The organism is Akkermansia sp. GGCC_0220 (assembly GCF_017566105.1).
In the GTDB taxonomy this organism is placed as follows: domain Bacteria; phylum Verrucomicrobiota; class Verrucomicrobiia; order Verrucomicrobiales; family Akkermansiaceae; genus Akkermansia; species Akkermansia massiliensis.
Genome location: NZ_JABFCI010000003.1, coordinates 56,359 through 264,068 on the forward strand (window position 1 = coordinate 56,359; position 207,710 = coordinate 264,068).

172 protein-coding genes, 5 tRNA genes and 2 pseudogenes are annotated in these 207,710 nt (G+C 57.5%); 113 read left to right on the plus strand and 66 right to left on the minus strand.

Features of this window, described 5'->3' with window-relative positions; all coding sequences use genetic code 11:
* The first annotated feature begins 341 nt into the window (after window positions 1-341).
* From HJW02_RS03045 to HJW02_RS03065, 5 genes are all read left to right on the plus strand, one after another.
* The gene (locus HJW02_RS03045; RefSeq protein WP_022396259.1) at window positions 342-893 is read left to right on the plus strand and encodes a hypothetical protein; all 552 of its coding nucleotides are present in this window, start codon (window positions 342-344) and stop codon (window positions 891-893) included.
* Window positions 894-953: 60 nt separating this feature from the next.
* Window positions 954-1,127, plus strand: coding sequence for a hypothetical protein (locus HJW02_RS03050; RefSeq protein WP_156340806.1), 174 nt, complete (start codon window positions 954-956; stop codon window positions 1,125-1,127).
* A 341-nt stretch (window positions 1,128-1,468) separates the two neighbouring features.
* Entirely contained in the window at window positions 1,469-2,254 is a 786-nt protein-coding gene (locus HJW02_RS03055) for a hypothetical protein (protein ID WP_102720985.1), read from the plus strand.
* 44 nt (window positions 2,255-2,298) lie between these two features.
* Complete coding sequence (locus HJW02_RS03060) at window positions 2,299-7,944, plus strand: RHS repeat-associated core domain-containing protein (RefSeq protein WP_102720984.1); 5,646 nt, start codon at window positions 2,299-2,301, stop codon at window positions 7,942-7,944.
* A gap of 6 nt (window positions 7,945-7,950) precedes the next feature.
* Entirely contained in the window at window positions 7,951-8,499 is a 549-nt protein-coding gene (locus HJW02_RS03065) for a hypothetical protein (RefSeq protein WP_102720983.1), read from the plus strand.
* A gap of 1,444 nt (window positions 8,500-9,943) precedes the next feature.
* Here HJW02_RS03065 and HJW02_RS03070 read toward each other — a convergent pair.
* A complete protein-coding gene (locus HJW02_RS03070; protein WP_146018167.1) occupies window positions 9,944-10,156 on the minus strand; it encodes a hypothetical protein in 213 nt (70 codons plus the stop codon).
* On the opposite strand from HJW02_RS03070, the gene HJW02_RS03075 reads away from it, so the two are divergent.
* The 3 genes from HJW02_RS03075 (at window position 10,155) to HJW02_RS03085 (ending at window position 12,139) form a co-directional block, all read left to right on the plus strand.
* On the plus strand, window positions 10,155-10,706 hold the full coding sequence (locus HJW02_RS03075; RefSeq protein WP_022396255.1) for a hypothetical protein: 552 nt from the start codon (window positions 10,155-10,157) through the stop codon (window positions 10,704-10,706). The genes HJW02_RS03070 and HJW02_RS03075 overlap by 2 nt on opposite strands.
* A gap of 87 nt (window positions 10,707-10,793) precedes the next feature.
* The gene (locus HJW02_RS03080) at window positions 10,794-11,360 is read left to right on the plus strand and encodes a SufE family protein (RefSeq protein WP_102720982.1); all 567 of its coding nucleotides are present in this window, start codon (window positions 10,794-10,796) and stop codon (window positions 11,358-11,360) included.
* An 8-nt stretch (window positions 11,361-11,368) separates the two neighbouring features.
* A complete protein-coding gene (locus HJW02_RS03085) occupies window positions 11,369-12,139 on the plus strand; it encodes a hypothetical protein (protein WP_022396253.1) in 771 nt (256 codons plus the stop codon).
* 112 nt (window positions 12,140-12,251) lie between these two features.
* On the opposite strand, the gene aspS is transcribed toward HJW02_RS03085, so the two are convergent.
* The 3 genes from aspS to HJW02_RS03100 all read right to left on the minus strand — a co-directional run bounded on the left by aspS (window position 12,252) and on the right by HJW02_RS03100 (window position 16,017).
* The gene (gene aspS / locus HJW02_RS03090; RefSeq protein WP_102720981.1) at window positions 12,252-14,045 is read right to left on the minus strand and encodes an aspartate--tRNA ligase; all 1,794 of its coding nucleotides are present in this window, start codon (window positions 14,043-14,045) and stop codon (window positions 12,252-12,254) included.
* Between the two features lie 33 nt (window positions 14,046-14,078).
* The gene (gene hisS, locus HJW02_RS03095) at window positions 14,079-15,353 is read right to left on the minus strand and encodes a histidine--tRNA ligase (protein ID WP_102720980.1); all 1,275 of its coding nucleotides are present in this window, start codon (window positions 15,351-15,353) and stop codon (window positions 14,079-14,081) included.
* Between the two features lie 244 nt (window positions 15,354-15,597).
* Entirely contained in the window at window positions 15,598-16,017 is a 420-nt protein-coding gene (locus tag HJW02_RS03100) for a pyridoxamine 5'-phosphate oxidase family protein (protein WP_102733120.1), read from the minus strand.
* A 292-nt stretch (window positions 16,018-16,309) separates the two neighbouring features.
* On the opposite strand from HJW02_RS03100, the gene hypB reads away from it, so the two are divergent.
* From hypB to hypE, 5 genes are read left to right on the plus strand one after another with little or no spacing between them, the layout of a single operon-like run.
* Entirely contained in the window at window positions 16,310-16,993 is a 684-nt protein-coding gene (hypB, locus tag HJW02_RS03105) for a hydrogenase nickel incorporation protein HypB (protein ID WP_240454295.1), read from the plus strand.
* Window positions 16,974-19,301: a carbamoyltransferase HypF gene (gene hypF, locus HJW02_RS03110; protein WP_022396248.1), complete on the plus strand. Its 2,328-nt coding sequence runs from the start codon at window positions 16,974-16,976 to the stop codon at window positions 19,299-19,301. Before hypB ends, hypF begins: the two co-directional genes overlap by 20 nt.
* 4 nt (window positions 19,302-19,305) lie before the next feature.
* A complete protein-coding gene (locus tag HJW02_RS03115) occupies window positions 19,306-19,548 on the plus strand; it encodes a HypC/HybG/HupF family hydrogenase formation chaperone (RefSeq protein ID WP_102720978.1) in 243 nt (80 codons plus the stop codon).
* A 40-nt stretch (window positions 19,549-19,588) separates the two neighbouring features.
* Entirely contained in the window at window positions 19,589-20,656 is a 1,068-nt protein-coding gene (gene hypD, locus HJW02_RS03120; protein ID WP_102720977.1) for a hydrogenase formation protein HypD, read from the plus strand.
* Window positions 20,657-20,660: 4 nt separating this feature from the next.
* A complete protein-coding gene (gene hypE / locus HJW02_RS03125) occupies window positions 20,661-21,695 on the plus strand; it encodes a hydrogenase expression/formation protein HypE (RefSeq protein ID WP_102720976.1) in 1,035 nt (344 codons plus the stop codon).
* 172 nt (window positions 21,696-21,867) lie between these two features.
* Here the strand turns inward: hypE and HJW02_RS03130 are convergent, their stop codons facing one another.
* Complete coding sequence (locus tag HJW02_RS03130) at window positions 21,868-22,989, minus strand: tetratricopeptide repeat protein (protein ID WP_102720975.1); 1,122 nt, start codon at window positions 22,987-22,989, stop codon at window positions 21,868-21,870.
* 917 nt (window positions 22,990-23,906) lie between these two features.
* Between HJW02_RS03130 and HJW02_RS03135 the strand changes: the two genes are divergently transcribed.
* From HJW02_RS03135 to HJW02_RS03155, 5 genes are all read left to right on the plus strand, one after another.
* Entirely contained in the window at window positions 23,907-25,868 is a 1,962-nt protein-coding gene (locus HJW02_RS03135; RefSeq protein ID WP_102722435.1) for a glycosyltransferase, read from the plus strand.
* A gap of 303 nt (window positions 25,869-26,171) precedes the next feature.
* Window positions 26,172-28,100 (plus strand): molecular chaperone DnaK, encoded by a 1,929-nt coding sequence (gene dnaK, locus HJW02_RS03140; protein ID WP_022396242.1) that lies wholly within the window; start codon window positions 26,172-26,174, stop codon window positions 28,098-28,100.
* 92 nt (window positions 28,101-28,192) lie between these two features.
* The gene (gene groES / locus HJW02_RS03145) at window positions 28,193-28,483 is read left to right on the plus strand and encodes a co-chaperone GroES (protein ID WP_022396241.1); all 291 of its coding nucleotides are present in this window, start codon (window positions 28,193-28,195) and stop codon (window positions 28,481-28,483) included.
* 44 nt (window positions 28,484-28,527) lie between these two features.
* Window positions 28,528-30,183, plus strand: a complete 1,656-nt coding sequence (groL, locus tag HJW02_RS03150; protein ID WP_102722434.1) for a chaperonin GroEL — start codon at window positions 28,528-28,530, stop codon at window positions 30,181-30,183.
* A 321-nt stretch (window positions 30,184-30,504) separates the two neighbouring features.
* A complete protein-coding gene (locus HJW02_RS03155) occupies window positions 30,505-32,736 on the plus strand; it encodes an inorganic phosphate transporter (RefSeq protein WP_102722432.1) in 2,232 nt (743 codons plus the stop codon).
* Window positions 32,737-32,951: 215 nt separating this feature from the next.
* Here HJW02_RS03155 and HJW02_RS03160 read toward each other — a convergent pair.
* Window positions 32,952-33,025, minus strand: a tRNA-Gly gene (locus tag HJW02_RS03160).
* Window positions 33,026-33,168: 143 nt separating this feature from the next.
* Between HJW02_RS03160 and HJW02_RS03165 the strand changes: the two genes are divergently transcribed.
* The 10 genes from HJW02_RS03165 to HJW02_RS03210 all read left to right on the plus strand — a co-directional run bounded on the left by HJW02_RS03165 (window position 33,169) and on the right by HJW02_RS03210 (window position 43,743).
* Window positions 33,169-33,242: transfer RNA gene (locus HJW02_RS03165), tRNA-Gly, on the plus strand.
* Window positions 33,243-33,428: 186 nt separating this feature from the next.
* A complete protein-coding gene (locus HJW02_RS03170; RefSeq protein ID WP_146019308.1) occupies window positions 33,429-33,953 on the plus strand; it encodes a hypothetical protein in 525 nt (174 codons plus the stop codon).
* 21 nt (window positions 33,954-33,974) lie between these two features.
* On the plus strand, window positions 33,975-35,189 hold the full coding sequence (locus HJW02_RS03175) for a hypothetical protein (RefSeq protein ID WP_156340807.1): 1,215 nt from the start codon (window positions 33,975-33,977) through the stop codon (window positions 35,187-35,189).
* Window positions 35,190-35,281: 92 nt separating this feature from the next.
* The gene (locus HJW02_RS03180) at window positions 35,282-37,489 is read left to right on the plus strand and encodes a polysaccharide biosynthesis tyrosine autokinase (RefSeq protein WP_208050599.1); all 2,208 of its coding nucleotides are present in this window, start codon (window positions 35,282-35,284) and stop codon (window positions 37,487-37,489) included.
* 11 nt (window positions 37,490-37,500) lie between these two features.
* A complete protein-coding gene (locus HJW02_RS03185; protein WP_022396234.1) occupies window positions 37,501-38,106 on the plus strand; it encodes a polysaccharide export protein in 606 nt (201 codons plus the stop codon).
* Between the two features lie 582 nt (window positions 38,107-38,688).
* Window positions 38,689-39,222: a helix-turn-helix domain-containing protein gene (locus HJW02_RS03190; RefSeq protein ID WP_102722427.1), complete on the plus strand. Its 534-nt coding sequence runs from the start codon at window positions 38,689-38,691 to the stop codon at window positions 39,220-39,222.
* 65 nt (window positions 39,223-39,287) lie between these two features.
* Window positions 39,288-39,881 carry a Holliday junction branch migration protein RuvA gene (gene ruvA / locus HJW02_RS03195; protein ID WP_102714792.1) on the plus strand — a complete coding sequence of 198 codons (594 nt, stop codon included), beginning with the start codon at window positions 39,288-39,290 and terminating at the stop codon, window positions 39,879-39,881.
* 224 nt (window positions 39,882-40,105) lie between these two features.
* Complete coding sequence (gap, locus tag HJW02_RS03200) at window positions 40,106-41,131, plus strand: type I glyceraldehyde-3-phosphate dehydrogenase (RefSeq protein WP_022396231.1); 1,026 nt, start codon at window positions 40,106-40,108, stop codon at window positions 41,129-41,131.
* 168 nt (window positions 41,132-41,299) lie between these two features.
* A complete protein-coding gene (locus tag HJW02_RS03205) occupies window positions 41,300-42,517 on the plus strand; it encodes a phosphoglycerate kinase (RefSeq protein ID WP_102722426.1) in 1,218 nt (405 codons plus the stop codon).
* Between the two features lie 260 nt (window positions 42,518-42,777).
* Window positions 42,778-43,743: a hypothetical protein gene (locus HJW02_RS03210; RefSeq protein ID WP_102722425.1), complete on the plus strand. Its 966-nt coding sequence runs from the start codon at window positions 42,778-42,780 to the stop codon at window positions 43,741-43,743.
* Window positions 43,744-43,919: 176 nt separating this feature from the next.
* Here the strand turns inward: HJW02_RS03210 and HJW02_RS03215 are convergent, their stop codons facing one another.
* Entirely contained in the window at window positions 43,920-45,821 is a 1,902-nt protein-coding gene (locus HJW02_RS03215; RefSeq protein ID WP_180970974.1) for a glycoside hydrolase family 97 protein, read from the minus strand.
* A 414-nt stretch (window positions 45,822-46,235) separates the two neighbouring features.
* On the opposite strand from HJW02_RS03215, the gene HJW02_RS03220 reads away from it, so the two are divergent.
* Window positions 46,236-48,782, plus strand: a complete 2,547-nt coding sequence (locus HJW02_RS03220; RefSeq protein ID WP_180971825.1) for a protein kinase — start codon at window positions 46,236-46,238, stop codon at window positions 48,780-48,782.
* A gap of 142 nt (window positions 48,783-48,924) precedes the next feature.
* Here HJW02_RS03220 and mfd read toward each other — a convergent pair whose 3' ends face one another.
* The 4 genes from mfd to HJW02_RS03240 all read right to left on the minus strand — a co-directional run bounded on the left by mfd (window position 48,925) and on the right by HJW02_RS03240 (window position 56,885).
* Complete coding sequence (gene mfd / locus HJW02_RS03225) at window positions 48,925-52,101, minus strand: transcription-repair coupling factor (RefSeq protein WP_180970972.1); 3,177 nt, start codon at window positions 52,099-52,101, stop codon at window positions 48,925-48,927.
* Window positions 52,102-52,225: 124 nt separating this feature from the next.
* Window positions 52,226-53,410: an SHD1 domain-containing protein gene (locus tag HJW02_RS03230; RefSeq protein WP_022396224.1), complete on the minus strand. Its 1,185-nt coding sequence runs from the start codon at window positions 53,408-53,410 to the stop codon at window positions 52,226-52,228.
* Between the two features lie 35 nt (window positions 53,411-53,445).
* On the minus strand, window positions 53,446-55,998 hold the full coding sequence (locus tag HJW02_RS03235) for an MFS transporter (RefSeq protein WP_102722421.1): 2,553 nt from the start codon (window positions 55,996-55,998) through the stop codon (window positions 53,446-53,448).
* Between the two features lie 35 nt (window positions 55,999-56,033).
* The gene (locus tag HJW02_RS03240; protein WP_208050600.1) at window positions 56,034-56,885 is read right to left on the minus strand and encodes a hypothetical protein; all 852 of its coding nucleotides are present in this window, start codon (window positions 56,883-56,885) and stop codon (window positions 56,034-56,036) included.
* Window positions 56,886-57,168: 283 nt separating this feature from the next.
* Between HJW02_RS03240 and HJW02_RS03245 the strand changes: the two genes are divergently transcribed.
* On the plus strand, window positions 57,169-58,002 hold the full coding sequence (locus HJW02_RS03245; RefSeq protein ID WP_146018164.1) for a hypothetical protein: 834 nt from the start codon (window positions 57,169-57,171) through the stop codon (window positions 58,000-58,002).
* A 157-nt stretch (window positions 58,003-58,159) separates the two neighbouring features.
* Here HJW02_RS03245 and HJW02_RS03250 read toward each other — a convergent pair whose 3' ends face one another.
* Window positions 58,160-58,969, minus strand: a complete 810-nt coding sequence (locus HJW02_RS03250; RefSeq protein WP_022396220.1) for a histidinol-phosphatase — start codon at window positions 58,967-58,969, stop codon at window positions 58,160-58,162.
* Between the two features lie 141 nt (window positions 58,970-59,110).
* On the opposite strand from HJW02_RS03250, the gene HJW02_RS03255 reads away from it, so the two are divergent.
* Window positions 59,111-60,202, plus strand: coding sequence for a phosphate acyltransferase (locus HJW02_RS03255; protein WP_022396219.1), 1,092 nt, complete (start codon window positions 59,111-59,113; stop codon window positions 60,200-60,202).
* Here the strand turns inward: HJW02_RS03255 and tilS are convergent.
* Together tilS and HJW02_RS03265 are read right to left on the minus strand one after the other, a co-directional pair.
* Window positions 60,156-61,163 (minus strand): tRNA lysidine(34) synthetase TilS, encoded by a 1,008-nt coding sequence (gene tilS, locus HJW02_RS03260; protein ID WP_102722418.1) that lies wholly within the window; start codon window positions 61,161-61,163, stop codon window positions 60,156-60,158. The two genes, HJW02_RS03255 and tilS, sit on opposite strands and share 47 nt — an antisense overlap.
* 104 nt (window positions 61,164-61,267) lie before the next feature.
* Window positions 61,268-61,543 carry a type B 50S ribosomal protein L31 gene (locus HJW02_RS03265; protein WP_022396217.1) on the minus strand — a complete coding sequence of 92 codons (276 nt, stop codon included), beginning with the start codon at window positions 61,541-61,543 and terminating at the stop codon, window positions 61,268-61,270.
* Between the two features lie 159 nt (window positions 61,544-61,702).
* Here HJW02_RS03265 and HJW02_RS03270 point away from each other — a divergent pair, with 159 nt between their 5' ends.
* From HJW02_RS03270 to HJW02_RS03310, 9 genes are all read left to right on the plus strand, one after another.
* A complete protein-coding gene (locus HJW02_RS03270) occupies window positions 61,703-62,569 on the plus strand; it encodes a hypothetical protein (RefSeq protein WP_146018163.1) in 867 nt (288 codons plus the stop codon).
* A gap of 134 nt (window positions 62,570-62,703) precedes the next feature.
* Window positions 62,704-62,779, plus strand: a tRNA-Phe gene (locus HJW02_RS03275).
* Window positions 62,780-62,814: 35 nt separating this feature from the next.
* Window positions 62,815-62,891, plus strand: a tRNA-Pro gene (locus HJW02_RS03280).
* A 179-nt stretch (window positions 62,892-63,070) separates the two neighbouring features.
* Entirely contained in the window at window positions 63,071-65,503 is a 2,433-nt protein-coding gene (locus tag HJW02_RS03285) for a two-component regulator propeller domain-containing protein (RefSeq protein WP_102722381.1), read from the plus strand.
* Window positions 65,484-66,635, plus strand: a complete 1,152-nt coding sequence (locus HJW02_RS03290; RefSeq protein WP_146018162.1) for a hypothetical protein — start codon at window positions 65,484-65,486, stop codon at window positions 66,633-66,635. Before HJW02_RS03285 ends, HJW02_RS03290 begins: the two co-directional genes overlap by 20 nt.
* 122 nt (window positions 66,636-66,757) lie before the next feature.
* The gene (locus HJW02_RS03295) at window positions 66,758-67,114 is read left to right on the plus strand and encodes a hypothetical protein (RefSeq protein WP_146018161.1); all 357 of its coding nucleotides are present in this window, start codon (window positions 66,758-66,760) and stop codon (window positions 67,112-67,114) included.
* Entirely contained in the window at window positions 67,111-68,496 is a 1,386-nt protein-coding gene (locus HJW02_RS03300; protein WP_146018160.1) for a hypothetical protein, read from the plus strand. The genes HJW02_RS03295 and HJW02_RS03300 overlap by 4 nt, the downstream gene beginning before the upstream one ends.
* 256 nt (window positions 68,497-68,752) lie before the next feature.
* A complete protein-coding gene (locus tag HJW02_RS03305) occupies window positions 68,753-69,037 on the plus strand; it encodes a hypothetical protein (RefSeq protein WP_102722378.1) in 285 nt (94 codons plus the stop codon).
* A gap of 54 nt (window positions 69,038-69,091) precedes the next feature.
* Window positions 69,092-70,072: an Amuc_1434 family mucin 2-degrading aspartic protease gene (locus HJW02_RS03310; protein ID WP_240454296.1), complete on the plus strand. Its 981-nt coding sequence runs from the start codon at window positions 69,092-69,094 to the stop codon at window positions 70,070-70,072.
* A 109-nt stretch (window positions 70,073-70,181) separates the two neighbouring features.
* On the opposite strand, the gene HJW02_RS03315 is transcribed toward HJW02_RS03310, so the two are convergent.
* Window positions 70,182-71,504 carry a UDP-glucose/GDP-mannose dehydrogenase family protein gene (locus HJW02_RS03315; protein ID WP_022396211.1) on the minus strand — a complete coding sequence of 441 codons (1,323 nt, stop codon included), beginning with the start codon at window positions 71,502-71,504 and terminating at the stop codon, window positions 70,182-70,184.
* Between the two features lie 189 nt (window positions 71,505-71,693).
* Between HJW02_RS03315 and HJW02_RS03320 the strand changes: the two genes are divergently transcribed.
* From HJW02_RS03320 to HJW02_RS03335, 4 genes are all read left to right on the plus strand, one after another.
* A complete protein-coding gene (locus HJW02_RS03320) occupies window positions 71,694-72,683 on the plus strand; it encodes a malate dehydrogenase (RefSeq protein ID WP_102722376.1) in 990 nt (329 codons plus the stop codon).
* A 144-nt stretch (window positions 72,684-72,827) separates the two neighbouring features.
* The gene (locus tag HJW02_RS03325) at window positions 72,828-74,978 is read left to right on the plus strand and encodes a hypothetical protein (protein ID WP_102722375.1); all 2,151 of its coding nucleotides are present in this window, start codon (window positions 72,828-72,830) and stop codon (window positions 74,976-74,978) included.
* A gap of 18 nt (window positions 74,979-74,996) precedes the next feature.
* Complete coding sequence (locus HJW02_RS03330) at window positions 74,997-76,901, plus strand: NPCBM/NEW2 domain-containing protein (RefSeq protein WP_180970969.1); 1,905 nt, start codon at window positions 74,997-74,999, stop codon at window positions 76,899-76,901.
* 77 nt (window positions 76,902-76,978) lie between these two features.
* Window positions 76,979-79,369 carry an LPS-assembly protein LptD gene (locus tag HJW02_RS03335; protein ID WP_102722373.1) on the plus strand — a complete coding sequence of 797 codons (2,391 nt, stop codon included), beginning with the start codon at window positions 76,979-76,981 and terminating at the stop codon, window positions 79,367-79,369.
* Between the two features lie 74 nt (window positions 79,370-79,443).
* On the opposite strand, the gene HJW02_RS03340 is transcribed toward HJW02_RS03335, so the two are convergent.
* Entirely contained in the window at window positions 79,444-79,779 is a 336-nt protein-coding gene (locus HJW02_RS03340) for a hypothetical protein (RefSeq protein ID WP_146018159.1), read from the minus strand.
* A 122-nt stretch (window positions 79,780-79,901) separates the two neighbouring features.
* Here HJW02_RS03340 and HJW02_RS03345 point away from each other — a divergent pair, with 122 nt between their 5' ends.
* A complete protein-coding gene (locus HJW02_RS03345) occupies window positions 79,902-80,543 on the plus strand; it encodes an NAD(P)H-dependent oxidoreductase (protein WP_022396205.1) in 642 nt (213 codons plus the stop codon).
* Between the two features lie 11 nt (window positions 80,544-80,554).
* Here the strand turns inward: HJW02_RS03345 and HJW02_RS03350 are convergent, their stop codons facing one another.
* Together HJW02_RS03350 and HJW02_RS03355 are read right to left on the minus strand one after the other, a co-directional pair.
* Window positions 80,555-81,331, minus strand: a complete 777-nt coding sequence (locus tag HJW02_RS03350) for an RNA pseudouridine synthase (protein WP_102722437.1) — start codon at window positions 81,329-81,331, stop codon at window positions 80,555-80,557.
* A gap of 14 nt (window positions 81,332-81,345) precedes the next feature.
* The gene (locus HJW02_RS03355) at window positions 81,346-82,038 is read right to left on the minus strand and encodes a pseudouridine synthase (protein ID WP_102722371.1); all 693 of its coding nucleotides are present in this window, start codon (window positions 82,036-82,038) and stop codon (window positions 81,346-81,348) included.
* 137 nt (window positions 82,039-82,175) lie between these two features.
* Between HJW02_RS03355 and HJW02_RS03360 the strand changes: the two genes are divergently transcribed.
* The 7 genes from HJW02_RS03360 (at window position 82,176) to HJW02_RS03390 (ending at window position 89,091) form a co-directional block, all read left to right on the plus strand.
* Entirely contained in the window at window positions 82,176-83,558 is a 1,383-nt protein-coding gene (locus HJW02_RS03360; protein ID WP_180970968.1) for a tetratricopeptide repeat protein, read from the plus strand.
* A 301-nt stretch (window positions 83,559-83,859) separates the two neighbouring features.
* Complete coding sequence (locus tag HJW02_RS03365; protein ID WP_205597318.1) at window positions 83,860-84,411, plus strand: cysteine hydrolase family protein; 552 nt, start codon at window positions 83,860-83,862, stop codon at window positions 84,409-84,411.
* A 216-nt stretch (window positions 84,412-84,627) separates the two neighbouring features.
* On the plus strand, window positions 84,628-85,164 hold the full coding sequence (locus HJW02_RS03370) for an adenylate kinase (protein WP_102722369.1): 537 nt from the start codon (window positions 84,628-84,630) through the stop codon (window positions 85,162-85,164).
* 291 nt (window positions 85,165-85,455) lie between these two features.
* Window positions 85,456-86,301, plus strand: a complete 846-nt coding sequence (locus HJW02_RS03375) for a hypothetical protein (RefSeq protein ID WP_102722368.1) — start codon at window positions 85,456-85,458, stop codon at window positions 86,299-86,301.
* Window positions 86,298-87,215 (plus strand): hypothetical protein, encoded by a 918-nt coding sequence (locus HJW02_RS03380; RefSeq protein ID WP_102722367.1) that lies wholly within the window; start codon window positions 86,298-86,300, stop codon window positions 87,213-87,215. The genes HJW02_RS03375 and HJW02_RS03380 overlap by 4 nt, the downstream gene beginning before the upstream one ends.
* Before the next feature lie 102 nt (window positions 87,216-87,317).
* Window positions 87,318-88,184 (plus strand): hypothetical protein, encoded by an 867-nt coding sequence (locus HJW02_RS03385; protein ID WP_102722366.1) that lies wholly within the window; start codon window positions 87,318-87,320, stop codon window positions 88,182-88,184.
* A 1-nt stretch (window position 88,185) separates the two neighbouring features.
* Window positions 88,186-89,091 (plus strand): hypothetical protein, encoded by a 906-nt coding sequence (locus tag HJW02_RS03390; RefSeq protein WP_102722365.1) that lies wholly within the window; start codon window positions 88,186-88,188, stop codon window positions 89,089-89,091.
* A gap of 82 nt (window positions 89,092-89,173) precedes the next feature.
* On the opposite strand, the gene HJW02_RS03395 is transcribed toward HJW02_RS03390, so the two are convergent.
* The 4 genes and pseudogenes from HJW02_RS03395 to HJW02_RS03405 form a co-directional block, all read right to left on the minus strand.
* A complete protein-coding gene (locus HJW02_RS03395; RefSeq protein ID WP_022396195.1) occupies window positions 89,174-89,923 on the minus strand; it encodes an amino acid ABC transporter ATP-binding protein in 750 nt (249 codons plus the stop codon).
* Complete coding sequence (locus HJW02_RS14110; protein WP_343123150.1) at window positions 89,916-90,605, minus strand: amino acid ABC transporter permease; 690 nt, start codon at window positions 90,603-90,605, stop codon at window positions 89,916-89,918. Before HJW02_RS14110 ends, HJW02_RS03395 begins: the two co-directional genes overlap by 8 nt.
* Before the next feature lie 81 nt (window positions 90,606-90,686).
* Window positions 90,687-91,400: pseudogene (locus tag HJW02_RS14115) on the minus strand (transporter substrate-binding domain-containing protein); the annotation flags it as partial.
* Between the two features lie 160 nt (window positions 91,401-91,560).
* A complete protein-coding gene (locus HJW02_RS03405) occupies window positions 91,561-92,631 on the minus strand; it encodes a glycosyltransferase (protein ID WP_146018158.1) in 1,071 nt (356 codons plus the stop codon).
* A gap of 461 nt (window positions 92,632-93,092) precedes the next feature.
* Here HJW02_RS03405 and HJW02_RS03410 point away from each other — a divergent pair, with 461 nt between their 5' ends.
* The 21 genes and pseudogenes from HJW02_RS03410 to HJW02_RS03505 all read left to right on the plus strand — a co-directional run bounded on the left by HJW02_RS03410 (window position 93,093) and on the right by HJW02_RS03505 (window position 117,654).
* Window positions 93,093-94,184, plus strand: coding sequence for an EpsG family protein (locus HJW02_RS03410; RefSeq protein ID WP_180971836.1), 1,092 nt, complete (start codon window positions 93,093-93,095; stop codon window positions 94,182-94,184).
* Window positions 94,181-95,299, plus strand: a complete 1,119-nt coding sequence (locus tag HJW02_RS03415) for a glycosyltransferase family 4 protein (RefSeq protein WP_102722612.1) — start codon at window positions 94,181-94,183, stop codon at window positions 95,297-95,299. The genes HJW02_RS03410 and HJW02_RS03415 overlap by 4 nt, the downstream gene beginning before the upstream one ends.
* Window positions 95,296-95,907, plus strand: coding sequence for a sugar transferase (locus HJW02_RS03420; protein WP_243759981.1), 612 nt, complete (start codon window positions 95,296-95,298; stop codon window positions 95,905-95,907). Before HJW02_RS03415 ends, HJW02_RS03420 begins: the two co-directional genes overlap by 4 nt.
* Window positions 95,904-96,134: pseudogene (locus HJW02_RS14120) on the plus strand (serine acetyltransferase); the annotation flags it as partial. The gene HJW02_RS03420 and the pseudogene HJW02_RS14120, both read left to right, overlap by 4 nt.
* A gap of 399 nt (window positions 96,135-96,533) precedes the next feature.
* On the plus strand, window positions 96,534-97,691 hold the full coding sequence (locus tag HJW02_RS14125) for an aminotransferase class I/II-fold pyridoxal phosphate-dependent enzyme (protein WP_343132764.1): 1,158 nt from the start codon (window positions 96,534-96,536) through the stop codon (window positions 97,689-97,691).
* Between the two features lie 11 nt (window positions 97,692-97,702).
* Window positions 97,703-99,685, plus strand: a complete 1,983-nt coding sequence (locus tag HJW02_RS03430; protein ID WP_180970965.1) for a nucleoside-diphosphate sugar epimerase/dehydratase — start codon at window positions 97,703-97,705, stop codon at window positions 99,683-99,685.
* An 18-nt stretch (window positions 99,686-99,703) separates the two neighbouring features.
* On the plus strand, window positions 99,704-100,489 hold the full coding sequence (locus HJW02_RS03435) for a polysaccharide biosynthesis/export family protein (protein ID WP_102722610.1): 786 nt from the start codon (window positions 99,704-99,706) through the stop codon (window positions 100,487-100,489).
* A 4-nt stretch (window positions 100,490-100,493) separates the two neighbouring features.
* Window positions 100,494-102,875, plus strand: coding sequence for a polysaccharide biosynthesis tyrosine autokinase (locus HJW02_RS03440; RefSeq protein ID WP_102722609.1), 2,382 nt, complete (start codon window positions 100,494-100,496; stop codon window positions 102,873-102,875).
* A gap of 21 nt (window positions 102,876-102,896) precedes the next feature.
* Window positions 102,897-104,030 (plus strand): glycosyltransferase, encoded by a 1,134-nt coding sequence (locus HJW02_RS03445; protein ID WP_102722608.1) that lies wholly within the window; start codon window positions 102,897-102,899, stop codon window positions 104,028-104,030.
* Window positions 104,027-105,175, plus strand: coding sequence for a glycosyltransferase (locus HJW02_RS03450; protein WP_102722607.1), 1,149 nt, complete (start codon window positions 104,027-104,029; stop codon window positions 105,173-105,175). The genes HJW02_RS03445 and HJW02_RS03450 overlap by 4 nt, the downstream gene beginning before the upstream one ends.
* Before the next feature lie 6 nt (window positions 105,176-105,181).
* On the plus strand, window positions 105,182-106,207 hold the full coding sequence (locus tag HJW02_RS03455; RefSeq protein ID WP_022396183.1) for a glycosyltransferase family 2 protein: 1,026 nt from the start codon (window positions 105,182-105,184) through the stop codon (window positions 106,205-106,207).
* Window positions 106,200-107,363 carry a polysaccharide pyruvyl transferase family protein gene (locus tag HJW02_RS03460; RefSeq protein ID WP_180970963.1) on the plus strand — a complete coding sequence of 388 codons (1,164 nt, stop codon included), beginning with the start codon at window positions 106,200-106,202 and terminating at the stop codon, window positions 107,361-107,363. The genes HJW02_RS03455 and HJW02_RS03460 overlap by 8 nt, the downstream gene beginning before the upstream one ends.
* Complete coding sequence (locus tag HJW02_RS03465) at window positions 107,360-108,550, plus strand: glycoside hydrolase family 88 protein (protein ID WP_102722605.1); 1,191 nt, start codon at window positions 107,360-107,362, stop codon at window positions 108,548-108,550. Before HJW02_RS03460 ends, HJW02_RS03465 begins: the two co-directional genes overlap by 4 nt.
* The gene (locus HJW02_RS03470) at window positions 108,547-110,061 is read left to right on the plus strand and encodes a hypothetical protein (RefSeq protein WP_102722604.1); all 1,515 of its coding nucleotides are present in this window, start codon (window positions 108,547-108,549) and stop codon (window positions 110,059-110,061) included. The genes HJW02_RS03465 and HJW02_RS03470 overlap by 4 nt, the downstream gene beginning before the upstream one ends.
* Window positions 110,058-111,245: a glycosyltransferase gene (locus HJW02_RS03475; protein ID WP_205597319.1), complete on the plus strand. Its 1,188-nt coding sequence runs from the start codon at window positions 110,058-110,060 to the stop codon at window positions 111,243-111,245. The genes HJW02_RS03470 and HJW02_RS03475 overlap by 4 nt, the downstream gene beginning before the upstream one ends.
* 1 nt (window position 111,246) lies before the next feature.
* Window positions 111,247-112,362, plus strand: coding sequence for a glycosyltransferase family 4 protein (locus tag HJW02_RS03480; RefSeq protein ID WP_102722602.1), 1,116 nt, complete (start codon window positions 111,247-111,249; stop codon window positions 112,360-112,362).
* Window positions 112,359-113,399 (plus strand): glycosyltransferase family 2 protein, encoded by a 1,041-nt coding sequence (locus HJW02_RS03485; RefSeq protein ID WP_180970962.1) that lies wholly within the window; start codon window positions 112,359-112,361, stop codon window positions 113,397-113,399. Before HJW02_RS03480 ends, HJW02_RS03485 begins: the two co-directional genes overlap by 4 nt.
* Window positions 113,396-114,514, plus strand: a complete 1,119-nt coding sequence (locus tag HJW02_RS03490; protein WP_102722600.1) for a glycosyltransferase — start codon at window positions 113,396-113,398, stop codon at window positions 114,512-114,514. The genes HJW02_RS03485 and HJW02_RS03490 overlap by 4 nt, the downstream gene beginning before the upstream one ends.
* Window positions 114,511-115,401, plus strand: a complete 891-nt coding sequence (locus HJW02_RS03495) for a glycosyltransferase family A protein (protein WP_102722599.1) — start codon at window positions 114,511-114,513, stop codon at window positions 115,399-115,401. Before HJW02_RS03490 ends, HJW02_RS03495 begins: the two co-directional genes overlap by 4 nt.
* A gap of 5 nt (window positions 115,402-115,406) precedes the next feature.
* Complete coding sequence (locus HJW02_RS03500; RefSeq protein ID WP_102722598.1) at window positions 115,407-116,567, plus strand: glycosyltransferase family 4 protein; 1,161 nt, start codon at window positions 115,407-115,409, stop codon at window positions 116,565-116,567.
* Window positions 116,568-116,586: 19 nt separating this feature from the next.
* Window positions 116,587-117,654 carry a glycosyltransferase gene (locus HJW02_RS03505; protein WP_102722597.1) on the plus strand — a complete coding sequence of 356 codons (1,068 nt, stop codon included), beginning with the start codon at window positions 116,587-116,589 and terminating at the stop codon, window positions 117,652-117,654.
* A gap of 22 nt (window positions 117,655-117,676) precedes the next feature.
* Here the strand turns inward: HJW02_RS03505 and HJW02_RS03510 are convergent, their stop codons facing one another.
* The 3 genes from HJW02_RS03510 to HJW02_RS03520 all read right to left on the minus strand — a co-directional run bounded on the left by HJW02_RS03510 (window position 117,677) and on the right by HJW02_RS03520 (window position 120,097).
* The gene (locus tag HJW02_RS03510; protein ID WP_102722596.1) at window positions 117,677-118,630 is read right to left on the minus strand and encodes a retropepsin-like aspartic protease; all 954 of its coding nucleotides are present in this window, start codon (window positions 118,628-118,630) and stop codon (window positions 117,677-117,679) included.
* 262 nt (window positions 118,631-118,892) lie between these two features.
* On the minus strand, window positions 118,893-119,663 hold the full coding sequence (locus tag HJW02_RS03515; protein WP_102722595.1) for a phage tail protein: 771 nt from the start codon (window positions 119,661-119,663) through the stop codon (window positions 118,893-118,895).
* A gap of 357 nt (window positions 119,664-120,020) precedes the next feature.
* Window positions 120,021-120,097: transfer RNA gene (locus tag HJW02_RS03520), tRNA-Pro, on the minus strand.
* Between the two features lie 102 nt (window positions 120,098-120,199).
* On the opposite strand from HJW02_RS03520, the gene argC reads away from it, so the two are divergent.
* From argC to HJW02_RS03535, 3 genes are read left to right on the plus strand one after another with little or no spacing between them, the layout of a single operon-like run.
* Entirely contained in the window at window positions 120,200-121,243 is a 1,044-nt protein-coding gene (argC, locus tag HJW02_RS03525) for an N-acetyl-gamma-glutamyl-phosphate reductase (protein ID WP_102722594.1), read from the plus strand.
* Window positions 121,244-121,275: 32 nt separating this feature from the next.
* Complete coding sequence (argJ, locus tag HJW02_RS03530; protein ID WP_102722593.1) at window positions 121,276-122,529, plus strand: bifunctional glutamate N-acetyltransferase/amino-acid acetyltransferase ArgJ; 1,254 nt, start codon at window positions 121,276-121,278, stop codon at window positions 122,527-122,529.
* Between the two features lie 11 nt (window positions 122,530-122,540).
* Window positions 122,541-123,044: a YkgJ family cysteine cluster protein gene (locus HJW02_RS03535; RefSeq protein ID WP_102722592.1), complete on the plus strand. Its 504-nt coding sequence runs from the start codon at window positions 122,541-122,543 to the stop codon at window positions 123,042-123,044.
* A 159-nt stretch (window positions 123,045-123,203) separates the two neighbouring features.
* Here the strand turns inward: HJW02_RS03535 and HJW02_RS03540 are convergent, their stop codons facing one another.
* From HJW02_RS03540 to HJW02_RS03560, 5 genes are all read right to left on the minus strand, one after another.
* A complete protein-coding gene (locus HJW02_RS03540) occupies window positions 123,204-124,346 on the minus strand; it encodes an SEL1-like repeat protein (RefSeq protein ID WP_180971835.1) in 1,143 nt (380 codons plus the stop codon).
* Between the two features lie 131 nt (window positions 124,347-124,477).
* Window positions 124,478-125,473, minus strand: coding sequence for an IdeS/Mac family cysteine endopeptidase (locus HJW02_RS03545; RefSeq protein ID WP_102722591.1), 996 nt, complete (start codon window positions 125,471-125,473; stop codon window positions 124,478-124,480).
* A gap of 76 nt (window positions 125,474-125,549) precedes the next feature.
* The gene (locus tag HJW02_RS03550; protein WP_102722590.1) at window positions 125,550-128,051 is read right to left on the minus strand and encodes an excinuclease ABC subunit UvrA; all 2,502 of its coding nucleotides are present in this window, start codon (window positions 128,049-128,051) and stop codon (window positions 125,550-125,552) included.
* A gap of 1 nt (window position 128,052) precedes the next feature.
* Window positions 128,053-128,691 carry a polymer-forming cytoskeletal protein gene (locus tag HJW02_RS03555; protein ID WP_102722589.1) on the minus strand — a complete coding sequence of 213 codons (639 nt, stop codon included), beginning with the start codon at window positions 128,689-128,691 and terminating at the stop codon, window positions 128,053-128,055.
* 72 nt (window positions 128,692-128,763) lie between these two features.
* Window positions 128,764-129,360: a polymer-forming cytoskeletal protein gene (locus tag HJW02_RS03560; protein ID WP_022396162.1), complete on the minus strand. Its 597-nt coding sequence runs from the start codon at window positions 129,358-129,360 to the stop codon at window positions 128,764-128,766.
* A gap of 211 nt (window positions 129,361-129,571) precedes the next feature.
* Between HJW02_RS03560 and HJW02_RS03565 the strand changes: the two genes are divergently transcribed.
* Window positions 129,572-130,588 (plus strand): hypothetical protein, encoded by a 1,017-nt coding sequence (locus HJW02_RS03565; protein ID WP_102722588.1) that lies wholly within the window; start codon window positions 129,572-129,574, stop codon window positions 130,586-130,588.
* Window positions 130,589-130,644: 56 nt separating this feature from the next.
* Here the strand turns inward: HJW02_RS03565 and HJW02_RS03570 are convergent, their stop codons facing one another.
* The 4 genes from HJW02_RS03570 to HJW02_RS03585 form a co-directional block, all read right to left on the minus strand.
* Window positions 130,645-131,040 carry a hypothetical protein gene (locus HJW02_RS03570; protein ID WP_146018157.1) on the minus strand — a complete coding sequence of 132 codons (396 nt, stop codon included), beginning with the start codon at window positions 131,038-131,040 and terminating at the stop codon, window positions 130,645-130,647.
* Entirely contained in the window at window positions 131,030-133,465 is a 2,436-nt protein-coding gene (locus HJW02_RS03575; protein ID WP_102722587.1) for a two-component regulator propeller domain-containing protein, read from the minus strand. Before HJW02_RS03575 ends, HJW02_RS03570 begins: the two co-directional genes overlap by 11 nt.
* Window positions 133,466-133,515: 50 nt before the next feature.
* The gene (locus HJW02_RS03580) at window positions 133,516-135,204 is read right to left on the minus strand and encodes a hypothetical protein (protein WP_146018156.1); all 1,689 of its coding nucleotides are present in this window, start codon (window positions 135,202-135,204) and stop codon (window positions 133,516-133,518) included.
* Between the two features lie 314 nt (window positions 135,205-135,518).
* Complete coding sequence (locus HJW02_RS03585; protein WP_102722585.1) at window positions 135,519-135,971, minus strand: hypothetical protein; 453 nt, start codon at window positions 135,969-135,971, stop codon at window positions 135,519-135,521.
* 147 nt (window positions 135,972-136,118) lie between these two features.
* Here HJW02_RS03585 and hisA point away from each other — a divergent pair, with 147 nt between their 5' ends.
* The 6 genes from hisA (at window position 136,119) to HJW02_RS03615 (ending at window position 140,844) form a co-directional block, all read left to right on the plus strand.
* Entirely contained in the window at window positions 136,119-136,910 is a 792-nt protein-coding gene (gene hisA, locus HJW02_RS03590; RefSeq protein ID WP_102722584.1) for a phosphoribosylformimino-5-aminoimidazole carboxamide ribotide isomerase, read from the plus strand.
* Window positions 136,907-137,197, plus strand: coding sequence for a DUF167 domain-containing protein (locus HJW02_RS03595; protein WP_102722583.1), 291 nt, complete (start codon window positions 136,907-136,909; stop codon window positions 137,195-137,197). The genes hisA and HJW02_RS03595 overlap by 4 nt, the downstream gene beginning before the upstream one ends.
* A gap of 135 nt (window positions 137,198-137,332) precedes the next feature.
* A complete protein-coding gene (locus tag HJW02_RS03600) occupies window positions 137,333-137,887 on the plus strand; it encodes a nucleotide exchange factor GrpE (RefSeq protein WP_022396157.1) in 555 nt (184 codons plus the stop codon).
* A 24-nt stretch (window positions 137,888-137,911) separates the two neighbouring features.
* The gene (gene dnaJ, locus HJW02_RS03605) at window positions 137,912-139,069 is read left to right on the plus strand and encodes a molecular chaperone DnaJ (RefSeq protein WP_022396156.1); all 1,158 of its coding nucleotides are present in this window, start codon (window positions 137,912-137,914) and stop codon (window positions 139,067-139,069) included.
* A gap of 22 nt (window positions 139,070-139,091) precedes the next feature.
* Window positions 139,092-139,829, plus strand: coding sequence for a 16S rRNA (uracil(1498)-N(3))-methyltransferase (locus HJW02_RS03610; protein WP_102722582.1), 738 nt, complete (start codon window positions 139,092-139,094; stop codon window positions 139,827-139,829).
* 22 nt (window positions 139,830-139,851) lie between these two features.
* A complete protein-coding gene (locus HJW02_RS03615; RefSeq protein ID WP_022396154.1) occupies window positions 139,852-140,844 on the plus strand; it encodes an HAD hydrolase-like protein in 993 nt (330 codons plus the stop codon).
* A 131-nt stretch (window positions 140,845-140,975) separates the two neighbouring features.
* On the opposite strand, the gene HJW02_RS03620 is transcribed toward HJW02_RS03615, so the two are convergent.
* The 5 genes from HJW02_RS03620 to HJW02_RS03640 form a co-directional block, all read right to left on the minus strand.
* Window positions 140,976-142,649, minus strand: coding sequence for a hypothetical protein (locus tag HJW02_RS03620; protein WP_102722581.1), 1,674 nt, complete (start codon window positions 142,647-142,649; stop codon window positions 140,976-140,978).
* A 102-nt stretch (window positions 142,650-142,751) separates the two neighbouring features.
* Complete coding sequence (locus tag HJW02_RS03625) at window positions 142,752-143,672, minus strand: squalene/phytoene synthase family protein (protein ID WP_022396152.1); 921 nt, start codon at window positions 143,670-143,672, stop codon at window positions 142,752-142,754.
* A gap of 39 nt (window positions 143,673-143,711) precedes the next feature.
* A complete protein-coding gene (lepB, locus tag HJW02_RS03630; RefSeq protein ID WP_102722580.1) occupies window positions 143,712-145,034 on the minus strand; it encodes a signal peptidase I in 1,323 nt (440 codons plus the stop codon).
* 16 nt (window positions 145,035-145,050) lie between these two features.
* Entirely contained in the window at window positions 145,051-146,427 is a 1,377-nt protein-coding gene (locus tag HJW02_RS03635; RefSeq protein WP_102722579.1) for an FAD-linked oxidase C-terminal domain-containing protein, read from the minus strand.
* A gap of 3 nt (window positions 146,428-146,430) precedes the next feature.
* The gene (locus HJW02_RS03640) at window positions 146,431-147,015 is read right to left on the minus strand and encodes a DOMON-like domain-containing protein (protein WP_102722578.1); all 585 of its coding nucleotides are present in this window, start codon (window positions 147,013-147,015) and stop codon (window positions 146,431-146,433) included.
* Window positions 147,016-147,107: 92 nt separating this feature from the next.
* Between HJW02_RS03640 and HJW02_RS03645 the strand changes: the two genes are divergently transcribed.
* On the plus strand, window positions 147,108-147,761 hold the full coding sequence (locus HJW02_RS03645) for an alpha/beta hydrolase (protein WP_146018155.1): 654 nt from the start codon (window positions 147,108-147,110) through the stop codon (window positions 147,759-147,761).
* A gap of 20 nt (window positions 147,762-147,781) precedes the next feature.
* On the opposite strand, the gene HJW02_RS03650 is transcribed toward HJW02_RS03645, so the two are convergent.
* Entirely contained in the window at window positions 147,782-148,504 is a 723-nt protein-coding gene (locus HJW02_RS03650; RefSeq protein WP_102722576.1) for an EpsI family protein, read from the minus strand.
* 14 nt (window positions 148,505-148,518) lie between these two features.
* Window positions 148,519-149,469 (minus strand): exosortase/archaeosortase family protein, encoded by a 951-nt coding sequence (locus HJW02_RS03655; protein WP_102722575.1) that lies wholly within the window; start codon window positions 149,467-149,469, stop codon window positions 148,519-148,521.
* An 82-nt stretch (window positions 149,470-149,551) separates the two neighbouring features.
* On the opposite strand from HJW02_RS03655, the gene HJW02_RS03660 reads away from it, so the two are divergent.
* The 6 genes from HJW02_RS03660 to HJW02_RS03685 all read left to right on the plus strand — a co-directional run bounded on the left by HJW02_RS03660 (window position 149,552) and on the right by HJW02_RS03685 (window position 155,878).
* On the plus strand, window positions 149,552-150,481 hold the full coding sequence (locus HJW02_RS03660; protein ID WP_102722616.1) for a ribose-phosphate pyrophosphokinase: 930 nt from the start codon (window positions 149,552-149,554) through the stop codon (window positions 150,479-150,481).
* Between the two features lie 133 nt (window positions 150,482-150,614).
* On the plus strand, window positions 150,615-151,220 hold the full coding sequence (locus tag HJW02_RS03665; protein WP_102722574.1) for a 50S ribosomal protein L25: 606 nt from the start codon (window positions 150,615-150,617) through the stop codon (window positions 151,218-151,220).
* A 143-nt stretch (window positions 151,221-151,363) separates the two neighbouring features.
* The gene (locus HJW02_RS03670; RefSeq protein WP_156340808.1) at window positions 151,364-152,590 is read left to right on the plus strand and encodes a hypothetical protein; all 1,227 of its coding nucleotides are present in this window, start codon (window positions 151,364-151,366) and stop codon (window positions 152,588-152,590) included.
* A gap of 290 nt (window positions 152,591-152,880) precedes the next feature.
* On the plus strand, window positions 152,881-153,471 hold the full coding sequence (gene hisB / locus HJW02_RS03675) for an imidazoleglycerol-phosphate dehydratase HisB (RefSeq protein ID WP_102722573.1): 591 nt from the start codon (window positions 152,881-152,883) through the stop codon (window positions 153,469-153,471).
* Window positions 153,472-153,475: 4 nt separating this feature from the next.
* Window positions 153,476-154,084, plus strand: coding sequence for an imidazole glycerol phosphate synthase subunit HisH (hisH, locus tag HJW02_RS03680; protein ID WP_022396140.1), 609 nt, complete (start codon window positions 153,476-153,478; stop codon window positions 154,082-154,084).
* A gap of 246 nt (window positions 154,085-154,330) precedes the next feature.
* A complete protein-coding gene (locus tag HJW02_RS03685) occupies window positions 154,331-155,878 on the plus strand; it encodes a serine hydrolase (protein ID WP_102722615.1) in 1,548 nt (515 codons plus the stop codon).
* A gap of 122 nt (window positions 155,879-156,000) precedes the next feature.
* Here the strand turns inward: HJW02_RS03685 and rpsF are convergent, their stop codons facing one another.
* Window positions 156,001-156,285 (minus strand): 30S ribosomal protein S6, encoded by a 285-nt coding sequence (gene rpsF / locus HJW02_RS03690; protein WP_022396138.1) that lies wholly within the window; start codon window positions 156,283-156,285, stop codon window positions 156,001-156,003.
* A gap of 214 nt (window positions 156,286-156,499) precedes the next feature.
* On the opposite strand from rpsF, the gene HJW02_RS03695 reads away from it, so the two are divergent.
* On the plus strand, window positions 156,500-157,462 hold the full coding sequence (locus HJW02_RS03695; RefSeq protein WP_146018154.1) for a hypothetical protein: 963 nt from the start codon (window positions 156,500-156,502) through the stop codon (window positions 157,460-157,462).
* Here the strand turns inward: HJW02_RS03695 and HJW02_RS03700 are convergent.
* From HJW02_RS03700 to HJW02_RS03710, 3 genes are all read right to left on the minus strand, one after another.
* Window positions 157,459-158,328 carry a 4-hydroxythreonine-4-phosphate dehydrogenase PdxA gene (locus HJW02_RS03700; RefSeq protein WP_102722571.1) on the minus strand — a complete coding sequence of 290 codons (870 nt, stop codon included), beginning with the start codon at window positions 158,326-158,328 and terminating at the stop codon, window positions 157,459-157,461. The two genes, HJW02_RS03695 and HJW02_RS03700, sit on opposite strands and share 4 nt — an antisense overlap.
* 19 nt (window positions 158,329-158,347) lie before the next feature.
* On the minus strand, window positions 158,348-158,617 hold the full coding sequence (locus tag HJW02_RS03705) for a hypothetical protein (RefSeq protein ID WP_022396135.1): 270 nt from the start codon (window positions 158,615-158,617) through the stop codon (window positions 158,348-158,350).
* A gap of 244 nt (window positions 158,618-158,861) precedes the next feature.
* Window positions 158,862-159,272 carry a hypothetical protein gene (locus tag HJW02_RS03710; RefSeq protein WP_102722570.1) on the minus strand — a complete coding sequence of 137 codons (411 nt, stop codon included), beginning with the start codon at window positions 159,270-159,272 and terminating at the stop codon, window positions 158,862-158,864.
* Between the two features lie 175 nt (window positions 159,273-159,447).
* On the opposite strand from HJW02_RS03710, the gene HJW02_RS03715 reads away from it, so the two are divergent.
* Window positions 159,448-160,419, plus strand: a complete 972-nt coding sequence (locus tag HJW02_RS03715) for a serine hydrolase (RefSeq protein ID WP_102722569.1) — start codon at window positions 159,448-159,450, stop codon at window positions 160,417-160,419.
* Between the two features lie 44 nt (window positions 160,420-160,463).
* Window positions 160,464-161,543, plus strand: a complete 1,080-nt coding sequence (locus HJW02_RS03720; protein ID WP_022396132.1) for an ATP-dependent 6-phosphofructokinase — start codon at window positions 160,464-160,466, stop codon at window positions 161,541-161,543.
* A gap of 70 nt (window positions 161,544-161,613) precedes the next feature.
* On the opposite strand, the gene HJW02_RS03725 is transcribed toward HJW02_RS03720, so the two are convergent.
* From HJW02_RS03725 to HJW02_RS03745, 5 genes are all read right to left on the minus strand, one after another.
* The gene (locus tag HJW02_RS03725; RefSeq protein WP_102753006.1) at window positions 161,614-162,741 is read right to left on the minus strand and encodes a DUF805 domain-containing protein; all 1,128 of its coding nucleotides are present in this window, start codon (window positions 162,739-162,741) and stop codon (window positions 161,614-161,616) included.
* Window positions 162,742-162,842: 101 nt separating this feature from the next.
* Window positions 162,843-163,655 carry a zinc transporter ZupT gene (zupT, locus tag HJW02_RS03730; protein WP_102722568.1) on the minus strand — a complete coding sequence of 271 codons (813 nt, stop codon included), beginning with the start codon at window positions 163,653-163,655 and terminating at the stop codon, window positions 162,843-162,845.
* 51 nt (window positions 163,656-163,706) lie between these two features.
* Window positions 163,707-164,729 carry a thioredoxin family protein gene (locus tag HJW02_RS03735; RefSeq protein WP_102722567.1) on the minus strand — a complete coding sequence of 341 codons (1,023 nt, stop codon included), beginning with the start codon at window positions 164,727-164,729 and terminating at the stop codon, window positions 163,707-163,709.
* 16 nt (window positions 164,730-164,745) lie between these two features.
* Complete coding sequence (locus HJW02_RS03740) at window positions 164,746-165,744, minus strand: hypothetical protein (protein ID WP_102722566.1); 999 nt, start codon at window positions 165,742-165,744, stop codon at window positions 164,746-164,748.
* Window positions 165,745-165,762: 18 nt separating this feature from the next.
* Window positions 165,763-166,224 (minus strand): hypothetical protein, encoded by a 462-nt coding sequence (locus HJW02_RS03745; protein ID WP_146018153.1) that lies wholly within the window; start codon window positions 166,222-166,224, stop codon window positions 165,763-165,765.
* A gap of 108 nt (window positions 166,225-166,332) precedes the next feature.
* Between HJW02_RS03745 and HJW02_RS03750 the strand changes: the two genes are divergently transcribed.
* The 6 genes from HJW02_RS03750 (at window position 166,333) to HJW02_RS03775 (ending at window position 172,923) form a co-directional block, all read left to right on the plus strand.
* On the plus strand, window positions 166,333-167,607 hold the full coding sequence (locus HJW02_RS03750) for a valine--pyruvate transaminase (protein ID WP_022397290.1): 1,275 nt from the start codon (window positions 166,333-166,335) through the stop codon (window positions 167,605-167,607).
* A gap of 20 nt (window positions 167,608-167,627) precedes the next feature.
* Window positions 167,628-168,503 (plus strand): YicC/YloC family endoribonuclease, encoded by an 876-nt coding sequence (locus HJW02_RS03755; RefSeq protein ID WP_102722565.1) that lies wholly within the window; start codon window positions 167,628-167,630, stop codon window positions 168,501-168,503.
* A gap of 5 nt (window positions 168,504-168,508) precedes the next feature.
* Window positions 168,509-169,105, plus strand: coding sequence for a guanylate kinase (gmk, locus tag HJW02_RS03760; RefSeq protein ID WP_240454298.1), 597 nt, complete (start codon window positions 168,509-168,511; stop codon window positions 169,103-169,105).
* A gap of 613 nt (window positions 169,106-169,718) precedes the next feature.
* On the plus strand, window positions 169,719-170,324 hold the full coding sequence (locus HJW02_RS03765) for a tetratricopeptide repeat protein (protein WP_102722564.1): 606 nt from the start codon (window positions 169,719-169,721) through the stop codon (window positions 170,322-170,324).
* A 12-nt stretch (window positions 170,325-170,336) separates the two neighbouring features.
* Window positions 170,337-171,842 carry a hypothetical protein gene (locus tag HJW02_RS03770; protein WP_102722563.1) on the plus strand — a complete coding sequence of 502 codons (1,506 nt, stop codon included), beginning with the start codon at window positions 170,337-170,339 and terminating at the stop codon, window positions 171,840-171,842.
* Window positions 171,835-172,923 carry a hypothetical protein gene (locus HJW02_RS03775; RefSeq protein WP_102733113.1) on the plus strand — a complete coding sequence of 363 codons (1,089 nt, stop codon included), beginning with the start codon at window positions 171,835-171,837 and terminating at the stop codon, window positions 172,921-172,923. The genes HJW02_RS03770 and HJW02_RS03775 overlap by 8 nt, the downstream gene beginning before the upstream one ends.
* Before the next feature lie 59 nt (window positions 172,924-172,982).
* Here HJW02_RS03775 and HJW02_RS03780 read toward each other — a convergent pair whose 3' ends face one another.
* Complete coding sequence (locus tag HJW02_RS03780) at window positions 172,983-174,857, minus strand: SLC13 family permease (RefSeq protein ID WP_102722561.1); 1,875 nt, start codon at window positions 174,855-174,857, stop codon at window positions 172,983-172,985.
* Window positions 174,858-174,988: 131 nt separating this feature from the next.
* On the opposite strand from HJW02_RS03780, the gene gluQRS reads away from it, so the two are divergent.
* Window positions 174,989-175,834 carry a tRNA glutamyl-Q(34) synthetase GluQRS gene (gene gluQRS / locus HJW02_RS03785; protein WP_102722560.1) on the plus strand — a complete coding sequence of 282 codons (846 nt, stop codon included), beginning with the start codon at window positions 174,989-174,991 and terminating at the stop codon, window positions 175,832-175,834.
* Window positions 175,835-175,890: 56 nt separating this feature from the next.
* Here gluQRS and HJW02_RS03790 read toward each other — a convergent pair whose 3' ends face one another.
* The 4 genes from HJW02_RS03790 to HJW02_RS03805 are packed head-to-tail and all read right to left on the minus strand — an operon-like array spanning window position 175,891 to window position 178,524.
* Window positions 175,891-176,385 (minus strand): hypothetical protein, encoded by a 495-nt coding sequence (locus HJW02_RS03790; protein WP_102722559.1) that lies wholly within the window; start codon window positions 176,383-176,385, stop codon window positions 175,891-175,893.
* Between the two features lie 5 nt (window positions 176,386-176,390).
* Entirely contained in the window at window positions 176,391-176,822 is a 432-nt protein-coding gene (locus HJW02_RS03795) for a hypothetical protein (RefSeq protein WP_022397282.1), read from the minus strand.
* A 40-nt stretch (window positions 176,823-176,862) separates the two neighbouring features.
* A complete protein-coding gene (menA, locus tag HJW02_RS03800; protein WP_102722558.1) occupies window positions 176,863-177,789 on the minus strand; it encodes a 1,4-dihydroxy-2-naphthoate octaprenyltransferase in 927 nt (308 codons plus the stop codon).
* Window positions 177,790-177,816: 27 nt separating this feature from the next.
* Entirely contained in the window at window positions 177,817-178,524 is a 708-nt protein-coding gene (locus tag HJW02_RS03805) for a type I 3-dehydroquinate dehydratase (RefSeq protein WP_102722557.1), read from the minus strand.
* 363 nt (window positions 178,525-178,887) lie between these two features.
* Between HJW02_RS03805 and HJW02_RS03810 the strand changes: the two genes are divergently transcribed.
* Window positions 178,888-179,682 carry a hypothetical protein gene (locus HJW02_RS03810; protein WP_102722556.1) on the plus strand — a complete coding sequence of 265 codons (795 nt, stop codon included), beginning with the start codon at window positions 178,888-178,890 and terminating at the stop codon, window positions 179,680-179,682.
* A 168-nt stretch (window positions 179,683-179,850) separates the two neighbouring features.
* Here HJW02_RS03810 and HJW02_RS03815 read toward each other — a convergent pair whose 3' ends face one another.
* Window positions 179,851-180,771, minus strand: coding sequence for a phage capsid protein (locus HJW02_RS03815; RefSeq protein ID WP_102722555.1), 921 nt, complete (start codon window positions 180,769-180,771; stop codon window positions 179,851-179,853).
* Between the two features lie 225 nt (window positions 180,772-180,996).
* Window positions 180,997-181,686 (minus strand): polyphenol oxidase family protein, encoded by a 690-nt coding sequence (locus HJW02_RS03820; RefSeq protein ID WP_180970959.1) that lies wholly within the window; start codon window positions 181,684-181,686, stop codon window positions 180,997-180,999.
* A 188-nt stretch (window positions 181,687-181,874) separates the two neighbouring features.
* Between HJW02_RS03820 and HJW02_RS03825 the strand changes: the two genes are divergently transcribed.
* From HJW02_RS03825 to secD, 3 genes are all read left to right on the plus strand, one after another.
* A complete protein-coding gene (locus HJW02_RS03825) occupies window positions 181,875-182,561 on the plus strand; it encodes an outer membrane lipoprotein-sorting protein (RefSeq protein ID WP_180970958.1) in 687 nt (228 codons plus the stop codon).
* Between the two features lie 129 nt (window positions 182,562-182,690).
* Window positions 182,691-183,653: a polysaccharide deacetylase family protein gene (locus HJW02_RS03830; RefSeq protein WP_180970957.1), complete on the plus strand. Its 963-nt coding sequence runs from the start codon at window positions 182,691-182,693 to the stop codon at window positions 183,651-183,653.
* 255 nt (window positions 183,654-183,908) lie between these two features.
* A complete protein-coding gene (secD, locus tag HJW02_RS03835; protein ID WP_180970956.1) occupies window positions 183,909-186,290 on the plus strand; it encodes a protein translocase subunit SecD in 2,382 nt (793 codons plus the stop codon).
* Between the two features lie 314 nt (window positions 186,291-186,604).
* Here the strand turns inward: secD and HJW02_RS03840 are convergent, their stop codons facing one another.
* The 3 genes from HJW02_RS03840 to HJW02_RS03850 all read right to left on the minus strand — a co-directional run bounded on the left by HJW02_RS03840 (window position 186,605) and on the right by HJW02_RS03850 (window position 190,281).
* Window positions 186,605-187,765: an EF-hand domain-containing protein gene (locus HJW02_RS03840; protein ID WP_102722717.1), complete on the minus strand. Its 1,161-nt coding sequence runs from the start codon at window positions 187,763-187,765 to the stop codon at window positions 186,605-186,607.
* A gap of 283 nt (window positions 187,766-188,048) precedes the next feature.
* Window positions 188,049-189,164 (minus strand): A24 family peptidase, encoded by a 1,116-nt coding sequence (locus HJW02_RS03845; protein WP_102722718.1) that lies wholly within the window; start codon window positions 189,162-189,164, stop codon window positions 188,049-188,051.
* Complete coding sequence (locus HJW02_RS03850) at window positions 189,157-190,281, minus strand: TIGR00730 family Rossman fold protein (RefSeq protein WP_022397271.1); 1,125 nt, start codon at window positions 190,279-190,281, stop codon at window positions 189,157-189,159. The genes HJW02_RS03845 and HJW02_RS03850 overlap by 8 nt, the downstream gene beginning before the upstream one ends.
* Before the next feature lie 208 nt (window positions 190,282-190,489).
* Between HJW02_RS03850 and HJW02_RS03855 the strand changes: the two genes are divergently transcribed.
* From HJW02_RS03855 to fabD, 3 genes are all read left to right on the plus strand, one after another.
* Window positions 190,490-191,614, plus strand: coding sequence for a DNA-directed RNA polymerase subunit alpha (locus HJW02_RS03855; RefSeq protein WP_022397270.1), 1,125 nt, complete (start codon window positions 190,490-190,492; stop codon window positions 191,612-191,614).
* Between the two features lie 36 nt (window positions 191,615-191,650).
* Window positions 191,651-192,061: a 50S ribosomal protein L17 gene (rplQ, locus tag HJW02_RS03860; RefSeq protein WP_022397269.1), complete on the plus strand. Its 411-nt coding sequence runs from the start codon at window positions 191,651-191,653 to the stop codon at window positions 192,059-192,061.
* A gap of 163 nt (window positions 192,062-192,224) precedes the next feature.
* Complete coding sequence (fabD, locus tag HJW02_RS03865) at window positions 192,225-193,151, plus strand: ACP S-malonyltransferase (protein ID WP_102722719.1); 927 nt, start codon at window positions 192,225-192,227, stop codon at window positions 193,149-193,151.
* A 127-nt stretch (window positions 193,152-193,278) separates the two neighbouring features.
* Here fabD and HJW02_RS03870 read toward each other — a convergent pair whose 3' ends face one another.
* From HJW02_RS03870 to HJW02_RS03885, 4 genes are all read right to left on the minus strand, one after another.
* Entirely contained in the window at window positions 193,279-193,704 is a 426-nt protein-coding gene (locus HJW02_RS03870; protein WP_022397267.1) for a DUF4339 domain-containing protein, read from the minus strand.
* 46 nt (window positions 193,705-193,750) lie between these two features.
* On the minus strand, window positions 193,751-194,182 hold the full coding sequence (locus tag HJW02_RS03875; protein ID WP_102726859.1) for a DUF4339 domain-containing protein: 432 nt from the start codon (window positions 194,180-194,182) through the stop codon (window positions 193,751-193,753).
* A 76-nt stretch (window positions 194,183-194,258) separates the two neighbouring features.
* Complete coding sequence (locus HJW02_RS03880) at window positions 194,259-194,954, minus strand: HAD family hydrolase (RefSeq protein ID WP_022397265.1); 696 nt, start codon at window positions 194,952-194,954, stop codon at window positions 194,259-194,261.
* Window positions 194,941-196,335 (minus strand): LptF/LptG family permease, encoded by a 1,395-nt coding sequence (locus HJW02_RS03885; protein WP_102722721.1) that lies wholly within the window; start codon window positions 196,333-196,335, stop codon window positions 194,941-194,943. Before HJW02_RS03885 ends, HJW02_RS03880 begins: the two co-directional genes overlap by 14 nt.
* Before the next feature lie 258 nt (window positions 196,336-196,593).
* Between HJW02_RS03885 and HJW02_RS03890 the strand changes: the two genes are divergently transcribed.
* The 5 genes from HJW02_RS03890 to HJW02_RS03910 all read left to right on the plus strand — a co-directional run bounded on the left by HJW02_RS03890 (window position 196,594) and on the right by HJW02_RS03910 (window position 203,454).
* Entirely contained in the window at window positions 196,594-197,706 is a 1,113-nt protein-coding gene (locus tag HJW02_RS03890) for a hypothetical protein (RefSeq protein WP_102722722.1), read from the plus strand.
* A gap of 29 nt (window positions 197,707-197,735) precedes the next feature.
* Window positions 197,736-199,154, plus strand: coding sequence for an OmpA family protein (locus HJW02_RS14130; protein ID WP_180970955.1), 1,419 nt, complete (start codon window positions 197,736-197,738; stop codon window positions 199,152-199,154).
* 34 nt (window positions 199,155-199,188) lie between these two features.
* A complete protein-coding gene (locus HJW02_RS03900) occupies window positions 199,189-200,031 on the plus strand; it encodes an HAD hydrolase family protein (RefSeq protein ID WP_180971842.1) in 843 nt (280 codons plus the stop codon).
* 142 nt (window positions 200,032-200,173) lie between these two features.
* Complete coding sequence (locus HJW02_RS03905; RefSeq protein WP_102722725.1) at window positions 200,174-202,120, plus strand: M60 family metallopeptidase; 1,947 nt, start codon at window positions 200,174-200,176, stop codon at window positions 202,118-202,120.
* A gap of 83 nt (window positions 202,121-202,203) precedes the next feature.
* A complete protein-coding gene (locus HJW02_RS03910) occupies window positions 202,204-203,454 on the plus strand; it encodes an MFS transporter (RefSeq protein ID WP_180970954.1) in 1,251 nt (416 codons plus the stop codon).
* 438 nt (window positions 203,455-203,892) lie between these two features.
* On the opposite strand, the gene HJW02_RS03915 is transcribed toward HJW02_RS03910, so the two are convergent.
* Together HJW02_RS03915 and HJW02_RS03920 are read right to left on the minus strand one after the other, a co-directional pair.
* The gene (locus HJW02_RS03915; RefSeq protein WP_102722727.1) at window positions 203,893-205,530 is read right to left on the minus strand and encodes a SpoIIE family protein phosphatase; all 1,638 of its coding nucleotides are present in this window, start codon (window positions 205,528-205,530) and stop codon (window positions 203,893-203,895) included.
* Window positions 205,531-205,659: 129 nt separating this feature from the next.
* The gene (locus HJW02_RS03920; protein ID WP_022397257.1) at window positions 205,660-206,346 is read right to left on the minus strand and encodes a sigma-70 family RNA polymerase sigma factor; all 687 of its coding nucleotides are present in this window, start codon (window positions 206,344-206,346) and stop codon (window positions 205,660-205,662) included.
* Window positions 206,347-206,469: 123 nt separating this feature from the next.
* Here HJW02_RS03920 and HJW02_RS03925 point away from each other — a divergent pair, with 123 nt between their 5' ends.
* Complete coding sequence (locus HJW02_RS03925) at window positions 206,470-207,483, plus strand: endonuclease/exonuclease/phosphatase family protein (protein WP_102733112.1); 1,014 nt, start codon at window positions 206,470-206,472, stop codon at window positions 207,481-207,483.
* Window positions 207,484-207,710 lie beyond the last annotated feature (227 nt).

A 207,710-nucleotide genomic window follows, 5' to 3' on the forward strand; every position in this document is an offset into this window, starting at 1 on the left:
GGGAAGAAAAATGGTCTTCCGGGATGAAAAAACAGCAGGCGGAAAGGGAAAAACAACTTCCTGACCGGTGCAGGGCCATGGATGTGTCATGCGTTTTTTGTCATACTGGCGATGTTCTGAAGAAGGCATGCAGCTAGGGAAGCAGTATGATTGACCATGCAATCATGGTATTTATTTTTAGCGCATTGAGAAGCGTTCGGCCTTTGTTTTGACATGAGCCGGGGATGTTGGAACAGGAGAGAGCCGTCAAGGGGCAACAGGGAGGTTCCTTGACAGATTTTACACGCTTTCTTTAACATTAGAGCGTTTCCGTGTCTGGAAATCCAATGAAAAAATGAAAGATGAACAAAATAAACTACTCGGATCCCCGCCGTTCCGTCCCCGATACCGTTTCAACCATTCTTGCATTGGTTCTGGGTATTGTAGGATTGATTCTCGCGTTGCTCGCCTTTCTTCCATGTCTGGGGTGGGTAGCAATTGTTCCCGGCCTTCTCTGTGCCATTCTGGCTATTATTCTGGGAGCGGTAGCGGTAAAGAGGAGTGATGACAGGACGTATGGTTCTGCCAGGGGCGCGCTGACTTGCGGGTGTGTCGGCCTGGTGATCATTATTGGAGCGATCATTTATCAGGGCATGATTCTGGCGCCTGTGATGAAACAGGCGGATGCCCATACGGAGGAATTCACATGGACGGCTTGCAGCGCTGTGAGGGAGGCGCGGAAGGAAATGCACCCCAACGCATGCGAGGCGGTGGACCGTGTTATCTCTTTGATCGACCATCCGGAGGAAAGAAAAGAGACGGTGACGGAGAGGTTCCTGGAGGTAGCGCCACCGGCTCCAAGGGGCGCTACTGCCGTACTGGAAGGCCCGGTGCCTTCTGTTTCCGGTAAATGAGGCGGTAAAATCTTTGAAGGCAGGGCACCCGGTGTTCGTTTACCGGCTGTTTCTTCTGTCATGGAAATCCTGCAGGCAGGGCGGTTTGAAGGGGATTGCATGTCCATTCAAACCGCCCTTCTTCATGCACGCGGCAAAGAGGCTTTGGCTGGCGGAAACGTACAGGGCGGAGAAGGGCCTTTTTATGGGATTCAGCATATTGAGTCTTCCGTGCGGATGAGAGGAAAGAGATAATTTGACAGGCGGGAGGACGGAATGGATGCAGTTGCAGACTTTTCCGGCAGTCTGAACGGCTGGTTGGAGAAGAGGGTATCCCCTGCTTGTGATAATGTCCATATCGGTGGAAATGGGGCCAGGTATTCATTTTCTTTTCTTGCCGAGGGGCAACGCGGAGGAAGGGCCGGAAGAAACGCATGAGAGGAAAAGACAGACTCATTACTGCCACCGTGAAAATGCCTCAATTTATTTGAAACCAATGTCCTAGGCCCGTTAAAACAGCGTGCATTCATACAGGGTAATGATGAAGGTTGGAACTGATGCAACGCATCATTTCATTACAACTCACGATTATCTGTATGAATGAATCCATATCAAATTCTCCGCAGCCTGATCCTGTGGAGCAGCCGGGAATCATCTTTTTCATTCCCTGCAAGGCAAACAACGCTCCTCTGCTGGTGGAAGCTGTACAGGGCATCCGCCGTGCCGTTCCGGAAGCGTCTGTCATTATTCTGGACGATGACCGGGCACGCTGTCCCCAAACCGTCAGGGAAGTGCTGAGGAACATGTCCGTGGAATGGAAAGTGCTGAAGAAAACTGATACGTCCTCCGAACATGCGGCCGCTATTCTGGCTCTGATGGCTCAGGCTGTGCGCCATGAACATGATGTGCTGGTGCGCACCAAGCCGGACAATCTCATTCTCCATGCCGGTTTTTTAAGGGAATTTGCCCGTTCCGAAGCGGGATTATCCGGAACCTGTCTTCGGTCCGGCCTGCTGTGCAATGAGCTTTATGCCCTGAAGCCTGCTGTGCTTCGGGCCATTCTCCAGCATCTGGAGCAATCCTCCTCCGTGATGAAATGTCCGGAGGGCGCCGTCATCCTGGGAGCGTTTACCGCCCTGTTCCCGGATGGGGCCCCACTCCTCGCCAGGGCATGGACGCGAGGAACCGGAGGCCCCCTGTGGGGGCATTACAACTGGACGACCTTTCCGTCTGCGGAATCCCTGGCAGACATGGACATGATCTCCATGAGCCGGCGTTATCAGGACAAGGTGGCGCGTCGCGCCCGCATCTCCGTCATGAGATGCCTGCGGAACGCCATCTGTAACCGTCCTGTTTCCGTGGACCGTCAGCCTGCCGCCTGAACCTGACCCAAAGCATCTGCCGGGAATGGGGCCGGGGAAATTCCATGGCGGCGTTTTCCCTTATTCCCGGCAGATGCATCAATGACAATAAAACAATGAAAGAAATTAATGATCAGTCATCCGCTCCGGAACAATCCGGAGAAATGCCCAGCCACCCCGTGACATTTGTCTCCAATGATGAACCGTCTCCGATGCCGTGGCCCAATACGTGGTACCCTGTCACTCCCATAGGGCCGGAGACGGAATACCCGTGCCCGTGTTCCGAGGGCGACTCCGGTACGGGAAGTACGGACAACAACAGCGTGGACTTCTCCATAGAATTCGGACGCTTTCCCAAGTGGCCGGAATTGAGTGGAGGCCGCCTGATGCTGAACCTGAACATGATGGATGCCGGGTTATGCTGGGGGACCGCTTTCCAGTACGAGCACATTTCCCAGCGCCGTCTGGAAGTGGCTGAAACCCTCAATGCATCCATCAGCCGCCCGGAAGAACCGGAAGACGTTTCCCGGGCGGTGGTGAAGACGGAAAAAGGATTTCCGCGTTATTACAGCTTTGCCTCTCCAAATATTTCCGGGGCAGAGGCGCTTGGCGGTAGCCAGATGTTCCAGGACAGGATGCGGCGCGTTGTGGTGGATGGCGTTTCCTATCTGGAAGAAGTTCAGGAAGACGGCATGACCATGCGCTTCCGCCCCAATTCCGCCTTATTTGATCATATCGTAACGCCGCTCGGCGTGAAAATCACCTTTGCTGAACTGGCCGCGGAACTTCAGGTAGTCAGGCAGGATGTCTCTGACGAACCCGGCAGTGCGGTGGAAACCTTCAATTCCCTTTCCCTGTTCATGCTGAAGCAGGTGTGGAATAAGACGGACGGCTTGCTGGACCTAAGCGATGTTCAGAGCATTAGATGGTATGCCCCCGCAGACGTGACAGGGCGGCACAACGATGGCACGTATATCATTCGCAAAGGAGCTGTTCCCATCAAGACATGGAAGCTGTCCTGGACGTTCGCGGATACGGAGACGATGGTTGCCAGGGCTGTGGATGAAGAAAATCCGGAAGTGACCCAGATGCTGTTGCAGACATTCCGTATTGAAGAACCGGGAGGTTTTATCAGCGAATGGCGCGCGGGTCTTTACCCGGATGACCTGACTCTGGTGAAAGGCGAGGGGGATGATGCCATCAGCATCGTCACCAGATGCCTTCCGGCGGCCGGCCATGAAAACCTGGTTGCCAAGGATATTAACGGACAGGCCATGGTGGCGGGAGGGTACTACACAGACAAGAAGGAAAAATTCAAGTATGTATACAGCGGCGTGGCCGGAACCGGGCATGCCGTGCTGTGTTCCGCAGAAAAGGAAGTATACCAGCGCCGTTTGTACGGGGACGTCCTTATCTCCCGCACGGAAGGATATGGAACCCCGCTGGAAAGAACATGGACGTACGGATACGGCAGCGATCCTTCTTCCCCCAATTATGGCAAACGCATCAGGGAAACGCGCCCGGACGGAGCCGTGGTGGAGATGGAGTATGATTCCAACGGGAACGTGATTCAACGGACGGAGCCGTGGTATGGGGATATTTCTATGAGAACTTCCTATTCATATGCAGATGAATTGTTCAATGACCGGAGAATTTCTCAGGAGCTTGTAGAACTGGTATCTCCTCAGAGGACCGAATGTCTGGAAAAAACACAGTATGAATACAATAAGACGGAACAGGTTTATTCGAAAACCGCCACACGCACCTATCTGGGTTCTACAAATGTGGGTGTTCTGAATTCGGTAACTACGGTTGAGGAATGGTACACAGTTCATGACTGCGTGTATGTGCCAGGACGGTTGAAATGCAGATATCAATATGAAAACGTGCAAGATGTGGATAATCCTGATATAGTAAATAATGGAGAAGCCAGAAATATTTCACGTCGCGAATATTCTGCCTGCAGTGATTATGGCGCTGTTTGGAAATGTACAGAGGATGACTATATAGATGTGGCGGATTCAGAAAAGTCCTCCAGGATAATTCGCTATTATGCAGAGAACGGAGATGAAATTGCTACAGACCATCAAGTTCATTTATATTCGCCGGGATTTGTCTCCATTGACTTTCGCCGGATGTCCTATGATCCTTCACATCGTTTGATCCGGACAGATTACGCCAATGGCTTGTATTCCATGATGGAATGGAGTTGTGCGGGACCATTGTGGGAAACAGATGTAAGAGGGCTGCAGACGCGTTATACCTATGATGGGGCCAAACGTCTGGTGTGTGTGGAAAGGGATGCTGCCGTGGCTGTGGAAAATTGGAATGATGTAGATATGAATGCCGTTTGTCCGGATAGTATAACGGAAACGACATACGATGGGATGGGGAGGATTTTGTCAGTGAGCCACTCCATAGGGGACAGGAAAACGACGGTTTCTTCCCAATATGATTTACTGGGAAGAGTCACTTCCCGGACGGATAAGATGGGGCGAACCTCCCTTTATTCTTATTCCCAAGACGGATTGACAATGATTGAAACAACATCGCCCGGAGCTACGCTGGTGACCAGGAAAGCTCCTTCCGGCCTGGTTGTGGAAGAGTCCGGCACAGGACGGGAGGCGCGTTATTATGAATATAAGGCGGACTGGTCCGGGATTTGGAAATATATACGCCGTCTTTCCTCATCCGGAGATATGATAGAAAATATTCTGGAAAATGCAGATGGCAAGATATTGAGAATTTTACATTCTAACGGCGCTGTGATGGTAGACCAGTATAACGCCGAATATAACGGATTCGGGCAAATAGTATGTGAACAGCAAAAGAATGAATGCCCGTTGTGGTACCATTATAATAACAGAGGAGAACTGACGGGATGGATGAGGAGTTGGAATGACTGGCCTGATAATTCTCCATACAGGTATTCAGTGGTTTCCCGTTATACCCGCCTGTCTTTTCCTCCTCCCGGATTGTCTGCTTCAGCGGTAAATGCTGTCTGGCGTATGGACTACGTACAGGCTATTTGTGAGGGATTGGATGCTGACTTCGAATATACATATACATTAGTCTCCAGAACGGACAGTGCCCTGCAATCTTTGGAGTCAGTCGTTATGAGGGAGAGGCTACCGGAATACCGTTCCATTTGGGAAAAAGTTTACAATGAAAACGGTAATATACGTGTTCTAAGGGGACGGAAGGGATGTGACAGGGAAGAGGAAGAAGTCATCCTGAACGGGGATACCGTACGCCTGATACAAATAGATGGGACAATGACCCAGTACAAGCGTACTTACAGTATGACCGGAGATATGCTTACAATCCGCGATGCCCGTGGTAAAGACATGACCATCGTCAACGATGCCACAGGAAGGGAAACAAGCCGAACGGACCAGGACGGAGAGACGACTACTACCTCCTATGATGCGGTTACAGGGCTGGCAAATTGTATTGTAACTCCTGATGGCAAGCAGACATGGTTTTCCTATGATTTTCGTGGACGCTTAGTGCAGCAGTATGGAACGGCTGTCCAGCCCATCAAATGGGAATATGATGCCATGGACCGTATTGTGGCTCTGCATACCTATCGTGCATCAGGATCTGTTCTGGATGCGATTCCATCCTCGGATTCCGATATCACACGCTGGACTTATGACCCTGTGAGTGGACTTGTGGTGAATAAGACTTATGCGGATGGTTCCATGACTTCGTATTACCATGATGACTGGGGGCGTCTGGGAACTCGTATCCAGTCCCGCGGAGTGACGACGGAATACCAGTATGATACTGTATCAGGAAAAATAGCTTCTATAACGCATAGTGATGGAACTCCGTCTGTGTCATTTTCCTATGATAGGATGGATCGGTTATCTTCCGTCCAGGATGCATCCGGAACACGTTCCTTTTACTATTGGGATCTTGAAGATATTGCCTACGAACAAACTTCTGGCATGGTAGCAAGCCTGCTTGAGTACCAGCGTGATTCTTTGGATCGTTCGTCCGGATATACGTTTTCTCTGAATGGAACAATGGTACAGCAGGTCGCTCTGGAATATGATGTCGCAGACCGCCTTTCTGCAATGTCGCTTAATGGTTCATCCTTTACGTATGGATATGATTCGGCTACGGGCTGGCTCAACAGTTTGACCTATCCGAATGGATTGGTTAGAAACACAGTGTTTCATGCCAATCTTCCTTTGCCGGTGTCCCTGACTTACGTGAAGGGAACTTCCTCCATTCCTGCGCTCAAGCACGCCTATACGTGGGACAGTATGCGGCGTCCTTCCGTACGGGAAGACTATGTGGGTTCAACTGCTCTTTCCCGTCGCCACACATATGGCTACAATGCACGAGGGGAATTGACGGAAGACACCATGAACGCGGGAGGAGCCTTCAGCTATGACTATGACAATATCGGCAACCGCCAGACGGCGGCAGAACAAGGCATTTCCAGTACCTATCGAAGCAATAGTTTGAACCAGTATGCTACTGTGACACATTCAGGAACAGCCTTCGCACCTGTGTATGACTCTGACGGTAATCAAACGAGTGTGAACACTTCCACAGGAATATGGTCTGTCCAGTATAATGCGGACAATCGTCCGGTGGTCTTTACACAGGGAAGCAAAAAGGTGGAATGTGTGTATGACTATCTTGGTCGACGTGTGGAAAAAGTGGAATATGATGGAAATAACTTGACCAGACGTACAAGATTCGCGTATATGGGATATCTAATGGTGGCAAGCATGGACTGCACGCAAAATACCTCCAATCCGCCCTTGCTGGGTACGTGGTTCTGGGATCCCTCTGAATCGGAGTCGACACGGGTATTGGCGATGTGCACGCACAACGCGGACAAGAGCGTGGCCACCACCCGGTATGTGGCGCACGATCTGCTCAAGAGCGTAAGCGCTCTCTTTGACTCCTCGGGAAACCGTCAGGCGAAGTTTGAATATACGCCCTACGGAGAAACCTTGAGTTCGGAAGGAATTAAGGCTGCGTCTATGCCATTCCTTTATTCCTGCGAGTACCATGACGAAGACTTAGGTTTGATTTACTACAATTACCGCCATTACAATCCCCAAGATGGTCGCTGGATATCCAGAGATCCGATTGGAGAAAAAGGTGGTGTCCATTTATATGGATTTGTAAAAAATAATCCTGTATCAATCAGTGAGTATCTAGGTCTGTCTTTTTCTTCCAGAGAAGAACGGTATGGAGATGGTTGCGTTTTAACACAGGACCCTAGTGATATTACAGTGACTGAGGAGTTTGCTGGAACACGGGAAACCGAAAGATATGTACGTAAAGTATCTGAAGCAGTAATTGAAAAGCACACTAAACGTCCTAAACTTGTAAAAACCGCAGTTAAAGGATTAGATGCTTTAGGGATGTCTTTCACTACGGCGGCACCCTTTTTGCTTTCTTTACAGGTGAACGTAAAAGTAGAATTTACATGTAGGTGTAAATGCAAGTGTGAAGGTTGGTTAAAAAATGCGCTGTATGGAGAAGCAATTGCTCCAATGACAGGTTCATTTACAATTAATAGCAGAACCTTTGGTAACGGGAATCCATATACTGACGGATTGGGATCTATCAACAAGATACCAAAAAAAGAGGAAATTGAAGAAAAGAAACAAGAAGAATTCAATAAGCTTTTTTCGTCAAAATTAAAAGAATGTGAAGAGAAATGTAAAAAGTTAAGATAAACTAGCATGAAATGTAATATAAGTAAATATTTTTTATGGAGTGCAATAGGGGTGCTTTTCGCTGCAAATATTGTTTGGAGTATAATTTTTCTTTCAACCCAGAATTCTGTATGTGATCCGGAACAGGATGATATACAAATGTGTCAGGAACAAATAGACCGACTTTCCTATATTATTTCATTATCTGCTGAAATGGCAGTATTGAGGAAAGAAAAGGGTGATATGAAGGAGCTTGAAATTCTCTTACGGCAAATTGTAGATCAGATAACTGCTAATGTCATAGCAAATTCCATCTATGAATTTGATGGAAAAGGCTTAGTGAAATTTGACTTAATGAATAAAATATTTAAAGGATTAGTAGATGCCGGCTTGATTGATCCGGAAATATTGCAAAGTCCATTAGGCATTTATGAAGATGCAAAAAATCATAAAATAATACATAACTTGTATTCTTTCAATGGTAATACTGTTAAAAAAACTATGACGGTGGATGAATGTAAAAATTTTCAGAAATGGTTTTATGATAAAATAGTGAATCAAGTTGAGAAGGATTAGTTTTAGTTTTTATTGACTTTACATCATTTAATGAGGTTGTTTTATCAAATTAAAGCAACCTCATTTTTTTTAATATCTAAGAGTAACACTGAATGTAGAAATGATCCAAGCTATGGCAATGCAATTTCGCTATTCCTGTGAATGCTGTAACGAGAATTTGGGCTTAATATACTACATTAACTAATATATTGATTCTACTGTGTTATTTGATTACTGGCACTCATTTCAGTTCATCTATAGGTTTTGATGTTTTTAGTTATCCGTAATATCAGTATCTCAGCAGATAGTACAGATGTGCTAGACAGCAATAAAAAGGAGCGATGGGACAAGACGTACAAATATACTTAGGTAGATCATTTGGGATTTAAATGCTAACGCAGATGGGATCCCTCAAGAGAGACAAATAGACTAAAGTAGCTACACGCTAGGGAAATTGGAAAATATAAATCCTTCTAAATTTGTAGAAAATTCCTCTTCTTCTTGAAGTAAGTTTCTCGTATTTAAGAGAATAACTGGTTATCGGCCGGATGAATCGACAATACAAAATATGAAATTCGAAGGTTGATTTTCAGAAAAGAAATAACGGTCAATATGCCGGGAAAATTATGCAAGGTCAGATTCAACGGAGCAATATATTGATGCAGTCGTAGATGCCGTTCTTAATATGTATAAGGATAAAAGTAAAATTACTGTTGATAAAAGAGATTGCGATATCATATCTTTATCTAAGTTTTTAATATAAAGTAAATTATACGCCGAGGTACATATGTGCCTCGGTTTTTGTTCATAGGGAGCTCAGTTGATGGGAACGAGCATGGATTGCCTGTCCTACACCTCCAATTCATTTTTATTTGGCAGACAGCTTTGGAGCTTTCTGAACTGGGGGTAAAGCGGGGTTTGGGGTGCAAGGTACAACGCGAACAGGGAAGAAAAGGCAAGTGGTGCCTAATGTTATTCCAGGGGCTACGGGTTATTGGCCATTGTGTCAGGATAGACTATCAATGCTATTGGAAGAGAGGGAGATGAGTATCGATTCCCTTTTTAAATGGTGCTGCCTTTTGAGGAGAGCTGTTTTTGTCCTATTGCCTGTGGTCTTGTGCATGGGATGGTATATATGGACTTCATGGAAGGATTGGTTTCGCTGGCATGGGTCCGATATTTGAAGCGTTTCTTCCGGGGAGCGAATCGTGTGTGAAGATTGAGGACTATTCACGGAAAGCCTGTTTGGTTCTTGAAAAGCGAAGAGGCTTTCGCTGTCTGTTTTTAAAATGGTTTGAGGTTCTTTCTGCTTGTTAGGAAAGAATGTTTTTTTACTTTGGGTGAAAGTGGCCGCGAATAGAAAAAGCAGCTTGACCTGCCTTCTCTGATTGGCTATAGGGAGGGGCCAAGTGGAAGCTCCCTTAGAAAGCTCTCTTGAGACTGTCTATAAAGGATTGCCGGTTTTTTAAATGCCGGGAGGGGAGGAAAGGTCTGCTGCGCAGGATTCTTCATGAACGCCAGAAGCGTTCCAGATATGGAATATTTTGCTTTTTTTCTTTATTGCATAGTTTTCTAATATTGCTTTTTTTGATGAAGTTGCGCTGTTTTCTAACATTTTTATTCTAGGCCCGTTTGATTTTATATATATAGTTTTTGGATATTGTATGAATATTTGCATGTCCATCTATAGATCAATCGAATTGCGGAAGAATACATCCGGAAGTTATAAGGTCAGACTAACCATTGACCGGGGGAGCAAGTTCTGCGGCGCCAGGAAGTCGCTCGGTCTTGGCACCCATCAGGAGGATTGTGCGTTAAGGCGCGCCTACCTGATGCGGTGCTTATTGTTCCATATGGGATGGTTTCCCGGTGGAAAGATTGCCGTCAGGAATTCCGCCGAATGCGGTATTAAGGAGGTTGTGTGGGACAGCATGGACTGCATCGGAGATTCCGGAATGTTCAGGCTCACCGGAAGGGGCTGCCGCGTCGCCACGGATGAAACGATGGTCATCTGGTTTCAAACGAATGGAGATGAGGCAGTGCAGTGTCTTCGTTTGCTTATTTCCGGATGGAGAATAGATGACCGGGCGGGTGACCTGAGGGTTTTGATTCAGGGATTACAGCATTGCGCCTCGGAACAGCGCCAGCATCCCTGCCGGATTTTGAATATTGAAATCGGGTCTGGTTCCATGATGGCAGCGCGGGACGAGTGTGTATTGAAGGGCTAGGGAGCCGGACCGTTCCGGTTAAGTCAATTTTCAAGAGGGTTTTCTGAACGGTCGGAATTGCTTTTAATATATAACGAATAAGAACATATGGATTGTTTTGAAGAACGGCGGCAGGTTCTACTGCAGGAGCTGGCCGCCCTGTCCGGGGAGGGGGCTCTGTACGGTTTTTTAATGCGCCAGGGGGAACAGTTGCCGCCCTTTGCGGAGGAATGGAAAACGGAAGCCTGCCTCCTGCGGGGATGCCAGTACCGGGTATGGCTGCGGCTGGAGCTTGCAGGCGGTCTGGTGCGGATTGATGCCGATAGCGATTCCCTCATCAGCCGAGGTTTGATGGCTCTGTGGGTGCGTCTGTTTTCCGGACTGAGGCCGGGAGAAGTGCTGGCCGCAGAGACGGATTTCCTTCATCAGGGTGTTCTTGGCGGCTGGCTGATTCCTTCCCGGGCGAATGCCCTGGGCAATATGGCCTCCAGAATCAAGTTGGGCGTGCTGCGGTTGAAGCAGGAGGCGCGGAAGGAGGCCGCAGTGTCTGGCTCTCCTTCTTTCCTGCCGGAGCTTTCCTTGGAGCCTGTTGAACAAGGCCCGTTGCGGCAGATGGAGATGTCCGGCAGTTCCTGTCATGATGATCGCAAACAGGAAAAAGAGTTCCAGCGATAGAGTTATTGATGATGAAAAAGAAAGCAAGCATTCACGTTCATTTGTTCGTTTATTCGGGAGACGCCGCCCTGGTCGGGGAGAATCTGCTGTGTGTCCGGCATGCCCTCCCCGGAGCCCATTTGGTCGTGATTGACGACGGGCGCCATCCTTGCCCGGATGAGGTGAAGGCGCAGGCGGAGGAACTGGGGGCGGAATGGCGCGTGTCCTTTTGGGAAAGAGGCGGCAATTTGAGGGGGAAGGCCTGTATTGAAGGGATGCTGGGGGAGATGCTCCGGAGCATGGACGATGAAGGGGATACCCTGGTGAAGATAGATGCGGATACGGTGATGGTGTCGGGAGATGATTTGCTGCGTTTTGCCGACCGGAGGGAGATGGTGTTCTGGGGCAGCGGTTCCGTGGAACAGCGTGTTTACGGCTGCCTGTATGCCTTGAAGGCGTATGCGGCCGTAAAAATCCGGGAGTATGTTCGCAGGCTGGAGCTGCTGCCGGACGCGCCGGAAGATATTGTGATAGGCACCAGCGCTTTTAATTTATATCCTGGAGAGGAACGGCACATGGTTTATGCTCCCTTTGGTCCGGACGCGCCGGACAGCGGGTGGACGGCGTATTACTGGGGACGTTATCCGGAGGTGAAGGGTTACCAGCGTTTCACCATGGTGACGACGGGCAATCCTCCTCCGCAGCCGCTGGACAAGCGTCACCGTTTGCCCGTCATGAAGAATTTACGGCAGATGGCGGATATCCGGCGGCGTCTGACGGGCGCCGGGCACGGTTTATAGGAAGGGATTTCTGTCTTGCCGTTGGCGTGGTTCCGGATGCAGGAAGCTCTTTGAATGAAAAACCCCCGGATGGAAGTTTTTCCATCCGGGGGTTTGTGTTTAAAGATTCCGGTTATTTTTTAGCGGGCAGTTTCACCTGGATGTGAATGTCGCGCAATTGCCGCTCTTCCGCAGCGGCGGGGGAGTCGCTCATCAGGTCCGCTCCGCGATTGTTTTTCGGGAACGCGATGACTTCACGGATGGATTCCGCGTTGCAGATCATCATGACCAGGCGGTCCAGGCCCAGCGCAAGGCCGCCGTGGGGCGGAGCGCCGAAGCTGAAGGCGTCCAGGATGTGGCCGAATTGTTCGCGGGCCTGTTCCTCCGTGACGCCGAGCGCCTTGAACATGGCGGATTGCAAGTCGCGTTCATGGATTCGGATGGAGCCGCCGCCCAGTTCCGTCCCGTTGAGCACCACGTCGTAAGCCTGGGCGCGCAGGTCTGAGGAGAGTTCTCCCTTGAGCAGTTTTTCCTCGTCTTCCTTGACGGGGCGGGTGAAGGGGTGATGGATGGCCACCCAGCGCTGTTCTTCCTCATCCCAGCCCACCAGCGGGAATTCGATGACCCACAGGAAGTCGCGTTCCGTGTTGTCCTTAAGCAGTTCCATGAATTCGGCGCATTGCAGACGCACGCGGCCCAGGATATCGCAGGAGGGTTCCCACGGACCGGCCGCAAAGAGAACGAGGTCTCCGGTTTCAATGTTGAGGGCTTCCGTGAGTTTTTGCTTTTCTTCGTCGGAAAGGAATTTGGAGATGGGGCTTCTCCAGTCTTCCTCGCGCACCTTGATGTAGGCCAGGCCCTTGGCTCCGGCTTCCACGGCGGTTTTCGTCAGGGCGTCGATTTGTCCGACGGAGGCGGAGCCGAACCCCTTGGCGTTGATGGCCTTGACCACGCCTCCATTGCTTACGGCGGAGGAGAATACCTTGAACCCGCTGTTTTCAAAGATGGAGGAGACGTCCGTCAGCTTCATGCCGAAGCGGCGTTCCGGCTTGTCGGAGCCGTACTGGTCCATGGCCTCCCTCCACGTCATGCGGGGGAAGGGGGTGGGAATGTCCACGTCCAGGGATTCCTTGTACACGCGCTTGAGCAGGCCTTCCACCAGGTTGTAGATGTCTTCCGGCGTGATGAAGGAGGCTTCAATGTCCACCTGGGTGAATTCCAGCTGGCGGTCCGCACGCAGGTCTTCGTCACGGAAGCAGCGGGCGATCTGAAAGTAGCGTTCCATGCCGGCTACCATGAGCAATTGCTTGTACTGTTGCGGGGCCTGGGGGAGGGCATAGAATTTGCCGGGTGCCAGGCGGGAGGGGACCAGGAAGTCGCGCGCGCCTTCAGGCGTGGATTTGGAAAGGATGGGCGTTTCAATTTCCAGGAAGCCGTGTTCATCCAGATAGTCGCGCGTGGTCTTGGTCACGCGGTGGCGTATCTGCATGTTGCGGACCATGGACGGGCGGCGCAGGTCCAGAAAGCGGTACTTGAGGCGCAGGTCTTCATTGGAGAGGGCCCGGTCCAGCTGGAAGGGGAGCACGTCCGCCTTGTTGATGACGTTCAGGGTGTCCGCGGAGACTTCAATTTCCCCGGTCGGAAGGTCCGCATTGGTGGTGTCCACCGTGTCCGTTTTTAGGCGCGCAGCCACGGTGCCGGATATCTGGATCATGTCTTCGGAGCGGAGCTGCTGGGAGGCCTTCGCCACGTCCTGGTTGACTTCCGGGTGAAAGACTACCTGCGTGATGCCGGAGCGGTCGCGCAAGTCGATAAATATGACGCCGCCGTGGTCACGGACGGAATCTACCCAGCCGATGAGGGTGGTCGGCTTGCCGATGTTCGCAGCGCGCAATTCGCTGCAGGTATGAGTGCGGTATGAGTTCATCTTTGTTGAAAATGGAAGGGAGGAAGGAACGTATCAATCACGGCCGGTCAGGGAGGCCAGGGCGTCAAACAGGTTCTCCATGGCGACAGTGGAGGAGGAGCGCGCATGCAGGTCGCGCAGTTCCAGGGCAGGGAATTCGTCTCCCACAATCAGGGCCGCGCGCGCGCCGGATTTGACGGCTTTCTGGAGCTGGCCGTTGATTTTGGTGAGTGTGAGGGGAAGGTCCACGCTGTACCCCTGGTCCCGGAGGGCGGAGGCGATGGAGAGCATTTCCGCGCGGCGGTTTTCGGAGGCCTGCACCATGAAGACGTCGCATCCCGCGGCGGCCAGCGCCGCATCCTTCAGCGCCTTGGCATGGGGGGTCTGGTCAATGAGGTGGGTGATGACGGCATCCCCCATGGCAAACCCGGTGGCCGGCATGTCCACCGCATTGTTGGAGAGGGCGCCTACCAGCGTATCGTAGCGGCCACCGCCAGCCACGGCGCGCAGGCTGCGCTGCGTGTCAAAGATTTCAAAGACCAGCCCGGTGTAGTAGGCCAGGCCGCGCACCACGGAGAGGTCCAGCCTGACGTAGCCGTCCAGTCCGCGGGCTTCCAGGTCTTTCAGCAGGATGTCATAGCGTTCGGAGGCTCCGGCGGGAGGGTTCTCAATGAAGGCCATCAGGTCGCTGCGGCTGATGTGGAAGGCGTCCAGCTTGCGCTGGCATTCTTCCGGGCGGTCTCGTTCAAATTTGTCCACAATGCCCAGAAAGGCGGGAATGTCCTGTTCCTGCACGCCGTGTTCCGCGGCAAACCTGATCCAGGCTTCGCGGTCGGAGACGCGTACGATGAAGTCGTTCTGCGTAAAGCCCAGCTCCCTCATGCAGTCGATGGCCAGGGCAATCAGTTCGGAGTCCGCCCACGCGGAGCCTTCCCCAAGAATGTCCGCATTGAATTGGTAGAATTCGCGCAGGCGTCCTTTCTGCGGTTTTTCGTAACGGAAGCAGGAGCCGATTTCAAACCACTTGAGCGGCTTGGTGTATTCCCGCTGGTAGGCGGCGGCGATGCGGCCCAGGGAGGCGGTGAGTTCCGGACGGATGGTGATGTCCCTGTCTCCCTGGTCCGTAAAGCGGAAGAGCTGGGTGGGCAGTTCGCCCCCGCTCTTTTTAAGGTAAAGCTCCGTGGCTTCCACGGTCGGGCCTTCCCATTCCAGGAATCCATAGCGGTGCGCCACCCTCTTCCATGCGTTAAAGAGATAGTTGCGCACGGCGCAGTCCGCCGGTGCAAAATCACGGAATCCGGGAAGTGGTTGAAAGCGAGCGTCTGGCATAACCTGGGAAAAAGGATGTTGTCTGAGGACGAAACAGTTTACAGAATTCCCATGCCTTGGCAAGTCCACATGCTTACGATGAAGGAATTTCAACGGAAGGCCGTTTATCGGAATATGCCTCCTCAACGTCCATGATTGTTTTTATTTTTCTCTCTTCCAGCGGAGAACCTTTCCGGGAGGACGGCGTTCTGCCTCCATCCCCGGAATCCTTTATAGGAGGTTGGGCCATGTGGCGTGGAAAGCTTTATATGATATTAAAGTTTTCAGAGTTGAAGTTGCTGTAGAATCTGCCCTGCGTGGCGGTAAACCGCAAGACGCAATAATCCGGGTCGGTCACTCCCTCCGGGTAGTACATGGTGTCACCCTCCCTCCAAATCATTTCCTTATAGAGGCTGTCCTCCAGCACTTCCATGGAGCCGAGAAGCATGACGCCTCTGAAGAATCTCCGGTCACAAAAGTAAATGCAGGCTTTCGGGTTGTCTTGATATTGCCTTGCGCGCATGGAGGAGGTGTTGGTGGTGAAGTAGAAGACCTTGATGCCTTCCCTTTTCCGGGGCGGCAGCATGGCTTTCGTATTCGGATAGCCCTGTTCATCAATAGAGCTGATGAATGCCACTTTCTGATGGTCAATGAGATTTCCCACTGTTGCTTCCGCGTTTTTCATTGCTGTTTTCCTGATTGGGATGGTAGGCCAGAAGAGCCGCATTGTAAACTTGTCTTATTTATTCGGACTGTTTCTTTAAACGGTTTTTCCGGGAATTGTTTGATAGCGTATTCTGCCCCGGGATGTCCGGGCCTGAAATGAGGTTCAAGGGGAGTTTGACCTTGCCGTCTCCAGGATATGACGTAGGATAAATGAGATTTTTTCTCTTTTTTGGAATCTAATATCAGTATTGATTATGTGTAAAGAATGCGGATGCGGAGGTGAGCACACCCATGAAAGTCACGGCCACGGCATGGACGTCCATGTTCCTGTGTTGGACGCCAATGACCGGCTGGCAGAGCGCAACAGAGGTTTTTTCGCAGCAAAGAATCTTCTGGTTATCAATGTTTTTTCTTCCCCCGGGTCCGGCAAGACCTCTCTGCTGCAGAAGACGGCGGAGATGCTCCGCGGCCGTGTGCGCATGGGGGTGATCGTGGGGGATCTGGCGACGGATAATGATGCGGAACGCCTGAGCCGTGCGGATATTCCCGTGGTGCAGATTACGACGGGCACCATGTGTCATCTGGACGCCCGCATGATTGCAGAAGCCATGAAGAAGATGCCTTTGAACGATCTTGACGTTCTGATTATTGAGAACGTGGGCAATCTGGTTTGCCCGGCTTCCTATGATCTGGGGGAAGGCATGCGCGTGGTGTTGCTTTCCGTGACGGAAGGGGAGGACAAGCCGTTGAAGTATCCTCCCATGTTCCATTCCGCGGATGTGGCCCTGGTGACTAAGTCCGATCTGGCGGATGCCGTGGATTTTGACCGGGACGCCGCCCTGGCCGCCCTGAACAAGGTAGCCCATCATGCGCACGTGATTGAGTTGTCCTCCAAGACCGGAGAGGGAATGGACGCGTGGTGCGACGAGATTGTGGAACGCGCGCGCCGCGTCCGGGAAGGCAGGATCCAGCACCATGGCCATCACCACCATTGAACAGGCCGCTGCGGCGTTGAAGTTTGAGATAGCCGGCATCGTCCAGGGGGTCGGTTTCCGTCCCCATGTGTACCGTTTGGCTGTGCGGCACGGATTGAAGGGGTTCGTGCGCAATACGGAGTCCGGCGTGGAAATCCATGTGGAGGGGAAGCCCGGCGCTCCGGAACGTTTTTTTGCCGCGCTGATGGATACTTTGCCGGAGCACGCCCGCGTGTATGGCGTGGAGCAGACCGTGTGCGAGCCTGCCGGGTTTGAAGAGTTCCGCATTGTGGAAAGCGATTCTACTCCCGGCGGCGTTCCGATGATGCTGCCGGACCTGGCCCCGTGTCCGGAGTGCCTGAAGGAGATGCGCGACCCCGCCTCCCGACGGTATCATTACCCGTTTACCAATTGCACGCACTGCGGCCCCCGCTATTCCATTATTGAGGAGATGCCGTATGACCGTGCGGGCACCAGCATGAAGAAGTTCCAGATGTGCCCGGAGTGCCTGAGGGAGTACCGGGATGTGGAGGACAGGCGTTTCCATGCCCAGCCCATAGGCTGCCCGTCGTGCGGCCCTTCCATGAAAGTGCTGTTTTCAGACGGTTCCGAACTGGGGTTCGGCCACGGGTTTGACACTCCCGCGGAACAGGTGGCGTGGGTGCTGGCGGACGGCCTGATTGTGGCTCTGCTGGGCGTGGGCGGCTTTCAACTGCTGGCGGACGCTTCTTCGGAAGCCGCCGTCAGGCGTCTCCGCAGGCTGAAGGAGCGGGATGCCAAGCCCTTTGCCGTGATGGTGCCGGATGTGGACGCGGCGGGGAAGCTGTGCCGTTTGTCGGAGGAGGAGAAGCGCCTGCTGGCTTCTCCGGCGGCCCCCATCGTACTGGCTCCCGGAAGGAAGGATGTGGACCTGGCTCCTTCCGTGTGCATGTTCAGCCGTTTTGTGGGGGTGATGCTTCCGTCCTCCCCCCTTCATGCCCTGCTGATGGATGTATGGAGAAAGCCCCTGGTGGTGACCAGCGGCAATCTGAGCGGGGAGCCCCTGTGCATTTCCGTGGAGGAAGGCTTGCAGAAACTGGGCCATGTGGCGGATGTGTTTTTTGTGCATGACCGTCCGGTCGTGCGGCCCGTGGATGATTCCGTGGTCCGCGTCATGGACGGAAGGGCCATGATGGTGCGCCGTGCCCGCGGGTATGCTCCGCGGCCCGTGTGGCGCACGTCTGCGGAAGCTCCCGACGTTCTTGCGCTGGGTTCCGGGTTGAAGAATACCGTTTGCTGGCTGAAGAACGGCGTGGCCGTCATGAGCCAGCATCTGGGCGATCTTGACAGCGCGGCTTCCCTGAACGCGTTTGAACGGACGGTGGAGACGCTGGGGCGCACGCTGGGTGCTGTGCCGCAGGTGATTGCCGTGGACGCCCATCCGGACGGCCCTTCGTTTACGCTGGGCAGGCGTCTGGCGCGGGCATGGAATGTGGAAGTCGTTCCGGTGCAGCATCATCAGGCCCATGTTCTGGCCTGTGCCGTGGAGAATGAGACGCCGTTGCCCGCCCTGGGCGCGGCCTGGGACGGCACGGGATTCGGCACGGACGGGACGGTATGGGGCGGAGAGTTTTTTGTGATGGAGGAGGAAGGCGCTCCCCGCAGAGTGGCGCGGCTCAGGCCGTTTTTGCTGCCCGGGGGGGATGAGGCGGTCCGGGAACCTGCCCGGTGCGCCTGTTCCCTGGCGCGGCAGATGGCGCCGTGGCGCACGGATGGGCTTGAACAACGTCTGCAGGGTGGAATGACCTTGCAGAAGCGGGAAGCCCTGGAGGCGATGATGGCCCGTAATATTCAAGCTCCCGCCACTTCATCCATGGGGCGCCTGTTTGACGCCATGGCTTTCTGGTGCGGCTTTGACGGCGTGGCGGGATGCGAAGGGCATGCCGCCATGATGCTGGAGTCATGGGCTGCGGCGGTTTCCGGGGAAGAAATGCCGGGGGAACCGTATGAATGGGTCATGCATGAGGAGGGCGGCCTGCTGGAACTGGATTGGCGCCCGATGCTGAAAGCCGTGGACGATGACCTGCTGAGAGGCGTTTCCCGCGGCTGCATCGCCCGCAAGTTTCATGAGAGCCTGGTGAACCTGGCTTTTGACGTGGCGGAGCGTTTCTCACTGGACAGGCTGGTGCTGGGCGGCGGATGTTTTCAGAATGCCTTTTTGCTTGAAGGCCTGGCGGGAATGGCACAGTCTAGAAGGTGCCAGTTGTCCCTGCCGCAGCGGGTGCCGTGCAATGACGGGGGAATTTCCCTGGGGCAGGCTGCGGCAGTCGTGCGCCAATGGAAAGGATAATAATATGTGTTTGGCTGTTCCCGGAAAGATCGTGAGCATTAATGAGACGGACCCGCTGTTCAGGCTGGGAGTGGTTGATTTCGGCGGCGTGACCCGTGAAGTGAACCTGGCCTGCGTGCCGGAGGCCGTCCTGGGGGATTACGTTATTGTTCATGTAGGGATGGCCCTGAGCGTGCTGGATGAGAAGACCGCGCTTCAAACCCGTAGGGAAATGCGGGAGATCGTGGAGAATACCGATCCCGTGTAAGGGGAGGGTCGTTTGCCGGATTGAACATTTTTAATGGCTTATGCAGGAGGAAGTTCAGCAGTTGCTTGAGGAGCTGCGCCATGCCGTGACGCGTCCGTGGGCGGTGATGGAGGTGTGCGGGGGACAGACGCATGCGATTGCCTCCCTGGGGCTTGAGGAGCTGCTTCCTCCTGGGCTTCGTCTGATTCACGGCCCCGGCTGTCCGGTTTGCGTTACTTCGGTGGATTTGATTGACCAGGCCGTGGAGTTAAGCCTGCGGCCCGGCGTGGTTTTGTGCAGCTACGGGGATATGATGCGGGTGCCGGGCTCCCGCGGAGATTTGTTTTCCGCCAAGGCTCGCGGCGGGGACGTGCTTTTGATGTATTCACCGCTGGAGGCGGTTGCTTTCGCCGGGAGCCATCCGGAAGCGGAAGTGGTATTTTTCGCCGTAGGATTTGAGACGACTGCTCCGGCCACGGCTCTTGCCATGCAGCAGGCCCGCGCGCTGGGTTACGCCAATTTTTCCGTGCTCTGTGCCCATGTTCAGGTTCCCCCCGCACTGGAATGGCTGATGGATCAGGACGAGGGAAGGCCGGACGCCTTTCTGGCCCCTGGCCATGTCTGCGCCATCATGGGGGAGGGGGATTACGGCCGTTTGGCCGCTCGTTACCGGACGCCCATGGCGGTGACGGGGTTTGAGGCTCCGGACCTGCTCCGCGGCATCCTGATGTGCGTCCGCCAGTTGGAGAACGGGGATTGCACGGTGCAGAATGCCTACGGGCGCTATGTGAAGCCGGAGGGGAACAGGGCGGCGCAGGAAAGGATGAAAGAGGTTTTTGAGCCGGAAGACCGCCATTGGCGCGGCCTGGGCCTGATTCCCGGCGGCGGCATGAGGCTGCGCCGGGAGTGGGAGGACATGGATGCCGCCCTGCGTTTCGGATGCGGAAAAAGCGCCCATGGCGCGGATGAAGCTTCCGGATGCCTGGCCGGCCAGGTGCTGAGGGGGCTGATTCGTCCTGCGGAGTGCCCGTTTTTCGGCACGTCCTGTACGCCGCTGGCTCCCCTGGGCGCGCCCATGGTGTCCGGGGAAGGGGCCTGCGCCGCCTATTACCGTTATAAAAGAAGTTGATTCCATGTTTGAATGTCCTGTTCCGGAACCTGTTTCCGACCGTATCCAGATGGCCCACGGCGGCGGAGGCCGTCTGATGAATGACCTGATCCGTTCCGTCTTTCTGAACGCATTCGGCACTCCCTCCGGCGGCGTGCAGAATGATGCGGCCGTTCTGGATTTTCCGCCGGGGCGGCTGGCGATGACCACGGATAGCTTTGTGGTGCAGCCTCTGGAGTTTCCGGGAGGGAGCATCGGTTCCCTGGCGGTGCACGGCACGGTGAATGATCTCGCCATGAGCGGCGCGGACCCGTTGTACTTGACGGCAGGCTTTATCCTGGAAGAAGGGCTTCCGCTGGAGGCGCTGAACCGCGTGGTGCAGGATATGGCGGCGGCGGCGCGCGCGGCGGGCGTCCGCATCGTGACGGGAGATACAAAAGTGGTGGAGCGCGGAAAGGGTGACGGCATTTATATTAATACCGCCGGGGCGGGCGTGGTGCGCCATGGGTTGGAAATCAGCCCTTCTTCCGTCCGTCCGGGGGATTCCGTGCTGGTCAGCGGTGATCTGGGGAGGCACGGCATGACGATCATGAGCCTGCGGGCCGGGTTGTCCTTCGGGGAGGGACTGGAGAGTGATTCCGCCCCGCTGCATGAATCCGTGGCTGCCGTCGTCCGGGCCGGAATCCCCGTGCATTGCCTGCGTGACGTGACCCGTGGCGGGTTAACCGCCACGCTCTCGGAAATTGCGGAGTCCTCCGGCCTGACGGTGAAACTGGATGAAGTGTCCATTCCCGTGCGGGAGGATGTCAGAGCAGCCTGCGGCCTGCTGGGGTTGGACCCTCTTCAAGTGGCCTGTGAAGGCCGTTATCTGGCTATTCTTCCCCGGGAGCATGAGGAAGAGGCCCTGCGCCTGATGCGCGGCTGCGGCGTGTCCGCCGGGGCCTGCGCCATAGGCCGTGTGGAAGAGTTTGGAACGGCGCCCCTGCTGATGACGGGGCAGCTGGGGGTGGAACGGGTGCTGGGCATGCCTTCCGGGATGCAGCTGCCCCGCATTTGCTGATGCTTCCCGCGGTTTCCTCCGGCGTTGCATTTCCGGCTTTTTGGCAGGGAAGCGGTTGGGGCCGCCTCCCTGCCGGTCTGGCATTTCATAGGGATTTGCCGGAGCGGCTGCGTGTACTTCCGGAGAAGCTACAGCCGGCTTGGTATTGGGGGAGTTGGTTGTTGGAAGATGGTCAGGAGAGTTCCGCGTTTCCAGCTCCGGTGTCCGGCAGCGTCTTTAATGCCGCTTTGGCCTGGGTATGGTCCTGGGAGGCCGCCTTTTCCAGCCATTCCCTGGCAGTGGCCAGGTTCTTTTCCACGCCGAAGCCGTGCTGGTAGATGATGCCCAGGTTGTATTGTTCGGAGGCATAGCCGGCCCTGGCGGCCCGAAGGTTCCTGTTCTGCCATTCCCTGGCTTCAGCTTCGGTGAAATCCTGGTTCTTGCAGAATTGCTCCCATGTTTTTCCGAATTTCATGGCAGCCCGCGCAAATCCCATCAGGGCCGCTTTTTTGGTGTGTTCATCCGCCAGGCTCGCGTTCTTTTCCACGCCGGCGGGTCCCAGCCGGTACAGGTAGGCCAGTCCCCAGTATCCGTTGGGGCTGCCCAGGTCTGCGGCTTTCTGGAAGAGCTGGAGCGCGTCCTGATATTTTTTATGGGACATGGCGAACACCGCATTGGCCAGGAAGCGTTCCGCCTTGGTGAATTCGTAAAATTCGGGAATGGCGGCCCATTCGGATTTGAGTTTGTCCCTGTCCTTTTTGGACTTGGGCGGCATGCCGGCAGGCGGGGAAATCCGGAAAACGGGAATGTAGCCGGAGGCCCCCATGTTGGCCAGGCCGGCCATCAGGAAGCAGCCCGGCTGAATGCGCCACATGTGCATGTACAGCACGCGTTCCGCGGGCAGGGACTCCTTCTCAATCCAGTCCGGCAGATTCATGGGCGGGCCATAGAGGCCCGTCAGCCCGTTCAGCATGCGCTTGTACAGGGATTTCAGGCGCGTATCGTATTCATCCTTGCCTGCCTTGGTGCTGGAGTAAAAGGAGACGGCTCTCAGGCCTCCATCCTTGTTGTACTCAAAATGAAGTGAAAAGAAAAGGCCGCCAATGGGCTTTTTCGTTTTGTAGGCGCCGTTCAATCCAGTGCGGCTCAGGTAGGCGTCCGTTCCCGGACCTTCCAGGGATTTGCAGGCTTTCAGGGAACTCAGAAGCTGGGCTTCCTGCAAGCCTGTTTCCAGAGGGCCGTAAAGCGGCGAGGCGGTACAGCAGGCGGATGCATAAAGCATGGCTGCATAGCGATAGCAATCTATCAATTTCATTGGGGGAATGGGGTAGGGGATGGGGGTCGGTTGTTTCAATAGCGAATTAGGAATCCGGATGAAATGGCCGACAGCGCTAAAATAAGATGAACAATCATTATATTCAAGTATTTATGCTTTATTCTAACAAACATATTTTATCAAGGCTTTCGTCTAGGAAAATACTGGATTGATTTGGAGAAACAGGCTTGATATGAAAAACTAGTATTGACGCCGGATTCCTAATCCGGGGTGTTTAAAGCAGGTTGAAGGATAATATGCAAGAGTATCAGGAGCAATGAAGGAGATAACCGGCTGCGGTTTCCGGACCGGGAAAAGGCAGAGATAAGCATCCGGCGTTCCGCCACGTTTTCCCGGCTTTCAGAACATGGGAATCATTATTATTTTTATTAAAAATCTTTCTAAATATTCCTTCATTTCCGTTTTATGTATCTCGTATGCATGCATTTTGGCGGATTATAAATCCGGCTGTCGGGAAGGAATAATTTTTTTAATAAATAATAGAAACATTATCAATGGTTAATAAGAATATCAGATTTCACGGCCTTTGGATTCCATTGTGATTTTTCCCGTCCTGGATACGATGAAAATCATTTTTTCTCAAAAAATTTGGTTGACGGCGGATTTATAATGCGCGGATGGCCGCATGTAGTTTCAGAGCGTCTGATATTCAATGATTCGTCTGTTTTTTTACGGAAATGTGCGGTTTTGGCGGCGGCACCTTCCAAACAGGGAGTGGGGGAGGCCGCCTCCTCTGTTCGGTTTCCCGTGCAGGAAAAGCCGGGGGGACATGCCGGAATCTGTCCGGCACGGTTGTTTCTCCTGCTGGGGACGGGGACGGATGACAGCAGCCTGTGACGGTTTCGTTTCCCTCCTCAGCTTGCCTGGGAAGGCCTTTCTGCCCATGGTGCCGGCGCATGAGAATTGATGTGGCAACGGATACGTATGAACCTGACGTGAATGGAGTGGCCCTGACGCTGGAGCGGCTGGTCCGGGGGCTTCGGACGCGGGGGCATCTGGTGCATGTGCTGAGGGCTTCCGGGAGGGACGGAGCTTCCGTTCCCGGAGAGACGGCCATGCCGTCTCTCTCCCTCCCCATGTATCATGAGGTGAAAATAGGGCTGCCTTCCGCAGAAAGGTTCCGCTCCAGATGGATGAAGAAGAGGCCGGATGTGGTTTATGTTGCCACGGAAAGCCCCATGGGGGCCTCCGCCGTGAAGGCCGCTCGCGCTCTGGAGATTCCCGTGGTGATGGGATTCCACACCAATTTTCACCAGTACATGAAGGATTACCATTTCTCCGGGCTGGAAACCGCCGCCGTGAATTACCTGCGCAAGCTCCACAACCGGGCAGGGATGACGGTGGTGCCCACGGAGGAGATGCGCCGCGCGCTGGAGGGGCTGGGATTTGAACGCCTCTCCGTAATGGGGCGCGGGGTGGATGCCGCCTTGTTTGACCCTGCCAGGAGGGATGCCGGCCTGCGCCAGTCATGGGGCGCCTGGCGGGATGAAGTGGTGTTCGGCGTGGTGGGGCGTCTGGCCCGAGAGAAGAACCTGGTGACGGCCCTGGGATTGTACACGCGCCTGCAGCGGGAGTTCCCGGCCTGCGGCATGAAGATGGTCGTGGTGGGGGACGGTCCCATGATGAGCAGCCTGCGCAGTGAGTTTCCGGACGCCGTGTTTTGCGGAATGCGCAGCGGGGAGGACCTCGCGCGCCATTACGCCGCCATGGACGTGCTGCTCTTCGCCAGTGAGACGGAGACCTTCGGGAACGTTCTGCTGGAAGGGATGGCCAGCGGCCTGGCTACGGTCAGCTACCGGTACGCCGCTTCTGCGGATGTGGTGCTGGACGGCATCAACGGCCTTCAGGCGGAGAAGGGGGACGCGGAGGGTTTTTACTCCGCCATGCACCGTCTGCTGGAGGACAGGGGGATGATCCGGAGACTCGGCGAACAGGCCCGCAGGACCGTGCGCGCCAGAGCGTGGGATTCCATCCATGACAGGTTTGAAGAACTGCTGGCCTCCGTGGCGCGGGAGGAGAATGGAACCGGCTACGCCCGCCCCCCGCGGGATGCGGTGCTGGAATGCCGCACGGTCTTTTTGTCAGACCTCCATCTGGGCACGAAGGATTGCAAGGCGGACGAATGCCGGAGGTTCCTGAAGCATGTCCGTGCGGAAAAAATAGTTCTGGTAGGGGATATTGTGGACGCCTGGGCCCTCTCCCGCGGCAGCCGCTGGCGCAGGCGGCATACGCGCCTGATCCGCACCCTGCTGAAAAAGATGGAGCAGGAGGATGTGGAAGTGCTGTACCTGCGCGGGAACCACGACGATATTCTGGAAAAATTCCTTCCCTTTCATCTGGGCGGCCTGAAAATGGCCAGGGAGTGCGTGCACCGGGCGGCGGACGGCAGGCGTTACCTGTGCGTGCACGGAGACGGTTTTGACGCCATCTCCACCAACCACCGGTGGCTGGCGATGCTCGGCTCCCTGGGCTACGACGTTCTGCTGACGGTCAACCGGCTTTACAATAAATACCGCGCCTGGCGGGGCAGGGAATATTATTCCGTCTCCCGCGCCATCAAGAGCCGCGTGAAATCCGCCGTCAATTTCATTGGGAAATATGAGGAGCAGCTCCAGAATCTGGCGGTGAAAAGGCAGTGTGACGGTATCATTGCCGGGCATGTGCATCATCCGGCGGATACCATGGTGGGGGAGGTGCGGTACCTGAATTGCGGGGACTGGGTGGAAACCATGAGCGCGGTGGTGGAATACGGGGACGGCCGCATGGAAACGCTGCTTTACAAGGATTTCATGAAACGCCTGGCTTACGGCAAATGCGGAACCGGAGCGGAAGCTTCCTCCTGCAAGGAAGCTTCGTGACGGGCGCCGGGGATAGGCTGTCCGGGGGGTGTGGGACAAAATGGCCGCGTGTGACATTTTGTCTCTTTTTGGTGTGACAATATGTCCCATTGCTGCTCGGCAGGAAAAAGAGCGGACGAAATGATGCGATGTTATAATACGATGAATTTATGCTGTTTATGTTTATTTTTCAACAGGGCTTACAAGGCTGGCATGCCATTTGCAGAAAGAGAGGCAAGAACATGAGTTTGCCTGCATGACACTTCAGGTCATGGGGAAATCAAATCTCAACGAAATCCATTTAAAACAATCTAAGATAACGATATGGCTAAAATATTAGGAATCGACTTGGGCACGACCAACTCGTGCATGGCTGTGATGGAAGGCGGTCAGGGTACCGTACTTGAAAACAGCGAAGGTGCGCGCACCACTCCCTCCATTGTTGCCTTCACCAAGAGCGGTGAACGCCTCGTGGGGCAGGCCGCCAAACGTCAGGCGGTGACCAACCCGAAAAACACCGTGTTTTCCTCCAAGCGCCTCATCGGCCGCAAGTACAGCGAGCTGACGGAAGAAGATAAGAAGGTGCCTTATGAAATTGTGGAGGCCCCCAACGGGGACGCCTATATCCGCGTGGACGTAGGCGGGGAAAAGAAGACTTTTTCTCCCCAGGAAATCGCCTCCATGGTCCTGGCCAAGCTGAAGGCCGACGCGGAATCCAAGCTGGGTGAGACGATCACGGAAGCCGTGATTACCGTTCCCGCCTATTTCAATGACGCCCAGCGCAACGCGACCAAGGCCGCCGGTGAAATCGCCGGCTTGAAGGTGCGCCGCATCATCAATGAACCGACGGCTGCTGCCCTGGCTTACGGCCTGGACAAGAAGTCCAATGAAAACATTGCCGTGTACGACCTCGGCGGCGGCACCTTCGATATTTCCGTGCTGGAAATCGGTGACGGCGTGTTTGAAGTGAAGGCTTCCGACGGCGACACCCACCTGGGCGGCGACGACTGGGACAACGCGATCATCACCTGGATCATGGACGAGTTCAAGAAGGACTCCGGCATGGATCTTTCCAACCAGCCGGACGCCATCCAGCGCATCAAGGAAGAAGCTGAAAAGGCCAAGATCGCCCTTTCCTCCACCCAGAGCTATGACATCAGCCTGCCGTTCATCACGGCGGACGCTTCCGGACCCAAGCACATCCAGCTGACGCTGAGCCGTCCCAAGCTGGAACAGCTCACGGAAGACCTGCTGGACCGTACCCGCAAGCCCGTGCTGGACTGCATCGCCGCCTCCGGCCTGAAGACCGGGGACATTGACGAACTGGTGCTGGTGGGCGGCATGACCCGCATGCCCGCCGTGCAGGAAATGGCCCATACGCTGGCTGGCAAGGAACCCCACAAGGGCGTGAACCCGGATGAAGTGGTGGCCGTAGGCGCCGCTATCCAGGGCGGCGTGCTCCAGGGGGACGTCAACGACGTGCTTCTGCTGGACGTGACCCCGCTGACCCTGTCCATTGAAACGATGGGCGGCATCGCTACGCCGATGATCGAGCGCAACACGACCATTCCGGTGCGCAAGAGCCAGGTGTTCTCCACCGCCGCGGACAACCAGCCCGCCGTGGACATCCGCATCTGCCAGGGTGAACGCAAAATGTTTGAGGACAACAAGCTTCTCGGCAACTTCAAGCTGGACGGCATCTCCGCCGCTCCGCGCGGCGTGCCGCAGATTGAAGTGACCTTTGACATTGACGCCAACGGCATTCTGCACGTCTCCGCCAAGGACAAGGGCACCGGCAAGGAACAGAAGATTTCCATCCAGGGCTCCAGCGGCCTTTCCAAGGATGAAATCGAACGCGCCAAGCGTGATGCAGAAGCCCATGCGGAAGAAGACAAGAAGCGCGCCGAGGAAATTGACACCGTCAACCAGGCGGACTCCCTCTGCTTCTCCGTGGAACGCCAGCTCAAGGACATGGGGGACAAGATTCCCGCAGACCTCAAGCGCGAGATCGAAGACAAGGTGATGCACCTCAAGGAAGCCATCTCCAAAAAGGAATACACCGCGATCAAGGCCGGGAAGGAAGACCTGGAATCCCGTCTGGAAGCCCTTTACAAGGCAGCGGAAGCCGCCCAGCAGTCCGCCGGTGCAGCCGGCCCCATGCCGGGAGCCGCTCCGGAGGAAGAAGCTTCCGACGGCCCCCGCAAGGCGAAAGGCCGCGTGGTGGACGCCGAAATCGTCGACGACGACAAATAAGCAACCCCTTCCCGCCGGAGGGGGAGCAACTTCCCCTCCGGCGGAACATTACATCCATATATTCATCTATAACAACACAAAAACAACATACTATGGCAAACATTAAACCCCTAGGACAACGTGTGCTGGTCAAGCGCATTGAAGCTGAAACCAAGACGGCCGGCGGCCTGTTCCTGCCGGACACCGCCAAGGAAAAACCCCAGGAAGCCGAAGTGATCTCCGTAGGCACCGGCGGCCGCGATGACAAGGGCGCCTTGATTGAATTCACCGTGAAGCCGGGCGACCACGTTCTTATTTCCAAGTACGGCGGCACGGAAATCAAGCTGGACGGAGAAGACTACCTTATCCTGTCTGAAAACGACATTCTGGCCATCATTGGCTAAATCACACGACACACTCACTCAACATCATTTTAAAATAACCTGATATTATGGCTAAACAAATCCAATTTGACGAAACCGCGCGCCAGGCTCTGCTCCGCGGCGTGGAACAGATTGCCAAGGCTGTCAAGAGCACGCTGGGGCCTGCCGGCCGCAACGTGGTGATCGACAAGAAATTCGGTTCCCCCCTCATCACCAAGGACGGCGTGACCGTCGCCAAGGAAATCGAACTGGAAGACCCGTTTGAAAACATGGGCGCCCAGCTTGTCCGGGAAGTCTCCTCCAAGACCAACGACGTGGCCGGGGACGGCACCACCACCGCCACCGTGCTGGCTGAAAGCATTTACCGCGAAGGCCTGCGCAACGTCACCGCCGGCGCCAACCCCATCTCCCTCCAGAGGGGCATCATGAAGGCCGCGGACGCCGTGGTGGAAGAACTCAAGAAGATCAGCAAGCCTGTTGACTCCAGCAAGGAAGTGGCCCAGGTTGCCACCGTTTCCGCCAACTGGGACGCCGAAATCGGCCACATCATCGCGGAAGCCATGGACAAGGTGGGCAAGGACGGCACCATTACCGTGGAAGAAGCCAAGGGCATTGAAACCACGCTGGACGTGGTGGAAGGCATGCAGTTCGACAAAGGCTACCTGTCCCCCTACTTCGTGACCAACGCGGAAACGATGGAAGCCGTGCTGGAAAACCCCTATATCCTCATCCACGAAAAGAAGATCAACAACCTGAAGGACTTCCTTCCGCTGCTTGAAAAAGTGGCCAAGAGCGGCCGTCCCTTCCTGGTCATCGCGGAAGACATTGAAGGCGAAGCTCTCGCCACCCTAGTGGTCAACCGCCTGCGCGGCGTGCTGAACATCTGCGCGGTGAAGGCTCCCGGCTTCGGCGACCGCCGCAAGGCCATGATGGAAGACATTGCCATCCTGACCGGCGGCAAGTGCATCACGGAAGACCTGGGCATCAAGCTGGAAAACGTGGGCATTGAAGACCTCGGCCAGGCCAAGCGCGTGGTCGTCTCCAAGGATGAAACCGTCATCGTGGAAGGCGCCGGCAAGTCTGCGGACATTGAAGGCCGCATCTCCCAGATCCGCCACCAGATCAAGGACACCACGTCCGACTACGACCGTGAAAAACTCCAGGAACGCCTGGCCAAGCTGGCCGGCGGCGTGGCCGTCATCCATGTGGGTGCCGCTACGGAAACGGAAATGAAGGAAAAGAAGGCCCGTGTGGACGACGCCCTGCACGCCACCCGCGCTGCGGTGGAAGAAGGCATCGTTCCCGGCGGCGGCGTGGCCCTGATCCGCGCCCAGAAAGCCATTGACACCCTCAAGCTGGAAGGCGACGAGGAAACCGGCGCTCAAATCGTCTATCGTGCGGTGGAAGCTCCGCTCCGCCAACTGGCCAGCAATGCCGGCCGTGAAGGCGCCCTCATCGTCGCCAAGGTGAAGGGGATGAAGAAAGCGGCCGACGGCTACAACGTAGCCACGGACAAATATGAAGACCTGCTCACCGCCGGTGTGGTGGACCCGACCAAGGTAACCCGTTCCGCCCTGCAGAACGCGGCTTCCATCGCCGGCCTGCTGCTTACCACGGAATGCGTCATTGCCGACAAGCCCGAGAAGAAGGGCTGCGGATGCGGCTCCGGCGCTCCCGACATGGGCGGCATGGGAGGAATGGGCGGCATGGGCATGATGTAAGCCCCGTCCGTTTCTGCGAGACACGGCAATCGACTTCAAGGCTCCCCGGTTTTCCGGGGGGCCTTTTTGTTTTGTATGGAAGGCGGCAGCCGCCACTCCGCGGGAAGGGATTTCAGGAAAATGAGCCGTGGCTGCCGGAGAACCGGAGGAAAACCAGGCTCCGGAAGTACCCGGAAGAAACGGAAGATTTCAAGGGAAGCAGGTGTAGCGCTATGGTTTTCATTGAAAATCATATTGTTGTATCAATGTGACGGAATGTTCACGTTTTAAAACGGGCGTGCGGAAGCGGCCTCCTGTAATAGAGGGCCGTTTATTACGCTTATGGACCCAATCTATTACTTCATCATAGGGCTGATTCTGGTGCTCTCCTGCTTTGACCTCGTCGTCGGGGTCTCCAATGACGCCGCCAACTTCCTGAACTCCGCCGTCGGTTCCAAGGCCGCGCCGCGCAGGACGATCATACTGGTGGCCGCCCTGGGCATCATCATCGGCTCCCTGTTCTCCAGCGGCATGATGGAAATCGCCAGAAGCGGCGTATTCATGCCGGCCCAGTTCACCTTCCATGACATCATGCTGATATTCCTGGCGGTGATGCTGACGGACGTGATTCTGCTGGACGTCTTCAACACCTTCGGTCTTCCCACCTCCACCACGGTCTCCATCGTCTTTGAACTGCTGGGCGGCGCCGTGGCGGTTGCCCTGTTCAAAATCTGGTCCGCAGAGCCGGGCGCAGCGCAGGAACTGTCCAGCTACATCAACTCCTCCAAGGCGCTGGCGATCATCTCCGGCATCTTCTCCTCCGTCTTCGTCGCCTTCATTTGCGGGATAACGGTCATGTGGATTTCCCGCCTCATCTTCTCCTTCAACTACAAAAAATCATTCAAATACCTGGGGGCCGTCTGGTGCGGCTTGGCCCTGACGGCCATCACCTACTTCGCCATCTTCAAGGGGCTGAAAGGCAGTACGCTGGTCACCAAGGACATGATCCGCCACCTGGACGCTCACATCTGGCTGTACGTATGCTGCAGCCTGGTATTCTGGACCGTCCTGATGGCCGTTCTCCAGAACATTTGCAAAATCAACATCCTGAAAATATCCGTCCTGGCGGGCACCATGGCCCTGGCGCTCTCCTTTGCCGGAAACGACCTGGTCAACTTCATCGGCGTTTTCATGGCGGGGCAGTCCTCCATGGAGATAGCGTCCGCCGCTGCGGCGCAGGGCGCGGACCTTTCCACCCTCACCATGGGCGGCCTCATGGTCCCCGTCACGGCGGACTGGCGCTACCTGCTGGGCGCGGGCGTCATCATGGTGCTGGCCCTCATGTTCTCCAAAAAGGCGCAGACCGTCACGGATACGGAGGTCAACCTGGCGAGGCAGGGCGGGGGCGTGGAGCGGTTCGGCTCCGTCCCCCCGGCCCGCATGGCCGTGCGCTATGCGTTGAACGCCTCCCGCGCGGTGGAAAAAATCATGCCCGCCTGCGTGGGAAGATTCATTGAAAAACGTTTCCAGCCCGTGCCGGACGGCCCGGATAACGGGGCCTCCTTTGACCTGATCCGCGCTTCCGTGAATTTGACGGTCGCCGCCCTGCTGATCTCCCTGGCTACGTCCCTCCGGCTTCCTCTTTCCACCACGTATGTGACGTTCATGGTGGCGATGGGTTCCTCCCTGGCGGACAAAGCCTGGGGGCGGGACAGCGCCGTGTACCGCATCACGGGGGTGATTACGGTAATTTCCGGGTGGTTCTTTACGGCCTTTGCCGCATTCACCATGTGCTGCATGGTGGCGGCGTGCATCGTTTACGGAGGCCTGTTCGGCATTGTCGCCATGTGTGCCCTGGCAGCCTTCCTGCTGCTGAAAAGCTCCAGGCTCCATAAAAAAAGAACCCAGGCCGCGGCGCTGGCGAAGGTGGCCAATTACCGGGATCCGGCCTGCGCCGCCCGCTACAATGAAGAAATCATTGAGCTGATGAAACGCATGGCGGAAATCTATGAAATGAACCTGGAAGCCCTGAACGTGGAGGACCGGAAGCGGCTGAAAAAGCTCCGGAAGGAAGCTCGCGGCATCCGCCGCTCCCTGAGCGACCGGATGGCGATGGAAGTCATGCCCGTCGTCCGGGAACTTCCGGATGAAGAGGCGGACCGCGGCAAGCGTTACGTGCAGATGGTGGAATACGCCACCTCCGTCTTTGAATCCCTCTCCAACATCACCACGGCCAGCCATGCCTACATAGACAACAACCATGAAGGGCTGGACATGGACAGGATAGAGCACTTGAGGGGGATGAACAACCGCGTTTCCTCCCTGTACCCCCGTTTCCGGGAAATGATGGAAAGCAACGACTATGCCGGGCTGGACCAATGCCTGGCCGGCATGGACGCGCTGGATGAGGAATTTGCGGAGGCGGTCAAGCAGCAGATCATCCTGCGGGCGGAGGACGTATCCGACATGCGGCGGGCGCTCCTCTACCTCAACCTCCTTAATGAAACCCGCACGATGATCCGCAAGGTTCTTCTTTTGGCGAAAATTCAGCGGAAATTTGTTCTTGGCTGGTAAAGGCCTGTAATTCACGGCTGCGCCGGAGGCGGCTGCTTCCGGCGCAGCGGAAGAGGGAGCGGCATTTTCTTATCCGGAAATTCTCCCGGAATACCCGGGAAGCGGGAATGGGGAAAATTTATTTTCCGGAAAGCGAAAGCCTCCGGAATGCTCGTCTTTTTAAAGTGTAAAGAAAAACCGCAAGCATTGAGGAACAATTGCTTGCGGTATAAAAGTGGTACGGGCGATGGGAATCGAACCCACGTCTCAAGCTTGGGAAGCTCGCGTCCTACCATTGAACGACGCCCGCATGAAATGCGGATGCCTATTTAGCGGCAGAAGGCAGGTATGTCAAGACCACAGAAAAATCGTGTCTTCTTTTTTGATATTTTAACACAGAAATGAAAAAAAACTTGTCTTACCCCCGAGGCTTGAACATAATGCCTCTGTTGTGCGGGTATAGCTTAATGGTAAAGCTCCAGCCTTCCAAGCTGATCACACGGGTTCGATTCCCGTTACCCGCTCCATTTTTTCATTAAATTCACCTGCTAGATACTTCCTTTATGAAAGCCAGGTTCATGACAAAGACGGCGCTCAGTGCGCTGGCACTTGCGTTTGCGGGCGCCCTCCCCGGTGTGGCTCAGCAAACTGCTTCTCCGGCAGCCGTTCCGGCTGTTAATAAGGTTAAAGCCTCTGCTGTTGAAAAGGCTTTTATGAATCAAATGGCAGGTGTTGTTCAGGCCAGCTTGAAAGCCGGCGCCCTGGATATGAAAGCCGTGACCGAGATTCTGAACGCCGCTGTCAAGGCCGGCGTGTCTGACCAGGTGATGGGCTCCCTGGTATCCATGGCCGCAGGTGCTTTCCCGGGCAGCGCGCCCGCTGTTGCTTCCGCCGCCGTTAAAAGCTATGGAACCCAGGTAACGGAAGCCAACGTACGCAACGTGATTGCTTCTGCTGTGGCTGTGCAGCCCCACCCGTATGCGTCCGTTTCTCCCATCTCGGAAGCGGTTACGAAAGCTCTGGGCAGCTCCATGGTAGCCAATGCCGTTCCCGGCATTGCCGTGGGCGTGGCGGCCCAGACGCCTGACAATCCTCTGCAAGGGGTGACCACTCAGACCAGCGGTCTGGTGAGGCCTGGTGAAGAAGCATCCGGAGGGGCCCTGGTCCTGCCGGGCGGTCTTCCCGTGGGCGGCTCTGCTACAAGCCCCGCTCCCATCTCCAATCCTGCCGGAAATTAACCCGATCCATTTATCAATAGCATGAAGAGTCTTTTTTATCTCTCCTTGATGGCTTCCGGCATGCTTGCCGTCCATGCCAACGGGCAGTCCCTGTACACCCTGGCAGGACCGGTCGGTCTGGAAGAATCCCTTCCCCTGAAGTGGACATTCAATCTGGCCGGCGGTTATGACGACAACGTCAACGCTTCCAACTATGACCAGCAGGAAGCCGCTTTCATCAGCACGGACATCGGCGCCTCCCTGGCCAACTACGATTCCGTGACCCAGTACTCCTTCTCCGCCAAGCTTGGGGGTATCTTTTACCTGAAGGACCTTGAGGGAGAGACGAACGAATCACTTTCCAACTCCACGCTCTCCGCCAACCTTTCCCACAGCTTTGACCAGACCCTGCGCTACAACGGTAGCGTGTCCTTTGCGTGGCAGCCGGAACCCAACTATTCCAACGGCATTGCCAACGCCCGCCGGGACGGCGACTACATTTACGTGTACGTCTCCAGCTCCGTGAGCAAGGCATGGACCTCCCGCTACTCCACCACGCTGGGCGCCAACTTCTCCATGATCAACTATCAGGAGGACTCCGCCAAGACGGACAACCGCGACTATGTGGGCATGGACTTCACCAACCGCTACAAGTGGACGGAACGCCTGGCTATTTCCCTGAGCTGGAACGGTTCCTACTGCGACCGCGAATACGGCAACAACGAATTCTCCAACTTCGTCATGGCCGGCGCTGAATACGCTGTGGCTGAAAATACGTCCGCCACGCTCCGCGTAGGTCCCCAGTTCAAATATGTGGAAAGCTACGGTACCAGGACCTATCCTTCCGCAGAATTCGGTTTGAACCACCGCATGAGCGACCGCTTCATGATCGGCACGTTCATCCGCTACTCCAACGAAGCGACGAATACGTACATTCCCTACAGCGGTGCCAGTTACTATTCCAATGAAACGTGGCGCTTCGGCGTGAACAGCACGCTGAAACTGACGCACCGCGCCAGCCTGAACTGCGGCGTAAACCTGATTTCCAGCGAGTACAGCCGCCTGAGCTCCGGCAGCAACAGTGATACGTCTGACCTGACCTTCAATGCTACGGCCGGCATCAAGCTGCTGCTGACTAATGCGCTGGCTCTTACGGCCCAGTACTCCTACACCAACGGTTCCTACGGCGGCTATAACTACCCGATGCCCTCCTACAACCGCAACGTGTTCTCCTTCGGCGTGAATTACAGCTTCTAAGTCTTGACTGACCATTAATGTCCTTACTCCTCTAATTGCGAATGTTCATTCACAATTAGAGGAGTTTTTATCTTACTACCTCACTATCTTTCATGAATGCCCAGGATCAGCAGAACAGTGATCGCATCGTACGCAACATTGACTATTTGCAAGTTTTAAAAAATCGCTGGAAGGAAGTCTTCCTGGTCTTCCTTCTGGTGCTGGTCATTTCCGTGGTAGTGACTTTCCTGATGCCGCCCTCCTACCGGGCGACGAGCCAGTTCCAGATCAAGCTGCCCAAGCCCGTAATGGAAATCGGCCAGGGGGGGGACGTGGTCGCCTCCTCCAACGTGACGGCTAACTACATTCCCATGCAGTATTCCGTGCTGACTTCCACTGAAGTTCTGAAGGTGGTGTCCAGGAAGCTGAATCTTGCCGCGGAATGGGGCATGACGGATGAAATGGCGGCATCCAATCTGGCCGGCATGATCAAGGTAGCTCCCGTGCGTGCGACGGACCTGGTGGACGTCATTGTCTCCGGCCCGGATCCCAAACTGGTGCAGAACATCGCCAAGACGGTTCCCGAGGCTTACAAGCAGGACCGTGAAATGCGTGAAAACCGCCTGGTGGAAACCGCCATCAAAAGTTTGAAGGACGTTCTCCGGGAACAGGAGGATACCGTCAATGAAAAGATGATGTCCCTCAAGAAGCTGATTGCGGAAAGCTCCTACCTTCCCACTACCTGGAGAAACGGTGAAAACCGGAGCACTCTGACGGCCGGCATGGAAGAGGAAGACTTCCGGAACGCCAAATCCCAGGCCATGCAGTTTGAAAAGGATGAAAAGGAACTGGCTTCCTACGTGCAGGAACTGAAGCGTCTGCCTGACGACAAGCTGCTGGATTACGTCATCAGTTCCGACCTGCTGAATGCGGAATCCGTAGGAGCCAAGGCCCTGCGTGAAACCTATGCCGAATTTTCCGACAAGCTCAAGGAGAAGGAAAACCTGAAAGCCCAGAACATCGGGGCCAGGCACCCCAAGATGCTGGCGCTGCTGGAGACGGAAAGGATTCTGGGAGAGAAGCTGAACAAGGAGCTGATCGGGCTGCGCTCCTCCCTGAAAAGCAAGCTGGAAATGGTTTCCGCAAGCCGGAAGCACTGGGAGGCGACCGTCGCTCAAAAGGAGGAAGCTCTCCAGAAGCATGTCCTGCAGGTTCCCATGTATGAACAGGCCAGCCGTGATTATGACGCCGCGCTGGACCAGCTCAAGGACCTGGATTCCCGGTACAAGGATGAAATCGCCCGTCTGCGCGTTCCCCGTGAAGCGATTGAAATGTACCAGCTTCCGACCTATCCTGCCGCTCCCTACAAGCCGAACGTGACCATCAACCTGGCGGTGGGCGCCGGGGCCGGGCTGCTTCTGGGCATCGGGCTGGCCCTGCTGCTGGAATTCATGGACACCTCCGTGAAGACGATGGAGGACGTGGAACGGGCCCTGCAGGTTCCGGTGCTGGGCATTATCCCCAAGAATGTGCCGATCCTTCATTCTTCCGATGTGATGGGCCCGGACGCGGAAGCCTACCGTATTCTGCGAACAAATATAGAATTCAATAAAAAGGGATTGGAGGAAATTTCCCTGACCTTTGTTTCCGGCAGTGCCGGGGAAGGGAAGACCACCACCTTGTGCAACTTGGCCTATATCTGCGCCCAGGGCGGCTATGCCACCCTGATGATTGACGCCGACCTGCGCCGCTCCAAGCTTCACCGGTATTATGAACTGGACAATGAAGTGGGGCTGACCTCCTATCTGCTGGAAGACTACCCGCTGGAGGAAGTGATTTTCCAGACGCCCATTGAAAACCTGTACGTGATGCCTGCGGGCCCCACGCCCTTCGACCCGTCGGGCGCGTTGAATTCCCGCAAATTCAATGAACTGCTCCAGGAAGTGAAGCAGCGCTTTGACATCGTGCTGGTGGACTCCCCGCCCATCCTCGGCGTCAGTGATTCCGCCGTCATCGTGAGCGAGGTGGATATGACGCTCATGGTCGTCCAGCCCCGCAAACTGCCGCTGAAAGCCCTCCTGAGGCAGAAGCAGGTGATTGAATCCGTAGGCGGCAACCTGGCCGGCGTGGTGATGAATAATGTGGACATCACGTCCGATCACCAGTATCAGTATTACACGACTTATTACTCCTATTATTCTGCGGATGGCGGTTCCTCCGGCGAGAATGCGGACGCCTCTTCCATGAAGAAGGCCGAGCGTTCCGGAAAGGCCAAGGAGCTGGCGGCCACCCAGTCCCATGATAGTGAAGATCTGTACTAACCCATTGCTCCATGAAAAAATACATTTGTTCCCTCCTTTGCCTCTTGCTGGGTGCGGCGGGGCTGGCGTCCGCCCAGTCTCCGGACGCCGTGCCTGCGCAGGGCACCATTGAAATTCAGGTGCGCGGCATTCCTGCGGATGACGCTACGGCCATTTCCGGCCAGTATCTGCTGGACGGCAACGGGACGATACGCATGCCCCAGCTTCCGCCGGGCCACGACGTGCTGCGCGTGGTAGGCAAGACGGCGCGCCAGATTGAAGATATGCTGATGGCCGCCTATAAGAAGGCGGAATTGTACACGGCCCCCACCTTTCTGGTGAAGGTGCAGAGTTCGGACGCGCGGCTGACGGAGCACATTGTGCTGGTGAGCGGCGGCGTAGCCATGAAGAAAAACGTCCTGTGGCGGCGCGGCATGACGCTTCTGGAAGCGATTGTGGGCGCGGGCGACATTACGGACTGGGGTTCCCGGTACGTGCAGGTGACGCGCGGCGGAAAAACCGTGACGTACGATTACTTCTCCATCAAGGACAGGGCGATTCCCATTCAGCCCAATGACCGCATCTTCGTTCCCCAGCGCGGGATTTTTGAAGGGCGGCCCGCGAAGCTCCTGCCCTGAAACATTCTTTTTTCACGCCCGGCTTTCCATAGGGAAGCCGGGTTTTTTATTGCCCCGGTTCCCGGAAAATCCATGGAATGCCGGAAAAAACACGTGGGCCGGCGTCCGGGATGGGAACAGGCCGGTGGGAGAATGGAACGCGGAAGGCCTGTCATGAAATTTCCCAGGCCCTTTTCTGGAAATGGGCCGTGCATGCGTGGAACCGTATGGTAGAATCATAGCGGGAAAAAAGTTTTCCCTTGAACCGTACGGCGCCAGTAAAAACGCTGGTGGAAGGGGTTTTTTCCCTGTGCCCGTGAACCTCTGTATTCACCGGAACGGAAGGCCTGCGGGGCGGAAAGAGTTGAGGAACATGCTGTTTCCGCCGGGGGCGTAGGCCCTTTTCCCGTGATTGGCTGATACGGCCTCCGGGCATATATTGTGATGAAATGAGTTCAGTATGAATGTAAAAAACAGAAAAACAAAGAAAAATGTTGAACATTCTTGGACTCAATGCATTTTTGGAATCTTCCAAAAATGTTAGAGTTTCGTGCGGAATGTCTGCATGGAGCTTCGCAATCCCAATGTAAAAACTCATTAACCATGATATACCATTTTAAGAAAACATTCATCGGAGTAGGAGGACGGGAGTACATTAACAATCCCAAGCTGAGCTTCCCGGAACATGTGAAAATCCGCCGTCGGGGAACGAATCCCAAATCCGGCCAGCCTTATGCGGAAGCGGGCAGCGCGTTCGTGGAAACGTCCTCCATCGCCTCGCGGCTCTGCTGCAGCGCGTCCGCCGCCCGCCAGTACCTGCACCGTCACGGAGCCCGCTTCCGCGTGGTCCGCAAGGGTACGGGTTCCCTGGCCCTGTACTGGCGGCGTGCGGATGTGGACCGGATTCTCGCCCGGCGGGAGCCTGTACGCCGCCGCGTGCCACCGTGCTACATGGACATGGCCGAGGCTATCGATATGCTGGGGGTGGTGCGCAGCTACATTTACAGGCTCGTGAAAAAGGGGCTGCTGCGCGAATACCGGTGCCGGATGAAGACCGCCCGCGGCCTCCGGGTGCGCTGTTTTTATCACCGGGAGGACCTGGAGCATATCAGGCTGCACGTGCTCCAGAAAAGATGATGGGGCCGGTTTCCGCAGATGCGTTTTTGGCTTGAGCGCGGGCCGGATTGTGTCACGTTATGGGCATGATAGCTTTTCTGCGCGGCACGGTGGCGGAATCATATCCCCAGCGGTTGATTCTGGATGTTCATGGCGTGGGGTATGAGGTGATTGTGCCCCTCTCCACCTTTGACAGGCTGAACCCTCTTCCCGGCAGGGAGCTGACGCTGAAAACCTACCTGCATGTCCGGGAGAACATGCAGGTGCTCTACGGCTTTGCCACGGATGCGGAGCGGGACATTTTCCTGCTGCTGATCGACCGCGTTTCAGGCATCGGCCCTGCCACGGCCATCGCCATTCTTGGTTCCCTGTCCGTGGAGCAGTTCAAGCAGGCGGTGGTGAGCGGGGACGTTTCCGGCATTGCGCGGGCCAAGGGCGTGGGCAAGAAGACGGCGGAACGCATTGTCCTGGAGCTGAAGGACAAGGTGGGACTGGCCGCTACGTGGGAGGCCCAGGCGCAGGGCGCCACCTCCCAGGCAGCGGGGGATGCGGAGCTGGCGTTGATTGCGCTCGGGTTCAAGCAGGTGGAGTCCCGCAAGGCGATCGCCGCCCACCTGAAAGACCATCCGGACGCGGATGCGGACGAACTGATCCGCGCCGCCCTGCGCTCCATGAACTGACCGTCTCCCCCACCCGGGGACCGGCTCCGCAAGCATTTGACTTCCATGCGGGAGCATGCCCGCGGGCAGGGCTTCCCGCGGTCCGCGCAGGCGCGGGAGCATACTGCCATGATGGGGGAACAATAGTGTTGACGGCTGGTTGAATCGTTTTTAAACTTACGGCGTCCATGGTACTTAAATAAGTCCGGGACTAGTAATTAATCAAATCTGAAGCCCTCAATCTTATGGCCAAATATGCTATTAACGGTTTTGGACGTATTGGTCGCAACGTACTGCGCGCCATGTCCAAGGAAGAACGCAACAAGGTTGTTGCCATCAATGACCTGACCCCCATTGAAATGATCGCCCACCTGCTCAAGTATGACTCCACGCAGGGCAAGTTTGACGGTGAAATTTCCATTGATGGAGAATATCTGGTCGTTGACGGTCACAAGATCCTCATCACCGTGGAACGCGACCCCGCCAACCTTCCCTGGAAGAAGCTGGGCGTAGACGTCGTTCTGGAATCCACCGGCCTGTTCACCAAGCGTGACGCCGCCAAGAAGCACCTTGAAGCCGGCGCCAAGAAGGTGCTCATTTCCGCTCCCTCCCCGGATCCTGACCTGACCTTCGTTCTGGGCATCAACGACAGCGAATACGATCCCGCCAAGCACGACATCGTTTCCAACGCTTCCTGCACCACCAACTGCCTCGCTCCCATGGTGAAGGTGCTGGACGACAAGTTCGGCATTGAAAAGGGCATGATGAGCACGATTCACTCCTACACGAACGACCAGCGCATCCTGGACCTTCCCCACTCCGATCCCCGCCGCGCCCGCGCCGCCGCGATCAACATCATCCCGACGACCACCGGCGCCGCCAAGGCCATCGGCGAAGTGATGCCGAACCTGAAGGGCTCCCTGAACGGCGCTTCCTTCCGCGTGCCGACCCCGACCGGTTCCCTGACCGACTTCGTGGCCGTTCTCAAGAAGAACGTGACCGTGGAAGAAGTGAACGCCGCCATGAAGGAAGCCGCTGAAGGCCCGCTGAAGGGCATTCTGGATTACTCTGAAGAAGCCCTCGTTCTCCAGGACATCGTTTCCGACCCCCACTCCTGCATCTTTGACTCCGGCTTTACGTATGTGGTCGGCGGCAACCTGGTGAAGGTCTGCGGCTGGTACGACAACGAATGGGGCTACTCCAACCGCGCCGCTGAAGCCATGAAGAAGCTGGGCGACAGCGTGAGCTGCGGCTGCTCCTGCGGCAAGTAAGTTCTTCTGAACAACGCTTGCTCTTCAGTTGCACGACAAGTCTTGCCGGTTGCCTGCTTCAACCTTCCGGTTCCTGAACCGGGTTTGTCCAGGCGGCCGGGGATTTATCCGGGAGGGCAGAAATGCCCTCCCTTTTTTATTCCATTGAACCAAACAATATAAACCGATATGGCTAAACTTACTGTACGTGACCTTGATGCCAAGGGAAAGGAAGTCCTGATGCGCGTGGATTTCAACGTCCCCCTCAAGGATGGGGAAATTACCAATGACGCCCGCATCGTGGCCGCCCTCCCCACCATCAAGTTCCTGCTGGACCAGGGCGCCCGCCTTGTCCTCACCTCCCATCTGGGCCGTCCCAAGAACGAACCCGATCCCGCTTTTTCCCTGAAGCCCGTTGCCGCCCGCCTTTCCGAACTGCTCGGCAAGGAAGTGAAATTCGTTCCCGCCGCCATCGGCCCGGAATCGGAAGCCGCCCGCGCCGCCATGAAGGACGGCGACGTGGTCCTGCTGGAAAACGTCCGCTTCTATCCCGGTGAAAAGAAGAACGATCCGGAATTTGCCAAGGCTCTTCTGGGCAATGCCACGCTGTTCGTGAACGACGCGTTCGGCACCGCCCACCGCGCCCACGCTTCCACGGAAGGGGTGACGCATTTTGCGGAAAAGAGCGCCATGGGCTTCCTGATCGAACGCGAACTGGAATACCTGGAAGGCAAGCTGGAAAACCCGGAAAAGCCCTTCGTGGTAATCATGGGCGGCGCCAAGGTGTCCGACAAGATTGAAGTGCTTTCCAAGCTGATGGAAAAGGCTGATACGTTCCTGATCGGGGGCGCCATGGCCAACACGTTCCTGGCGGCTGAAGGGTATGACCTGGGCGCTTCCAAGATTGAAGGCGACAAGCTGGACCTGGCCCGTGAAATCCTGGCGGAAGCCAAGGCCAAGGGCGTGAAATTCCTGCTTCCTGCGGACGTGCGTGTAGCCATGAAGTTTGAAGACGGCGCTGAAACCTTCTGCACGGCTCCCTTCGCGGAAGGCGGCAAGGTGCCGGAAGGCGGCATGGCCATCGACATTGGCGACAAGGCTATTGAAGAATTCTCCGCCATCATCAAGGACGCCAAGACCGTTCTGTGGAACGGCCCGATGGGCGTGTTTGAAATGGACTGCTTTGCCAAGGGCACCAAGGAAATTGCGGAAGCCCTGGCGGATTCCTCCGCCATCTCCATCGTGGGCGGCGGCGATTCCGTGACGGCGGCCAAGAAGTTCAAGGTCCAGGACAAGCTTTCCTTCTGCTCTACGGGCGGCGGCGCTTCCCTGGAACTGCTGGAAGGCAAGGTGCTTCCCGGCGTGGGAGCCCTGACCGACAAGTGCGGCTGCTGCTGCCAGAAGTAACCGTTCACGGCCGGCGGATCGTTTTCCGCATGGTGCCTTGAATGAACCTTTTCATTCCCCGTGCCCGTCTCCGGGTGCGGGGATTTTTTTGCTCCCTGCTGACGCGGCGCAAACTGCGGAAGTTTGCCGGCTCCCGTGGTTTAAGGGAAACCCGTTCGTGCTCCGGTGGCTGCCGGTTCCGGAGAGGGGGATGCAGGGAAAGGCGGCACAGTCCTTTTTTGAGCTTGCTCTGGGTGTGGCCCGCGCTAGGCTGGACATGTATGAAAATGCTGCGCAGCTTCCTGGCCGTGTTCCTGTTGTGCTCTCCCGCGCTTGCGGCGGACGCCTCCGTTGCGGGGAAGAAGGAGCATGGGGGGTATCCGGCCCGGTACATGCTTCTGGAATCCTCGTCCCGCAACAGCCAGAGCCTGTCTACGCCCGTGGCCGCGTATGTGAATGACGAAGGCGCGGAAGTGGCGCTTATCGGGGCCATTCATGTGGCGGAGGCTGATTATTATGCCCGGCTGAACAAGCTGTTCGGCAGTTATGACGTGCTGCTGTTTGAAATGATCGGCGGGGAGGGGCTTCGGAGGGAGGAGGAGCTCCGCCGTAAAATAGACCGCAATAAGCCTATGGGAGGGCTGACGCTGGAGGAGGCGCGGGAATGGAACCGGATGGTGGAGTGGAGGAAGAGAGCCGCCCTTGAGGAAAAGTCTTTTTTGCTGGGGCTGCTGGGAAGCGCGTACCGGGAATTGAGCGCCGCGCTGGGCCTTCAAACCCAGCATCAGGGCATTGATTATTCCGCGCCCCATTTTATCCATGCGGACATGACGCTGGCGGAATTCCGGCAGGCGCAGGCCAGTAAGGGAGAAAACTTCGCCAGCCTGATGCTTAAATCCATGCTGTCCTCCCTGGTGGAGAAGCCCGGGGCGTACCAGCCGAATGAATTCGGCATGATGGTGGATTTGCTTGCCGGGAACAAGGCGGGACTGAAGAATGAACTGATGCGCATTTTTGCCCATGCTCCGAATGATTTGGAGGATACCGTGATTCTGGAAGGCCGGAATTCCAAGTGCATGGAAGTATTTGACCAATGGCGCGGCAAGGGCGTTCGCAGGATAGGCATTTTTTATGGCGCGGCCCATCTTCCCGGCCTGCACGGAGCTCTTCTGGAACGCGGCTACCGCCTCCGGGACGTGCAGTGGCTCCCGGCGTGGAGCACCATGGAGAAGGCTGGCCAGGACTGACCCTTTTGCCGTCTTTTCCGGTCTTTCCGCGGGTAATGAAGTTGGTGACTGCCGGAGGCCGTAAATGATGGGAATTCTCCCTTTCCGGAAAGGCCGCTTCAAATGGAAAGGGAGAAGAGGAAAATAGCCTCTTCCCCTTTCCTGATGAACTCCCGTTGAGCAGACGGAAGGGAACGCTACTTTCCGGCGGGGACCAGGCGGGCAATGCCGCCCCCCTTGACGCGCATGGTGAAGGAAAGGGTGCTCCCGGAATGGAGTTCCCGGTTTTCCACCTTCCAGCCGTCGTTCTTTTCCGGCAGGTCGCGGAGGATGGTGGCCCGGTACGCGGTGTTCCTGTTCAGGAAGTCCAGGGGAATGGAAACGGTGCGTTCCCGTCCGTCCCCGTTCATCAGGGCAATGTACCACTGGTCCCCGGAACGCCGGGCAAAGGCGGCGCATTCCCCGATGGCGGACGGCGGCAGGACGATGGTCTCATCCCATACGGAGGGAATGTTCCGGACGGCTTCCCGTTCCGGGGAGCCTTTCGGGAAGGCGGCTTCCATGTCTGCGGGGTTGGATACCCAGTGGAGGACTGGGGACGTATAAATGATATTGGCCGCCATCTGGAGGGGCCAGGAAGAGCCGCGCAGCTTGGGCCCGTGGCCGAAGTAGCCGCCAGTGAAATCGGCGTGGCCGGAGACCAGCCGGGTGAAGGGCAGTGCGCAGTAGTGCCGTCCGCCGATGGCGGCCCAGATGTTCTGTTCCCCGCCGTAGATGCCTTCCCGGCTCATTTCATGCGGCCAGGAGCGTTCTTCCCCCGTGGGGGTATTGGCGCCGTGAAAGTTGACCATGAGCTTGTTTTTAGCCAGGTTTTCCGCGACGGCGTCATAAAAGGCCAGGCGTTCCCGGGAGGCGGAATCCATGAAATCTATCTTGATTCCCTTGATGCCCGTTTTGGCAAGGCTGCTGAAAAAGCTGCGCATGCTTTCCCAGTCGTTGGCGGGGTTGTTGACGTCTGACCAGCGCACCCATACCCAGATGCCTACTTGTTTGCCGGCGGCGTAGCTGGCCAGTTGAGCCACCTTGTCCATGCTTTCCGGCACGGTTTTGCCCCATTTCTTCCATCCTTCGTCAACGAGGTGGTATTCCCAGCCGAATTCGGAGGCCATGTCGACAAAGGCGTACTGGTCCTCTTCACGGACGTTTCCGCGGTCCCACCAGGTCCAGGTGGAGCGGCCCGGCTTGATCCAGGGCGTTTTGGCTCCTTCAGGAAAAAGGTTCCTGTCCGGTTCCGGAGCCAGGGAAGGGATGACGTCGTTCCGGACCAGGCCGTTCAGGTCGTCGTTCACCAGGATGACCCGCCAGGGCATCTCTGCGGAAGAGGGGGCGGAAAAGCCTTCCGGGTCCTGGAAATATACCGTCCTGCATGCGCCGTCCTGAAGGGAGAATTTAATGCCGCTCCACTGCCTGTTGAAATTGGCGGCTTCCTGGATGAGGGCGAAGCCTCCGCCCGGCAGTTCCGCCGCAACCGGCATGGTGCGGACATGGCTGCGGGGATTGCCGGGGTCTTTCTTGAAATCGGCTATTCTGGAAGGAGACCAGACTCCCTCGCAGGGACCCAGTGCGGAAGCGGAGTCCTGGGTCCACAGGACGGCTTTTTCCGGGAAGGCGAACGACGTTTTTTCTTCCCCGATGTTCAGCACGGGCGCTTTTTGCATGTCTTCCGTCCACTCGTAGCGGAAGGCGACTCCGTTGTTGAAAACGCGGGCGCGGAGGCGGAGGCCGGAATTATCCCCGGAAACCACGTATTCGTTGAAATGGACGGAAGCGGAGGGGTATTTGCCGCGCGTTTCAAAGGTGTCGTGGATGTTGTCCTTCACTTTTTTCACGCTCCATCCCGTAATGCCTCCGGCAAGGTCCTTGCCGTTCACCACGATGCCCAGGCCGGAGGGCTCCAGAACCGTCCTGTTTCCCTTTTTCAGGGAATGGGCGGCCCGGTTATCCGCGTGGAGCATCCAGGACAGACGGCCGTCCGGGGATTGCAGAGAGGCATGCAATTCTCCCGCCTGTCCGGAACCGGGCAGGAGGCATCCTGCCATATTGCTGAAAATAATGAGAGATTTTACAATCATATCTTTGTCAGAATACGTCCATCTTGGCCCGTTTATTGCAAAAGTATGTTTTGGAAGGGCGGCAGCCAGCGCATCTACTTTCCGGAATGGGGGAAAAGGCCCTCCCTGCGTGAAGGCCGGGTGGTTCTCCGTTAAATCCGTGGAAGCCGTGAGCTGTTCATGAAGATGAAAAATGGCGGATGTCTTGTTTCCCGTGCAAGAGGTTATGGAGAAATAACCAACCCGGTGAGCGGCAAAAGAATAATCTTTACAAATTAGGTGGAAAAGATAAAAGTAATTTCCTGATCAGATATTAGGATGGAGAGTTGCGGCTCAAATAGTGTTCCCGATTTTCACCATGCGGCAGTTCCGGGAAAAGATGCTCATTTGAATAATGTTTCCGTGCATGGATCCAAATTGACCCCTCCCTCTTCCTGGAACGAGTTTTCCGTTTATTCCAAAGAACTCCCGGACGGAGCGACGTTGGAGCATTATAAAATATTGAAGGTGCTGGGAAGCGGCGGATTCGGCATTACCTATCTGGTCCGGGACTTGATGCTGAAGAGGAAAGTGGTTTTAAAAGAGAATTTTCCTTTTTCCTATGCTTACAGAGATCCGTTTACGGGGCGCGTGGTTCCCAATAATGAGCATGACGCCGAGTATTTCAAGTGGACCCTTTCCAACTTTTTGAATGAAGCCCGCATTCTTGCGAGGCTGGATTCTCCAGGTATTGTCCGGGTTCTTTCCGTTTTTGAGTGCAACGGCACGGCTTATTTTTCCATGGATTATGTTCAGGGGCTTCCTCTGGATTACCTAGGAGAACAGCAGCTGCTTGCCGGAAACTGTTATTCGGAAGCCAAGTTGAAGGGATTGCTGATGCACATCCTCCAGATTTTGGATTACCTTCATAAAAAAGGCATCTGCCACAGGGACATCAAACCGGGAAATATATTGCTTACACAGGAGGGAACTCCCGTTTTCGTGGATTTCGGCGCGTCGCGCCACATGGAGAGCACCCATACCCAGACTGTCCTGACGACTCATGGCTTTTCTTCTCCGGAACAGGCTCTCGGCAGGAAAAACACGGGACCCTGGAGCGACATTTATTCCCTGGGCGCTACGTTCTATTCCCTGCTGAAGGGGGGTGCGCCCCCCAGAGGAGAGGAGCGGCTGATCCACGATACCATACAGCCTTTGGCATTGTCCGCGCCCTTGTCCTCTCATTATTCGAAAAATTTTCTCAGGACCATAGACAAGGCCCTTTCTCCTCGGGTGGAAGATCGTTATAACTCCGCGGAAGAGTGGATGAAGGATCTGGGAGTGGAAGGAGGGGCGCTCTCAACCATTAAGTTCTCCAGTGAGGAGTTCAAGTCCGCCCGTAAGCGTTTTTTCAATCTGTTTGCCTTGTCTTCTTCCCGCATCATGTCGGAAGGGCAGGAAAAGTGGGGGGCCGGATGGAGGAAGGTGCTGGGGCTCTTCGTTGTTGCGGGCGTGATTGGCGCAACCCTCGGCTATTTTGTTTATGACTGGGGAGGCGGCCCGGAGGAGGACGATGCTTTAGGGCTTCGCTTTCCCAGTGTAATGTCCACCCCCATTCCCCAGATTATTTCAGAATCCAGGGGCGTTTCCTTGCTGAGTCCCGTGGAACGTTTTGACGTCAGGCTGGATAGTCCGTCTTTGTCGCGCCATGCTCTTCCATCCCTGCTTCCCGACCGCTTTTCCCTTGCGTGTGTCCATTTGAGAGTGCTTCAGGAAGACAAGATGTGCCCGCCCCTGTATTTGACCATACGTGATGAGGAGGGAAAGCTGGTTTCCCGGTCTCTCAACGGTTTTTCCTTCACCTTGATCGAGAGTCCTGTGCTCACCGGGTTCCGCTTTGTGGATCTTCCGGCGCTGAATGTGGATGCGCCTTACAGGTTCAGTTTTGAAACCAAGGATAATGTTCCTCATCCGCTGAAGGTTGTTTCTTCCCAGGTTACGACGCTGGAGAGCGGGAAAACCGTGAGGCCCCATTTTAAATTCATTTGCGCGATGTATGACTCCGAGGTGAGAGATTCGCTGAACAGGCCGGAAAACGGCAGGATCCGGGAAATGCTCATCGCCTCCCGGAAAAGGAACCGTACGGAAATTGATTCCATCGTGCTGACGGAACAGGAGAAGACGCAGGTGCGGAAGTTCGCCAAGGCGGGGTATCCCGCCGCCCAGTATAAAATAGCCCGTCTCATCTTTGAACGGGATGGGAGATACGGAGAGGAAGGAGGCGCCTGGCTTTATAAGGCGGCCATGGGGGGCTTTATTGTGGCGCAGAGGGATCTGGCGTTTCTTCTTGTGGGGGGCAAGGAATTTTTCCCGGATATGCTTCAGTGCCCGGTCAGCCTGTCCCAGAACTATTCTCAGGCGGTTGATTTCCTTCTGATGTCCTTTGCCGCGCAGGATCCTTCCGTGCTGTATATGCTGGGTGTCTTGTATTCCCAGGGGTGGGGGGTGGAATATTCCGCGGAGATGGTCGCGCGCCTGTCCAGGCTGTTGGCCGGTTCCGGTTACGACCTGTCGCGGCTTACCTTGTCGGCCCCCATTTTATCCCATTGGGAGCTTCTGGGGCAGAAGGAGGAAACCTATACGAGGATGCGCTGCTCCATTCCCGGCAGGAAGATGAGCCAGTTTTCAGGACTGCGGCTGGTACGGACCTCCGTGGAAGGGGGAAGTATCCTTATTGACAAGGTGATTCTGTTGCGGAACGGGCAGGAGGTCATGTCCCGTTCTTTCCGTACGGCCCTTACCCGGGAGTCTCCCGTCCTGGAGGTCTCCATAAACATGGAGGATTACGCAAAGGAAATGGACAGTTCCGAATGGTCGATAGAGGTCATCATGGCTCCGGCCAATACGTCCGGCATCATGGAAATGATGAGGAAGAAGGAGTTTTCCGGCGCGGAAGAGCTGCGAATTTGATGGAAGGATTTTACCACGGGAAAGGAGAGAACGCGGCATGCGGTTTCCGTCCGTTATCGGAAGCCGTTCGGGGCGGAAGGCCCCGGCGCCGGGGCCTTCCTGTTTCCGCTGGATGGCCCGGCCGGGAAGGCTGTGGCGCGGTTTAGATGTTCTTCAGCATTTCCAGCGCTTCCCGTAGCTTGTCTGCGGGAGAGACGCCTGCCAGCCGCGGAAATTTGTTGGACAGCAGGATAAAATCCCCGTTCCTGGTGAGCATCAGGCGCTGTCCGCTGATTTCCACCATGGAGATGTTTGCTTTGGAGGCCAGTATCTTGATTTTGTGGGAATCCAGCAGGTGATGCACCGTTTCCGGTGCAGGGCCGAAGCGGTCTTCCCACGCGCGGAGCAGGGCGTCCGCCTCCTTCAGGGTGCGGACTGCCGCCAGGTCCTTGTACGCGGAAATGCGCAGGGCTGCGTCGCTGATGTAATCCCGGGGCAGGAAGGCGCCCAGATAATCCTTGCGGGATTTGGCGGCGAACTGCGTCTCGCTGTTCACGATGAAATCCGTTCTCAGGGCCGCGTCCGGCCGGGGGGCCGTGTGCCTGCCCTGCATGTGGGCGATGGACTGCTGGAGAAGCTGGCAGTACAGGTCAAAGCCGATGGCGGCAATGTGGCCGCTCTGCTGGGTGCCCAGCAGGTTGCCCGCGCCGCGTATTTCCAGGTCCCTCATGGCTATCTTGAAGCCGGAACCCAGCTCCGTGTACTGCTTGATGGCGGAGACGCGCTTGCGGGCGTCTCCCGTGGTGGCGGCGGACCTGGGGAGCATGAGGTAGGCGTAGGCCCGGTGCCCCGCGCGGCCCACGCGGCCGCGGAGCTGGTAGAGGTCCGCCAGGCCGAAGCGGTCCGCGCGGTCAATGATGATGGTGTTGGCGTTCGGGATGTCGATGCCGGATTCGATGATGGTGGTTGCCAGCAGGATGTCCGCCTTCCCCTGCACGAAGGTGCGCATGACCTTCTCCAGCTCGTCCTTGGGCATCTGTCCGTGGCCGATGACGATGCGGGCCTTGGGCACCAGGGCCTGGATGCGGTCCCGGAACAGTTCGATGGTTTTGACGCGGTTGTGCAGCAGGAAAATCTGGCCGCCGCGTTCCAGTTCGCGCTCCATGGCCTTCTTCATGATGCGTTCGTCATAAGGGCATACGCTCGTCTGCACGGGCTGCCGGTTGACGGGCGGCGTTTCAATGGAGCTCATGTCCCTCGCTCCCATCAGCGCAATGTACAGGGTGCGGGGAATGGGCGTGGCGGACAGCGTGAGCACGTCGATGCCTTTGAAGCGTTCCTTGAATTTCTCCTTGTGCCTGACGCCGAAGCGCTGTTCCTCGTCAATCACCACGAGGCCCAGGTTTTTAATGGACACGTCCTCGGAGATGAGGCGGTGCGTGCCGATGACGATGTCCACGGCCCCGGACTTAAGCCCTTCCAGCGTAGAGCGGACGTCCGCCGCGCTGCTGAAGCGGCTGAGCATTTCAATCCGCACGGGGTATTCGCTCATGCGCTCTTTGAAGGTGCGGAAGTGCTGTTCCGCAAGCACGGTGGTGGGCACCAGCACGGCCACCTGGCGGCCTCCCGTCACGCATTTGAAGGCGGCGCGGATGGCCACCTCCGTCTTGCCGAAGCCCACGTCTCCGCAGATCAGGCGGTCCATGGGGCGGGTGGCTTCCATGTCCGCCTTCGTCTGGGCGATGGCGCGGAGCTGGTCCTGGGTCTCCCGGAAGGGGAAGGAGCTTTCAAACTCCCACATCCATTTGCTGTCCGGAGGGTGGCTGTAGCCCTTTCCGGTCTGGCGTTCCGCCTGCACGTTGAGGAGCTGGGCGGCGTAGTCCGCCACGGAGCGTTCCGCGGACTTTTTGGCGCGCTGCCATTTGGAATCCCCCAGCTTGTTGAGTTCCGGCGTCTTGCTGCCCAGCCCTATGTACCGTGAAACCAGGTGCGCCTGGCTGAGGGGGACGTGCAGGATCGTATTGTCCCGGTAAAGGATGTTCATTTCCTCGTCTCCGGAGTCCGGAGAGGTGGAAATGTTGATGAATTTGCCGATGCCGTAGCTGGTGTGCACCACCAGGTCTCCGGGGTTGATGTCCTTCAGGGAGGCCTGCGCGCGGGCCTTGCGGGCCTTGTCCTCCCGGCTGGCGCGGCGGCGCGCCGTGGCGGACTGGTACCTGCCGAACAGCTCCGAGGAGGAGAGAACGGCCGTTTTTGCCCCCGGAATGCTGAAGCCGCCGGGCAGGTCCCCGCGCAGGGCGGTGATGGACAGCAGCGCGGGCGTTCCGGCGCAGATGTCCCGGAAGCGCTCTTCCTCCCCTTCGTTGGGAAAAAACATGCTGACGTTCCATTTCCGGTCCAGCCATTCTCGGATCTGGCGTTCCGCCAGCTCCCGCCGGATCTCCTGCATCACGAAGTCCCCGGCGTCAAAGCTGCCCAGGGGATTGTCATGGATGGCCAGGGAGAAGTCCTCCTCCCCCTCCGCGTTCTCCGGCGGTGCGGTGAGGATGCACACGTTCCCCCGTTCCTTGCAGAAAGGGGCCGTAATGACCAGGTCGCCCGGCTTGATCCAGGCCCGCAGGGTTTCCACGCCTGCCGCTTCCGTCAGGACGAGGTTGACGTGCTCCGTCTTCCGGAAGGAAATCTGGGAGTCCACGTCAAATTCCCGGATGGATTCAATCTCGTCGTCAAAAAACTCCAGGCGTACGGGATGGGAGGACTGGAGCGGGAAAACGTCCAGAATGCCGCCGCGGCGGGACCACTGCCCGCGGGAAATGACCTGAGGAACGCCCTCGAACCCCTCCTCCTCAAACAGCCGTATCAAATCGTCAGGGGCGTGCGTTTCTCCCGTTTTCAGGGTCATTCCCTGGTTCTGCATGCCGTCGGGGGAGGGAACCTCGTCATTCAGGCTGCCTTCCGTCAGAACGACGGTTTGCCTGCCCACATGGCCGGAAGCGATGCGGTGAAGGACGTTCAGCCGTTCCGCGGCAAGCTCCGGGTCTCCCACTTCCTCCCCCAGGGCCACCTCTTTTTCCGGGACGAAGAGGATGTTGCGCACTCCCCATGTTTCCAGTTGCGCGGCAAGGGATTCCTGCGCGCGCAGATGGGGCGCGATCACCCAGGCCCGGGCGGTGTCCGGAATGGTCCTGATGCACAGGGCCGCCACGAACGGAACCCCGGGCAGGGAGGTATGGTCGAAAACCGCCTGTTCCTCCGTGCCCAGTTTCGCGAGTTCCCGGTGAAAGGGTGCGGTGCGGGCCACCCTGTCCATCAGGGCGGTTATGGAAGCGTCTTCTGCCATGCGTGTCTGATAGCCCCTGCTGGTGGAAAGTGTGCCGCCTTTCCCTGCCATGTCAACGGTTTTTCAGGGCACAGACTGTCCTCCGGCCATTGACGGAAGCGTCTTTCCGCATGCGCGGCGCGGGTCAGGAGGAGGAGCGGAAGCGGATTTTAACGCCGGCCTTGCGCCATTTCTGTTCAATCTCCTTGGCCAGCTCCTCATAGCTCCGGCCATCAAGGAGGAGCTTTTGCGCTTCTTTTTCACTGCTGCCGGACTGGATGGCCTTCATGTAGTTCTTCACGCGCTGGGCGTCCCCCTTGCCGTCCATGTGGTAGAAATAGTAGGCCATCAGGGCGGCCAGGCCGTAATTCAGGTTGGCGTTCTCTCCCGTGAACTGGGAATAGGGCATGTTCATGTAGGACTCCAGGCTGGGCGCCTCAAAGTCGTCCCCCAGGGCGCGGCCCCCCGTATTTTTCTTGCCGTATTCCGTCACGCGGGAGACAATGTGGGAACGGTTGGCCCCGAAGTTGAAGCGGCCTCCGGAATACGGGGTCATCCCCATGTATTCCGCGGAGCCTTCACAGAACCAGCTTGCCTGCTTGGCCTCCGGGGACATGAGCTGGTGCGTCAGTTCATGGATGAGGGTGGAGGAATCCTTGTCGCGGTCAATGATGTACGTGCTCCCCATGGTCTTGACGCCCAGGGAATCAAACGGGACCAGGATTTTGCCGCGATCTCCGCTGCGCGTCGTCCCCAGGAAAATGCCTGCCGTGCCTTCACGGCCTCCGTTTTCCAGGTACGTGCTGAACTTTTCGTACAGGTAGGCGGGGAATTTGGCGGAATCGTCGTGAGGGGGGATGTTGCCGATGGGAAGCGTTTTGTTCGCCAGGTGGGTGGCCTCGAAGAGAAGGCCCAGGCGCTTGATCATGCCGGCGCCCAGCTTGGCGTCGCAGATGAAGCGGAAATGGGGCGTTTCATAAATATACTCCCCTTGTTCCTCCTTGATGGTTTCCACCTTGAAATTGTCCTGGCATTTGACGGTCCTGGGCCATGGCAGGTGGTAATTGTCCGCGGGATTGGAGGAGGCAGCCCCTCCCTTTCCCCGGGCCGCGATGAAATCCCTGTCTTCCCGGGAAAGCTGGGCGAGGGGGATGGAGACGGTTTGGCCGCCGGAGCGTTTCAGCACGGCTTTCTGGCCGTCCAGCCTGACGAACTCGGCTTCCAGGCTTTTCCCCTGGACGCTGGTCCAGGTGCGCCCCTGCGCGAGGGGAAGGAAGGAGAGGGAGCACAGGGCTCCCGTCACCAGGTACAGGCATGCGGGATTCTTCATAAGGCTGGAGTTGGGGATATGAAAGAAAGTTGCTGTTAATGTTTGGGCCGCGGCAGCATCAGGAGCAGCAGTCCGCAGAGCAGCATCAGGCATCCTGCCGCCGCCAGGGTGGTGGTCAGCGGAACGCCCTGGTCCTTGAACCATCCCCCGAAGAAGGAGATAAGGGCGCCCACGCCCGCGGACGTGAGGTTGAGGAGGCCATAGCCGGTGGCGGAATAACGCTCGTCGATATGGGAGCGTAGCACAGGCATGAGGGTGGCGTCCAGCGATCCCTGCGCCAGCCCCTGCGTGGCGACGAGGCCCAGCATGAGCACGAGGGGAACCGCAATGTCCCAGCCGAAGATGCCGGGCAGCAGCGCCAGGACCACCAGCGGGCCGGATATGGTGAAGGTGATGCCGGGCACCAGGGCGCGGGCGCGGGCGTTGCGCCGGTACCACATGTCCGCCAGAATGGCGCCGCCCAGCACGGCCACGTACTTGGCTACGGAGCTCCACAGGGTGGCGGCGGGGCCTGCCTCCGCGGAGGAAAGCTGGTATTTATCCTGAAGCAGGGTGGGGTACCAGGTGAGCAGGAACCAGTTCCCGGCGCCTGCAAAGGCGACCACGGCCAGCAGCATCCACATGGGGCGGCCGCTCAGCAGGCTGGAAAGCACGGCGCCGGTGGAAAGATTGGACGCGGGTTCCTTGATGGCCCGTTCGTCATTGTCCACATTGATCAGGACCGTTTTTTCCTTGGGTTCGGACGGCTTTTTGGCCTGCGCCGTATCCGCAGGGGCCTTGGCCGGGTCTTTCAGGAACAGGATGAGGACGATGGCATACGCCACGCCGATCAGGCCGAACAGGGCGAACGTCATGCGCCAGCCCGTCCATGAAGCCATGGTGGCCCCGAAGCCGGCCACGGCCATGCCCACGTAAATGCCGCTCATGTGCAGCCCCGTGGCGATGGAGCGCGTGCTGCCCCGGTGGTAGTCCGTAATCAGGGCCAGGGCGGCGGGGATGTAAAAGGCCTCACTGATGCCCATGGCGCCGCGCGCGATGAGCAGGGACGTGTAATCCTCCGCATGGCCGGTCCACCAGGTGACCACGGACCAGACGACGAGGGAGCAGAGAATCATCAGGCGGCGGCTGTAGCGGTCCGCCAGGAAGCCGCCCACCGGGCTGAGCAGGGCGTAAATCAGCAGGAAAACGGAGGTGACCATGCCGAACTGGGCTTCCGTCTGCGGAATGTCCCGGACGATGGGTTCATGCAGCGCGGAAAGGAGCTGGCGGTCAAAATAGTTCAGCATGACCACGAACCACAGGACGATGACGGCCACCCAGGCCCACAGGCCCGGCCTGGTGTTCGGGTCCGTGACGGCGGAAACATTTTTAACGCCGTTGCGCACGGCGGAAACGATGATGATCGCCATGACGATGACGGTCAGGATGAGAACGGCGTAATCAACCGTGCTCATTTTAAAATGGTACCCTGCGGAGGCGGAGGCGTTCACGGGGGTCCGGACGCCCGGGGCGGTTTCCCCGCTGATGGTCATGATCTCGGAACCCTTCACGACGGCGGGCGCGGTGGCAATGCCGACGGGCCACTCCCCCTGGTGCGTCCATTTGTTTCCGATGACGTCATAAACCAGGATGTCGCGGGACTGCACCACGGGCTTGGACGGGTCCGGCGCGTTGCCGCGCTTGTCCCCGCCGATGAGGATGATGGAATTTTCACGTACCGGGGCGGGGCCTGCGGCGGCGGCTACGGGCGTTCCCGGTCCGGCAGGCTGCTGTTTGCCCGCGGCTCCCCATTCGGCGGGATCGTTGGACGTCATGTCGTAGCCGATCATGTCGGAAAGGTACGTTCTGGCGGTTTCTCCGGCGGCATCCCTGGACAGGGTGCAGCCGCCTGCGATGAACAGGGTGCTGTCACAGACGGCGGCGGTGGAGAGGATGCGGCCCGCACCGGGGAAGGGCGGGAGGGACGCCCATTTCATTTTGGCCGTATCCGGAGTGGTGTCCAGCATGTAGATGGTATTGAGGGCGGCTTCCGGCTGGTCGCTGTCCCGTCCGCCGATGACGAACAGCTTGTTTCCGTGAGCGGCGAAGGCGGCTTCCGTAACGGGGACGGGGAGGGGAGGAAGCTTTTCCACGGAGCCGTCCGCCTTGATCAGCAGGGCGTCTTTCAGGATGCCTTCCGCATTATGGCCTCCGGCTACCGCCAGCCCCTTGCCTACGCTTGCAAAAGCCGCGTAACCCAGCGGAGCGGGCAGCGTCCCCGCCTTGCTCCATTGGCCGTTGCGGAGTTTGAAAATATCCTGGTGGTACGCCTTAGGCCCGCGTTCTTCCGGCGTTGAGGCTCCCGGAGCGGCCTGGGGGAAATTGGCGCCCCCTGCGGCGATGATGGACTGGGTACCGTCACTTTCCGTAACGGTTCCAGCCGCCATTCCAGCGCGGCCCGCCGGGTCCGGCAGGTCTGGAATGGCTCCGGCCGGGTGTACATCCACGGAAAAAGAGGCGTTGGCAGCGGGGGCCGCAATCAGCAACAGGGCGGCGAAAGCGGAGCCGCATGCCCTGGAAAACCGGGTAAGGTGACGTGAAATGTGCATATGCTGGAAGATAGGGATGGGATGTGGGTGAAAAATCAGGAAAGGGTGATGCTCCACACTTCAGGGGAGCGCCTGCCGGGTTTAAGTTCTCCGTTCACGGCTGCAAAACGGCCCTGCCACGCGCAGCACGGAAGGACCGCCCTGGGCGCCGCGATGGGCCCTGCGTCGTGCCATTCCATGGCGGCTGTATCCAGGCACAGAGACTGGTTGTTGAAGCCGGGGTTGGTCTGCGGGGTATACTTCTTTCCGGAGCCGTCGTCCCCGCCCAGCAAATAAATCACGCCGTTCCGGGAAACCGGGGCCGGGGTGGGGGCCGCGGCGATGGCGTAAGGCATCTCCGGCAGGCGCGTCCATCCGCGTTCCGGCGTGAAGCTCCAGGCTTCCGTCAGCAATTCCCGGACCTGTTTGCCGTCCTCCTCCCGGAGGCCGATGCCGCCGAGCACGTAAAGGACGCCGTCCGCCGCGGCCATCTGGTGCAGGAAGCGTCCGCGGCCCGGCAGCGGGTCCAGCTCCTGCCAGCCCCGTTCCGGCCCGCGTGCGTCCAGCATGAAAACCCGGTTGGTGCAGTCCTGCTCCCCGGGGCGCTCACAGCCTCCCGTAAGATAAACCTTGCCGTCCAGAACGGCGGCGGCCGTGTAAGCCAGGGCTATGGGAAGGGGAGGGAAGGGAGTCACAGTGACGGCTCCGTCCGCAGTGCTCAGCAGGTAAACGTCCTTCCGGTGGCCTTCCTTGCCGCAGCCGCCGATGCACAGCAGGCCTTCCCTGGTGCTGGCGGAGGCTCCGTACGCGTAAGGCGCGGGGAGCGTTCCTGCCTCCGTCCACCCGTTCTCCCCCGGAGACAGCGTGAAAATGCGGTCCGTCCACGTTTTGGCGCCGCCTTCAAGCATGGGTTTGTCCGGGAAATTGGTGCCTCCGGCACAAATCATTGTTTCTCCGCATGTTCCGGCATACATGCCGGCGAAACCTTCCGGATCGGGAAGAGAGGGTAAAGGGGACCAGGATGAAGAATAGAGACTCATAACACGTGTAAATGACTCGCGTGATGCTAGCGAAAACCGGGCCGCGGCGCCAGTATTAACCTCTGGTTCTATTTTTTTTGAATAAATTTCTTTCCCCACGCCTCTTACCAACGTAGAAGAGGAGAATCATATGAAGCCTGGAACCTGTTTTTTGATGTTGTGCGCCCTGCTGCCTGCGGCCCTGGCGGAAAAAATGACCCTGCGGTCCGGCAGGGTGCTGGAAGACGCCAGCGTGGTGTCTTCCGGAGACGACTTTGTCAGCGTCCAGTACACGGACGGGGTGGCCAAGGTCTCCTACAAAGAGCTCACGGATGCCCAGCAGAAGGATTACAGGATGACGCCGGAGGACGTGAAAGCCAGGCTGGACCAGCGGCGCCTGGAGGACGCGGCGCGCAGGAAAAAGGCGGAAGAGGCCAGAAAGGCGGCTGATGAAGAAGCCAGGAAAATCAGGGAATCCCTGTCTGAAGCGGAGCGGCATCCCCGTTATCTGGAAGGAGCGGATATCTCCCGCATGTTTCTGCTGCTGGGGGAACTCTCCCAGGTGGAGGCGGAAGTCATGGCCCTGCAATGGAATGCCCTGGAAGCGGACCGCGTGGGACTGCCGGAGGATGCCCGTACCTTCCGTGCGAGGATGGGAACCTATCAGGAACAGGTGAACGCCATCCGTAAAAAAAGGGAGACCGCCGAACAGTACTGGCAGGATTTGGAAAAGAAATACCTGGCTCTGAAGGACGGAACCCAGAAGAAAATTGCGGACTTGAACAAGCAGGTTTCCCAGTTGCAGGGGGAAGTAAGGGAGGTGGCCAGCCAGCCGAGAACGGAGCGCATCATTGTCCCTCCGATTATCAGGACGTGGAACTATCCGCCGCCGCCCGTCATTATCCGGCCTTCCCCCCTGCCGCCAAGGCCGCATCCCGTCCCTCCCCGCCCCGTTCCACCGCGTCCAATGCCTTTGCCTGTGAAGCCTAGCTTGTACGGTGGTTGAAAGTGCGTCCGCGGGTTCCTCATCTTCTTCCGGAAAGCGTGCGCCAGCCTCCGCAGCAAACGGGCTGCCGGAACAGAAAACTCAAGGCACGGGCTGCCCAGGCGGCAGACGCCACGGCCCCGGGAAGCATTCCCTTCCCGCAGAGGAAAGGGGAAGGTCAGATTCCGGGCAGGGGATACAGCTCCATGCGGCCCTCCTGGAAGGAGGCCAGATGCGTGAAGCCCGTCTGGCGGGCCAGTTCCGCGGCGCGCTCAAAATCCCGGCCCACGTCCTCCGGCTTGTGGGCGTCTGAGCTGATGGTGAGGGGAATATTCATCTCCGCCGCCATCTTTAAAAACTGCGCGTCCGGATACTGTTCGGCGCACTTGTTGCGCCAGCCGGCGGTATTAAGCTCCAGACAGGCGCCGGACTCCTTCATGGCTTCCAGAGACGGTTCGTAATAAGGACGCAAATCTCCGGAAGGGCGGAAGCCGAACTTCTTGATCAGGTCTGCATGGCCCATGATGTGGAACAGGCCTGAAGCCGCCATGTCCCGGAAGCGTTCCCAATACTGCCTCCATGCGTCCTCCACATCCGTCCGGTTCCAGAAATCCATCTTGTAGGGATTGTCAAACTCCTCCTTCTCCCCCAGATAATGGACGGACCCGATCAGGTAATCCCATGCGTGCAGGCTCTGCAAGTGCTCTATCCATGGCCCAATGCCGGGAAACCAGTCGCATTCCAGCGCGGCGCGGACCGTCAGGCGGTGCGGTGCGGCGCATTCCCGGGCCTCCGTGAGCCAGTCCAGATAGGCCGGCATGTCCGCCTGCTTCATGCGCCAGTCGTCAAAAGGCTCCCCGGGCATTGGGGCGTGATCTGAAATGCCGTATTCCCGGAGGCCGGCGCGGACGGCTGCCTGCACATATTCCTGCGGAGTGCCGGAGGCGTGCAGGCACAGGGGGGTATGGGTATGGTAATCGCAGTACATGGAGGAATGCCCATGTTAGCATGGCGGCGCGGGCGGTTCAACCCGGAGGACGTATTTGCCGATTATTTGCCGTCTTTGACATTATGGGTTGATTTTATGGACAGGATTTTTTAGAGTCGCGTTAAATAGGACACGTGACATATGAGTGATTGGCAAGGCTTTTCCCCGCTGAATGATTTTACAGGACCGCTCCTGGACAACCTGAAGCGTCATCCCAAGCGCATCGTTTTCCCGGAAGGGGAGGATGTTCGCGTGCTGCGCGTGTCCGAACGCTTCGTGGCGGAACAGGCAGGCGTGCCCATCCTTCTGGGCAGGAAGGAAGTCATCAGGAGGATGGCGGAAATGAACGGAATTTCCCTGAAATTCGTCCGCATCATTGAGCCGGAAAAAAGCTCGGACCTTCAAATGTTCTGCGACCGCTATGAACGGGCGGAACAAATGTTCGGCAACGGATTGCCCATGAACACCCGTGAAATCGTCTCCGAGCCGGTCCACTTTGCCGCCATGATGGTGCTTTACGGCCAGGCGGACGCCATTGTGGCCGGGAACATGAAAAGGGTGGCTTCCGTCTTCCGCGCCGTGAACAAATACCGGCAGGAACCCGTTCCTACCAAGCCCCTCTTTGCCATCTCGATCGTTCTCGTTCCCGAATTTGCCAAAAAATTCGGCGGCCGCGGCATCTACTTCCTGGCGGATACCGGGGTGACCCCTGATCCCACCGTGGAAAACATGGCCTACTTTGCCGTGGAAACGGCCAAAATGGCCCGCCACATGCTTGGCAAAAGCGTTCGCGTCGCCATGTTGAGCGCCTCCACCGCCGGGTCCGTGCCGGAACTGGCTGCGGACCGCACCAGGGCCGCTACCGCGCTGGCCCGGAGCATGGTGCAGAAGGACTGCCTGAACAATGAAATCTCCGTGGAAGGGGAAATCCAGATTGACGCCGCCCTGTCCCCGGACTCCTACAGCGTGCGCGTTCACCGCAACTCCATGCTTCAGCCCAGTGACGTGTGGGTCTTCCCGACCCTGGACGCCGCGGACATCTCCAAAAAGCTGCTCTGCATGATGCCCTCCGTATACAACTATGGCCTCATTCTGGGAGGGCTGCTCTTCCCGATTGCCCAGCTCCCGCGGCTGACGGATGAAGACAGGATGTTCGGCACCGCTCTGGTGGTGGGGAATGAAGCCATTAAATTCCACCTGCTGTACCCGCAGGGGGTTGCTCCCCTTTATTGATTGGGCACGGCGCATCCGTGACCATCAGGCGCTTCTCCTTGCGTACGGCCAGCTTGCCGCCGGGCAGGGAAGTCCGGGAAGGACCGTCCGTATCCAGAATGCTCATCACCCGGAGCACGGCGTCCTCCGTCAGGTCCGGAATATGCTGCCGGCGCAGGTAATCATGCACGGCGCATTGCCTCAGCTCCGCGGGAAGCTGGTTGACCTTGGGCAGGAACAGGCGCCCCTGGGGGTCTGCCAGATTCATGGAATCCAGCGCCTGGGAAAGCGCCGTGCGGATTTGGTTCTCAATGCGGCAGGCGCGTGAAAAGGAAAGGCTGGTGTCTCGCTGGAACAGCGTGTCCAGCCTGGGAATGACCTCATGGCGCAGGGCGTTCCTGGTATACTCTGCAGACTGGTTGCTGGAATCCTCCCGCCATGGAATATGGCGATGCTCCAGGTAGGCGGTAATATCCTTCCGGGAAAAATCCAGCAGGGGGCGTACGACAGTCAATCCGTTGGCCCAGGTGGAAACGGGTGACATGCCGTGAATGCTGGAAGCCCCGCGGCACAGGTGGAGAAGGGCTGTCTCCTGCTGGTCGTTCCGGTGGTGGGCCAGGGCCACGAAAGCCCCCGGATAGCCGGCAGCCCATTTCAGGAACAAGGCCTGCCGGGCATCCCGCGCCGCTTCTTCAATGGAAATTCCACGCGAACGGGCCATGCCGCGGACGTCCGCCCGTTCCTGGACACAGGGAACCCCCAGGCAGGCGGCGTACCGGCATACGAACTGTGCCTCCTCCTCCGCCTCCGGGCGCAGCCCGTGATTCACGTGGCAGGCAATGAGGTGGCATCCCGGCATTTGGGAAAGCAGGGAAAGCAGCGCCATGGAATCCCGTCCGCCGCTGATTCCGGCAAGGACGGGACGGCCGGAGCGGAGAAGCTCCGCAGACTGCTTGTCAAAATGGTCTGGTGTCAACGTCATGCTGCCGCCAGTGAAGCAGGAAAAAGGGGCAAAGAGAAGCCTGCAAATAAAAAACCCCGCTTTCCGGAAAGGAAACGGGGTTGGAAAACTGTTGGGGACAAGCCTTACTTGTTGAGCTTGGGCTTGCCGCCGCTGCGGCGGACAGCGCCGAAACGCTTCTGGAACTTGTCGATGCGGCCTTCCGTGTCCACGAACTGGTTCTTGCCGGTGAAGAACGGGTGGGAGTCGGAGGTGATGCCGCAGGAAACCACGAAATGTTCAACCCCGTCAATAACTTCCGTCTTGGGGGAGCGAACGGTGGAATGGGTGATGAAGCGGCGTCCGGTGGTGATGTCGACAAAAACGACCGGATTGTACTGGGGATGAATATCTTTCTTCATGGTGATGTATTGCGTTTCCGACGCAAGGGGAGCACCAGTATAGGAGTGTTTTATTGCATGTCAAGCATCCCCGCATAAAAATGCGGAAGTTTGTGAATGACGGTTCGGGAGCTTGCGGGAGGAACGGTTATGGGGATGATGTAACGGAAAATGGAGCAGGTGCTGAAGAGACCCCCCTGGTGGGCGTGGTTTTCCCTGATGGGACTGGAGATTCCTTCTGCAGCCATTGCATGGGCTTTTGCCGTCAGCCAGTCCCATCTGGTGGTAGTCTCCACCCCCTGGCTGTACCAATTCCTCTTTGTGGCCGTCTGGTGCGTCAACATGCTGGACCGGGTGCTTAAAATATTCCGGGGAGGCCCTGCGGCATACTCGGATGAATGCCTGCTGTTTGCCAAAAAGCACTGCTTCGTCATCTCCCTGCTCATTGTGGTGGCGGCCGTGACGGGGTTGTGGATCATGTTCTTCCAACTGGGCGTGGTCATCTTCCAGTTTGCCCTGCTTCCGGGTATTTGCAGCCTGCTTTTCCTCTACTTTTCCTCCAATCCGCACAAAAAGGGGAGCCTGTCCTCCGGATTCGTCATGGCATCATTCTTTGCCGCCGTCTCCTTTTCTACGGGAGCGGGAATCCCTGCCTACTTCTATGGAACGATGGGCGGAGGCTGGGGCGGCCAGCTGTCCACGCCCACCTGGTATCTCGTCGCCCTGGTCATCCTCAGCATGTTCAGCCGCAAACGGTGGAATGAAGAAGAGGAGGAAGACGGGCAGGACTCCGCCGCCCGGGACATGGTTTCCCTGGTCTGGATGGGGGTGATTGTGATCTACGTCGTCTTCTGCCTGGCCGCCGCCGCCCGGGAATACACCGGTGACGCGTGGATCTATTACGGGCTGGCCATGGCGGGGGTATTCATGTTCGTGCTGGACAGGTTGAAAAAGAACATGCCCCCTCTCCTGCTGTACACCCTCTCCTGGGTGGCGCTGATCTTTCCGCTGTTGCTGAGCGGTATTCTGGCTCAGGCTTCCTCCTGATTGACAGGGAAGAACTTTCTTGGGCCGGATACGGCAAAACGCAGGAAAATTGGAAAAATGATATTTTGTGGTTGCAATACCGGAGATGCGGTGCTAGATTCTGCCCCGCAAACACGTTCTGCGTGCAAGCAAGTGGCTCGGTAGCTCAGTCGGTAGAGCAGGGGATTGAAAATCCCCGTGTCGGCGGTTCGATCCCGTCCCGAGCCACCATTTTTTTCTCCCAATTTTTTAATCCCTTTTTTATACGGGAAGTAGCTCAGCCTGGTGGAGCGCCTGCTTTGGGAGCAGGATGTCGCAGGTTCGAATCCTGTCTTCCCGACCATTTTTTACTCCCAGTAATGGGAAAAACCAGGGAGAGTCTTGAATATTCCAAAATAAAGAGGGAAATAATTTTTGACTTTTTAATTTGATTTCCACATAATAGCAAATATCAGAAGAACTACTGTTGCTGATAAGCCCTATTTTAGTTTTTTGTTGTAGAAATTAGTAGAATTTCATCCGATGAATATGAGATTCACGGCATTTCTGAAGCTATTGGGATTAATGGTCTCAACTTTGCTTGCATTATGTTCCTTCTCTCTTGGGGTGGAAAATTTCTCCAACCTTCCTCCTTGTCCTGGAAGCAGGATAACGGATGCTTTAGTGGATTCTTCAGGTATTTTATGGGCTTCAACCCAGGGTGAGGGATTATTCTACTTGGAGCTGGATAAAAATGTCTGGAAAAAGGCAGGAACAGCGGCAGATTTTCCAGATACTGAAAATTTCTATGCCCTGGCTGAAGATGCCCAGGGAAGAATATGGGTGGGAACAGACCGTTGGGGAGTGTGTATTTGGAATGGCAAACAATGGAAAACATACACCCGTAAGACGACATTGCCGGGTGGCCGTGTTTTTGACATTAGCGTCTCTTCTGCAACAGGGGATGTTGCCGTAGCAACCTCGGGAGGCATTGCTATTTATTCCCCTTTGACGGATTCATGGAAGGATGTCATGCGGGCCGATGGCTTGCCTGAAGATCAAGTTTCAGCACTAGCCTTTGATAGGTCGGGAGATTTGTGGGTAGGCTTCTTAACGGCAGGAATGGCCCGGATGACTCTTAAGGATGAATACAAGACCTGTGAGTTTTTTCAGTCAAAATGGCATTCGGATGATGCACGCAAGCTTTCGCAACCTCCGGTTCTTTTCGGTGCAGGGCTGCCGTCAAATTTGTGCAATACCATGGCTGCCAATGGTAATTCCGTATTTGTGGGCACAACGTCAGGACTGGGAATAAAACGCGGTGACAAAGAGATTTTTATCCGGGGAATGGATGCCGTGGAAAAACTGAAAGCGAAGGGAATTATGAAATCTTCCCAAGGTAAATTGAGGCCTCTTCCCGAAGATTATGTGACGAGCCTTTATCCCGTAAAGGAAGGAGTGTGGATAGGCTTCCGCAATCAAGTTCCCATCTTGCTTAATCCGGCAAATATGCAATATGAAAGTTCTGTGAACACTAAATTGGCAGAGAAAAAAAAGGGAGGCACAGTCAGTTGTTTTGTTGATCTTCCTGATGGGACTGTTTTAGCTGGAGTTTTTGGAGAAGGGTTTCGGGTCGTTGGAAAAACAACAGCCAGTAAAAAGAAAAGACGTCGTCTTGGAGATGAAATCAAACATCCAAAAATTTTTTCCATTCCAGATGATCAGGCATGGCATAATTCTTTGAACCAGTTTCAATCTCTGCCGCTTGGCGAAAGGCCTTATGGTATTTGTTTTGCCTGTGATGATTGGGAAACACAGGGCGACTGGTGCAACAGATACGGACGCCATTTTTCCTTAAGACGTTCGGCAAAAAAGTCATGGGGAAATATCATGCATCGTTTTGATCAACGAAAGGATTCCCGAGGCTATTTGTATGACGCCAGAGTAACTCTCGGGCCGAGGAAGAAAATCAAAGATGCCTGGATATCGGGGAAATTCTATGAAGAAAATGCAGCGTCCCGAATTTGTCTGTACAACATCAACGATGCGACCCGTCCCTGTTCCGAATGGAGTGATCAGGGTTATATGCACGATACCTTTTTTGATGGTCCAGACTTATGGGTTCTTGTACGCGTTCCTGCTGGTAAAAATGAAATTTCCCTCTACTTCAACCAACCCTTATCCAATGACATTTCACGCTATGATCGGGATTACCTGATCGAAGCTCGTTTTGTCGAATCTCGTTTGCCTCAGGAGGTTCTGATTCAAAGGAATGGGAAAAAATCGGAAAATATTGTAAACCTTGAACTAACCCGTATCATGTCGCTTCCTGTTATGGTCCGTACGAGATGCCGGGATTTCGGGAATAATGGAGTATATAAAAATTTTTATACGGACCGGGCCGGATTCTATTTTTTAAGAATTTCCAGAAATGGCTCTAAAGAGGCGACTCTTGGTGGTGTTTTTCTGAATGCATGTCTGGAAAGCGGCTATCAGAATGCCAGGATGCCTTCCCCTCCGGAACTTACTTCCATAAAAAATGCTGATGTTCCGGAAAATCTACTGAAAGCTTGGAGCAACTGTTTTGTGAAACGGGCCGATTCTCCATTGCATCTTCGCCTTTCCCAAAAATTACTGCTTTATACGTTCAGGAAACTATGGAATGAGGCTTCAGTTCCCGGTCCATTGAAAGAAAACTGGAAGTGGCATCTAAAGATCTGGGATGAAGGCGATATCAAGAAATTTGAACAAAAGATGCTTGAGACATGGTCAACGGAGCAAATGAAGGATTCTTATTATCGCTCCAGCTATAAATTCCCCAACAGTCCCAATGTCATTGATTTTACTCCCCAGGAAATCAGAATGATGGATAGATGGAAAGTTGATTGGAAACAATTTATCATTGGAACAAAGCAATACAGTGAATCAAATGTAAATAAAATGAGATTACGGCTGAATGAATATTTTAATCGATAAAAGACATATGAGTATATTGCGGTATTATTATATTGTTCTAATTGCCTGTCCTCTGATTCTGCAAGCGAGTTGGGCGAGCGGGGAGCCGGGAGGTAAAATCAAGGTGGATCCTCAGTCACTTCCCATATGTACTATAGAAGAGGCAGAAGGAGAGGATCCAGAAGATGAGAACAGCAATAAATATGCCATTTTTGAACCAGAGAAAATCAAGGAGTATAAAGCTAAGGGGCAATTCACTGTTGTTGTCGTGGAGCCGCCGCAGCCACATGCAGGATACGAATTGGACGAAGAGAAAAAGTACGAATGGACCGTTACGGAAAAGTTGGAAGTCAAAAATGGAGATCAGGACACTTGTACTGTCCATTCGTCTAACAAGGAACACTGGGGAAAAGTGATCACGGTAAAATGCAAGATGAGTTTTTATGAGACTAAAAACGGACAGAAAAAACATTTGACTGATCTTGAAGCCGCACACAAATTATTAACTCCAAGCCTCCTAATCCATCAAATAAGTTTCAATCACGTACAGGGTAAGCATGACAAGGATGCTATGGATTTATTAAAAACTTATAAAGGGAAAATCATAGATGTCCCGGAAGCAACTTTTGATAAGAATGGCAAAGCAACGAAATCGGAACCTTTTCTCTATATTGGCGGTAAAAAACCTGATCTAAAAATTAAAGCGGAAGTAAAACCTGGAATCATAAAGAAAGCGAAGGTAAAGACAAAGGGTGAGGGAAAAGTTTCGAAAAATTTCCTCCCAGAACTGGATGAACAGGAATTTGATAACAACACAGAATTTGAAATTCCTTTCAAAGATAATATTGATTCCAAATTGAATAAAGGAAATCAACAATGGACTTGGAGATTAACAGAGATTCAAGGAACTGCTCTTACTAACGAGACAATTGTTTTTGAAACAACAGTTAGGAATGGGTATGTCCTGTTTAGTGAACCACTCAAATCGCCGTGGGATATGAATGACAATAAGAAAAAACCATGGATTAAAGCGCTAGATGTAGTAATAGAAGGTTCAGGGAATATAGGGCTTGATAAAAATTCATCAGATTCAATCATAAAAAATATTACTAATTATACTTTTAGCAAGATGGGTGGACTTATGATACGGTGAGGGGAGCACCAAAGTATACTCCATCACTTGGTACTATTAATCTGGATTCCTATCTTGAGAAGAACAATGGGAATGTAGTCAATTGTTACGACCAATGCTTTTCTCTAACTGCTCTCGTTAGATTGCTTGGAATCAACGTCGAAGGAAATTATCAGGAACCTTTTGGGAATATATTAACTGTCAATTTAATAGGAGTGGGTTCTTGTAATAATCCTTTTTATAAAAATCCTCGCCTTCCCGCAGCTCTTGCGGTCCCAGTCATTCTGAAAACAAATCCCTATTATCAGTATAGGACCGGATTTGGTAATCATGCATATGTCGTATTCGATGTAAGTTTATTTGGTTCTTCGTTTAAATTTATTTATGATGCCTGTGCCGGACCAGTAGTTGGTGATAGTTCTAATTCCTATCAAAAAAGCACGATAGAAAATCCACCTGTTCCGCCTAATAGTAGAATATTTAAAACAGAGTTCTCATGAAAAATATATTGATTATACTATTTACAATATCATGTACTTCCGTTTCATTATTTGCAACGGAGTCTATGCCTTTGATGACAGTAGCTGCGGAAAAAAATAGATCTTCCATGCAAAGCATAAGATTGCATGGGCTAAAAGACTTGGAAAATACTTCCTTTCATTTTGGAAGTAAAAAGTTAACAGATCAGGCGCCTGATCTCAAAAAAATCCTCCATAGATTAAAAGTGAGAAACGGTATTTTTTTTGTTACCTCCGATTCATGGAATCCTATTCTCTATTGCAATCAACATGGACATATAAATGGATCGATGGATGTCAGATACTCCACCAGTGTTTTCGGCATACGGACTGATATGATTATTTTTGAAGGAGCTTCATTCAATTATTGGTCCATGCCTTCCATTTATAAGGAAATAGTGTTAAGCGACGATTGCTGGGTTATGACCAAAGGTGATGATATTCTTTGTTTTACGTTTAAAAACGCTGGATTGGCGTTCAAGGGATTTACCGATCCGGCTACTTTTGTTACCCCCGAAACGGTAAAGACGAGATATGCCTCTACGCGTGAAATGCTGCCTGTACTTAAAGCATTGTCTCTCGTTCTGGATGGGAAAGCGCCGGCTGTTTATGATTTTGATTTAGCCCAAGAAAAATTAATGGAATTCAACCGATCTATCAAACAGCGGGACCGTAGGGCCAGAGAAGTATCCAAACTCCGTTGGCAAAAAGAAGAGAAGCAGCGGGAAGAACGAAAAAAACTTGCTCCCGACTATGGCATTCCCGGAAAGTTTCCTTTTAGCGTTCGTGGGGAATCTGATTTATCGGAAGGTTTAAAGTGGAAAAACTTTGATACATATTTCTCATCTCTTTCGCTTTCTCCCGACAAGAAGGTTATTTTGCCCAATCCCGATCAGGGTGCTATCAATCAGGCATGGTTGAAGACTGTTTGGAAGAAGGGAGACGTGGATGTGGTGGATGAACAGGAAAACGGCGTGGTTGCGCGCCTTCATACGGAAGGGAAAGACGATGACAAGAGCGATATTTGGCTTTTTGTCGGCTATTGCCAGTCTCAGTCTGCGGCCATGAACGAGCTGTATTCACGGCGTTTTCAGAAAACCCCGGACAGGCCTGAACAATGGTCTTGGGATGACGAAATAGCAACAGTGGTCGTCAATCCGTTCAAACTGGGAGATTACAGTTTGGGAAGGCAGGGGGTATTGGGCGATTTTGGCGGAATTATTCCGTCGAGCAACGAGTCGTCCCTCTTTTTCGTGAACGGTAATACGGTAGTAGCCCTTGTTTCCATGGATCCGTCTTGTTCTGTTCTTTCCCTAGCAGAGCAAATTGATAAGAGGCTTGAAGCAGTCAGGAAAAACAAATAAATGTTGAACCGTATATGGAACCTGAATAATGTTATCTTGAGAAGAAATCCTGTAGGCGCAGTATTCCGGAGTTTTTTTAATTCATAAAACCAGATATGGGAGGTCTTCGCCTTTTTGTGCCCGGTCTATTTTTCAACGTGTTTTTTTGTTGCTTTTGGGAGGCATTCCCGTGTTGAGGGAGATCCTTTTTGTTCATATCATGGAGAAGGCCGGATTTTTAACTTGAGATTCGGAAACTGGCACGCAGAGTGATGAAATGAAGCAGAGCCAACAGAAGACAGCCTCTTTTTCCTGGCTGGTGGGGTTGAGGTGGTCATTTGCCGGGTATGTGGTAGGGACGCTTTTTGCGGCGGGGGCAGGGGCGCTGGATTTTCCCATGCTGGCGCGGGCCATGCTTTTGGCGGCGGCGGTTTGTTTTGTCGTGTCTCTTGTTTGTGCGGGGGCGTGTATCCGGAGCAGCAAAGCGGCCCGCTGGTACTTACTTCTTGTACTCGTGATGATTATGATCGCGCTGCTGTTCGGGCGTGAAAATATTAATTAGTCATTTGTATATGTTTTGATTGACCGAGTGTGCACTGATATATAATTTCCGATCATGTTCCTTCGATTATTATCAAGTTTCTCTCTCATGGCTGGCATGACTCTGGTCGCCCAGGCGAACGCCCAGCCTTATCCGGATTCCGATTCCTCAGACGGTTATGATACCGGCTATTATGCGGAAGCTTATTCCGGAGGCTACAATAGCTCTCCGGCTCCTACGGGGGAGAACGCCTCCAAGCCCGTTTTTCCCACGCAGTCCTATTTTGAGCTGCTTGGCCCCATGGATTCCAGAAACGGACATGGGAGCGTGAACATACAGAATTGGATGACGGACCTGAATTTGTGCCGGATGTCCAGCGGTTCCTGGGGCTTTTCCTCCACGGCCGCCCTTCGTTTGAGCTGGTTCAACGGAGAAGGCGCCCGCGAGATGGATGTGGATGAGCTGTACACGATTTGGCTGAATGTGACAGCGTCTTACAAGCTCAGGGGGAAGACGAGCCTGGTTTTCGGCGTAACGCCGCAGATTTCCACGGATTTCGATACCTGGACGACCCATAATTTGTTTTTCGGCGGCCATGCCCTTCTCGCAGGTCCCTTGAATGACCGGTTCAGCTATGGTATCGGCGTCGGCTGTTATCCGCAGCTGGGAGATTTTCCCCTCCTTCCCCTTATCCAGTTTGAATGGAAGGCAACGAATAATTGGACCCTTCAACTGGAAGGAGCCCGGCTTTCCTATATCAACAAGGTCAGCGACGGCCTGACGTGGGGGCCTTTCGTTTCCGTGGTGTCCGGCACCTGGACGATTCACCATGACCGCCGTGTCCGCCAGTTCGAGTGGATTTCCGGCGTCGCCGGCGTGGGCGCCGACGTAGGCCTGGGACACTGGGGCAGCGTTCGTCCCAGACTGGTGGCGGACGTCGGTTTTTCCTTTGGGAACTCCGGCACCATCAAGACCAGCAACGGGAGCCATGAGCTGGAGAAGTACCATTACGATCCCGGTTTCTACCTGCGCGCGGGATTGCAGTTTGAGTTTTGATCGGCCAACAGGATTAGCGAATACATAACAAAGGCCCCCGGAGCATTCAGCGCTCCGGGGGCTTTTCTGCAAATGGGGCGTTTGGAGCCGGAATTATTCCCGGCAGCGGTCAGGCTTCTTCAATGGAGGGCCTGCCCACGGAATGGTACTCAAATCCAACGGCCCGGATGTTGGCCGGAGAGAGGATGTTCCTTCCGTCAAAGATGATGCGGTTGCGCATGACGTCCGCCAGCTTTTGCAGGTCCGCATTCGCGTATTCGCTCCATTCCGTGGCGATGATCAGCACTTCCGCATCCCGGGCGCATTCGTACATGTCTTCCTCCAGCGTAACGCCCAGCGGTTCCAGGATTGGGGCGGCGGTGTGCATGGCCTTGGGGTCCGTGGCGGTGACGATGGCTCCTTCCCTGCGGAGCTTTTCACACAGCTTGAGGGCGATGGATTCCCGGATGTCGTCCGTGTTCTGCTTGAAGGCCAGGCCCCAGACGGCTATTTTTTTATCCTTGAGCACCCACAGACGGTCCCTGATCTGGTCCAGGAAGTGGATGTGCTGGGTGTCATTGATATGTTCCACTTCCTCCAGCAGGGTGAAGGGAATGCCCAGCGTGCGGCTGATGTTGATGAAGGCTTTGACGTCCTTCGGGAAGCAGGAGCCCCCGTAGCCCAGTCCCGCGTTGAGGAAGTGGCGGGAGATTCGCTTGTCCATGCCGATGCCTTCCGCCACCAGTTCCACGTCCGCTCCCGTTTTTTCGCAGACCTTGGCGACGGCATTGATGTAGGAAATTTTCAGGGCCAGGAAGGAGTTGGCGGCGTGCTTGATGAGCTCCGCAGAGTTGACGTCCGTTTCCAGAATGGGCGCGTGGATGGGCTGGTAGACGCGCTTGATGACGTCCATGGCGCGTTCCGAGTTGGCGCCGATGACGATGCGGTCGGGATGCAGCAGGTCGTCCACCGCGCATCCCTCCCTCAGGAATTCAGGGTTGGAAACGATGTCGAATTGCACGTCCGTTCCTGCATAGCGCTTGATGGTCTGGCGGACTTTTTCACCGGTTTTGACGGGTACGGTGGATTTGTCCACAATGACCTTGTAACCCATTTCTGGTTTCAGCACCTGGGCGATTTCCCGCGCCACTTTTTCAATGTAGGTCAGGTCCACGGAGCCGTCCGTATTGGGCGGCGTGGGCACGGCAATGAAGATGACTTCGCTTTCCGCAATGGAATCAGCAATGGAGGGGGAAAATTCCAGCCGTCCGACGGCCACGTTTTTTTTCACGAGTTCTTCCAGCTTGGGCTCGTAAATGGGAATGGACCCGGATTGGAGGGTGCGTATTTTTTCCGCGTTATTGTCCACACAGATGACGTGGTGGCCCATTTCCGCAAAACAGGTGCCCGTGGTAAGCCCCACGTAGCCACTGCCGATGATCGTTAAATTCATGGTATCAGTGCAAATATATGGTAAAAACTTGGTTGATTTAAAGGATAAGGCCTGCAGGGCTGATGTTCAAGCATAATGGGGAAGAGGATTTTTTCTGTCAAAATAAAAAGTTCCTGATTGAGCGCCGTTCTTCCCTGTGCTATAACCGGGACCAGACAGAAAAGATCTGTTTATTTTAATTTGAACGTTATGAAAACACCTATCACCGTTACCGTTACAGGAGCCGCCGGCCAAATTGCCTATTCCCTGCTGTTCCGCATTGCTTCCGGCAGCATGCTGGGACCGGACCAGCCGATCAACCTGCGCCTGCTGGAAATTCCCCCGGCCATGAATGCTCTGGAAGGGGTGGTAATGGAACTGCGTGATGCCGCGTTCCCGCTGGTCAATGAAATCGTTCCCACCTCTGATCCGGATGAAGCCTTCGCCGGCGCCAACTGGTGCCTTCTGGTAGGCTCCGTGCCCCGCAAGGCCGGTATGGAACGCAAGGACCTGCTGGACATCAACGGCAAGGTGTTCATCGGCCAGGGCCAGGCCATCGCCCGCAGCGCCGCCAAGGACGTGCGCGTGCTGGTTGTAGGCAACCCCTGCAATACGAATGCCCTGATCGCCATGCACAATGCGAGCGGCGTTCCCGCCGACCGTTTCTTCGCCATGACCCGCCTGGATGAAAACCGCGCCAAGAGCCAGCTTGCTGAAAAGGCCGGCGTCCATGTGACGGAAGTGACCAACATGACCATCTGGGGCAACCATTCCTCCACCCAGTACCCGGACTTTACGAACGCCAAGATCGGCGGCAAGCCCGTGACGGAAGTCATCAAGGATACGGAATGGCTCAAGGGTGATTTCATCACCACCGTGCAGCAGCGCGGCGCCGCCATCATCAAGGCCCGCGGCGCTTCTTCCGCCGCCTCTGCCGCCTCCGCCGCCGTGGATACTGTCCGCAGCCTGGCTACCCAGACGCCGGAAGGCGACTGGTATTCCGTGGCCGTGTGCTCCGATGGCTCCTACGGCATTGAAAAGGGCCTCATCTGCTCCTTCCCGATCCGCACCACCAAGGACGGCGGCTGGGAAATCGTGCAGGGCCTGCCGATCAACGCGTTCTCCCAGGAAAAGATTGACGCCACCGTCAATGAACTTAAGGAAGAACGTGACGCCGTTTCCTCTCTGTTGAAGCATTAAAGTTGATTTGCTCTTGCGCCGGGCTTCCCGTTTTCGGGGAGCCCGGTTTTTTTGTGCCTTGAAAGCTCCGTAAGCCTCATTTTCTGCGGGACAGAAGTTTTCCCCCGTGTTAAAAAGAAAGATGGATGCAGCATCCGCTTATTTATGGACCAAGACCGCATATTATACCGGGGTGAGGCCTTTACACTGACCGGAAATTCCGTGCGCCAGGATGCCGCGCATTGGGCGGAGGTGCAGCCGGACGGCCAGGTGAAGACCATGAAGAACGGCCGTTATTCCGAATGGCGCGTTCTGCCGGAGGCCGGAAACGCCCCGCATTACCGGGGAAGCTTTGAAGTGCTCAATAAGGCCTACAGCCTGGCGCTTAACGAGGCCGGCTCCCTGCTCAATGAAGAAGGGACGTTCCGGACGGGAGCCAACTGGCCCAGCGTGTGGACCCGGGATATTTCCTACGCCACTCATCTGGGGCTGGGGTTGTGGAATGTCCATGCCTGCATGAAGAGCCTGAATGCCCGGGTGCGGAACGGGGAGGTGGAGCAGGATACCGGCACGGGCGGTTCCTGGCCCATTTCCTCCGACCGCGTGGTGTGGGGAATGGCCGCCTGGGAGGTTTACTGCCTGACGGGGGACGCCGGCTGGCTGGCCCGTTCCTGCCGCGTGCTGGAAAAGACGTGCATGCGGGATGAACAGGTGCTTGCGGCCACCGGCGGCCTGGTGAAAGGGGAGTCATCTTTCCTGGACTGGCGGGAACAGAGTTACCCGGCGTGGATGACTTCCGCGGACATCGGGGATTCATGCAGCCTTTCCACCATGGTTCTGCATGCGGAGGCCCGCAAGGTTCTGGCACGGATGTTCCGGGAACTGGGGCTGGAGGAGAAGGCGCGGGAATGGGAGGAAAAAAGCGCCTCCCTGTCCGCCGTCATCGAGCGGTTTTTCCGGATTCCGGAGCATGCCCTGTACGGGCAGTACCTGTATGGCCGGGGCTACCCCGTGCTGTCGGAAAAGGTGGATTCCCTGGGCAATCTGCTTTGCGTGCTTCTGGGGCAGGCTCATGGTCCCCATGCCGCCGGAATGGTAGCCGTCCTCCCCCATTGCGTGTACGGCATTCCCTGTTTCCATCCCCAGATGCCGGACGGCGTGCCGCCTTACCACAACCGTGCCATGTGGCCGTTCCTGGAGGGCTATTACGCGCAGGCCGCCGCCGCGGTGGAGAATGAGTCCGCCCTGGCCCTGGCGTTCGCCTGCATGGTGCGCGCCGCCCTGCTGTGTGGGACGAACAAGGAGAACGTGCTTCTGGAAACGGGCCTGGATGAAGGGCTGCTGCTCAGTTCGGACAGCCAGCTCTGGAGCATTGCCGGGATGCTGGGCAGTTTTTACAAGGGGTTGTTCGGCATCCGCCTTCAGCCGGATTCCATGAAGTTCCGCCCCTGTGTTCCGGAGTCTTTTGAGGGAGTTCATGAACTGGCCGGGCTGGAATACCGCGGCATGACTGTGGATGTGCGCTTGCGCGGCCACGGGCGCCGGATAGCGCGGTGCCTGGTCAACGGGCAGGAGGCTCCCCCCGTGCTTTCTCCGGGCATGAAGGGCCGCGTGTTCGTGGAACTGGAGCTGGTTGCCGCAGAAGAAGGGGCGGGGCAGGTGAATCTGGCCCACATGGGCGGCAGCCTGGAGGCTCCGGAGTGGAAGGCGGCCCGCCATGGAATCGCCTGGGAGGCCGTGGCCGGAGCGGATTATTACCGTGTTTACCGGAACGGCATTCCCGTGTCCCAGACGGAGTATTGCCATTACATGCCTGCCCCCAGCCGGGGGGACGTGTCTTTCCAGGTGATGGCGGTCGCTCTGGACGGCAGGGAGTCTTATCTGAATGAACCCAATGACTATCCTTCCGCGGATGCCCGCATGGAGACGCGCCCCTGCGGGCTGAGCGGGGATGAAGTCTGGTTTTCCCGCGTTACGGAGTCTCCGGACGCCCTGTGCTATAATGTCAACATAGACAAGCCCGGCGTGTACCGGGTGGACGCCTTTTTCGCGAACGGCACTTTTGACGTTTCAGACGGGAACACCTGCGCCCTGCGCAGCCTGTACCTGGACGGGCGGCGCGCGGGCACGCTGGCTTTTCCCCATACGTCACGCTCCGGCAACTGGGAGCATTTCATTTATTCCACGGCGGTGGAGGTGGTGATGACGCCCGGTCCCTGCCGCGTGGAAGTGGTGTACGACTCTTTTTCCGAGAATATGAACCGTCTGGTGAATGATATGGTGATAAAACACCTCCGGTTTACCCGTATATCCTGACATCGGTTCATGGATTTTATGTCGAAACGCTTTTTTGTCTTATTGCTGGCCCTGGGCGCCGGGGCGTGGAACGCCCCCGCCATGGGGAAGGATGCGGAATCAGCCTCCCGGTCTCCGGCTCCCGCGGCCCGGGAAGGGGCGGAGTTCACCCGCCTGCCCGTGAGCTGGACGGTGAATCCCGGGGATGCCGCCAACGCGCGCGCCGCATGGAAGGCCCTGAGCGCCTATCACCAGGGGAAGCCCAAGTCTTCCAGAAAGCTGCACGTGGTTTACGTAACGTTCAAGGACAGGCCGGCTCTTGAAGGATACCGGGAACGGTATGACCATATCCTGAAGAATATCCAGGCTTATTATGCGGACCAGATGCAGGCCAACGGGTTCCCTCCGCTTACGTTCCAATTGGACCTGGACGAACGGGGGAAGCTGGTCATTTACGATGCCTATGTGGACAGGCCCATGAGCGAGATGAACGTGCAGAGCTCCGGTCCCGTCTCCCGGGAGGCGGCCAAGAAGGTGCTGGCGTCCAAGGGGATTGACATTGAAAAGGAACACGTGCTGATCGTGTGCCAGCTGCCGGACGGCGTAGGGCCTTATTACGGCGGCGGCTTCAGCCACCAGGGAACGGGCTGGACCTGCGACCAGGAGGGGCTGGATCCCGCCAGCTTCCTGGATACGGAGATGATGCAGGGTGGCCGCTTCAAAGTGACCAAGGGGAAGAACGCCACCATTTACATAGGCGGCACGGCTCATGAGCTGGGGCATTCCTTCGGCCTTCCGCACACGGGCAACGGATGGGACTACCCTAACGCGGGGGATTCCCTGATGGGCCACGGCAATTCCTCGTACGGCAATGAACTGCGCAACGAGGGGAAGGGGGCTTTCCTGGCGCCTACGGACGCCCTGAAACTGGCCAGCGTTCCCCTGTTCAACGGCGTGGAGACAGAGCTTCCTGCTGACGCCTCCTACGGGCGCATGATCGGCAAATACGTTCCGGGGTCCTTTGAACGGCTGGAGGCCATTCCCGTCAAGGACGGCCTGCGGCTGAAAGGCCGGGTGCGCCTGACGCGGCCCGCTTATGGAATCGTAGTCCACCTGGACCCTCCCGGCGGTTCGGATTATGATTCCAATGCCGTGGGAGCTTCCCTGAATGGAAAGGGAGAGTTTGACCTTACCATCTGCCGGCCCGGCTACAGGGGCGGCTTTATAGAAATGCGGGTGGCCGTGCTGAACTGCGACAGCACCCGCAGCATGATTACGCTGCCCGTGTGGATGGACGCCCAGGGGGCCAAGACTCCTTCGCTGGCCCAGACCGTTTACTTCGGCGATGTTCAGAACCTGTGGATACGCGGCCGCGCGGAGGAAGCCCGGAAGGCCCTCGCGGAGGTGGAGCGCAAGCATGGCTCCCGTCCGGAGGTGAAAGAATGGCTCCCCATCTGGAAGCGCGCCCTGGAGCGCCAGGACCCCTCCCTGGAGGCTACCCCGGCCCAGATTCCTGCGGAAACCGCCAGCGTCAGCCTGAATGACTGCAAGCCCTCCGTGGCTCAAGTGGGGTGGGCCGTTCCGTTGTGGGACGTTCTCTTTCCGTCTGACCTGGGGCCTGTGCCTTTCTTCAGGACGATCGGGAAGCCGGAACGCTTCATCCTGGCGCATGCCCCGGCCGTCTTTTCCTATGACCTGGACGGACGCTGGAAGGAGTTCCGCGCGGATGTGGGGCTGCCCTTCGGTTCCCGCGGCAGCGTCAAATTCGGCGTGTACCTGGACGGCAAAAAGCTTGTGGAAACCCCCGTGCTCAAGGACGGCTCCTCCGTTCCGGTGAAGGCGGCGGTGGAGGGCGGCAGGAAGCTGGAAATCCGCGTGGACGACGCCGGAGACGGCAATGCCGCCGATTGGGGCATCATTGCCAACGGCATTCTGACCCGGTAAATTTCCGCTCCACTGGCGGAGAAATGTGACATTAGGCTTGTCTTTTGTCCTTTCTCATAGTGTTCTGTGGACTAGCCATGATTGGGATGAATGCAAAGCTATGGGGTGCCGCGGCGCTGATTGCCGGCGCTCCCCTGTTTGCAGAGACGCCCGCGGAACAGCCGCCGTCCTCCCCGTCCTCCGGTTCCGGGCAGGAAGAGCCCCAGGGGGAAATGGCGGGGAACCTGCTTTCCGGCACGCTCATGCCGCAGATTCCCTCCAATATCTCCATCACCAATGACGGGCCCATCAGGGTGGAGAAAGCCAGGAAGATCATTTTTGAAGGCCCGCGCGTGCACATGGTCACGGATACCGGGGTGGAGGTGTTTGCGGATTATGCGCAGGCGGATATGGACCGGAGCAGGGTTTTTCTGAAAGGGAACCTGTCCATTTACCAGAGCGACAGCAAGACGCGCACCAACAGCCTGATACGCGCCAGCAGCGCGGAGTTCGACTGGGAGAACGAAGTGCTCCTCACGGACGCCATCCGGGCGAAGATGGAAGGGCTGATCCTGCGCAGCGGGAAGTTTGAATCCCGGAAGGACGCCGCCGGCAAGACCTATCTGGAAGCCCGTAACGCCTCCGTTACGGCGGAGGACGTCAGCGAACCCCTCACCTGGATTTCAGCGGACAGGATACGCGTGTATCCGGAAGACAGGTTCTCCTTCAAGAACCTGACCCTGCATTACGGGGGCGTTCCCTTCTTTTACTTTCCCTATCTCAGCCATTCCCTGAATCCGGAGGTGGGCTATCTTCCCCTTCCCGGCATGCGGTCCATCTGGGGGCCTTACCTCCTGAATGAATACGGGTTCCTGCTGGGGGAAAAATGGTCGGACAACGGCATGCCTTCCGCCGACTATCTGGGCACCCTCCATGTGGATTACCGCACCAGGCGCGGCTTCGCCTACGGGCTGGACATCCGTGACGTGCTGCTGGAAAAGGACTGTCCGGACATGACGGGCCTGTCCTTTTACAAAACCCATGACAAGGGGGTGAAGATTAACGCCGGGGATGATGAATACCGCGAGCACCTGGACCCGGACCGGTGGCGGCTGGCGCTCCAGCAGATGTGGTCCCACCGGGTAAACGCCCGCACGGACTGGCGGCTGAAGGCCAACGTCAACATGCTGAGCGACGAGTACATGCTCCGCGACTTTTATCCGGAAATCTATCAGCGCAATTCTTCTCCGGATAATACGGTGCTTCTCTCCCGCACGGACGACACGAATGATTTTTCACTGCTGCAGCGTTTCGTTCCCAACAACTTCTACATGGCGGACCAGCGGACGGAGTTCAGCTATGAACGCATCAAGTCCCCCATTTTCCGTTCTCCCGTCATGTATGAAAGCCGCACCAGCTTCGCCTTCCTGAAGCAGTACGTCCCCCCTTTCATGCGGACGGAAATCCGGGATATGCTGGACGAGATGGAGCCCGGAACCACTTCCTATGATTACTGGGCCCGCATGCTGATGACGGACAGCTACAGCCGGTTCCATTCCTTCCATGAAATTTCCGCCTCCAAGAAAATCATGGGGTTCCTGAACCTGACGCCCAAACTGGGCGGGGGCTACACCGGGTATTACGGCGTGGAGGACTACAAGCCGCTCAACCAGGGGATTTTTTATGCCGGAACGGATGCGGACTTCAAATTTTCCCGCCGTTATTCCTCCGTGTACAGTGATTCCCTGGGCCTGAACGGCATGAACCACATCGTGCAGCCCCATTTTACGCTGGCGTACGTGAAGACCAACCGCCTGAGCGAGCTTTATCCCCAGATTGACGGAGACACCCCCACCACCAATCCGCCGTCCCTGAGCCTGGGCAGGTATACGGAGATTGACTCCCTCCCAACGGGGCTGGTATTCCGGTACGGCCTGCGCAACATGCTGATGACCAGCCGGGACGCCAATTCCCACCGCTGGTTTTCCTGGGATGTGTTCATGGATGCGTACCTGTATGACCCGATCAACCAGCGGGACTTCTCCAACCTCTTCTCCTTCATGCGCTGGAACCCCGTTCCGTGGATGGAATACCGGTCGGAAATGCAGGCCCCCATCCTGGGGAAGGACAAGATTTCCGGCTGCCATGAGTACAACAACTCACTGCGCTTCATGCCGTGGCGCTCCACGGAATTCGTGGTGGGGCACCGTTACCTGAACCAGCACTCCCTGCTGGAGGACAGCAGCCAGCTTGACCTGCGCGTTTTGCAGCGTTTTTCGGAAGCCTGGGCATTCAGCGGCAAGTGGCGCTTCTCCCTGCTGGACGGAAAGCTGGACATTCAGGAATACAACGTGTACCACAACATGGGTTCCTGGTATTTGGGCGTGGGAGCGTTCGTGCGCAAGAACGGGAATAAAAACGAATTCGGCCTGGGCATCAGCTTCACCATTCAGCAGACCGGGGACTACATGCCGGTCAAGTTCCTCTAATGTCCGGGGAAGGTCGCGGTTCTCTTGTAATGGGTGCGCCGGAAGCGTTTCTCCTTGTTACGGCATCCGTGTTTTTAGGGATGGAAGCTGCCCGGGCTGTGTGACGTTTTTCCGGGGAGGGGGGCTTTTTCTCCGGGGTTGCGTGATTTTACAGGGGCCGGGAAACCGGGATTCCCTGGTTGGAGCGGAATGCGAGACAGGCCGTCCTCAAGGTGAGTGAAGCTGGAAGATGAACGAATCAGCTTTTGTTCATGGACCCCCCCGGACACGGTCCAAGGCCGCATTTTTACAATTCGTCCGTCCACGTTCATCTTCTTTTCAGGGAGGGCTGGGGCTTCCGGCGTACCGGGTAGGAAAAGTTTTTCCGCAAGAACCCGCTGCCGCGCTTGTGCCGGAACCTTGGCTTGCATTCCGGGGAGGAAACGGGGAAGATGCCATGACATGGGGCAAACCGCGGCGCATGCCATGGCGGCAACGCCGCCCGGCGCGCCGGCTACGCGGAAAGCTCCCGCATCAATCATTTTATACGAATATGAACGCTCAGGAATTGATCAAGACGCTGGAATGGCGCTATGCCACCAAGATATTCAACCCGGACCGCCAAATTCCGGCAGAGGATTGGGAAGCCCTTCTGGAATCCCTGCATTTGAGTCCTTCCTCCCTCGGTCTCCAGATGTGGAAATTCCTCGACGTGCAGGATCCGTCCGTGCGCTCACGGCTCCGGGAGGTTTCCTGGGGACAGCCCCAGGTTACGGACGCCTCCCATCTGGTAGTCTTCTGCGCCCGCAGGGACTTCAAGCCGGAGGATGTGCAGCGCTATCTGGAACGCATTGTGGAAGTGCGCGGCGTCACCATGGAATCCCTGGAGCAGTACCGCGCGCGCATTTTTGAACTGGTGGATTCCAAGTCTCCGGAAGTCCTGAAGGCATGGCTGGAACGCCAGGTGTACATCGCCCTCGGGTTCATGATGAGCTGCGCCGCTGACCTCCGGGTGGATACCTGCGCTCTGGAAGGAATGGACCCTGCGGCCTATGACCGCATTCTGAACCTGGAAGGCTCCCCGTACTATGCGCTTTGCGCCCTGGCCCTGGGCTACCGGGATGAAGAGGCGGACAAATACGCCCGTCTGGCGAAAGTGCGCTTTGACCGGGATGACGTCATTCCGGTCGTCTGACGGAATTTTCTTTAATCCCCCGCTTCAAGCAGTTGCCGCATGTCTTCCGGCAGCGGGGCTTCCGCGGTGAAAACTTCTTCATCAAACGGGAACTCCAGCCGGCAGGCATGCAGCGCATGGCGCGGCAGGATCAGCCGTTCTTCCAGCTCCCGGCTCCAGCCGTGCTGGATGTATTCCAGATAGCAGGCTTCGGAGGGGCCGTAAATCTTGTCTCCCAGAATAGGGTGGCCGAGGTGCGTCAGATGCACGCGTATCTGGTGCATGCGTCCGGTTTCCGGAATGCACCGGACCAGGGCCAGCGGGCCGCGGGGCGTGTTCCACGTCCGTTCCGTCCGGAAAACGGTGGCGCATGCCTTCCCGGCGGGGTGAACGGCCTGCTTGACCCAGATGGGGCTTTCCGCGACGTCCCCCTGTCTCAGGATGGGGGCGGCGCAGGTTGTTTCCGTCCACTCCGGCCGGCCTTGCACGATTGCCAGGTATTCCTTGTGCATCCGGCGCCGCTGCATGGCCCTCCCCAGCTCGCGCGCCGCCGCCTTGTTCTTGGCGATCAGCGTCAGGCCGCTGGTTTCCCGATCCAGCCTGTTGACCAGGGAAAGGGCGGCTCCGTTGGCTATTTCATAGCTCAGCAGGGCTTCCACGCCCTCCAGCAGGTTGGGCTCCTTCTTCCCGTTGGACGGGTGGACGATGAGGGGCGCGCCCTTGTCCACCACAATCCAGTCCCCGGACTCCGCCGCCACCTCAAAGTGCGGAAAGCAGGCAATAGGAGCGTCGGAAATGGGAATCCACATGGCGAACAGGAGGATTACAGCGCATCCGGACGGATGGGCATCCATTCCCCCGGCTCCAGGTTCAGGCTGTCCAGATGCAGGGAGCCGATGGAAATGCGGCACAGGGAGGCCACGGGAGCGCCCACGGCGGCCAGCATGCGGCGCACCTGGTGGTACTTCCCCTCCGTCAGCGTCAGCCGGGCGCGGCGCGGTTCCAGGATTTCCAGCACGGCGGGGGCGCAGGGGCGGTCCTCCCCGTTCAGCGTGAAAGTTCCGGAGGCGAACAGTTCCACGGCCTCCGCCGGAATGTCCTCTTCCGTGACGGCTTCGTAAACCTTGGCGACGTGATGCCTGGGGGACGTCATGCGGTGGATGAATTTCCCGTCGTCCGTAATGAGGAGCAGGCCGGATGTTTCCTTGTCCAGCCGTCCTACGGAAGAAACCGCGGGGTTCCTGTGCCGCCACTGGAAGGGCAGCAGGTCGTAAATCACGTCTCCCTCCCCGTCGTCATGGCTGCACGTATATCCCGCGGGCTTGTAAAGGGCGGCGTACAGGCCGTCCGGGAACTCCACCGGCTCCCCGTCCAGGAGGATGCCTTCCGCCTGCACCTTGTCCGTGGGGGCGGAGCAGGGTTCCCCCTTGAACGTGATGGAGTGGCGTTTGATCCAGCCCGGTGCTTCCCGCCTGGAACAGTACCCGTAGCGGGATAAAAGAGCATCCAGTCTCATACGGCGTATTTTTTCCTAACGGGAACAAAAAACAAGGTTGAAGTATGCCTCCCCGGCTGATAGCATTAAACTATTACATGCGGAGCCTCCCCGTTTGGAGCGCTGCCGTTGTTCACCATTTACGCTTATATAGTTCCATGATTGAAACGATTACAGAAGAACAGTTGACCCCCCAGCAGGCCGAATTTTGGGTGCGCGCCCGCCAGGCGGTGGACATGAACAATTATCCCTATGCCGTCAGCCTGCTCAAGGCCCTGGTGAAGCAGCTTCCCGGCTTTCTGGAAGGCCGCAGGGCGCTGCGCGCCTGTGAAATCAAGCTGAACCCGGAAGCCAAGAAAGGCGGCCTGTTCAGCGGCATGAAAATCAGCACCAGCAAGCTCACCTCCTCCAAGAAGGATGCGGCCACCCAGCTTTCCGCGCTGGAAGACGAACTGGAAAATGATCCTTACAGCATTCCGGTCAACGAGGCCCTGTACACGGCCGCCATGGACGTGGGCTTCCCGGACCTGGCCGCCTTTGCGCTGGAAACCGTCCGCCAGGGCCATCCCGGCAACAAGAAGATGCTCCACATGCTGGCCTCCCATTACGTTTCACGGGACATGCCCGCCCAGGCTGCTGAGGTGTACCATGACCTCGTGAAGCTGGACCCCACGGACAGCGTGGCCGTGAAGAGTGAAAAAGACTGCATGGCCCGCGCCACGATGCAGCAGCAGAAGTGGGAGGAAGCCAAGAGCTTCCGGGACGTGATGAAGAACTCCGCGGAAACGAACTCCCTGGACAAGAGCGACAAGAAGGGCCTCACCCGTGCGGAGCTGGAAGAACGCCTTGGGCTCCTTTCCGCCCGTTATGCCCAGAACCAGCAGGACCTGGCCGCCGTGCGCGACATCGCCGGCGTCTATGAACAGATGGAGGACTGGGCGAATGCCTATTCCTTCTACAACTACGCGTTCAGCCTCAGCAACAATGATATTTCCCTGGAAAACAAGGCCTCTGAAATGAATGAGCGCTACCGCAAGGCCCAGGTGGAGGAAATCCGCCGCCGCGCCGCCGCGGAGCCGGACAACAAGGAACTTCAGGAACAGCTCGTCCAGTTCAGCAAGGAAGCGGCGGAACAGCAGGTGGCCGTGTGCCGCCAGCGCGTGGAAAACAACCCCACGGACCCGCAGACGCGCTTTGAACTGGGGCAGGCCCTCTTCGACTGCGGCAACTACACGGAAGCCATTCCGGAGCTCCAGCGCGCCCGCAACAACCCCCATATCCGCATCCGCGCCATGCTGTTGCTCGGCAAGTGCTATGACGCCAAGAACATGCATGATATGGCCCTGCGCCAGTTGGAGGAAGCCAACAAGGAACTGATTGAAATGAATGACACCAAGAAGGAAATCCTTTACATGATCGGCCTGCTTTATGAAAAGCTGGGCAAGAAGGAGGAATCCCTGGCGGCGTTCCAGCAGATTTACGACGCCGAATACGGCTACCGCGACGTAGCCAAGCGCGTGGAATCCTCCTACAGCAATTAAGGTTCCGATCCATTCCGCGCCCGCGACGGGGTGCCATTCTCAAAGCCTTTGCCGGAGACGGCAAAGGCTTTGTTGCTGGATGGACGACCTTCCTGCGGATGGGCTGCGCCGGGCCGGAAGCGGCCGCGGCGGCCTCCTTTCCGGTATGGCCGCTGTGAGGCTCTTTTCCCGGGATGCTTCCGTCAAACGTATTACTTCATCTGCCAGATTCCGCAAAGGCAACGGTAGCGGGGAGGAGAGGAGTACACGCGCTCCTGTAATTTTCCTTGCCCGCCTCTGCAAGAACTGGAAAAATGGCCGGATGGAGAAGCTGATGCAGGCATTGCTTATTATTGACGTTCAAAATGATTATTTTCCTGGCGGCCGGTTTGAACTGGCGGGCGCCGTTGAAGCGCTTGAACGGACCAGGGCCGTACTGGACCGGTTCCGGGAAAAGGGGCTTCCCGTTATCTTTGTCCAGCACATCAACACCCGTCCGGACGCTTCGTTTTTCCTCCCGGATACCGTCGGCGCGGAAATCCATCCGGACATTGCTCCCGCGGGGGATGAGCCGATTGTCGTGAAACATGCTCCAAACAGCTTTTTCCGGACGAATCTTCTGGAGCTCTTGCAAGCCAGGGAAGTGAATGAACTGGTTGTCTGCGGAATGATGACCCATATGTGCATTGATACCACCGTGCGCGCGGCGAAGGATTACGGCATTCCCGTCACGCTCCTGTATGACGCCTGCGCTGCCAGGGATTTGAAGATCATGGAGCATTCCATCCCGGCCCAGACAGTACAGGATGCGTATATGGCAGGCTTGAATGGAATGTTTGCGGAAATCAAGCTGGCGGAGCAACTGGAACTTTAGGGTCCCTAGCCGCAGAACGTGCCTCCGGAAAGCAGGGCAAAATGCCTGTAGGGAGGGGCGCCCCCTGTTCCCCCTCTGTGCGGCCCGGCCCGTTTTTTTGGGCAAAACACGCGGTTTGCGGGAAATCCTGTAAAATATATCCACAGTTAATCAACATGAACCTGGATAACGGAAATGGAACAATGCCGGGCGTTGCCCGCATCGGGCTAATCGAGCATGCCTCGCAGGGACGCCGGGGGAGGGATTTCCGGTGGCGGCGGCACGCATACCGGAAAAACGCTTGCGGCGCAGCGGGCGCTTGAAAAATATTCCTATCCCTATTTATCCATTGACCATTTAAAGATGGGGTTGATACGCAGCGGAATATGTCCCCTTGCACCTGAAAGCCCAGATGAAGAGCTCACCCCCTTCCTTTGGAGCGTTATCAGGGAAATTGTAAAAACCGCCATGGAAAATGGGCAGAATCTGGTGGTGGAAGGGTGCTACATCCCCTTTGACTGGAAGAAGGATTTTACACCGGCCTGCCGGGAGCAGATCCGGTATGTTTGCCTGATTTTTTCAGAGGATTATATTCAAAGGCATTACCATGACATCATGGACCATGCAAACGCGATTGAGCAGCGCATGGATGAGGCGTCCTGCACACGGGAGAGCCTGCTGCGTGAAAACAGGGACAACCTTGAGAAATGCAGGCAGCATGGGTGTGACTATCTGTTGATTGAGGAGTCCTACAACGTGGATATCGTGTTGTAAAAACGGAGGTCTCGTGTGAGGCCTTTCCGGAGAGAGGCGGCGCCATGCCTGCCTGCGGCTTTCCATAGCGTCAGGCATTGCTCGGGATGGACATTTCACCCGGGCGGAGAAGTTTTCCGGCAGCGGCTTCCCGGTTTTACAACATGGCCGGAAGGCGGCTTTGCGGGAACGGAATGCTGCGCTGCCACCGTTCCCATGCGGCGGCAGAGGGAGTGAATTCCTGACGTTTTCATTTTACCCTTGATCCTTGAAAGGGAAATGCTAGCGTGAATTACTGTAACAACTGCCCTGATGAAAATCTTTTTCGCAATTCCCGTTTTTTGCCTGTTTGCGGGCGTTTCCGCACCGGGTGACGAGGCGCCGGAGGAAAAGGCGGTTTCCGTCATTCTTCTGTCGGCTACAAGTAAAATCCCTTGGGAGCCCGGAATAAAAAAACCGGAAAGAACGTTCCAGGTCGTGCTGGGTTTTTCCAATCCCGGTCCCGGCAAAATCATAGGGAGCAGAAAGGAGGGCATCCGCCTGGAGATACGTGATTCCACCGGTGGAGGGAACGTTCCTTCCGATTATGTTGATTTCCTGCATGCCCGCGATCCCGAATTCAGGATGGAAACGGAAGATTGGGTTCCCGCTCCGGACGCCCGCTGGGTGAGTGTAAAGGGGAATATGCTGCTGGTGACAGCGGAGAAGGAGGTGACGTCCGAGGGCTGTCTTTTTTCCATGGACAAGGAAAAGGAAGAACGCCATGTTGTTCTGAAAGGCGGGAGCCTGATGGATGACGGCCGGCAGGGAGACGCGCAGGCTACTCTGAAAATAACAAGGTCGCTCAATAAGGATTCCGGAAAAATAAACCTGAACGTGGAGCTGGTTTCGTCACGCATGCTGGGTATTTGCGGAGTGACGCTCATGAAACCGGACGGTACTCCCGTGATGGGAAAAAATTGGAGCTGGGGCTATTCTTCCGGTTCCGGCGGTTCCCTCTCCTGGGAATGGGATTACAGGCTGGAACCGGAAGAAAAGGGGGAGATACAGGTCTTGGTGAATTACATGACTGAGCTGAAACGGATTGACGTGCCTGTCGACCTGAAATTCGGTTTGTCCGGAATGGTCCGGGAAACTTCACGGCAGCGGAAACCATGAAGGCGATACATTGTTTATGGTGCGGCATCGTCTTCTTCCTGCCGGGCTGGCACCCGTGCCGGGGAGCGGAAGAGGGGAAAATGGAGGAAAAAGTGGGAATCGTCTTTAGGGAAGCGGGGTTGAAGCGGGACACGGGGAATGACGGCGGGGAAGGGGTACTGCAATGGAAGTGCAGCGCCGTTCTTTTTATCCGCGAACCCTGGGGGTTTGGAGAGAGTAGCGTGGTGGAAAACCAGTCTTTGGGAAGGTGGGCAGCGGATGGCAGGGAGCTGGCCCCTGTGGAATTTCAAACGGCATGGCTGAATGAAAATAGTAGAAAAGGAGTGAGTTTCACGGTAATTGAAGGCACTGCGGCCAATCTGCCCCCTGCCGGCTGTGCCTGGATCCGGCTGAAGGGATGCCTGAGGGTCCCGGTGGCGCGCACGCTGGAAAGCCCTGTTTACGAATTGCCTTTAAGGCAGGGCGCCGCCGCCTTCATTCCGCTTCCTGGCATTGAGGAAGAGAACGGCGGGAATGTGAACGATGTGGTGGAACCGTGCGAGCTGCCGGTGGGGAACCTGTATGTGAAAAAATGCGAGCGGGTGACGGAGGATGGAAAAAAACAGCTCATGCTCAGCATTTGTCTGGACGCGAATAACGCGTTCCGTCCGGAAAAATTCCAGCTTCTTGACGAGAATGGGAAAGTGCTGGAGTACCAGTCCCTTGACAATTCGGAGATTGATGATGAGTCAACAACCTGGACGGCCGATTTTACGTTTTCCCCTCCGGAAAAAATGAATGCAGACAAATGCAGGGTCCGGCTGGTTTATAAAACTGCCCTGAAGTATGTTTCCGTTCCTGTAGATGCCAGGTTCGGCATAGGCGGGGAAATACGGGAGGAGGCGGAAAAGCGGGGAGGAAAGAAAGCAGGCTAGCGTTTTGCCGGAACCGGCGCTTCTTCCTTGGCGGCGGTCTCTTTTCATCTTGTGCCGTTCTGCGAACGTGTTATGCTGAAAAAGTACCCTTACCCCCTGCCTATGCTTCACTATTGCCTGCCCTGGCTGGCCGCGTTCTGCTGCGCGGCTGTTTCCGGCCCCGCTGCCGGAAAGGAAAGCCCTGAAGAACCTGCCGTAACCGTTTCCCTGGATGGTTGGAGAACGAACCTCCAGGAGGCCGGGCCGTTTTCAAAAGCCAGCCGGTCGTTTTCCATGGATTTGAAGGTCAGGGAAACGTCTTCTTCATGGAAGGTGGCTTATGGCGGGGAGTCCGGTTCCGAGCTGGCCCTGACGGATTCCGAAGGAAGTTCTCCTGCCAAAACGAATTGCCATTACAGTGATTCCCGTTCCTACCAGCAGAGCAACATAGCCGGAACAATTTTTTTAAGTACGCCGTCCTGGCTGCCTTCGGAAAAAGCCAGGTGGGTGGAAGTCAAAGGGGAGGTTCCCTTGGTGATATATAGCAGCCCCGCCGTTTCAGAGAGCGTGACGCTCAAGATGACGGTCAAGGATTTCTCCGTTCCTCTGGTGCTCAAGAACGCCGGACTGGACGGCGGGGACGTGAAGGTCAAACTGAAAGGCCATTATGATGAGGGCGGAGACGACACGAAGGGGTATATGCTGAGGGTGGAAGTCCATTCTTCCACTCCGCTTGGCTTTCTGGATTTTGAACTGCATTCCCCGGATGGCGCTCCACTGGTGACGGAAAATTACGGTTCCAGCTCCGGACGCTCCCTGAAGAGTTATGACTGGGGCCGGTACTTCCGGATGCAGGGGAAGAAGCAGGAGGAACTGAAGGTGGCCGTTCAATATGCGGAGGGATTAAGGAAAATCATGGTGCCCGTCCGTATCCAGTGCGGCCTGTCCGGCGCCGTGGAACAACAGGATACCCCGAACAAGGAGAACTAGGATGAACAGGCAGAGCATTATTGTTGCCCGGTTTTTGCTGTGCGCCGCTGCGGCTTTGGGAGCGGCGGCGTGGGGCGGCGGCAAGCCGGAGGAAAAAAATCCGGTGAAGGTCGTTTTTGTTTCCGTCGGCATGGAAAAAAACAGCATGTGGATTAACGGAGCGCCCCAGGAATCCCCTCTGCAGCTGAAGTTCGGAGTAAATTTCAGCGTCAAGTCCCCCTTGGGCTTTGGATCGCGATACAATGACGGTATCCAGTATCTGGAGGCGACCGATTCCACCGGCAGGAAGCTGGCCCCGGCAGAGTTTAGGATGGGCAGCATGTACCCGCGGAGTGAAGGCGGAATAGTACAGGCAACCGTCAATGGAGTTGCCGGAGAACTGCCTTCTCCGGACGCTTCCTGGGTACGGCTGAAAGGGGTGTTCCGCGTTCCCGTCTCCCGTTCCGTGGAGAGCCCTGTTTACGAATTTCCCCTGGCAGAAGAGGCGGAAGAGCATGTGCCGCTGCCGGGAGCCAATGACCGGGAGGAAGCGGGCGGCGGAGACATCGTCCTGTCTGAAAGCGTGCCTACAGGCAGGCTTTTCCTGAAAGAGTGCAGTACGTTTGAAAGGAACGGAAAAAAGATGAGGAAAATGATTCTGGGGCTGGGGGTGGAAAGCTCCTTCGACCTGGACCGTTTTGAAATTCTCAATGAGAAGGACGAAGTTCTGGAAACCGAATCCCGGGGCGGGGGGAGCAGAATGAACTCCTCCTACCGTGAATGGACAAGGCGCCTGCAGTTTGAAGAGCCGGAGAATATGCAAAAACTCAGGTTCCGGATGATTTACAAGGTTCCTGTGGAGCCGGTCTCCGTCCCCGTGGACGTCAAGCTGGGCATGAGGGGGGAGATCAGGGAAAAGAAGAAGTAAGGCGGTCTTCGCTGCTTCCTGCTTCGGCGGCAGGAGGGCGCGGGGCAGGTCTCCTGCGGAGAATTTTCCGGGACTGGCCGCGTCAGAGCACCTTGGAGAAGAATTCCTTCAGCCTGGGGTTGGCGGGGTGGTCGATCACCTGGGCGGGAGGCCCTTCTTCCACAATTTTTCCCTTGTCCATGAACAGGACGCGGGAGGCCACCTCCCGCGCAAACCCTATTTCATGGGTGACCACCACCATGGTCAGCCCACCCTGCGCCAGGTCCTTCATCAGGGAGAGCACTTCCCCCACCATTTCCGGATCCAGGGCGGATGTGGGTTCGTCAAACAGGATCACGTCCGGATTCATGACCAGCGCGCGCACGATGGCGATGCGCTGCTTCTGTCCCCCGGAAAGCTGGAGGGGATAGGAGTTCCTCTTGTCGTACAGCCCGATGCGCCGGAGCAGGGTTTCCGCCTGGGCCACGGCCTCCTTCCTGGTGGAGCGTCCCGTTTTGACCGGGGCGATCGTGATGTTTTCCAGGATGGTCAGGTGCGGGAAAAGGTTGAAGTGCTGGAAGACCATGCCCACGTGCCGGCGGAACTGGTTGACGTCCGTGCGGGGGGAGGTGACCAGCTCCCCCTTGAAGAGGATTTCCCCGGAGGTGGGTTCCTCCAGCAGGTTCAGGCAGCGCAGGAAGGTGCTTTTCCCGGAGCCGGACGGCCCTACGATGAAGACCACTTCCCCCCGGTCAATCTGCGTGGTGACGTCATTGACCGCAGGCACGGAGTTGAATTCCTTCACCAGGCGGCTGATCTGGAACATGGGGGTGTTTCCGGGCTGTTCATTCATTGTTTTTCAGTCTCCTTTCCAGTTTGCCGAGCAGCCAGCTGAACAGCATGACCACGGAGAGGTAAATCAGGGCTACGGCCGTCAGGGGCATGAAGGCGGTGTAAGTCTGGCTCCGGATGATGTCGCCGCCCTTGGTCAGGTCCTGAAGGGCAATGTAGCCGGAGACGCTGGTCTCCTTCAGCAGCACGATGAATTCGTTCCCCAGCGCGGGCAGCACGTTTTTAAAGGCCTGGGGCAGGATGATGAAAATCATGGTCTGGGCGTATCCCAGGCCCAGGCTGCGGCCGGCTTCAAACTGCCCCTTGTCAATGGCCATGATGCCGCCGCGGATGATTTCCGCCACGTAGGCGCCGGAGTTGAAGCCGAAGGCCACCACGGCCACCAGCACCTTGCTGACGTCCACGGTACCGAAGATCACAAAGTAGATAATGAGCAGTTGCACGACCACGGGCGTGCCGCGGATCACCGTCAGGTACAGTTTGCAGAGGGCGTTCAGGAAGCGGAAATTGCCCGTCTTGTCATGCGTGGCGCGGATGACGGCTACCACAAAGCCCATCAGGATGCCCAGCAGGACGGAGAAAAAGGAGACCTCCACCGTGACCAGGAAGCCGTTGGCCAGGTATTTCCAGCGGCCTTCCTGCATGAAGTTGACGTCAAAGGAGTCCTTCAGGTCCAGCCACATGTTTTCCAGCCAGTTCCCCCCGGCGGCGTGTTTTCCGGCTCCCGCGGCGGACTTGACCTGCATGGCCGCGTACGCGGTCCTTATTTCCTCCAGCCTGCCGGAGGCTTTCAGGTCCGCAATGGCGCTGTTGATGTCCTGGAGAAGTTCCGGATTTCCCTTGCGGACGGCAATGGCATAGGATTCTGAAGTGAGGGGTTCCGGCAGGATTTCCAGCCGGTCATTGCCTGCCACGTACATTCTGGCCGGGTCCTGGTCAATTACGGCCGCATCCACCTTGCCCGCCGCCACGGCGGCTACGGCCAGCGCCCCGTTGGGGAAGCGTTCCGGCTGCTGGATGTTCCGGGTGACGTAGATGTCTCCCGTGGCTCCGTGCTGCACGCCGATTCTCCTGCCGCGGATGTCTTCCCGGCCCCGGATGGGGGAGCCTTTGGGGACGATGATGACCTGCGCGGCTTCCACGTAGGGGATGGAAAAGTCCACTTTTCCCCTGCGTTCCGGAGTGACCGTGATGCCGGAGGCGGCCACGTCCGCCTTTCCGGAGACCACCGCCGTAATCACGGAGTCAAAGCTCATGTCTTCAATGACCAGCTCCCTGCCGGTGCGCCGGGCCACCTCCCGCATGATTTCCGGGTCAATGCCCATGATGGCGTTCCCCTCCCGGAATTCGTAGGGCGGGAAGGTCGCTTCCGTCACCATCAGGATTCTGCCGTTTTCCGCCGCTCCCGCGCCGCAGCATAAGAGGAGCCAGCCCGTCAGCAGGACTCCGAGGTTTTTCAGGAAGGAAATGGAGGGCATGGAAGGTAGGAAAAAAACGGTGGAGGCTGAACCGCTGGGATATATGATTTACCCGCCCGGAACGCAATAAAAAACTGTTTCTTCCCGGCTCCGGCTTTTTCCGGCCCTGCGGCGGCTGTGCCGGGGAGCGTGGGGACGTTCCCACGGTGCGGGAATGGATTCAGCGGACCAGCCGCAGAAGGATCCGGCGCAGCCTGTAGGCGATTTTTTTCAGGAAGGTATGGCGGCTGAGTTCCGCGTAGGCCGCCGCGGCGTCATTCCGGCGCATGGCGGAAAGGAAGGCGTCGTCACGGGCGGGATGGGCTTCCAGCGCGTGGCGCCAGATGGAGCTGGCGTTCAATTTTTCAAGCGCCTGCGGCATGCCGTCCGCCTTCAGTTTTCCGGAGACGGCCAGGGTTGCCAGAAAGCTGCGCACGTTGTTCAGGAAGGCCCCCAGTTCGCTTTTTTTCCAGTCTTCCCGGTCCGTCAAGGTCAGCTTGAGGGAATGAAGGCGGAGCATGTCGTCAAAGAGGGAGAGGGACAGGTTCCCGGTCACCCCTCCGAATTTATAGATATACACCTCCTTTGCCAGCACGGCGATTCGTTCCGCCCTGGGGAATACCTGAAGGTTGAACAGCTGGTCTTCCGCGTACCTGAGCCCGCTGGGGGCGGGACGGCTGGACAGAAGGAATTCCCTTCTGTAAAGCTTGATGCACATTTTCCCGTAGGTGTAGAACAGGCCGTGCCTGTCCATGCCGAAGAAGCCGGAATGGTAGGAGGACAGGAATTCCTCCCTTTCCACCACCCGGCTGTGCGGGATATGGCCGTCCTTCCTGCGGAAGAGGCCGAAGCGGTCCAGATGGCGGACGTAGTCTCCGATGACGACGTCCGCCCGTTCCCGGACGGCCATTTGAGCCATGGCTTCCACGCTGTCCGGAAAAATGGCGTCGTCCCCGTCCACGAACATCACATACTCTCCCGCGGCCATGTCCATGCCGGCGTAGCGCGCGGCGTCCACCCCCGCGTTCTCCCGGGTGATGACCCGGATGTTCTGATGCCGCGCCGCATAGGCGTTCAGAATGTGCGCCGTGCGGTCCGTGGAACCGTCATTGACCAGGATGATTTCCAGCGGTGACCAGGTCTGGCGCAGCAGGCTGTCCAGGCAGGAGGAAACGCACGTTTCCAGGTTGTACACGGGAACGATGATGCTGACGAGGGGAGCCTCCGGAATGGTTTGAACAGGGGGGTGCATGGGCGCGGTCGTAAAGGCTCCGCCGCCATGAACAGGATGCCTGCCGGAACGGAAGCAGGGGACATGGCCCGGACCGGAGGAAACGATAGGGCATCCGGGCGCGTCAAACAATGCCGAAAAGCTGTTTTCTACATTATCGTATAGTTAGAGTCATTTGCTATTTTCTTCATATTCAATATATAATGATAAAGGGAAAGAAAAATCGTTTTTTGAGGGCCAAATATTAAACCGGATTACCAGTCCGCTGTCAATCGAAGATTCTGACAATATAAACTTTAAGGAGTTTCTGGATTTTTATCCCAACGGAAAAGCCGTTTTTCCTCCCCTGCCTAAGAGGCTGAATTTGCCAGCTTTTCCGGGCCTCTATTTTCAAACGGACTGGTAATCCGCTAATGTCCAGCCGCGCCCGTTTTTGCCTTGGCATGTGTTTCGATTTTATTCCCATTTCCTCATACACTGCATTGTTTAACTGGACCATTCTTTTTTTAATCCTTGGTGCGGTTTATCAGGCGGGAACGGGAGGAATCTTTTCCGCTTCCACCGCCAGGCTGGACAGCCTGGCCGGCTTTTTATTCGTCGTCGCCCTGATCATGTACATGGGCGCGCGTCCCGTCAGCGCAGAGTTTGGAGATACCATCAATTACGCCGCGGAATTCCAGACGCTTCAGCAGGGAGAGGCGGGCAACTGGAAAGCCCAGTTGACGGGCATGAAGGGGGAATGGCTGTTTGCCGTCATTCTGCATGCGTGGGTGCAGCACGGCAATGTGCACGATTATTTCCTGACCTGTTCCGCGGTATACGTGGGGGCGCTGGCCCTGGCCAGCTACAGGATTTTCGGAGCCCGGTGGTTCATTCCCTTCCTGATTACGTGCGCCATGTTCACCTTCTGGGTATACGGGGTCAACGGCGTCCGCAACGGCATGGCCGCCTCCGTGATGATTCTGGGCCTCACCTTCCGCAGCAACCTTAAAATGCTTCTCCTTTGCACCGTGCTCGCCGTCAGCCTGCACAAGTCCATGATGCTGCTGGCCGCCGCGGGAGCCTGCGCCTGGTTTATCACGGATACGCGGTATTACGTGGCGGCGTGGGTAGGGAGCATCCTGGCCGTCATTCTGGCCGGTCCCGCCATCGGGGAGATGATCGCCTCCTCCGGCTTTTTCGATGATCCGCGCCTGACCCTTTACATCAACCAGGCGGATGAATTGAAGGCTTCCTCCGCATTGTTCAGCAGCGTGGGTTTCCGCTGGGATTTCCTGATTTACAGCGCGCTCCCCATTGTGACGGGCTGTTACTTCCTGTTCCGGGAGGAATACCGGGACGTGATGTATACGTGGCTGCTGAACATCTACATTGCGGCCAATGCGTTCTGGATTCTCTGCATGTACGCGGCGTTCAGCAACAGGTTCGCCCAGCTTTCCTGGTTCCTGATGGGCTTTGTCTTCATCTATCCCTTTTTCAAGCAGAGGTTCTGGGCGGACCAGGAAAAGAAACTGGCCTGCTTTATCCCGGTGGTTTACGCCTTCACCTTTTACATGAATATTTACAACGCATGAAAAGGAAGCTCATCCGGGTTGCGGCGTCCCCTATCTCACTGGACCTGCTGCTCAAGGGCCAGTTGAATTACCTGAACGGGTTTTTTGACGTTCTTGCCGTGGCTTCCCCCGGAGCGGAGCATGCGCGCATCCGCCGCCGCGAAGGCGTGGAAACCGTGGAGCTGGAGATGGAACGGACCATTTCCCTGTGGAAAGATTTGAAAAGCCTGTGGCGCCTGTTCCTGCTGTTCCGCAGGGAACGCCCGTGGGGAGTGCATTCCGTGACCCCCAAGGCCGGACTGCTGAGCATGGCGGCGGCGGCTCTTGCCCGCGTTCCGGTCCGCGTCCATACCTTCACCGGCCTGATTTTTCCCTACCGGAAGGGGGCCTTCAAGTTCCTGCTCAAGCAGATGGACCGCCTGACCTGCCTGTTTGCCACCCACGTTATTCCGGAGGGGGAGGGCGTCCGGCAGCTCTTGATGGCGGAGAAGGTGACGGGCAAGCCTCTGGAAATCCTGGCCCACGGGAACGTCAACGGCGTTGATCCTGATTATTTCCGCCGTTCCGGCTGCCGGGAGGAAGTGAGGAAGCGTCTGGAACTGCCGGAAGATGCCATGCTGTTTGTTTTTGTGGGGCGCATTACGGAAGACAAGGGCATCCGTGAGCTGCTTGCCGCGTTTTCCGCCCTGCGCGCAGAGACCGGGCGTACTCCCGTTTTTCTGGCTCTGGTGGGATGGACGGAGGATTACGCCGGAGACAAGCTGGACGTGCCCGGCGTGTTCCGCCCCGGTTTTCAGGAGGATATCCGGCCCTGGCTGGAAGCCGCGGACGCGTTCGTGCTGCCCAGCTACCGGGAGGGATTTCCCAATTCGCTGCTGCAGGCGGGTGCCATGGAACTGCCCTCCATTGCCACGGATATATGCGGGTGCAATGAGATTGTGAAAGACGGCGTGAACGGCCTGCTGGTTCCGGCACGGGATGAAGAGGCTCTCCGGCAGGCCATGGCGGCCATGCGGGACGACCCGGAACGGCGCGGGAGGATGGGCGCGGAAGCGGCGGAACAGGTGAAAAGCCGTTTCAGCTGCCGGATGGTGTGGGAAGCATTGCTCCATTTTTACGGGAGGGCGTCGGCATGATTTACGGTAATTGCATCAAGAGGGTGCTGGATTTTTCCGCCGCCCTGATTGTGCTGGCGGTGCTGCTGGTTCCGTTCCTGGCGCTGGCGGCGCTTCTGGCCGCCGCCAACCGCGGCACGCCGTTTTTCCGCCAGACGCGGCCCGGCCGCCACGGCAAGTTGTTCCGCATCGTCAAATTCAAGACGATGACGGATGAAAAGGATGACCGGGGAGAACTGCTGCCGGACGAACGGCGGCTGACGCGCGCGGGGCGGCTGGTGCGCTCCCTGTCCCTGGATGAACTGCCCCAGCTGTTCAATGTGCTGGCGGGGCAGATGAGCTTTATCGGTCCGCGCCCGCTGCTGCCGGAATACCTGCCCCTGTACAGTGCGGAGCAGGCGCGCCGCCATGACGTGAGGCCCGGCATTACGGGCTGGGCCCAGGTCAACGGGCGCAACTCCATCGGCTGGGACCGCAAGTTTGAACTGGACGTCTGGTATGTGGACCATCTGAGCTTGTTGCTGGATGCGCGCATCATTCTGTTAACGCTGGCGAAGGTGGTCCAGCGCCAGGGCATCAGCGGTGAAGGCTGCGCCACCATGGAAAAATTCACGGGTTCCGGAAAATGAAGAAAAATATAGCAATCATCGGCGCCGGGGGATTCGGCAGGGAAACGGCCTGCTGCCTCCGCGCAATCAACGGGGAGTCCCCCTCCTGGAATTTGATAGGTTTCTTTGATGACGGGGTGGCCGCCGGAACGGAAAACGAGTACGGCCGCGTGCTGGGCACGGTGGAAGACCTGAATGCCTGGAAGGAGCCTCTTTCCGTCGTGATCGCGATTGCTTCGCCACGGGCTTTGGAACGCATTTCCGGCCTGTTGGATAATCCCCTGCTGGATTTTCCCAATATCATCGCCCCTGATGTGAAGTTTTATGACCGCGGCCGGGTGGCCATGGGGAAGGGGAATGTCATCAGCTTCGGCCACATCTTCAGCTGCCATGTGGACATGGGAGATTTCAACCTGTTCAGCTGCGGTTCCCTGATCGGCCATGACGTGACGCTGGGAAACTGGAACGTCGTGGCCAACGGCTGCAAGGTGTCCGGAGGCGTGACGCTGGGTAATGCCAATTTCCTGGGGGCCGCGTCCGTGGTGCTCCCGTGCCGCACGGTGAAGGAAAACGTCGTCCTGGGCGCCAATTCCATCCTGGTCCGGGATGCGCTGGTGGGAGGCACTTATGCGGGCTGTCCCGCCGTGCTGAAAAAGAAGCCGTCCCCTGCGCCGGAGAAGAAATCCACCGTCTGGCTCTCCCTCGCCTGCACGGGGGAGGCGGAGGAAAGGTTCGTGCATGAAGCCTTTGAATCAAAGTGGGTGACGACGGTGGGGCCGAACGTGGACGCTTTTGAACGGGAACTGGAGGAATACCTGGGGGAAACGCATGTGGTGGCCCTGGCGTCCGGCACTTCCGCCCTTCATCTGGGGCTGGTGATGCTGGGAGTGGGGCCGGGGGATGAAGTCCTCTGCCAGTCCATGACCTTTGCCGCTTCCGCTAATCCCATCATTTACCAGGGGGCTTCCCCGGTGTTTGTGGACAGTGAGGAAAAGACGTGGAACATGTCTCCGGAGATGCTGGAGGAAGCCATCCGGGACCGCATCAGGCAGACGGGCCGCACCCCCAAAGCCATCATTCCGGTGGACCTCTACGGCATGCCCGCCAGCATGGGGGAGATCATGGAGATTGCCGGGAAATACGGCATTCCCGTGCTGGAAGACGCCGCGGAAGCGCTGGGTTCCGAATACCGGGGGCGGAAGTGCGGGGTGTTCGGCACGTACGGGGCCTTTTCCTTTAACGGAAACAAGATCATCACCACCTCCGGCGGAGGCGCCCTGTGCTGCCCGGATGAGGAATCTCGGAACAGGGTCAAGTTTTACGCCACCCAGGCCAGGGACCAGGCGCCGCATTATGAACACACGCGCATAGGCTACAATTACCGCCTCAGCAACGTGTGCGCGGGCATAGGCCGCGGGCAGATGCTTTCCCTCCCCTCCTTCCTGGAAAAAAGGCGCGGCATCCATGAAGAATACCGCCGCCGGCTTTCCGGCGTGCCGGGGCTGTCCCTGCTGGAAAATCCGGATTCCCGCTACCATTCCAACCACTGGCTGACCTGCGTTCAGGTCAATCCGGAGGAGGCCCGGTTTGACCGGGAAACGCTGCGGCTGGCGCTCCAGAAGGCCGGGGTGGAAAGCCGCCCTCTCTGGAAGCCCATGCATTTGCAGCCCGTGTTCCGCTCCTGCCCGTTTTATGGCTCCGGCGTATCGGACCGCCTGTTTGAAGAGGGCCTGTGCCTGCCTTCGGGCGCTTCCCTGGCCGGGGAGGACATGGACCGCATCATTGACGTCTTGTTGAATCTTTAATGTTCGCTCTTATGACCGAGACTCATAGCCAGATTTCAAAATTCCTCTATTACGCCCGGCATTATCTGCTGAATGCCAGCGGGAAATTCATCTTCCTGCTGGATTTGGGGCTTTCCTCCCTGGTCACGCTGCTGGCCTGCTATTACGGGGAATGGATTTACAAGGGTGACTGGGTGGACAAGCACATGGGGGTAGCCCTCCTCTTCGATCTCGCTGTCACGGGCACCATGCTCTGGCGGTCCGGCGTTTACAAGACCCTGGTCCGGTTCACGACCATGAAGGACTTGCAGAAGCTGATGGCGGCCATCCTGCTGGCCAGCATGCTGCTGTGCCTCTTTAACATTCTTCTCTGGCCCGCGTATTACAAGGGGCATGTCGTTTGCGCCATTTTCAATTTCGTCATCACCTTCCTGGTCCTGATCGGGTGCCGCATGGCGTGCATCGGCGGAAGAAGATGGCTGGAACACCTCAATTCCAGCGAATCCGTTTCCTCTCTCACGACGACCGGGCGCAAGAGGATTGCGCTGGTGGGCAAGCTGGACGCCTGCCTCCTGAAAGCCTCCCTTATCAGAAGCCTGAAAAGTGAGGAATATGAAGTGGTGGGCATCCTGACTTCCGCTCCGGAGGCGGACGGCAAGGAAATCAAGGAGATTCCGATACGGTTGATCAAGGAGGCCGCGGAGGTGGAGACGGCCTTGAATGTGTTCCAGGCGTCGGGAGTCGTTTTTGTGGGGAAGGACGATTTGCTGGGAGATAAGAAGCTGGCGGACGTCTGCCTGGAAAAGGGGATTGAACTGATGATTTCCCACGACCTGTTCCAGTCGTTTCACGAATATTCCGGCGTGGCCGTGGATGAAGTGCAGATTGAAGACCTGATGGAGCGGGAGGAAATCAGCATCGACATGGAAAAAATCTCCGGCGGCATCAAGGGCAAGGTGGTGATGGTGACGGGCGCGGCCGGCTCCATAGGAAGCGAACTGGTCAGGCAGCTGTGCCGGTTTTCCCCGCGCCGGATCGTTCTGCTGGACCACGCGGAAACGCCGCTGTGGCTGGTGCGCCAGGAGGTGGAAAAATCATATCCCCACGTTCCCGTTGCCACTTCCATCACCAATGTCTGCCACCGCCGCCAGCTGGAGGAAAGCATGAAGCTGTACCGGCCGGATGTGATTTTCCATGCGGCCGCCTACAAGCATGTTCCGCTGATGGAGGAGAACCCGTGCACGGCCGTGGTCAATAACGTGAAGGGGGCCATGCATCTGGCCTCCCTGGCCGTCAAGTACGGGGTGCAGCGTTTCGTCATGGTCTCCACGGACAAGGCGGTGAACCCCACCAGCGTCATGGGCGCCACCAAGCGGCTGGCTGAAATGTACGTGCAGAGCCTGGGGGAAGCCCTGCTGAAAAAGAGCGGAAAAGGCGCCACCGTATTCATTACCACGAGGTTCGGCAATGTGCTGGGAAGCGCGGGCTCCGTTATTCCCCTGTTCAAGGAGCAGATCAGGAAGGGAGGACCCGTTACGGTCACCCATCCTGAAATGATCCGCTATTTCATGACCATCCCGGAAGCCTGCCGCCTGATTCTGCAAGCGAACGCCATGGGGCAGGGCGGGGAGATTTTCGTCTTCGACATGGGGGAACAGGTCAGAATCGTGGAGCTGGCTAAAAAAATGATTCGCCTGGCAGGGCTCTCTCCGCTGAAGGATATCCGCATCGTCTTCACCGGACTGCGCCCCGGCGAAAAACTTTATGAAGAACTTCTGGCGGACTATGAACATACGCTGGAAACCTCCCACCAGCGCATCCGCATTTTCCAGACCCGGAAATATGACATGTCCGAGCTGAAGGAAGCCTTTGAAGAGCTGGTGCGGCATGCGGAAGCCCACCATCTGGAGGATACTATCCGCGCCATGAAGCAATTGATACCCGAATACAAGAGCAACAACTCTCCCTACGCTAAGTACGACTACCTGGACTTGAAGAAACCCCTTACCATCTAACCTCTGCTTAATCATCCAATGAAATACCTACATCTGTTCCGTCATCCCTCCCTGTGGAGCCGCCTGCTGGTGGCCGCCGCCCTGGCGTGCGCGCTTCTCGCCTGCGTCAAGCCTGAAGAAGTCAATTACGTCCAGAACCTGGTGCTGGACCAGAAAGCGTCCATCGGGAAGGAATATAAGATAGTCATCAAAAAGGATGACCGCCTGTTCATTTCCGTCAGCAGCAAGAATCCCACGCTCGCGCAGATGTTCAACAAGGACAGCGGCAGCGTTTCCAGCCCCAGGGATGACGAGCGCGGGTACTTCGTGAACACGGACGGCGACATCGTGTTCCCCGTTCTGGGGAGAATCAAGGCCGTGGGCAAAACCTGCACCCAGCTGGCGAACGACATTGAAAGTGAAATCATCAGGGAAGGGTACATCAAGGACCCCGCCGTCAGCGTGCGCCTGATGAACTTCAAATTCTCCGTGCTCGGGGAAGTGTCCAAGCCGGGCAATTATGAAATCAAGGGGGAACGCCTGACGCTGCTGGAAGCGCTGAGCAAGGCCGGAGACCTGAACATGGACGGCAACCGTGACATTTACGTTATCCGGGAATCACAGGGAGAGCGCATTGCGTCCAAGGTGGACCTGCGGAACAGCGACCTGTTCCATTCCCCCTACTACTACATCCAGCAGAATGACGTCATTTACGTCACTCCGTCGGACAGGAAGGTGAACACGCGTAGCGAACAGCTCCAGATTTATCCCTACCTGATTTCCGGCACCTCCATTGCCATGGTCATTCTGGCCTTCTGCATTTAATCCCATGAAAGACCTCTCCCCCAAGAAGGAATCCCTGGATGCCGGCGGCGCCGCGCCGGCATCCCTGCTTCCCAGCCCCAGGGCCATCATGGGCCGGATTGTCCGGAAATGGTACTGGTGCGTGCTTTCCCTTTGCATTTGCCTGCCCCTGGCCTATCTGTACGCGGCGCGGCAGCCCCAGGTGTACGGAAAGGCCACCACCATCCTCATCAAGGATGATTACCCCAGGGAATCCGTGGCCGCCACGGTGCTGGCCTCCACCAACGGAATAGTCAACACGGGCGCCACCAATCTGGACAATGAAATTTTCCTGCTTTCCTCCCATTCCCTGCTGAAAACGGTAGTCCGGAATTTGAAGCTGGACGTCACCTACTGGAAGAAGAACGGGTTCCGGAAGGTGGAAATTTATCAGGACTCCCCTATTGCGGTGCAGTTCACGCAGGAGGGAAAAACGGCTGACGCCAGGTTCCTGGTGATTCCCGTTTCCGGAACGGAATTCCGCCTGGAAAAGGATGAGAAGGATCATCACGGGCATGAGACGGGCGTCTTCGGCAAGGAAATCCGGTTTGACTCCCAGGCCTTCATCGTGGAGAAAACTCCCAAGTTTGACGAAAGCAGCCTGAACGTTCCCGTGATTGTCAGGAGAACTTCCGTGAAGAATGCGGCGATGGGGCTGGGAAGCGGCCTGACCGTCAGAAAGGCGAGCGGAAAGAATGATTTGATCAACATTTCCATGCGCTGCAATAATCCGGTGAAGGCGGAGGATATTCTGTACAGCATCGTCCATTTTTACAATGAGGCGTCCCTGGAGGAAAAGAACAAGCGCGGCACGAAGACGAACGAGTTCATCGGAGATCGCCTGGACGTCATCAGTGAGGAGATGAAGAAAAATGACCTCGCCATTGAAGATCTGAAAAAGGAGACGGACGTTCTGACGGACCTGTCCACGGCCCTTACGGAGGAATATGAGAACAGCCTCAATGACAAGAAGGATTTGAGAGAGCTGGAGCTTGAAATCAAGTCCATAGAATACCTGAAAGATTACCTGGAGCAGGAGGCCGAGCATGACGCCAGGCTGGTCCCCATCAATTCAAAGATAGCGGACATGGGCATCCGGGACCAGATCAGCGTTTTTAATGACACCCTGCTGAAAAGGACGAGCCTGAAGGTGAATGCCGGGGACAACAATCCGATTATCCGCGAACTGGAGGCCAATTTGAACTCCCTGAAGGATGCGTTGAAGCGTTCCGTGAATAACTACTATACGTCCCTGCTGGTCAAGAAGAGGAACGTGCAGGACCAGCATGAGCAGACGCGGGAGCATATCAGGAATGTTTCCAGCAGGGAAAGGGCCGTCAACCACATTGAACGCGAGCAGCGCGTCCGGGAATCCCTGTACGTTCTCCTGCTGAACAAGAGGGAGGAAAATTCCCTGGCCCTGGCCGCCACGGAAGACAACGCGCGGATGGTGGACGGCGTGCGGGGCGGCAACGGTCCGCTGGAGCCGAACGTTCCCAAGATTCTGATGGTGGGATTTCTGGCCGGGATGGCCATTCCCGTGTTCCTGTGCGTGGTCGCGGCCATGCTGGATTCCAGCGTGAAGCGCCGGAAGGAAATAGAAACCCTGACCTCCATTCCCGTGTACGGGGAACTGCCGCGCAAGCCGCGGAAGCTGAAGAACCAGGAAATCGTGGTGAATCTGGAAGAACCTTCCGAGCTGTCCGAATGCTTCCCCCTGCTGGCGGAACGCATGGTGGCCCTTTCCGACGGGAACGGGGGGAACCCCCTCAGCGTCCTGATTACGTCCACCTGTTCCGGGGAGGGGAAAACCTATCTTTCCGTGAACCTGGCCCTTTCCCTGGCCGTGGCCGGAAAGAAGGTGCTGCTGATGGATATGGATTTAAGAAAAGGGGCGCTCAGCGCCCTGCTGGGCGGAGCCGGAAAGCCGGGCCTGGGAGACCTGGAGCAGGCCGGGGAAGGCGGCTGGCGTTCCCTGGTGGAACAATCCCCCGTTTCCGACCACCTGGATTACCTGTTTGCGGGAACCGTGCCGGACCATCCCTCCCGGCTTTTGCTGCATGACCGCATCAGGAAGCTGATGGAGGAAGTGAAGGAGCAGTATGATTTCATCTTCATGGACTGCGTTCCCTACTCCTCCCTGGCGGATGCGCGCATCGTCGCCCGGCTGGCCGACGTCACGCTGTACGTCATGCGGGCCGGCTGCGTGAAGAAGCGTGATTTGGCCGGATTGCAGAAGATCTGGAAAAACGGAGAGCTGAAGCGCATGGGCATCGTCCTGTGCGACGTGGAGCCCCATGGCCGCTCTTCCCGCGGGTATGCCGTGTACAGAAGCCTGGACACCTCCTCCCCGTGCGCGGGAAAATAATTCGTTTCAGAAGCCCGTCTTATGCCGCGTTCCCGTCTGAAAGTCCTGTTCCTGGTGGAATCCCTGTCCGGGGGAGGGGCGGAGAAAGTTCTCTCCGGGCTGGTGCGCGGCCTGGACCGGGAGCGTTTTGACGTGACGGTGTGCACGGTGGTGGACTGCGGTCCGTACCGGGAGGAAGTAGGAAAATACGCGCATTACCGCACCATCGTGGGCGGCCGGGGCTGGCTCTACCGGCTCAAGTACGCTCTGGTGTACCGTTTTCTGCCTGCGGGCTGGATTTACAAGTGGTGCATTGCCGGGGATTACGATGTGGAGGCGGCTTTTACGGAAGGGTTTCCCACGCGCCTTCTTGCAGCAGCTCCGGAAGGGAAGGCCCGGAGGCTGGCGTGGGTCCATGTGGACCTGGAGGCCCGGCCCTGGACGCAGGGGCTGGTGTTCCGGTCACTGGAGGAGGAAAGGAAGGCTTACGCCCGTTTTCAAACCGTGGCGCATGTGTCGCAAACCGTCAGGGAAGCGTTTGAACGGCGCTTTGGAGCGCATGCCGGGTCCGTCGTCCTGCACAATCCGGTGGACCGGGATGCCGTGCGTTCCGGAGCCTCCGCTGCGGAGGAAGTGCCGGAAAAAAAGCGTTTCCGCTTTGTTTCCGTGGGGCGTCTGGAAGAACAGAAGGGCTTTGACCGGCTGATTGCCGCGCTGGCCCGCTTGAAGGAGCGCGGATGGCAGGCGGAACTGGTGATTCTGGGGGAAGGAAGCCGGAGGCGGGAGCTGGAAAGCCAGGCCGCCGCTCTGGGGGTGGCGGACTCCGTGCTGATGCCCGGCTTCCGGGAGAATCCCTACCCGTGGATGGCCACTGCCGATGTATTCATATGCAGCTCCCGCAGCGAGGGAATGAGCACCGTGGTCACGGAGGCGCTGGCGCTGGGCCTGCCTGTTCTGGCCGTGGAGTGTTCCGGCGTGCGGGAACAGCTTGGCATGGGAAGGTTCGGGCGCATTGTGGAAAATCATGATGAGGCGCTGGCCGGCGGCATGGAGGATTTCCTCTCCGGCAGGGAATCCTGTGAAGATTGGAGGGAAAGGGCGGCCCGGGGCGGCGATGCGGTTGCTTATGAAAGAGCCGTGCGGAAGGTGGAGCATTTGCTGGAGGAAATGAAATGAAGAAGGTGGCGTTTTTTATCAACAGCCTGTCCGGCGGCGGTGCGGAAAAAATTCTGCAAACCCTGCTGAACCGCTGGAACGGAAACCGGTGGCAGGTGGTCGTTTATTCCATCAGGAAGGAGGACATCCCGTCCGGCTACCCCCGGAATGTGTCCGTCCGTTTTCTGTTTGACGCCCTCCGGGAGGAGGACGGCCCCTGGGCGCGCCTGCTCGTCAAAATCCGGAACGGCCTGAAATTGCTGGTTTACAGGCATTTCCCTCCTTCCGTTTTCTACCGCTTGTTCATTCGCGGAACCTATGACGTGGAGGCCGCCTTCATTGAAGGCTACGCCACGCGGATAGCCGCCGGCTCCCCCCATGCCGGAAGCCGGAAACTGGCCTGGGTCCACATTGACCTGGCCGCCAATCACTGGACGCTTCCGGCCTACCGGAACGCGGAAGAGGAAAAGGCCGTTTACCGCTGTTTTGACACGGTGGCCTGCGTCTCCCGGAATGTCCGGGACTCCCTGCTGGCCCTGGCCGGTCCGTTGCAGGATGCGCGGGTGGTTTACAACCCCGTGGACGTTCCGCGCGTCCGGGAAAAGGCGGGGAAATCCGTTCCGGAACGTCCGGAAGGGGCCGTCCTGTTCTGCGCTTCCGGCCGTCTCGTCCGCCAGAAGGGCTTTGACCGGCTGGTGACGGCGTGCCGCTATCTGGCTCAGGAGGGCTTCTCCTTCCATCTCTGGATTCTGGGGGAGGGGCCTGAAAGGAAGACGCTGGAACGCATGATCGCGGAGGGGAACCTGCAGGGCAGGATATCCCTGCTGGGGCAACTGGAAAATCCGTATCCCTACGTGAAGGCGGCGGACTGGCTGGTCTGTTCCTCCCGCAGCGAGGGGTATTCCACCGTGATTTCCGAGAGCCTGATTCTCGGCACGCCCGTGGCGGCCACGCTGTGTTCCGGAGTCCGGGAGCAGCTTGGGGACGGGGAATTCGGGTTGATTGCGGAAAACCACCTGCTGGGGCTTTACCGCGCCCTGGAAGATATTCTGACGGGAAAGGCGGACCGCCGGGACTATTGCGGGCGGGCGCTCCGCGGGGGAAGCCGGTTTGACCTGGATGGGCAGATGAATGCCGTGAAAGAACTTTTTGAAGAAACGCGCTGAACCGCCATGCCCTCCGTATCCGTCATTATTCCCGTGTTCAACGCCGCGCGTTTCCTTGAAAAATGCGTGGGGTCCGTGCTGGACCAGACCTTCACGGATTTTGACGTCTGCCTGGTGGATGACGGCTCCACGGACGGGAGCGGCCCGCTGTGCGACAGGCTGGCTTCCGGGGACGAGCGCGTCCGGGTCATCCATCTGGACAGGAACATGGGGGTTTCCGCCGCCAGGAACCGCGGCATGAAGGAAACGGACGGCCGCTGGCTGTGTTTCATTGACGGGGATGACTGGGTGACCCCCTCCTACCTTCAGGAACTGGTCTCCGCCGTGGAGGACGGCGCCTGCGACCTGGTGGTGGAAGGGCTGTGCTCCGTCCGCGCCGGGAAAAAGGATGAAGTGACGGTGCCGCAGCCCATGGAACTGGACGCCAGGCCCGGAGAGGAGGAAGCCTGGGTACGGCTGTTCCGCTCCTTCCTGCTTTTTGGCCCGGTGGTGAAATTGTACCGCCGCACCCTGCTGTCCCGGCATTCCATACGCTTTCCGGAGGACGTTTCCTATGGAGAGGACCTGATGTTCAACATGGCGTACCTGAAATACATCAGGCGTTTGAGAACGGTGGACAAGGCCGGATACTTCTATCGCCGGGCGGAGGAAGGCACCCTGTCCACGCGTTTTGTCCCGGAAAAATTCATCTGGATTGTCAGGCAGTTCCGCCTGGAGCGGAAGTACTTCCATACCAGGGGGCTGGAAGGGGCGTCAATCGAGGAATACCTGGCCTTCCGCTGGTGGGGGCTGGTGTACAACGCCCTGTTTGAAATCTACCGTTTCAGGGACCGGTACGGCCTGGCGGAGCGCATGAAGGCGGTGAGGACCATTGTGGGAACGCCGGAAAACAACCTGCTGCGCGCTTATCCCGGGGTGTTCCACTGTCCCGGGTGGATGAGCATGTGTTTATTCAACCGCTGGCCCTTCTGTCTGTTCCTGCTGATGGAAGGGGCGCGTGCCGGAAAAAATAAATCGAATGGGCATGCATAAGATTCTTTTATATCCCCATGGAGGCAGCGGCAATCACGGCTGCGAGGCGATCGTCAGGTCCACGATGCTGCTGCTCCGTCCCGGACAGGGCGTTCTATTCTCCTCCGCGTGCGGGGAAGACAGGCGTTATGGGCTGGAACAGGCGGTGAGGGTGCTGCCGGAACAGCGGCCCATCCGGAGGTGCTCCTCCGGGTATGCGGGCGCGTGGCTGCGGCGGCGCGTGCTGGGCGTCCGTGACGCCTTTGACCGGCTCGCGTTCGGCGGCATCGTGAAGGAGGGTGCGGACCTGGCCCTGTGCAGCGGCGGGGACAATTACTGCTACGGGGAGCCCGTGCATATCTATTTGCAGAACGACCTGCTGCGCCGCGCCGGCGTGCCCACCGTCCTGTGGGGGTGTTCCCTGGAACGGAAGGATATGAAGGGGCGGATGCTGGAGGACCTCCGGGCCTTTGACCTGATTGTGGCGAGGGAATCCCTGACCTGCGACGCCCTGTTGGAATGCGGGTGCCCCCGCACGGTGCTGTACCCGGACCCGGCGTTTGCCCTTCCGGTAAGGGAGGGGCCTTTGCCGGAGGGCTGGAAGGAAGGGAACATGGTCGGCATCAACGTCAGCCCCCTGATTATCGGCCATGAGGGAAGGGCCGGGTCCGTGATGGAAAACTATGTGCGGCTGGTGGAATACCTGCTGGAAGCTACGGATATGAATGTGGCCCTCATCCCCCATGTGGTGTGGCCCGGCAACGATGACCGGAAGCCGCTGGGCGCGTTGCGGGAGCGTTTCCGGCACACGGGGCGCGTCGTTATGGTTGGGGACGCCCCCTGTGAGGAATTGAAGGGCTGCATTTCCCGGTGCCGTTTCCTGGTGGCCGCCCGTACCCACGCCTCCATTGCCGCCTATTCCACGGGCGTTCCCACGCTGGTGGCGGGATATTCCGTGAAGGCCAGGGGGATTGCCCGCGATTTGTTCGGGACGGAAGACGGCCACGTGCTGCCCGTGCAGGCGATGGATGACCCTGGCGAGTTGAGGAAGGCGTTTGTCCGGATGATGGAAAGGGAAGACGGCCTGAAGGCCGCCTATGCGGAAAAAATCCCCGCGTACCGGGAACGCCTGGCGCGTCTGCCGGAAGAACTTTCAACCCTGTTGAAGCGGTCATGATTGCGTACGTTTCCATCTTGTCCGTCCTGCTCCTGCTGGTTCTGGCCGTGGTTTGCGTGGATGCCTGGCGATTCCTGGGGACGCTGGCGGGGCGTTTCCATATCGGGCGCTGGCAGGACCGGCGCGCGTGGCAGGAGGCCCTGGCCCGGACGGCCGCGGCATGGACGCGGCGCATGCCGGCCGTTCCCAGGAGGGACCAGGGCAGGCGCATCCTGTGGGAGATGGCGCGGGGAACCTACGCGGACGCCGCCATTCAGGGGTGGCAGGCGGCTGGGTTGTTCCTGGGTCTGCACGCCTATGCCGCGGACAGGAAGGATGAGGCATTGAAGGAAAAGCTGCGCCGCAGTCTGGAGGAACATGAACTGGTGAAAAATTATCTGGACGTTCCATACCCGGAACGGTGGGAGGCGGACCGCCTGCTGCTGGATTATGCCGTGCTGGAGGCCGGATGCCGCGGGGCGGACCAGGTGGCGGAGGCTTCCGCCGCATTGCTGGAATCCCTGCGGACGGGGGCGGGAACGCTGGCCTACAGGCGCAGGCAGCCCGGCGTGCGTTACGTGGATGCGATCGGGCTGGCCTGCCCGCTGGCGGCCGCCTGCGCGGCACGTACGGGAAAAGGGGAATACTGGAACCTGGCGGTGAAGCAGGTGGAGGAATATGACATGGCCCTGCTGCCGGGTTCTTCCTTCCCCGCCCATGGCTTTGAAATGGAGCGCGGCTACCCGCTGGGGCTGTATGACTGGTCCCGGGGCCTGGGCTGGTACGCGCTGGGATTGTGTGAGCTTTACCGCCTGATGGCTCGGCACGGGAGGCCGGAGGCGGCTGGAATGGCCCGGCGCATTCTGGCGCTGGCGGAGGAATTGCTGCCCCTGCAAAAGAAAAACGGCGGCTTCGGCTGGATGGTCGCCAGGCCGGAATCCGTGTTTGAATCCTCCGGAACGGCCCTGCTGGGCCTGCTGCTGCTGGCCGCCTTCCGCATCTCCGGAGAGGAGCGTTTTCTGGAAGCCGCGTTCCGTGCGGAAAAAGCGCTGATGGGGGTGACGCGCCGCAACGGCGTGCTGGACATGTGCCAGGGGGATACCAAGGGCATCGGCATGTATTCCGACGTGTGGAGCCTGATGCCGTTCGCCCAGGGAATGGCCCTGCGGCTGAGCGTGGAACTCAACGGGGAGGAGGGTAAGGCGTGAGAACGCTGAACTCCGGCAAGAACTTTCTGGTGACCATCAGCCTGATGGTCACGATGACCCTGCTGGGCTTTGTGACGCGCAAGCTGTTCGTCAATGAAATAGGGGTGGAGTACCTGGGCCTCAACGGCCTGCTGACCAACATCCTGGCCGCTGTCACGCTGCTGGAGTCCGGCTTTGGAACCAGCGTGGTTTTTCACCTCTACAAGCCTCTGGCGGAGAATGACCGGCCGCGGATTCTGGCCCTGCTGCAATTTTACCGCAAGGTGTACCGCATCATTGCCGCCGCCGTGTTCATCCTGTGCCTGGGCCTGTACCCCTTCCTGGGCTGTTTCATCAAGGACGAGGGGCATCTGGACTACCTGGCGCTGGTTTATTTCATCTTCGTCTTCAACTCCATCCTGCCGTACCTGACGGCGTACAAGAATTCCCTCATCAACGCGGACCAGAAAAATTACAGGCTGGGCGCCATCAACTTCATCTACCAGGTGGGGCTGAACCTGTCCAAGCTGGCCATCCTGTACTGGACGGGCAACTACGTCCTGTACCTGGTGGTGGAATCCCTGTTCCTGGCGGGGTTCAACGTGGCGATGGTGCGCAAGGTGGATGCCCTGTACCCCTACGTCAGGAGCAGGGTCTCCCATGCCCTGGACGCCGTGACGAAAAGCCAGATCGTCGTCAACGTCAAGGCCCTGTTCCTGCACAGCGTGGGCGGCTACTTCATGCACTCCACCAGCAACATCGTCATTTCCAGCTTCGTGGGGCTGGCGGCGGTGGGCTTCTATTCCAACTACATGCTGGTGGTGGGAACCATCTCCACCTTCATCATGCAGGTGATCAACAGCATGGCGGAAAGCGTGGGCAACCTGATCGCCAGTGAGGACAGAGGGCATGTGTACGAGATTTTCAAGAGGGTTTTCCTGATTAACTTCCTGATTTCAGGGGTGTCCTCCATCGTTCTGCTGAACACGCTGAATCCCTTCATCGTCTGGTGGCTGGGGCCTGAATACATGCTCTCCGGGGCCTGCTCGTTCGTCATCATCCTGAACTTCTTCGTGGTGGGCATGAGGCGTTCCGCCATGGTGTTCAAGACCAAGGCGGGCATCTTTCACCAGGACCGGTACTCCCCGCTTCTCCAGGGCGTGATCAACGTCGCGCTTTCCGTCACGCTGGTGCAGTGGTGGGGAATTACGGGCGTGCTGCTGGCCGCGACGCTCAGCCTTCTTTCCATCGGCGTCTGGCAATTCCCCCGGCTGGTGTACAGGCATGTATTCCACCAGCCCCTGAGGCGGTACTTCATCACGTACGGATGGTACCTGCTGCTGGCGGCGGCGGGATATGCGCTGACGTATCCCCTCTGCGCCCGTTCCTATTTTTCCTCCCCCCTGGCGGACCTGTTCATGTGGGGCATTATTTCCGTAGTCATTCCGCTGGGGCTGGACGTACTCGTGCTGTTCAGGACGTCCCCCTTCCGCGGGCTGATGGGCCACATGCGCACGCTGGCATGCAGATGAAACGTATATTCATAGCCATTCAATACATGGAGCTGGGGGGCGCGGAACGCGCTCTTCTGGGGCTGCTGGATGCGCTGGACGCCTCCCGTTTCCAGGTGGACCTGTTCGTTTACCGCCATTCCGGAGAGCTGATGCCGCTGATTCCGGATAAAGTGAACCTTCTGCCGGAACTTCCCTCCTACCGTGCGCTGTCCCGTCCGGTAAAGGACATCCTGAAGGAAGGGAGGCTGGGCATTGCCGCCGCGCGCCTGTGGGCCAAGCGGCGTTCCGCCCGTTTTGGAAAACGGCTGGAAGGCCGTGAAAACTACGCCGTCTTTGACGATGCCGCCGCCGCCGTCTCCCCGTTTCTTCCTTCCCTGAAAAAGCTGGGCGTGTATGACTTGGCCATCAGCTTCCTGACGCCCCACCGCATCGTCCGGGACAAGGTGCTGGCCCGCAGGAAAATAGCCTGGATTCATACGGACTACTCCTCCATCGGAATCAATGTGGAGCGTGAATTGCCGGTGTGGCGCAGCTATGACCGCATCATCTCCATTTCCCCCCAGGCCGGGAGGGGCTTCCTGTCCCGCTTTCCGGAACTGGAGGATAAGCTGGTGGAGCTGCAGAACATCGTTTCCCCGGAAGCGGTGAGGGAACAGGCCGCTCTGGAAGACGTTTCCGCCGTGATGGAGGGGGCCCCGTCCCTGTGCACCGTGGGAAGGTTCTCCCATGCCAAGGGGATGGACCGCGCCGTCAGGCTGGCCGCGCGCCTGGTGGCAATGGGGATGGAAAAACTGCGCTGGTACCTCATCGGCTACGGGGATGAAATGTCCCTGCGCCGTGAAATTGCCGCCTGCGGCATGCGGGAACACGTGGTCATTCTGGGAAAAAAGGCCAACCCCTACCCGTACATGGCCGCCTGCGGGCTGTATGTGCAGCCGTCCCGGTATGAGGGAAAGGCCGTGGCGGTGAGGGAGGCGCAGATATTGGGACGGCCCGTAGCCATTACAAACTTTCCGACCTCCGCCGGGCATCTGGAAGACGGCGTGGACGGAATCATCATCCCCAATGACGAGGAAGGCGCCGCGCTGGCCCTGTTCCGGCTGCTGAAGGATGACGCGCGCCTGGAAAGCCTGTCTGAGGAATGCCGGAGGCGTGACTACGGCAACCGTGATGAAATCCTGAAACTGGAGGCATTGATCTGACATGGGAAGACGGCTTTTATACATCACCAACGGCATCGCCGGAGCGGGAGGGCTGGAACGGGTGCTCTCCGTCCGGACGCGCCTGCTGGCGGAACGGTACGGGGATGAAATCCATATCCTGACGCTGAATGAAGAAGGAAAGGAGCCTTTTTATGACTTCTGGCCCGGCATTCACGTTCATGACGTGCGCATGCAGGGAAATCCCGCCGCGAGGCTGAAGGCCTGGGCAAGCGGCGTTCGGAAGGCGGTGCGCGCCGTCAAGCCTGCTGTCGTTTCCGTTTGCGACGACGGCTTCAAGGGGTTCTGGATTCCCTTCCTGCTGACGGGCTGCGGCTGCCCCGTGGTCTATGAACGCCACGTTTCCCGGCTGATTCAGGCGGACGGCCTGAAATCTTCCGCTCTCATGAAACTGGAATTCGCCCTGATGCGGTTCCTGGGAAAACGCTTCTCCCGTTTTGTGGTGCTGACGCCCGGCAACCGGGAGGAATGGCCCATGGCGAAGGTGGAGGTGATTCCCAATCCCCTGCCGTTTTATCCGGAGACGCCCTCTTCCGGAAAAGAAAAAAGGGTGATTGCCGTCGGCAAGGTTTCCCCCCAGAAAAACTACGGAGCGCTTCTGGCCGCCTGGAAAAAGGCGCACGGTAAATTTCCGGAATGGAAGCTGGAGCTGTTCGGAGCGGAGCGGGATGGTGGAAAGCTGAGGGAGGAAATACGCCGGGAAGGGCTGGAAGAAAGTTTTCTGCTGCATCCGCCCACCCGGCGGATCATGCGGGAATATCTGCGGTCTTCCATCTGCGCCATGTCTTCCCGGTATGAAGGCTTCGGCATGATGCTGGCTGAGGCCATGGCGTGCGGCGTGCCGTGCGTGGCCTTTGACTGCCCCTGCGGCCCCGGCGACATCATCCGCCATGGGGAGGATGGCCTTCTGGCGCGGCCGGGAAAGGTGGCGGAACTGGCTTCTGCCCTGGAACTTCTGATGGGGAATGAAAAACTGCGCGCCTCCATGGCCGCGAAAGCGCGGGAAAATGTGAAGCGGTACGCGACTGAAACGGTGGTGGCCCAATGGGACGCCCTGTTCCGCCGCATCCTTCAGGAAAGGAAAGGAGGCAAGCCGTGATTTCCGTCATCGTTCCCGTCTATAACGCGGAGGCTTATCTCTCCCGCTGCCTGGAAAGCATTCTGAACCAGACGTACCGGGATATTCAGGTCATCTGCGTGAATGACGGTTCCACGGACTCCAGTGGGGACATGCTGGAAGAACTGCGCCGCCGGGATGGCCGGGTGCAGGTGGCTTGCCGGGAAAACTCCGGCTTGTCCGCCTCCCGGAATGCCGGGCTGGAGCTGGCGGAAGGGGAATACGTGATGTTTGTGGACGCGGACGACTGGCTGGACGAACACGCGTGCGCGCACGCGATGGAAGCCATGCTGGGAAGGGACGCGGACATCGTGTTCTGGAGTTATGCCAGGGAATATGGAACGGCGTCCGCCCCGGTGCTGTTCTGGCGGGAGGAGCGGGTGTTTGAAGGGGAATCCATGGAATGGCTGAGGAACCGGCTCCTGGGGCCGTCCGGGGCTGAACTGGGGCGTCCGGAACGGCTGGACTCCTACGGTACGGCCTGGGGCAAGCTCTACAGGCGTTCCCTGTTCCGGGAAGGGGAAGCCTCCTTCGTGGACACGGCCCTGATCGGCTCCGCGGAAGACGTGCTCTGCAATCTTTCCCTGTTCCGGTCGGCCCGCAGGGCGGTGTACATCCCCACCACCTTCTACCATTACCGGAAGACGGCGCCGGGAGCCCTGACCAAGCGGTACAAGCCGGAGCTGGCGGACCAGTGGGAGGAACTCTTCCGCCGGATGGAGCGGCAGGTGCGGGAAAGCGGAGCTTATCCGGAAGCGGAGCAGGCCCTGCGGAACCGCATGGCGCTCTCCGTCATTTTCCTGGGCTTGAACGTCTGCGACGCTCCGGCCTCCTCCTTCCGGAAATGCCGTATTCTCCATGAACTGCTGAAACGGGATTGGTGCCGGGAGGCGGTGAAAGGACTACCCACAGCATCTCTCCCTCCCCACTGGAAAGTGTTTTTTCTGACCGTGAAGCTGGGGTTCGTCCCCGGTTTGTACCTGCTTCTTCTGACCATTAAAAAAATTCTGGCAAAATGACCCCTCAACGAGTGCTCATGGTATTCACCATCATGAACCGCGGCGGAGCGGAAACGATGGTGATGAATTATTACCGCCGCATGGACCGCAGCAAGCTCCAGTTTGACTTTCTGGTGCACCGGGAGACGCCCGGCATTTATGAAGAGGAAATCCGGAGGCTGGGAGGGCGGATTTACAGGCTGCCGCCCATCACCCTGCGCGGTCTGGCGGCGTATCAGGAAAAAATAGCGGCTTTTTTTGACGGACATTCGGAATACAGGATGGTTCACGGCCATTGTTCCGAGCTGGGCTACTGGGTATATCGTGAGGCGGCGGCGCGGAACATTCCGTTCATTGCGGCGCATGCCCACAGCTCTCCGGTAGGAATTGATAAAAACTCCCTGTTCCGCTTCGTGCTCAAGCACCTGATGCGTCCCTGCCTGACGCACCGCTTCACGTGCAACGAACTGTGCGGGCGCTGGCTTTTCGGCCGCAGGGGCGCGCGTGACGCCATCGTCGTCCGGAACGCCATTGACGCTGGGCGGTTCACCTATTCCCCGGAGGTCCAGGAGCGGGTGCGGAAGGAAATGGGCTGGGAAGGCAGGCTGGTAGTGGGCCACATCGGCAATTTTTCTTGGCCCAAAAACCACGAATTCCTGCTGCGCGTCTTCCGCGCCCTGCTGGCGGTAAGGCCGGACGCCCTGCTGGCGCTGGTGGGAAGCGGCGGGGAAGGGGAGGGCAGGATCCGGCAGGAGGCGGAGCGGCCTGAATGGGACGGCAGCATCCGCCTGCTGGGCGGCAGGGATGACGTTGCCGCCCTGGTGCAGGGGATGGATGTCTTTGTCTTCCCCTCCCAGTTTGAAGGCTTCGGCATTGCGATGCTGGAAGCGCAGGCAGCGGGGCTGCCCGTGGTTGCGTCCGACCGGGTGCCGGGGGATGGCGCGGTGGTCCCGGGCCATGTGAATTTTATGTCCCTGAAAAAATCCCCCGCCGCCTGGGCGCGGAAAATAGCGGAACTGGCGGACGGCTGGCAACGGACGGATGCGTCCGCCTTCATCCGTGAAGCGGGGCTGGACATCGTCCGTAATGCGGAAAAGCTTCAGGAACTCTATCTGTCACAGGGAGGTGAAGCATGAAACCCCTGCTCACCGTCTTCACGCCCTCCTTCAACAGGGCGGACTGCCTGCGCCACTGCTATGAAAGCCTGCGGCGGCAGACCTGCCGTGATTTTATCTGGCTGGTGGTGGACGACGGCTCCACCGACGGCACGGAGGAACTGGTGAAGGAATGGATGCGGGAAGGAGCGCTGGACATACGCTGCCACCATCAGGAAAATGGAGGCATGCATGCCGCCCACAATGCCGCGTATGAATTGATGGACACGGAACTTAATGTCTGCCTGGATTCCGACGACCTGATGCCGGAAGACGCCGTGGCCTCCATCCTGGAATTCTGGGAACGTCACGGAAGTGACCGTGTGGCCGGACTGGCAGGGCTGGATGCGGACGTGAAGACGGGCGAACTCATCGGCACGGCCTTTGCAGGAGATGTGCAGGAAACCACATTGACCGGGTTTTATGCGGCGGGAGGCCGCGGAGACAAGAAGCTGGTGTACCGCACCGCGCTGATGAAGCAATTGCCGCCGTATCCCGTCTTTCCCGGTGAAAAATACGTGGGGCTGGGCTACAAGTACATGCTGGCGGACCGCGTCGCCCCGCTGCTTACGATGAACAAGGTGCTTTGCCTGGTGGAATACCGGGAGGACGGCTCCTCCAGGAACATGTTCCGCCAATACGTGCTCAACCCGCGGGGATTCGCCTTTCTGCGGAAGGAGGGAATGAAATACCAGCCCTCCCGGCGTCGGCGGTTCATGGAGGCGGTTCATTACGTCTCCGCCTCCCTGCTGGCCCGCAATCCGGGTTTTTTGCGGGAATCACCGCGGCCGTTGCTGACTCTGGCGGCCATACCGTTCGGAGTGGTCCTGACGGGCCTCATTCTGACCAAAAACGGAAGAAAGGAATAACGGAGATGAAAATAGCCTATGTACTGGATGATCTGGACGCGGCGGGCGGCATTCAGGCCGTGACCCGCGCCAAGGCTGCCGCCCTGGCCGCCATCCCCGGCAATGAAATAATGCTGGTGACGGCCAACGATTCCCGGAGGACCGCTTCCTCCCTCTCTCCGGGCGTGAAGGTGGTTCACCTGGGTGTGAACTACTATGAGGACGACTGGAAGGGATTCCTGTATGTGCTGAAGGGCATTCTGGTCCGGCGCAGGAGGCATGCGAAAGCTCTGCGGAAGGCGCTGGATGAACTCCGTCCGGATATAGTCGTCTCCGTCGGACAGTCGGAAAAATTCATGATACCGCGCCTGTCGCGCGGAAAGCCGTGGAAAACCGTGCGCGAATTCCACTACTCCGGAACGTACCGGAAGGACTATGCGCGGCTTCAGGGGGGAATCCGTGCGCGCGTAATGGCTGCTCTTTCCGACTTCTATGAATTCGGCCTCCGCAGGGGAACCTATGACGCTACCGTCGTTCTCACCCGGCAGGACCGGGAAGAAAACTGGAAGGGCAGGCGGGGAGTGCATGTCATTCCCAATCCGTGCGTATGGCGGCCGGAGCGGGTTGCCTCCCTGGACCGTCCGACAGCTGTGGCCGTTGGGCGGCTGGTTCCGGTGAAAGGATTCGGCCTGCTGGTACGCGCGTGGGAAAAAGTGGCCTCCGTTCATCCGGACTGGAAACTGGAAATCTGGGGGGACGGTCCGGAGCGCGGTTCTCTTGAACGCCTGGTCCGGGAAAAAGGGCTGGAAAAAAACGTGCTGCTGCGCGGAGCTACAGGGGAGGTGCAGGAAAAACTGCTTCAATCCTCCATGCTGGTATTCCCCTCTCTCTTTGAAGGCTTCGGCATGGTGCTGGTGGAAGCCATGGCGTGCGGCGTGCCGTGCGTGGCTTTTGAATGCCCGTGCGGTCCGCGGGACGTCATTTCCCCGGAAGAAGACGGCCTGCTGGTTCCCCCCGGGGATACGGACGCCCTAGCCCGAGCCATCATCCGGCTGATGGAACAGTCGGAGCTAAGGAGCCGCATGGGGGAAGCCGCCCGGAACAAGGCGGCCCGTTATGCGATGGATGCCGTCTGCGCCGCGTGGATGGACCTCTTCCGTCAATTAAACTCTTCTTCATCACGCTAACCTTTATTTTCATAAAAACATGCCGCTCGTTTCCATCATCATTCCCTGCTACAACGTAGCCCCCTTCATGAAAAAATGCCTGGATACCGTCTGCGCCCAGACGCTCCGGGACATTCAAATCATCTGCATCAACGACGGCTCCGGGGATGGAACCCTGGACATCCTGAGGGAATATGAAGCCGCGGATGAACGGTTCGTCGTCATCGACCAGCCGAATGCGGGCGTGGCGGCGGCGCGGAACGCCGGGCTGGATGCGGCTTCCGGGGAATACATCGGCTTTGTGGACCCGGACGACTACATTTCCCCCGTCATGTTCCAGCGCCTGTATCTGGCGGCGGAGGAATACCGGGCGGACGTGGCGTGCATGGGGGCGACGATTGCGGGGGACATGCCCCTCTCCGTCCGCTGGAGCATGCTCAACGGCCTGCAATGCCCGGAATGGCATTGCGGTAACTATGACTTCACGACGATGGGTCCGTTCAGCGAACTGTGCTGGGACAAGCTGTACCGGGCGGAATTCCTGAAAAAAACGGGTCTGCGCTTCAGGGCGGGGATGCGGCAGGGGAGCGACGCCCTCTTCAACAACCTGCTCCAGCCCTATGTGAAAAGAATCGTGAAAATACCGGACTGCCTGTACATCTACCGTCCTACCCGCCCGGACTCCCTGGTGAACGTGTACAAGGCCCCGGACAAAAAGGGTTCTGGCTTTTATCCGGCTCTGGAACGCATCGACCTGATTGCGGCGGCCTACCGGGAACAGGGCGTGCTGGAAAGAGCCGGGATTACGGTGCTGAACTGGCTGAACGGCAGTATTCAGCTCTTTTCCTCCAACCTGTTGAACCAGACGGCGGCAGAAAAAAAGGAGGCCCTGGACGCCGTCCGGGCGCTGCTGGACAAGTATGAATGGTGTGAGTTCGTCAAATCCCCGGAATCCCCCTTCCGCCTGCTGAGACACATTGCCAAGGGGAACGATCTCCGCGTGCGGTGCGCCCTCTTCGGCATCTACCGGGTTCTGCATTCCCGCATGGGGAACAGGCTGGTGGACCTCTGCACGCGCATCATCAACCTGCGCGGAAGCGCCCGGTAGGGTGGAGCGTTGACGGAACGCCTTACTTCCCGGGGGAAAGGGCCGGGTCCGGCTGCGGACGGAGCAGGCAGTCGTAAAACGGGGTGTAAAGCAGATTGTTGGGAATCAGGTAAATATACCCTTCCCGGGAATCATAGACCATGTTGAACCGTTTCAGCAGGTTGTTGCCCATGACGCCGTCCATTTCCGCGATGCTCTGAATACCGCTGGTGACGGTGGAGAAGGCGCCGGGGATGAGCGGAAGCTTGCAGCCGCCCAGTTGGATGCTGTCGAACATGACGTTTTCCAGAACCCCGGTATGGGAATCCGAACTGGAAATGCGGGAAAGGGAAAACGGCTTTTGGCTGCCCAGCAAATGATGTTTTTTGACGAAAGGCGTATTGAGGTCCAGAACGCGGTCGGAGCCGGTATCCACGGATAAACGGAGCTGGTGGGTTTTTCCGTTGACCGTCACTTGTGCGAGGACAACCGGAACGCCCATCACGTACTCAATCTTCAGGCGGATGGCATTCGCCGGCGGCGTATAGGAACCGTGCGGATACAGGTAAATCTTCCGGTCCGTGTAGTTTACTTCCGTTACCTGCCGTTGGATGAACCAGAGGCCCAGCACGCCGTCCCACTGGTCCGGTGAGTAGGGAATGGCAATAAAGGGAACGTGCTCCATGGCTTGTTCCCCGATGGTGAATTGGTTCTCCGTGCTTCCGCGGACTTCATCGGACCCTGTGGCGCCGTGGTTGACGACGGTCTCGTTGAATTCCATTGGAACGCCTTTCAGGGAATTGGTGCTGATGACCATGGATGTGGCTCCGGTATCAAAAAGAAAACGCAGGGGACGGCTGCCATTGACGCTCCCCTTCACGTAAATACGGCTGGCAGTGCCCAGCTCAAAGGGAATGCTGCCGCTGGGGGTATTCGCTCCCTGGGCGGAGAGAAGGGAAACCAGTGAAATGGTGAGAAACGACAGGATTTTTTTCATATGAGTTACTCCCTGTGTCAATGAAGTTGTTTTTCCGGAACAGGCGGCTGGAGCATTTTGTGGTACTGGCTGGCCAACGGATGCCCGTTTCTATAGCAAAGGCTTCAAGAGCTAACAATATAAAAGAAGAATCCTTTATTTGGAGAATGGTTTTTATCGCATGGAGAGGCGGCCAGGATTTTCTTTGAGAAAAAGAAAAACCGCTGCAGGTTGGTACCTGCAGCGGTTGAAACGGTCCGTAGGACTGTCCTTGAAATTTGTCTTAGTATTTGATGACTGGCATGAAGGCTATATTGACGGGACGGTTTTCTTCAGCAGTGGGTACAGATTTGGATGCATCAAAAGTCCATTGTTTAGTAGTATTGTTTAACGTGCCAGTACTTGACATAGAAACTGTGTTTCGATTTGTCGTGTCTTGGATATACCCGAAGGCGCCTTCTAAATTAGTCGCCCAGCCTTGAGATTTACCAGTTCCCAAAAATCCAAAGGCTCCTTTAATGTTTCTGATGGCATCCCCTTGCACGCTGCCTACAGTTCTCTCTGTAGAAGTGGAACGGATGAACAATCCCCTGTCTCTTGTCAAGTCGGGAAGGGCGAAGGTAGCTACACCGTCGCCGCCATAGGTGGTGCTGATTGCCGCGTACAATTCAGGATACTGACTGATTTGGAGAGTCGTGCCATTGCATTCCAGCCAGCCGTTCGGGGCTGTGCTGCCGCAGAACCACATGAAGCAGCCAGGAGGCACGCTGGAACCTTGCGGACCTTCGGGACCAGCGTCACCTTTATCCCCCTTGTCTCCTTTGGGGCCCTGTGGACCGGCAGGGCCCTGGATGCCGGGTTCACCCTTGGGGCCTTGGGGGCCTTCCGGTCCCGGGGCTCCCGGATCGCCCTTGTCTCCTTTAGGTCCTTGACCGCCTGAGTTCCATTTTTCCTTTTCCTGTGCCGTGACGTGAATGCTTGCGTTTCCTGCATGAGCGGAAAATTCATTCTGCGTGGTCATCAGGATTCCGTTAATCGTGATAATCTCATTCATGATTGTTGTCTAATTGGTTCGGGATAACCCCGGCTGGTGAACATCCTGTTTTTCCTTGGATACATATCTCCTGATTATTCGGGAACCTGTTTCAGGACAGACACCTTGCGAAAGGAATTTGCATGTATTTCAAAAAGAAGTCATCCCGCATGCAACGTCAGGCGGAAACGCCAAATGGGCAGAATACAACGATTCCACGTGCTTTTCTCCTTTTCCTAATTTTTCCGCATTGACGCGGGCTCATGGATAGAAAGACCCACATCCCCATGATGTTGAGAGGCAGGCGGACGGCAATTATTTCAATATGCCTGAAAATGAAAAACCGCCGTAAGCTTTTCAACTTACAGCGGTTAAAAGTGGTCGGGTTGACAGGATTCGAACCTGCGACCCCCTGCACCCCATGCAGGTGCGCTACCAGACTGCGCTACAACCCGATAAAATCGGACCGACCGGGGCCGTGTCTTGCGACGGCGAGGTGTATATAGGAAAACTTTAGTGTTGGCAAGAGTCTTTTTTCATAGCATATCTTTTTTGTCATGAAGCAAGTTCAAGTTGCAGTCGTCGGGGCCAGTGGCTACACCGGACAGGAGTTGTTGCGCATCCTGTTGAATCACCGCGGAGTGAAGCTGGTGTGCGCTACCTCCCGCCAGTATGCCGGACAGCCGTTGTGGGAGGTGTTTCCCCGTTTCCGGCAGGTTCCGGGTTCCGACCTGAAGTTTACGGATTCCGATGTGGACGCGATTGCCGCCACGGGCGCGGAGGTGGCTTTCCTGGCGCTGCCGCATGGCGTGGCCGCTTCCTATGCCCGCGGCCTGGTGGACCGCGGCGTGCGCGTGATTGACCTGAGCGCGGATTTCCGCCTGGACAGCCCGGAAGTGTACGAGGAGTATTACGGCAACGCCCATCCGGATACGGCCCTGATGCAGGAGGCCGTGTACGGCCTGCCGGAGTGGCGCGGGGAGGAGATTGCCCGGGCGCGCATCGTAGCTTCCCCCGGCTGCTATCCCACCAGCATCCTTCTTCCCCTGATTCCCCTGTTCAAGGCCGGCATTCTGGAGCCGGAGGACGTCGTGGTCTGCTCCGGCAGCGGCGTGAGCGGCGCAGGGCGCAAGGCGTCCATTCCCCTGCTGTTCTGCGAGTGCAATGAGAGTTTCCATGCTTACGGCGTGCCGAAGCACCGCCATTTGAGCGAGATTGAGCAGGAGCTTTCCCATGCCGCCGGGAAGACGGTGGTGATGTCCTTTACCCCCCATTTGATTCCCGTGAATACGGGCATTTGCTCCACCATTACGGCCAGGGTGAAGAAGGGAGCGGATCCCGAGTCCGTCGGCCGCCTGCTGGAAGAAGCTTATGCGGCGGCTCCGTTCGTGCGCCTTCTGGGCCGCAACCAGCCTGCGGATACCAAGAATGTGACGCGGACGAATTGCGTGGACATCGGCTGGGCTTATGATCCCCGGACGAACCGCGTGATTCTGATGAGCGCGGAGGATAATGTGGTGAAAGGCGCGGGCGGCCAGGCCGTCCAGTCCTTCAATATCATGTGCGGGTTCGATGAAACGGAAGGCTTGTGGGTCCTGTAGTTTTTTGATACGCTGGAAGGCACTTCAAGACGATGAATGATTCATCCTATATTCCGGTTGACGGGGGCGTTTGCGCGCCCCAGGGCTTTGTGGGGAGCGCCGTAAGCTGCGGCATCAAGAAGCCTACGGCCACGCGCCTGGACCTGGCCCTGATTTATTCCACGGAACCCTGCGTTTCCGCAGGCACGTTCACGACCAACCGAGTGCAGGCCGCCTGCGTGAAGGTGAGCCGGGAGCACCTCCGGAAGGGGAATATCCGCGCCATCGTGGCGAACAGCGGGAATGCGAACGCGTGTACCGGAGCCCAGGGTGTGGAAGACGCCAGGGGCGAGTGCAGGAGCGTTGCGGAACTTCTTGGGCTGAAGCCTGCGGAAGTGGCCGTGTGCTCCACCGGCGTGATCGGCCTGCCGATGCCCATGATGCGCATTTACCCGAAGTTCCCGGAATTGGCGGAAGGCCTTTCCCGCGACAAGGGGCACGAGGTGGCCCAGGCCGTGATGACCAGCGATACGAAGGAGAAGATCATTGCCATTGAGTTCATGGTGCAGGGCAGGCCCGTGCGCATCGGCGCGTGCTGCAAGGGCGCGGGCATGATCAATCCCTGCATGGCTACCATGCTGTGCTTTATTACGACGGACGCGGGCATTTCCCGCGACGTGCTGGAGCTGTGCGTGCAGTCCGGCGTGAAAAGTTCCTTCAATTGCATCACCATCGACGGCGACATGAGCACGAACGACACGGTGCTGGTGATGGCGAACGGCGCTTCCGGCGTGAAGCTGGAATCCCCGGAAGATATTTACGCGTTCCAGCAGGCTCTGGCCCATGTGATGCTGGAGCTGGCCAAGCATATCGTGCAGGACGGCGAACGCGTGACCAAGTTTGTGACCGTGCATGTGACCGGAGGCCGTACGGAGGATGAAGCGAAGAAGGCGGCGGAAGCCGTCGCCAAGTCATCCCTGGTGAAGAGTTCCTGGAACGGGAACGATCCCAACTGGGGGCGCATTATCCATGCCGTGGGCTATTGCGGCGCGAAGGTGGATGAAGAGAAGATCGACATCGACATCGCCGGATTGGCCGCCTGCCGCGGCGGCATGCAGGCGGATACTCCGTCGGACGAATTGCGGCAGGCCGTGCAGGTTTCCGCATTCCAGGTGGATATCAATTTGAACCGGGGCGAGTTTTCCCATACGGTGTACACCACGGATTTGTCTCCGGAGTATGTGGACTTCAACCGTTCCGAGTACGCGTATTGGAACCAGGCGAAGGCCGACGGCCTGACGCATTAACCGCCGCAGTCATGGCGCCGGGGAAGTGCCGTCATGGAAGAGCGGACGGAGCTGTTCCCTCCGCTGAAATGCTGATGGAAGTGCGGCGCCTTCTGGATGAAGGCGCTCTCCGCGCTTCCCGGGCGCAGCGTTCCTGCACGGGCGTGGCGGACTGTTGCCGGTTCCGGCTGACAGGAGAGACGCCGCATGTGACGCTGGGGGAGGCGTGGATGGCCTGGAAGGCGTGGCGCGCCGCCGGACGCACGCGCGTGGAGCTGCCGCCGGACGGAAGCTGCCCATTTCTGAACGGGCAGGGGAAGTGCATGATTTACCAGGGAAGGCCGCTGGCGTGCCGCACCCATTTCTGCATGTCTGCGGGTGGGGCCTTGCCCCGGCGGGAAGTGATCGATCTGATTCGCGCTCTTGAGGATATTGACGTCGTGCTGGGCGGCGATGGCGCAACACGGCTGCCGGAGGCGGTGGAAAGGTTGTCCCGGAAAGGCCCGGCGGACGGTGGGAGGAAGAGGCGGCGGTGATGGAATGCGGCGGCTTCTTGATGAAGGCTGGGGGCCTTCAATCCCAGGCGGACGTTTTTTCTTTAAGCCATGGGGATATATTTTTTCCCTGCGTTTTTTGATGGCTGCTGCGCTGCGAAAAGGGATTCTCCGATTCTTGTAAAAAGAAGAAGCGTTTTTTCAGGCCTCCGCATCCGGTTTTTTCTCTTTTTCCTGCTTGGAGGCCAGGTGGCGCAGGGCGCTGGCGGCCTTTTTGTTGCCGTGCCTGACGGCTTTCTGGTACCATTCCGCCGCCTGTTCGTCATCCTGCGGAATGCCGTAGCCGTGGGCGTAGCAGTTGCCCACATTGAACATGGCTGTGGCGTTGCCCTGTTCCGCCGCCTTGAGATACCATTTCAAGGCTTCCTCCCGGTTGACGGGCGTTCCCTTGCCGTTCAGGTGGCACCACCCCAGGTTGAGCTGGGCCGTTGTATGGCCCTGTTCGGCGGCCTTGGTGTACCAGTGGACGGCTTTGGCCATGTCCACTTCCATGCCCCGGCCGTTGCCGTAGCACCAGCCCAGCGTGTATTGGGCCGTGATCTGGCCCTGGAGGGCTGATTTGTGGTACCATACCAGCGCCTTGTCGATATTCGGCTGCACGCCGAAACCGTTTTCATAACACCAGCCCAGGTTATACTGGGCCGTAGCGTGGTTCTGCATGGCGGCCTCCTCATACCAGTAGGCGGCTTTTTGCGGATTCCGGGGAGTGCCGCTTCCATTGCCGTAGCACCAGGCCAGGTTGTACTGGGCACGGGGATCCCCCTGTTCCGCGGCCTGCTTGTACCAGTACACGGCCTGTTCCCAGTTTTTCTGGCTGGCGCTGTTGGCGTAAATCCAGCCGAGGTTGAGCTGGGCTACCGCGTGACCCTGTTCCGCCGCTTTTTTGTACCAGGTGATGGCCTGGTTTTCGTCTTTTTCCACGCCCAGCCCGTTGATATAGCAGAATCCGAGGTCGAATTGCGCGGTGGGATGGCCTTGCTCGGCGGCTTTCCGGTACCAGTAAAAGGCTTTGTCATTGTCCTGCGGGGCGCCTATGCCGTTGGAGTAGGCCCAGCCAAGGTTGAGCTGGGCTGTCACGTGGCCCAGTTCCGCCGCCTGCTGGTAGCAGTAGAAGGCTTCCTGCTGGTTTTCCGCTACCCCGCGCCCCTGTTCATAACTGATCGCCAGTTGGAACAGTGCCTGGGCGTCTCCTTTCAGGGCTATCTGCTGAAGGGTTTCTATGTCGACGGAATAGGTCGAGACGGTGCTTTCCAGCTCGCCGTGGTTGTTGGAAGCGTCATTCATTTCACAGGTAACCGCACTGGAGAACATTGGAACAATTCATGCTCTTCTGAACTTATGCGTTTCCCGATTCTGCACATTTCCCCGGCAAGAATCAAGACCCGTTTTTGAGAGAGAAGGGAGTTCGGATGGCCTTACCGCAGGATGCGCCTGCGGCGGGACACGGCAAGGAATACGCCGCAGAGGGAGAGAATTCCAGTGCCGGGTTCCGGAATCCTGAGGTCTCCCAGCGGGGCGGTGAAGCTTTGAAGTTCGCCCAGCCGCGTGCCGGTCAGGCCTGCTTCACCGTAATTATAGCCGTACACGTTGTTTTCACCGTCCACGCTGGTCAGATAGATGTGTTTCTCATCGTCCACGATAACTTTCTGCCGGAACATTCCCAATGCATAGTCATCGGAATCCGTCAGGTAGATAATCAGGTTCCCGTCCGCGTCCATATCATAGCCCCACATGGTGATGGCGTGGCCGGTTCCGTACTCGCCGATGCTGAGCGTGGTTCCCCAGTTGTTGTTGATGCTGTTTTTCAAAACGCTGTAGATTCCGTCCCTGGTATCGCCCTCCCAGAAGGTGTAGGAATTGAACAGCGGGGTGTTGTCCGGCGTTCCCCACTTGTCGTAGGTCACGGTCAGGTTCAGCTCTTTCCAGTAGCCTCCTTCGGAGGAGGGGTTGTCCCTGATCGTGGAGTCGGTCCCATAAAAGGCGGAGGGAAGCATTCCTCCGTTGAACCACCAGTTGTAAGCCTGTTCCACGGACCCTCCCTTGTCAGTCCAGCTCGTCGCCAGGGTTTGGTAAATGCGCAGCTGGCAGGCTTCCGGCATGTTGCCGTAAGTGGAGGATTTTCCGTTGGGGGTCGTAGGTGAGAGGTCGCTTCTGGTATTCTGCCACCATTGAAGAACGTTGGAGGCCGCCGCTGCCCAGCAGAGCTGGCTGTCTACGGGATTGTCCGGGCTGTAGTAGCCGGAAGGACGGTCTGTCATGGAACCGCTGCCCCACTTCCATTTGGTTTTCTTGTTGCAGTCATACCATCCGCCGGATTCGGAGACGTTTTCAAGGAATACGGGCGTGGCATGGAGTGTTTCAGGAAGAAGAAACAGCGCCAGCAGCGCTAGGGAAAAGGAACGGGGATTCATCGGAAAAGCAGAGAGGAATTCCCATATTGCTAGATAAAAGCCTGAAAAACGTCAAGATAATAATAATTATTCTTCCTTAACGGGCGAGAAGCCACGGCGCCGTGGGGGCTTCCGGCATGGCTGCTACGGCGGCGGGCGTTCCTTCCGCCACGATGTTTCCGCCATGTCTTCCGGCTCCGGGGCCCATGTCAACCAGGTAGTCCGCGGCGTTCAGCAGGTCCTTGTGGTGTTCCACGCAGAGGATGGTGTGCCCGGCGTCCCTCAGACGGAAAAGAGCCGTCAGAAGAAGGGCCACTTCATTGAAGTGGAGGCCGCTGGTAGGTTCGTCAAGAATGAAGAGGGCGCGCTTGCCGTCCTCCGCCAGTTTCCAGGCCGGGGCCTTGGCCAGCTCCGCGGCTATTTTGATGCGCTGGGATTCCCCGCCGGAGAGGGTGTCTGCCCGGCGGTTGAGGCTGAGGTATCCCAGGCCTACGTCCTGCATGCTTTTCAGGATAGCGGCGGCCCGGGGCAGGGAGGAGAAGAATTCCGCCGCTTCATCCACCGTCAGCGCCAGCGCCTGGGCGATGGATTTTCCCTTCCAGGTGACTTCCAGCGTTTCCCGGTTGTAGCACTGGCCCTGGCAGGCGTCGCAGGGCATCGTGACGTTGCCCAGAAAGTTCATGTCCACTTCAATCATGCCCGTGCCCAGGCACCGTTCGCAGCGCCCCCCGCGGATGTTGGGGGAAAAGCGCGCCGCCGTGTATCCCCTTTGCTTGGAAAGAGGGAGCTGGGCGTAAAGGGGGCGCAGAACCTGGAGCAGTCCGGTGGCTGTGGCCGGCGTGGAGCGCGGCGTCCTGCCGATGGGCGACTGGTCGATGACGACGAGGCGGTTGAAGTGTTCCGAGCCCTGCACGCGGCGCGGAACGCCCTTTTTCCCGGGGATGTCCTGCCTGACCGCGGGAATGAGGCAGTCCCGGACAAGAGTGGATTTTCCGGAACCGGAGGGCCCGGAGATGCAGGTCAGCGTGCCTACCGGGATGTTCAGGGTGACGTTGTTGAGGTTGTGCTTGTCCGCCCCGGCCAGGACCAGATGCCCGGTGGGAACCGTCCTGTGTCCGGAGGCGGGCATGCTCCGTTTGCCGGAGAGCCATGCTCCGGTAGGGCTCTCGGCGTTTTCCAGAATTTCCGGAAGGGGACCTTGCGCCAGAATACGGCCGCCGTGGGTGCCGGAGCCGGGGCCCATGTCCACCAGATGGTCCGCCGCGTTCAGAATTTGTTCGTCGTGCTCCACTACCAGGACCGTGTTGCCCTGGTCCCGGAGCGTCCGGAGCGCGCGGAGCAGGCGGTCCGTATCGGCGGGGTGAAGTCCGGCAGTAGGTTCGTCCAGGATGTAAAGGACCCCGGAAAGACCGCCGCCCAGCTGGGAGGCCAGGCGCGCCCTTTGCAGTTCCCCGCCGGAAAGAGTGTTTGCCTGCCGGTCCAGGGAGAGGTAGGAAAGGCCCAGTTCGTTCAGGAAGCGCACGCGCTTGTTGATCTCCTTCATGAGCGGGTCCAGCGCCGCCGCCAGGGAGGCGGGCGTCTTCAGCCGTTCCAGCTCTCCGGCCATGTCTTCCAGCGGTAGAGCCGTCAGTTCCGCCAGGTTATAGGCGCGGTCCGGCGTGTGCATGGTGACGGCCAGCGCCAGGGGGGAGAGCCGCAGGCCGCCGCAGGCGGAGCATGGGCCTTTTTCCCGCTCATTCAGGCCGGAGCCCTGGCAGGAAGGGCACGCGCCCAGTGGAGAGTTGAAGGAGAAATGGCGGGGCGTAAGCTGGGGAAGCAGGAAGCCCGTTTCCGGGTTGCGGTAGCGGGTATGGAAGGCCTGGACGGTAGTTTCTTCCCCCGGCCTGGTGATGATGGCCCGCACCTCGTCCGGATTGATCCGGAGGGCCGTTTGGAGGGAGTCCGCCAGGCGGGAGGCCGTGTTTTCCCCGCGGACGATGATGCGGTCGATGACCAGGGCGGCATCCGGCGGGGGAGGAGCCGGGGAGCCTATTTCCTCAATATCCTGCATTTCCCCGTTCCAATAGACCCGCAGAAAGCCCTGGCGCTGGAAGTCGCCCAGAGTCGCCGCAGGATCCTGGGCCAGCAGGGCTTCCGCCGGAGCGGCCAGGACCAGGCGCGTCTGTTCCGGCAGGGAGACGAGTTCCTCCGTAATCTGGTCCGGGCTTTTGCGCACCAGTTCCTTGCCCGTTTCCGGGTCATGGGGAGTGCCGGCAGCCGCATACAGGATGCGCAGGTAGTCCAGAATTTCCGTGATGCTCCCCAGCAGGGTGCGAGAACTCTGCTGCCTGGCGGATTGTTCCAGGCACAGGGCCGGGGGCAGTCCGGTGATGCTGTCCACCTCCGGCTTTTCCGGCTGTTCCATGCCCTGCCTGGCCCGTGCCGAAAGACAATCCAGGAAACGCCTGCGGGATTCGGAGAAAAGCGTGTCGAACGCCAGGGAGGATTTTCCGGAGCCGGAAGGGCCGCTGAACACGATCAGCTTGTTGGACGGAAGGTCCAGGTCCAGGTTCCGGAGGTTGTGCTGGCGTGCGCCGCGGATGGAGATGGGAAGGTTCATGTCACGTAAGCCGGGTAAAGGAGCCCTGGTGCGCCCCCCCTTCCTCAATGATGAGGCGGCGCGCCGTGATGTCCCCCAGGAATTTGGCGTGCCGGTGGATGGTAACGGTTTCATCCGCCGTGAGCGTTCCTTCCAGGGAACCCTGTATCCAGATGTTTTCCACCTGGATGACTCCTGTGACCAGCACCGTCGTCTTTTTTTCCACCACCAGCCTGCGGGCGGAGATGGAGCCGGAGATGTGCTGGTCCGTTTTGATCTTGCAGACGCCCCGGCACAGAAAATCGCCGGACGCCCTGCCGTATAAGACCAGGTCCCGGCATTCGATGTTCAGTCCCTTCAGGTCTGCATTGGCCTGCACGGTGACGCTTCCGCAGGTCTGCACCTTCGTTCTGTGCGTCCTGCTGTGCAGAATGACGTCGTCCAGCTTGATGTAGGCGGAGCAGTGCCCGCATCTGGCGGAAACGGCCGTGACGGGAACGGAAGTGTTTTTGCGGCAGGAAAAGCATTCCACCTCCCGGGTGGGCGCAGGCCTGCTTTCCGCGGCTGCCGGGAGCGTCCAGGGCGGGGCCGGAGCGGGACGCCTGATTTTCCCGGAAGGCGCGCTGCTGGTCCGTGGAACGGGATGGAAGGAGGGAGTCATGGAACAAAGAGGGCGGCAAAAGAACGATCCGTTCCTTTGACGCCCCTGAAAATGGCTGGTGGAAGGTTTTTCTTATTCCGCGTCAATGTCCAGCGTGCTCTGGCTGGTCGGGGCGGGGGCTTCCGGTTCCGGAGTGAAGGTATGAACGGGGGCCGCTTTCTTCGCGGCGGAGGCTCCGGCGGTGCCTACCGTGGGGGCGCCTACGGTGGAATGGCCGATGAAGATCGCGCCGCCTTCAATAGCCAGGGAGGCGGCCTGGATGTCGCCTACGAGTTCCGCGGTGCTTTTCAGTTCCACGCGGTCCGTAACCGTTACATTGCCGATGACCTTGCCGTGGATGATGACGGACTTGGTGTTGATTTCCGCGCGGATGACGGCATTCTGGCCTACGGAGAGCACCCCTTCGGAAGAAATGTCGCCTTCAACGGTGCCGTCAATCAGCAGGTCGTCGGAAAAACGCAGGGAGCCGACAACCTCCACGTCGGAGTTCAGCACGTTGCGGGTCAGTTGCTGGACGCGCGTAGTGGGGGCGTAGGAAGCGGGGGAGGGTACGGCCTCCGCAACCGGTTCGGGGGTGTCCTGGCTCTTGGCTACGTCCATCCAGCTGGGGGTGGATTCAGGATTCTTGTTGCCCTTGGGGGCGGGAACGGTGGTGAATGATCCAAACATGGCGTTAAAAAGAGGGAGGGGTGAAAGGTAAGGTGGGAGTTCTTGAAACTCGTCCGGTTTAATGTACATCACCCGCTTGTGGATGTGAAACAATTTTCTCCGGAAGGGATAAAAAAATGTGTCTGTTTTTTATCGTTGCGTTACCCTTGGCGTTCCGGTAGTGTTTGACCATCCTTCCGCAGTTGTTTTCTGTGGGTATTTCCGGTTTAAAATGAGTGATTTATCTGACAATAAACCGCCCCTTTCCCCTGCCGCGCGCAGGAGCGGCGGAAAAGCGGGCGGCGCGCTGGGGCGCATTCTTTCCGTCATCTTCTTCATGATGGCGCTGGGGCTGTTTTTCGGCGGCCTTTTTTTCTGGCTCCAGAAGCGCCAGGCATCCCGGGATTCAGGGGCCGCCGCGCGGATTTGCGCCACGCCGGAGATGCTGTCCGGGGAATTGCAGGCCACGCTGAAGGACAAGGTGGACTACAGTTTCTGGCCTCCCTGCCACATTCCCCCGATGGAGCGGCAGGACCTGCTGCGCAATTGCCTGGTGGAGGCGCAGAAATATTTGAGCGCTCCGGACGTGGTCCAGAAATCCTCCTTCGTGTGGAATTCCCTGCAATCGCTTCCTTTGATGGTCAGGCATTACGCCGTATCTCCGCCTGAGGTGATTGCCAGCAAGCCCGTGGGGCCTAAAAGTTTCGCCGTGCTTGAGGTGGAGGGGCATCCCTGCGCCCAGTTGCTGATAGGCTTTGAAAAGACGCCCGACATGGAATTCTGCTTTTTCAAGGATGGACAGGATGGCGCCTGGAAGCTGGACTGGCAGCAGTTCGCCCGCTACCAGCCGGTGAACTGGGAGGATTTTGTCCGTGGAAAAGGGGAGGACATCGCGGAATTCCGCGTGTGGATGATCCGGGACCGCATGTCGGAGAATAAGGACAACTACGCGTTCAAGCTGATCGCTCCCGGAATGAACGGGTCGGAGGAGCGCAGCATTGCGCGGCCCATGGTTTATGTTCCCAGAAAATCGGAAACGGGCAAGCGACTGTTTATGCTGTTTAAAATCAATGAGGAAATGGAGCATTCCCCATACCGGGTGCTGAACGCTAATGACGAACTTGACATGCTCCGCGTGCGCGTCCTGCTTTCCCGCAGCAAGGAGCCCAACCGCAAGGGGGAATATTCCTTCACCTTGGTGAAGCTGCTCGGGGAAGGGTGGTATGGCCTTTCCGTTGCAAATAAATAGTAACTTGCTTAGAATAGGGGACTGCCATAGGAATACGGCAAGTCCCCTGATATTATTTACCTTAGTTGTTGTGGAGATATTGTTACATCTATTCGGTTAGATGTTTTGACTTCTTGTACTGGTCTTCGCGACCAAATAGCTTTGCCATTACATGCTGCTGAGGCTTTGGGCCATTTTTTAGGATCGGGAGAAAATGCCTCAACTTTGGGGGTGCGCACTTTAGCTATTGGAGTCTTTTCATCTGCCTTCTCTGGAATAAATCCTGGAAGAAACCACTCATATTTTAGCTCTTTCAAATTCCCTTTTTTCTTATCGTCATTTTCGCGCTTCATGATAGCTTCATAAGGATATATTGTATCTTGTTTACAGATATTTGGCCCTGATAACCGCATTTCATATGCCATTGCAGTTGGGATTGACAAGAATATGATACATAATAATTTAGTCTTCATTTTCTTTTGTATTTCTATTTTTGTATGATTTCGAGATTTCTTCTATAAGTTTTTTCTGGTATTGATTTTTTAATTTATCTAGTTCAGCTTGGCTCATAGAAGAAATTTTCTCTTGCAGTTCTACCAGTTCAATTTTTGGTTTAACTTTACTGTTTGGTAGATAACTTTTCCAATCGAGACCCATGTATTCAATTACTTCGCATTCATCTACAGTGAGAGGTAATGTTCTAGGACTAAATGGAAAGAATTCTTGTGACCTGTATATAGCATATTCATCTTGTTTGTGATACCACTCTTCCAAGAATTTTTTTTGCACTGCTTCATGATCTTCCGATGTCCATATATTCAATATTTTTTTAAATTCTGTTTCTTTTTCTATTGCATTCAAGTGGCGGTATAAAGATAAGAGAAAACTTCTTTCTTGAGAAATTCCCTTTGGTGTAATCGGGATTTTTTTATTAAGAAGAAAAACATCTTTATTATTAAATATACTATTCATTTTTTCTTTTAAAAGATCCATGCGGCTAATGAAAAGCCCGTTTAGTATAGCATCGCTTGAATAATTATTAAGAATTCGTATGCTGTAAGTTTCGGGACCGGACAGAATGAATGTTTTGTAGACACCACTACCATGGAAATCCTTCACTCGGCTACGTGCAAGAATTGGAGCCATTTGAATTTTTTCTCCTTCATCAAGTTTTCCGGATCTAACTTCAATAATAAAATCCCTCCAAGTTCCTATATTATGATCTTTACCTTGATAATTATAAAAATACAGTGAACAAGAATGGTATCCTTCTGGTACTTGTATACTTGTCCAAATATCGGGCCCATCAAATTTAGATGCGTATTCTTCTCCATTATCGGACCATTCTGTTGCTATACGCGTACCTGTTTTCGGATTAAATAGTACATTAGGATTTAATGACGCATTATCATTATGGGGACGTACAGACAAAGAATCTTCTTTCTGCTTATGAAATCCTAATATTTGATTGCTATCAATTTTAACATCCAAATTGGCTATAATATCATTTCCCATATTGCAGGTCCCGCACAGGAGAGCATAATCTTTGCCGTAATATCCATACCAATCTCCTTTTGTCGCCCAGTCCTCTTTCCATGCGACAGCATAGGGGATTTTTTTTACCTTATGGTTGTTTTCCTCATCAACAACTTGGTTAAGTTTAACTGCTTCTTGATTCAGTTCATCACGAGTTTTAATAGAAGGAATAGGCGGGAAAGATGGAAAATCCTCTCTCTCAGCGACTTTTAATTGATTTCTTTTCTTCTCTTCGTGTATTTTGATAATGCCATGTCCATACGTTGCTGCATATACGCTTCCGTTTGGTAAAGTAAGCAACGATTTCACAAAGGGATTCTTAATATTTTTTGGGAATATCCCTAATTTATTTTTTTTCAGATTGAGCGGATTAATTAAAACAGCTCCCTTTTGGCGGAATCCAATCCACCATCCTTCCTTGGTTTCCGCTAAACAAGTAACATAGTCCTCCGGTAGGAGCGACACTCCTGCTTTGGAAGAAATATCCCGGTCCACTTTGACATTCCATAATCCCTGGTTTTTGTCACGACAATCTTCTCCCCTTAGGTATTTCCAACTACTTGTACCTTTTTTGAAGGCCAAGCCACTGTTAGTTCCTAAAAGGATATCGCCCTTTTTTGTTGGCAATATTGTATTACATAAATTCGAAGGAAGACCTGAACCAAAACTTTCTATAGGTTGGCGTACCCGGTTCTCTTTGTCCCAGTACCACTTTGCCTGTTCAGTATTGATAATCTTATAATTCTGTTGTTCAGATAATTGAGAAACACCTCCACATGCATAACCCAGCCAAAGGTTTCCTTTATCATCATAGGCAAGAGTTTCTACTTGATCTTCCACCAAACCCTCTGCACGCGTTAGATTGAGCCATTGATTCGTTTGTGGTTTAAAGACATTCACTCCACCGGAGGTAGCAATAGCAACGTCTCCAGTTACAGGAGATACGGCTATGTCAAAAATACGTTCACCGAGCAAAGCATTTTCACGATTGTAGGTTTTCCATTTCTCTCCATTAAATACTGATACCCCTTCATTATCCGTGCCAACCCAGATGCGACCTTGTTTATCTTCAGCAATGGAATAATAATTGGTTTCTTTTTTGAGACCATGATAATAGGATATGTCCAACCAGCTTTCTTTTCCCGCTTGCGCTTTTTCCAAAGGTTTCAGACAGTAGATTCCCTGTCCTTCGCTCGTTATCCAGATTGAACCATCAGAAGCTAATAGGCAATCAGTAAGATATTCTGCGGGACACGGCGGCAGTTGGTCAGAAAATTCTATAGTCCGATCTTTTCCATAGACTGATGATAAAGAAATCAGACACGCGATTAAAATTCTTTGTATTCTCTGATGTAATTTCATAATTATCTAATTAAAAAGTTAATATTAATTGGCATGGCTATTTCTAATATTTATTTTTGCAGGGAATGGTAATATTCCAGATCATGTTTATTTTTTGAAAGAGTAGCTATATCAATTCCAACTTTGATCAATTCATTTCTTATCCCTGTGATATTATCGGTTTCCTCCTTGAGAAGTCTTTTTAAGAAGATATTTCCGAGTTCAATCAATCGTGGATCATTCCACAGTTTTTGACATTCAGCATAGAATTTGAGATGTTTGATTGACTCGGAGCTGTTGGGTAATAATCCTTCAATAGCTTGTTCCAAGATAATTAAGGTTTTCTTTTTGGTTGAAAATTTTATTTTATTGGTTTTGTAGTATAAAAGCCAGTCACTATAAAATATACGCCTTTTATGCACATTATATATTACTTTACCTTTTATTTCAGGAATATCATTTGCCAAACATTTTGAAAATGATTGCATGTACAACTGAATGGCGGAGTCTTCTACTCGTTCTTTTTGTATAATTTGAGAAATTATTTTATATTTATCTTGTTTTTTAAGATTCAATGGTATGAATTGATCAAGAAGATATTGTGCTGCTATAGGATCCTTACGGAATGAGTATACAATTTTTTGAGCTAACTGATATTTCTTTTCAGTGGATATCTGTCTGGATTGCATAGAAATAAAATCCTGCCATGCAGCAATATTTTTACCATATGCTTTTTCGATAGCTTTACGGGATAAAATATTTTTATTAATATTGTTTTTGCTTAAGCTGGAGTAAGCCCGGCATAATTCCGAATCTCTTGCTTCATTTAATTGCTCAAATCTCACAAAGGAAGAAATTATTGCCGGAGGTCCTTCCCATGGAGACATATTTGAACTCCCAGGAAGTTTCCAACCGGAGTGGCCCCCGGACCAAACCCAGCCATAAATATTATTTCCGATGACCCATTCACCAGATAGATTTTTGTATACAAAAGCACAGTGTCCTGGTTGTCCGATCGGATAAGCTGGAACGCCGCGGGACGCTAAAAAACCTGCAGCTCCTTTAGAAACTGCTCCACAAACACCTCCATATTCATTTAAAATAGCTAGTGTCGTTGGTTTGTAATCATAAAATGGAGCTCCGGCATGTATACTGACTCCGTTTTTATTTTTTTCTCTGTAGGGAATGAACTGAGTTGCGCTGCCTGCACTTTCTGATTTGAATTTATTTCTAGTTTTACTAAATCTCTGTCCCCATTCCAAATCTTCAACGTTATGATGGTGGTGGTAGAGAATTGCCATTTCCCAAGCGTTTAGATGATCATATTGCTTAAATAAATCTCCATTATTTCTTGATTTTTTATAAAATTCATATCTCTCCAGACTTTGTTCAAGTCCTTCTTTTAATTCTGGATGTGCTTCAAGTCCGCATCCTAAAGCAGAGACCAAATCAATTCCCTCAAGCTTTTTGTTTTCTCTTAGCCAAATTTCTCTAATGACATTAAGAGTACCGCTATTACCCCGGTTGGCTTTTGCGAGTTGCTGAAAGATAACTGGATTTTTTAATAAAAAATTACAAAATTCATTATCTTGAAGAGCTTCAATAAAACAATTGTTTTTCTTGGTTATATTTTTAAAAAATCTATTGATATAACAAACATGCTCAATATCTTTGTTTTCTAAAAGGGAGTTAAGAGATTCTTCATTTAGTGTTTTCGCATCAATTGTCTGAATAATTACCCGTTCTGTTACATTACTCACTAATCGCGCACTACCACTATGCAATGCACTTTTTACTTCTGCAGGAACTTCTGCAGATGAAATCTGTAGAGAAATAGAAAGTAAAATGTAGAGGAAGTTTTTTTACCATATTTTTGATAAAATTTGGTATGAAAGATAGCGTTTAGATTAGTATCTGACTTTTTTAAAGCATCTATTTTTGTAATATGGGTGCCAACACACATCCTTATCCAAAGACTATCAATGAAAAAGAGAAATTGTCAAACATTTTTTTCTGATTGACGATCAATTTTTTTGTTTCAAAAGTGCAGAAGAGAATCAAGAAATAGATGGAATCATCGGCGGCGGAAATGGGACGGAAGTCCGCCGTAAGGGGGCCTGGGGCGGTAGGGACGGCAATGCGGACGGGGAGACGGGTACGCCATTCCATGCTGCGGATGCGCGGAGCGGCGTCCGCGGCAGACGCCCGCAGGCCAGAAGGGGCCGTGATAATGCGGCCTGGGATTCCAGGCGGGAACGTAGCAGCCGCGGTAGATGCCCCTGATGACGTAGATGGGCATGCCTGCGGGGGAATAGGCGTAAATGGGCCGGCCGCATGCGGAATAGCCCCAGATAGGGAATCCGGAGGAGTCATACAGGAGGCTGACTTGTCCTCCCGGGGCCATGCGGATTTCACCGTGCAGATGGATTCCGGCTTCCGCAACGGAAGGTGGGAAGGCCAGGAGGGCAAACAGGGCGCTCCCGGCGCAGTAGGAAAGGAGGTTGTTTTTGACGAGGTTGTTTTTCATCGGCTTCTTGAATGATGTTCAGGGGCGGTTATCCGGTAAAGCGGAGGCCCGGGACTGTTTTGTGTAATTTTCCGCGCCCGTTTTCCGGACGGCGCCGGAGGGTAATCCCTTCTTGACCTGCGGGGATAGGGCGGGCAAAGTGGCCGCGTGACGAGATTCAGACCATGCATTGATTTACATGACGGGCGCGTGAAGCAGATCGTGGGCGGTTCCCTGACGCAGGACGGCGCTTCCCTGCGCACCAATTTCGTCTCCGACCGCGGCGCGGCATGGTATGCGGATTTGTACCGCAGGGACGGCCTGCACGGCGGCCACGTGATCAAGCTGGGACCCGGCAACGACCTTGCGGCGCGGGAAGCCCTGGCGGCGTGGCCGGGCGGCCTCCAGGTAGGCGGCGGCATAACGCCGGGGAACGCGAAGGAATGGATTTCAGCCGGAGCCAGCCATGTGATCGTCACCTCCTGCCTGTTTGATGCGGAGGGGAAATTTCTGGAGGGGAAGCTCAAGGACCTTGTTTCCGCCGTGGGCGCGGAACGCCTGGTGCTGGATTTGAGCTGCCGCAGGGTTCCGGGCGGCTGGGTCGTGGCCATGAACCGGTGGCAGACCTTGACGGAGCTCCGGGTGACGGCGGAGACGCTGGACATGCTGGCGGAGCACTGCGCGGAGTTCCTTATCCATGCGGCGGACGTGGAAGGCCTCTGCACGGGCATTGACCGGGAACTGGTGGAGATGCTGGGAAGCTGGCGCCGCCTGCCCATGACCTATGCCGGCGGAATCAGCCGTATTCAGGATTTTGACGAGATAGACGCCCTGAGCGGCGGCGCGATGGACGCCACGGCGGGGAGCGCCCTGGACCTGTTCGGGGGCGGCCTCATCAGGTACGCGGACCTGGTGGCGAGGCAAAGCGGGAAATCCGGGACGGAAAGGCGCAAGGCATGAAGCTGGCCCTGAAAGTCATTCCCAACGCGAAGAAGAGCGAAGCCGCGGGCTGGGAGGACGATCCCCGTGCCGGACGCGTGCTGAAGCTGCGCATTGCCGCGCCTCCCGTGGAGGGGAAGGCGAACAGGGCCGTCATCCTGTTCCTGTCCGCCTGGCTGGACGTTCCCCGGTCCGCCGTCAGCCTGCTGCGCGGAGAGTCAGCCCGGCTGAAAGTGGTGGAGCTGCCGGACGGCTGCGCGGAAAAGCTTGCCCGGCTGCTGCCTGAGGCAGGCGTTCCGGAAGCTTAGGGAGGCTGGCCGGAAAGCCGCCATTCCCTTTTCTGCATAGATGAGTTGCATCATGTTCCGGTCATCACGCATCAAACGTCATCCATGTCTTAGCAGGCCGTTGACGCATTCGGTAAAAGTATCTACATTGTCCGCATGAGCAACGAAGAGAAAGAGAAGAACGCGGAAGCGGAAGAGCAGGAAGTTCTGGAACAGGCCCAGGACGCCCCCGCAGAGGAAAAAGGAGCGGAAGCTTCCCTGGAAGAGGAATTGCTTAAATGGAGGGATACCGCCATGCGCACCGCCGCGGAATACGACAATTACCGCAAGCGCATGGTGAAGGAAAAGGAAGAATGCGCCAAGTTTGCCAACCAGCGCCTGCTGGAAGAATTGCTGCCGGTGATTGACAATTTTGAAATGGGCATGGCGGCGGCCAGCGCGGACACCGCCTCCATGATTTACATCGGCATGAGCATGGTGAAGAAGCAGTTGGACGAATTCCTTTCCAGCAATGGCGTGAGCGCCATTGAACCGGTAGTGGGCAGCATGTTTGACCACGCCACGGAGGAAGCCCTCCAGCGCGAACCCTCCGACCAGCCTGAAGGCACCGTGCTCCGCGTCATCCGCAAGGGATACAAGCTGAAGGACAGGCTTCTGCGCCCGGCAAACGTCGTGGTGGCCGAGACTCCGGAACCCGAACCGCAAGTTTGACCGTTTTTTTAACATTCACGCCACATGGCTAAGAAAGATTATTACGAGATCCTGGGCGTTTCCAAGGACGCCACTGATGATGAGATCAAGAAGGCCTACCGCAAGCTGGCCTTGAAGTACCACCCGGACCGCAATCCGGACGATCCTTCCGCGGAAGAGAAGTTCAAGGAGCTGGGAGAGGCCTATGAGGTGCTTTCCGATGCGGACAAAAAGGCCGCTTACGACCGCTTCGGCCATGCCGCCTTTGAACAGGGCGGTCCCGCCGCGGGCGGCGGCTATGGCGGAGGCGGGTTCCAGGACCCGATGGATATTTTTGCCCAGATGTTTTCCGGAATGGGCGGTTTTGCGGACATGTTCGGCGGCGGTGGCCACGGCGGCCAGAAGAGATCCTCCAAGAGGCCCGGTTCCGATCTGCGCTATGACCTGGACATTACGCTGGAAGAAGCCGCGAAGGGCTGCACCAAGAAGCTGGAGATTGAGCGCCTGGTGACCTGCAAGGCCTGCCACGGCACCGGAGCCCGGGATGGAAAGGAAGCGTTCAAGACGTGTCCCACCTGCCAGGGGCGCGGCATCATCACCCAGCAGAGCGGCTTTTTCGTCCAGCAGTCCACCTGCCCCACCTGCCACGGCACCGGGGAAATCATCTCGGACCCGTGCCCCGCCTGCCGCGGGGAAGGGCGCGTGAGGGAAGATTCCCACATCACCATCCGCATTCCCGCAGGCGTGGCCACGGGCAGCCAGCTCCGCATCGCCGGGGAAGGGGATGCCGGGGTGCACGGCGGCCCCACCGGGGACCTGCACGTGTTTATTGACGTAAAACCTCACGATATTTTCCAGAGGGAAGGCAACGACCTGAGCTGCACGGTTCCGGTTCCGCTTTCCCTGGCCGTCTCCGGCGGCAGGCTGAAGGTTCCCACGCTGGAAGGCGCGGCCACCATCAAGCTGCCGGAAGGCACGCAGAACGGCATGATCTTCCGCCTGCGCGGCAAGGGCATGAAAGCCCTCCGCAGTTCGGACGTAGGGGACATGCTGGTGGAAGTGGAGGTGGAAATCCCCACCCAGCTCACCAAAGACCAGATGGACAAGCTGAACGCCTTTGCCTCCACGGTGGATGAGAAGCGCAACCAGCCGGCCTGCGTGGCGTTTGCCGACAAGGCGGCGCGCTACCTGAAGAACAAGTAAGGTCCGTTTTTCCCTTTCACGCATGGCTCGCTTTTACCTCCCGGCTTCGGAATGGGCCGCTCCCTCCTGGGAGCTGCGCGGGGATGAGGCGCACCATGCCGCCAAGGTTCTGCGCCTGAAACAGGGTGATTCCTGCGTCGTCTTTGACGGTTGCGGCCGCGCCGCCCATGCCGTGGTGGCGGAACCTCCGCGCAGTTCCGGGGTGCTGCTGGCTCCGGGGGAGGAATGTCCTCCCGCTCCAGAATTGGCCCATCTGACGCTGTGCCAGGCGGTCCCCAAAGGAGCCAACATGGACCTCATCATTCAGAAATCCGTGGAACTGGGCGTTTCCGCCATCGTTCCGCTCCTGACGGACCGCACGATCGTGCGCCTGAACGCGCGGGAGGCGGAGGCCAAGAGGCAGAAGTGGCAGCGCATCGCCCTGGAGGCCTGCAAGCAGTGCGGCCAGAACACGCTTCCCGAGGTTGCGGCTCCCGTTCCCTTTGCGGAATGGCTGCGCCGCGGAGCGCCGGAAGGGCTGAACGTGATCGCCTCCCTGGTGCCCGGCGTGCGCCCGGTCAGGGACGTGCTGGAGGAAGCCCGCTCCCGCTCCGTGCGGAGTGCTGCCCTGCTGGTGGGGCCGGAGGGCGACTTTACGGACCAGGAGACGGCCATGGCGCTGGAGGCCGGATTCTCTCCCGTTACGCTTGGCCCCATCGTCCTCCGGGTGGAGACGGCCGCCTTCTTCGGGCTGGCCGCCATGCGGTACGCCCTGGACTGAGTTTTTCCCGATACGCATTCCCATGTTCAAGAATCTCATTTTCGACTGGTCCGGCACCCTGGTGGATGACCTGGCCCTGACGCTGGACGCGTCCAATTACGTTTTTTCCCAGTACGGAAAACCCTGCATGGACAGGGATGAATTCCGCGCGGAATTCCAGCTTCCCTATCCGGACTATTATGCCCGCGTGCTGCCCCAGGCGGATTTGAATGAACTGGAAGACCATTTCCGGTACGCCTTCCGCGTTTCCAACGCGCCGGTGGAGGTGCTGCCGAACGCGCGGGAATTCCTGGAGTTCTGCCGCGCGCGCGGCGTGCGCTGCTTTATCCTCACCAGCGTGGACGCCAAGGAGTTCGACATCCAGTGCCGGGAGCTGGGCATGATGGAATATTTTGAAGCCATTCACGCGGGCATCCGCCATAAGGACGCCCATATCCACACCCTGCTGGCCCAGCACGGGCTGCATGCCCATGAAACCGCGTTCATCGGGGACATGCAGCATGACATAGAGACGGCCCACCATGCGGGCATCACGTCCATCGCCGTGCTGACCGGCTATAATGACGCTGCCCAGCTTTCCAAGGCCAGGCCGGACATCATCGTTCCGGACCTGCTTGTCCTGCGCACGCTGATGCGCCGCTATGCCCTGCCTTCAGATACGCAGGATTCCATCAACATCAACGGCCTGGAGCTGGATACCTTCATCGGCGTGCCGGAGGAGGAACGCGCCTCCATGCAGACCCTGAAGGCGGATATCACTTTTTATCCGGATGAAGCCCTCTCTGGCCTGAACGACGATTTTTCCAGGACCGTCTGTTATGATTCCATCGCCCGCGCCCTGAGGGCGGAAGCCATGGCGCGACCCCGCAAGCTGGTGGAAACGCTGGCGGAGGACATGGGAAAGGTTTGCCTGAAGGAGTTCGGCGCGCGTCACGTGATCGTCACCCTGCGCAAGTTCATCCTGCCGCGGACGGACAGCGTCTCCGTGACGGTGCATGTTTCACGGCACCGGTAAAAGGGGAGGCTCCCTACCGGATATCCACCGCCTTCTCCGCGGGAATGTTTTTCCCGTCTTTGGTGAAGGTGTTTTTCTCCGCCTTTACGTTGCCGGTATGGCGGGTGCGGATGGCGGTGCCGTTCCTGAGGTCAAACGTATTGCCGGTGATGGTGATGTTCTCGTGAACGTTTCCTTCCGGCTGGGGGGGCGTGCGGAACGATCTGGATGACGGCCTCCCCGCATTGAATGAAGGTGTTGCGGGAGATGGCCATGTCCCTGACCACACCGGATTCATACCAGCCGGAGGCGTCATCCTCCACCAGAATGGCAGGCATGCCCGTCTTCTCAAACCGGCACCGTTCAATCAGCACCGGCTTCCTGGTGGTAAGCAGGAAGCCCCTGGTGGGAATGTGGCGGCAAACCGTGTTGCTGACGTGGACGGAGGGCGTCCAGGTGGTGTTCTCCACGGCGTCGTTGGGCTGGATGTTCCCGGGGTTGGGCTGCCGCAGCGTGAGTTCTATTTCCTTCTCATTGAGCTTTTTGTTGCCGGAAACGGTATTGGAGGCGTAAGGAACCAGCGTCTTGCAGGAAACGTAGTCAATCCGGTCCCCCACCGCGAAGGCGTCAAAACCGAAGGTCTGGGGGTGCATGAACCGGACGGTGATTTTATTGGGTGCCGGCTGGTCCACAATGCGCAGGTGGGTGCCGTGCACGTTGATGGCGTCGTCATGGGAGGCTCCCAGCACGCAGTCCCTGACGATGATTTTCCCCCTGCATCCGGAAAAATGCAGGTTGTCCGCCCAGGAGGAATTGGTGCGCAGGGAGCCGGGGCGCGGCGCTATCTTCAAGTTATTGAATATGATATTCTCGCTGAACTGGGAAACCACGCCCATGCCGTGCATGTAGTAGATATGGCAGTTGTTCCAGACGATGTTCCTGCTCCTGTGCTGGAAAAATCCGCAGCAGTCCCGCCGCGTGTTGCGGTTCTGGTAGGATTGTCCCGCCCGCATGGTCGGGGCGCCTTCCTTGAACGTGATGCTGATTTTTCCGGGGGACAGTTCTTTAATGACTGTTTTTCCCGGGTCAAAGCGGCCCTGGAAGGTGCCGGAGGCGGCATCGAAGACCTTGGAATATCCTCCCATCCGGAATTCCCAGCCGGGGCCGCGCCAGGTCAGGGAGCCGTCCTTCACCGTATACAGGGTACCGTCCGGAATGGTCGCCTTCATAGTGTTTCCTTCAACTTCCGTCACCAGGAATTCCCCCATGGTAGGGTGCACGTAGTCAAAGCCCAGGCCGTTCAGGGAAACGTTTTCCGCGTGCTCCATGCAGACGAAAATGGCTTTTCCCTCCAGCAGGATGTCGGTGGCTCCCGGCTTGCCCTCCAGTCGTACGTTTTTGGCCTCCACCAGGCGGATGGCCATAGCCTTGGCCTCGTTGGGAGCGTCATTGGTGTTGGAAATCTGCGGCTTTCCGGTGACCAGGGCGCCGTGCTTGAAAACGTGCCTGCCGGGCATGAACCGGATAGTGACCGGGGCCTGTCTGGAGCCTTCCCCCATGAGCGCCAGAGAGGCCGCATGCTCTCCGGGCTGGATGACGAGCGTGTCCCCGCGCGACATGATGAGGCGGTTGGCCGGGGACATGCTCTTCCAGGCCGTGGAGGGGGAAGTTCCGGGGTTGCCGTCGTTTCCCTGGTCCGGGTCTATGTACCAGGTATGGTTCCCGGCGGATTGTGTGCGCTGCGCCCGTTCCGGGTAGTCCGCTGCCGCGCACAGCCCGGTTAGTGTTGTGAGAACAAGAAGCAGGGCGGCTGCGGGAGTTTGCATGCTGCACTCCTACAGGAACACGGCTTTCAGGACAAGCATAATGCCCGCAGGGCCGGAAGGAAAGGCCGTGGTTTTCTGCCCTGCGCGCCGGGAGAGCGGCCCTTACTTTTCATCCTTCCTGCCGGGGCGGGAAAGGAAGCCGACCAGCTTGTCATAGTACGCCTTGGACTTGTCGTAGTAGGACTGGGGGTCGATGTCCAGCTTGGTGCGGAACAGAAGCCAGAGCTTGTGGAAGGTGTTGACGCGGTAGCGGATGTCGAAGATGCGGAAGCCGCCCGCCTTCATTTTGTCCAGAATGGTGTGGTAGATGAGCGCCATGGCCTGGGCGGGAACGAGCGCCGCCCTATCCTCCGGGCTGAGGCGGTTGTATTCCTCCTCCGCCTCCGCGAAGAACTTTTCCGCCAGGTCCGCTTCATATTGCAGCAGTTCCTGAAGCTGGGGGGAATAGACTCTGCCGCGCAGGTCTTCCAGGGTGTAGCCGAAGCGGTCCATGTCCTCTCTGGGCAGGTAGATGCGGTTGGATTTGCCGCAGTCTTCCGCCACGTCACGGATGATGTTCACCATTTGCAGCGCGTGCCCCAGGGCGATGGCGTACGGGTAGGCGGCTTCCCCGGCGCCCATGATGCGGGCGGAGGTGAGGCCCACGCAGCAGGCCACGCAGTAAGTGTAATCCAGCAGTTCGTCACGGTTCAGGGGCTGTTGCTGGCAGATGTCCGAACGGCAGCCTTCAATCAGGTGCAGCATGGGGGTGGTGTCCAGCTCCAGGTCCTGGATGAGGGCGATGATGTCTTCTTCCAGCTCCGTCAGCTCCAGAACGTCTCCGCCGTTGATGACTTCTATCCAGCGGTTCAGGGCGTCGTGGCGTTCTCGGGGCGTCATTCCCGGTTCGTCCACGATGTCGTCCACCGTACGGCAGAAGGCGTAAAATTCCGCCATGTGGCGGCGTTCTTCTTCAGGAAGGTCAATGAGGGCGAAGGCCAGGTTGGACTTGGCCTTGCTTGTAATAGTCTGAGCTTGAGTCATGTCTTGACGGGGAAAGCGTGCCTGCGGAATGGCCGGGAATCAGGGGATAAGCCCCCAGTGGGAAGTGAAGGGCCACAGGCAGAAGCTGGCGGGGCCTACGATGTTGTATTGGTGAACGGGCCCCCAGTACCGGGAGTCAAAGGAGTTTTCACGGGTGGAATTGTCGCCCAGGGCCACGTACTCACGCAGGTAGGGGCGTTTTTTATCATTGGAGAGGTGCACGGTTCCCCCTTCCGTGATGTAGGCCCTGCCGTCCAGCAGGCTGAGGGGGGCGGGAAGGGCCACATAGCCGCAGGGCTGGTAGGGGGGCTTGCGGGAGGCCACCCGCTGAATAGTCCATTCCGTGGCCGGTTTTCCGTTCACGATCAATTGGGAATCCCGGATGGACAGGGAATCTCCCGGTACGCCGGAGAGGCGTTTGACGTAGTGCGTTCCGCCTTCCTGCCCGGTGCTGCTTCCCTTGTTGGCGATGCCTTCAATGCCGCGCGTGTCAAAGACGAAGACTTCCCCGCGCTCCGGCTTGCGGAAGTGGTAGGCCATCTTGTTCACCACGATCAGGTCACCGGCGTCAAAGCGGGCGTTCACGATCGTATCCCCCGGCAGGTAGCTTCTGAACGGCGTGTGCCGTTCGGACTCGAAGCGCGGTTCCTGGTTGAGGAAGTAGCGGCGCGTCTCCGCCTCCGCCGCCGGAATTTCCAGCTTGGAGCCGTCGTCGAAAATCACGTTGGTTACCGTGAGCAGGAGGTATTTGGTAGCGGGCTCGAAGCGGACGATTTTCTTTTCCTTGGAGGCCGTTTCATGCACATAGGAGCCGCCGTACAGGATCATGTCCCCGATTTTCTTCATCAGGGTGGGGTCTCCCTCCTGGGGGACGGCGCGGATGCCGTTCAGGGAGGGCTGCATGGAGCCGGTCGGGATGCGGAAGGGCTGGACTACATAACAGCGCAGGCCCAGGAAAATGGCCAGAATCACGAACAGCACCTCCACGTTTTCCGCCAGTCCGGAGGGCAGCGCGCCGGGAATGGATTCCAGCGTGGATTCCAGTTTGGCGGTGATGGTTTCCACCTGTTGCCTGTCACCCCGGCGGAGGGCCGTTTTCAGCATGTTGCGGTTTTCTTCAAACTCCGCCAGGCGCTCGGGCGGCAGAAGGTCGCGGTTGTAATTGACGTAGCGGCGCACCGCTTTCAGGGCCATGCGGCCTTTCCTGCGCCATTTGGGCGTAAACCAGGCCAGGGGATGGTCCAGAATAAACACCAGGACGGCATCTGCGACCGGGAAATGGTCGTAAAGGGCAGCTAGGATGGACTTGTGCGGGCTGTTCATGAAGTGCGGTTGCCATGATGCCCCGTCCGGGGGCATCATGGAAGTCTATTTTACGTTACGGGAGTCCCATTTTGCCCGGATTCAGCAAATTCCGGGGGTCCAGGGCGGATTTGACCAGTTCGTGCAGGTGGAAGGCTCCTTCTCCCACGGCTTCCCGGAACCATTTGGCCTTCGCCAGGCCGATGCCGTGTTCCCCGGTGATGGTGCCCCCGTGTTCCAGCACCCAGCGGAACAGCCTGTCCACGCAGGCGTCCGCCAGGGCTTTCTTCTCCGGGTCCGCGTAATCGTCCACCATGATGTTGGTGTGAATGTTGCCGTCTCCGGAATGGCCGAAGCATGCGATGTCCAGCCCCGTTTCCCGGTTCATGGCCTCGCAGAATTCCACCAGGTCCACCAGGCGGGACCTGGGGATGACGATGTCTTCATTCAGCTTGGTCATGCCGGTGGCTTTCAGGCTGTAGGAAAATTCACGCCGCAGCTGCCAAATGGCTTCCGCCTTCTCTTCCGTGTCCGCGCGCAGGATGTCGGTCGCGCCGCATTCTTCCAGCAGGGCGCAGAGGGAATCCAGTTCTTCCCGCACGGCGGCCTGCCTGCCGTCCACTTCCACAATCAGGTGGCCGCGGCTGCCGGAGGGCAGGGCGCTGTCCCCCAGGTAGGCCCGGGCGGCGCGGAGGGTGAAGCTGTCCGTTATTTCCAGGGCGGAGGGAAGGTGCCCGCTGTTCAGGATGCGCTGCACGGCGGCGGCGGCCAGCGGGAACTGAGGAAAGCTGGCGCTGAGCGCGCCGAAGGCTTCCGGATGGGGGATGATCCGCAGAATGGCCCGGGTGACGATGCCCAGCATCCCTTCCGAACCGATGAAAAGGTCCCCGAGGTCGAAGCCCGTTTTGTTCTTGTGGGTGCGCCCTCCGCATTCCACCACTTCCCCGCTGGCAAGCACCACGGTCAGGCCCAGCACGTAGGCCTTGGTGACTCCGTATTTCAGGCACCTGGGGCCTCCTGCGTTCGTGGCGATGTTGCCTCCGATGCTGCATTCCTTCCTGGATGCCGGGTCCGGTGGGTAGAACCAGCCCAGCGCGCGGGCTTCCCGCTGGAGGTCCGCCGTGATGACGCCGGGTTCCACTACGGCCACGCCGTCTTCCGGGGAGATTTCCAGAATGCGGTTCATCCGTTCCAGGGAAAGGCTGATGCCTCCGCGCACGGGAACGCAGCCCCCCACGTATCCCACGCCGCCGCCGCGGGCCGTGACGGGAATGTTCATGGAGGAGGCGTAGCGCAGGAGCAGGGAGATGTCCTCCGTGCTTTCCGGGAAGACGACTGCCTCCGGCAGCACGGACGCGTACCATTTGTCCCCGGCGTGCGCGGCCAGCACATCCGGAGCCCCGGAGACCTTTTCAGGCCCCAGGATGCGGGAAATGTCTTCTTCCAAAGACATGGATTACTTGAGAATGGGGGTGCAGAAGCAGTCCGGGCGGTGGAAGTCCGGGTTGCCGGAAAGGTCGTCCGCCGTGGTCAGGAAAATCTGGTCCGGAGTCTCCAGGATGAACGTGGCGGCCAGCTTGCAGTCGCGTACGTCCACGCCGCGCAGTTCGTTCAGCGGAATGCGGGCCATGGCGCACCAGCCCTCGTCCGTCAGGATGCACTTGGTATCCACGGCCAGCGGGGCGGGAATGGCTTCATTGGCCCGGCGGGTGTCGGAAAAGGCGCAGGCCCACCACGCGCCGTTGGGCGCAAGGTTGAATTCCCAGTAATTGGTGCCGTCCCCGGCGGCCATGAACCATTCCGCCAGGTCGTACCGCCACAGCTCCGGCAGGAACTGGCCGGGCCGGGCGTCCGGATGGACGGTGGCTTCCTTGCTGCGGGAGGCCAGGAACCAGAGGTATTCGCCGTCCGTGGCGAAGGCGAACTCCGCGCTTGGCTCCACGTCGTAGCCGAACCAGTCGTTGACGAGTTCCTGGCGGGGCAGGGAGGCAAGCTGGTCAAAGCTTCCGTTGAAGGCCCATTGGTGAATGATTACTTGCATACCATCACATTTGGACAGTTTGCAGGTTTTATCAAGCCAGAACGTCTTATGGACTTGGATATTGACGTGATTTCTCCATCATGGGCTCCGTCATGCATTTTCAAAGGACACTGAACCTGCTTTCCCGCGGAAGCGCTCCCGGTTACCTGGCCGTGTTCATCGGCGGCTTCGGGGACGTGGTGGCGGGTTGCCTGAGCCGGGTGGAAAAGAGGTTTCCCGGTTTTTTGCCGGGAGTGGCGCATGCCACGGCCTATTACCACTGGGACGGGGGCGGCTGCGGCGTGTTCCTGGACAGGTGCGGAAAAATTGCGGCGGAGCTGGAAGAGCTGCGCCGGGAATGCCCCGGGCTGCCCGTCGTGTTGATAGGGCACAGCTACGGAGGCTCCTGCGCGGTGGAAGTAGCCAGGCGCCAGGCGGTTCAGGCCGCTCCGCTCTGCCTCCTGACCATAGACGCCGTGGCGCGCCGGCAGAAAAACGCGCGCCCGGCCTGCGTGGAATGGTGGGGGAACGCCTACTTGCGGGACGGGGGCGGCTTCATGGACGTGGTGCCCAGGATCGGCGGCCGCTGGGGGCACTGCGCCGGGGCGGACGCCAACCTGGCTTTTTCCGGCTACCGGCGCGACCGGGAGGGCCGCCTTTATTCCCACCGGAGGCCCGCTCCCATGCTGTATGAAGCCCCCGCGGAAGAAACGTGCAGCCTTTTCCAGGCGGCCTCCGCATGGCTGGAAGGCCGTCTTCCGGGCTGACCGCCGCGGGGCGGGGAGCGCTACCGGTCCAGTTCGTCCCACTTCACCAGTTGGGAAAGAAGCTGGCTGATGAGGCGCTCCGTCTGTTTCCGGGCTTCCTCCTCCGGCACCTTGATCTTGTCCCCGTACGCGGTGGAAATCTGGAAGTAGCACCAGCGCTGGTCCACGCCGTACAGCACCCTGTCCTTCATATCCGTCAGGGTACGGGCCAGGTGGTCCTCCGTCATGTGGCGGTGGCCAATGAACACGTAATAGTGCATGCTGTCCAGAATGATGGGCTGCGGCTGGTCCGGAGTGATGTTTTGCTGGGATTTCAGCTTGGTCATCCTGATAATTCCGTGGCCTTCCACGGGCACCTCCACCTTGGTTCCCGTCAGGTTGAAATGACCCTGGGCCGGAAGGCAGCGTTCCGGGCGGTGGATGGAGTTGTTCAGGTCATGGCCGGATTTGACGATGGAGACGCGGCACAGCACGGGAGCGGTTTCCGGCGCGTCCAGGCTGATGGGGACTTCCTGCACGTAATCCGCCTTGGAGAATTCCGTGTCCGGAGCCAGGATGCCGCGCTCCTGTTCAGACTCCTGCCGGCGCGTGCCGTGCCAGCCGTCCGGATTCATGCCGGTGGGGAGGGCCATGCTGATGGACGAATCCTGCACCTCTCCCTTGCGCGGCATCAGGTAAATGCCGCCGAGCGTGACGGCCAGCAGGAGGGGAAGGACGAAAATCTTGAGCGTTTTAATGTTCATGGCGGCGGAAACGCTTAGTGGGACTTGTTCATTTTAACGACCAGCTTTTTGCGCCGGGACGGCTTCCAGATCAGCTCCCCGGCCAGCAGGGAGTGGACGGCCGCCAGGCCGAGAAGGCAGATGGGGAAGAAGAACAGCAGGCCGGACCAGTCGTGCCAGGTTTTCGCGGCAAACTCGGGGTCCCCGTATTCCGCCAGCACCACAATGCTGGTGATGCGGACGCCGTTGCCGATGACGGCCAGGGGAATGGCGCTGAGGAAGAGCACGCATTTTTTCCAGAACTTCAGGTCGGACAGGTAGGCCCAGGCGGCGGACAGCATGAGCAGGGCCATCAGGGAACGCATGCCGCTGCACCCCCCTGAGATGTTGAAGGCGTCCCAGTGGCCGCCGGTGGAGCGGATGTTGGTGCCTTGCAGGTAGGTATCCACGCCGAAAAGGGCCGCACCCAGGTGCCCCAGCTCCGTGGCGACGATTTGCAGCTCCACCGTGGCCTGCTGGAAAGAGGGAAGGGGAATGCACAGCCAGAAGAAGAGCAGGGGGAAGGCGCACAGCCTGGCGATCTGCGGTCCGGCCAGGTACCAGGCTCCGCCCAGCAGGATCAGGGGAAGCGCGCCCACGGCCACGCGGGGCTGTCCCACGCGGAAGGAGAGCGCCAGAAGCAGGGCCGCCGGGATGAAAAGGATCAGCCCGCGCCAGTCCATGCGCCTGGGCGCCTGGGCAATCTTCTTTCTGGCGTGGTACAGCATGAAGGCGATGATGGGGACCACCAGCCAGCCGTGTTCGTAATCCGTCTGCTTGTTCCAGGAGGAAACGAGCCACTGGATGCTGCTTTCATTCCCGGTAGAGCCGAATTCGGGAAACGCCAGGTAGGGCACCGCCAGCAGGATGGCGCACACGGCCAGGGCGGCAATCATGGGGACGGTTAGAAATCTCTCTTTGGCATCTGGAACGGGGGAACCCATCATGGAGAAAAATCAAATTGTGAGAATTAAGTATTGCGATTATGTGGACCTGTGTTCAGAATGCGTCCGCTTTTCAGTTTCCGGTATGAAGATTATCAGCGGTACAGCACACAGAGAACTTGCGGAGCGCATTGCGCAAAGCGTAGGCATTCAGTTGACGGACGTCACGGTGAACACTTTCCCCGATGGGGAAAGTTTTGTAAAGATAAATGAAAACATCCGCGGCAAGGATGTTTTCCTCATTCAGCCCACCTGCCCCCCCACCAACCATAACATCATGGAATTGTGCGTGATGGTGGACGCCGCCCGCCGTGCCAGCGCCGGACGCATCACCGCAGTGGTCCCCTTCTTCGGGTACGCCCGCCAGGACCGCAAGGACCAGCCCCGCGTTCCCATTACCGCCAAGCTGGTGGCCAACCTGCTGACCGCCGCCGGCGTGGACCGCGTGCTGACCATGGACCTGCACGCCGCCCAGATCCAGGGCTTCTTCGATATTCCGGTGGACCACCTGTACGCCGCTCCCGTTTTAATCCGCCACTTGCGCGAGCACTATGTAAAAGACCTCCAGAACCTGGTCGTCGTCTCCCCGGATGTGGGCGGCGTGAAAATGGCCCGCGCCTATTCCGACGCCCTGGGTGCGGAGCTGGCCATCGTCGCCAAGCACCGCGTCAACGCCACGCATGTGGAAGCCATGAACGTCATCGGTGATGTGGAAGGCCGTGACGCCGTCCTGATTGACGACATGACGGAGACCGCCGGCACCCTGTGCGCCGCCGCCAACATCCTGAAGGAACGCGGCGCCCAGCGCGTGTTTGCCTGCGTGTCCCACGGCGTGCTGGGGGACATGGCCCGCGAACGCATTGCCGGCTCCTGCATTGAACGCGTTCTTACCTCCGACACCGTTCCCATGGCCTATGGCCCCAAGGTGGACTGCATCAGCGTGGGCGACCTGCTGGGCCATGCCGTGCAGCGCATACATGACGGAGAATCCGTATCATCATTATTTGACATTTAGCCAATTTTAGTGCAGAGTCCTCCGCCCTGACCTGAGTACCGGTTTACGCGGGTTCAGAAATCCCGGCGGGGCCTCTGCCTGAACCCGATTAGGAAACATTATCAATCAACACTCAATATTGCCTCTATAAAACATGGCTACATCCCATTCCCTCAAGGCCGAAACGAGAGCCTGCGGCTCCGGTAATCTGAAGCAACTCCGCAGCCAGGGCCTGGTCCCCGGCGTGGTTTACGGTCCCGGTTTTGACAACGTCAATATCCAGGTTGACGCCCGCGAATTCGCTCGCATGCTGGCTTCCGCCGTTTCCGAACATATCCTGGTGGCCCTGGACATTAACGGCAAGATCGTGAAGGCCCTCCTCAAGGAAGTGCAGCACAACCCCATCACCAACGCCTGCCTGCATGTGGACTTTCAGGCCGTGACCGACACCACGGTCATTCACTCCATCGTTCCCGTTATTCTGGAAGGCGAAGCCGCCGGCGTAGCCCTGGGCGGCGTGCTGGACCAGACCATTCATGAACTGGCTATCGTCTGCCAGGTGAAGAACCTGCCGGAAGCCATTACTGCCGACATCTCCGGCCTGAAGCTGGGTGAAACCCTGCGCATTGCCGATCTCAAGCTGTCCTCCGGCGTGAACACGGAACTGGCCGGCGACGTGATCGTGGCCATCGTGGAAGCCCCCCGCGTTTCCAGTGAGGAAGCCGCTCCGGCCACTGAAGAAGCCGCTGCCGAGAAGTAAGCCAGAAACAGCCTGTTTTTTATCTCTCCGGGCCCGGAACCGTTTTTACGGCTCCGGGCTTTTTTTTGTCGCCAAGAGGGCGTCTTCTGGTAAAGTGCAAGATACGTATTCGTCAGATTACTCTGGAAAAAAGCCTTAGATTTATGAACAAGTCCCTCATATTGGCGTTGACCGCACTCGTTCCGCTTGCCGCGGCGGATGAAGTAAAACTCAAGGATGGAACCGTTTACAAGGATTGCACCGTGGAGGTGGAAACGCCGGAAAGCGTCAGCCTCCTGGTCCCCGTAGCCGGCGGGATCAAGGATTCCGTGACCGTTAAAAGGGAACTGATTGAATCCATCAAGAAGGCGACTCCGGATGAACTGGAGGCCACCAAGATCAACAAGACGTACGCCAAGCCGGAAACCATGAACGCCAAGGACCTGGAAAGCGCCCTGGCGGACCTGGACAAGACCATCAAGAAGAATCCCCAGGGGCTTGCCCATGACGCTGCCGTCAAGGCCAGGGCCAGGGTGGTGGTTCTGCTGGAGGAGAAGAAGCTGGTGGAAGGAGCCCAGGCCGCCCAGGAAGCCAAGGAGGAGGCGGAAGTGACCGTGCGCACCAAATACGACCATGAGGCCAACAAGCTGTTGAAGCGCTTCAAGGCGCTTGCCGTGCGCAATCCCTACCAGGCCATGGCTGTGTACGACCGCCTGCGTGACGGCTACCCCGGCTCCGCCGCTTTGGCGGACGCCTATCCGGATGCCTCCAGAATCGCCGGCCAGCTCAACCGCAAGCTGGAGGTCATGATAGCCGCCAAGGAAAAAGCCCTGGAAAAGGAACGTGAAACCTTGAGAAAGGAAGAGGAAAAGCGCCGCGGAGACCCCAAGCTGACGAAAGAGCAGCGCCAGCTCCTGATGGACGCTTTCCAGAAAAGGCAGACCGCCATCCGGGAGCGTGAAAACCAGCTCACGGAAGTGCACCGGGCCTTGCGCAAGAAGGTCAAGGAGCGCGGGGACCGGTGGTTTGAACCTGCGGCCGGCTCCCTGGAAGCCATGAGGGACGTCAAGCTGGTGGCCGCTACGGATGCGGAACGCCTGAAAAACCAGGACCCGGAAAACGGGGCTGGCTCCGCCGCACTGGAAAAGGCCTGGAACCTGTGTGACGAGAAGAAATTTGACGAGGCCATGGAGGCCCTGACGGAAGTCCGCACCGCCCAGGTTCCCAGGGAATACTATGAGGAACTGACGGAGACGGTGCGCGCGGGCCTGCAGGAACAGCGTGCCCGCGAACGCGCGGAACGTGCGGAAGCGGCGCGCAAGGCCCGTGAAGACCGGGATAAGAAGCGCCAGGAGGAACGGGCTGCCGCTGCCAAGGCCAGGAAAAAATAATCCGGCTGTTTCCCGGAGAAAAGACCCTCCGGAAAACGCCGCAGAAATGGCCTTCATGGACAGGATGGATCAAGTAAAGCTGGACCCATTCTGTCCGTCGGGCCTGTTTAGTCCATTTACCCCGTGTTGTTTAATATAAAAGCCTCCTGGAATTCTTCTGATGGAGGGGGCTCCGGTGGCATGGCCCTATTACTGGGCCATGCGGTTTTTTGCGCGGAAAAGCGGGCAAATCTTACCCCATGCGGTATTTCCTGCTTTCTTCCGCCGCGGCTTCGGTATAGAAGAGTCACATGAGGAACGCTTCTTGCAAACGGGTCACCGGTGAAACGGACATCAGCATGGAACTGAACCTGGACGGCACCGGGTGCGCCGCCGTCGCCACGGGCCATGCGTTTTTTGACCACATGCTGGATTTGCTGGCTCGCCATTCCCTGATGGACCTGACCCTCCAGGCCCGCGGCGACCTGGAGGTGGACGCCCACCACACGGTGGAGGACGTAGGAATAGTTCTGGGGGAATGCATCAAGAACGCCCTGGGGGACAAGAAGGGAATTGCGCGCTACGGCTGTTCCTACCTGCCCATGGATGAAACCCTTACGCGCGTGGTGATGGACCTGAGCAACCGCCCGTATGTGGTCTTCCGCATTCCGGAAGGGGGCCTTCCGGACGCGCCCAACTTTCCGCTGACCCTGTGCGAGGAATTCTGCCGCGCCCTGGCCAACAACCTGCGCTGCAACCTGCATGTGGAAGTGCTCTACGGCAGGGACGGCCACCATATTGCGGAATCCGTCTTCAAGGGCATCGCCCATGCGCTGCGGCAGGCCGCGGCCATTGACCCGCGTGCCGCCGGGACGCTGCCTTCAACCAAGGGAATGCTGTAAGTCCATGAAGCTCGGCGTGATTGATTACGGCGCGGGCAACCTCCGCAGCGTGCTGAACACCTTTGAGGCTGCCGGCGTGACTGGCCATCTGGTCCGCACGCCGGAGGATGCGGCAGGCGTGACCCATCTGGTTCTTCCCGGTGTGGGCGCCTTCGGCGACTGCGCGGAAAAGCTGCGCAGCCAGGAGCTGGTGCCGCTGATCCGGACGTGGATAGGGCAGGACAAGCCTTTTCTGGGCATCTGCGTGGGCTACCAGGTTCTCTTTGAAACCGGGGAGGAAGACGAACAGGTGCCCGGACTGGGCATCTTCAAGGGCCGCGTGGTCCGTTTTGCGGAATCGGAACTCAAGGTGCCCCACATGGGATGGAACAGCCTGACTCTTTCCAATCCCGCCGATCCCATCTGGAAAGGCATGGGGCCGGAGCCGTACTTCTACTTTGTGCACTCCTATTATCCGCAGCCGGAGGATGAATCCCTGGCGGCCGCCTTCTGCACCTACGGCGTGCGTTTTGCCGCCGCCATCAGGCGCGGCAACCTGGTCGCCACGCAGTTCCACCCGGAAAAAAGCCAGAAACTGGGCGTAAAGCTGCTGGAAAACTTCGTTTCCCTGTAGCCCGCAAATCACGGAACCGGGACGGGAGGACCCTTTTCCTGGAGGACGGGGCAGGGGAGGATTGCATTCTCCCGCCTTTGCGTTATTTTGGGGATAGTGATGACAAATTGAATGAACCGTATGCGCGGAATGCGGTCTTATAAAAAGACACCCATGAATAAATCATTCAGGTTAACAGGAGGAATTCTCGCATGCGCGTGCATGCTGGGCGGCCTTCCCGCACATGCAAATAACATCCCCACCAAAATGTCCGCTCAAGAATCTGCAACCATCCAGCTCCCGGCTCAGGGCCGCGGAAATTCCAGGGTAGAGTACCTTGGGCAGTCCATGGACCAGTTGATTTACGACTTCATGCAGGAGGAAAAAATTCCCGGCATGACCCTTGCGATTGTCCAGGCCCCCTACATTCCCCGCGTGGTAGGATACGGCTTGTCCAATGCGGAAACGGGCCTGCTGTCTTCCACCAATACCTTGTGGCCTGCGGCGGAAATCTCCCAGGGATATGCCGCCATTGCCGCCTTCCAGCTCGTGGAAAAGGGCAAAATGGACATCCATGACAAGGTGTCCCGCTATGTGGCCGGCCTGCCGGAAGCCTGGCAGAATGTCTCCGTGCTCCAGCTTCTTCAGCATTCCTCCGGCATTCCGGACTACAGGAAATCCCCCCAGTTCGATATAGGCCGGGATTATGATCCGGCGGAACTCCTTTCCCTGGTCAGGCTGAACGATCTGGAATTCCCCTCCGGAACGGACGTGCGCCAGAGCGCCACGAACTTCCTGCTTCTGTCCATGGTCATTGATGCGGTGGCGGGCATGCCTTATGAGGAATTCGTCCGGGAAAACCAGTTCCAGCCGCTGGGCCTCCAGCACACCATGTTCGGGAAGGATCTGGGAGCCGTGCAGCAGGACAACGTGCGCGAACACGGCAACAGGCATTCCCTGTTCAAATCCCGTGTGGAATATGTGGACCCGGCGGAAACGGCGGCGGGCTATGCGGTAAAGGACGGCGCCGTTAAATCCGTTCCGCCGCCCGCGCGCTCCTCCCTGCGCGGTTTTTCGGACATCTGGTCCACGCCGCAGGAAATCAGCTTCTGGGACATTTGCCTGGCGGGCTCCATCCTGGTGAAGGATGAAAAGCACCGGGACATGATTTACAAGCCCATCCGGCTGGACAACGGGAAAATCGTTCCGGCCATGGCCGGCTGGCAGTTCCCTTACCACAAGGGCCTGATGGACATTAAAGGCGGCGTTCCCGGCTTCTCCTCCTACATCTGCCGGTTCACGGACCCGTCCGAACTCGTGTGCGTGACGCTGACGGCGAACAAGGAGGGCGTGGACCTGACCAATCTGGCGCGCCGCATCGCCGGGGCGCTGGATCCCAAGCTGGGCTCCGGCCATCTGGACGACAATTCCCTGTATCTTTATGAAAGCGTCTTCGGCGTGGACGAAACCATGGAGCGCATTGAAAAAATTCTGGCGGAAAAATCCATTCCCGTCTTTGCCAGGATTGACCACGGTAAGAACGCCCGTGAAGCCGGACTGGAAATGCCCCCTTCCAAGGTCGTCATCTTCGGCTCTCCCAAGGTAGGCACCAACCTGATGCTGGAAAACCCGGGCATTGCTACGGAACTGCCCCTGCGCATTGCCGTATGGGAGGATAAGGAGGGCAGCACCTGGATCAGCTTTCCCCACATGGAAAAAATTGCCAGGGCATACGGCGTGGAAAATCTGCCTCCTGTTGCCCCCATCCGCCAGCTGCTGAGGAACATTGTCTCCAGGGCGGCAAACGTTTACTGAACAAGGCTTCCCTGCTTCCGTGCACGGAAGGAACAGGCCATAAGAAAAGAACCGCCTCTTTAGGGAGGCGGTTCTTTTTGATAAAAGGCAAGGAGCGGATGCTTCGTCCGCATGGGCCGGCTTTAGCCGAGCACCTTGTAGTACTGAAGGTGAATCTGGGGATTCAGGCGAAGGCGTTCGCGGATGGTCTTGATGGCGGAAGGTTCCGCAGAAAACGTGTAGGTCACGTACTGGCCGGCGGAAAGGTGGTTGGATTCGTAAGCGAATTCGCGGCGGCCGGTGTTTTCCGTGGCGGTGATGTCGGCGCCTTCTTCCTTCATCGTGGCGGCTACGGTATTGATCAACTCCTCAACGGGGGTTTCCGTACCCTTCATGTTGAATACGATAAGAGCTTCGTAATTTCTCATGGTCTTGTGATAATTAGAAATGTGTCGTGCGAACGGTGCGCACCTTGCGGGCAAGTAAAGTGCAATGATTGTCTTCAGAAAGCAAGCCTATTTTTTACCTTGTTTCCGGGAAGATGCCGTTTCCTGCATTTTATTCCCGCCGGGGAAGGAAAGAATGGGGAACGCGGCAACGGAAGAGATTGACTTTTCCCGTACGGTTGCCAATCATCCATTCATGGTGAAATTGTTCTGCATGGCGCTTCTTGCCGGATTCCTCTGCTGCGGGAGCGCCCGTTCCGGCGTCCGGATGGTGGATGTGGTGGGGGATGAAACGTTTACCAGGGCTCTGGAGACGATTGGCAGCCAGGTGAAGGATTCCTCCTCCTGCAAAAAAGTGGTCAAGGAATTGAACCGGGAGGCTGACCGGATGGAAAAGGCGTGGCGGGAGGCGTTCATGTCCGGACCCCCTACCACGCAGGAGTGGTGCCGTGTGGCTGACGTGGATGTGCAGTTGTTCAGAAAAATGGCGGAAAGCAGGAAACGGGAAAAAAAGGAGGAGATAGTTTCCTTATCGGAATTGGAGGATGACGGCGTCATTACCCATGAGGAGGCGGAAGAGGGATTTTCTGCGCTGCGCAGGATGATGTGGGCGTCCAAGACGGCGATAGACTCCCTGGATGATTTCATCGCGCAGGCGGAACTGCCTCTGCCGTCATCCCCGGAGGGAGACTCCTATGAAAAGCTGCTGGCCTGGAAGTTGAATCCTGAATCTTCCCTGTCTTATAAGATAGATCACGACCCGCTGGTTAACGGCAGTCTGGAAGAAACGCTGCAACGGTGCTGGAGTGGCGAAGTTCTGGGGTTGTTGACGGATACGGTTCCCCGGATTTCCCGTGAGAGGCGGTTTTTGTTAATCCGGTGTTATGCAGACCGGCAGGTGGAGATGGCGGAAAGGTTTTCCAGGCTTCCGGCCCTGACGCCTGAACAATGGTGCTGGTTCCAAAAGAGGGAGCATGACAGGGAAGCCTTGGAACGTTCCGCCGCAGATCTGTTAACGATTGCTCTGCTTTTGTGGAATAAAGGAGAAAGGGAGGAAAGTGATCCCCTGATGGAAGAAACCTTCCGGTATTGGGTTTCAGCCTCGGAACGGGTGGCAGAGGTGTGGCGGAAAAAACTCCGGAAAGAAGAGGGGCGTTAACGCGTCTGCGCCATCCTTACGGCCAGCTGGAAGGCGTGGATGGTGCTGGACGGATTGGCCTTTCCGGCGCCCGCCAGGTTGAAGGCGGTTCCGTGGTCCGGGCTCAGCCGGGGGCGGGGAAGGCCCAGCGTGACATTCACGGCGGTATGGAAGTCCACCAGTTTCAGCGGAATCAGCCCCTGGTCATGGTATGGGGCCAGCACGGCGTCATAGTTCCCTTCCACGGCGTCCCGGTACACGCAGTCCGGAACGGACGGACCGTCAAATTCCGCGTCCGGATGAATGACCCCCAGCCGTTCTACGGCCGGGGCAATGATAGTTCCGTCCTCGTCGCCGAAGGCGCCGTGTTCCCCGGCATGGGGGTTCAGGGCCGCCAGGGCGATGCGCGGGCGGAGGATTCCCTTGCGGAGGCAGAAATTTTTCAACAGGGTTCCGATGCGTACCAGTTCCTCCGTGTTCAGCAGGGACGGCACGCTTTGAAGGGACGTGTGGATGGTGGCCAGGCCCACCGTCAGCCGTTTTCCGGTCAGGCACATGGCGTAATTGCCCGTATCCAGGCGTTCCGCGAAGAATTCCGTCTGTCCCGGCCAGCGGAAGCCTGCCTCGTGCAGGGTTTCCTTGCAGACGGGCGCGGTGACGACGGCGTCAACCGTTCCTTCCCGCAGGGCATGGGCCGCCTGTTCCAGATGGTCAAAGGCGTGCTTGGCGGATTCCGCATTCGGCCTGCCGAGGGGGACCTGCACCCTCTTGCCGATGAGGCGGTATTCCGCCCCTTCCGGGAGCTCTCCGGAGGCAAGAGCTGCGGAGATGACTTCCGGGCCTATGCCTGACTGGTCGCCCAGCGTGTATCCGATAACCGGTTTCATGGTGTGGAAAGTGGCGCCCTTACAATTCCGTGGCTTCCGGTATCCCCGCGGCGGGAGCCGGAACTTCTTCCGCAGGGGGAGCAGCGGGAGCAGGGGCTTCTGCCGCCGGAGCCGCCTGGAGGGCGGCAGCCCGCTTCTCCATGTTGATGACCTGCGTGGTTTTTTCCGGTTCGTCAGGGTTGCGGAGTTCGAACTCCAGGTGGGAGTTGGTGGACCAGTGGTAGTAAATGGTGGCGCCAAGGGCGGCCAGCACCAGAATCAGGAGAATGGAACCGAAGAAGGAGCGCATGCCGTTACTGTGTCCTGACGGAAAGGGGAATTCAAGAAATTATCAAGACCGCCTGCATGGGCTGGAAACGCCGTAAACGGCCACGTAAAACTCCGCCGCTGCGCACGCCCATTTCCGGAAGGGGCGGCGGCGCAGAAAGAAGGCGCCCAGAAGCAGAGCGGCGACTGCGCCGGCGCATGCCGGCCCAATCCCGGCGCGTGGGGCAGCTGTAAAAAGAGGGAAGACAAAGGCGGCGTGGAAAGATTCAGGACAGTATTTTAACCGCAAGGAACAGAATAATGAGCAGGATCACGAAGCCGATAATCCTGCCCGCCACGCTGCCGCCTTCCCCGTGCTGGCCGCACATGGGGCAATGCTCCGTGCCGTTCATGCCGCCGCACTCCATGCCGCACGCGCCGCAGGCGGAATCTTCCTCCCCTTCCTGTGCGTGGTCTTCAAAGAGGATTTCCAGCTCGCGCACGGAGGGCTCCACGCCGGAAACGACGATCTCCCCGTCAATGGCGAGGGCGGGAAGCGGAGCGCCGACCTGCTCCGGCGCGGCTTCCGTTTCCCGCATCTCCGGTTTCATGCCCAGACGGTCCAGCGCCTGGAGGGCATTGGAGCGCAGGGCGTTTCCCGGAAAGTTCCGGTTGTAAAAAAATTGAATGCTGGTCATGGCGGTGGGGATGTCCGGACTGCTTCCGTTTGCGGGAAACGGCTTCCTCCAACAAATAGGATAGGAGCCGAAAGGTCAATGCGTTTTTCCGTGTCATGACATATAAGTGTTGTACGGAAAATATTTTAGACTTTTCAAACGTGGGGGGAACGGGCACTATCCCGCCGGTCCCGCCATGAAAAAGCTATCTCTATTCCTCTTGACCCTGGCCTGTGTATTCCAGTTCTCCGCCCAGGCGCAGGAACGGCCCAGTTACATCGCCATTGAGGCCAATTCCGGCAAACTTCTTTTCAGTTCCAACGCGGAAGCAAAACGGCCCGTAGCCAGCCTCTCCCAGGTAGCTACCGCCATGGTGACGCTGGACTGGGTGGCCCGCACGCGCCTGCCGCTGGACACCTTCATCGCCGTGCCGCAGGAAGCCTTCGGCCTCCGCGCCGGAAATCCCATGGACCTCCAGCCGGGAGACCGCCTGACGCTCCGGGACGCGCTGTATTCCACCCTGCTGGGCTCGGACAACGTGTCCGCCCTGACCATCGCCTCCTTTGTGGGCCGTGACCTGGTGTCCCGCCGGGGCGGCGGCTCACCCATTGCCGCCTTCGTGACGGAAATGAACAACCTGGCCCGTTCCCTGAGGATGGCCAAGACGCGCTTCACCGCTCCCCACGGCCTGGACGCGGGCAACTCCGTTTCCACCTCCTGCGCGCTGGACATGGCCCTGCTGGGCGTTTACAGCATGCAGAACCCGGCCTTCTGCTACATCGTTTCCCAGGCGAGCCGCCGCATTGAGGTGCAGTCCCAGACCAAGGGCAGGACGATGTATGATATTTCCAACAACAACAAGCTCATGAGCTCTCCCGGCGTGGACGGCATCAAGGCGGGAACCTCCCGCGCCGCCGGCCCCTGCCTGCTGCTCAGCGTGACGCGCAACGCCATCTCCCGCCGCAGCCCCCAGACGGGGACGGAGGTGATTTACCCGCAGCGCATGATTATTGTGGTGCTCGGCTCTGCGAACCGCTATCCCCTGGCCAAGCAGATGATGACCACCGGCTGGCGGGTGTGGGAAAACTGGCAGGCTTCCGGCATGGACATGAAGGATCCCAAGGAGTTTGTCCAGCTTCCCGTGAAATCTGGTACAGAAAAGAGATAGGAAGTAGACGGCCCCGGAATTTTCTGCTATAAGAGGCACCGAATATGAACATCGGTGTTTTGAATAGCGGGGGTGACTCTCCCGGGTTGAATGCAGTCATTGAAGGTGTGGTAGGCGCGGCTTCCCGCCGCGGCTGGAACGTTGTCGGTTTTTACGACGGTTTTGAAGGGCTTCTGTCCGAGGAAGGCAATGAACGGTTTGAATGGCTGACTCCTGTCTGCTGCCGCGGCTTGCGCGCCAAGGGCGGCACCATCCTGGGAACCGTGAACAAGGGGAACTTCGCCATCAAGGTGGGCGTGGACCAGAAGGGGGCGATTGAACCCGCCGTGCTGGAAAAGACCAAGGCCACCATCCGGCGGCTGGGCCTGGACGCCCTGATCGTCGTGGGCGGAGACGGCTCCCAGTCCACAGCTCTGCTGCTTTCTGAAATAGGCCTTCCCGTGGTAGGGGTGCCCAAGACCATTGACAACGACTTGGGCGCGACCGATGTCACCTTCGGCTTCTACAGCGCCGTTTCCATCGTCTCCGAATCCCTGGACCGTCTGGAAACCACCGCAAACGCGCACCAGCGCATGATGGTGGTGGAAGTGATGGGGCGGCATGCGGGGTGGATTGCCCTGGAAGGCGGCATCGCCGGAAGCGCGGATGTGATCCTGCTGCCGGAAATTCCCTTCTCCATTGAAAACGTGGTGAAATGCATCAAGGACCGCAAGGCGGCCGGGCAGCGGGAAATCCTGGTAGTGGTCTCCGAAGGCGCCCGCCTGGCGGACGAACTGGTGCTGCTGGATGAAAAGACCCAGGGGGAAGTGCGCCTGGGAGGCATCGGCAAGGTGATCTCCAAGAAACTGGAGGAAGCCACGGGAATTGAAACGCGTTCCTGCGTGCTGGGCCATATCCAGCGCGGCGGTTCCCCCTGCGCCTATGACCGTATTCTGGGCGTGCGGTTCGGCAGTTACGCCGTGGAGCTGGTGGAAAAGCGCAAGTTCAGCTGCATGGTTGCCCTCCGGGGAACGCAGATGACTGCCGTGCCCATTGAGGAAGCCGTGAAAACCCTGAAGCTGGTGGACCCCGACTGCCAGCTGGTGCGCACGGCGCGCGACCTGGGCGTATGCTTCGGGGACTGACGTTCTCCCATTTGCAGGCGAACAACGCGGCCTCCTGCGGCGTTGACTGTTTTTCAACCGTATCCTGGAATCAGGATACGGTTATTTTTTGCGGAAGCACGCCATATTCATTGGGACCGGGAGAGCTTTTAAGCAGCATCATGGACAGGAAGAGGATGGAAAACAGGTCCATCAGGCTGGAGGCCATCCCCAGATAGCCCAGGTAGGGCGTCATGTCCTCCGGAATCAGGCGCAGCAGGAAAATCAGCAGGAAGGTAACGATGAAAATGAGGATGGGAATCAGGATGAATTTTCCGCTCAGGCTGCTGTCATGCAGGCGGCGCACGGCCACCGGCAGGTTGAACAGGATGTTGAGCCCCGCCACAGCCGCCAGAAGCTCCAGGGAAAGCATGCTCAGCTCTCCGGACTGGTAGAAAAAGTAAAAGGTGGGGTTAAAGCAGGCGTGCGCCAGCAGGATCAGGGTATCCTGCGGGTGGGCGGCGTACAGCAGGATTTGGCGGGACGGGGAGACGTAAAAGCCCAGCGGGTTGCTGTCCACGTCTATCATGCTGTAGCCCAGCGGCAGGAACAGGAGGACGGAAAGGAGGAAGAAGGACCAGAATTCCGCCCGTGAGGCGCGCCCGGCCACCGTGGTCAGCTTCCGCAGGCTGATGAGCCAGTAAAGGTAAAACGGCGTGAAAGGCGGCTTTTTCCGTTCTCCGGGAGTAACGGAGGCGTTTGCCGGCTGTGCGCCCGCGCGGCGGCAGTACTTGTTGCCGTCCGTCTTGCTTTCTCCCAGCGTCAGGTAGAAAAAGATCAGGTGCCCCAGGCCGAAGGGAAGCAGCACGGAAAGAATCCAGAGGCCGCTCCTGCCCGTATCATGCAGGCGTCTGAATGCCGCCGCCGCGCAGGGAACTATCAGGGCTGCCCACAGGAGGATGGTCAGGGCGTCCCCGTAAACGCTCAGCCTTGTATCTGGAATGTGCAGCCAGTCCGTCAGGATGTAGCCTGCCAGGGCCGGAATCAGGGCCAGGAGGGGAAGAGCCATGAACCACCAGAATTCCGCCCGGGAAGTGCAGCCCCGGAAATCCGCATAACGGCGGAAGCCTTTTTTCCAGCAGGAAAGGGGGGAAGGGGAGGAAGATGGCTGTGGAGCGGCGGAAACGGCAGGAGAAGCAGGGGTAGCAGGGGTAGCAGGGGTAGCAGGGGAGTCCGGCATGGATGAGAAGGGGGTTTCCGTTTAGACCCCCTGACGCCGGGAAATGCTCAATACTCCCGCGTCCAGGACACGGAAAATTTCTTTCCCGCAGCAGGGCCGATTCAGATCAGGACAACCGCCATCAGCAGCATCCCGGCAATGATCCCCATGATGGAAATGTGGTGGTGCCCCCAGCGTTCCGCCATGGGCAGCAGCTCGTCAAAGGATATGAAGACCATGATGCCCGCCACGGAAGCGAAGAGGATGGCCAGCACGGTGGGGGTGAGGAAGTGGAACAGGAAGAGCATGGCGATGGCCGCGCCCACCGGTTCCGCCAGGCCGGAGAGGAAGGAATAGAAGAGGGCCTTTTTACGGCTGCCCGTACCGTAGTAAAGAGGCACCGCCACGGCAATCCCTTCCGGAATATTGTGGACGGCTACGGCCAGGGCGATGGACGTGCCCAGCGTCAGGGAGTCCAGCCCGGCGGCGAAGGTGGCGACCCCTTCCGGAAAGTTGTGGATGCCGATGGCCAGCGCGAACAGGATGCCGGACCTTTTGATTTTGGAGGAGGAAAATTCCCCGCTGCCCTGCCCGTGGATGTCTTCCGGGCCGCGCGCTTCGTGCGGGTTTTCGTCTTCCGGCACCAGGTAGTCAATCAGGGCCGCCACGGCAATGCCTCCGAAGAAGGAGGCAATTGCAATCCATGCGCCTGCCGTGTGGCCTTCAAATTCCATCAGCCGGTGCTGCGCCTCTCCCAGCAGTTCCACCAGGGAAATGTACACCATCACCCCGCCGGAAAACCCCAGGGAAAAGGTAAGCGTCTTCGTATCCGTCCTCTTCATGAAGAAGGCGATGAAGCCCCCTATGCCGGTGGCGAGACCGGCCAGCGTAGTGAGCAGGAAGACGACGAGGATGTGGTTGGCGGAAAGGTCCATGTGCGGACCTGCCGGGCAGGGAGAACCCGGTACCCGGCAGGAAAAAATAGGTTATTTTTTCGCGGGCGCCGGAGGAACGATCATTTTAGTGGCCCGGATGGCTCCGGGGGGAAGCGGGGGCTCTTCCCCCGGCTTCAGCTGGCCCCGTTCCTTCTTGATTTCGGGCAGTTTTTCCAGAAGCCTGCTGCACATTTTTCCTTCAAAGCTGTCCGGAAGAAGCGCAATGGCTTCTTTAAGGGGCCGTTCCAGTTCATTCACCCTGTTTTGCTGCATGAGCAGGTTCACCTCTTGCATGAGGACAGCCTGTTTGACTTCCGGAAGCAGCCCGTCCTTCTTCAGGTAGCCGTCCATGATGGAAAGGGCTTCGTCAGGCTTTTGCTCCGCCAGGATGTGGACGTTTTTCTGCCGGAACGTATCGGCCAATTCCTCTCTCTGGGTATTGAGCAGCTCTTTCCTGTTTAGTTTGGCGCGGATGCCGGAAGCATCCTGCGGATCCAGTTTCGCCAGTTCTTCCAGAGCGGGCTTATAGAAGGTGCAGATGCTGGACTGGGGAACCGTGTTCAGCAGCTGGACCAGGGCGTCCCGGCGCTCTTGCTCTGTAAGCTGTCCCGCCAGTTTGGCCGTCAGGGCCTGCTGCGTTTTGAGGGCTTCCGCCGCCTTTTCCGTATCCTGCATGACCTGGTCCGGATTGGAGTAGCCTACGACGGTATGGACGGGGCGCCCCTGGGCGTCCGCAAACACCAGCGTGGGGAATCCGGTGATGCCGTAGGATTTCTTGTAGGTTTCCAGAGAAGCTTTTGTCTGTTCGTCCTGCTGCTTTTTACGCGGGTAGTCCAGTTCCACGGGAATGAAGGAGCGGGCGATGTCTTCCTGCACCTTGGGGAGGGAAAGGGCCTGCTTTTTCTGCATGATGCAGGCTCCGCACCAGTCGGAACCGGTGAATTCCAGCATCACGCCCTTTTTCCGGGCGGCGGCCTGCTGCATGGCCTCTGCGGGGTTGGTGCTCCAGGCTTCGGAAGCTCCGGCGACTCCGGCAAGGAGCGCGGCCACGAGGGGTAATATGAGTGTTTTCATAATATGGAGATGATTGTTACATGGGGGGCAGCGGAGAATGGGCGGGAGGAACCCACATGTTCCCGGAAGAGGATCCGTCCGAATCTCCCGTGTGTGTGGGCGTTTCAATTTGCGGCTTCCCGGCGGGCGGGTCCAGGTCCACCACCACTTTCTTTTTGGGGGGCTGTGGAGCGGGGGAGGGAGCCGGGGCCGGAGAAGGCGCCCGGCGGATCACGGGGGCCTGAAGGGAGGCGTCCGTCTGGTTCATGGCCGTGATGTTCAGGGGGTCGCCGTAGGCCAGCATTTCCCGGATGTCGTCCGGGAGGTCTCCGGCCGGAATGGAGGTGCTCCCCTGTTCGTGCATGATGCGCACGAATTCATTTTCCACGCGGGTGATTTCCACGTTCAGGTAGGTTTTGCCGGAATGGGATGTTCTGAGGATGTCGAACTTGCGGCCGCGGGCCTTGGCCCTGGCGTCCTGGCGGTAGCGTTCAAAGTAGGAGCGGATTTCCCCCCGGATGCCGGCCACGCGCATTTTCTCCTTCTCAATGGACTTCTGCGTCTCTTCCAGATCGGATGCCGTATGTTCAAAAATGTCCAGCAGGCCGAGGAGCTGTTCCTTGGGGGCGGTCCTGTTCCGTATTTCCATGAGCTGTACCTGCTTTTTCAGGAGCTGGGAGTGATTGGCCTCCAGCGCCTCCCGCGCGTCTTTGACCGGGTCCGGGAGCTGGGAGAATTTTTCATAAACGATGTAGCCGGCCCCGATGACGATGAGGGCGAACAGCCCAAGGCACAGATTCCAGAAAAGGGCGTCTCCCCTGGCTTTCCGTTCGGCGTCTTCCTGCCGGGCCGATTCTTCTTCCGCGGCGTGTTCGGACACGACGTCCAGGGAGGTTTTCAGGCGTTTTTTAGCCGCAGGGGCGGAGGTTCCGTCCTTGTGTTCTTCGCCGTTCTCCCTGGGGGCGAAGCGGGTTTCGTCTTCGGAAGGAGGGAGGGCCTCGTCGGACGGCTGCTTGGGGGAAGGTGAGTCAGTCATGGGTTGCGTGGGGTGGGGTTAATCTACCGGGTGGGACTGCTTGAATTCGGCCAGTTTGGCGGCATACGCGTTATACTGGTATTGCAGGGCGTGGAACTCCTGCTTGCGCTGAGCCAGCGTCTTGCGCATGTCTTCAATGTCAAAGCACAGGTGCTCGAAGTCGCGGCGCTTGGAGGGCAGAATGTCAATATCCTTCACCGTGAAAGGCGTGGTGACTTTTCCCGGGGTGGAAAGCCGTTTTTGAAGATTGTAGTTCACGCGGGCGTCGTGGGATTCCGCGCGGCTGATTTCCTGGTCTATCTGGGCCAGGGCGTCCTTCGCCTGCTGGAGCTGGGCCTGGAGCTGCTGGTGTTCCGAGGAGGAATTTCCCGTAATGAAGGAGGTAAGGGCTTCATTCGTACCGCTGTCGCACGAGGTGAGGGCCAGCGCAAGGGCCAGCGCCGGACAGGTACGCCTGGTGAATCGCACGATATTGAACATGCCGGGGATTATGAACATTAACGGGGGGGAAAGTCAAACTGTTCATGCGCCCTGCGGAACAATGATTTTTCTCGCATAAAACGCGCATGCGGCTACAATGCCCGCGGCATGATGCAATTATCGGAGATTGGAGGCCACCTGACGGCCAGAACGGGTATTGATGATTTGATGGAGGATTTGTTCAAGGCCCTCCATTCGGAGGAAACAGGCCTGTGCCAGTTGAACGGTGGGAGCCCCGCCGTCATTCCTGAGGTGACGGAACTCTGGCGCCGCAGCATGGCGGAGCTGGTGCGGAATGGAAAGTTTGACGTGCTGGTGGGCCATTACGCCCATCCGGGCGGTGACCCCGCCTTCATTCGCGCGCTGGTCCGTTTTCTCAATGAACGCTGCGGCTGGAACCTGGCGCCGGAGAACGTGGCGATCACCCAGGGCGGCCAGATGGCCTGCTTCACGCTGTTCAACATGCTCGCGGGGCCTTGCCCGGGCGGAGGCATGCGTGAAATCCTTTTTCCGCTGTGCCCGGATTATGTGGGCTACCAGTCCCAGTCCCTGTGCGGGGGCGTGATGTTCCGGGGCATCCGGCCCGGCATCCGCATGCTGGACGGCCATACGTTCAAGTACGTGATTGACTTTGACCGCCTGGACATACGCCCGGAAACGGCCGCCGTCTGCATGTCCCGCCCCACGAACCCCACCGGCAACGTGGTGACGGATGAGGAGCTGGACCGCCTGCGGGAGATGGCGTCCCGCGCCGGGGTGCCCCTGATGATTGACAACGCCTACGGACCGCCGCTGCCCAACATCTGCTTTGTGCCCGTGAAGCCGGCCTGGGATGAAAACATGATCCTGACCATGAGCCTTTCCAAAATCGGTCTGCCCGGCACGCGCACCGGCATCGTGATTGCGCGCCCGGACGTCATCCGGGCCGTGGTCAGCATGGTGACCACCTCCTCCCTGTGCCCGAACAACCTGGGCCAGGCGCTGGTAACGCCCTATCTGGAAGACGGCACGCTGGAGCGCGTCTGCCGTGAAACCCTCACGCCGTTTTACCGCGGGCAGGCGGAATTCGCCCTGTCCCTGCTGCCGGAACTCTTCGGAGAATCCATCCCGTGGCGCGTCCACAAGAGTGAAGGCGCCATGTTCCTGTGGCTGTGGTTCGAGGGGCTTCCCATCACGTGCCAGGAACTCTACGAACGGTGCAAGGCCCGGGGATGTTTTGTGAATCCCGGCCACCACTTCTTCTTCGCCCTTCCGGAGGAGGGGGAACCCTGGCCGCACCGGCATGAATGCATCCGCATCAGCTTCACCCAGACGGAGGAACTCCTGCGCAAGGGGCTTTCCATCGTGGCGGACGAGGTGAAGAAGGCCTACTCCCATTCTTAACCTAAATCTGACCCGTAACCATGAACAGCATGACCGGCTTCGGCAGAGCCGTTGCCCAGACAGACCGTTACAACATCCTTGTTGAAATATCAGGCGTAAACCGCAAACAGACGGAAATTGCCGTCAACGTGCCGCGCAGCTATGCGGAATGGGACGCCCCCGTGCGCTCCATCGTCCAGGGGGCCGTATCACGCGGCCGCGTGGGCGTCTCCGTCTCCGTGGAACGGCTGGCGGAAGCAGACGGCTCCCTCCAGCTTGATGAAAACAAGCTGGCCTCCCTCGCGGGGCTGCTGAACCGTGCGGCTGACCTGGCCGGGCAGCCCATGCCCCTCCAGGCGTCCGACTTGCTGCGGCTGGAAATCATCACTTCCACGGCGGAAGCCGCCCTTTCTCCGGAGGAGGCTTGGCCGGTGGTGGAAGAGGCGCTCAAGGCCGCCCTGAAAGATTTTACCGCCATGCGCGCGGCGGAAGGAGCCAATCTGAAAGCGGACGTGCTGGGCAAGCTGGATACGCTGGAACAATTCCGCCTCAGCATCGCGGAGCACGCCCCTTCCGTGCCCGTCAGGCTGCGGGAAGCCATGCTCAAGCGTCTGGCGGAGGCCGACCTGTCCGTTTCTGCGGATGATGAACGCATCATCCGGGAAGTGGCCCTGTTTGCGGACAAGTGCGACATTTCCGAGGAAATCACCCGCCTTTCCTCCCATTTTGACCAGTTCCGCACCTTGTGCGGTTCGTCCGCGCCCGCGGGCAGGCCCCTGGACTTCCTCTGCCAGGAAATCTTCCGGGAATTCAACACCATCGGCTCCAAGGCGAACGACTCCACGCTGGCCCATCTGGTGGTGGCGGCCAAGACGGAGCTGGAAAAAATCAGGGAACAGGTTCAGAACATCGAATAACAGCCATGAAACAGCCATTGGGAACTTTGCTGGTGGTGTCCGGGCCTTCCGGTTCCGGGAAAACGACCTTGTGCCGCCGCGCGACGGAAAACGGACTGTGCGTGTACAGCATCTCCTGCACGACGCGCCGTCCCAGGTCCGGGGAAGTTGACGGGGTGGACTACCACTTCCTGACTGCCGCCGAATTCGCCGCCAGGGTGGAGCGGGGGGACTTTCTGGAATATGCGGAGGTGCACGGCAACCGTTACGGCACGCTGAAGGCGGACATCCTGAATCTTCTGGAACAGGGGAAAAACGTGGTGATGGACATAGACGTGCAGGGGGCCGCCCAGGTCCGCGCCTGCGTGGACGGCATTCTTCCCAAATGCTATACGGACGTCTACATCTACGTGCCTCAGGAAGAGCTGAGAAACCGCCTTTGCGGCCGCCAGACGGATGAAGACGAGGTGATCTCCCTGCGCCTGCGCAATGCCGCGCGGGAGGACGCCTGCCTGCCCCGGTACCAGTATTGCCTGGTTTCCTCAGACCGGGAAACGGACTACGCCGCCTTTGCCGCCCTGCTCAAGTGCCAGTCCATGCGCGTGGCGCTGATGAGGGAGTAGGACTCCCGGGTGCTGGATTTTTAAGGGGCTGTCTTTCTTTTTACAGGAGAGACAGCCCCAAATAATGAAATGGGTCCACATCTGAATCACCACGGAAGGTAAAATGTACCGTGGGATCAGGCTCCGGATTCCGGATTTGCCGGACCAGCTCAACATTGATAGATACTTCTCACTGAGAATGTTCAAGAGTGGGATTGTATTGGAAGGCCTTGATGATCGTGCCATATTTTTCCGGTTAGTGGTTGAGAAAGCCTGAAGTGTAAGGATAGGCTGATTAGCGGTAATGTTTTGCCCATTTTTAATTTTCCTATTTCTTTCATTGGACAGATGAAAAACGGTAAAACATTGACAGGTAACTAAATTTTTCACTATATTACATATACTCAATGAAAAGCTGTATCCATTTGAGTTATTTGTTGATTGCCATGTTCGCCTATGGTGTTTGTGGGGACAAGGGGATCTGTGCTATTTCTCCTAGCACTTCCACATCTCCCCTTACTCCTGTGGCCCTGTTGAAGGCTCTGAAGGAAGGAACAGGAACGAGGACACAACTAAAAATAGCTCTTTTTCGATATATGAGCCAGGAAGCGGAAAAGGCGAATGATCAAGTAACATGGTACACTCCGGAAGCTGGACGCAACACAAGGATATCATCAAATACGTCGGTTTTGAGAAGGATTGGGCCGTCATCAACAGACGGACCCTTGTCGTTCTCAAGACTATTCTCAAGAAGCTGAAAGATCAGGATTCTTCTGTACGGCTTGACGGCCTTGACGGGCTCACGAAGCTCATGCTGGCACTTGAAATCACTGCTACGCCGCAGAAAGAACAAATCCGGGCGCTGAGGCTTCTGATCGGCCAACTTTATTTTTTCCCAAGCCTCTATTTCAAGGAATCCAAAAACATGCCCTTTCTTTCGGAACGCATGCTGCGGATAGGTTTTTTTCATGCTAGCTCCTTTTTCGATATGGGAAAAGAATTTTATCCATTGGGTATAGAAGCATACAAGCACCTCTTGAAAACTCATGCTACCCATCCGTCGTCTCAGAGCCATTATGTTTACTGGATTTCCTGGGGATATCTTCAACTGAAACAATATGATGAAGCCATTGCATGGGCCAGGAAAATGCCTCCATGCATTGGCATGACGGACGCCCCCGCTCGTTTGGAAAAATGGGCCAGGCAAGCCAAGGCCAGGCAGAAAAAAAAGAAGCGATAAACTCTTTCCATCATGACTACTCTAGACAAACTATTTATTTCCATGTTGTCTGCAGGATTCCTGCTGTCTCTTCAGGAAGCAACAGCAAATGATGATGTCAAGATTGATGACATCTTCTCCAAGCAAGACAAAAGTGAAATTGTGAATGTTATTGAACATCCTGCAGATCAAGTTGCAGAAACCGTTATTCAACGGGCTTTGGAAGGCCATGTCAAAAAACCTAACTCAACCATTGTTGATGATCCTCGAAAACCTCACAAGGAGAATTATTCCGTCTCCTTCACTTTTAAGGAGGCTCCCAATTTCCGTAAACGCCCTGAATATGACGACGACAAAAACAACGATTTTTCTGGTCAGCCTTGCGGTATCGGTTTCGTGACTCTGGTATCAGATGACGGTTGCACTATTTCCATTACGGACGATAAGGGAAAAAAACAGGAATGGCTGAAAGAAAGCGGCAAAGGTCATGATATTTCCAAGGGAAGAAGGGATTATCCCCACATTTTGATGCCCGGCACCCATACGTTTGACATTGAATATTCCCAGACCTATTACAATCCGGCTCCGGGGAAAAAAGATCTAGACGGAATTACCCTTTTCGTCACTCCTGTTGTGGTGGACATTTCCGTGCGGAAGCAAAATGCGCCTACGGAGAACAGTAGAGTATTGCTGATTAAGGGAGAATGCATAGAAATGGCGTTGAATAAGGATATGCTGGGACAAAAAAGCAAATTTAAAGATATTATCACATGGGAAATATGCCGGCTTCGAGCATCAAAGACACTTAATTTTGAAACCCAATGGGTTGAAGTTGGAAATGGAACAACATGTACCTACCAGTACAATACTCCGGGAATTTACCGTGTGCGTTCTAAAATCAATGGTAAAATTTTTACATATACTCGGCGGGAAGATGCGTATGGTGGAAAAAAATCTCCTTTTTTGTGTAGGGGAGACCCGGATTGCGTAGGGGTAGTCAACAGTCAGCATGAGAAAAACCTTATTAATAGTGCCATCGCAGATTTGATGAAAAAGACTTATGCCAAATTGACCCCGTGGTATGATTTTGACAAATTGGAAGATGTTTTCCGTAACGCTTCTCCTTCATTGGATACCGCAACAAAACAGCTTTATACGGAAGCGGCTCTTCTTAAAAAAGAAGTAAAGAATTACGGGCATAATGCCTTTGGAATGAATAATTTTTATAATCAGAGCAAATGTAATATATTTGTATTTTACCACTGCCATTCCTGTGGTATTGATATTCCTACCTTCACCATCAACCTCGTCCAATCACGGGCCCCCATAGTTGCAGAATGGATATCACCAAATACAACAATAAAAGGGTGGAAATGGTTCAAGGCTTCCACTGTTTTACCTGAGCCTGGATGGCTTTGTTTCGATGATGCCCACTGTGCTATTATAGACTATGACGGTGCAGGAATTAGCGGCGGAGTTTCTGATAACAATAAAATTCTCTATTTAATATTCCCGAATTATTTTAGAAAACATGAATAAACTATTATCTTATTTCTTGCTGAGCCTGCTTTCCTTTCCGGCTTTTTCCAATAATCAGGAGAGTCCGGATTATTGGAAAAAAATAAAAATTGTTCAGCAACAGAAAAGTCAATGCATCAAGGAGAAGCAATGGAAGGCCGCGGCAAAGGCGGATGCCGAATGCCGTCAGCTTATTCTTAAGAATATTCCCTTTATCTTCAATGATCTTTCCCGGTTTTCCAGGGTGGAGCTTACACAGATGGCTGACTACATCAGAAAATTTCCGGATGAAGACTATTTGCAGGCAGTTCAAGAACTGGCCAGGCGTGCAAAAGCCACGGATCCGCTTCATCAAGGTTTTCTTGAAAAAATCATTTTTGATCCTTTTGAAGGTCCCAGGGACAATTTTTTCGCCCTGAATTGGAGAGACCGGCAAATCAGAGATATTTGTAAGGAGCTGGACTCCAAACTATCTCCGAACAGCCCCTCCCGGAAACAGATCGCGGACATTCTCAACGGCCAGCAGTTCCAGGCGATGATTGCCGAGGGATTGGAAGGCGCAATCCTCCGCATGCCCTCCCGATTATCCAGAGAGGGTTATGATCCCCTATTCCGTGACAAACACGCGGGCGCTTCTGAAAAACAGCAACGTCAAGTCATCCTGGACCTTCAAAAGGCATGGAATGCCGCGTGCGCCCTTACGCTGGCCATGGATGGGGAAAAAGATATGTCCAAGACAGTTGACGCCTGGAAAGCCGCTATTAACGCCGGTCAGAACGTGATGTCCCTTCAGCCACCCGCCTCAGAGAAGGAACAGCAGGCTTTGGGCCAATTCTTTTATAAATCAGTATTTCTTCAGTACAGTAACTTGTCACCTGTGATTCACCAGCCTGATTCCCTGTATGTGCGGGTAAGTGAAAAGCTTGCTTCGTTAACAGAAAAGAAGGAATTCACGCCCCTGATTGAGACCATTCTTTCTTTTTTCCATACGATGGCCCAGCCGGATTCCTACTTGAATGAGGAGGCACTTTATCTTCATTCAGAACCCATGCGTCAGAAGATACGGAAAGAACGCCTTTCCTGTGACCCGGATGAATCCTGACTTTTTACACGGAAGAGCGGATTGCCCGCCGGGAAGCCTTTTCCGCAGAATCGTCTTTTCTACTTGAGCGGGTACAGCCAGCCGACGGTGCAGGTGAAGATGATCCACAGAAGAATGTTGAGGGGCAGCCCTACTTTCACGAAGTCCTTGAATTTGTAGCCGCCTGCGTTGTACACGTAGGTGTTGGTCTGGTAGCCGATGGGGGTGGAGAAGCTGGCGCTGGCGCCGAACATGACGGCCAGGATGAAGGGGATGGGGTTGGCGTCGAATTGCAGGGCCATTTCATAGGCCAGCGGTCCCATGACGGCGGCTACGGCGTTGTTGGAAATCATTTCCGTCAGGATGGAGCAGATCAGGTAGAGGCCGGAGATGGCGACCAGGCAGCCCATGGGGCCTATGTTGTCCACCACGCCGAAGGCGATGGCCTTGGCTAGTCCGGTCTTGCTCATGGCTTCCCCCACGCACAGCATGCCCAGAATCAGGAAGATGATGCCCCAGTCCACCGCCTGGTAGGCTTCCTTCGGCTTGACGCAGCCGGAGATGACGACGATCAGGGCGCCGATGAAGGCGAGGTAGAAGGGGTTGAAGCGCGCGAAGAACTTGAAGAATTCCCCGTACTGCTCAAAGGAGCCCAGCAGCCCGATGAAGATGAACAGCCCCATGGCCAGGATGGCCCAGCCCTGCTTGCTGCGGTTGTGCGCGTCCGCGGGGCGCTGGCTCAGGGGAATGATGCGCTGCTTGGTCAGGATGCGGTTCATCCCTTCCTGCGGGCCTTCCAGCAGCAGAGTGTCCCCGGCGGCCAGCTTGGTATCCGGCCCCATGTCCGTGATGTTCTTGCCCTGCCTGTGGATGGCGAGCACAAAAATGTTGAACCGCTGGCGCAGCTTGAGTTCGGACAGGGACAGTCCGGCGAATTCGGAATTGTTGGCAATCATGCCTTCCACGATTTGCACGTCGCGCTGTTCCAGCGTTTCCAGTCCGCGGCTGTCGTCCCAGCCCAGGTCCACGCCCCTGGCCTCCCGGACCTGGTTGACTTTTCTGGCATTGCACAGGAAGAGGATGCGGTCGCCCTCCTCCAGGTTGATGTGCTGCAGTTCCTCCTGCATGGAGAAGCCCTTGCGGCGCACTTCCACGATTTTGGTGCCTAGCAGTTCGGACTGCATGAGGCTGACGGGAGTGGCGCCGATGTGCGGGGAGTCCGCGGGGATTCTGACCTGGAGCAGGAAGTCGCGCTGGATGCCGCCGGGGAGCATGGTGGACAGGGTGGGGCGGGACGGGAGCCATTTGCGGCCAAAGGTCCAGAGATAGAGCAGCCCCGCCGCCGCGTAAATGAGCCCCATGGGCGTTACCGTGAACATCTGGATGCCTTCATAGCCTAGTTTCTGTACCTGGCCCAGCACGACCACGTTGGTGGAGGTGCCCACCACGGAGCAGGTGCCGCCCAGGATGGTGGCGTAGGAGAGGGGAATGAGGAGTTTGGAGGCCGCGATGTTGTGGTCCCGGCAGAAGGCCAGCACAATGGGCATCAGGATGACGACCACCGGGGTGTTGTTGACGAAGGGGGAGACCATGAACGCCCCCAGCGTGATGACCAGCAGCGCGGTCAGCTCCCGGCCTTTGGCTACCTTGTTGAAAAGCTTGGAGAGGTCCCCGATCAGCCCCGTCCTTTCCAGGGAGGCGCTCAGGATGAACATGCAGACCACCGTCAGCGGGCCGCTGTTGGCAAAGCTGGACAGCACGTCCCGCGTGCTCAATATCCCCGTAAGCATGAGCGCGGCGGTTCCTGCCAGGGCCGTGATTTCCACGGGCATCCATTCCTTGATGAAGCAGATGAACAGGAGCAGCAGCAGGATGCCCACAATCCATTGCTGGGTGGCCGCTGATTCCAGCCAGCCCATGACGGAGGCGGAGTTGATGTTGAGAAGAGAAAGCATGTACTGAAAGTTGAAGGTGCAGGGAAAGGGACCAACTCTCCTACTTTCCCTGCCTCTTTCTGTCAAGCCGCAATAATTTTCCGGAAAGGGTTTGAAAAGGCGGCTGCGCTTTTTTATGGTGGCGGCGCCGCATGGATTCCCCCATAGTAACAAGGTTCGCCCCCAGCCCTACGGGCCGTCTCCATCTGGGGCATGCCCTGGCCGCGTGGGAGGCCCGTTCCCTGGCGGACCGTTTTTCCGGAAGGTGCGTGCTGAGGATGGAGGATATCGACCGGACGCGGTGCCGTCCGGAGTTTGTAGGGGGCATCCTGGAAGACCTGGACTGGCTGGGCATTCGCTTTGACGGGCCGATGATGGTCCAGTCTTCACGCTTCAGCGCTTATGAACATGCCCTCCAGGCGTTGAAGGACCGCGGGGTGCTGTACCCCTGTTTCTGCACGCGCCGGGAGATTGCGGAGGAGGTGGCCGCCATGGGCGGCGCGCCGCAGGGCGGCCGCGTGGACGTTTATCCGGGAACCTGCCGCCTGCTTGACAAGGGGCGCCGGAAGGAGCTTCTCAAATCCGGCAAGCCCTTTTCGTGGCGGCTGGACTGCCGCGCCGCGGCGCGGATTACGGGACCCCTGCTGTGGCGGGACATGCGGTCCGGAGACCAGGTCTGCCGCCCGGAGGAACTGGGGGACGTGATTCTGGGCCGCAAGGATTGTGCGGCCAGCTACCATATTGCCGTGGTGGTGGATGATGCGGCCCAGGGCGTCACCCATGTGAGCCGTGGTGAGGATTTGTTCCCTGTGACCGGCATTCACCGGACGCTCCAGGCCCTGCTGGGGCTTCCAGTGCCGCAGTGGTACCATCACCGGCTGGTGAAGGATGCCTCCGGCAAGCGGCTTGCCAAGAGGGACCGGAGCCTGAGTCTTCAGGAGATGCGTGCCGCAGGGATGCGTCCGGAAGACGTGTTCCGCCTGATGCGGGAGAGTTAGGGGATGTTCATCCCCGTATTTCCGGAGTATCTTCTTGGCGTCTTCGGCGGCTTCCGTCAGGAAGGCCGGGTTCGGGAGTCCGGTTGCGTTTTTTCCGCGGTGGGGCGGATTCCGCGTTTTCCGATGCAGAGAAGGCATGCACAGGCCGCCGCCATGGTTAGCAGAAGAAGGGCACAGAAGGTCACCAGCAGATTCAGGTGACCCAGCGGGATAATCCATGCGGGCGGCATGATTGCCGTTCCCGCCAGTACCTGGGGAAGCCAGTTGAGGGCAGCCTGGGAAAGCTGGGTGATAAGCGTGAAGGCCAGCCCAGCGGCCAGCGTGAGACGCACCGCCGGAAGAACCGGGCGGAAGGTTTCACGGACGTTTTTTTTCATGGCCCATGCCGTTCCGGCGAACAGGGCCGCAAGGAGCAGGGGGGCCAGCAGCGCTGCGGAAGGAATGCTGTTCCAGTAGTTCCACGCACAGAGGGGGGAGACGGCCACCAGGAGGCCGGCGATTTTAATCAGGAGGCCCCGGTGTGGCGAGGCGGGTGCCGCAGCGTGGTTCATTTCCGTTAATCGGGCCAGACGTTGCCGGGCGTGCTGCCCTGGGTGATGACGACTTCCTGGCCTATTTTCAGGGTGAAGTTGGGCGTTACTTCCTGCTGGACTTCCACGAGTTCGTTCGTGTCCTTGAGCTTGACGCGCACGCGGATCATTTTGGTGGCCTCCACCCTGCCGTCCACGATGGAGCCGGTGGCGGAAGCCAGTTTGGAGGTGCCCATGCCGATGATGCCGGGCGTCATCGCTTCCGCCGCCGTGCCCGCCATGTTGGCGAAGGTGCCGTCATCCGCGGAGGTCAGCACGTTGATTTCCTTGATGCGGACCACGTTGCCCAGCTTGATGGTCGTCACCTTCCCGGTGGCGATTTCCAGAGTGCTTTTTTGAGTGCAGGAGAAGAAGGTGGGGAGAATGAGAAAAACGGGAATGAATTTAAGCAGATTCATGATACACGTATGTTACTACGTTGGGAAAAGGAGGCGTTTTTCAGTGTGTGGGCAGAATTGTGTACGTGGCCAGGTACAGCAGCAGATGGAGGGAGGCGAGGGCCAGCACCTTGTTCATGCGTTTGTCCGCAGGCGTTTTGCGGATCAGGAGCATCAGATAGCCGCCGAAGAGGATGGCGGGAATCCACATCCACCACGTATGGGAGAGGTTCAGGTGCAGGGCCCGGCTGGACGTGGGCAGCGTGATGTAGGCCGCCAGGATGAAGGCCTGGGCCATGGCGCGCGCTTTTCCCTCTCCCAGCCGCACGGCCAGCGTGCGCTTGCCCGTGGTGAGGTCTTCCTTTCTGTCGCGGATGTTGTTGATGGCTATCATGACGGCGCACAGAAGGCCGCACTGAATGCCCACCACGATGCCGGCGTTGTACACCGCCAGGGATTCCACCAGCGTGCCGGGGACGACCGGGGCCGTGCCTATCTGCACCAGGATGGTTCCCAGGACGGCCACCAGGCCGAAGAAGAGGATGACGAATATTTCCCCCAGCCCCTTGTACGCCAGCGGCCACGGGCCTCCCGTGTACCCGTAGGTGAAGTAGAGGGACGGAATTCCGATGGCGATGATGGGCCAGCCGCGCAGCTCAATGAGGGGGAGCGCCAGCAGGCACGCGCCCAGCAGGAAGGCGAGGCCGATGATCATGACCGTTCCGTGGGAGAGCGCTCCGCTGGCCGTCATGCGCACGGGGCCGGTGCGCCGTTCCGTATCGGCGTGCTTGGCGTGGTCAATGGCGTCATTGAAGAAATTGCAGGCAATCTGGAGGCAGAGGCAGGAGGCAAGCGTCAGGAGGGCCAGGGCCGCATTCCAGTTTCCGGTCAGTTTCTGCACCACCATGCAGCCTGCCCATACCGGAATGAGGGAGGCGGTGAGTGTTTTGGGGCGTGCCGCCAGAAAGGCGGAAGTAATAATGTTCATGAGAGAGCGGAAAGAAAGGCTCCGGAATCAGCGGAGAATAGGGCCGAGGTGGCGGAGGGTTTCCTTGATGAGGGAGACGTGCCACTGGCCGGGCGCCGTCTCTTTTTCCCCCAGGTAGCCGTACACCAGGCAGGAGCCGAGCTGGGAGTAAAGCAGGCGGGAGACGGGCCCCATGGGTCCCATGCCCATGACGGCAATCGGCCCCTTGGGCTTGGTGAAAAGCTGCACGCCCGTCTGGATGTCCGAGGCGAGGCACGGCGTGAACGCGAATTTGACGATGTCCGCCTTGTGGGCGCGCGCCCGTTTTTCCAGTTCGCGCAGGTAGTCGACGCCCGGCGTGATTTGGAAGTCATGGGTGGAGCCGATGACGATGACGTCCCGTGCTCCCGCTTCCATGATTAGTTCCCTGGCATGCCGCATGGCCTTGATTTCAATGTCCATGGCGGTGGCGTACGGCATGTAGGCACGGAGCAGGGCAAAGCGCTCCTCTTCCGGAATGCGGCGCAGGCCGCCTTCTTCATGGCAGCGTACGGTGACCAGCAGGGGCATCTCCGGCCTGAACTCCATGACCTGCTCCGCCGTGAGTTCCGGGGGAAGGGCATCCACGCGCAGTTCCACCCAGTCGCACTGGTCTGTTAAATCTTTTCCTTTCAGCGTTTTCCACAACTCCCATGAGGTGACGGACGCAACGATTTTCGGCGGATAGGTCTGATGTTCACGTACAATCTGCTGCATACATCCTACTATTCCAGTAAAGAAAGGAAGGTCAATCTTCTATTGAGGTGTTCCTCCTCATTTTGCGTCCGTATTATGTCAGTTCCCCAGCCTTGTTCCTTCCGGAGCTGTTTGCCTTAATCCTGTGCCAATCCTATTGTGCGGCTCCCCTGCGAATGGCTTGCGGGGCGCCAACGCCGGCAGCCATTCTGCTATCCGGACAAGATTGTTTCATAAGGTTCCGTTTTCTTTTCCGGCGGAGGGCGTTATTTTTCAATCTCCAGATGTTAAGAACATATTGAGAAGGGAGGGCAGGCTTGAAAAAGGCGGCCTGACGGCGTTACGTAAAAATCTGTGAATATGTTTTGGTCAGCGTTACTGCGAATGGGGCTGAATCCTTTCTGGGCGGCTTTGGATGCCGTGCTGGTGGTAAAGACGGAGGAAGGGGCGTCCGGCCATCCGGAATGGTCCTGGAAAGCGTATGTTCCGCATGGCGTTCCGGTTCATGAACTGGTTCCCGTAGACGTTCCTTCTCCGGGAGGGGACCGGGATGGGGCCTCTCTCCGGGCGGAGAGGCGGAAAGCGGCCCGGGTGCTGGGGCACCAGGCGGCTTTGGCTCTTGCTTCTTCCCGTAATTTCACCCGTTTCATGGTCGTGGAGGAAAATTGCCGTTTCAGGCTCCCGGTAACGGGCACCATGGCGCGGATGCTTGGGCAGTTGCTGAATGGATGCCGGGAAAGAACAGCCTTGTTTTTAAGTGAACCGCATCTTTCTCCCCATATTGCCTGCTCCGTGGCGAATGGGGAAAAGTCCGCTCTATTGCGCGTATCGGATATGGCTGCCTCCGGAGCGTATGTGATGAACCTTTCTTTATGTGACCGTGTTCTTCCGGCGCTTCCATCTGGTCAGCGGGTCTGGCCATGGCTGAGGTATTATGGTTCCCTGGAAGAATGGTTTGCCCGGTATTTGGGCCGCTACGGGGATTTATATGCCCTTTCCCCGGCGCCTGTTTCCTGCGGGGTGGGAGCGCCCATGCCCGCCCTCTGCAAATCCATGGGACACTTCAATAACGCACGTACCAAATATACGGATCTGTCCTATCTGGTAAATCCGGCGATCAACTCATGGCGCTGGCTGAAAAGCCTGAACCTTTTTGCCGGAAAGAAGGAGCTTCCGTGAAACCGCTGGAAAACGTCTTGTGCCGGCAACGCCATGTTTCCGGTTGCGGAGCGGAACGCTTTCGTCATTGGGACTGTCGTTTTCCGGAAAACAAGAGCCCCGGACCGCAGAACGGCCCGGGGCGTCTCCCTTCATGGATGAAGAGAGGGTGTTAATGGTGCATGCGGCCTAGTTGGCCCCTTCGTCGCACAGGATTTTGACGAAGCCTTCTTCCTGGAGACGGGTGGCGCCGCAGGCGAACTTGGCGCGGATCTGGAGGGCTTCCTCCATGTCGTCGCGTACGGAAAGCTTCACCTTGAAGTCGTTCCAGATGCCGAACTGCGCCTTGCTCTTCACCCAGGCCAGGCAGGAACGGGTGCCGTCCTCCGCCTTCGGAAGCCGCTGGGTACGGATGAACTTGAAGCCCATGAAGGTGTCTATCTTGCCTTCCACCAGGGCTTTCACGTTGTTGAAGTCATAACTGCTGACCTCCGTTTCCCGCAGCAGGCTCATGATCTGGGAGCTGGTCACCGCAATGACGAGCTGGTCGCCGAACTGGGGGGCATCCTGGTTCCATGCCTCGTTTTCCTCAAAGAGCTGGAGGGCCGCGCGCAGCTTGGCTACCGTGAGGTTGCTTGCGCCCTTGGTCCCGCTGTCCACGTGGTCCACGGCGATCTGCTGGCTCTCCTTGAACGGAACGGCGGTCATGCCGTCTTCCCCCACGTAATTCGTGTCCAGGAAGGCGGAGATCATCACGTCGTCCATGCGGCGCCCTGCGGCGGCCTGGAGTCCTTCAATCGTCTTGCTGACGGGAAGGTCCATGTCGCCCAGGCGGGTAGCGTCGAATTCGTCGTAGCCGATGGCCTTGGTGAAGGTGCGCGGACGCATGGAACGGCGCGTGGTGGGCGCCTCGTTCAGAACGGTCTGGCCCACGCGGGTGGTTTTTTCCGTGAAATCCAGAACGCCGAATTGGTCCAGAAAGACCACCTTGCCGCTCAAGTCGCGCATGACGCTGACGTACTTGTCCAGGCGGGAAGCGTGCTGCTGGAGCAGGGTGCCCCATTTCCTGGTGTATTTTACCTGATAATTGTCGCTGATTGTTACTGCCATGATTGCAAATGTAATGATGTTTGAATGCGGGAACGGCAACTTGGATTATCGGGTCCGGAATAACCGGAACGGTCCTGCCGCGGTGGGATGCGGCCATGTCCCTTGCGGGATTGCGGGCCGGTCCCGTCCAGCGCCAACGGGTATGGGCCACCTGCAAAAAAAACGCACCACGGCGGAACCGTGATGCGCTGGGCAAAAGGAATGAAAGGCGCTGCCTTTCCGCTGTTAAAGAATGATCGGGTGCGGGCGGGTGGCGTGGTCCGGGCCGAAGAGGGCCAGCATGCGGCCCGTCTGCCCCTTCTCCACGCGGTAGGAGTAGAAGCGCTTGGTATCCGCCGCCGTGTCCAGCCCTGAATCGTGAATCTGGTCTTCCGGCACCCCTTCCTCAACGAGCTGGGCCTTGATGGCCGTGGGGATGTCTTCCTCATAATGGGGGGGACGGATGCAGGGAGAGATGACGGCAATCAGGTTGGCAGGGTCCACCCCCAGGCATTTCTTCATGGACTTGATGGTGTTGGAAACGATGTTGCCGGCGGTTCCAGCCTTGCCTGAGTGAATCAGGGAGCGGTGGCAGTTTTCCTTGTCGTACAGCCAGACGGCGGCGCAGTCCGCCACGTAAATGGCAAGCACGCAGTCGGAAACTCCGGAGCAGATCAGGCTGTCCACGCCTTCCACGGGATAATTGGAGCCGATGTCCCCCACCAGGGCCACCCTGGTGCCGTGCACCTGTTCGGCGCGGCGCAGGTCCTTCCACCGCCAGCCCAGGGCCTCCACTTCCGCCTTGTGGTACGGTTCCAGCCGTTCCAGCACGGTTTCGCGGTCTCCGGTTACGTCCACCCCCGGGATTCTTTCAATAAACTGGACGATTTCCCCAGGATAGGACTGGATGGGCTTCAAGAATGCAGGCGTTTCCATAATTGATGGATCAATAGATGTCGTTGGGCACATCTTGTCGTTTTGTATTACCTAGTCGAGCAAAATCTAGCGCAAAATGTCACGGACGCCGCCCGGTGACTGAGAAAAGGTTTTTTTCCGCGTTTCCGGAGTGATATGAGCAATTCATGCTGCGCAGATATTCTTTGCTTTCCACTTTTTTCGCGGGAATGGCCGCCATGGTCCTTTCCCTGGCTCCTTCATTTTCCCAGGCCGTTCCGGATGCCGGGCAACTGCTGAAAAGGGTTCGCCAGGGGGCGACCCTCCAGGAGAACAAGGACATCAAGGGGCAAATACGCAAACGCAGCGTGAAAGTTCCCTTTTCCATGAGCTTGCGCGGCAACCTCATTGCCTTCCAGTACCAGTTGAATAACGTCTGGAACAGGTTTGACCTGAAATTCAAGGACCGCGGCCAGGAAATCCTTTCCTGGAAGGACGGGAAAGCAGGCGTTCTGCCGGTCGCCCAGTACGCGGTGCCCATCGCGGGGACGGACGTGACGTATGAGGACCTCTCCATGCGCTACCTGTACTGGCCCCAGGCCAAAATCGTCCGGGACGACGCGGCGAGCACGGTGAAGGGCCGGGACTGCTGGATTGTCCAGATTCCGAACCCGAACCCCAAGGTCGGGCAGTATGCCTGGGTGCGCGTCTGGATTGACAAGGAAAACGGAGCCATGTGGCAGGTGGACGGCATTGACGGCCGCGGGGAACTGGCTAAAAGGTTCATGATTGATTCCGTGATGAAGCTGAAGGACGGCTCCTGGTTTTTCAAACGGATGAAGGTGGAGGTTCGGGACCCCTCCCATCCCCGCAGAACGGTATCTGTCAGCTATATCGACATGGACAGTCCCGAATAATCCCCCGCCTCGTTCCCGCGGGCGCCCTTCCCAGGGAGGGGAAGCCTCCTTCTTTTTCATGCCGCACGGATGGATGATTTAGGACGTGACAAGAAGGCGGGATGGGCGTACATCCTCCAAAAACCTGTTATGAAGAAACGTTTATTCCTTGCATGTGCCCTGGCGCTCGGGCTGTCCGCCTGTTCCCAGCATCAGGAGCGGCCGGTGGAGTCCGGCGCTCCGGTGAAGACCTCCCTTTCTCCCGTGACCGCTCCGGGGAAGAAGCCGGACCGCCCCGCCGTGAAGCTGCCCCCCAAGTCCGTGCAGGTGCCGTCCGTGAGCCCGTCCTACAACAACACCCCGCTTTCCCCCCGCATTCCGGGAGTGACGGTCAGCCGCGTGGCCGTGCCGGACAAAGTGGTGGCCCTCACCTTTGACGACGGTCCCCACGGGACGCTGACCCCCAGGGTGCTGGACATCCTGCGGGACAACAATGTCAAGGGAACCTTCTTCATGCAGGGCTGCAACGTGAAAGCCCATCCCCAGGTAGTGCGCCGCATGGTCAGTGAAGGCCATGAAGTGGGCAACCATACGTGGAACCACGCCTACCTGAGCAAGGTATCCCGCGAAAAGGCGGAATCCCAGCTCCAGAGCACCAATGAAGCCATCCGCAACGCCTGCGGCATTGTTCCCGTGGTCATGCGCCCCCCCGGAGGCTACACGAACGCCGGCGTAGCTTCCTGGGCCCGCCAGCGCTTCGGCTTCACCACCATCATGTGGGACGTGGACACGAATGACTGGCGCAAGCCCGGCTCCTCCGTGGTGGCCGCCCGCGCCGTAAACGGCGCCAAGCCCGGCTCCATCATCCTGGTGCATGACATCCACGCCTCCACGGTGGCGGCTGTAGACGCCATTGTGAAAGGGCTGAAAAACCGCGGTTATGAGCTGGTGACCGTTTCCGAGCTCATCCGGCGCGGACGCGCCGCCGCCGGCCATGCTCCTTCCATGCCCGCTTCTCCCGCCGTTCCGGATTCCTCCCCCCTTTCCGCGCCCGTGATCGTCACTCCCGTGGCGCCCGCCCCCGTTCCCGTTGAAACGGTGGCAGGCATGTAATCTCCGGCGTTTCCCCTTTTCCATTCTTCTTTCAACCCGGTTTCCGCAGGGAAACCGGGTTTTTCATGCCCGCGGCGGAGCTCGTTTTCCGGAGGTCCGCAGGGGGTGGCTTCCTCTTAACGGGTACACGCACAGAAGGCTTGACCTGCTGGCGAATTTCTCCACAATCCCTTGCCGTATTACTCACACCCAATCCGGATTGAAATGTCTATGAATCTCCTGGCATCTGCCGATACTCTCCCCGCGGCTGGCGGAATGTCCGCTCCTCTCGCGTTTATTTACGATCTCTTCAACAACCCTCTCTTCATTTTCATTGGCGGTCTGGTATTGCTGGGTGTGTTTTTCTGGTACCTGGGTTCCGACCAGGACAAGGTCAAGCGCAACGCCGGCACGATCTTCATCATCGGCATTGCGTCCTTTTCCCTGTTCTCCCTTTTCCAGCAGGGCTTGAAATACGGCATTGACATTGCCGGGGGCGTCTCCTTCACGCTGAGCGTAGAACCGAACATCGGGGATGACGGCAAGCCCATTCCGCTGACGGACCAGGCCATGGAGCAGGCGTGCGTGATCCTGACGGAACGGCTCAACAGCACCGGAGCCAATGACGTCATCATCCGCCCGAAGAAAAAGGACAACCTGAACCTCATTGAAGTGCAGATTCCCGCCGCGGACCCTGCCAAGCGCGAGGAAACCAAGGCCATCCTGACCAAGGTGGCCAAGCTGCAGATTCTCCCCGTCCATCCGCGCAACAATGAACTGGTGGCGGAAGGCCGCATCCGCGTTCCCGGCTACAGGATGTATGAATACACCTTCAAGAACGGCAAAAACGAGGACGTCACGGAAAAAATCTTCCTGGAAAAACGTGAATCCCTGACGGGCAAGGACATCGTGCGCGCCGGGGTGGACCTGGCCCGTCCCGGCCATGTCAACGTCACCCTGAGCAACGAGGGGGCGGACAAGATGTACAACCTGACTTCCCGCATGCAGCTGGGCCACGACCGCATGGCCATTGTTCTGGATGACGTGGTCAAGAGCGCGCCTACGGTTCAGGCCATTCTTTCAAAAAGCTTTGAAATCAGCGGACTGGATGCGCCCGGCGAGGCGGAGGCCCTGACGAAGGTGCTTTCCAACCCCCTCACCAACAAGCTCAACTTTGAATCTGCCAGCGAAATCTCCGCCTCCCTGGGCCATACGGCCCTCCTTCAGGGGGAATACGCGGGCATCACGGGGCTGATTCTCTGCTTCATCATGATGATCATCTACTACCGCTTTGCCGGTCTGGTGGCTATCATGGGCCTGACGATTAATGCCCTGCTTCTTCTGGGGGCCATGTCCATCTTCGGGTTTGAGCTGACGCTGCCGGGTATTGCCGGTATCGTGCTGACCCTGGGCGTGGCGGTGGACGCGAACGTGCTGATTTACGAACGCCTGAGGGAAGAAAAGGAAATGGGGCGCCCCTTCCGCGTGGCTATCCGCAACTCCTTTGACAAGGCTTTCTCCGCCATCTTTGACTCCAACATCACCTCCCTCATTACCGCCGTCATCCTGTACTGGATGGCCACCGGCACCATCAAGGGCTTTGCCGTTACGCTGACGGTGGGCGTCATCACCTCCATGATCGGGGCGATTCTCGTCACCCGCGTCCTGTTCTACTGGGCGGATACCATCGGCATGATGAAGGACCTTAAATTCCTGAATCTCTTCAAGAAGAAGAGCAACATCAACTTCATGGGCCAGAAGGTCTGGTCCTGCTCCCTGTCCGCCATTCTGCTGCTCATCTGCATCGTGGTGGGGGCCATGAAGGGCAAGGACTGCCTGGGCATGGACTTTACGGGCGGTTCCTCCATCTCCTACCTGGTCAACAAGGGAGACATCTCCTTCCGGGAAGTGGAAGGTGTCGTGAACAAGCTGGCCCTGACCCAGAAAGCCACTGTGCAGGAAGTGGCGGAATCCACGGACAGCAGCAAGGTGAACATCCTGATCAACTTCTCCGACAACGCCCTGGACAAGGCGGCCATCACCACGGCCCTGGACAAGGCGTTCCCCGTGCTGGACAACGCACCATTCAGCGAGGAAACCATCGGGCAGTCCATGGGATACGATACGCTCATCACTTCCGCCTGGGCACTCTTCTTCGGCATTCTGGGCATCATGGTTTACCTGACGGTGCGGTTTGAATGGACCTTCGCCATCGGCGCGGTCATCGCCCTGACGCATGACGTCCTGCTGGTGCTGGGGCTGGTGATCATCAGCGGCACTGAGCTGAACGTCATCCACATCGGCGCGCTGCTGACGGTGGCCGGCTATTCCATCAATGACAAAATCATCGTGTTTGACCGCATTCGCGAATTCCTCCGCTTCTCGGACCCGAATGAAAGCGCGTCCCAAATCATGAATGAAGCCATCAACCAGACGCTTTCCCGCACCATTCTGACCTCCCTTTCCACACTGGCCGTGCTGGTGTGCCTGTACTTCTTCGGCGGCCCTTCCATGGAGGACTTCGCCTGGACGATTTCCGCAGGTATTCTGATCGGCACGTACTCCTCCATATTCATCGCCTCTCCGGCGGCCCTCCTCTTCTCCCGGAAGCACGGGCTGCATGAGGAAGTCAAGCAGGCCATGAAGGCCGGAGCCTGAGGCGCGGCAGGAAATTGATTCGTTAACTCTGACCGGGGGAGGCCGCATGCCTCCCCCGGTCTGTTTCTTGGTGGAAGGAAGGGGAAGGGTTAAGTAAGTCCAAGAGTTTGCTAGGTAAGAGGGGTAAGAGGGGTAAGAGGGGTAAGAGGGGTAAGAGGGGTAAGAGGGGTAAGAGGGGTAATGATGGGAATTCCCTATAATCCCTAAAGTTCCCTATAACCCCTAATTCCTTTTCCCTGATAAGAAAAACCCCGCCTGCCGTAAGGCAGACGGGGCCGTCTCTCTGTTTCTGCTATGCGTTTCTGCGGGTGAACTTACTCATCATCCCCTTCTTCCTGGACCGGAGCGGGGGGAGGGGGCATGTCGTTATTGCCGCGGGCTGCCTTCCTGGCTTCCCTGCGAGCGGAACGGCGCGATTCCAGAGCCTTGGAGGCGTCAGCGTTGAGCTGTGCCATTTCAGCTTCATTCAGCTTGCCGTCCTTGTCGGCGTCATACTTTTCCTCAATCAGGATCCAGCCGGCCGCCATGATGGGGGCGCGGTTGGGATCAAGCTGGGGGCGGGGGCCGTCCGGACGGTTGCCGCGGGGACCGCGGTCACCGTCTCCGCGGCGTCCTTCACCGCCTCTGCGTCCTTCCGGTCCCCTGGGCGCGCGGGGTCCTTCAGCCCTGGGGCCTCCGGGACGGCGCGGGCCATCCATCTTGGGCGCACCCGGTCCCTTGGGACCGCCGGGCGCGGCATGATGCGGGCCGGGCTGGCCGTGATGGGGAGGGATAGCCTGCAATTCTTCCGGGGAAAGCTTGCCGTCGCCGTCCTTGTCAAACTTCTTGATCATGTTGGCAGCGTGGGCTTCCTGGCGGGCCTTCATTTCCTCCATGCGCTTGGCGGCTTCCGGGTGGTCCTTGGCCCAGTCCTCCCGCATGGCTTTCTTTTCCTCGTCGGAAAGCTTGCCGTCGCCGTCCTTGTCATACTTCTTAAGCATTTCGGCCTTGCGGGCTTCCTGGCGGGCCTTCATTTCTTCCATGCGCTTGGCGGCTTCCGGATGGTCCTTGAGCCATTCTTCCTGCATGGCCTTTCTTTCCTCCTTGGAAAGCTTGCCGTCGCCGTCCTTGTCGAACTTCTTCAGGATGGCTGCCTTCCTGGCTTCCTGGGCTTTCTTGACGTCCGCCTGGAGAACGGCTATTTCCTCGTCGGAAAGCTTGCCGTCCTTGTCGGTGTCATACTTGGCCATGACCAGTTCTTCCCCGATGATCATGATGCCGGGATCAATTCTCCTCATTTGGAGGTTGGCCCGTTCCGGACTTGGGCCCTGGCGGTCCCTGCCTCCGGCGCGGTGGCGGGGGCCTCCCCTTCTTTCAGGGGGGGGCTGCATTTCCGGAGCGTCGGAAGGTGCGTCCGGGGCGGGGGGCGGCGGCGCGTCCTGAGCGAACGCGGAGCATGCGGCAAAGGCCGCGGCGATAATCATTTGCTTGGTCATAACTTTGAGTGGTGAGGTTTGATGCGTTTCGGAAAGGGGCGTCGCGCTGTGATATCTCAAACAGGTGGAAACGCCTCCCTTTGCTAGGATGAACCCCCGGAATTCGTCCTGGTTGCAAAATAAAAACGTGCGTGCTCCGGAAAGGGGCGGCCGGAGCCTTTGCGGGGCTTCCTTTTTTCTGCCGGGGTGCAGAATGGTAAAGCTGTTGAATATGAAATAAATCTATAAAAAAAAGACCGCAGCCCGGAAGGGTTGCGGTCCAGCCGTGTCATGGAGGGAAAAATTATTCTCCGGAAATGAAGCGGAGATAGGCCAGCCACCACTGGTCGCCACCCAGTAGCCAGATCAGGGCGGCGCTGAGCAGAGCGGGGCCGAAGGGAAGATTCCTGCCGAACCCCATGCGTGAAACGACTGCCTGCACAATCCCCAGCAGGGAGCCGAGGAAAAGGCAGAACACCGCGCCCTGCCATCCGCCCACGCATCCGGCCATCATCAGAATCCAGGCATCACCGGAGCCCATGGCTTCCCGCTGCGCGCGAATATCCGTCATGGTTCCTTCCACGCTTTCCAGGTCTTCCAGCGGGAAAACGTCTCCGTTCTCCAGCTCTATCCTGTCCTGGCGCAGGATGACGGAGCAGGGAGGGAGCGTTTCCCCGTCAATGGTGACGGAGCCCCCGGAAATGACGGCCTTGTCCGTGGCCCGGTGGAAAAGCATGGACCAGTCGTGAGGCTGTCCGTTGATAATGAGCTGGAGCTCGTCCCGGTCGGATTCCGGCTCCTTCAGGCTCCACGGAGCGGGAGCGTCAAAGTGCTGCTTCCAGGTGCCGAACAGGAGCTTGCCCAGTTCAATCACCAGCCTGATGGCGGCATACCCGGCGATTCCCCCCAGCACGGAGGCCGTGAAGGCGTCCGTCCAGGTCATGACGTCATTGTCCGGCAGGAGAAACGGGTAAAGGGCACAGGCTCCCACTCCGGCTGCGGCGCCGATGAGCGCCTGGGTGCGGAATACGATCAGATGCTCCGCGTCAATGAACATGATGACGATGGCCATGGCAGTCCACAGGCAGAGCAGCACGGCGGCTTCCGCGGAGGCGTCCGCGTACTTCCACCCCAGGGCGGCGAAAAGCAGGGCCGTAAGCAGCTCCACGAAGCAATAGCGGAAGCTGATGCGCGTTCCGCAGCAGGCGGATTTTCCCCGGAGCGCCAGCCAGCTTAGCACCGGAATATTCAGGTACCACGGAATGGCTTCCTCGCATTCCGGGCAGAAGGAGCGCGCCGGATCATTGACGGAGATGCCCAGCGGCGTCCGGTAAATGACTACGTTCAGGAAGGAGCCGATGCAGGCTCCCATCAGGCCGAAAATCAGCGGAATCAGCCACGCGGGAAGGGCGTCAGACATGGGAGGGTGGGGAATAAGTCCGGCTGGGCGTCTGGTTGATGCGGTCAATCAGAAGCCTCAGCCTGCCGTAATTGCCGCGTTTGATGGGGAAAATGAGGCGTGGCAGCCGGTCCAGGTGGGGTTCGTCCGCCTCATCCGGGAGCGGTCCGCTCTGGACCATTCTTCCCCCGGGCAGGATCAGGTCTGAAAAATCCCGTTCCAGATGCTCCACCCACTGGGCGGGCAGGTGCGTGTTCAGGCGGATGACGATGGCGTCCCTGACAAAACGGTAGGAGTGGAAAATGCGGTAGAAGCGGTCGATGTGCTCCATGGCCTCCGCCGGATTCTTGGTGACGTGGATGAGGTGCAGGTCATCCGCGGAAATCAGGCCGGAATCCACCAGTTCCACGCGGATGAAGGCCAGCCAGTTCAGCCAGAAAGTCTTGCCGGGGGAATCCAGAAGGACGATCGGGTAAATGGTGGCCTTCCCCGTCTGGATCAGGGTGAGGGTTTCAAACACCTCGTCCATGGTGCCGAAGCCGCCGGGGAACGCCACCATGGCATCGCTTTCCGCTACGAAATTCAGCTTTCTGACAAAGAAATAATAGAAATTGATCAGCTTGTCGCTGTGGGCTACCACGTGGTTGGAAGTCTGCTCATACGGCAGGGTGATGTTCAGGCCGAAGGAGCGTTGCTCGCCGGCTCCTTCATTGGCCGCCTGCATGATGCCCGGTCCGCCACCCGTAATGACCATGTAACCGTGTTCGCTGGCTTCCCTGGCGAACTCCCGCGCCGTTTCATACGCCGGCTCATCATTCCTGATGCGCGCGGAGCCGAACACGGAAATCTTGCGGATGTGGCGGTACGGGGCGAAAACGCAGTTGGCCCGGTACATCTCCCGCCCGGAACGGATCAGGACGGTAAAATCGTGGTCGGAGGCTTCGGACTGCGCCATGTTGATGCCCGTCTTGATATACTCCTGGAGGTAACGGGGATCGTGCCTGGTGGAGGCTATTTCGGAAAGTTTTTTGACGACTCCTTCCAGAGCCTGGTAGCTGGTGTCCATGGACATGGTGGAGGGGCGCTTCTTGTCTTCCCCCGTAAAATCCCTGTTGTCCAAAAAATCAGGATGCTTCATGAGTTGGTATATAGGTTTGCCCCACTATGCCAGATGACGCACGTTAAGTCACAGAAAATTTGCCGGCGGACATGAAAAGAGTTGATTGTTGAAAACAGATCGTTAAATTGCTCCCCGCACGGGAGTTTCCAAAACATGCCGTAGGTCCTTCAGGCGGATTGCCCGCCATGCCCGTGCTGAGGGGAAACCCGGTACATTACATACAATTATGTCGGAAAACGAAACCACTACTGCAGAAGAAACCGCCGTTACCACGCTGGCCCGCTTTGAAGTTCCCAGCCGTCTGGAAAAAATTGAAGACCCGAATGATGCGAATCATCTGACCTTCGTGGCGGAACCGTTTGAAAACGGTTACGGCCATACGCTTGGCAACTCCCTGCGCCGCGTTCTTCTGGGTTCACTTGAAGGCGCCGCCATCACCTCCGTCCGCATCGCCGGCGCACAGCATGAATTCTCCTCCCTGCCCGGCGTGGTGGAAGACGTGACGGAAATCGTGCTGAACCTGAAAAAGGTCAAGTTCAAGCACAACGGCAAGGAACCGCGCCTGCTCTCCCTGCGCGTGCACAAGCAGGGCGTCGTGACCGCCGCCGACATCACTGACGACACCACCTACCAGGTGGTCAATCCCGATCAAATCATCTGCACCCTGGACCAGGACACCATGTTCGAATGCGAATTCCAGGTGCGCGTGGGCCGCGGCTTTGCCACCGGCGACGAAAACAAGGTGCCGGACATGCCCATTGGCGTGATCCCGATCGACTCCATTTTCTCCCCGGTCACCCGCGTGAAGTACTCCGTGCAGAATACCCGTGTGGGCCAGATGACCGACTACGACAAGCTGATCCTTGAAGTATGGACGGACGGCCGCATCTCCCCCGCAGACGCCATGCTCCAGGCCTCCGCCATTCTGCGCCACCACCTGGACGTCTTCGTCAACTATGACGACAAGCAGGTCAACTTTGAAGAAGCTCCTTCTGCCGTCCAGGACGAGGAAACGGCCCGCCTGCGCAAGCTGCTCAACATGAGCGTCAACGAAATCGAGCTTTCCGTGCGCGCCGCCAACTGCCTCAACAACGCCAACATCACCACCGTTGGCCAGCTCGCCATGAAGAGCGAAAGCGAAATGCTCAAGTACCGCAACTTCGGCAAGAAGTCCCTCAACGAAATCAAGGACAAGCTGCTGGAACTGGGCCTTTCCCTGGGTGTTCAGGTGGATCCCTCCCTGCTTACCGGTCCCGTGCCGCAGGCCAAGCCGCGCCTGGGTCTGGAAGAGGAAAGCCCCGTGGGCCTGGCAGACCTGATTGCCGCCAACATCGAAGACGACGACGACTAAATCTCACAAAACCAACACACATAGAAAAATATCATCATGAGACACGGTGTAAAAACCTCCAAGCTTCAGCGCAACGCTTCTCACCGCAGGGCTTTGCTCGCCAACCAGGCATGCAGCCTCATCCTCAACGGACGCATCACCACCACCCTGGCCAAGGCCAAGGCTCTCCGTCCCTATGTGGAAAAGCTGATCACGCTCGCCAAGCGCGGCGACGTGCATTCCCGCCGCCTGGCTACCGCCACCATTCACAACACGGTTGCCGTCAAGCGCCTGTTTGATGAAATCGCTCCCCTCTGCGCGGAACGCAAGGGCGGCTATACCCGCATCGTCAAGCTGGGCCAGCGTCTGACGGACTCCGCCCTCGTGGCCATGATCGAAATCATCGATCTGCCCCGCGAAACGGCTGAAAAGGAAGAAGCTCCCGCAACCACGGAAGCAACCGCCTAAGGCCGTTCCCTGACACATCAGGTTTAACCATCCGCCCCGGCCTCTCGCAGAGACCGGGGCGGATTTTCTATTCATATTGGCGGTAAAGAGATTACGGAGGAAGTGCGGTGGCAAGATCGCTCTTGCTTCTTTCCTGCCGGAACGGTATAATTCAGCCTCAACTATGGACGCAGTATTATTGTTTTCCGGACAAGGTGCCCAAAAAGTAGGCATGGGCAAAGATTTGTATGACCAGTATCCCGCAGCCAGGGCCCTGATTGAGCAGGCGGACAAGGCGCTTGGGGAATCCCTCTCCTCCATCATGTTTGAAGGCCCCGGCGAAGAACTGACCCGCACCTGCAACTGCCAGCCTGCTCTCTACGTGCATGGCCTGGCCTGCCTGGCCGTCTTGAAGGAGCTGGCGCCTTCCCTGAATCCCGTGGCTGCCGCCGGCCTTTCCCTGGGTGAATTCACGGCTCATGCGGCTGCCGGAACCTATACCTTTGAAGAAGGCCTTCGCCTGGTCCAGAAGCGCGGCGCGTTCATGGAGGAAGCCTGCAACGCCACGAAGGGCACCATGGCCGCGATGATCGGCGGGACGGATGAAAACGTCATCAAGCTGGCGCAGGAATGCGACGTGGACGTTGCCAACTTCAACTGCCCCGGCCAGACGGTCGTTTCCGGCACGGAAGAAGGCGTGGACAAGGCCATTGCCGGAGCCAAGGCTGCCGGCTGCAAGATCGCCAAGAAGCTCAATGTGGCGGGAGCCTACCATTCCCGCCTGATGCACAGCGCCATGGTGAAGCTGGCGGAGGAACTCAAGAATGTCTCCTTCGGCACGCCTTCCATGCCCGTCTATTGCAACTATGAAGCCCGCGTGGTGGAAGGGCCGGACGACATCCGCAATGTGCTGGAGCACCAGGTGTGCGGCTCCGTGCGCTGGACGGCCTCCATGCAGAAGCTGGTGGACCAGGGCCACCGCCTTTTCATTGAACTGGGACCGGGCAAGACGCTGGCCGGCATGATGGGCCGCATCTGCAAGGATGCCACCGTCATCTCCATCGAAGACGTGCCCAGCCTGGAAGCCGCCGTTGCGGAATTAAATAAATAATTCTCCGTAACAGTAATTTTCAAACCGCCGGATCTTCAACGGTCCCGGCGGTTCTTTATTTCAAGTTATCCGACGGCACGGCGTCCCGGCCCGGGTGCAACACGGTGGCGGACGTTCCGCCGCGCTCTTATTCCCTGCCGGGAGCAGCGGTAATGCCGCACTTTTCCACAAGCGTGTGGACGTAGCATAAAAGCTTGCCCATGAAAACGAGGATGCAGGGAATCAGGATGATTACTTCCAGTTCGGCATGGTTCGTCAGGAAAAATATCACGATGCCAAAGCAGAAAAAGAGGGTTGCCGCTGCGTAAAACAGGATGCGGATGGAAGGCTGCTCCTTCTTTGAAGGCTGGAGCGCCTTGAATTTAATCCGCCTCTGCAGAATGGCGGAAAGGGGGACCCAGTTCCGGGAATCTTCTTTCCTGACCATGGTGGTGGAAAACGGAAGCTTGCCGGCTGCCGCCAGCGTGTCGATCACTTCCTTGCTGACGGGACCGGCGGTTTTCTCATCGGTGCGGTAATGGTAGAGCGTTGCTCTGGCGGGTATCGGGCTCATAGGCTGCAGGGGAGAGAGCGGGGAGGAGGAAAATGTTTGCGTCTGGTCAGCGTTCCGGTTCCTGGGCGGGCATTTTCCTCATGCCTCCGGTAAGAAGGTGCATGTACATCAGCATCTTTCCCATGAAAAACGCTATGGCAGGCACGAACAGCACTTCCATGTAAAGGATGGTGTGGAGCATGATGGAATGCGCCACGCCGCAGGCCAGAAGGAGAAGGGCAATGATGTAAAACAGGAGGCAGCTTTTAGGAGGGCGGCAGGAAAGCATGAAGGCGGATGCCCTGAGGCGCGCCAGGCGCTCCTGACGGCGCAACTCCGTTGCGAGCGGCATCCAGCACTGGGAATGTTCCTCCCGGATCATGGTATCCGGAAGAATCTTCTTGGAGACAAGCAGGGCGTGGAGGTCTGTCAGGCAGATAGGGCCCACAATCTTGTCTTTGACGCGGTAGTGATATAATGGGGTACGTTGGGAAGCCATTCTCCTTACATAAGGCATGAAAGGAATTCCGTCAAGAAACAAGCGTAACGGAATGGAAGGCGGAATTCCCGAATTCCTAAAGAAGTTCCGCCAGGGAACGGATTTTACTGGTTGCCAGGGAAAAATCCGCCTGCTCCGTCACCCGGTTCGGGATGGAGATGACGGGCATTCCTGCGCGGTGCGCGGCGGTGGTGCCGTTCTGGGAATCTTCCAGCACCAGGCATTCAGCCGGCTGCATGCCCAGGTTTTCCGCAGCCTTCAGGAACAGGGCCGGGTCCGGTTTGACGGGAAGGCCGTCGTCACGGCAGACGACGGTCTGGAAATAGGGCATGATGTCCAGCCTGTTCAGCCAGCCGTCCACCCAGCGGTGGGAAGAGCTGGAGGCGACGCCCATGGGCGTTCCGGCTTCCGCCAGGCTCCGGATGAGTTCGCAGGCTCCTGGCAGAAGGCCGGCGTGCTCCAGGTCGCGGACGATTTCCTCCTGGCGGCGGCCGTTGACGGCTTCCCAGTCGAAGGTGCGGCCCGTCAGTTGTTCCAGATGCTCCCCGGGGTTCCAGTGGGTGTAGCCGCTCCCCAGGCACTGGTTGAACAGATCCAGGGGGAGGGCGTGGCCGCAGGATGCGAACACGCGTTCCCAGGAGGAATAAATGGCGTATTCCGTATCCACCAGCAGCCCGTCAAAGTCAAAAATCACGGCGCGTGCCCGGTGGAGCAGTTCGCGGGCTTTCCGGACGGCTGCCAGGGAGTCGTCAAGGTGGTCAGGGTTGGTCATGGACGGGTGTCTTTTTCAAGCCTCTCAGCATCTCCATGAAGCTTCTGTGGGCCAGCTTGGTCTGGAACAGGCGGATGGCGATGATGGTGTAAATGATGTTGGGCATCCACGCCCCCAGCCAGGTGGGGAGGTAGCCTGCGGAGGCCAGCGTGGGGAAAAACTCATACAGGAACAGCATGGCCGCCGCCAGGAACAGCGCAATGCCGATGCCGGACATGGCGGAGCGCCGCTGGAACGTGATGGCGGAAGGAATGGCGATGAATGTCAGGATAATGCAGGAAAACATGCGGGCTATCCTGACGTGCCATTCCGTTTGCAGGCTTCTGAGGTACTTGGCGTTTGTCGTGCCGGACCTGATGATTTCCTGGAGGGCCGGAGTGCCCTGGGTATCCACGCGGACGTTGGGGGAAATCAACTGCCAGGGAGTCTCTGGATAATGCTCTTTCAACGTTTGGTATTCCTGCCCGGCGAACACGGGCACGTCGTTCAGCTGGCGGGGTTCCTCCTGGGAATAATTCCTTTTGATGGCTTGCCGGAATGTCCATGTTCTGGAAGCCGGGTCCCACATGGCTTCATCCGCAAACAACTCGTACTCCATCTTTCCGGGCGCGCTGAACTGTTCCACGCGCACCTGCCTGAACGGCTCGCCGGGGGAGTCTATTCCGGGAGGGTCGCCGAGGTACCAGATGCGGGATTCCGCGTCGTTCTTGTAGATGGTGCTCCGGGAGGCGTCGTCATTTTTATTCTGGCTCAGGGAGGAAAACATCAATTTCCTGTACAGAGTGGAATTGGGAGCCCAGTGAAACCCGAAGATGCCGAAGTAGATGGCCGCAAAGACGGCGCCGATGATGACCGGGGCGTTGATCCGGAGCAGGGATCTCCCGGATTGCAGCATGCCGGTGATTTCCGAGGATGAGGAAAGCTTGGTAAGCGCCCAGAGCGTTCCCAGCAGAAGGGTGTAGGGAAGGATCAGGTTCAGGATCATGGGCAGCTGGCTCAGGTAGAAGCGGAAGGTGCCCGCCAGGGGGGAATCCAGGTTCATCAGGTCCCCCACATTGTCCGCAAAATCGCCGATGATGTAAATCAGCGTGAGGATGGCCGTGCACATGATGAAAGCCGTGAACCAGGTACGCGCCACATACCTGTCCAGGATGCCCGAACGGTTGTACAGCAGCATCCCCAGCGCCGGAAGGAAACAGCCCAGGAGAATGAGCCAGGGCCGCAGAAGCTGGGCAAGGGGATATTCGGACGGCGTGCCGGGAATTTCCCATTGCATCTGGGACCATTCCCGGGGCATCAGGAACCAGGCCGCCGTTCCTCCCAGCGCAAGCAGGAGGAGGAATGCGAACCATTGGCGGAAATGTCGGGCCTGGATTGCCATGAAAAAGTAAGGTGGGACAAGGATGCCAGATCGGGGGCGGGAAATAAAGCGTTATTTGGCCGCCGGGCAGGGACGGAGGCTTGCCGGAACCGCATGTCCGTGCGCCCGCGCCTGTCCAGCGGAGGGCGGTGCGGCACGGCTCCATGCGGGCCGGAATGGCGTGCGGAAGATATTCTCCTGATAGAAGTTGAGTGTTGTCAACGTAGACAGGATGGGATAAAATCTTCCTGACAACCGCTTTCCGGGTACAGCTTTTCCATGTTCAAACGTCTTGTTCAACTGTTTCTTCTGCTCCTTCTGGCAGCAGTGGGCGTCCTGGTGTGGTTTGCGTGGTATGTGTCCACTCCGTTGCTCGTTCCCGTGGGGGGGGATGAACCCGCCGCTTCTCCCGTTGCGGATTCCCTGGTGATGGAGCCGGTGGAAGCCGTCTCCGCCGACGGTATCGCCATTGAAGGCTATCTGGTGCGTCCGGGGCGTCCGGAGGCCTTGTCCCCGCGCCAGAGCCGCGTGCGGGATACCTTGAAACTGCGCGGAAGAATGCCGCATCTGGAGGCGAAGCCGGAGCTGGTGGTGATAGCCACCTCCTGGGACCAGGGGGTGAAAGGCTCCCTGCCGCTGGCGGAAGGACTGACCGGAGCCGGTTACACGTGCCTGGTATGGAATCCGCGCGGGAAAAACGACGCCCGGAAATTCTGCACGTACGGATTGAAGGAATATGCGGACGTAACGGCTCTGCTGGACGCCGTATCCCGGAAACAGGGGGGATTGCCGCCCGTGGCCGCCGTAGGGCAGGGGTTTGGGGCAGCGGTGCTGCTGAAAGCCGCGTCTGAAGATCCCCGCATCCGCTGCATGGTCAGCATGGACTGCTTTCCTTCCCTGAAAACCGTGGCCGTCCGGGAAATGGAGCAGGACTGGGGCAAGCCCCTGTGTTATGCCGCGTACTGGCTGCTGGATGCCGGCGTTGACTGGCGTGCGGATTTCAGTACGTTTGACGTGGCTCCCGTAGACGATGCCCTGAAACTGGATTATCCCGTCATGGTGGTCTGCACGAACCAGTACTTCTTCTCCACCCTGGAGGATTGCCTGAGCATTTACGACTCCCTAAGAAACGAGAAAAAACAACTTTATGAATCCATCCGGGAAGGCGAGCCCTACGGCACCCGGGAGCGGACCTTCCTCCATTCCATTGAAGGAAAAAAGGGGGAGAAATTCGAGAAAACCTACAAGGTCAACGTCTATGCCGGGGATGACGAGTTGCAGGCTGGCATTGCGGAATGGATTCATGAGAATACGCGCATGCCCATGCCCAGGGTGTTGTCCCATGAAACCTACAGTGCACCTGCTACGGGCACCGCTCCTTCCGGTTCATGAACCGTGCCTCTCCTTTTGCTGATGATCCCGTGAGTGCCAATCAGGAAAACACCCGTGAACTCCGCGAGAACCGCCGCAGGCGCAGCCGTTTCATCCTGCCTGCGCCGCGCCATCTTGCCGCCGTGGCGGTGGGGGCCCTTCTTGCCGCCGTGCTGGTGCACTACCTGGGCTTCATCGTTCTGAGCTGGTTTGACCTGGGCATTCATGTGCACAAGGCACCCGCGGTTCAGGAGGACCGGAAGCCGCTGCCTGAGAAAATCGTGCTGAAAGCGGACGACCGTCCCGCACCGGATGTGGCGGAAGTGGTTGAAAAACCGGATATCGAGCAGCTTGAGGAAGTGCCGCCGGAATTGCCGGACCTGGAGGACATGCTGCCGGAACAGGTGGTGATCGCTCCGGGGGAAACCAGCTTTTCCGCCGATCCGGTTACTCCGTCCCCGCCGGAATCCCTCGCCCCCAGAATGCCGCAGGTGGACATGAATGCCGTCGCGAAGGGACTGCCTGAACCTTCTCCGCCCGAGATGCTGAAAACTTCCGCCAGCCCGGCGACTATCAAGACGGCGGAGCCGGACATGGTCAACCCGGACGAATGGTACAACAACAAGCTCAAGGGGGCTGGCGGCCAGGATGATTCCCATCTGCCGGACGGCAGTAAATCACTTTCCCAGTTGATGGCCCAGTCCTCCCTGGGCAAGGACAGCGGTTACAGCAGGCTGGGCGCGGACCTTCTGTTTGAATACAACAAGGCGGTGATGAAAAATTCCGCGCGCCTCAGCATGCTTCAGCTCGCCGGGCTGATGATGAAAAACCCGGACACGATTTTCATTGTAGAGGGGCATACGGACAGCTTCGGTTCCGGAGAATATAATGCCGTGCTCTCCCTGATGCGGGCCAATGCCGTGCGCCAGTGGCTGAAGGACAACGGCATTGCCCTGACGCGCCCGAACGGGGAATGCAGGCTCTACATACGCGCCTGCGGGGCCTCCCGCCCGGTGGTCTCCACGAAGGGGGACCGGAATGCCCAGGCTGCCAACCGCAGGGTGGAAATCCACATGCGCAAGCCGGGAGAGGAAATTCCCGCCGGAAGCCTGCCCGTCACGTATGCGGTGGATATGAATACCCCCATTGCCCGCCAGGTGCGGGCCGGCGTGGGCGCCGAGGCCAGAATCCCCGCTTCCGCAGGAGAAAGGAAAACGGCCCCTGCGGCGCGTCCGCCGTCTGCCGTCCCGGCAGCCCGTCCCGCTCCCGCTGCGCCGGGACGCCGGGAGAAGCCTGCGCCGCGGCAGGAAGTCATCCCTGAGGCGGAACCCGTTCCGGAAACCATTCCTTCCGCCGAACCCGTGGAAGAACACATTCCCTCGGCGGAGCCGGTGGAGGAGGATATTCCGCTGGCGGAACCCGTCGTGCATGCGGAGAGGCGCGCCGCGGTGAAGGGAGGACTGGCCTGAAATGGAACTGATGCGTTTTCTGCCGGTCCGTGCCTTGCCCAGGCCCGGACTGCCCCGGTATCTCTTCTCCTTTGACTTTGACGATACCCTGTTCACGCTGGGGGGCCCTGCGGAGGAAAGACGCGTTTTTTTCAAAACCATGCGTGGACTCCGGGCGCGGTACGGCGTGCTCTGGGGCATCAATACGGGGAGGGACCCCGTTTACCTGCGGGAAGGGCTGATGGACATGTTCCAGGGTAATCCGGAAGCGTTTGCCCCGGATTTTACGGTGACGATGGAACGGAACGTTCATCTGGCGGATGCGGAAGGGCGGCTGATGCCCGGCGTTCCGTGGAACGATGCCTGCTCCGTGGCCCATGACGACCTGTTCACCCGTTACGGCGGAATGCTGGAATCATTGATGGACCATCTGGAACACCGGTTCTCCGGGCTGGAACTCCGCAGGCAGGCCAATGACGCTTTTTCCCTGGTGGTGAACGATGCCTGCGGGCTGGATGACGTCTCCTGCGTCATTCAGGACACGGTTGGACCGTATGATGAAATCGTCACGCAGAGGGCTGGGCCCTACCTGCGTTTCAGCCACCGCGACTACAACAAGGGGACTTCCCTGGCTTTTGTAGCCTCACGGTTCGGTGTGCCTCCCGTCCATGCGGCCATCTTCGGAGACGGGCACAATGACCTGGACGCCATGCGCCATTTGCCGGAAGCGTTCCGGTGCTGTCCCTCCAATGCGGCGGAGGAAGTGAAAGCCATGGTAGCCTGCGGCCATGGATACATCAGCCCGGAACCGCGCACCCGCGGCGTGCTGGACGGCCTGATGCATGGCGCGTTCCCCCATTTCGGGATGAAGGCGGAGGTTCCGGAAGCGGACGCTTGAAAAACGGGGGACGCCGGATGCGGGGAAAATCGGTTTCCGGAATGTTCTTTCCATGAAAGCTCCCGCGGAAAAGGAAGAATCGTATTGACAAGAAATGTCTGCGATGCAGAAATAATGACGATTTATTCCGAATTCCGATCACATGAATATTCCTTCTTTTACCCGAAGCGTCTCCAGAGGTTCCGCCGTAGGCTGGTTTTTAGTGCTTCTGCTGGTTTGCGGCGCGGGCGCCGGATATTATCTGTACCAGGATAACCTGGCAAAAAGGAAAGCTGCCCAGGAATTGACTGCCGAGCGTAAAATGAAGGAGAAGAAGGCCAGGGAAGCCGCTGAAAAACAGAGAATGCAGCGTGAGCGGGAAATCAGGGAGAAGAAGGAAAAGGAGAGGCAGGCAGAGCAAAAGGCGCGTGAGGAAGCCAGGGAAAAGAAGGAACGGCAGGCTGCGGAAGCGGCTCAAAAGCTCCGGGAGCAGGCTCAACGCGAAGAGAAGGAAAAGAAGAGGAGGGAGGAGCTGGAACGGCGCGAACGTGAGGAACAGGCCCGCAGGCAGGAGGAAAACATCCCTGTAGAAGAAGATGAGCCTGAACCGGAAGGGCGTTTTCCCCAGCCTGTGAAGAACCGGATGCCGGAGCTTTCCGTCTACTCAATCCCCTCCAGGGATGAAATTCAAACGGATAAGGACAAGCCGCTGGAAACATGGTCCTGGGACAAGGCGGAAAAAATGGCGGGAATGGAGGAATTCCCTGCGGGAGCCGCTCCGTGGAAAAGAGGTAATGACACCCGGCGCATGCAGGAGCTTCTGGAAAAATGCCGGGAATGGAAGGACGCCAAGCTTTCCACCCTGAAGGCGTGCCCGGCGGCGAAGGATTTTCCCGGCGTTCCGGAGGACGGGGCCCAGACGGTCAGAAGGACGGTGGAAATAGATTCCAACATCGGCGGCTGGCACAGTACGGGACTGTATGCTCCCCCCGGAGGGGAAATCTCCTTTTCCCTGTCCGGCGCGCCCAAGGACAGCACGGTCAGCGTGCGCATAGGGTGCCATACGGACAGCCTGCACAAGCTGGATGAATGGAAAAGGGTTCCGGAAATAACCATGCAGGTTCCGGCGGACCGGGGCCGCGTGAAAATGGTGAACCCGATGGGCGGCCTGGTTTACGTGAATGTGGGCCAGCGTTCCAAACGGGGAAAAGTATTCAAGGTTCAGATTTCCGGAGCCGTGCCGGCCCCTCTTTTCGTCATGGGGAAGACCACTCCGGAACAATGGGCCGAACAACTGGAAAATACCAAGGCGCCGTGGGGGGAAATCTGCATGCCCCGCCTCATTGTCACGATGCCCGTGGAGCAGTTGAAGCGGTGCCCGGATGTTCAGAAAACGGCTGAATTCCTGCAAAAAAACATGGCCCTCCAGGACTGGATCATGGGATGGGACACCAAGCCGGACCGCCTGCATCACCCGATGCGTTTTGTCGTGGACAGGCAGATTTCCGCCGGGGCCGGGCATTCCGGTTATCCCGCCATGGCTACGAAGGACTGGACGGACTCCATTGCCAGCGGCTCCATCATCCATTCCGGAAGCTGGGGGCTATGGCATGAACTGGGGCATAACCACCAGTCGCCTCCGTTTACGATGGAGGGCCAGACGGAAGTATCCGTCAACATCTTCTCCATGGTCTGCGAGGTAATGGGCACCGGGAAAAACTTTGAATCCTGCTGGGGCGGCGGCATGGGGCCGTACGGCATGAGCGCTGAGATGAAAAAATACTTCTCCGGCGACCAGACCTACAATGAAGCGCCCAATAAGGTGCAGCTCTTCTTCTGGGTGGAGCTGATGTACTATCTGGGATTTGACGCTTTCCGGCAGGTGGCCCTTCAATTCCATGACAAGCCGTACGACAACGGCAAGCTGAGTGATGAAAAGAAATGGGAATGGGTCATGAACGCCTTCTCCAAGGTCACGGGAAAAAACATGGGGCCTTTCTTTAAAATCTGGCGCATGCCGGTTTCCGAACGCGCCGCGGACAGGATGAAAGACCTTCCCGTCTGGCTGCCTTCCAAGGACTACCCGGTCTGCTATACCGCGGAGGAATAAAAGGGTTCCGGGATTATGAGGGCTTCCGTTGCCGCACTCGCGTCTGGACGGTTCCGGCGGCGGGGGCTAGGATGGCGGAGCTGATGAAATGGCTGAATGACTGGCTGGGCTTTTTCAAGCCCCTTCAGGTGAGGAACCTGCAAATCTTCTGGTCCGGGCAGGCCGCCGCCCTGATCGGGATGTGGCTGCAGGTGACGGCCATGGGCATTCTTGTGTACGACATTTCCGGCGGCTCCGCCACGGCGGTGGGCTTTCTGGCCGCCCTGAACGCGCTCCCTTTCTTTCTGGGCGGCATGCTGCTGGCCGGGCTGGGAGACCGTTTTGACAGGAGAAAACTGCTCATAGCCGTGCAATGCGTCCAATGGCTGGTGGCCGTAGCCCTGTTTCTGCTGACGATGCTGGATATGCTCCAGCTATGGCACTTGTATGCCGCCGGGCTGGTCATGGGCGTCAACCAGACAGTGGGTTTTCCCACGCAGCAGGCTTTTGTGGGCGATCTGATCCCGCGCAGGCAGTTGCAGGAGGCCGTGGGCATGTACTCCCTGGTATTCAACACGTGCCGCGCCGTAGGTCCGGCGCTGGCCGGCTACATCATTGCGGAATGGGGGGCCGGAACCGCCTTTGGCGGCAATGTCGTGGCAAGCCTGCCGTTGATAGGCTGCCTGGTGGCTCTGAAAGGGCGCGTTGCGGATACCTCCGCCCCTAAAAAGCAGCGCGGGGCCGGAAGAAAGGCCTCCGGGCTCAAGGCGGTGCTTTCTACGCGCAGCCTGCTCTTCATCATGATCAGCGCGCTCATTCAGAACATCTGCGGGCAATCCCTTTACCAGATTGTTCCGGCATTGATGCACGGGAACCCAAGGAATACCGGCCTCATTCTGGGAGCGGTCGGAGCCGGTGCCATGGTGAGCATCCTCTTTGTCCTGCCGTTTGCGCGCAAAAGCGACAGGGTGGGGGCCAAGCTCTCCTCGGGCACGCTGTGGATGGGGAGCGCATTATGCGTGGCCGGCATCATTCCCGTGGTGGAAATACAGGCCCTCTGCTTCTTCTTTGCCGGTCTGGCTACTTCTTCCCTCTTTGTCACCTCTTCATCCGCCGTGCAGCTTCTGGCGCCGCCGGAACGCAAATCTGCCATTCTGGGGCTGTTCAGCATCGTTACGATTGGGGTGCAGCCTTTGGCGGCCATGGGCTGGGGAGCCGTAGTGGATGTTTGGGGAGTCCAGGCGACGATCATCATGGCGGGAGGGCTGGAAGCCTTGTTCTCCATCTGGATGCTGAGCGTTCCGTTCTGGCGCAACTTCAAATTCTCTCCGGATGATTGTCCTGAGGCAACCTGACGGATCCTTGTCATTTGGCGGCATGGGAAAACTGCCGTCCCGTATTCCGCTGGCTTTTAAGGATTGGTCAGGAAGATGCGATTCGGGAAGTTCCTGGCGGCGGGAATTCCGGAATGCGGCTTGGGAGAGGCTGGAAAGGAAGTTCTTGAACCTGTTTTACTGAAAAGAGAGCAGGCGTATTCCGGTCCTGCGGGAAAATTGAAAGCCGCTTCTGCCGTTTTTCTCCTGGCGGGAATCATCTGCGGCCTTGCAGGGAGAATGTGCCTCCCTGCCGGCAGGACTCTTCAGGGAAAAAGGAAAACTTGGCAGACCGTCCTTCCGGGAAATAGCCTTCCTGCTTGAATGATTCCTGTTTTTCAGGCGGACGGAATGTGGATTTTTCCCCAGCAAAAAAGGAGGAAGGAGGTAAATATCCGGAAAATGGAGGAACCGGGTTTGTTAATGCCCCGGCTTTGCCTCGTGTTCGGAATAACTGATGCCCAGCATGCAGATATCGTCGGCCTGGTTGGTGCAGCCGGTGAACTTTGCTACGCAGGTAAGGGCCTGATGGACAAAATCCTTGGTGCTCTTGGGGGATGAGTTGTTAAAATAATCGATCAGCCTCTCCACGCCCAGCTCTTCCCCTTCCGAATTGGCGGCTTCCGTCAGTCCGTCCGTATACATCAGGACGCGGGAACCTGCCAGGAGGGGGAACTGGGCGTTCTGGTACGTGGCATCATCCAGCAGCCCCAGGGCAATGCCCCTGGGCAGCGGCATCTTGCGGGCGACTCCGTCCGGCCCCAGGATAATGGGATGCGGGTGCCCGGCCGTGGAGGCGGTCATGACGCCGGTTTCCAAATCCAGGTAAATATAAACGGCGGAGGCGAACATGGTGGTATTCGCCCGTTGCAGAATTTTGGCAAGCTGGTGGTTGAGGGAAGACAAAAAGGCCGCCGGATTGTCCGCCAGATGGGACAACTGCTCCATCAGGCCACGGAGCATGGAAGCGATCAGGGCGGCGCGGATGCCGTGGCCCATCACGTCGCAGACGATGGCGCCTACGCCGGAATTGCCCACGGGAAAGGCATCGAACCAATCGCCCGCCACCCCCTCTGAAGGAGTGAAAATGTGGTGGAAATCCACATGGCGCGTCAGGCCGTGTTCCGTATGGGAGCGGGAGGGAATCTCATAGGGAAGCAGGGCGAACTGGATTTCCCGGGCCAAATCTATCTCCTTCTCCAGGGACTTGTTGCGCTCTTCCAGAATACGGGCTGTTTCCGTGGCCTTGATCTCCGTCTTCACCAGCTTGGTGACGTCGCTGGAAATGCCCACGATGCCCTTCAGGTCCCCGTTGCGGCCGTACCAAGGAAACTTGCTGATCTGGCTCCAGGAATCATCCTTGTGAAGCCATGTTTCATGATGGAGGCGGGCGCGGATGGGGCGTCCGGTCGCCATGATGTCCATCTCCTCCTTGCGGGAAATATCGGACATCGTCTGATCGAAAAAGTAACCGTCCGTCCGGCCCGTCAGGTCCGCCGGGGTGGGGACGCCCAATTTATTGGCCGTGGCCGTGTTCGCCAGGACGAAGCGCGATTCCCGGTTCTTGAAATAAATGCTGTCCGGAATGTGCTCAATCAGGGTGTGGAACAGGTCCCTGTCCTCCGCTGCGCGCAGCTCCGCCGTTTTCCGCCGGGTAATATTCACCCATACGCCCACCAGCATGACGGGGCGGCGTTGCTTGTCCCTGCGCGCCAGTCCGTTGATGCGGACCCAGCTCCAGCTCTTGGAATTCAGCTTCTTCATGCGTATTTCAATGCGCATGGGCATGTGGGAATGGCCGTCCAGGTAACGGCGCACCTCCTGGGAAAAAAAGGCCTGGTCCTCCTCGTGGATGGTAAGCTCCGGCTGGGTGAAAATATTGGGGGCCTTCTCCTTGCGGCTGGCCCCCATCATGGTCAGGCAGCGGTCCGTGTAATGGATGACGCCCGTTTTGATATTCCAGATATAAAACCCTTCTTCCGCCGCCGCCAGGGCCATCTTGATCTTGTCCCAGGTAAAAACTCTCTGGGCGGAATGTCTGTTGCGTGAGGGCGGCATTGCAGTTGCCGTTATCTAACGACAAAACATCTGCCTTGGCAAGAGGCAAAATAAAGGAATCATTCCTGAAAAGCGGAACGGCAGGAGAAAAGCGGGAAACGGGCCCGGTTGCACCGGGGCGGCATCCGCCTATCTCTCCTTCTCCTCTTCCTGGGAATGAAGGAATTGCAGCTCTTTCTTCAAGGCGCTTCCTACGCGGTGCTTCGCCAGATAAACCTGGGCAATCGTGACGCCGAGCTGTCTGCGGACCTTCGCCGCATCCCACTCCCGTAGCACGTAATAATCAAAAATTTGAAACTGCTTGGGAGACACCTTCGCTTTGACGCGTTCCAGGGCCGCCTGGAGCAGGTTATTCTGCCACTCCCTCTCCCACACCTGGTCAAAATTATTCTTCCCTTCGTCCGGAATCTTGTCGATGGGATGTTCCTGGCTCTCCGTGGCGTCCGGGCTCATCAGCATGGCCGTATCCTTCTTCCGCTTGCGGAACTGGTCGTTAATGCGCCAGCGGGTCATATTCCAGAGCCAGAGCTTGAAGGAACCCTGTTCCGGCTTGTAAATATTCTTCTTGCTCTGCTTGGCGATGGAAAGAATGGTCTCCTGCACCACGTCCCAGGCTTCGTCCTCCCTCAATCCGGCCTTGAGGGCGACGGAATAAATAAGACGCCAGTACGTCCGGTAAAACTCATCCCACGTGCGCTGGTCCTCCCAATTCTCCAGGCGCGCAATCAGGCTTTTCCTGGTATGTTCGGCATATTGGGAAAGTGTCTGCTCGTCAGGCTGGGACTCGTTCTGGGGTTGCAATGAAGGCACATTCATGGTTTATCATGAACTACGGATGAAAGTGAAGTGAAAGCCGAGTAATAAGCCGGAAAATTTTGTGCGGCTCGGCCTGTTCATTCACTACGTCCTTCATGGAGAAAATCTTTCAAGGGAACGGACATGATCAGGAAAACGTCAAAACGCAGGGGAACCTCCGTCATCGCGGCCCTGGTTGTGCTGTGCGCGGTGCTGGGGTACGGCTTGATGGAATGGAAGCCGCTGACGGATACGCCGCAGGCGGTCCCTGCCTCCCGGGAGGCGCCCGGGAAGGGAAGGGTTCCGGAGAAAATCTCTATACCGGAAAAGGGAGAACCTGTCAGGTTATTCACAATGAATGCTGGCAACTACTTTGTACCGGAAGATCCGCGCAGGAGCAACTTCCAGGTAAAATACAAGCCTGTCGAAGCACGGGAGGCCGTGGCCGAACTCATCCGTCAATCCGGTGCAGAAATAGTAGGATTGTCAGAAATGGGTGGGGAAGCCGCCGTGCGCGACCTGCAAATGCGGCTGAAAAGAAAAGGAGTTCAGTTACCGCATAAGGTCCTGGTCATGCGGAACGGAGAAGACCGGGGATTGGCCCTTCTCTCCAAATATCCCATTGTGGACAACCGTTCCGTGACGGACATGCCTGTATCCGGAGAAACGAAGAGGAAAAAAACGATGCTGCGGGGCATTCTGGACGCCACGGTGAAAACGCCGGATGGCCGCCTCTTCCGCCTGGTGGGCATTCATTTGAAATCGCGCCTCAGCCGTGACGGTTCCGCAGAAGACACGCGGCGAAGGGAAGCGTATGCCCTGCGGGACTACCTGAATGAAGCCATTGCCTCCCAGGACGGCATGCCGCTGCTTTTGTACGGAGACTTCAATGACGGTCCGGCGGACAGCGCTGTTCAGGTCATCCAGGGTCCGGCTAAAACGGAATACCGCCTGAACCGCCTGAAACCCAGGGATTCCCGTGGGGAAACCTGGACCATCTACTATGAAGACGGAGACACCTACCACTCCTTTGACCATCTCTTCATCAACAATACCCTGAAAAAGCGCCTTGGCCGCAAGCCCCCCATGGGCATCCTTGACTCTCCCCCCTCCCGCCAGGCCAGCGACCACCGTGGCGTTTGGGTGGAATTGAGGTAGGTAAAAATGATTTATTATAAAAAAGATACGCAATAAATATTTGTTAGATTTTTCAATTGATAAAATTGATATTTCCGTAATATAAAAATACATTTGCAAAAATTTAAAAAAATAATATCCTAATAAGGATGAAATTTGTAGTGCTGATTCTTAGCATTGCAACTCTAATAACTGATAACTATTTATTATCTGTTTTTTATTAGCATATGAATAATACCATTTTATTT

What these genes read in the sequence shown, in the direction of transcription:
- HJW02_RS03905 (WP_102722725.1), top strand. Translation starts at nt 200,174, where the DNA reads ATGAATATTCCTTCTTTTACCCGAAGCGTCTCCAGAGGTTCCGCCGTA.
- HJW02_RS03230 (WP_022396224.1), bottom strand. Translation starts at nt 53,410, where the DNA reads ATGAAGAATCCCGCATGCCTGTACCTGGTGACGGGAGCCCTGTGCTCC.
- HJW02_RS03755 (WP_102722565.1), top strand. Translation starts at nt 167,628, where the DNA reads ATGAACAGCATGACCGGCTTCGGCAGAGCCGTTGCCCAGACAGACCGT.
- fabD (WP_102722719.1), top strand. Translation starts at nt 192,225, where the DNA reads ATGGACGCAGTATTATTGTTTTCCGGACAAGGTGCCCAAAAAGTAGGC.
- hypE (WP_102720976.1), top strand. Translation starts at nt 20,661, where the DNA reads ATGTTTGAATGTCCTGTTCCGGAACCTGTTTCCGACCGTATCCAGATG.
- HJW02_RS03285 (WP_102722381.1), top strand. Translation starts at nt 63,071, where the DNA reads ATGAATATGAGATTCACGGCATTTCTGAAGCTATTGGGATTAATGGTC.
- HJW02_RS03045 (WP_022396259.1), top strand. Translation starts at nt 342, where the DNA reads ATGAACAAAATAAACTACTCGGATCCCCGCCGTTCCGTCCCCGATACC.
- groES (WP_022396241.1), top strand. Translation starts at nt 28,193, where the DNA reads ATGGCAAACATTAAACCCCTAGGACAACGTGTGCTGGTCAAGCGCATT.
- rpsF (WP_022396138.1), bottom strand. Translation starts at nt 156,285, where the DNA reads ATGAGAAATTACGAAGCTCTTATCGTATTCAACATGAAGGGTACGGAA.
- HJW02_RS03345 (WP_022396205.1), top strand. Translation starts at nt 79,902, where the DNA reads ATGAACGCTCAGGAATTGATCAAGACGCTGGAATGGCGCTATGCCACC.
- HJW02_RS03695 (WP_146018154.1), top strand. Translation starts at nt 156,500, where the DNA reads ATGGTGAAATTGTTCTGCATGGCGCTTCTTGCCGGATTCCTCTGCTGC.
- hisH (WP_022396140.1), top strand. Translation starts at nt 153,476, where the DNA reads ATGAAGCTCGGCGTGATTGATTACGGCGCGGGCAACCTCCGCAGCGTG.
- HJW02_RS03725 (WP_102753006.1), bottom strand. Translation starts at nt 162,741, where the DNA reads ATGCCGGACTCCCCTGCTACCCCTGCTACCCCTGCTACCCCTGCTTCT.
- HJW02_RS03600 (WP_022396157.1), top strand. Translation starts at nt 137,333, where the DNA reads ATGAGCAACGAAGAGAAAGAGAAGAACGCGGAAGCGGAAGAGCAGGAA.
- HJW02_RS03615 (WP_022396154.1), top strand. Translation starts at nt 139,852, where the DNA reads ATGTTCAAGAATCTCATTTTCGACTGGTCCGGCACCCTGGTGGATGAC.
- HJW02_RS03870 (WP_022397267.1), bottom strand. Translation starts at nt 193,704, where the DNA reads ATGAGCCCGATACCCGCCAGAGCAACGCTCTACCATTACCGCACCGAT.
- HJW02_RS03585 (WP_102722585.1), bottom strand. Translation starts at nt 135,971, where the DNA reads ATGAAAAACAACCTCGTCAAAAACAACCTCCTTTCCTACTGCGCCGGG.
- HJW02_RS03670 (WP_156340808.1), top strand. Translation starts at nt 151,364, where the DNA reads ATGAACAAGTCCCTCATATTGGCGTTGACCGCACTCGTTCCGCTTGCC.
- gluQRS (WP_102722560.1), top strand. Translation starts at nt 174,989, where the DNA reads ATGGATTCCCCCATAGTAACAAGGTTCGCCCCCAGCCCTACGGGCCGT.
- HJW02_RS03830 (WP_180970957.1), top strand. Translation starts at nt 182,691, where the DNA reads ATGAAGAAACGTTTATTCCTTGCATGTGCCCTGGCGCTCGGGCTGTCC.
- HJW02_RS03085 (WP_022396253.1), top strand. Translation starts at nt 11,369, where the DNA reads ATGATGAAAAAGAAAGCAAGCATTCACGTTCATTTGTTCGTTTATTCG.
- HJW02_RS03570 (WP_146018157.1), bottom strand. Translation starts at nt 131,040, where the DNA reads ATGAAGACTAAATTATTATGTATCATATTCTTGTCAATCCCAACTGCA.
- HJW02_RS03560 (WP_022396162.1), bottom strand. Translation starts at nt 129,360, where the DNA reads ATGTTTGGATCATTCACCACCGTTCCCGCCCCCAAGGGCAACAAGAAT.
- HJW02_RS14110 (WP_343123150.1), bottom strand. Translation starts at nt 90,605, where the DNA reads ATGTGGCTGGACCTGAAGGACTCCTTTGACGTCAACTTCATGCAGGAA.
- hisB (WP_102722573.1), top strand. Translation starts at nt 152,881, where the DNA reads ATGAGGAACGCTTCTTGCAAACGGGTCACCGGTGAAACGGACATCAGC.
- HJW02_RS03825 (WP_180970958.1), top strand. Translation starts at nt 181,875, where the DNA reads ATGGCCGCCATGGTCCTTTCCCTGGCTCCTTCATTTTCCCAGGCCGTT.
- HJW02_RS03500 (WP_102722598.1), top strand. Translation starts at nt 115,407, where the DNA reads ATGAAAATAGCCTATGTACTGGATGATCTGGACGCGGCGGGCGGCATT.
- HJW02_RS03660 (WP_102722616.1), top strand. Translation starts at nt 149,552, where the DNA reads ATGAAGATTATCAGCGGTACAGCACACAGAGAACTTGCGGAGCGCATT.
- hypF (WP_022396248.1), top strand. Translation starts at nt 16,974, where the DNA reads ATGGCCATCACCACCATTGAACAGGCCGCTGCGGCGTTGAAGTTTGAG.
- HJW02_RS03320 (WP_102722376.1), top strand. Translation starts at nt 71,694, where the DNA reads ATGAAAACACCTATCACCGTTACCGTTACAGGAGCCGCCGGCCAAATT.
- HJW02_RS03450 (WP_102722607.1), top strand. Translation starts at nt 104,027, where the DNA reads ATGAAGAAGGTGGCGTTTTTTATCAACAGCCTGTCCGGCGGCGGTGCG.
- HJW02_RS03430 (WP_180970965.1), top strand. Translation starts at nt 97,703, where the DNA reads ATGACCGAGACTCATAGCCAGATTTCAAAATTCCTCTATTACGCCCGG.
- HJW02_RS03420 (WP_243759981.1), top strand. Translation starts at nt 95,296, where the DNA reads ATGATTTACGGTAATTGCATCAAGAGGGTGCTGGATTTTTCCGCCGCC.
- HJW02_RS03565 (WP_102722588.1), top strand. Translation starts at nt 129,572, where the DNA reads ATGAGTGATTTATCTGACAATAAACCGCCCCTTTCCCCTGCCGCGCGC.
- rplQ (WP_022397269.1), top strand. Translation starts at nt 191,651, where the DNA reads ATGAGACACGGTGTAAAAACCTCCAAGCTTCAGCGCAACGCTTCTCAC.
- HJW02_RS03655 (WP_102722575.1), bottom strand. Translation starts at nt 149,469, where the DNA reads ATGATGGGTTCCCCCGTTCCAGATGCCAAAGAGAGATTTCTAACCGTC.
- HJW02_RS03235 (WP_102722421.1), bottom strand. Translation starts at nt 55,998, where the DNA reads ATGCACATTTCACGTCACCTTACCCGGTTTTCCAGGGCATGCGGCTCC.
- HJW02_RS03185 (WP_022396234.1), top strand. Translation starts at nt 37,501, where the DNA reads ATGAAAAAATACATTTGTTCCCTCCTTTGCCTCTTGCTGGGTGCGGCG.
- HJW02_RS03805 (WP_102722557.1), bottom strand. Translation starts at nt 178,524, where the DNA reads ATGCAGCAGATTGTACGTGAACATCAGACCTATCCGCCGAAAATCGTT.
- secD (WP_180970956.1), top strand. Translation starts at nt 183,909, where the DNA reads ATGTCCGCTCCTCTCGCGTTTATTTACGATCTCTTCAACAACCCTCTC.
- HJW02_RS03310 (WP_240454296.1), top strand. Translation starts at nt 69,092, where the DNA reads ATGTTCCTTCGATTATTATCAAGTTTCTCTCTCATGGCTGGCATGACT.
- HJW02_RS03855 (WP_022397270.1), top strand. Translation starts at nt 190,490, where the DNA reads ATGTCGGAAAACGAAACCACTACTGCAGAAGAAACCGCCGTTACCACG.
- HJW02_RS03850 (WP_022397271.1), bottom strand. Translation starts at nt 190,281, where the DNA reads ATGAAGCATCCTGATTTTTTGGACAACAGGGATTTTACGGGGGAAGAC.
- HJW02_RS03910 (WP_180970954.1), top strand. Translation starts at nt 202,204, where the DNA reads ATGAAATGGCTGAATGACTGGCTGGGCTTTTTCAAGCCCCTTCAGGTG.
- HJW02_RS03250 (WP_022396220.1), bottom strand. Translation starts at nt 58,969, where the DNA reads ATGTACTGCGATTACCATACCCATACCCCCCTGTGCCTGCACGCCTCC.
- argC (WP_102722594.1), top strand. Translation starts at nt 120,200, where the DNA reads ATGAAGCAAGTTCAAGTTGCAGTCGTCGGGGCCAGTGGCTACACCGGA.
- HJW02_RS03440 (WP_102722609.1), top strand. Translation starts at nt 100,494, where the DNA reads ATGAAAGACCTCTCCCCCAAGAAGGAATCCCTGGATGCCGGCGGCGCC.
- HJW02_RS03535 (WP_102722592.1), top strand. Translation starts at nt 122,541, where the DNA reads ATGGCGCCGGGGAAGTGCCGTCATGGAAGAGCGGACGGAGCTGTTCCC.
- HJW02_RS03925 (WP_102733112.1), top strand. Translation starts at nt 206,470, where the DNA reads ATGATCAGGAAAACGTCAAAACGCAGGGGAACCTCCGTCATCGCGGCC.
- HJW02_RS03820 (WP_180970959.1), bottom strand. Translation starts at nt 181,686, where the DNA reads ATGGAAACGCCTGCATTCTTGAAGCCCATCCAGTCCTATCCTGGGGAA.
- HJW02_RS03515 (WP_102722595.1), bottom strand. Translation starts at nt 119,663, where the DNA reads ATGAATGAGATTATCACGATTAACGGAATCCTGATGACCACGCAGAAT.
- HJW02_RS03265 (WP_022396217.1), bottom strand. Translation starts at nt 61,543, where the DNA reads ATGAAGAAAGATATTCATCCCCAGTACAATCCGGTCGTTTTTGTCGAC.
- HJW02_RS03190 (WP_102722427.1), top strand. Translation starts at nt 38,689, where the DNA reads ATGATATACCATTTTAAGAAAACATTCATCGGAGTAGGAGGACGGGAG.
- HJW02_RS03880 (WP_022397265.1), bottom strand. Translation starts at nt 194,954, where the DNA reads ATGACCAACCCTGACCACCTTGACGACTCCCTGGCAGCCGTCCGGAAA.
- HJW02_RS03465 (WP_102722605.1), top strand. Translation starts at nt 107,360, where the DNA reads ATGATTGCGTACGTTTCCATCTTGTCCGTCCTGCTCCTGCTGGTTCTG.
- HJW02_RS03915 (WP_102722727.1), bottom strand. Translation starts at nt 205,530, where the DNA reads ATGCCGCCCTCACGCAACAGACATTCCGCCCAGAGAGTTTTTACCTGG.
- HJW02_RS03130 (WP_102720975.1), bottom strand. Translation starts at nt 22,989, where the DNA reads ATGAAATTGATAGATTGCTATCGCTATGCAGCCATGCTTTATGCATCC.
- HJW02_RS03060 (WP_102720984.1), top strand. Translation starts at nt 2,299, where the DNA reads ATGGCGGCGTTTTCCCTTATTCCCGGCAGATGCATCAATGACAATAAA.
- ruvA (WP_102714792.1), top strand. Translation starts at nt 39,288, where the DNA reads ATGATAGCTTTTCTGCGCGGCACGGTGGCGGAATCATATCCCCAGCGG.
- HJW02_RS03330 (WP_180970969.1), top strand. Translation starts at nt 74,997, where the DNA reads ATGTCGAAACGCTTTTTTGTCTTATTGCTGGCCCTGGGCGCCGGGGCG.
- HJW02_RS03300 (WP_146018160.1), top strand. Translation starts at nt 67,111, where the DNA reads ATGAAAAATATATTGATTATACTATTTACAATATCATGTACTTCCGTT.
- HJW02_RS03540 (WP_180971835.1), bottom strand. Translation starts at nt 124,346, where the DNA reads ATGAATGACGCTTCCAACAACCACGGCGAGCTGGAAAGCACCGTCTCG.
- HJW02_RS03070 (WP_146018167.1), bottom strand. Translation starts at nt 10,156, where the DNA reads ATGCAAATATTCATACAATATCCAAAAACTATATATATAAAATCAAAC.
- HJW02_RS03325 (WP_102722375.1), top strand. Translation starts at nt 72,828, where the DNA reads ATGGACCAAGACCGCATATTATACCGGGGTGAGGCCTTTACACTGACC.
- HJW02_RS03100 (WP_102733120.1), bottom strand. Translation starts at nt 16,017, where the DNA reads ATGAAAAACGCGGAAGCAACAGTGGGAAATCTCATTGACCATCAGAAA.
- HJW02_RS03370 (WP_102722369.1), top strand. Translation starts at nt 84,628, where the DNA reads ATGCCTCGCAGGGACGCCGGGGGAGGGATTTCCGGTGGCGGCGGCACG.
- tilS (WP_102722418.1), bottom strand. Translation starts at nt 61,163, where the DNA reads ATGACGTTGACACCAGACCATTTTGACAAGCAGTCTGCGGAGCTTCTC.
- HJW02_RS03840 (WP_102722717.1), bottom strand. Translation starts at nt 187,765, where the DNA reads ATGACCAAGCAAATGATTATCGCCGCGGCCTTTGCCGCATGCTCCGCG.
- HJW02_RS03395 (WP_022396195.1), bottom strand. Translation starts at nt 89,923, where the DNA reads ATGAATGAACAGCCCGGAAACACCCCCATGTTCCAGATCAGCCGCCTG.
- hypD (WP_102720977.1), top strand. Translation starts at nt 19,589, where the DNA reads ATGCAGGAGGAAGTTCAGCAGTTGCTTGAGGAGCTGCGCCATGCCGTG.
- menA (WP_102722558.1), bottom strand. Translation starts at nt 177,789, where the DNA reads ATGAACATTATTACTTCCGCCTTTCTGGCGGCACGCCCCAAAACACTC.
- HJW02_RS03610 (WP_102722582.1), top strand. Translation starts at nt 139,092, where the DNA reads ATGGCTCGCTTTTACCTCCCGGCTTCGGAATGGGCCGCTCCCTCCTGG.
- HJW02_RS03685 (WP_102722615.1), top strand. Translation starts at nt 154,331, where the DNA reads ATGTCCGCTCAAGAATCTGCAACCATCCAGCTCCCGGCTCAGGGCCGC.
- HJW02_RS03335 (WP_102722373.1), top strand. Translation starts at nt 76,979, where the DNA reads ATGATTGGGATGAATGCAAAGCTATGGGGTGCCGCGGCGCTGATTGCC.
- HJW02_RS03475 (WP_205597319.1), top strand. Translation starts at nt 110,058, where the DNA reads ATGAAACGTATATTCATAGCCATTCAATACATGGAGCTGGGGGGCGCG.
- HJW02_RS03180 (WP_208050599.1), top strand. Translation starts at nt 35,282, where the DNA reads ATGAATGCCCAGGATCAGCAGAACAGTGATCGCATCGTACGCAACATT.
- HJW02_RS03175 (WP_156340807.1), top strand. Translation starts at nt 33,975, where the DNA reads ATGAAGAGTCTTTTTTATCTCTCCTTGATGGCTTCCGGCATGCTTGCC.
- HJW02_RS03305 (WP_102722378.1), top strand. Translation starts at nt 68,753, where the DNA reads ATGAAGCAGAGCCAACAGAAGACAGCCTCTTTTTCCTGGCTGGTGGGG.
- argJ (WP_102722593.1), top strand. Translation starts at nt 121,276, where the DNA reads ATGAATGATTCATCCTATATTCCGGTTGACGGGGGCGTTTGCGCGCCC.
- HJW02_RS03240 (WP_208050600.1), bottom strand. Translation starts at nt 56,885, where the DNA reads ATGCTTGAAGGCGGCGCCAAAACGTGGACGGACCGCATTTTCACGCTG.
- HJW02_RS03575 (WP_102722587.1), bottom strand. Translation starts at nt 133,465, where the DNA reads ATGAAATTACATCAGAGAATACAAAGAATTTTAATCGCGTGTCTGATT.
- HJW02_RS03890 (WP_102722722.1), top strand. Translation starts at nt 196,594, where the DNA reads ATGTTCAAACGTCTTGTTCAACTGTTTCTTCTGCTCCTTCTGGCAGCA.
- HJW02_RS03205 (WP_102722426.1), top strand. Translation starts at nt 41,300, where the DNA reads ATGGCTAAACTTACTGTACGTGACCTTGATGCCAAGGGAAAGGAAGTC.
- HJW02_RS03050 (WP_156340806.1), top strand. Translation starts at nt 954, where the DNA reads ATGGAAATCCTGCAGGCAGGGCGGTTTGAAGGGGATTGCATGTCCATT.
- HJW02_RS03625 (WP_022396152.1), bottom strand. Translation starts at nt 143,672, where the DNA reads ATGACTCAAGCTCAGACTATTACAAGCAAGGCCAAGTCCAACCTGGCC.
- HJW02_RS03505 (WP_102722597.1), top strand. Translation starts at nt 116,587, where the DNA reads ATGCCGCTCGTTTCCATCATCATTCCCTGCTACAACGTAGCCCCCTTC.
- HJW02_RS03545 (WP_102722591.1), bottom strand. Translation starts at nt 125,473, where the DNA reads ATGAATCCCCGTTCCTTTTCCCTAGCGCTGCTGGCGCTGTTTCTTCTT.
- aspS (WP_102720981.1), bottom strand. Translation starts at nt 14,045, where the DNA reads ATGAACTCATACCGCACTCATACCTGCAGCGAATTGCGCGCTGCGAAC.
- HJW02_RS03210 (WP_102722425.1), top strand. Translation starts at nt 42,778, where the DNA reads ATGAAAATGCTGCGCAGCTTCCTGGCCGTGTTCCTGTTGTGCTCTCCC.
- HJW02_RS03075 (WP_022396255.1), top strand. Translation starts at nt 10,155, where the DNA reads ATGTCCATCTATAGATCAATCGAATTGCGGAAGAATACATCCGGAAGT.
- HJW02_RS03155 (WP_102722432.1), top strand. Translation starts at nt 30,505, where the DNA reads ATGGACCCAATCTATTACTTCATCATAGGGCTGATTCTGGTGCTCTCC.
- HJW02_RS03780 (WP_102722561.1), bottom strand. Translation starts at nt 174,857, where the DNA reads ATGCTTTCTCTTCTCAACATCAACTCCGCCTCCGTCATGGGCTGGCTG.
- HJW02_RS03815 (WP_102722555.1), bottom strand. Translation starts at nt 180,771, where the DNA reads ATGGCAGTAACAATCAGCGACAATTATCAGGTAAAATACACCAGGAAA.
- hypB (WP_240454295.1), top strand. Translation starts at nt 16,310, where the DNA reads ATGGACGTCCATGTTCCTGTGTTGGACGCCAATGACCGGCTGGCAGAG.
- HJW02_RS03775 (WP_102733113.1), top strand. Translation starts at nt 171,835, where the DNA reads ATGAATAAACTATTATCTTATTTCTTGCTGAGCCTGCTTTCCTTTCCG.
- lepB (WP_102722580.1), bottom strand. Translation starts at nt 145,034, where the DNA reads ATGATGCCCCCGGACGGGGCATCATGGCAACCGCACTTCATGAACAGC.
- HJW02_RS03355 (WP_102722371.1), bottom strand. Translation starts at nt 82,038, where the DNA reads ATGAGACTGGATGCTCTTTTATCCCGCTACGGGTACTGTTCCAGGCGG.
- HJW02_RS03715 (WP_102722569.1), top strand. Translation starts at nt 159,448, where the DNA reads ATGAAAAAGCTATCTCTATTCCTCTTGACCCTGGCCTGTGTATTCCAG.
- HJW02_RS03215 (WP_180970974.1), bottom strand. Translation starts at nt 45,821, where the DNA reads ATGGCAGGATGCCTCCTGCCCGGTTCCGGACAGGCGGGAGAATTGCAT.
- HJW02_RS03455 (WP_022396183.1), top strand. Translation starts at nt 105,182, where the DNA reads ATGCCCTCCGTATCCGTCATTATTCCCGTGTTCAACGCCGCGCGTTTC.
- HJW02_RS03290 (WP_146018162.1), top strand. Translation starts at nt 65,484, where the DNA reads ATGAATATTTTAATCGATAAAAGACATATGAGTATATTGCGGTATTAT.
- HJW02_RS03375 (WP_102722368.1), top strand. Translation starts at nt 85,456, where the DNA reads ATGAAAATCTTTTTCGCAATTCCCGTTTTTTGCCTGTTTGCGGGCGTT.
- gmk (WP_240454298.1), top strand. Translation starts at nt 168,509, where the DNA reads ATGAAACAGCCATTGGGAACTTTGCTGGTGGTGTCCGGGCCTTCCGGT.
- HJW02_RS03795 (WP_022397282.1), bottom strand. Translation starts at nt 176,822, where the DNA reads ATGAATCTGCTTAAATTCATTCCCGTTTTTCTCATTCTCCCCACCTTC.
- HJW02_RS03350 (WP_102722437.1), bottom strand. Translation starts at nt 81,331, where the DNA reads ATGTGGATTCCCATTTCCGACGCTCCTATTGCCTGCTTTCCGCACTTT.
- HJW02_RS03595 (WP_102722583.1), top strand. Translation starts at nt 136,907, where the DNA reads ATGAAGCTGGCCCTGAAAGTCATTCCCAACGCGAAGAAGAGCGAAGCC.
- HJW02_RS03750 (WP_022397290.1), top strand. Translation starts at nt 166,333, where the DNA reads ATGATGCAATTATCGGAGATTGGAGGCCACCTGACGGCCAGAACGGGT.
- HJW02_RS03765 (WP_102722564.1), top strand. Translation starts at nt 169,719, where the DNA reads ATGGTACACTCCGGAAGCTGGACGCAACACAAGGATATCATCAAATAC.
- dnaJ (WP_022396156.1), top strand. Translation starts at nt 137,912, where the DNA reads ATGGCTAAGAAAGATTATTACGAGATCCTGGGCGTTTCCAAGGACGCC.
- HJW02_RS03845 (WP_102722718.1), bottom strand. Translation starts at nt 189,164, where the DNA reads ATGTCTGACGCCCTTCCCGCGTGGCTGATTCCGCTGATTTTCGGCCTG.
- HJW02_RS03635 (WP_102722579.1), bottom strand. Translation starts at nt 146,427, where the DNA reads ATGTCTTTGGAAGAAGACATTTCCCGCATCCTGGGGCCTGAAAAGGTC.
- HJW02_RS03080 (WP_102720982.1), top strand. Translation starts at nt 10,794, where the DNA reads ATGGATTGTTTTGAAGAACGGCGGCAGGTTCTACTGCAGGAGCTGGCC.
- HJW02_RS03255 (WP_022396219.1), top strand. Translation starts at nt 59,111, where the DNA reads ATGAGTGATTGGCAAGGCTTTTCCCCGCTGAATGATTTTACAGGACCG.
- zupT (WP_102722568.1), bottom strand. Translation starts at nt 163,655, where the DNA reads ATGGACCTTTCCGCCAACCACATCCTCGTCGTCTTCCTGCTCACTACG.
- HJW02_RS03315 (WP_022396211.1), bottom strand. Translation starts at nt 71,504, where the DNA reads ATGAATTTAACGATCATCGGCAGTGGCTACGTGGGGCTTACCACGGGC.
- HJW02_RS03645 (WP_146018155.1), top strand. Translation starts at nt 147,108, where the DNA reads ATGCATTTTCAAAGGACACTGAACCTGCTTTCCCGCGGAAGCGCTCCC.
- HJW02_RS03885 (WP_102722721.1), bottom strand. Translation starts at nt 196,335, where the DNA reads ATGGCAATCCAGGCCCGACATTTCCGCCAATGGTTCGCATTCCTCCTC.
- HJW02_RS03745 (WP_146018153.1), bottom strand. Translation starts at nt 166,224, where the DNA reads ATGTTCAATATCGTGCGATTCACCAGGCGTACCTGTCCGGCGCTGGCC.
- HJW02_RS03115 (WP_102720978.1), top strand. Translation starts at nt 19,306, where the DNA reads ATGTGTTTGGCTGTTCCCGGAAAGATCGTGAGCATTAATGAGACGGAC.
- HJW02_RS03740 (WP_102722566.1), bottom strand. Translation starts at nt 165,744, where the DNA reads ATGACTGACTCACCTTCCCCCAAGCAGCCGTCCGACGAGGCCCTCCCT.
- HJW02_RS03460 (WP_180970963.1), top strand. Translation starts at nt 106,200, where the DNA reads ATGCATAAGATTCTTTTATATCCCCATGGAGGCAGCGGCAATCACGGC.
- dnaK (WP_022396242.1), top strand. Translation starts at nt 26,172, where the DNA reads ATGGCTAAAATATTAGGAATCGACTTGGGCACGACCAACTCGTGCATG.
- HJW02_RS03920 (WP_022397257.1), bottom strand. Translation starts at nt 206,346, where the DNA reads ATGAATGTGCCTTCATTGCAACCCCAGAACGAGTCCCAGCCTGACGAG.
- HJW02_RS03665 (WP_102722574.1), top strand. Translation starts at nt 150,615, where the DNA reads ATGGCTACATCCCATTCCCTCAAGGCCGAAACGAGAGCCTGCGGCTCC.
- HJW02_RS03390 (WP_102722365.1), top strand. Translation starts at nt 88,186, where the DNA reads ATGAACAGGCAGAGCATTATTGTTGCCCGGTTTTTGCTGTGCGCCGCT.
- HJW02_RS03790 (WP_102722559.1), bottom strand. Translation starts at nt 176,385, where the DNA reads ATGAACCACGCTGCGGCACCCGCCTCGCCACACCGGGGCCTCCTGATT.
- hisS (WP_102720980.1), bottom strand. Translation starts at nt 15,353, where the DNA reads ATGCCAGACGCTCGCTTTCAACCACTTCCCGGATTCCGTGATTTTGCA.
- mfd (WP_180970972.1), bottom strand. Translation starts at nt 52,101, where the DNA reads ATGGCAGAAGACGCTTCCATAACCGCCCTGATGGACAGGGTGGCCCGC.
- HJW02_RS03810 (WP_102722556.1), top strand. Translation starts at nt 178,888, where the DNA reads ATGGGGCTGAATCCTTTCTGGGCGGCTTTGGATGCCGTGCTGGTGGTA.
- HJW02_RS03055 (WP_102720985.1), top strand. Translation starts at nt 1,469, where the DNA reads ATGAATGAATCCATATCAAATTCTCCGCAGCCTGATCCTGTGGAGCAG.
- HJW02_RS03770 (WP_102722563.1), top strand. Translation starts at nt 170,337, where the DNA reads ATGACTACTCTAGACAAACTATTTATTTCCATGTTGTCTGCAGGATTC.
- HJW02_RS03380 (WP_102722367.1), top strand. Translation starts at nt 86,298, where the DNA reads ATGAAGGCGATACATTGTTTATGGTGCGGCATCGTCTTCTTCCTGCCG.
- HJW02_RS03640 (WP_102722578.1), bottom strand. Translation starts at nt 147,015, where the DNA reads ATGCAAGTAATCATTCACCAATGGGCCTTCAACGGAAGCTTTGACCAG.
- gap (WP_022396231.1), top strand. Translation starts at nt 40,106, where the DNA reads ATGGCCAAATATGCTATTAACGGTTTTGGACGTATTGGTCGCAACGTA.
- HJW02_RS03360 (WP_180970968.1), top strand. Translation starts at nt 82,176, where the DNA reads ATGATTGAAACGATTACAGAAGAACAGTTGACCCCCCAGCAGGCCGAA.
- HJW02_RS03340 (WP_146018159.1), bottom strand. Translation starts at nt 79,779, where the DNA reads ATGCAAGCCAAGGTTCCGGCACAAGCGCGGCAGCGGGTTCTTGCGGAA.
- HJW02_RS03710 (WP_102722570.1), bottom strand. Translation starts at nt 159,272, where the DNA reads ATGACCAGCATTCAATTTTTTTACAACCGGAACTTTCCGGGAAACGCC.
- HJW02_RS03705 (WP_022396135.1), bottom strand. Translation starts at nt 158,617, where the DNA reads ATGCGCTCCTTCTTCGGTTCCATTCTCCTGATTCTGGTGCTGGCCGCC.
- HJW02_RS03490 (WP_102722600.1), top strand. Translation starts at nt 113,396, where the DNA reads ATGACCCCTCAACGAGTGCTCATGGTATTCACCATCATGAACCGCGGC.
- HJW02_RS03445 (WP_102722608.1), top strand. Translation starts at nt 102,897, where the DNA reads ATGCCGCGTTCCCGTCTGAAAGTCCTGTTCCTGGTGGAATCCCTGTCC.
- HJW02_RS03405 (WP_146018158.1), bottom strand. Translation starts at nt 92,631, where the DNA reads ATGCACCCCCCTGTTCAAACCATTCCGGAGGCTCCCCTCGTCAGCATC.
- HJW02_RS03365 (WP_205597318.1), top strand. Translation starts at nt 83,860, where the DNA reads ATGGAGAAGCTGATGCAGGCATTGCTTATTATTGACGTTCAAAATGAT.
- HJW02_RS03700 (WP_102722571.1), bottom strand. Translation starts at nt 158,328, where the DNA reads ATGAAACCGGTTATCGGATACACGCTGGGCGACCAGTCAGGCATAGGC.
- HJW02_RS03385 (WP_102722366.1), top strand. Translation starts at nt 87,318, where the DNA reads ATGCTTCACTATTGCCTGCCCTGGCTGGCCGCGTTCTGCTGCGCGGCT.
- HJW02_RS03510 (WP_102722596.1), bottom strand. Translation starts at nt 118,630, where the DNA reads ATGAAAAAAATCCTGTCGTTTCTCACCATTTCACTGGTTTCCCTTCTC.
- HJW02_RS03550 (WP_102722590.1), bottom strand. Translation starts at nt 128,051, where the DNA reads ATGAACCTTCCCATCTCCATCCGCGGCGCACGCCAGCACAACCTCCGG.
- HJW02_RS03650 (WP_102722576.1), bottom strand. Translation starts at nt 148,504, where the DNA reads ATGAACATTAAAACGCTCAAGATTTTCGTCCTTCCCCTCCTGCTGGCC.
- HJW02_RS03555 (WP_102722589.1), bottom strand. Translation starts at nt 128,691, where the DNA reads ATGACTCCCTCCTTCCATCCCGTTCCACGGACCAGCAGCGCGCCTTCC.
- HJW02_RS03415 (WP_102722612.1), top strand. Translation starts at nt 94,181, where the DNA reads ATGAAAAGGAAGCTCATCCGGGTTGCGGCGTCCCCTATCTCACTGGAC.
- HJW02_RS03735 (WP_102722567.1), bottom strand. Translation starts at nt 164,729, where the DNA reads ATGAAAACACTCATATTACCCCTCGTGGCCGCGCTCCTTGCCGGAGTC.
- HJW02_RS03065 (WP_102720983.1), top strand. Translation starts at nt 7,951, where the DNA reads ATGAAATGTAATATAAGTAAATATTTTTTATGGAGTGCAATAGGGGTG.
- HJW02_RS03480 (WP_102722602.1), top strand. Translation starts at nt 111,247, where the DNA reads ATGGGAAGACGGCTTTTATACATCACCAACGGCATCGCCGGAGCGGGA.
- HJW02_RS03435 (WP_102722610.1), top strand. Translation starts at nt 99,704, where the DNA reads ATGAAATACCTACATCTGTTCCGTCATCCCTCCCTGTGGAGCCGCCTG.
- HJW02_RS03620 (WP_102722581.1), bottom strand. Translation starts at nt 142,649, where the DNA reads ATGCAAACTCCCGCAGCCGCCCTGCTTCTTGTTCTCACAACACTAACC.
- HJW02_RS03495 (WP_102722599.1), top strand. Translation starts at nt 114,511, where the DNA reads ATGAAACCCCTGCTCACCGTCTTCACGCCCTCCTTCAACAGGGCGGAC.
- HJW02_RS03135 (WP_102722435.1), top strand. Translation starts at nt 23,907, where the DNA reads ATGAGAATTGATGTGGCAACGGATACGTATGAACCTGACGTGAATGGA.
- HJW02_RS03720 (WP_022396132.1), top strand. Translation starts at nt 160,464, where the DNA reads ATGAACATCGGTGTTTTGAATAGCGGGGGTGACTCTCCCGGGTTGAAT.
- HJW02_RS03875 (WP_102726859.1), bottom strand. Translation starts at nt 194,182, where the DNA reads ATGGCTTCCCAACGTACCCCATTATATCACTACCGCGTCAAAGACAAG.
- HJW02_RS03170 (WP_146019308.1), top strand. Translation starts at nt 33,429, where the DNA reads ATGAATCAAATGGCAGGTGTTGTTCAGGCCAGCTTGAAAGCCGGCGCC.